Origin of the sequence: Sneathiella limimaris, assembly GCF_012932565.1 — a bacterium.
Taxonomy (GTDB): domain Bacteria; phylum Pseudomonadota; class Alphaproteobacteria; order Sneathiellales; family Sneathiellaceae; genus Sneathiella; species Sneathiella limimaris.
The window spans coordinates 172733-403418 of sequence record NZ_JABBYJ010000001.1 but is presented as its reverse complement, the minus strand read 5'-3'; the positions used below and the strand labels follow the sequence as shown (position 1 = coordinate 403418).

Annotated in this window: 215 protein-coding genes and 1 pseudogene (2 of these 216 cut by a window edge); 136 read left to right on the top strand and 80 right to left on the bottom strand. The window is 48.1% G+C overall.

Annotated elements, in window-relative coordinates; all coding sequences use genetic code 11:
- Both HH301_RS01880 and HH301_RS01875 read right to left on the bottom strand, forming a co-directional pair.
- On the bottom strand, nt 1–580 hold the 5' portion of the coding sequence (locus tag HH301_RS01880; protein WP_169566380.1) for an ABC transporter permease. Its footprint begins 206 nt before the window's first position; 580 of the gene's 786 nt are visible here — the first part of the coding sequence; its start codon is at nt 578–580; the stop codon falls past the left edge of the window.
- Nucleotides 580–1446, bottom strand: a complete 867-nt coding sequence (locus tag HH301_RS01875) for an ABC transporter permease (RefSeq protein WP_169566379.1) — start codon at nt 1444–1446, stop codon at nt 580–582. The genes HH301_RS01880 and HH301_RS01875 overlap by 1 nt, the downstream gene beginning before the upstream one ends.
- 89 nt (nt 1447–1535) lie before the next feature.
- Between HH301_RS01875 and HH301_RS01870 the strand changes: the two genes are divergently transcribed.
- The 4 genes and pseudogenes from HH301_RS01870 to HH301_RS01855 all read left to right on the top strand — a co-directional run bounded on the left by HH301_RS01870 (nt 1536) and on the right by HH301_RS01855 (nt 5344).
- Nucleotides 1536–2504, top strand: a complete 969-nt coding sequence (locus HH301_RS01870) for a LysR family transcriptional regulator (RefSeq protein ID WP_169566378.1) — start codon at nt 1536–1538, stop codon at nt 2502–2504.
- Nucleotides 2505–2716: 212 nt separating this feature from the next.
- Nucleotides 2717–3718, top strand: a complete 1002-nt coding sequence (locus HH301_RS01865; RefSeq protein WP_420821175.1) for an ABC transporter substrate-binding protein — start codon at nt 2717–2719, stop codon at nt 3716–3718.
- A gap of 176 nt (nt 3719–3894) precedes the next feature.
- Nucleotides 3895–4596 (top strand): annotated as a pseudogene (locus tag HH301_RS01860) (ABC transporter ATP-binding protein); the annotation flags it as partial.
- Nucleotides 4586–5344, top strand: a complete 759-nt coding sequence (locus HH301_RS01855; protein WP_206378125.1) for an ABC transporter permease — start codon at nt 4586–4588, stop codon at nt 5342–5344. The pseudogene HH301_RS01860 and the gene HH301_RS01855, both read left to right, overlap by 11 nt.
- A 54-nt stretch (nt 5345–5398) precedes the next feature.
- Here the strand turns inward: HH301_RS01855 and HH301_RS01850 are convergent, their stop codons facing one another.
- Both HH301_RS01850 and HH301_RS01845 read right to left on the bottom strand, forming a co-directional pair.
- Nucleotides 5399–5848 carry a YaiI/YqxD family protein gene (locus HH301_RS01850; protein WP_169566375.1) on the bottom strand — a complete coding sequence of 150 codons (450 nt, stop codon included), beginning with the start codon at nt 5846–5848 and terminating at the stop codon, nt 5399–5401.
- 109 nt (nt 5849–5957) lie between these two features.
- Complete coding sequence (locus HH301_RS01845; protein WP_169566374.1) at nt 5958–6809, bottom strand: MurR/RpiR family transcriptional regulator; 852 nt, start codon at nt 6807–6809, stop codon at nt 5958–5960.
- A 185-nt stretch (nt 6810–6994) separates the two neighbouring features.
- Between HH301_RS01845 and HH301_RS01840 the strand changes: the two genes are divergently transcribed.
- From HH301_RS01840 to HH301_RS01815, 6 genes are all read left to right on the top strand, one after another.
- Nucleotides 6995–7540 carry a TRAP transporter small permease gene (locus HH301_RS01840; RefSeq protein ID WP_169566373.1) on the top strand — a complete coding sequence of 182 codons (546 nt, stop codon included), beginning with the start codon at nt 6995–6997 and terminating at the stop codon, nt 7538–7540.
- A 3-nt stretch (nt 7541–7543) separates the two neighbouring features.
- Nucleotides 7544–8824, top strand: a complete 1281-nt coding sequence (locus HH301_RS01835) for a TRAP transporter large permease (protein ID WP_169566372.1) — start codon at nt 7544–7546, stop codon at nt 8822–8824.
- A 46-nt stretch (nt 8825–8870) separates the two neighbouring features.
- Entirely contained in the window at nt 8871–9905 is a 1035-nt protein-coding gene (locus HH301_RS01830; RefSeq protein ID WP_206378124.1) for a TRAP transporter substrate-binding protein, read from the top strand.
- 80 nt (nt 9906–9985) lie between these two features.
- On the top strand, nt 9986–11215 hold the full coding sequence (locus HH301_RS01825) for a diaminopropionate ammonia-lyase (protein WP_169566371.1): 1230 nt from the start codon (nt 9986–9988) through the stop codon (nt 11213–11215).
- On the top strand, nt 11212–12462 hold the full coding sequence (locus HH301_RS01820) for a Zn-dependent hydrolase (protein WP_169566370.1): 1251 nt from the start codon (nt 11212–11214) through the stop codon (nt 12460–12462). Before HH301_RS01825 ends, HH301_RS01820 begins: the two co-directional genes overlap by 4 nt.
- The gene (locus HH301_RS01815) at nt 12459–13403 is read left to right on the top strand and encodes an N-carbamoyl-D-amino-acid hydrolase (RefSeq protein ID WP_169566369.1); all 945 of its coding nucleotides are present in this window, start codon (nt 12459–12461) and stop codon (nt 13401–13403) included. Before HH301_RS01820 ends, HH301_RS01815 begins: the two co-directional genes overlap by 4 nt.
- Nucleotides 13404–13526: 123 nt before the next feature.
- Here the strand turns inward: HH301_RS01815 and HH301_RS01810 are convergent, their stop codons facing one another.
- The 3 genes from HH301_RS01810 to HH301_RS01800 are packed head-to-tail and all read right to left on the bottom strand — an operon-like array spanning nt 13527 to nt 16307.
- A complete protein-coding gene (locus HH301_RS01810) occupies nt 13527–15194 on the bottom strand; it encodes a bifunctional protein tyrosine phosphatase family protein/NAD(P)/FAD-dependent oxidoreductase (RefSeq protein WP_169566368.1) in 1668 nt (555 codons plus the stop codon).
- Nucleotides 15195–15223: 29 nt separating this feature from the next.
- Nucleotides 15224–16084 carry an MBL fold metallo-hydrolase gene (locus HH301_RS01805; RefSeq protein WP_169566367.1) on the bottom strand — a complete coding sequence of 287 codons (861 nt, stop codon included), beginning with the start codon at nt 16082–16084 and terminating at the stop codon, nt 15224–15226.
- Between the two features lie 34 nt (nt 16085–16118).
- The gene (locus tag HH301_RS01800; protein ID WP_169566366.1) at nt 16119–16307 is read right to left on the bottom strand and encodes a YgaP family membrane protein; all 189 of its coding nucleotides are present in this window, start codon (nt 16305–16307) and stop codon (nt 16119–16121) included.
- A gap of 59 nt (nt 16308–16366) precedes the next feature.
- Between HH301_RS01800 and HH301_RS01795 the strand changes: the two genes are divergently transcribed.
- Nucleotides 16367–17062 (top strand): helix-turn-helix domain-containing protein, encoded by a 696-nt coding sequence (locus tag HH301_RS01795; protein WP_206378123.1) that lies wholly within the window; start codon nt 16367–16369, stop codon nt 17060–17062.
- A 15-nt stretch (nt 17063–17077) separates the two neighbouring features.
- Here HH301_RS01795 and HH301_RS01790 read toward each other — a convergent pair whose 3' ends face one another.
- The 3 genes from HH301_RS01790 to HH301_RS01780 form a co-directional block, all read right to left on the bottom strand.
- Nucleotides 17078–18373, bottom strand: a complete 1296-nt coding sequence (locus tag HH301_RS01790; protein ID WP_169566365.1) for an NAD(P)/FAD-dependent oxidoreductase — start codon at nt 18371–18373, stop codon at nt 17078–17080.
- Nucleotides 18374–18498: 125 nt separating this feature from the next.
- Nucleotides 18499–19680: an aminotransferase gene (locus HH301_RS01785; RefSeq protein WP_169566364.1), complete on the bottom strand. Its 1182-nt coding sequence runs from the start codon at nt 19678–19680 to the stop codon at nt 18499–18501.
- Between the two features lie 16 nt (nt 19681–19696).
- The gene (locus HH301_RS01780) at nt 19697–20629 is read right to left on the bottom strand and encodes a LysR substrate-binding domain-containing protein (RefSeq protein ID WP_169566363.1); all 933 of its coding nucleotides are present in this window, start codon (nt 20627–20629) and stop codon (nt 19697–19699) included.
- 217 nt (nt 20630–20846) lie between these two features.
- On the opposite strand from HH301_RS01780, the gene speB reads away from it, so the two are divergent.
- From speB to HH301_RS01735, 9 genes are all read left to right on the top strand, one after another.
- Nucleotides 20847–21911, top strand: coding sequence for an agmatinase (gene speB, locus HH301_RS01775; RefSeq protein WP_169566362.1), 1065 nt, complete (start codon nt 20847–20849; stop codon nt 21909–21911).
- A gap of 57 nt (nt 21912–21968) precedes the next feature.
- Nucleotides 21969–23057, top strand: coding sequence for an ABC transporter substrate-binding protein (locus HH301_RS01770; protein WP_169566361.1), 1089 nt, complete (start codon nt 21969–21971; stop codon nt 23055–23057).
- 99 nt (nt 23058–23156) lie between these two features.
- Nucleotides 23157–24194, top strand: coding sequence for an ABC transporter ATP-binding protein (locus tag HH301_RS01765; RefSeq protein ID WP_169566360.1), 1038 nt, complete (start codon nt 23157–23159; stop codon nt 24192–24194).
- The gene (locus HH301_RS01760) at nt 24191–25048 is read left to right on the top strand and encodes an ABC transporter permease (protein ID WP_169566359.1); all 858 of its coding nucleotides are present in this window, start codon (nt 24191–24193) and stop codon (nt 25046–25048) included. Before HH301_RS01765 ends, HH301_RS01760 begins: the two co-directional genes overlap by 4 nt.
- Nucleotides 25045–25845 (top strand): ABC transporter permease, encoded by an 801-nt coding sequence (locus HH301_RS01755; RefSeq protein ID WP_169566358.1) that lies wholly within the window; start codon nt 25045–25047, stop codon nt 25843–25845. The genes HH301_RS01760 and HH301_RS01755 overlap by 4 nt, the downstream gene beginning before the upstream one ends.
- A complete protein-coding gene (locus tag HH301_RS01750; protein WP_169566357.1) occupies nt 25842–26624 on the top strand; it encodes a carbon-nitrogen hydrolase family protein in 783 nt (260 codons plus the stop codon). Before HH301_RS01755 ends, HH301_RS01750 begins: the two co-directional genes overlap by 4 nt.
- A gap of 87 nt (nt 26625–26711) precedes the next feature.
- The gene (gene purU / locus HH301_RS01745; protein WP_169566356.1) at nt 26712–27596 is read left to right on the top strand and encodes a formyltetrahydrofolate deformylase; all 885 of its coding nucleotides are present in this window, start codon (nt 26712–26714) and stop codon (nt 27594–27596) included.
- Nucleotides 27597–27756: 160 nt separating this feature from the next.
- Entirely contained in the window at nt 27757–28467 is a 711-nt protein-coding gene (locus HH301_RS01740; RefSeq protein WP_169566355.1) for a 3-oxoacid CoA-transferase subunit A, read from the top strand.
- The gene (locus tag HH301_RS01735) at nt 28464–29156 is read left to right on the top strand and encodes a 3-oxoacid CoA-transferase subunit B (RefSeq protein ID WP_169566354.1); all 693 of its coding nucleotides are present in this window, start codon (nt 28464–28466) and stop codon (nt 29154–29156) included. Before HH301_RS01740 ends, HH301_RS01735 begins: the two co-directional genes overlap by 4 nt.
- Before the next feature lie 38 nt (nt 29157–29194).
- On the opposite strand, the gene HH301_RS01730 is transcribed toward HH301_RS01735, so the two are convergent.
- On the bottom strand, nt 29195–30244 hold the full coding sequence (locus HH301_RS01730; RefSeq protein WP_169566353.1) for a lipid A deacylase LpxR family protein: 1050 nt from the start codon (nt 30242–30244) through the stop codon (nt 29195–29197).
- A gap of 343 nt (nt 30245–30587) precedes the next feature.
- Between HH301_RS01730 and HH301_RS01725 the strand changes: the two genes are divergently transcribed.
- The 6 genes from HH301_RS01725 to HH301_RS01700 all read left to right on the top strand — a co-directional run bounded on the left by HH301_RS01725 (nt 30588) and on the right by HH301_RS01700 (nt 36092).
- Nucleotides 30588–31799, top strand: a complete 1212-nt coding sequence (locus HH301_RS01725; protein ID WP_169566352.1) for an acetyl-CoA C-acetyltransferase — start codon at nt 30588–30590, stop codon at nt 31797–31799.
- A 137-nt stretch (nt 31800–31936) separates the two neighbouring features.
- A complete protein-coding gene (locus HH301_RS01720; protein WP_169566351.1) occupies nt 31937–32293 on the top strand; it encodes a hypothetical protein in 357 nt (118 codons plus the stop codon).
- A 128-nt stretch (nt 32294–32421) separates the two neighbouring features.
- Entirely contained in the window at nt 32422–32988 is a 567-nt protein-coding gene (locus tag HH301_RS01715; protein ID WP_169566350.1) for a cupredoxin domain-containing protein, read from the top strand.
- Between the two features lie 55 nt (nt 32989–33043).
- Complete coding sequence (locus HH301_RS01710) at nt 33044–34891, top strand: copper resistance system multicopper oxidase (RefSeq protein ID WP_169566349.1); 1848 nt, start codon at nt 33044–33046, stop codon at nt 34889–34891.
- Nucleotides 34888–35601 (top strand): copper resistance protein B, encoded by a 714-nt coding sequence (locus tag HH301_RS01705; RefSeq protein ID WP_169566348.1) that lies wholly within the window; start codon nt 34888–34890, stop codon nt 35599–35601. Before HH301_RS01710 ends, HH301_RS01705 begins: the two co-directional genes overlap by 4 nt.
- A 59-nt stretch (nt 35602–35660) precedes the next feature.
- Complete coding sequence (locus tag HH301_RS01700) at nt 35661–36092, top strand: copper chaperone PCu(A)C (protein WP_169566347.1); 432 nt, start codon at nt 35661–35663, stop codon at nt 36090–36092.
- 21 nt (nt 36093–36113) lie between these two features.
- Here HH301_RS01700 and HH301_RS01695 read toward each other — a convergent pair whose 3' ends face one another.
- The 4 genes from HH301_RS01695 to HH301_RS01680 form a co-directional block, all read right to left on the bottom strand.
- Entirely contained in the window at nt 36114–36701 is a 588-nt protein-coding gene (locus HH301_RS01695; protein ID WP_169566346.1) for an HD domain-containing protein, read from the bottom strand.
- An 89-nt stretch (nt 36702–36790) separates the two neighbouring features.
- The gene (locus HH301_RS01690) at nt 36791–38023 is read right to left on the bottom strand and encodes an SAM-dependent methyltransferase (protein ID WP_169566345.1); all 1233 of its coding nucleotides are present in this window, start codon (nt 38021–38023) and stop codon (nt 36791–36793) included.
- Nucleotides 38024–38210: 187 nt separating this feature from the next.
- On the bottom strand, nt 38211–41324 hold the full coding sequence (locus HH301_RS01685) for an efflux RND transporter permease subunit (protein WP_169566344.1): 3114 nt from the start codon (nt 41322–41324) through the stop codon (nt 38211–38213).
- Between the two features lies 1 nt (nt 41325).
- Nucleotides 41326–42423, bottom strand: a complete 1098-nt coding sequence (locus tag HH301_RS01680) for an efflux RND transporter periplasmic adaptor subunit (protein ID WP_169566343.1) — start codon at nt 42421–42423, stop codon at nt 41326–41328.
- Nucleotides 42424–42897: 474 nt separating this feature from the next.
- Here HH301_RS01680 and HH301_RS01675 point away from each other — a divergent pair, with 474 nt between their 5' ends.
- From HH301_RS01675 to HH301_RS01565, 23 genes are all read left to right on the top strand, one after another.
- On the top strand, nt 42898–43944 hold the full coding sequence (locus tag HH301_RS01675) for a TRAP transporter substrate-binding protein (RefSeq protein ID WP_206378122.1): 1047 nt from the start codon (nt 42898–42900) through the stop codon (nt 43942–43944).
- A gap of 78 nt (nt 43945–44022) precedes the next feature.
- Nucleotides 44023–44607, top strand: a complete 585-nt coding sequence (locus HH301_RS01670) for a TRAP transporter small permease (protein WP_169566342.1) — start codon at nt 44023–44025, stop codon at nt 44605–44607.
- Nucleotides 44604–45920, top strand: a complete 1317-nt coding sequence (locus HH301_RS01665) for a TRAP transporter large permease (protein WP_169566341.1) — start codon at nt 44604–44606, stop codon at nt 45918–45920. The genes HH301_RS01670 and HH301_RS01665 overlap by 4 nt, the downstream gene beginning before the upstream one ends.
- Nucleotides 45921–46167: 247 nt before the next feature.
- The gene (locus tag HH301_RS01660; protein ID WP_169566340.1) at nt 46168–47706 is read left to right on the top strand and encodes a benzoate-CoA ligase family protein; all 1539 of its coding nucleotides are present in this window, start codon (nt 46168–46170) and stop codon (nt 47704–47706) included.
- Between the two features lie 4 nt (nt 47707–47710).
- Nucleotides 47711–48535, top strand: coding sequence for an alpha/beta fold hydrolase (locus HH301_RS01655; protein WP_169566339.1), 825 nt, complete (start codon nt 47711–47713; stop codon nt 48533–48535).
- Entirely contained in the window at nt 48532–48984 is a 453-nt protein-coding gene (locus HH301_RS01650; protein ID WP_169566338.1) for a DUF309 domain-containing protein, read from the top strand. The genes HH301_RS01655 and HH301_RS01650 overlap by 4 nt, the downstream gene beginning before the upstream one ends.
- A gap of 108 nt (nt 48985–49092) precedes the next feature.
- The gene (gene boxC, locus HH301_RS01645) at nt 49093–50754 is read left to right on the top strand and encodes a 2,3-epoxybenzoyl-CoA dihydrolase (RefSeq protein ID WP_169566337.1); all 1662 of its coding nucleotides are present in this window, start codon (nt 49093–49095) and stop codon (nt 50752–50754) included.
- Nucleotides 50755–50818: 64 nt separating this feature from the next.
- Nucleotides 50819–52270: a benzoyl-CoA 2,3-epoxidase subunit BoxB gene (boxB, locus tag HH301_RS01640; RefSeq protein ID WP_169566336.1), complete on the top strand. Its 1452-nt coding sequence runs from the start codon at nt 50819–50821 to the stop codon at nt 52268–52270.
- 64 nt (nt 52271–52334) lie between these two features.
- Complete coding sequence (gene boxA, locus HH301_RS01635) at nt 52335–53531, top strand: benzoyl-CoA 2,3-epoxidase subunit BoxA (protein ID WP_169566335.1); 1197 nt, start codon at nt 52335–52337, stop codon at nt 53529–53531.
- A gap of 154 nt (nt 53532–53685) precedes the next feature.
- Nucleotides 53686–54603, top strand: a complete 918-nt coding sequence (locus HH301_RS01630; protein WP_169566334.1) for a helix-turn-helix transcriptional regulator — start codon at nt 53686–53688, stop codon at nt 54601–54603.
- Nucleotides 54604–54745: 142 nt separating this feature from the next.
- Complete coding sequence (locus tag HH301_RS01625; protein WP_169566333.1) at nt 54746–57040, top strand: bifunctional salicylyl-CoA 5-hydroxylase/oxidoreductase; 2295 nt, start codon at nt 54746–54748, stop codon at nt 57038–57040.
- 2 nt (nt 57041–57042) lie between these two features.
- Nucleotides 57043–57804 carry an SDR family NAD(P)-dependent oxidoreductase gene (locus HH301_RS01620; protein WP_169566332.1) on the top strand — a complete coding sequence of 254 codons (762 nt, stop codon included), beginning with the start codon at nt 57043–57045 and terminating at the stop codon, nt 57802–57804.
- A complete protein-coding gene (locus tag HH301_RS01615; protein ID WP_169566331.1) occupies nt 57801–58304 on the top strand; it encodes a MarR family winged helix-turn-helix transcriptional regulator in 504 nt (167 codons plus the stop codon). Before HH301_RS01620 ends, HH301_RS01615 begins: the two co-directional genes overlap by 4 nt.
- Nucleotides 58297–59109 (top strand): enoyl-CoA hydratase family protein, encoded by an 813-nt coding sequence (locus HH301_RS01610; protein ID WP_169566330.1) that lies wholly within the window; start codon nt 58297–58299, stop codon nt 59107–59109. The genes HH301_RS01615 and HH301_RS01610 overlap by 8 nt, the downstream gene beginning before the upstream one ends.
- Before the next feature lie 2 nt (nt 59110–59111).
- Nucleotides 59112–60260 (top strand): acyl-CoA dehydrogenase family protein, encoded by a 1149-nt coding sequence (locus HH301_RS01605; RefSeq protein WP_169566329.1) that lies wholly within the window; start codon nt 59112–59114, stop codon nt 60258–60260.
- 38 nt (nt 60261–60298) lie between these two features.
- On the top strand, nt 60299–61921 hold the full coding sequence (locus HH301_RS01600) for an AMP-binding protein (protein WP_169566328.1): 1623 nt from the start codon (nt 60299–60301) through the stop codon (nt 61919–61921).
- A 145-nt stretch (nt 61922–62066) separates the two neighbouring features.
- A complete protein-coding gene (locus HH301_RS01595; protein WP_169569456.1) occupies nt 62067–63167 on the top strand; it encodes an ABC transporter substrate-binding protein in 1101 nt (366 codons plus the stop codon).
- A gap of 71 nt (nt 63168–63238) precedes the next feature.
- Nucleotides 63239–64159 carry a branched-chain amino acid ABC transporter permease gene (locus HH301_RS01590; RefSeq protein WP_169566327.1) on the top strand — a complete coding sequence of 307 codons (921 nt, stop codon included), beginning with the start codon at nt 63239–63241 and terminating at the stop codon, nt 64157–64159.
- Nucleotides 64152–65141, top strand: coding sequence for a branched-chain amino acid ABC transporter permease (locus HH301_RS01585; protein ID WP_169566326.1), 990 nt, complete (start codon nt 64152–64154; stop codon nt 65139–65141). Before HH301_RS01590 ends, HH301_RS01585 begins: the two co-directional genes overlap by 8 nt.
- On the top strand, nt 65134–65892 hold the full coding sequence (locus tag HH301_RS01580) for an ABC transporter ATP-binding protein (RefSeq protein ID WP_240969429.1): 759 nt from the start codon (nt 65134–65136) through the stop codon (nt 65890–65892). Before HH301_RS01585 ends, HH301_RS01580 begins: the two co-directional genes overlap by 8 nt.
- Nucleotides 65889–66578, top strand: a complete 690-nt coding sequence (locus tag HH301_RS01575; RefSeq protein WP_169566325.1) for an ABC transporter ATP-binding protein — start codon at nt 65889–65891, stop codon at nt 66576–66578. The genes HH301_RS01580 and HH301_RS01575 overlap by 4 nt, the downstream gene beginning before the upstream one ends.
- A gap of 2 nt (nt 66579–66580) precedes the next feature.
- On the top strand, nt 66581–67000 hold the full coding sequence (locus HH301_RS01570) for an acyl-CoA thioesterase (RefSeq protein ID WP_169566324.1): 420 nt from the start codon (nt 66581–66583) through the stop codon (nt 66998–67000).
- Nucleotides 66997–67395, top strand: a complete 399-nt coding sequence (locus HH301_RS01565; protein ID WP_169566323.1) for a RidA family protein — start codon at nt 66997–66999, stop codon at nt 67393–67395. Before HH301_RS01570 ends, HH301_RS01565 begins: the two co-directional genes overlap by 4 nt.
- A 76-nt stretch (nt 67396–67471) precedes the next feature.
- Here the strand turns inward: HH301_RS01565 and HH301_RS01560 are convergent, their stop codons facing one another.
- Nucleotides 67472–69286, bottom strand: coding sequence for a sensor histidine kinase (locus tag HH301_RS01560; RefSeq protein WP_169566322.1), 1815 nt, complete (start codon nt 69284–69286; stop codon nt 67472–67474).
- Nucleotides 69287–69812: 526 nt separating this feature from the next.
- Here HH301_RS01560 and HH301_RS01555 point away from each other — a divergent pair.
- Together HH301_RS01555 and HH301_RS01550 are read left to right on the top strand one after the other, a co-directional pair.
- Nucleotides 69813–70997 (top strand): efflux RND transporter periplasmic adaptor subunit, encoded by a 1185-nt coding sequence (locus HH301_RS01555; protein WP_169566321.1) that lies wholly within the window; start codon nt 69813–69815, stop codon nt 70995–70997.
- 11 nt (nt 70998–71008) lie between these two features.
- Entirely contained in the window at nt 71009–74143 is a 3135-nt protein-coding gene (locus HH301_RS01550) for an efflux RND transporter permease subunit (protein WP_169566319.1), read from the top strand.
- A 189-nt stretch (nt 74144–74332) separates the two neighbouring features.
- Here the strand turns inward: HH301_RS01550 and HH301_RS01545 are convergent, their stop codons facing one another.
- The 6 genes from HH301_RS01545 to HH301_RS01520 form a co-directional block, all read right to left on the bottom strand.
- The gene (locus HH301_RS01545) at nt 74333–75298 is read right to left on the bottom strand and encodes an ABC transporter ATP-binding protein (protein ID WP_169566318.1); all 966 of its coding nucleotides are present in this window, start codon (nt 75296–75298) and stop codon (nt 74333–74335) included.
- Nucleotides 75295–76287, bottom strand: a complete 993-nt coding sequence (locus HH301_RS01540; RefSeq protein ID WP_169566316.1) for an ABC transporter ATP-binding protein — start codon at nt 76285–76287, stop codon at nt 75295–75297. The genes HH301_RS01545 and HH301_RS01540 overlap by 4 nt, the downstream gene beginning before the upstream one ends.
- Nucleotides 76287–77168, bottom strand: coding sequence for an ABC transporter permease (locus tag HH301_RS01535; protein ID WP_169566314.1), 882 nt, complete (start codon nt 77166–77168; stop codon nt 76287–76289). Before HH301_RS01535 ends, HH301_RS01540 begins: the two co-directional genes overlap by 1 nt.
- Before the next feature lie 2 nt (nt 77169–77170).
- Nucleotides 77171–78148: an ABC transporter permease gene (locus HH301_RS01530; protein ID WP_169566312.1), complete on the bottom strand. Its 978-nt coding sequence runs from the start codon at nt 78146–78148 to the stop codon at nt 77171–77173.
- A gap of 38 nt (nt 78149–78186) precedes the next feature.
- Nucleotides 78187–79770 carry an ABC transporter substrate-binding protein gene (locus tag HH301_RS01525; RefSeq protein WP_169566311.1) on the bottom strand — a complete coding sequence of 528 codons (1584 nt, stop codon included), beginning with the start codon at nt 79768–79770 and terminating at the stop codon, nt 78187–78189.
- A 148-nt stretch (nt 79771–79918) separates the two neighbouring features.
- Nucleotides 79919–80851, bottom strand: coding sequence for a LysR family transcriptional regulator (locus HH301_RS01520; RefSeq protein ID WP_169566309.1), 933 nt, complete (start codon nt 80849–80851; stop codon nt 79919–79921).
- 135 nt (nt 80852–80986) lie between these two features.
- Here HH301_RS01520 and HH301_RS01515 point away from each other — a divergent pair, with 135 nt between their 5' ends.
- The 7 genes from HH301_RS01515 (at nt 80987) to HH301_RS01485 (ending at nt 87968) form a co-directional block, all read left to right on the top strand.
- Nucleotides 80987–82612 (top strand): amidohydrolase, encoded by a 1626-nt coding sequence (locus tag HH301_RS01515; RefSeq protein ID WP_206378119.1) that lies wholly within the window; start codon nt 80987–80989, stop codon nt 82610–82612.
- Nucleotides 82570–83577 (top strand): CobW family GTP-binding protein, encoded by a 1008-nt coding sequence (locus HH301_RS01510; RefSeq protein WP_169566306.1) that lies wholly within the window; start codon nt 82570–82572, stop codon nt 83575–83577. Before HH301_RS01515 ends, HH301_RS01510 begins: the two co-directional genes overlap by 43 nt.
- A 197-nt stretch (nt 83578–83774) precedes the next feature.
- Nucleotides 83775–84614 carry a phosphonate ABC transporter ATP-binding protein gene (gene phnC / locus HH301_RS01505; RefSeq protein ID WP_169569454.1) on the top strand — a complete coding sequence of 280 codons (840 nt, stop codon included), beginning with the start codon at nt 83775–83777 and terminating at the stop codon, nt 84612–84614.
- Between the two features lie 54 nt (nt 84615–84668).
- Nucleotides 84669–85685, top strand: coding sequence for a phosphonate ABC transporter substrate-binding protein (gene phnD / locus HH301_RS01500; protein ID WP_169566304.1), 1017 nt, complete (start codon nt 84669–84671; stop codon nt 85683–85685).
- A 67-nt stretch (nt 85686–85752) separates the two neighbouring features.
- A complete protein-coding gene (gene phnE, locus HH301_RS01495) occupies nt 85753–86565 on the top strand; it encodes a phosphonate ABC transporter, permease protein PhnE (protein WP_169566303.1) in 813 nt (270 codons plus the stop codon).
- Nucleotides 86566–86573: 8 nt separating this feature from the next.
- Nucleotides 86574–87215: an LbetaH domain-containing protein gene (locus HH301_RS01490; protein WP_169566301.1), complete on the top strand. Its 642-nt coding sequence runs from the start codon at nt 86574–86576 to the stop codon at nt 87213–87215.
- Nucleotides 87216–87224: 9 nt separating this feature from the next.
- On the top strand, nt 87225–87968 hold the full coding sequence (locus HH301_RS01485) for a DUF1045 domain-containing protein (RefSeq protein WP_169566299.1): 744 nt from the start codon (nt 87225–87227) through the stop codon (nt 87966–87968).
- Here the strand turns inward: HH301_RS01485 and phnN are convergent.
- From phnN to phnG, 8 genes are read right to left on the bottom strand one after another with little or no spacing between them, the layout of a single operon-like run.
- Nucleotides 87889–88476: a phosphonate metabolism protein/1,5-bisphosphokinase (PRPP-forming) PhnN gene (phnN, locus tag HH301_RS01480; RefSeq protein ID WP_169566297.1), complete on the bottom strand. Its 588-nt coding sequence runs from the start codon at nt 88474–88476 to the stop codon at nt 87889–87891. The genes HH301_RS01485 and phnN overlap by 80 nt on opposite strands.
- On the bottom strand, nt 88476–89645 hold the full coding sequence (locus HH301_RS01475) for an alpha-D-ribose 1-methylphosphonate 5-triphosphate diphosphatase (protein ID WP_206378117.1): 1170 nt from the start codon (nt 89643–89645) through the stop codon (nt 88476–88478). The genes phnN and HH301_RS01475 overlap by 1 nt, the downstream gene beginning before the upstream one ends.
- A complete protein-coding gene (gene phnL, locus HH301_RS01470) occupies nt 89611–90306 on the bottom strand; it encodes a phosphonate C-P lyase system protein PhnL (RefSeq protein ID WP_169569452.1) in 696 nt (231 codons plus the stop codon). The genes HH301_RS01475 and phnL overlap by 35 nt, the downstream gene beginning before the upstream one ends.
- A gap of 17 nt (nt 90307–90323) precedes the next feature.
- The gene (phnK, locus tag HH301_RS01465) at nt 90324–91106 is read right to left on the bottom strand and encodes a phosphonate C-P lyase system protein PhnK (protein WP_169566295.1); all 783 of its coding nucleotides are present in this window, start codon (nt 91104–91106) and stop codon (nt 90324–90326) included.
- Nucleotides 91096–92016 (bottom strand): alpha-D-ribose 1-methylphosphonate 5-phosphate C-P-lyase PhnJ, encoded by a 921-nt coding sequence (locus HH301_RS01460; RefSeq protein WP_169566293.1) that lies wholly within the window; start codon nt 92014–92016, stop codon nt 91096–91098. Before HH301_RS01460 ends, phnK begins: the two co-directional genes overlap by 11 nt.
- Nucleotides 92013–93119 carry a carbon-phosphorus lyase complex subunit gene (locus HH301_RS01455; protein WP_169566291.1) on the bottom strand — a complete coding sequence of 369 codons (1107 nt, stop codon included), beginning with the start codon at nt 93117–93119 and terminating at the stop codon, nt 92013–92015. The genes HH301_RS01460 and HH301_RS01455 overlap by 4 nt, the downstream gene beginning before the upstream one ends.
- A gap of 2 nt (nt 93120–93121) precedes the next feature.
- Nucleotides 93122–93724 (bottom strand): phosphonate C-P lyase system protein PhnH, encoded by a 603-nt coding sequence (gene phnH / locus HH301_RS01450; protein ID WP_169566290.1) that lies wholly within the window; start codon nt 93722–93724, stop codon nt 93122–93124.
- Nucleotides 93724–94176: a phosphonate C-P lyase system protein PhnG gene (gene phnG, locus HH301_RS01445; RefSeq protein WP_169566288.1), complete on the bottom strand. Its 453-nt coding sequence runs from the start codon at nt 94174–94176 to the stop codon at nt 93724–93726. Before phnG ends, phnH begins: the two co-directional genes overlap by 1 nt.
- A gap of 123 nt (nt 94177–94299) precedes the next feature.
- Between phnG and phnF the strand changes: the two genes are divergently transcribed.
- Nucleotides 94300–95016, top strand: coding sequence for a phosphonate metabolism transcriptional regulator PhnF (phnF, locus tag HH301_RS01440; protein WP_169566286.1), 717 nt, complete (start codon nt 94300–94302; stop codon nt 95014–95016).
- Nucleotides 95017–95192: 176 nt separating this feature from the next.
- Here phnF and HH301_RS01435 read toward each other — a convergent pair whose 3' ends face one another.
- Nucleotides 95193–95957 carry an SDR family oxidoreductase gene (locus HH301_RS01435; protein WP_169566284.1) on the bottom strand — a complete coding sequence of 255 codons (765 nt, stop codon included), beginning with the start codon at nt 95955–95957 and terminating at the stop codon, nt 95193–95195.
- A gap of 262 nt (nt 95958–96219) precedes the next feature.
- Here HH301_RS01435 and HH301_RS01430 point away from each other — a divergent pair, with 262 nt between their 5' ends.
- Complete coding sequence (locus HH301_RS01430) at nt 96220–97338, top strand: 2-dehydropantoate 2-reductase N-terminal domain-containing protein (RefSeq protein WP_169566282.1); 1119 nt, start codon at nt 96220–96222, stop codon at nt 97336–97338.
- Between the two features lie 7 nt (nt 97339–97345).
- Here the strand turns inward: HH301_RS01430 and HH301_RS01425 are convergent, their stop codons facing one another.
- The 3 genes from HH301_RS01425 to HH301_RS01415 all read right to left on the bottom strand — a co-directional run bounded on the left by HH301_RS01425 (nt 97346) and on the right by HH301_RS01415 (nt 99318).
- Entirely contained in the window at nt 97346–97894 is a 549-nt protein-coding gene (locus HH301_RS01425) for a GNAT family protein (RefSeq protein WP_169566280.1), read from the bottom strand.
- Nucleotides 97895–97906: 12 nt separating this feature from the next.
- The gene (locus tag HH301_RS01420) at nt 97907–98458 is read right to left on the bottom strand and encodes a hypothetical protein (protein WP_169566279.1); all 552 of its coding nucleotides are present in this window, start codon (nt 98456–98458) and stop codon (nt 97907–97909) included.
- 71 nt (nt 98459–98529) lie between these two features.
- Nucleotides 98530–99318, bottom strand: coding sequence for an enoyl-CoA hydratase/isomerase family protein (locus tag HH301_RS01415; protein ID WP_169566277.1), 789 nt, complete (start codon nt 99316–99318; stop codon nt 98530–98532).
- A gap of 297 nt (nt 99319–99615) precedes the next feature.
- Between HH301_RS01415 and HH301_RS01410 the strand changes: the two genes are divergently transcribed.
- Nucleotides 99616–102411 (top strand): CHASE3 domain-containing protein, encoded by a 2796-nt coding sequence (locus HH301_RS01410; RefSeq protein WP_169566275.1) that lies wholly within the window; start codon nt 99616–99618, stop codon nt 102409–102411.
- 27 nt (nt 102412–102438) lie between these two features.
- Here HH301_RS01410 and HH301_RS01405 read toward each other — a convergent pair whose 3' ends face one another.
- Nucleotides 102439–102966 carry a glycine cleavage system transcriptional repressor gene (locus HH301_RS01405; protein ID WP_169566273.1) on the bottom strand — a complete coding sequence of 176 codons (528 nt, stop codon included), beginning with the start codon at nt 102964–102966 and terminating at the stop codon, nt 102439–102441.
- A 180-nt stretch (nt 102967–103146) separates the two neighbouring features.
- On the opposite strand from HH301_RS01405, the gene HH301_RS01400 reads away from it, so the two are divergent.
- The gene (locus HH301_RS01400; RefSeq protein WP_169566272.1) at nt 103147–104640 is read left to right on the top strand and encodes a cyclic di-GMP-binding domain-containing protein, MshE-related; all 1494 of its coding nucleotides are present in this window, start codon (nt 103147–103149) and stop codon (nt 104638–104640) included.
- Nucleotides 104641–104652: 12 nt separating this feature from the next.
- Here the strand turns inward: HH301_RS01400 and HH301_RS01395 are convergent, their stop codons facing one another.
- Both HH301_RS01395 and HH301_RS01390 read right to left on the bottom strand, forming a co-directional pair.
- Complete coding sequence (locus HH301_RS01395) at nt 104653–105312, bottom strand: response regulator (protein ID WP_169566270.1); 660 nt, start codon at nt 105310–105312, stop codon at nt 104653–104655.
- A 116-nt stretch (nt 105313–105428) separates the two neighbouring features.
- Nucleotides 105429–106169 carry a UTRA domain-containing protein gene (locus tag HH301_RS01390; RefSeq protein ID WP_169566268.1) on the bottom strand — a complete coding sequence of 247 codons (741 nt, stop codon included), beginning with the start codon at nt 106167–106169 and terminating at the stop codon, nt 105429–105431.
- Nucleotides 106170–106473: 304 nt separating this feature from the next.
- On the opposite strand from HH301_RS01390, the gene htpG reads away from it, so the two are divergent.
- The 3 genes from htpG (at nt 106474) to HH301_RS01375 (ending at nt 109839) form a co-directional block, all read left to right on the top strand.
- Nucleotides 106474–108348, top strand: coding sequence for a molecular chaperone HtpG (gene htpG / locus HH301_RS01385; protein WP_169566266.1), 1875 nt, complete (start codon nt 106474–106476; stop codon nt 108346–108348).
- Between the two features lie 116 nt (nt 108349–108464).
- Nucleotides 108465–109532, top strand: coding sequence for a hypothetical protein (locus tag HH301_RS01380; RefSeq protein ID WP_169566265.1), 1068 nt, complete (start codon nt 108465–108467; stop codon nt 109530–109532).
- A complete protein-coding gene (locus tag HH301_RS01375) occupies nt 109516–109839 on the top strand; it encodes a hypothetical protein (protein WP_206378116.1) in 324 nt (107 codons plus the stop codon). Before HH301_RS01380 ends, HH301_RS01375 begins: the two co-directional genes overlap by 17 nt.
- 16 nt (nt 109840–109855) lie before the next feature.
- Here HH301_RS01375 and HH301_RS01370 read toward each other — a convergent pair whose 3' ends face one another.
- Nucleotides 109856–110539 (bottom strand): winged helix-turn-helix transcriptional regulator, encoded by a 684-nt coding sequence (locus HH301_RS01370; protein WP_169566262.1) that lies wholly within the window; start codon nt 110537–110539, stop codon nt 109856–109858.
- A gap of 106 nt (nt 110540–110645) precedes the next feature.
- On the opposite strand from HH301_RS01370, the gene HH301_RS01365 reads away from it, so the two are divergent.
- Nucleotides 110646–111764, top strand: a complete 1119-nt coding sequence (locus HH301_RS01365) for an acyl-CoA dehydrogenase family protein (RefSeq protein ID WP_169566260.1) — start codon at nt 110646–110648, stop codon at nt 111762–111764.
- A 22-nt stretch (nt 111765–111786) separates the two neighbouring features.
- Here the strand turns inward: HH301_RS01365 and HH301_RS01360 are convergent, their stop codons facing one another.
- The 3 genes from HH301_RS01360 to acnA all read right to left on the bottom strand — a co-directional run bounded on the left by HH301_RS01360 (nt 111787) and on the right by acnA (nt 116236).
- The gene (locus HH301_RS01360) at nt 111787–112611 is read right to left on the bottom strand and encodes an NUDIX hydrolase (protein WP_169566258.1); all 825 of its coding nucleotides are present in this window, start codon (nt 112609–112611) and stop codon (nt 111787–111789) included.
- A 96-nt stretch (nt 112612–112707) separates the two neighbouring features.
- A complete protein-coding gene (locus tag HH301_RS01355; protein ID WP_206378115.1) occupies nt 112708–113352 on the bottom strand; it encodes a DUF1223 domain-containing protein in 645 nt (214 codons plus the stop codon).
- Between the two features lie 190 nt (nt 113353–113542).
- Nucleotides 113543–116236, bottom strand: a complete 2694-nt coding sequence (gene acnA, locus HH301_RS01350) for an aconitate hydratase AcnA (protein WP_169566255.1) — start codon at nt 116234–116236, stop codon at nt 113543–113545.
- Nucleotides 116237–117126: 890 nt separating this feature from the next.
- On the opposite strand from acnA, the gene HH301_RS01345 reads away from it, so the two are divergent.
- From HH301_RS01345 to HH301_RS01260, 18 genes are all read left to right on the top strand, one after another.
- Nucleotides 117127–119076, top strand: coding sequence for an AMP-binding protein (locus tag HH301_RS01345; RefSeq protein ID WP_169566253.1), 1950 nt, complete (start codon nt 117127–117129; stop codon nt 119074–119076).
- A gap of 18 nt (nt 119077–119094) precedes the next feature.
- Nucleotides 119095–119886 carry an ABC transporter ATP-binding protein gene (locus HH301_RS01340; protein ID WP_169566252.1) on the top strand — a complete coding sequence of 264 codons (792 nt, stop codon included), beginning with the start codon at nt 119095–119097 and terminating at the stop codon, nt 119884–119886.
- Between the two features lie 21 nt (nt 119887–119907).
- The gene (locus HH301_RS01335; protein ID WP_169566250.1) at nt 119908–120801 is read left to right on the top strand and encodes a branched-chain amino acid ABC transporter permease; all 894 of its coding nucleotides are present in this window, start codon (nt 119908–119910) and stop codon (nt 120799–120801) included.
- Nucleotides 120802–120806: 5 nt separating this feature from the next.
- Nucleotides 120807–121892: a branched-chain amino acid ABC transporter permease gene (locus HH301_RS01330; RefSeq protein WP_169566249.1), complete on the top strand. Its 1086-nt coding sequence runs from the start codon at nt 120807–120809 to the stop codon at nt 121890–121892.
- A gap of 104 nt (nt 121893–121996) precedes the next feature.
- Entirely contained in the window at nt 121997–123313 is a 1317-nt protein-coding gene (locus tag HH301_RS01325) for an ABC transporter substrate-binding protein (RefSeq protein WP_169566247.1), read from the top strand.
- A 31-nt stretch (nt 123314–123344) separates the two neighbouring features.
- A complete protein-coding gene (locus HH301_RS01320; RefSeq protein WP_169566246.1) occupies nt 123345–124160 on the top strand; it encodes an ABC transporter ATP-binding protein in 816 nt (271 codons plus the stop codon).
- A gap of 86 nt (nt 124161–124246) precedes the next feature.
- Nucleotides 124247–125494 (top strand): phenylacetate--CoA ligase family protein, encoded by a 1248-nt coding sequence (locus HH301_RS01315; protein WP_169566244.1) that lies wholly within the window; start codon nt 124247–124249, stop codon nt 125492–125494.
- A 90-nt stretch (nt 125495–125584) separates the two neighbouring features.
- The gene (gene ccmA / locus HH301_RS01310) at nt 125585–126205 is read left to right on the top strand and encodes a heme ABC exporter ATP-binding protein CcmA (RefSeq protein WP_169566243.1); all 621 of its coding nucleotides are present in this window, start codon (nt 125585–125587) and stop codon (nt 126203–126205) included.
- The gene (gene ccmB, locus HH301_RS01305) at nt 126202–126867 is read left to right on the top strand and encodes a heme exporter protein CcmB (protein WP_169566241.1); all 666 of its coding nucleotides are present in this window, start codon (nt 126202–126204) and stop codon (nt 126865–126867) included. Before ccmA ends, ccmB begins: the two co-directional genes overlap by 4 nt.
- A gap of 43 nt (nt 126868–126910) precedes the next feature.
- A complete protein-coding gene (locus tag HH301_RS01300) occupies nt 126911–127642 on the top strand; it encodes a heme ABC transporter permease (RefSeq protein ID WP_169566239.1) in 732 nt (243 codons plus the stop codon).
- A 115-nt stretch (nt 127643–127757) separates the two neighbouring features.
- Nucleotides 127758–127955 (top strand): heme exporter protein CcmD, encoded by a 198-nt coding sequence (gene ccmD / locus HH301_RS01295; RefSeq protein WP_169566236.1) that lies wholly within the window; start codon nt 127758–127760, stop codon nt 127953–127955.
- Entirely contained in the window at nt 127952–128401 is a 450-nt protein-coding gene (ccmE, locus tag HH301_RS01290) for a cytochrome c maturation protein CcmE (RefSeq protein WP_169566235.1), read from the top strand. Before ccmD ends, ccmE begins: the two co-directional genes overlap by 4 nt.
- On the top strand, nt 128391–130385 hold the full coding sequence (locus tag HH301_RS01285; RefSeq protein WP_169566233.1) for a heme lyase CcmF/NrfE family subunit: 1995 nt from the start codon (nt 128391–128393) through the stop codon (nt 130383–130385). Before ccmE ends, HH301_RS01285 begins: the two co-directional genes overlap by 11 nt.
- Nucleotides 130382–130915: a DsbE family thiol:disulfide interchange protein gene (locus HH301_RS01280; RefSeq protein ID WP_169566232.1), complete on the top strand. Its 534-nt coding sequence runs from the start codon at nt 130382–130384 to the stop codon at nt 130913–130915. Before HH301_RS01285 ends, HH301_RS01280 begins: the two co-directional genes overlap by 4 nt.
- Nucleotides 130915–131436, top strand: coding sequence for a cytochrome c-type biogenesis protein (locus HH301_RS01275; RefSeq protein ID WP_169566229.1), 522 nt, complete (start codon nt 130915–130917; stop codon nt 131434–131436). Before HH301_RS01280 ends, HH301_RS01275 begins: the two co-directional genes overlap by 1 nt.
- Nucleotides 131433–132812, top strand: coding sequence for a c-type cytochrome biogenesis protein CcmI (gene ccmI, locus HH301_RS01270; RefSeq protein WP_169566227.1), 1380 nt, complete (start codon nt 131433–131435; stop codon nt 132810–132812). The genes HH301_RS01275 and ccmI overlap by 4 nt, the downstream gene beginning before the upstream one ends.
- Nucleotides 132813–132860: 48 nt before the next feature.
- Entirely contained in the window at nt 132861–133049 is a 189-nt protein-coding gene (locus HH301_RS01265; protein WP_169566225.1) for a hypothetical protein, read from the top strand.
- A gap of 41 nt (nt 133050–133090) precedes the next feature.
- On the top strand, nt 133091–133660 hold the full coding sequence (locus HH301_RS01260; protein ID WP_169566223.1) for an NUDIX hydrolase: 570 nt from the start codon (nt 133091–133093) through the stop codon (nt 133658–133660).
- Nucleotides 133661–133663: 3 nt separating this feature from the next.
- Here the strand turns inward: HH301_RS01260 and HH301_RS01255 are convergent, their stop codons facing one another.
- The 5 genes from HH301_RS01255 to dapF are packed head-to-tail and all read right to left on the bottom strand — an operon-like array spanning nt 133664 to nt 138153.
- Complete coding sequence (locus HH301_RS01255) at nt 133664–134506, bottom strand: heme-dependent oxidative N-demethylase subunit alpha family protein (protein WP_169566222.1); 843 nt, start codon at nt 134504–134506, stop codon at nt 133664–133666.
- 4 nt (nt 134507–134510) lie between these two features.
- Nucleotides 134511–135080 (bottom strand): septation protein A, encoded by a 570-nt coding sequence (locus HH301_RS01250; RefSeq protein ID WP_169566220.1) that lies wholly within the window; start codon nt 135078–135080, stop codon nt 134511–134513.
- 18 nt (nt 135081–135098) lie between these two features.
- Nucleotides 135099–136046 (bottom strand): signal recognition particle-docking protein FtsY, encoded by a 948-nt coding sequence (gene ftsY, locus HH301_RS01245; RefSeq protein WP_169566219.1) that lies wholly within the window; start codon nt 136044–136046, stop codon nt 135099–135101.
- On the bottom strand, nt 136043–137317 hold the full coding sequence (mtaB, locus tag HH301_RS01240) for a tRNA (N(6)-L-threonylcarbamoyladenosine(37)-C(2))-methylthiotransferase MtaB (protein ID WP_169566218.1): 1275 nt from the start codon (nt 137315–137317) through the stop codon (nt 136043–136045). Before mtaB ends, ftsY begins: the two co-directional genes overlap by 4 nt.
- The gene (gene dapF / locus HH301_RS01235; RefSeq protein ID WP_169566217.1) at nt 137314–138153 is read right to left on the bottom strand and encodes a diaminopimelate epimerase; all 840 of its coding nucleotides are present in this window, start codon (nt 138151–138153) and stop codon (nt 137314–137316) included. Before dapF ends, mtaB begins: the two co-directional genes overlap by 4 nt.
- Before the next feature lie 259 nt (nt 138154–138412).
- Here dapF and ffh point away from each other — a divergent pair, with 259 nt between their 5' ends.
- The 17 genes from ffh (at nt 138413) to HH301_RS01150 (ending at nt 153568) form a co-directional block, all read left to right on the top strand.
- Entirely contained in the window at nt 138413–139774 is a 1362-nt protein-coding gene (gene ffh / locus HH301_RS01230; RefSeq protein WP_169566216.1) for a signal recognition particle protein, read from the top strand.
- 35 nt (nt 139775–139809) lie between these two features.
- Nucleotides 139810–140241, top strand: coding sequence for a 30S ribosomal protein S16 (gene rpsP, locus HH301_RS17925; protein ID WP_169566215.1), 432 nt, complete (start codon nt 139810–139812; stop codon nt 140239–140241).
- A gap of 12 nt (nt 140242–140253) precedes the next feature.
- Entirely contained in the window at nt 140254–140817 is a 564-nt protein-coding gene (rimM, locus tag HH301_RS01220) for a ribosome maturation factor RimM (RefSeq protein ID WP_169566214.1), read from the top strand.
- A gap of 15 nt (nt 140818–140832) precedes the next feature.
- The gene (gene trmD / locus HH301_RS01215) at nt 140833–141579 is read left to right on the top strand and encodes a tRNA (guanosine(37)-N1)-methyltransferase TrmD (RefSeq protein WP_169566213.1); all 747 of its coding nucleotides are present in this window, start codon (nt 140833–140835) and stop codon (nt 141577–141579) included.
- Between the two features lie 11 nt (nt 141580–141590).
- Nucleotides 141591–141977, top strand: a complete 387-nt coding sequence (rplS, locus tag HH301_RS01210) for a 50S ribosomal protein L19 (protein ID WP_169569451.1) — start codon at nt 141591–141593, stop codon at nt 141975–141977.
- 107 nt (nt 141978–142084) lie between these two features.
- On the top strand, nt 142085–143491 hold the full coding sequence (gene leuC, locus HH301_RS01205) for a 3-isopropylmalate dehydratase large subunit (protein WP_169566212.1): 1407 nt from the start codon (nt 142085–142087) through the stop codon (nt 143489–143491).
- Between the two features lie 11 nt (nt 143492–143502).
- Nucleotides 143503–144117: a 3-isopropylmalate dehydratase small subunit gene (leuD, locus tag HH301_RS01200; protein ID WP_169566211.1), complete on the top strand. Its 615-nt coding sequence runs from the start codon at nt 143503–143505 to the stop codon at nt 144115–144117.
- Nucleotides 144118–144179: 62 nt separating this feature from the next.
- A complete protein-coding gene (gene leuB / locus HH301_RS01195) occupies nt 144180–145292 on the top strand; it encodes a 3-isopropylmalate dehydrogenase (protein ID WP_169566210.1) in 1113 nt (370 codons plus the stop codon).
- Between the two features lie 84 nt (nt 145293–145376).
- Nucleotides 145377–146399, top strand: coding sequence for an aspartate-semialdehyde dehydrogenase (locus tag HH301_RS01190; protein WP_169566209.1), 1023 nt, complete (start codon nt 145377–145379; stop codon nt 146397–146399).
- A 182-nt stretch (nt 146400–146581) separates the two neighbouring features.
- Nucleotides 146582–147457 carry an HpcH/HpaI aldolase/citrate lyase family protein gene (locus tag HH301_RS01185; protein WP_169566208.1) on the top strand — a complete coding sequence of 292 codons (876 nt, stop codon included), beginning with the start codon at nt 146582–146584 and terminating at the stop codon, nt 147455–147457.
- Between the two features lie 12 nt (nt 147458–147469).
- Nucleotides 147470–148540, top strand: coding sequence for a MaoC family dehydratase (locus tag HH301_RS01180; protein WP_169566207.1), 1071 nt, complete (start codon nt 147470–147472; stop codon nt 148538–148540).
- A 110-nt stretch (nt 148541–148650) separates the two neighbouring features.
- Nucleotides 148651–149040 (top strand): succinate dehydrogenase, cytochrome b556 subunit, encoded by a 390-nt coding sequence (sdhC, locus tag HH301_RS01175; protein WP_169566206.1) that lies wholly within the window; start codon nt 148651–148653, stop codon nt 149038–149040.
- A gap of 2 nt (nt 149041–149042) precedes the next feature.
- Nucleotides 149043–149423, top strand: a complete 381-nt coding sequence (sdhD, locus tag HH301_RS01170) for a succinate dehydrogenase, hydrophobic membrane anchor protein (protein WP_169566205.1) — start codon at nt 149043–149045, stop codon at nt 149421–149423.
- Between the two features lie 5 nt (nt 149424–149428).
- Nucleotides 149429–151222 (top strand): succinate dehydrogenase flavoprotein subunit, encoded by a 1794-nt coding sequence (gene sdhA / locus HH301_RS01165; RefSeq protein ID WP_169566204.1) that lies wholly within the window; start codon nt 149429–149431, stop codon nt 151220–151222.
- A gap of 18 nt (nt 151223–151240) precedes the next feature.
- Nucleotides 151241–152020 carry a succinate dehydrogenase iron-sulfur subunit gene (locus HH301_RS01160; RefSeq protein WP_169566203.1) on the top strand — a complete coding sequence of 260 codons (780 nt, stop codon included), beginning with the start codon at nt 151241–151243 and terminating at the stop codon, nt 152018–152020.
- A gap of 114 nt (nt 152021–152134) precedes the next feature.
- Nucleotides 152135–152875 (top strand): ElyC/SanA/YdcF family protein, encoded by a 741-nt coding sequence (locus HH301_RS01155; RefSeq protein ID WP_169566202.1) that lies wholly within the window; start codon nt 152135–152137, stop codon nt 152873–152875.
- A gap of 90 nt (nt 152876–152965) precedes the next feature.
- Nucleotides 152966–153568: an FMN-binding negative transcriptional regulator gene (locus HH301_RS01150; RefSeq protein ID WP_169566201.1), complete on the top strand. Its 603-nt coding sequence runs from the start codon at nt 152966–152968 to the stop codon at nt 153566–153568.
- Between the two features lie 23 nt (nt 153569–153591).
- On the opposite strand, the gene zapE is transcribed toward HH301_RS01150, so the two are convergent.
- Together zapE and HH301_RS01140 are read right to left on the bottom strand one after the other, a co-directional pair.
- The gene (gene zapE / locus HH301_RS01145; RefSeq protein WP_169566200.1) at nt 153592–154719 is read right to left on the bottom strand and encodes a cell division protein ZapE; all 1128 of its coding nucleotides are present in this window, start codon (nt 154717–154719) and stop codon (nt 153592–153594) included.
- A 53-nt stretch (nt 154720–154772) separates the two neighbouring features.
- Nucleotides 154773–155357 (bottom strand): hypothetical protein, encoded by a 585-nt coding sequence (locus HH301_RS01140; protein WP_169566199.1) that lies wholly within the window; start codon nt 155355–155357, stop codon nt 154773–154775.
- 302 nt (nt 155358–155659) lie between these two features.
- Here HH301_RS01140 and mdh point away from each other — a divergent pair, with 302 nt between their 5' ends.
- The 8 genes from mdh to HH301_RS01100 all read left to right on the top strand — a co-directional run bounded on the left by mdh (nt 155660) and on the right by HH301_RS01100 (nt 166393).
- Nucleotides 155660–156622, top strand: a complete 963-nt coding sequence (gene mdh, locus HH301_RS01135; RefSeq protein ID WP_169566198.1) for a malate dehydrogenase — start codon at nt 155660–155662, stop codon at nt 156620–156622.
- A 115-nt stretch (nt 156623–156737) separates the two neighbouring features.
- Nucleotides 156738–157907, top strand: a complete 1170-nt coding sequence (gene sucC / locus HH301_RS01130; RefSeq protein WP_169566197.1) for an ADP-forming succinate--CoA ligase subunit beta — start codon at nt 156738–156740, stop codon at nt 157905–157907.
- A complete protein-coding gene (gene sucD, locus HH301_RS01125) occupies nt 157907–158782 on the top strand; it encodes a succinate--CoA ligase subunit alpha (RefSeq protein WP_169566196.1) in 876 nt (291 codons plus the stop codon). Before sucC ends, sucD begins: the two co-directional genes overlap by 1 nt.
- A gap of 77 nt (nt 158783–158859) precedes the next feature.
- Nucleotides 158860–161751 (top strand): 2-oxoglutarate dehydrogenase E1 component, encoded by a 2892-nt coding sequence (locus HH301_RS01120; RefSeq protein ID WP_169566195.1) that lies wholly within the window; start codon nt 158860–158862, stop codon nt 161749–161751.
- Nucleotides 161752–161762: 11 nt separating this feature from the next.
- The gene (gene odhB, locus HH301_RS01115) at nt 161763–163058 is read left to right on the top strand and encodes a 2-oxoglutarate dehydrogenase complex dihydrolipoyllysine-residue succinyltransferase (RefSeq protein ID WP_169566194.1); all 1296 of its coding nucleotides are present in this window, start codon (nt 161763–161765) and stop codon (nt 163056–163058) included.
- Between the two features lie 32 nt (nt 163059–163090).
- Nucleotides 163091–164494 (top strand): dihydrolipoyl dehydrogenase, encoded by a 1404-nt coding sequence (lpdA, locus tag HH301_RS01110; protein WP_169566193.1) that lies wholly within the window; start codon nt 163091–163093, stop codon nt 164492–164494.
- A 93-nt stretch (nt 164495–164587) separates the two neighbouring features.
- Nucleotides 164588–165196: a glutathione S-transferase N-terminal domain-containing protein gene (locus HH301_RS01105; RefSeq protein ID WP_169566192.1), complete on the top strand. Its 609-nt coding sequence runs from the start codon at nt 164588–164590 to the stop codon at nt 165194–165196.
- A 9-nt stretch (nt 165197–165205) separates the two neighbouring features.
- A complete protein-coding gene (locus HH301_RS01100; RefSeq protein ID WP_169566191.1) occupies nt 165206–166393 on the top strand; it encodes an MFS transporter in 1188 nt (395 codons plus the stop codon).
- Here HH301_RS01100 and HH301_RS01095 read toward each other — a convergent pair.
- From HH301_RS01095 to fsa, 3 genes are all read right to left on the bottom strand, one after another.
- A complete protein-coding gene (locus HH301_RS01095; RefSeq protein WP_169569450.1) occupies nt 166390–167301 on the bottom strand; it encodes a tyrosine recombinase XerC in 912 nt (303 codons plus the stop codon). The genes HH301_RS01100 and HH301_RS01095 overlap by 4 nt on opposite strands.
- 1 nt (nt 167302) lies before the next feature.
- A complete protein-coding gene (locus tag HH301_RS01090; protein WP_169566190.1) occupies nt 167303–168007 on the bottom strand; it encodes a DUF484 family protein in 705 nt (234 codons plus the stop codon).
- 62 nt (nt 168008–168069) lie between these two features.
- Entirely contained in the window at nt 168070–168726 is a 657-nt protein-coding gene (gene fsa / locus HH301_RS01085; RefSeq protein WP_169566189.1) for a fructose-6-phosphate aldolase, read from the bottom strand.
- A 183-nt stretch (nt 168727–168909) separates the two neighbouring features.
- Here fsa and HH301_RS01080 point away from each other — a divergent pair, with 183 nt between their 5' ends.
- The 8 genes from HH301_RS01080 to HH301_RS01045 all read left to right on the top strand — a co-directional run bounded on the left by HH301_RS01080 (nt 168910) and on the right by HH301_RS01045 (nt 179276).
- Nucleotides 168910–171090, top strand: a complete 2181-nt coding sequence (locus HH301_RS01080; RefSeq protein WP_169566188.1) for a primosomal protein N' — start codon at nt 168910–168912, stop codon at nt 171088–171090.
- A 207-nt stretch (nt 171091–171297) separates the two neighbouring features.
- Nucleotides 171298–171858 (top strand): F0F1 ATP synthase subunit delta, encoded by a 561-nt coding sequence (locus HH301_RS01075; RefSeq protein ID WP_169566187.1) that lies wholly within the window; start codon nt 171298–171300, stop codon nt 171856–171858.
- A complete protein-coding gene (gene atpA, locus HH301_RS01070) occupies nt 171858–173387 on the top strand; it encodes a F0F1 ATP synthase subunit alpha (RefSeq protein ID WP_169566186.1) in 1530 nt (509 codons plus the stop codon). The genes HH301_RS01075 and atpA overlap by 1 nt, the downstream gene beginning before the upstream one ends.
- 29 nt (nt 173388–173416) lie before the next feature.
- Nucleotides 173417–174295 carry a F0F1 ATP synthase subunit gamma gene (locus tag HH301_RS01065; protein ID WP_169566185.1) on the top strand — a complete coding sequence of 293 codons (879 nt, stop codon included), beginning with the start codon at nt 173417–173419 and terminating at the stop codon, nt 174293–174295.
- Nucleotides 174296–174346: 51 nt separating this feature from the next.
- Nucleotides 174347–175771, top strand: coding sequence for a F0F1 ATP synthase subunit beta (gene atpD, locus HH301_RS01060; protein ID WP_169566184.1), 1425 nt, complete (start codon nt 174347–174349; stop codon nt 175769–175771).
- A gap of 23 nt (nt 175772–175794) precedes the next feature.
- The gene (locus tag HH301_RS01055; protein WP_169566183.1) at nt 175795–176196 is read left to right on the top strand and encodes a F0F1 ATP synthase subunit epsilon; all 402 of its coding nucleotides are present in this window, start codon (nt 175795–175797) and stop codon (nt 176194–176196) included.
- A gap of 132 nt (nt 176197–176328) precedes the next feature.
- On the top strand, nt 176329–177669 hold the full coding sequence (locus tag HH301_RS01050) for a hypothetical protein (protein ID WP_169566182.1): 1341 nt from the start codon (nt 176329–176331) through the stop codon (nt 177667–177669).
- A 158-nt stretch (nt 177670–177827) separates the two neighbouring features.
- Nucleotides 177828–179276 (top strand): sensor histidine kinase, encoded by a 1449-nt coding sequence (locus HH301_RS01045; RefSeq protein WP_169566181.1) that lies wholly within the window; start codon nt 177828–177830, stop codon nt 179274–179276.
- 1 nt (nt 179277) lies between these two features.
- Here the strand turns inward: HH301_RS01045 and HH301_RS01040 are convergent, their stop codons facing one another.
- The 14 genes from HH301_RS01040 to rplU all read right to left on the bottom strand — a co-directional run bounded on the left by HH301_RS01040 (nt 179278) and on the right by rplU (nt 193125).
- Nucleotides 179278–180741, bottom strand: a complete 1464-nt coding sequence (locus HH301_RS01040) for a hypothetical protein (protein WP_169566180.1) — start codon at nt 180739–180741, stop codon at nt 179278–179280.
- Between the two features lie 314 nt (nt 180742–181055).
- On the bottom strand, nt 181056–181526 hold the full coding sequence (locus tag HH301_RS01035; protein WP_169566179.1) for an RNA pyrophosphohydrolase: 471 nt from the start codon (nt 181524–181526) through the stop codon (nt 181056–181058).
- On the bottom strand, nt 181523–182935 hold the full coding sequence (locus tag HH301_RS01030; protein ID WP_169566178.1) for a divergent polysaccharide deacetylase family protein: 1413 nt from the start codon (nt 182933–182935) through the stop codon (nt 181523–181525). The genes HH301_RS01035 and HH301_RS01030 overlap by 4 nt, the downstream gene beginning before the upstream one ends.
- A gap of 89 nt (nt 182936–183024) precedes the next feature.
- Nucleotides 183025–184317, bottom strand: a complete 1293-nt coding sequence (locus HH301_RS01025) for a S41 family peptidase (protein WP_169566177.1) — start codon at nt 184315–184317, stop codon at nt 183025–183027.
- Entirely contained in the window at nt 184317–185687 is a 1371-nt protein-coding gene (locus HH301_RS17825; protein WP_169566176.1) for a peptidoglycan DD-metalloendopeptidase family protein, read from the bottom strand. Before HH301_RS17825 ends, HH301_RS01025 begins: the two co-directional genes overlap by 1 nt.
- Nucleotides 185674–187221 carry a 2,3-bisphosphoglycerate-independent phosphoglycerate mutase gene (gene gpmI / locus HH301_RS01015; RefSeq protein ID WP_206378113.1) on the bottom strand — a complete coding sequence of 516 codons (1548 nt, stop codon included), beginning with the start codon at nt 187219–187221 and terminating at the stop codon, nt 185674–185676. The genes HH301_RS17825 and gpmI overlap by 14 nt, the downstream gene beginning before the upstream one ends.
- 89 nt (nt 187222–187310) lie before the next feature.
- The gene (locus HH301_RS01010; RefSeq protein WP_169566174.1) at nt 187311–187769 is read right to left on the bottom strand and encodes a 23S rRNA (pseudouridine(1915)-N(3))-methyltransferase RlmH; all 459 of its coding nucleotides are present in this window, start codon (nt 187767–187769) and stop codon (nt 187311–187313) included.
- A gap of 40 nt (nt 187770–187809) precedes the next feature.
- Nucleotides 187810–188169 (bottom strand): ribosome silencing factor, encoded by a 360-nt coding sequence (gene rsfS, locus HH301_RS01005; RefSeq protein WP_169566173.1) that lies wholly within the window; start codon nt 188167–188169, stop codon nt 187810–187812.
- Between the two features lie 64 nt (nt 188170–188233).
- The gene (locus tag HH301_RS01000; protein ID WP_169566172.1) at nt 188234–188842 is read right to left on the bottom strand and encodes a nicotinate-nucleotide adenylyltransferase; all 609 of its coding nucleotides are present in this window, start codon (nt 188840–188842) and stop codon (nt 188234–188236) included.
- Between the two features lie 2 nt (nt 188843–188844).
- Nucleotides 188845–190143: a glutamate-5-semialdehyde dehydrogenase gene (locus HH301_RS00995; RefSeq protein WP_169566171.1), complete on the bottom strand. Its 1299-nt coding sequence runs from the start codon at nt 190141–190143 to the stop codon at nt 188845–188847.
- Between the two features lie 27 nt (nt 190144–190170).
- A complete protein-coding gene (gene proB, locus HH301_RS00990; protein WP_169566170.1) occupies nt 190171–191298 on the bottom strand; it encodes a glutamate 5-kinase in 1128 nt (375 codons plus the stop codon).
- The gene (gene obgE / locus HH301_RS00985; protein WP_169566169.1) at nt 191286–192350 is read right to left on the bottom strand and encodes a GTPase ObgE; all 1065 of its coding nucleotides are present in this window, start codon (nt 192348–192350) and stop codon (nt 191286–191288) included. The genes proB and obgE overlap by 13 nt, the downstream gene beginning before the upstream one ends.
- A 110-nt stretch (nt 192351–192460) precedes the next feature.
- Nucleotides 192461–192718, bottom strand: a complete 258-nt coding sequence (gene rpmA / locus HH301_RS00980; RefSeq protein ID WP_169566168.1) for a 50S ribosomal protein L27 — start codon at nt 192716–192718, stop codon at nt 192461–192463.
- Nucleotides 192719–192723: 5 nt separating this feature from the next.
- Nucleotides 192724–193125: a 50S ribosomal protein L21 gene (gene rplU, locus HH301_RS00975; protein WP_169566167.1), complete on the bottom strand. Its 402-nt coding sequence runs from the start codon at nt 193123–193125 to the stop codon at nt 192724–192726.
- Nucleotides 193126–193479: 354 nt separating this feature from the next.
- Between rplU and HH301_RS00970 the strand changes: the two genes are divergently transcribed.
- Nucleotides 193480–193974 carry a MaoC family dehydratase gene (locus HH301_RS00970; protein ID WP_169566166.1) on the top strand — a complete coding sequence of 165 codons (495 nt, stop codon included), beginning with the start codon at nt 193480–193482 and terminating at the stop codon, nt 193972–193974.
- A 50-nt stretch (nt 193975–194024) separates the two neighbouring features.
- On the opposite strand, the gene HH301_RS00965 is transcribed toward HH301_RS00970, so the two are convergent.
- The 3 genes from HH301_RS00965 to HH301_RS00955 form a co-directional block, all read right to left on the bottom strand.
- Nucleotides 194025–195572, bottom strand: coding sequence for an acyl-CoA carboxylase subunit beta (locus HH301_RS00965; protein ID WP_169566165.1), 1548 nt, complete (start codon nt 195570–195572; stop codon nt 194025–194027).
- 89 nt (nt 195573–195661) lie between these two features.
- On the bottom strand, nt 195662–198112 hold the full coding sequence (locus HH301_RS00960; protein ID WP_206378112.1) for an FAD-dependent oxidoreductase: 2451 nt from the start codon (nt 198110–198112) through the stop codon (nt 195662–195664).
- Nucleotides 198113–198122: 10 nt separating this feature from the next.
- Nucleotides 198123–198719, bottom strand: coding sequence for a helix-turn-helix domain-containing protein (locus tag HH301_RS00955; protein ID WP_169566164.1), 597 nt, complete (start codon nt 198717–198719; stop codon nt 198123–198125).
- Between the two features lie 150 nt (nt 198720–198869).
- On the opposite strand from HH301_RS00955, the gene HH301_RS00950 reads away from it, so the two are divergent.
- From HH301_RS00950 to HH301_RS00925, 6 genes are all read left to right on the top strand, one after another.
- A complete protein-coding gene (locus HH301_RS00950) occupies nt 198870–200207 on the top strand; it encodes a mechanosensitive ion channel family protein (RefSeq protein ID WP_169566163.1) in 1338 nt (445 codons plus the stop codon).
- A 68-nt stretch (nt 200208–200275) separates the two neighbouring features.
- Nucleotides 200276–200737 (top strand): transcriptional repressor, encoded by a 462-nt coding sequence (locus tag HH301_RS00945; protein ID WP_169566162.1) that lies wholly within the window; start codon nt 200276–200278, stop codon nt 200735–200737.
- Between the two features lie 9 nt (nt 200738–200746).
- Nucleotides 200747–201535 carry an ATP-binding cassette domain-containing protein gene (locus HH301_RS00940; protein WP_169566161.1) on the top strand — a complete coding sequence of 263 codons (789 nt, stop codon included), beginning with the start codon at nt 200747–200749 and terminating at the stop codon, nt 201533–201535.
- On the top strand, nt 201525–202349 hold the full coding sequence (locus HH301_RS00935; RefSeq protein ID WP_206378111.1) for a metal ABC transporter permease: 825 nt from the start codon (nt 201525–201527) through the stop codon (nt 202347–202349). The genes HH301_RS00940 and HH301_RS00935 overlap by 11 nt, the downstream gene beginning before the upstream one ends.
- Nucleotides 202350–202389: 40 nt before the next feature.
- Complete coding sequence (locus HH301_RS00930) at nt 202390–202788, top strand: nuclear transport factor 2 family protein (protein WP_169566160.1); 399 nt, start codon at nt 202390–202392, stop codon at nt 202786–202788.
- A gap of 25 nt (nt 202789–202813) precedes the next feature.
- Entirely contained in the window at nt 202814–204589 is a 1776-nt protein-coding gene (locus tag HH301_RS00925) for an SLC13 family permease (RefSeq protein WP_169566159.1), read from the top strand.
- Nucleotides 204590–204599: 10 nt separating this feature from the next.
- Here the strand turns inward: HH301_RS00925 and HH301_RS00920 are convergent, their stop codons facing one another.
- Complete coding sequence (locus tag HH301_RS00920) at nt 204600–205061, bottom strand: Lrp/AsnC ligand binding domain-containing protein (RefSeq protein ID WP_169566158.1); 462 nt, start codon at nt 205059–205061, stop codon at nt 204600–204602.
- Nucleotides 205062–205223: 162 nt separating this feature from the next.
- Here HH301_RS00920 and putA point away from each other — a divergent pair, with 162 nt between their 5' ends.
- Nucleotides 205224–208835, top strand: a complete 3612-nt coding sequence (gene putA / locus HH301_RS00915) for a bifunctional proline dehydrogenase/L-glutamate gamma-semialdehyde dehydrogenase PutA (protein ID WP_169566157.1) — start codon at nt 205224–205226, stop codon at nt 208833–208835.
- A 115-nt stretch (nt 208836–208950) separates the two neighbouring features.
- Entirely contained in the window at nt 208951–211002 is a 2052-nt protein-coding gene (locus tag HH301_RS00910) for an ATP-binding protein (RefSeq protein ID WP_169566156.1), read from the top strand.
- Nucleotides 211003–211008: 6 nt separating this feature from the next.
- Here HH301_RS00910 and HH301_RS00905 read toward each other — a convergent pair whose 3' ends face one another.
- The gene (locus tag HH301_RS00905) at nt 211009–211476 is read right to left on the bottom strand and encodes a CYTH domain-containing protein (RefSeq protein WP_169566155.1); all 468 of its coding nucleotides are present in this window, start codon (nt 211474–211476) and stop codon (nt 211009–211011) included.
- A gap of 109 nt (nt 211477–211585) precedes the next feature.
- On the opposite strand from HH301_RS00905, the gene HH301_RS00900 reads away from it, so the two are divergent.
- Entirely contained in the window at nt 211586–212473 is an 888-nt protein-coding gene (locus tag HH301_RS00900) for a DMT family transporter (protein ID WP_169566154.1), read from the top strand.
- Here HH301_RS00900 and HH301_RS00895 read toward each other — a convergent pair.
- Together HH301_RS00895 and HH301_RS00890 are read right to left on the bottom strand one after the other, a co-directional pair.
- On the bottom strand, nt 212452–213489 hold the full coding sequence (locus tag HH301_RS00895; RefSeq protein ID WP_169566153.1) for a glycosyltransferase family 4 protein: 1038 nt from the start codon (nt 213487–213489) through the stop codon (nt 212452–212454). The genes HH301_RS00900 and HH301_RS00895 overlap by 22 nt on opposite strands.
- Nucleotides 213426–214274: a UDP-2,3-diacylglucosamine diphosphatase gene (locus HH301_RS00890; protein WP_169566152.1), complete on the bottom strand. Its 849-nt coding sequence runs from the start codon at nt 214272–214274 to the stop codon at nt 213426–213428. The genes HH301_RS00895 and HH301_RS00890 overlap by 64 nt, the downstream gene beginning before the upstream one ends.
- 86 nt (nt 214275–214360) lie before the next feature.
- Here HH301_RS00890 and HH301_RS00885 point away from each other — a divergent pair, with 86 nt between their 5' ends.
- The gene (locus tag HH301_RS00885) at nt 214361–215302 is read left to right on the top strand and encodes a diacylglycerol/lipid kinase family protein (RefSeq protein WP_169566151.1); all 942 of its coding nucleotides are present in this window, start codon (nt 214361–214363) and stop codon (nt 215300–215302) included.
- 5 nt (nt 215303–215307) lie between these two features.
- On the opposite strand, the gene HH301_RS00880 is transcribed toward HH301_RS00885, so the two are convergent.
- Together HH301_RS00880 and HH301_RS00875 are read right to left on the bottom strand one after the other, a co-directional pair.
- A complete protein-coding gene (locus tag HH301_RS00880) occupies nt 215308–215766 on the bottom strand; it encodes a MarR family winged helix-turn-helix transcriptional regulator (protein WP_169566150.1) in 459 nt (152 codons plus the stop codon).
- The gene (locus HH301_RS00875) at nt 215763–216917 is read right to left on the bottom strand and encodes an Acg family FMN-binding oxidoreductase (protein ID WP_169566149.1); all 1155 of its coding nucleotides are present in this window, start codon (nt 216915–216917) and stop codon (nt 215763–215765) included. Before HH301_RS00875 ends, HH301_RS00880 begins: the two co-directional genes overlap by 4 nt.
- Before the next feature lie 135 nt (nt 216918–217052).
- Here HH301_RS00875 and HH301_RS00870 point away from each other — a divergent pair, with 135 nt between their 5' ends.
- The gene (locus HH301_RS00870) at nt 217053–218228 is read left to right on the top strand and encodes an MFS transporter (protein WP_169566148.1); all 1176 of its coding nucleotides are present in this window, start codon (nt 217053–217055) and stop codon (nt 218226–218228) included.
- On the opposite strand, the gene HH301_RS00865 is transcribed toward HH301_RS00870, so the two are convergent.
- On the bottom strand, nt 218225–219034 hold the full coding sequence (locus HH301_RS00865; protein WP_169566147.1) for a metallophosphoesterase: 810 nt from the start codon (nt 219032–219034) through the stop codon (nt 218225–218227). The two genes, HH301_RS00870 and HH301_RS00865, sit on opposite strands and share 4 nt — an antisense overlap.
- A 213-nt stretch (nt 219035–219247) precedes the next feature.
- On the opposite strand from HH301_RS00865, the gene HH301_RS00860 reads away from it, so the two are divergent.
- Nucleotides 219248–221071: an ABC transporter transmembrane domain-containing protein gene (locus tag HH301_RS00860; protein ID WP_206378110.1), complete on the top strand. Its 1824-nt coding sequence runs from the start codon at nt 219248–219250 to the stop codon at nt 221069–221071.
- Between the two features lie 40 nt (nt 221072–221111).
- The gene (locus HH301_RS00855) at nt 221112–221723 is read left to right on the top strand and encodes a histidine phosphatase family protein (protein WP_169566146.1); all 612 of its coding nucleotides are present in this window, start codon (nt 221112–221114) and stop codon (nt 221721–221723) included.
- On the opposite strand, the gene cobT is transcribed toward HH301_RS00855, so the two are convergent.
- On the bottom strand, nt 221720–222733 hold the full coding sequence (cobT, locus tag HH301_RS00850) for a nicotinate-nucleotide--dimethylbenzimidazole phosphoribosyltransferase (RefSeq protein WP_169566145.1): 1014 nt from the start codon (nt 222731–222733) through the stop codon (nt 221720–221722). The genes HH301_RS00855 and cobT overlap by 4 nt on opposite strands.
- 165 nt (nt 222734–222898) lie before the next feature.
- On the opposite strand from cobT, the gene HH301_RS00845 reads away from it, so the two are divergent.
- The 3 genes from HH301_RS00845 (at nt 222899) to HH301_RS00835 (ending at nt 225715) form a co-directional block, all read left to right on the top strand.
- Nucleotides 222899–223426, top strand: a complete 528-nt coding sequence (locus HH301_RS00845) for a peroxiredoxin-like family protein (protein WP_169566144.1) — start codon at nt 222899–222901, stop codon at nt 223424–223426.
- Nucleotides 223427–223866: 440 nt separating this feature from the next.
- Nucleotides 223867–224358 carry a cold-shock protein gene (locus HH301_RS17920; RefSeq protein WP_169566143.1) on the top strand — a complete coding sequence of 164 codons (492 nt, stop codon included), beginning with the start codon at nt 223867–223869 and terminating at the stop codon, nt 224356–224358.
- A gap of 169 nt (nt 224359–224527) precedes the next feature.
- Nucleotides 224528–225715 (top strand): CaiB/BaiF CoA transferase family protein, encoded by a 1188-nt coding sequence (locus HH301_RS00835; RefSeq protein ID WP_169566142.1) that lies wholly within the window; start codon nt 224528–224530, stop codon nt 225713–225715.
- An 8-nt stretch (nt 225716–225723) separates the two neighbouring features.
- Here the strand turns inward: HH301_RS00835 and HH301_RS00830 are convergent, their stop codons facing one another.
- Both HH301_RS00830 and HH301_RS00825 read right to left on the bottom strand, forming a co-directional pair.
- Entirely contained in the window at nt 225724–226434 is a 711-nt protein-coding gene (locus HH301_RS00830; RefSeq protein ID WP_169566141.1) for a glutamine amidotransferase-related protein, read from the bottom strand.
- Between the two features lie 44 nt (nt 226435–226478).
- Complete coding sequence (locus HH301_RS00825) at nt 226479–227243, bottom strand: SDR family oxidoreductase (RefSeq protein ID WP_169566140.1); 765 nt, start codon at nt 227241–227243, stop codon at nt 226479–226481.
- 162 nt (nt 227244–227405) lie between these two features.
- Here HH301_RS00825 and HH301_RS00820 point away from each other — a divergent pair, with 162 nt between their 5' ends.
- Nucleotides 227406–228110 carry a hypothetical protein gene (locus HH301_RS00820; RefSeq protein ID WP_169566139.1) on the top strand — a complete coding sequence of 235 codons (705 nt, stop codon included), beginning with the start codon at nt 227406–227408 and terminating at the stop codon, nt 228108–228110.
- 149 nt (nt 228111–228259) lie between these two features.
- The gene (locus HH301_RS00815) at nt 228260–228586 is read left to right on the top strand and encodes a GcrA family cell cycle regulator (RefSeq protein WP_169566138.1); all 327 of its coding nucleotides are present in this window, start codon (nt 228260–228262) and stop codon (nt 228584–228586) included.
- Between the two features lies 1 nt (nt 228587).
- Here the strand turns inward: HH301_RS00815 and HH301_RS00810 are convergent, their stop codons facing one another.
- A complete protein-coding gene (locus HH301_RS00810) occupies nt 228588–230645 on the bottom strand; it encodes a tetratricopeptide repeat protein (protein WP_169566137.1) in 2058 nt (685 codons plus the stop codon).
- Between the two features lie 28 nt (nt 230646–230673).
- Nucleotides 230674–230686, bottom strand: the 3' end of a protein-coding gene (locus tag HH301_RS00805; protein ID WP_169566136.1) for a DOPA 4,5-dioxygenase family protein. The gene runs 326 nt beyond the window's last position; 13 of the gene's 339 nt are visible here — the last part of the coding sequence; the start codon falls outside the window, past its right edge; its stop codon occupies nt 230674–230676.

Below are 230686 nucleotides of genomic sequence, written 5' to 3'. Positions count from 1 at the left end.
TGAAAGCAAACAACATTCCGGCAAAAACCGCTGGTGCCAGCAAAGGTAATGTGATTTGAAAAAACGTCTGTATGGGTGTTGCGCCAAGGCTCATCGCAGCCTCTTCCACGTCCCTCCGAATACCGATCAAGCGCGCCTGAACGACTAGCACCACAAATGGTAAAGTGAAGATCACATGTCCCATAAGAAGCATGAAAAAGCTTTTATGAATGGACAGAAAATTCAGGAAGAGCAAAAGGGCCACTGCCAGCACGACTTCTGGCACTAGAATAGGCGCAATCAGCAATGTGCTTATGAAATTGCTTCCCGGTACCTTGTAACGAACAAGCGCTAAGCTGGCGAGAACACCCAAGGTTGTTGAAATGATTGCTGTCAGTGTTCCCAGTAAAAGCGACGTCTTGAAAGCCCTGAGAATTGCATCATTTGAAGCCAGTTCGTAAAACCAACGAAACGAAAAGCCTGTAATTGGAAAGCTACCAAACTGGTTGGCATTGAAGCTGAGCAGGACGACAACAGCAACCGGAAGAAACATGAAAAGATAGACTAGAACAGTCCAAAGGCGTACAAAGTTCCAATTCATCAGCCAAGCCCCTTCATCAATTGCCGCATTCCAAGGAAGCGGTTGTACAGAAGAACGATTGATCCAAGGACAGCGATTAGGACCAGCGATAAAACGGAACCGAGAGGCCAGTCGAGTTGAGTGATAATGGCTTCAAAAACCAGATTGGCGAACATGGCATCCCTTGGTCCACCCAAAATAACAGGGGTAATGTAGGTGCCTGCTCCTAAGACAAAACAGAGCAAACCACCTGCGGCAAGTCCGGGAAGAGAAAGAGGTAATGTGACCTCCAGAAAGCTTTGCCAACGGGTTGCTCCTAAGGAGCAAGAGGCATCTTCTAGATTTTGGTCAATATCTTCGAGGCTCACATAGACGTTGAGCACCATGAACGGCAACAAGAAGTGCACTAGGCCTAGAATAACTGTCACTTCGTTATATAGCATTTGGAGCGGCTCATCGATCAGGCCAATTCCTACTAGGAACGTGTTGAAAGCACCAGAAACACCAAGGATATTGATCCAGGACATTGTTCGAATGATATAGCTGATCCAGAAGGGGAGCATCAGTAACAGCAGAAGAATAGCCTTATTGCCGTTTGAGCGAGCAATAAAGTAGGCGGCGGGATAACCCATCAAAGCGCAGACAATTGTCGTAATCGCTGCAATTCGGAGTGTCTGTAGTAAGATGTCCCGATAGAATTCATCGGTGAGGACTTCGTGCCAATTATCCAGATAAAACCCAACTTGGTCAGCCCCAGTTGCTGTTCTGAGCCAAAATGAATAAACGACTATAAATAGGAGAGGAATGATCAACAGCAGCGCTATTGATGTCAGCGCAGGTGACAATAATATCCACGGCTGCCGTGCCTCCCGTTTTTCAATTGACATAACACCCCCTGATCAATTGTCTTGAAGACTGGCAAAGCTCAGGGTATAGATCAAATAGATACGGAAAATTCTAACTATAGATTAAATCTATGAGAGAAACCCCTAGCTATTCATCGCCGGAGCGATTGGCTCGTGATCTGGATTGGAACCTGCTTAAAACCTTTCTGGTGATAGCCAAATCAAAAAGCATTACGGATGCAGCCAATACGCTTCGCCTCCGTCAACCCTCTGTATCGGCGTCCTTAAAAAGACTCGAAGATCGACTCAATAAAAAGCTGGTAGACAGGTCACCAGGAAGCTTTCGACTGACGAAGGCGGGGGAACTCTTAGAGAAAGAGATCATTGATATTCATGGTGCCATTCTTCGTTTTGATACTTTGCTGAGAAATACGGAAGATGAAATTAGCGGTCATGTTAGAATTGCCATGGCCAGCCATGTTGAATGCCCTCTGTTCGATAGAGCTCTGTCTATCTTTCATCAAACACATCCCAATGCCACTCTTTCTATCGAAATATCTGCAAGTCGACATGCGATTGAAAATCTCTTGGCCAGAAAGGCCAGTATTGGTGTTTGTCTGGTGAAAGAAAGAAGTCCCAAGCTTCAGTATCGGCGTTTGTTCCGTGAGCATTTTGGACTGTTTTGTGGGCCAGAACATCCCTTGTTTGGGCGGGAAAACCTGAATGAAAGTGATTTAAAAGGTCATTCGAGTGTCAGCTTTGTAACAGATCAAATGGGTGATGCTTTAAGGCAAGTGGCCTTGATGAGAGCGCATGCAAACCTTGACGATCGAATTGTCGGAACCTCTGCAAATCTTGAGGAGGTGCGGAGAATGATCATATCTGGCCTTGGTATCGGGCCATTGCCAATTCATGTTGCTAAAAGGGATGTGGAGGCAGGTATTCTTTGGCGGCTACCTCCTTATTCCAACCCGCCGGCTATTGATGTCTATGTCGTGGAAAATCCGAATGTACAGCTGAACCGCGCCGAAGCTGAGTTTATCAAAATTGTTGGTTCCCTAATTGATCAAACTCCTATTGAGGAGCGGATATATATCTAATCAGCTCGAATAGATTGGAGCCTGCTTTTCAAGAATAGCAAGTCATTGAAATTGTTTACTGCTTATCGAGTACTTGATTGCTCCAAATTTGGCCACCATCTGCCCATTTTTTGATCATAAAATATACTTGATTAAAATTTAGCTATCTGGTGTCATGATGCGTTGAATTTCTTTGAATTGGGGAGCTATCAGTAATGATGAAAAAACTTGTCATGTCCTTTGCGACGGCGGCTGTCGTTGTAGGCGCCGCATTGACCGGTGCCGCGGCAGACACCAAAATACCTTTCGCTTTGGACTGGAAGTTTGAAGGTCCTAGCGCTGCTTATTTTGCTGCTATTGATAACGGACATTTTAAGGCAGCAGGTCTGGAAGTTGAGGTTTCTGCGGGTAAAGGGTCGCTTGACGCTATTCCGAAAGTCGCTACTGGCAACTTTCCGATTGGCTTTGCAGACATCAACAGCCTGATCAAATTCCTTGATCAGAATCCAGGTGCGCCAGTGACAGCTGTTATGATGGTGTATGACAAGCCACCATTTGCAGTGGTCGGACGAGCTTCGCAAGGCGTTTCAAGTCCAAAAGACCTTGAAGGTAAAGTCTTGGGTGCGCCGCCACCAGATGGAGCTTGGGCGCAGTTCCCAGCTTTTGCATCTGCCAATGGACTGGATATGTCCAAGATTAAAGTAGAGCCAGTTGGATTTCCAACACGTGAGCCGATGCTTGCCGAAGGAAACGTGGATGCGATCACAGGCTTTTCCTTCTCCAGCTTCTTGAATCTTGTTCGTCTGGGTGTTCCAGAGGAAGACATCAAAGTTCTGTTGATGGCGGACCATGGTTTGAGCCTGTATGGTAACGCAATTATTGTGAACACAGATTTTGCCAAAGCGAATGCGGATGCTGTGACTAACTTCCTGTCAGCTGTCGCAAAGGGATGGAATGATGTGATTGCTGATCCAGAAGCTGGTGCCAAGATGGTTGCGAAGCGGAACCCAGCAGCTGATGTAGCGCTGGAAGCTCGCCGTCTGAAGTTGTCGATTGATCAAAATGTGGTAACTGATTTCACCAAAGCGAATGGCATGGGTAAAATTGATATGGACCGCATGAAGAAAGCGATTGCGCAACTTGGTGAGAACTACGAGTTCAAAAATACGCCAGATATCAGCGCTATTTACACAGATAAATATCTGCCGTCTGATGGTAGTTTGATGCTGAAGTAATTTCAGTATAAACACTTTGTGGGAAGAGGCCATCTTTGGCCTCTTCCTTTTTTATCAAAAATTTCTGAAGTGACGCCATGAGTTCACAAATTACCATTGCGGATGTTCATCATACATTCGAGACAGATACCGGACCGCTTCATGTCTTAAATGGATTGGAGGTTGATATTGCACCCGGCTCGTTTACGGCTGTGGTTGGGCCTTCAGGTTGCGGAAAATCAACCCTAACCCGTTTGATAGCGGGTTTGATGATCCCGGACCAAGGATCGGTTCTGGTTGATGGTGAGTTGGTCCGTGGACCGCGGGCCAATGTAGGGATGGCATTTCAAAATCCAGTTTTGCTTGAATGGCGGAGCATTTTGGACAATGTCCTTTTGCCTCTAGAAATTGTTCCAAATTCGTTGTCACAGAAGCAACGTGAAGAGAGGGGACTGGAGCTTTTGGCCATGGTCGGGTTGGAAGGATTTGAAAGCAAAAAGCCCTCTGAATTATCCGGTGGGATGCGCCAGCGAGCGTCTTTGTGTCGAGCGCTTGTCCATCGCCCAGATATCTTGATCATGGACGAACCTTTTGGAGCCCTTGACGCCTTCACACGGGAAGATTTGTGGCAGATCATGCATGAATTGCGTCATCAGGAACAATTTACCTGTCTTTTGATCACTCATGATTTGCGAGAGTCCATCTTTCTGGCAGATCAGGTGGTGGTTTTGTCCGGCAGGCCGGCTAAAACCCAGTTTGTCATGGATGTCCCTTTAGGGGCAGATCGAACGCTGGATGATTTATACAAAGGCCCGGCAGTCGATATGTTGGCAACCCTTCGCCAACAAATTCAGATCGCTCAAGGTCGGGACGTGGAGGTACATTCAAATGCTTCGTAAATTTGGCGTACCTCTTTTGGCTCTTATAATTTTTGCCCTTCTTTGGGAAGCATTGGTTTGGGCGAATAACTGGCCGAATTATGTCATGGCATCCCCGTCTGACCTTGGCCCTGCATTTTTCAAGCATAGATGGCTATTCCTGCAATATGGATGGGACACCTTATGGCGAACAATTGTCGGTCTTTTGTTGGCAGTGATATTTGGTCTTGGCCTTGGCATGATCATGGGGTTTTCGCGCACAATGCGAGAAGCCCTTTATCCGCTTCTGGTCGGGTTTAATGCTGTCCCGAAGGCGACTGTAGTGCCTGTTGTTGCGCTCTTGTTTGTTGGGCAGCACGACATGAATACGATCCTGATTGCATTCATGATTTCGTTTTTCCCAATTGCTGTCAGTATTTCTATTGGATTAAGTACTCTTGAGCCTGAATATCGGGATATTCTCTACTCACTCGGTGCCAGCAAATTCACGATTTTTAGGAAAATCGCTCTACCGAAAACCCTTCCAGAGTTTTTCGGGGCGTTAAAGGTGTCAGTTACGCTGGCGTTTATCGGAACCAATTTGATGGAAATAGTGGAGCCCCATGGTCGCGGTTTGGGACATCTTTTTGATAGTGGTAAAATAAACGCAGACTATCCATTGATGTTTGCCGTGCTGATTGCCCTCGCAATTTTGGGGATTGCGCTATACTACGTTGTCGTCGCTATGGAGAAAGTTTTCGCAGGCTGGGCTGAACGAGAAGCGAACTAACCGTTATTTAGTTCGATGTTGTTACGAATGGGGCTGATCGGTAGGTGCTGCGGATCAGCCCCGTTTCAGTTTCTGTATGGTATTTTCCAGGACATTGAGAAAATTGCTGCGATCTTTCTTTGAGAATGATGCATTGTAGCCGGATATTTCACCCATTTCTCTCAAGTGGGTATTGAGCTCCCTCATCGCGAGTTTCATGCCAATCGAATTGTGGGTAAAGGCTTTGCCTGTTGGCCCTAAAACAACGCTTCCGGCTTTAAGGCATCGATCTGCCAGTGGTATGTCGGCTGTTACTACGACGTCTTTGGGCCCACAATTATCGGCAATCCAATTATCTGCTGCGTCAAAACCATCATCGACAATGATTTGTTCTATTAAGGGGCTTTGAGGAAGGCGCATCCAGCTATTGCTGACAACAAAGCTGACGAGGTTATGTCGTCCTGCAACTCGGTAGATCTCGTCCTTCACAGGACAAGCATCGGCATCGATGAAAATACGGATCATTTGGTCTTTAGCTTATTGGGCGCATGTAAAGGGTAATAAATCGTCTGTCAGCATATACCTTCTGATCAATTTCGCAATTTGGGATCTTTGGCTTTCCCTTGATAAAGCGTCAGTGATTTAAGTCCCCTAGGATTTCGTGTTGTCGTTCTACTCTTTTCAGGTGATCGCGCCCTGGTTTTCCTGCCTTCTGAAGGGCTGTAACTGCAATGAGGCGGAGCAAGCTGATAGCGCTGGAGCAGCTGTCAAAAACGAACGGACTGGCTGTTTGAACTGTCAATGTCCAGTCAACGAGAGAGGGTAAGCGGCGAGCCGTTGGATCCGTAATTAAAAGCCGGTTTGCACCACTTTTCTCGGCGCTCTGAATAATTTGCCCGAGCTCCCTTGGGCGTCTTCGAAGGCCAACTGCAATCAAAAGATCGCTTTCAATCATATCAGCGGTAAATTCGCCGAAAGTCTCGCCCGGATTGGGTAGCAGATTAACGTCACCGCGGAATTGAAGTAATTGCCAGCGAAGATAACCAGCGAGAAAATAGCTGTTGCGAAATCCGACAATCCAAATGCGTTTGCTGGCCACGATGGCCTGAGTAATTTCGTCAATCGTATTAGGGTGAATATTACCAATCGTTGTTTTTAGAAGCTCAATTTCGTGATCGAAAAATTCCTTGAAATTGATGTGTTGGGGAGAGGATTTTCCTTGCCGGTAAAGAGGGGATCCCCAGTTTTTGATCTCTCTTGCCAGTTTTCTAGCTTCTTCAAAACTGCTGTAACCCAGGCGCTGGAAAAACCGGCTGCTGGAAGCCTTTGAAACACCTGCAAGCGAGGCGAGCTCAGTAGCCGTGAATGCGCTTAAATCTCCTGGATAATCAAGGATTACATCTGCAATTTTTCGTTCTGTTTCTGAGAAGTCATCATAGGTCTCATGGATTCGCGCTTCGATGGATTTAATATCTTCTTCTGCCATGTCATTCTCTGTTGTGAAACAATTGTTTCTTATCTCCCATATGGGATTAATGACAGAAAACAGCCATTAATAAAAGGGTTTATTTAATTCATGAAAATAGTGTTACAAATTTATTGACAATAAGAAACAATGATTTCACACTTTTGAAACTTGGATTTCATCCGTCTCACAGGGGGTAAAACCGGATGCCTGATGTGCACCGTCCTGATCTCAGGCCACAAATAGCGTTAAGAGCTATTCAGACTAGCCGTTTCTTCAACAAATATGTCGAGCGCTCAGTCGTCTTCCTGTTGGGGGTTCTGGTTTTGGATGTGTGGCTTGGTATCTTGGCACGTTATGTTTTGCCCGTTGACTGGACATTCACTGAAGAACTTGCCCGGTATTTAATGATTTGGATGGCCCTTATAGCAGTTTCCTGCGCAATTGCGCATCGGGAGCATATTGGAGTGCTGATCCTGTTTGAACGGTTTCCGCCTGAGGGTCGCAAGTGGCTAGCGGTTGCCTTCGATGTGATTGCGTTCTGTTTCTTTGCGGTGATTTTTTACTATGGCATTGGCATGGTTGATCGCGGATTTAACCGCTACACCATGATCAACGAAATTCCAAAAGCCTATCCCTTTATTGGAGTTCCAGTCGCAGCTGCATTGTGTTGTTTGCAATTGGCGTTGGTCGCTGTTCATGACTTTTTCTCTCCGGATGCACATGTGGCGGCAGAACGGGCGGAGGTGTAAGTCATGGTACTGGTTGCACTTACATTTTTTGGTCTGATGGTTTTGGGTATGCCGGTTGGCATGGTCATGGGTGTTGCGGGCCTCGTTGGTATTCTTGACATGGGGGGCGGAACATTTATCCGGATGGTGCCAGATCGGATGTTTGCCGGCCTCGACCTATTTCCATTTCTTGCCATGCCATTTTTCATTTTGGCTGGCGAGATTATGAATAAATCAGGCATCACCACAAATCTGGTCAAGTTTGCGGACGCGCTTGTTGGCTGGATGCGGGGCGGTATGGCTCACTCCAACATGCTTGCCTCAGTCATGTTCGCTGGCATTACCGGAGCCGCGACAGCGGACGCCGCAGCATTTGGCAATACACTGGTTCCTGCCATGGAAAAGCAGGGTTACACCCGTCGTTTTGCCTGTGCCGTGACAGCAGCGGGCTCAATTATTGGCCCAACGATCCCGCCTTCAACGCTCGCGGTTATTTATGGATCACTGATGGGGGTCTCTATTGCCGGACTATTTGCTGCCGGCATCTTGCCAGGTCTTCTGATTTGTGTGGTCTGTATGCTTTTGATTGCTGTTTTTGGAACAAGGTGGAAACTTCCAAAAGGTCAAAAACGCCCAAGCCTTCTTGGTATCTTCAAGGCATTTCGGTCCAGCTTATTGGCACTAATTTTGCCCGTATTCATTCTGGGATCTATTCTTGGTGGAATTGCGACCCCTACCGAAGCGGCCTCAATCGCTCTTGCTTATGCACTTTTCATTGGTGGTGTCATTTACAAAGCGCTGACTTGGCCTGATCTATACGCGATGATGCTCCGCACAGCCCGGATTACTGGCGTTATATTCCTGATCATTGCCGCGGCATCTATCCTTGGATGGTGGATGACCTTTAATCAGATACCTCAGACGATCGCTACAGGTTTTCTCAGTATTTCCTCTAATCCGCAAGTCATTATTGGACTAATCCTCGCCCTGTTGCTGTTCATTGGTTTGTTTATGGATATCAACGCGACCTTGATTATTCTCGCGCCTGTTCTGGCGCCACTAACCTTAAAAATTGGAATGGACCCTGTTCATGCAGGGATCATGATTATCCTAGCCCTCAACATTTCCTTAATGACCCCACCTGTGGGTGCCTGCCTTTTTGTACTGGCATCGGTTACCAAGGAAAAGGTTGAGAATATTACCAAAGCTCTTTGGCCATTTTTATTAGCTGAAGTCGCGGTCTTGCTGCTGATTGCCTATTGGCCGGACCTAACACTCGCTATCCCTCGAATGCTCGGGTTGTAGCGGTTTTTCTTTAATTTTGCCATCTTGAATCTATGGGAGATCAAACATGACATTTATGCGTTCCTTTAAAACTCTGGCCTTGGGTGGCCTCGTGAGTGCTGCAATAGCGCTGCCATCCATGGCTGCTGATGTAACAATCCGGTTGGCTCACCTGAACCCAGCAGATCCATTTGCTAGCCATTCCGGCGCGATGACATCTGTATTTAAGTCTCTGGTTGAAACGGCGAGTGGCGGTGATATTGAAGTGCTGCTGTTCCCTGATGGACAGCTCGGAAAAGACAATGAAGTGATCCAGCAGGTTCGCGACGGTATTGTTCAATCCACAATTTCTTCTGCTGGCGGCGTTGCGCAGCATTATCCGCTTGTAGGCGTGTTTGACATACCGTTTGCCTTTCCAAATATCGCGGCAACTGATCGGGTCATGGATCTATCCAGTAATTTCGGTAAGAAATTCGCTGGTGGACTTGAAAAAGAAACTGGTCTGAAGGTTCTGGGCCTATTGGATAGCGGCGGGTTCTTTGCCTTCACCAACTCAAAACGTCCAATTACGTCTGTTGAAGACATGAAAGGTCTTCGGATCCGTACCATGACCTTGCCAACTCATCAGGCAATGGTGAACTCACTCGGCGGTCAGGCAACCCCACTGCCATGGGCAGAAGTTTACACTGCTTTGCAAACTGGTGTTGCTGATGGACAGATGAACCCTATCCCGGTTATTGCCTTCGCAAAGTTTGATGAAGTTCAAAAATACCTCTCCATCACTAATCACGTGATTACACCTTATGTTTGGACAATGAACCAGGATTTCTACAATGGCCTGTCAGCAGAGCACAAAGAGATTGTGGACTGGGCAGCTAAGGTTGCGGTTAATGCTGGGCGTGGTATGTCCCGTGTAATTGAAGCTTCCGCAAAAGGCTTGCCAAAACTTGCTGAGAAAATGGAAATCAACGCAATTCCGGCTGCAGAAATGCAGAAGTTTGCAGAAGCTGCTCAACCTGCCGTTCGCAAGTTGATCGAAGAAAAGTATGGTGCTGAAGGTATTGAAATGCTGGATGCAATGTTGGCTGAAATTAAAGGCTAACCTTCCTGAACCGGTGTCAGTTTTCATGCTGGCACCGGTATTTGTTCTGACTTATTTATAAATTTGGATAAACAATCCCCATGTTGAAGTCCGTTTCCTTAAACGATTATTTTGATTTTTCACTCCCGGTTACGCATGTCAGCAACCAGAATGCCATAAAAGGTTCTGATATTAGCGGGCACGAGAAGGTGTTGGTTGGTGAGCAAGATCGTAGCAAGGCCTTTGCTGAAATCTCTTCCTGGCCAGGTTATGCAAAAACACCGTTGCTGAGCCTGGCTGGTTTGGCGCAGGAATGTGATGTTGCCTCTATAGCTTACAAAGATGAGGCTGGTCGCTTTGGTCTTGGCAGTTTTAAGGCACTGGGTGGTTCTTATGCTGTCCTACTGGTCATTAAGGAAAAGCTTGGCGGTGATATTTCAACCCAGGACATTTTGAACGGCAAATACAAAGATGAAATTGCCCAGATGACAGTTTGCTCAGCCACAGATGGAAACCATGGTCGCGCGGTGGCATGGAGTGCAGAGCGCTTCGGTTGTCGCTGTGTCATTTACGTGCATGAGCGGGTTAGCCAGGGTCGGATGGATGCGATCGCAGCATATGGTGCTGAAGTCCGTCAGGTTCCAGGCAATTATGACGATGCGGTTCGAGAGGCTGCTCGAGTTTCAGAGGAAAATGGCTGGACTGTGGTCTCAGATACGTCTTACGAGGGATACGTGACGATCCCCCGGAATGTGATCAAGGGCTATACAGTGATGGTCAGCGAGGCGATTGATCAGCACGAACAGGAATTTGGCGTCGCTCCCACACATATCTTTGTGCAAGGGGGTGTCGGTGCACTGGCGGGTGCGGTTGCCTCAAGTTTTTGGGAGCATTATGGAAGCCAGCGTCCGCGCTTTATTGTCGTAGAACCCGATACCGCGGCTTGTCTTTTGGAAAGTGCAAAAGCTGGAAAACCGGCTGTTGTAAAAGGCGATTTGGATACTTTGATGGCAGGTCTCGCTTGCGGAGAGGTTTCCCTCCTGGGATGGGAGATTTTGAAGCTGGCCGCAGATGATTTCATGTCCATTTCTGATGCCGCAGCCGTCAGCGCTATGCGTTTACTGGCAGATCTTAAATGTGTTGCGGGTGAAAGCGCTGTGGCAGGCCTTGCCGGGTTTATTCTTGCAAATCATGATCCAAAGTTAAAAGTTGATTTGGGTCTAAATAAAGATAGTCGCTTATTGTTCTTTGGCTCTGAAGGCGCAACAGATCCAGAGCTGTACCAAGAGCTGATCGGAAAGACTGCAAGTGAGGTCATTGCCGCAAAATGACCAAAACTACATTTTCGATCAATATCGAACGTCTCAATAATAGAATCCAGAAGCTCGGTGAAGTTGGTGCGCTTCAAGGGGGCGGCGTTTGTCGTCTTGCGCTATCAGAAGAAGACCGTCTGGGCCGGGACCTTGTTCGGAGTTGGATGGAAGATCTTGGCCTTGACGTTACTGTTGACCGTATTGGAAACATCATTGGAATTCGAGAAGGGCGCCAGGCTCTACCACCGGTAATGACAGGATCTCATATAGATACGGTTCGGACAGGTGGTCTTTATGACGGAAATCTTGGTGTTCTCGCTGGATTGGAGGTTATCGCCTGCTTGAATGATCTGGGTCTTGAGACTGAACGGCCTGTGGCTGTTGGTATTTTCACCAATGAAGAAGGCGCTCGTTTCGCACCCGATATGATGGGTAGTCTTGTCTATGTGGGCGGACTGGATCTGGATGAAGCCCTCGAAACAACTGGTATCGATGGCAAATCGGTTGGAGATTGTCTTTCCGAGATCGGTTATGCCGGTAAAGCACATGTTGGAAGTCCTGAGGTTCATGCTTTCTTAGAATTACATGTGGAGCAGGGGCCTGTACTTGAAGAAGAAGGCGTGATGATCGGTGCTGTTAATAAAGTGCAGGGCATTTCTTGGACGGAGTTCACAATAAAAGGTGTCTCCAATCATGCTGGCACCACTCCCATGCGCCTGAGACGTGACGCCGGATATGTTGCAATGGAAACTGGTCAGTTTGCCCGGAAACTAGCAAAGCGGATGGGTGGTGATCAGGTGGCGACTGTCGGGGCCTTCAAATTGACGCCTAATCTTGTGAATGTGGTCCCAAATCAAGCAATCTTTACAGTTGACCTTCGAAATACGAACAACGAGAAATTGCTTGAAGCAGAACAGGAGCTGTTTGCCTTTGTTGAGGAGATTGCAGCTGCAGAGGGGGTTAGTGTCAGTCGCAGAGAGCTTGCCAGATTTGATCCAGTTGATTTTGATGATGGTCTTGTTGGACGGGTAGCCGGATGGGCTGAGCATCTTGGATATAGTGTCAAAACGATGCCGTCTGGTGCGGGGCATGATGCTCAGATGCTGGCAAGAGTTTGTCCGACGGCCATGGTTTTTGTCCCGTCTGAGAATGGTATTAGCCACAATATTAAAGAATATACCGCTCCCGAGGAAATCGAGCGAGGGGCCAATATCCTGCTTAATCTGATGATTGAGCTTGCACAAGAAAAACGGAGCTTTTCATGAGTCAGTCTTCAAAATTATCCCGGCCCGTGGTGAGCGCGGTTGCACAGCTTGGCCCTATTGCCCGATCTGATAGTCGAAAAGTCGTTGTTGATCGCATGATCGCTCTCCTTGAAGAAGCCAAGGTGCGCGGTGCTGAACTGGTAGTCTTTCCTGAGTTGGCGCTAACCACTTTCTTCCCGCGCTGGTATATGGAAGAACAGGATGAAATTGATACCTTCTTCGAGACAGAAATGCCTGGTCCTGATACGCAGGCGTTTTTTGATCGGGCGAAGGAACTTGGAATAGGGTTTTATCTTGGCTATGCGGAACTCGCAATGGAGGGCGATACCGTTCACAGATACAACACCTCCATCCTGGTGGAAAAATCAGGTGAAATAGTCTCAAAATATCGGAAAGTTCACTTGCCCGGGCACTTTGAGCATGAGCCCTGGCGACCATTTCAGCATCTGGAAAAGCGGTATTTTGAAACGGGTGATATTGGATTTCAGCCTGCCAAGGCGTTTGGTGGTGTAATTTCAATGGCACTTTGCAATGATCGGCGTTGGCCTGAAATGTATCGGGTGAATGCGCTGCGCGGCGCGGAGATGTTGTTGTTGGGGTATAATACACCCATTCACTACCCGCCGGTGCCAGAACATGATCATTTGCAGGGTTTTCACAATCACCTGTGTATGCAGGCGGGAGCCTATCAAAATGGAATGTGGGTTCTTGCTGCGGCAAAGGCTGGTAAAGAGGAGGGTTGTGACCTGCTTGGACAGAGCTGTATCATTGCACCAACAGGTGAAATCGTTGCCCAGGCATCAACTCTTGAGGATGAATTAATTGTTCACGTTTGTGATCTGGAACGAACAAGGGAAATTAGAGAAAATATCTTCAATTTTGCCCTGCACCGCGAACCTCAGCACTATGGGCCTATAACAGAAATGAAAGGTCCAAAATAACCCATCCTTTTTCTAGGAAAATTCGGCATTAAAAAATGAAAAGTCGAATATTCAGCTCTCTGAACCTTATATGAGAGTGGTTATCGCGCTGCCGATAAGCTCGGAGCGCGATAATAATAGGGCTTAATTTTCGATCTCTGGCCTGACAAGCCATTCTTTACCGCGAAGCATGGCTTTCCAATAAACAGGTGGAAGAATTTTTTCTTTCAGGAGCCAGGCCAGATGGCTTGGTTTTTCCCCATTGATAATCCATTTAGGGAAACTGGGCAGTAATTTGCCGCCGTATCCAAATTCAGCAAGAACGATTTTGCCTCGCTCAACTGTTAGCGGACAGGATCCGTAACCATCATAATGGGAAATACCGTTCCCTCTGCTCATATCATTGAGAACATTCTGGGCAACGATCGGAGCTTGTTTTCGGGCCGCAGCTGCAGTTTTCGCATTGGGGGCGTTCATGACATCACCCAGGCTCCAGATGTTGTCATATGTTTTGTGACGGAGAGTATTTTGGTCCACGTCAACCCAGCCGGCCTCATCTGCTAATGGACTAACCCGAATGAAATCCGGAGCACATTGCGGCGGACAAACATGGATCATGTCAAACTCTCGTTCCACTTTTTCCACAGCGCCGTCTGCATCGGTCTTATTAAAAGTTGCAACTTTGCGGTTTCCGTCAATAGCAACGAGGTTATGATTGAATTTGAGATCCGCATCATACTTTTTAATATATTCCATCAACGCGGGAACATATTCCTTAACGCCAAAAAGAACTCCACCAGCATTGTAAAATTCAATGTCAATTTTATTCAGGACACCCTGACGGAACCAATGATCTGCTGAGAGGTAAAGGGCCTTTTGTGGTGCTCCGGCACATTTAATGGGCATAGGAGGTTGGGTGAAGAGTGCGGTTCCTTCCTTCAGGGCCTTCACTAATTCCCAAGTGTAGGGTGCAAGATCGAAGCGATAGTTGGAGGTGACACCATTTTTGCCAAGGGTTTCCACAAGCCCATCAACCTTGTGCCAGTTAAGCTTTAGCCCAGGGCAGACAACAAGCCGATCATATTTAATCAGGCGGCAGCCTTCTAATAGAACTGCGTTCTTGTCTGGCTCAAATGCAGCGACGGCAGCCTTAATCCAGTGCACACCTTTTGGAAGAACAGACGAAAGCGTTTTTACGGTTTCGTCAGCGTCAAAGACGCCTCCGCCAACCAATGTCCAGCCGGGCTGATAATAGTGGATATCTGCTGGATCAATGATCGCGATATTAAGATCCTGTGCTCGCCCGAGGATTGAGGAAGCAACTGAGATCCCGGCAGAACCTGCGCCTACAATAACAACGTCATATTGCCCATCAATGTCGTTGGCTGGTGTCTTGCCATTGTTCAGAATTCTTCGGACAACACCTGTCATATCGTAACCAGCATTTTTCGCTTTCGTCAGGATATCTGCAACCGGCATATGGCCAGCCCTGCTCAACGCCCATAAAGTGGTGGAACGGGTACCACTTCGGCAATAGGCGAAGGCAGGTTTGGGGGCACTGGCATAAATACCAGCAAAGGTTTCCGCATCTTCGTCGGTTACCTTGCCGGTTTGAACGGGTTGATAAAAAGCTTGAAGACCAAGTTTCTGGGCCTCTGCCTCAATCTCAGAAAAACTAGGCTGATCATTACCTTCACCGTCAGGACGATTGCAGATAATTGATTTGAAGCCAGCTTCTTTGAGGGCTTTAAGGTCTGAAGCCAGTATTTGTGGTGACACACTTAGTTCGTCATCAATCTTTTTGATGTCCATGATTTCCTCCCCAGGAAAATGTTGAAGGCTTAGACAGCGTCAAGTGGGATTTTTAGATATCGCGTCCCGTTGTCTTCAGCAGGGGGTAGGTCACCTGCGCGGACATTGACTTGGACAGATGGTAGAATAAGAACAGGCATATCCAGCTCTTTGTCACGGTTGGTTCGCATCTCTACAAATGCATTTTCATCAACCTTGTCATTTACGTGAATATTGCCTTCTTTTTCAGCAGCGACAGTTGTCTCCCAAATATAGTCCCGGCCATTGGGTGCATAATCATGGCAGAGGAACAGACGGGTTCCAGGATCGAGAGCCAAAATTTTCTGGATGGACTGGAAAAGTTGACGGGCATCTCCACCTGGGAAATCGCAACGGGCCGTTCCAAAGTCTGGCATGAACAGGGTATCGCCGACAAAGGCTGCATCACCAATCACATATGTTGCGCAGGCTGGGGTGTGGCCAGGAGTATGGATTACTTCAGCTTTCATGTTACCAATCATGAAAGTCTCACCATCTTCGAACAGATGATCGAACTGGCTTCCATCAGTGGAAAACTCTGGCTCTAGATTAAACAGGGACTTGAAAACTCCCTGAACCGTATCGACTTTGGACCCAATTCCGGTTTTACCGCCTAACTTTTCTTTTAAATAGGGTGCGGCTGTTAGATGGTCTGCATGGACATGAGTTTCCAGAATCCATTCAACCGTGAGATTTTTTTCCTTGATAAAGGCAATGACTTCGTCAGCTGACACAGTAGATGTCCGGCCTGATTTTGGATCATAATCATGGACACTGTCGATGATGGCCGCTTTACTTGTTTCAGGATCCCATACGATATGGGTTGCGGTGAATGTCGCCTTATCAAAAATTGTTTTTACATTTGTTGTCATGGTCAGCACTACCTTAAATAGATTTATTTGATTTTCAGGATCGTTTACAGGTTTTAATACCAAATAGGGAATAAGCCGGACAATATCCAACCAGACCTGTCAAAAGAGGGATCAGTCCGATCCATCCCCAAGGTGTCTGGGGGCCCGTAAATACAAGGGCCAGCAAAAGGGCGCCAACTGCGACACGCAGGGTTCTGTCTATTTTCCCGACATTTAACTGCATTTTCGACTCCTGATTTTGATTTCACAAGTCTATTATTCTACCGTAGCCTTGGAATGTCTGTGACTAAGTCACATAGCGAGAAAAGGGTTGAAATGGGCGCAATGGGGTGGATTGATCAATTTCCGGATCTTGCAAGCTTACCGCTTGCGGATAGGGAGCTTTTGGAGGAACAGGCCAACATCATTGAGATACCGGCAGGTAAAACAGTTTTTGCCCCTGGGTTAAAGGCCGAAAGTTTTCTCCTTTTACTGCAAGGAACAGTTCGTGTTCAGCAAACTTCGGCCTCAGGAAGGGAAATCGTTCTATATCGGGTCAGTGGCGGAGAAACCTGTATTATGACAACAGCTTGTCTCCTCTCAAACGAACTTTATAGCGCTGAGGGAATTACCGAAACGGATGTCACCGCGGTCTCAATTTCAAAGGAAGCATTTGAGACAGCTATAGCCAAATCACCCGGTTTCCGGCGATTGGTTTTTTCTCAATATTCAAACCGGATTTCAGATGTGATGCATGTCGTTGAAGAGGTCGCCTTTGAACGATTAGATAAACGGTTGGCGGCTCGCTTGCTGCAACTTGCTGATTCTGAAGGGAATATCAATATTACGCATCAAGCTTTGGCGGCAGAGCTTGGGACCGCCCGTGAAGTCGTGGGGCGACAACTCAAAGAATTGGAAAGGCGGGGCTGCGTATCCATTGCTAGGGGAAGCATCCATTTAAAAGACCCTGAAAAACTAAGTGGGTTTGCCATTGAATAAAAAGGTGTGGCGTTGTCAGATCCCCAAGGAATCCCGCATTTTGTAAAAGAGAACAGAAGGCGCTAAAAACCAGGGATTGCCAGAATAAAGAGGTCTTGTCTGAAACGGGACGTTATCAAACGCTGTTTTACCTTCAGCCTTTCCGGCAACTTTCAAGCCTGTTTTCATACCTAGATACCCCGCCATTCCGACGCCAGAGCCGCAATAACCCATCGCGTAATAGAGATTATCCTCTTCGCCTGCATTCATAAGACTATCAAAAGTAAAGGCCACAAATCCCATCCAGGAACTGGAAATTCCAATGCCTTCCAACTCTGGAAATACATTTCGGAGGACCTTGTGCAGTTTTTCGCCGCTTGATCTGGGGTTGGTTTCAGAGAGCGACACCCGGCCGCCAAAGATGATCCTTTTGTGGTCTGGTGAGGGCCGATAGTAGTACACGACCTTTCGGGTATCACTGATAATTCGATTGGTTGGCATTAGTTTTTTCATCAACTGCGGGTCGATAATATCAGTCGCGATTACATAACTGCCGATCGGGATTACCCGACGCTGATGCCAGCGGGACAAAGACCCGCTATAGCCATTCGTTGCGAGGACAACTTTTTTTGCATGAATTTCACCTTTTGCCGTATGGACAGTGAAACCCTTGCTCTCTCGATTGATATTTGTGGCCGGGCATTGGGCTATTAATTTTGCCCCTGCTTTCTCAGCAGTTGCGACCAAGCCAGCATGATATTTCGCTGGATGAAGACTGCCATGTCGCGGGTATACTACACCCCCATAATACGCATCTGTCCCAAGTTCTTTATATTGTTCATCTCGCGGGATTAGGAATGCGTCGTCAGCCAGTTCCTCTCTGGCAGGTGCAAGGTTTCTGGCCAGCTTTTCATAGTGCCGCGGCGAATGGGCCGCGTGATAACGCCCAACAACATCGAAGTCACATTCAATTTGCTCTGTTTCAATGAACTCTTGAGTCCAGGAGAGGGAGTTCTGACCTTCCCGATAGATGGCGAGTGCCTGATCACTGCCAAACCGGCCCACAAGTTCGCTATATGTGGGTTTGATGCTGGTGCTAATTTGACCACCGTTTCGAGTGCTGCATCCCCATCCCAAGTCTTCAGCATCAACAACGACTGTATCCATACCTGCTCTGGCCGTTTGGATACCCGCATGTAGCCCTGTATATCCGCCGCCGATAATCACAACATCAGCCTTTTTCGTGAGCTCTGCCTGTGCGGGATATGGCGTAGCGTCAGCCCACCAGTAGGGTGTTTCGGAATAGTCAGGTGCAAAATGCTGATCAGCCATAAGTTTCTCGCTTCTTGCTATCAGGTTTCTTGCAGGATCATATCGGCAGCTTTTTCACCAACCATCATGGCAGGTGCATTGGTGTTACCAGATGTGAGGGTCGGAATAAGGAATGAACGGTCGCGTTAGCTTGTTAGCGTGAAGCCTTTCAACCGTTCAGTTAGCAGATGAATACTCGCCGGGTCGATATTGGCAAACGCAAAACGCAGATAAGAGTCTTGTCCGTTTCCAAAAAATGTACCCGGCAGACAGCTAACCCCATATTCGCGGCCTAGTTTTTCTGCAATCACTTCAGACGAAACGCCGTCGAAATCATGCTTGATATAGGAAAAATAGGCGCCAATTGATGCAACATGCCACTTCTCAAGTGGTCTTAAGGCTTCTTTTAATGCCTCAGCCCGACGGGCGATTTCATTGCGGTTTTCGGCCCGCCAGTTATCGAGTTCCACGATGCCTTTTGCAACGGCACCTTGGGGAGGACGGGGTGCACAAATCTGTAGATTATCCATCACCTTGATGATCTGTTGTATTGCGGTCTCACCAGCGATAATGGCACCAAGCCGATGTCCAGGTATGCAAAAGGATTTTGAAAAGCTGTAGAGCTGAATAAAGTTCTCCCCCCAGCTACTTTTAGCAAAAAGGTCATGAGGATGCGACTGATCCAAGGGGAGAAAATCCCGATAGGTTTCATCGAGGATCATCCAAATTCCTTTTTTCTGGCAAAGGAAAAGTGCCTCTTCAAGCCACTCTGCAGGGTAAATAGCACCCGTTGGGTTGTTGGGGGAGACCAGCATGATGGCCTTGACCGTCGGATCAAGTGCCGCTTCCAGGTCACTAATTCGCGGAATGAAATTGTTCTCTTCGCTAAGGGCAAAGCGTTTGACGCCGATCCCCAGCATGTCCAGCGTTGTGTCATGATTGAAGTAGAAGGGATCACTCAAAAGAATACTGTCGCCCGCGCCAGCTATCGTCATAACGGCGGCAACAAAAGCCTGATTGCAGCCTGAAGTGATGTGGATTTGATGAGTTCCAATGGGGCTTCTATAGATATTGCTAACCTCCTTCGCATAGGCTTCTCGCAAATCCAAATCCCCCTCGATCGGGCCATAACCAGTATAGCTTGCGTCGCCTGCTGTTTCTTTGAGCCAAGTCAGCATTTCAGGAGCAGGTGGATACCCCGGTACAGCCTGTGCAAGATCCAGTAGCTTTCCTCTGGATCCATCATAGGCTTTTGCCCATTTTTGAACGAGCGGGATAGGTGGCAAAGATAAGGTATCAATCAGCGGGTTGAAGGCGGCAGAGGTCATTTGGGTCCGTTATAGATTATAAGGTGCGTTGCGTTGTTTCGGAATTGGGAACCGGCATTTCGGCCTGGTCCTCTTCTAGGGCTTCAAAGAGCCATTCAATAAAGGCGTCTACAATTGGTGTAGAGCGAATTTCATTTTGACTTGCGATATAGAATGCATCATTCGCCGGAACAGCCAGATCAAAGGGGATTACAAGGTCGCCAGTATGAAGCAGGTTGCTGGCGGTCAGGGTATCGCCAAGGGCAATCCCTTGTCCCTGCAAGGCAGCATCAATTGCCAACCGGGCGTCCCCCATATAATGTTGTTGCCGAGGGGAGAGACCAAGCGCCCCTGCTGTTCCAAGCCAGGTTTGCCATTCCCGACCATCATCTGCGTGCAGGATTACATGATCTTCCAGATCATCAAGTGTGCGAATAGCATGACGGTTAGCATGGGTTGGGGATGTAACAGGGAAGAGGTCAAACTGCGTCCAGTGGCTGAGCCAGCAATCCCGCCTGGGCGGATCTCCATAAAGAATCGCCACATCTACATCTGCGTTAAAGAGCAGCGATTTATCGACAGAAGCTGTAAAATGGAGCTGGATTTCAGGATATTGTGCACAAAAGCGATTAATACGGGGGACCAACCAAAAGGAAAGTAAGGCAGGCGGGCAGGCAATGGAGAGCTTACCGCTGGTCGTCGGTCTGTTCATGCGCACGGCTGCTGCAGTTATTTCCCGAAAAGCAAGCGTTACAGCAGGTAGAAGCTGGTTGCCTTGCGCTGTGAGTTTCAAGCCTTGCGCTTCTCTTTCAAACAGTTTCAACCCAAGGGATTTCTCGAGTGCCTTGATCTGATGGCTGATCGCACTATGAGTTACATTGAGTTCTTTTGCTGCTGCTGTGACGCTTCCAGATCTTGCTGTGGCTTCAAAAGCGCGTAGCGGTTTCAGCGGTGGCAGCGACGAGGACATTCAGGTGATACACTTTCAAAACTTATATGTGAATTTTTCTCACATGGCGGCAGGAACAATATCAATTGCTTTTTCGAATTTTATTCACAACAATTATGTTCGTCAATCGAGGAATAAGGGATTTCGAGGCTTGAGGGGTCGTCTGAAATCTAATTATTCAATAATGCTAGAGAGTTGATTATTTCTCGTATGTGAAAAAAATACAGACAGGTGCAAGATGTCAAAGACTTGGAACCCGGAGAGGTTAGAGGAACTCCGTGCGCAGTTTGGCGAAAGCCATGGCGGTGAGTTACATGATCCGGAATTTCAAAAAGTTGCGAACCAAATCTTCTCTGGAGAGGGAACGCGCCTTGCCCCTTATTCAGGTGTCCCAACGTTTCTGGATGCCCCATACCGTCATGTCACTGACCTTGCGACCCAAATTTCAGATTTGCAGGTTGCTCTGATCGGGATTCCAATGGATTTGGGTGTGACCAACAGGCCTGGTGCGCGCTTCGGCCCGCGCGCTCTTCGTGCGATTGAACGTATTGGTCCCTATAACCATGTCCTGAAAACAGCGCCAGTACAGGAACTCGCTGTTGAAGATATTGGTGATGTTGCTTTTGACAGTCGTTATCGGCTTGAAAAGAGCCTTGATAATATTGAAGCCTATATCAACAAGGTTGTTGATGCGGGTGTTGTCCCGCTATCAGTGGGCGGTGATCATTCCATAACTCATCCCATTCTGAAGGTTGTCGGTCGGGAAGCCCCTGTTGGTCTTATCCATATTGATGCCCATTGTGATACGGGCGGCTCTTTTGATGAAACAAAATTCCATCATGGCGGCCCATTTCGAAATGCGGTGCTGGATGGGGTTCTGGATCCGACACGGACCGTTCAAATTGGGATCCGGGGGTCTGCTGAATATTTGTGGGAATTTTCAGAGAAATCTGGAATGACGGTTATTCACGCAGAAGATGTTCCTCATATGGGCATTGCCGCAGTAATCGAAAAAGCCCGGGAAGTGGTCGGTGATGGGCCTGTCTATGTTACGTTTGATATTGACGGGATTGATCCTTCTTTCGCACCAGGGACGGGTACGCCGGAAGTGGGCGGATTGACCACACGGGAAGTACTGGAATTTTTACGGGGTTTGAAAGGCTTGAATATCTGCGGTGGTGATGTTGTGGAAGTTGCTCCCCAATATGATCCGACAACGAATTCAGCTCATGTGGGTGCACAGGTTCTTTTTGAGATCCTGAGCCTGATGGCTTTCAGTCCATTTTTGAAAGACAAACAATAATAATCAAGCAAGGGATAACCTCGTGTGTGCCAAGGAATTTAAACAGAGGAGTGCAATATGTCTGAAATAAAATCAAAGGGGATTACACGGCGCGCTGCATTAGGCGCAGGCGCAGCTGGTGTTGTCGCGTTTTCCATGCCATCCATCATCCGCGCGAATGAGCGGTCACTGAAGGTTGGTGTTTACGGAGGGTACTTTAAGGACTCTTTCGATAAGCATATCTTCCCAGGCTTTACCGAAGCGACCGGTATTGCTGTAGAATCTGTGGCGGAGCCAACAGGTGAAGCATGGCTTGTTCAGTTGGAGCAGGCAGCCCGCGCAAAACGCGCACCGGCTGACGTTTCCATGATGTCTCAGGTAGCCATGCTGAAAGGCCAGAAAACAGATCTTTGGGCAGCACTTGACCTGTCCAAGATCCCGAACAGTGAAAACTTGCTTGGTAACTTTATCAATAAGTATCCTGACGGTCGTGTGGCTGGTGTTGGCGCCGTGTCTTGGTATGTAAATCTGGTTTCCAATACTGAAGTCATTAAGGAAGAGCCAACTTCCTGGGCCGCCATGTGGGATGCAGCTCGTGAAGATCAATTGGGTCTTTTGGCGCTGGTCTCCAACTCCTTCCTATTGGAGGTGACAGCGAAAACTTTCCTCGGTGGTACCCAGGTCCTGGATACGGAAGAGGGAATTCTCAAAGCTTTTGATAAGCTGGCTGAAGTTAAACCAAATGTCCGTCTATGGTACCGGGATGAAGCTCAGTTTGAGCAAGGCTTGAAGTCCGGTGAGATCCCAATGGGTCAATATTATCATGATGTTACAGGTCTTGCGATTGCTGATGGCCACCCTGTTCGTTCAACCTTCCCTAAAGAAGGGGGTATTCTGGACAGCGGTAGCTGGGCGCTTTCCCGTGCCTCAGATAAGGTTGAAGAGGCGCATATCTTCATGAACTATATGAGCCTTCCAGATGTGCAGTCTGAGATGTCTCGTAAAGTTGGAACATCACCAACTGTGAAGCGGCCTCTTTTGAACCTGACAGCCGATGAATTTGCGTCTGTGTCATCCGAAATCGACCCGATCATTCCGCGCTACGACATGTATCAGAACCGTTCTGACTGGTTGAACCAGAAGTGGACAGAACTGATTGTTGGCTAAGCCGCAAGAGGCGTATATCCTTACGTATTAGATGTTAAAATTAGGCTGGCTGGAGTTCAAGAAGCTCCAGCCAGTTTTTAAAGAGTAAAGTGAGGCGGAATGTCGGGACTAACCTTGACGGGAATTCGCAAGGAATTTGGATCCTTTGTAGCCGTAAAAGATGTAAATCTGGACATACCTGAAGGCAGCTTCGTATGTCTGCTTGGGCCTTCTGGTTGCGGCAAGACAACGCTTCTTCGCATGATTGCTGGTCTTGAAGATCCAACCAATGGTGATATCCATCTTGATGGTGAAGATATTACTCGCATTCCAACACACAAACGGAACCTTGGCATGGTGTTTCAGTCCCTTGCTTTGTTCCCACATCTCAGCGTCGCTGAGAATATTGCTTATTCTTTGCGGATCCGGAAAAGTAGTAAGAGCGAGCAGCAGGCTCGGGTGAAAGAACTACTGGATCTCATCCATTTACCGGGATATGAAAACCGGATGATCAATCAGCTTTCCGGCGGACAGCGCCAACGCGTTGCCATTGCTCGGGCGCTGGCATTGTCACCAGGTCTCTTTCTGTTGGATGAGCCGCTTTCGGCTCTTGATGCCAAGCTGCGCGAGGATATGCAGCTTGAACTTCGCCAGTTGCAGCAAAAACTGGGAATCACGACGATTGTCGTTACTCATGACCAAAGAGAAGCCATGACAATGGCCGATCTGGTCGTTGTGATGGGCGAGGGGAGAATTCGGCAGGCAGCCAGTCCCGTTGATATCTACCGAAAACCTGCAGATAAGTTTGTCGCCGACTTCATTGGCGCGACAAACCTTCTGGAAGTTGCTGCAAATGGGGCAGGGGTTCCCGTATTCAAATCATTTCCCCTCAAGGATCTGCGATTGCCTGAAGGCCATTCGAGCGCAACACTTTCAATCCGACCTGAAGATGTCCGTATTGTGAGTGCTGAGGTCGGAGATCTGACGGGCAAGGTTGTCTTCATCCGTGATCTTGGGAGTACGGTTGAAACTTTTGTTGAGATTGAGGGTCAGCAAATGACAACAGTGACGTCTCCACGTGATCGGCAGGATCTGAAAATTGGTGATGAGGTCGGTTTAAATCTGCCGGCTGAAAATTGTGTGATGCTCACCCAATGATGCAACTGCCCCCCAAATCGATCCGGGATTATGGTCCCTTATTTTATCCAGCTCTCATGCTGTTGGTGTTTTTTGTGATCCCCTTCGGTACCATGATCGCCGTTAGTTTCTTTCAGCGGGATGTGGGCGGATTTTACACGCCAGATTTTGTTCTCAGCAATTATGAGCGGTTTTTTAGCCTGTTTTTTGCCAAGGTATTGGGCTTTTCCCTGATGCTGGCCATGATGGTGGCGGTTATCTGTGTCGCAATTTCTTTTCCCTTTACCTACCTGCTGACCAAAACTTCCCGCCCAACACAGGTCATATGGCTGATTGGCATCCTTTCTGTTTTGTCATTGTCAGAGGTGATTATTGGCTTTGCCTGGTCTTCTCTTTTTTCCCGAACGGCGGGACTTTCAAATGTGCTGGTATGGTTGGGGCTTTTGGAAAAACCCACCGCTTACTATCCGGGATTTGGGGCAGTGTTGACCGCTATGGTTTATCAAGCACTCCCATATAGTATTCTGGTGCTCTATCCATCTTTGGCCCGCTTTGATACCAGTTTTCTGGAAGCGGCGAGAACTATGGGTGCGTCACCAATAAGGGCCTTTCTGAATGTCCTGTTCCCAGTTCAGAGAAATACTCTTTTGGCTGCCTTGATTATGGTCTTTGTCTTTGCCCTTGGAAGCTATTTAATCCCGCAAATTCTGGGGCGCCCCCAACATTGGACCCTCTCGGTGCTGATTACGGATCAGGCCATTTATCAGTCCAACATGCCATTTGCTTCCGCAATGGCCGTGTTCTTGGTGCTGATGTCGCTGGCTTTGGTTGGACTAACATTACTTATTGGCCGGAAGACGGAGGTTGTGAGATGAACGCTCGTCTTTCCCGCACCCTGTTCTTTGCATGTGTTGCTTTTTTCATGCTGCTTCCCCTCATTGTGGTGGTCGGAGTATCCGTTAATGAGAAGCAAAGCCTGACCTTCCCACCAGAAGGGTTTTCACTTTCCTGGTATGCTCAGATTTTTACGGATGCAGGTTGGCGCGATGCTTTGATTAATTCTCTTATCCTGGCCACAGGATCTGCCTTTCTAGCTGTCTCGGTCGCTTTGCCTTTGGCATGGTTTTTATGGCGGTACCGAGCCCCTTGGGCGCAAGTATTTCGGCTGTTGGGTGTTGCACCCTTTATTCTACCACCAGTGATTACTGCGCTTGGGTTCCTGACTTTCTGGGCAACAACTGGCCCTTATGGCGAGCCCTGGACGGCAATTATCAGCCATGGAATTTTCTTTGTTACCTTGCCGTTGGTGACGATTACTCTTGGCTTTTCGTCAATAGACGGTGAGCTTGTTGAGGCGGCTTCAACCATGGGCGCAAATGACAGAACTGTATTTCGCACGGTAATTTTCCCGTTAATCCTGCCCTACCTGATTTCTGGCTTTGCTTTTACTTTCGTCCTATCGCTCAACGAATATATTGTTGCCTACATGACGGTGGGCTTTACCATGGAGACCTTGCCCATCAAGATCTTCAACGCGCTTCGATATGGTTATACACCGACCATGGCAGCGGTTTCATTCCTCTTTGTGTTGGTTGCTGCGGTCGTTTTCAGTCTGATCGCCCGGTTCGGTAACCTGCCAAAACTTTTGGGAAATAACGAGGGCGGTGAATGAAACTCGCCCTTGCGCAGATCAGGAGCCGAAACGGATCTAACACCGATAACCTTGAGAAGATTATCGCAAAAACAGAAGAGGCTGCAGCGACAGGGGCGGACCTTGTCCTGTTTCCTGAGCTAGCCCTTTGTGGTTATGGGAGTGGCGCGGATTTTCCAAAACTGGCATTGGGTTTGGATAGTCCAGAAATTATCAGATTGCAGGGTTTGGTAGACAGGTTGAATATTTCCCTCGTGACTGGTTTTGCGGAACGGGATGAGGATAAGGTCTTCAATAGTGCTCTTTGCGTACAGCCGGGAAAGTCGCCTTTTATCTATCGAAAAGCCTGTCTCTACGGAGATTACGAAAAATCTCACTTTCAGACAGCTCCCGCTGAAACAAAGCTGGTTGAATGCGCCGGCGTTCAGATTGGTCTGCTCATTTGTTATGATGTGGAGTTTCCTGAAAATGTGCGGCGTCTGGCCCTTGCCGGTGCTGATTTAGTGGCGGTTCCAACGGCCCTGCCCAACAGTGATCATAGTGATTTGATTGCGCGAAAATTATTGTCTGTTCGAGCATTTGAAAATCAGGTGTTTATGGCCTACGCGAATTTGTCTGCGAATGGGGATCCTTTTTCCTATTATGGCCATTCGGGCATTTTTGCGCCCGATGGAAATGCCCTAAGTCTCGCCGGTGACGGGGAGGAGACAATTTATGCCGAGATTGACCCTGCCGATTATGTCAAATCCCGCTACGAAAATCCTTACATCAAAGACTTAGAAGGTAAAAATCTTCTCTAGTCTTTAAATTGGTCTTGCCAACAAGGATCGCTTGACTTTTTTGGCAAATCTTAGTTTTCGTAGGCGAAACTTTTTCGGAGTGTCGGTATGTCCAATTTTATCCTGACCGTTAAATGCCAGTCGCGCCGCGGTATTGTCGCCGCTATTTCCACTTTTCTGGCCGATCAGGGCTGTAATATCACCGACTCTGCGCAGTTCGATGATATGGAAACCGGCAACTTCTTCATGCGGACCAGTTTCAATTCAGAAACGGGTGTCGACCTTGCAGCTTTGGAAACAGCGTTTGCGGCTGTCGCGGAAACGTTTGATATGGAATGGGCTATTCACGATGCAGCAGAACGGCCCAAAGTTCTGGTCATGGTGTCCAGCTTCGGTCACTGTCTTAATGATCTTCTTTACCGCTGGCGGATTGGGGCCTTGCCTATTGATATAGTCGGAGTTGTCTCCAATCATCTGACTTACCAGAAAACTGTCGTCAACTATGATCTGCCGTTTCATCACATCAAAGTCACCAAGGATAATAAGCCGGAAGCGGAAGCTCGCTTGATGGAAATCGTTGAAGAGACTGAGACAGATCTGGTAATTCTCGCCCGTTATATGCAGGTCCTTTCTGACCAGCTTTGCCAGAAACTTTCGGGCCGGGTGATCAATATCCACCATTCCTTTTTACCAAGCTTCAAGGGCGCAAACCCTTATAAACAGGCTTATCAACGGGGCGTAAAACTCATTGGGGCGACTGCTCACTACGTAACAGCTGATCTGGATGAAGGACCCATCATTGAGCAGGATGTAGTGCGGGTAACCCATGCTCAGTCTTCAGAGGATTACGTTAGTCTGGGCCGGGATGTGGAGGCGCAGGTTCTCGCCCGTGCAATCCATGCCCATATCCATCATCGGGTATTTTTAAATGGTTTGAAGACAGTCGTTTTCCCAGCAAGTCCCGGGTCCTATAAATCAGAACGGATGGGTTAAGCCGTCAGTAATTCCGCATTCCGGAACCTTTGGTGGGTGGCTTTATGGACCTTGTTGGCGTAAAGTCGCCGCAATATATCAAAGATAGTTAGGGAGGTTCGCACGGTTCCGTATTGAGTAATCGGGACGTAGCGTTTCCTTGAGGTTGAGGATTGCAAGAATGATTAACAAGGTGAAGCCGTCGGTATCGTCGGTTATTTCGCAAATCCCAGACGGGGCTACGGTTATGATCGGTGGCTTTGGGGAAGCAGGAAGTCCAATTGAACTGATCCATGCACTCATTGATCATGGTGCGTCTGATCTGACTGTAATCAATAACAATACCGGAAATGGTGAGGTCGGGTTGGCCGCGCTGATTGGTGCTGGACAAGTGAAGAAAATGATCTGCAGCTATCCACGTTCCTCTCATTCAAAGGTTTTTCCGGAACTTTATCGTGCCGGTAAGATTGAACTGGAACTGGTGCCACAGGGAACTTTGGCTGAGCGGATCCGTGCCGGTGGTGCCGGCATTCCCGCTTTTTATACGCCAACCAGCGTCGGAACGCCGCTTGCGGAAGGTAAAGAAGTTCGTGAAATTAAAGGCCGAGAGTATGTTCTGGAATATGGCTTGACCGCAGATTTCGCGTTAATTCGGGCGGAAAAAGCCGATCCACTTGGGAACCTGACTTATAACAAAGCCGCACGGAATTTTGGTCCGATCATGGCCATGGCGGCCAAGACAACACTGGTTCAGGCGTGTGAGATTGTCAAAGCAGGCGATATCGATCCTGAAATTGTGGTAACCCCCGGTATTTTTGTGGACCAAGTGGTGGAGGTTCCAAACCCTGCCATGGAATCCTACCTGATCGCGGAAGGAGTAACCTACCCATGACCGATACACAGGAAAAACTTGGCCTTAGCCGGCCACAAATGGCGTGGCGTGCTGCCCAGGATTTGGTTGATGGCTCTGTCGTGAATCTCGGTATCGGGATTCCCGAAATGGTTGCGGACTTTGTCCCAGGGGATCGGCAAATTATCTATCATACGGAAAACGGGATTTTGGGTTTTGGACCGCGCCCAGCCGCAGAAGATGAAGATCCGGATCTGATCAATGCTGGTAAGAAGCCTGTTTCTCTGCTGCCCGGTGCTTCCTTCTTTCACCATGCGGATAGCTTTGCCATGATCCGCGGTGGGCATTTGGACTATTGTATCCTTGGTGCCATGCAGGTCTCTGAAGATGGTAATCTGGCCAATTGGTCGACAGGCGCACCGGGGGCAATTCCCGCGGTAGGTGGTGCTATGGATCTAGTGGCAGGTGTTCCAAATGTGTTTATCATTACGGATCATGTGACACGCGATGGTCAGCCAAAACTTATGAAGGCTTGCACATATCCGCTGACCGCTGTTGGTGTGGTGAAGCGCATTTTTACAGATTTTGGAGTCTTTGATGTAACTGAAAAGGGTTTCAGGATCTCGGAAATTGCACCCGGTATCACTCTGGAAGAAGTTAAAGCGAAAACAGATGCAAATCTTCTTGTTCCAGAAAATCTTAAAAAAATGGACGTGCCAGACTCTCTGTAATTGAACCGGTTGTGGGCGTTTGCCTAAAGCAACATGACCTAAAATCTGACGCCAACCGATAGCGCACCAAAGACAGATGGCTCGCTTTGTCCCTGAAACTCTTCAGTTCGGTAAACGAGGGTATAGCTGATCCGTGTGTTTCCAATAGTAAACGCGATACCGGCATTGGCGTCAGCAACCAGGTTCTTCTTATCTACAGAGTGGGAGTCGGCAAATGTATTGCCGTCCAGGAAAATATTTCGGGCAACAGCACGCCCCTCTACGCCGGCAAACAAATACCAGTTGAGCCCATTGTCTGGTTTTTCAAAATACCCTGTTCCGGCAATACCAGGCTTTACACGCAGCGGTGTATCTTGAAGCCCATTATCTGAGGGGCCAATGAAGAAGTTCATCCCTGCGGTACCATGGGTGTGGGCATTTCCTAAGGTGGCACCGTAATAGGGTGAGGCACCCACAGTCAGTCCCATAAAATCAGAACTTTCGAATAGAAAATGACGGCGCTGCCAAGCGACAGACAAGGTCGGTTCTGTTTTAAGCTGATTACGCCATCCTTTTGGCGTTGGGCTGTCAGGCGTAACATGAGTATGGACAAATTTCTGGAATTGTTCTCCGAGTGAATAGGGTCCGACAACCCCAAAGGAGACTTCCAGCTCATCCATATAATTGCTATTTTTCTTATTATGAGTGACCCCGAGGGAGACGTATGTATGTCCGGCCCAAGGGCGGTCGTCTGGATCTTGAGCCACCTGGGTGATGTCCTCAGGCGTGTAGAGGTTATTCCCAATGGAATAAGAAACAGCGATGTCGCCCTCAATCTTACTTGGTAAAAAAGTATCGTTCAGGTCTTTGATGAATTCAGGAATTTCGAAATCAGGGTGTAGTGCTCCGATCCGGACCCCGCTCGTATAATTTTTGTCCGTACCGCGCCCACCAATTGAGTCGTTTTCAATAACAAGGTTAAAAATGATGGGCTCGTCCTTGGCGGGGCTATCTTTAGCTGTTGGGCTGCCTTGAAGGGGTTTTTCATCGGCAAGGCTGGTGGATGCCAGCAAACAGCAAATTATACTCAGGCCAACGGCGGGTTTCATATGATTTATCCAAGGGTTCAGGTTGAATGACTTTGATAAGAGTATTATCGGAATTATGGTCAAAACACGAGTGATCTGTGATGCTTTTTGGGCAGAATAAGGAGGCGTCTTGCGTTTTTCCCACAAGATTATTTTTTGCTAAGATCTGTTTTGTTTCCCGCCAGTCTCTTTCATTGCGGCTCATCAATCAAGATTGAAACGCGTCTTTTCGTCAAACTGAAGCCTTCATAAGGCTTGGACAAATAAGCCTAACAGTGCTATTTCCCTTGGGAAATGGTAGGGTTTTGCTGTCGCCAATACCTAAGCCATCACGTCAATGCACTGAACAAAAAGGACAAGAAGAATGCTGGAAGACGTCGTCATTTGCGAACCCGTTCGTACCCCCGTTGGCCGTTTTGGTGGTCAGTTTAAAGATTTACAGGCCCATGAACTTGGGCGCATCGTTTTGGAAGGCCTGGCAGATCGCTGTGAGGGCCTGAAAGAAATGACCGATGATGTGATTTTCGCTCAATGCTATCCGAGCATGGATGCCCCGGCTGTTGGCCGTGTGGCAGCGCTGGATGCGGGCTTCCCTATCACAACAGGCGGTTACCAGATTGATCGCCGGTGTGGCTCCGGCCTGCAAGCGGTTGTCAATGCAGTGATGCAAGTGGCGACTGGTGGTGCGTCAGTCGTTATCGCAGGCGGAAACGAAAGCATGTCAAATGCGCCTTTTTATTCCACGGCTGGCCGATGGGGCGTTAAGGGAACGTCTATGCAATTTCATGATGCGTTGGCGCGAGGCCGCGTTACAGCGGGTGGGATTAACTTTCCAGTTCCGGGCGGAATGCTGGAGACCGCAGAAAATTTACGGCGCAGTCATTCGGTTCCTCGTGATGAACAGGATGAGTTCGCTGTTGAATCCCATCGCCGCGCAGTAGCTGCGCAGGAAAACGGAACCTTCGATGAGGAAATAATTCCGGTTACTGTAAAGGGTCGCAAGGGCGATACCACTTACACAAAAGATGAGCATCCTCGTCCGGAAGCTAATCTGGAAAGCCTTTCCAAACTGCGGCCAATCTTACAAAAAGCGGATCCAGACTCAACCGTGACAGCCGGCAATGCGAGTGGTCAGAATGATGGCGCCTCTGCAGCAGTGGTCACCACACGGGCGATTGCAGAAAAGCAGGGCTGGAAGATTTTCGGCTCTTTGGTGAGTTGGGCGGTAGCCGGTGTTGGACCCGAAATCATGGGGATTGGTCCTGTCCCTGCAACGGCCAAGGCGCTGGAGCGGGCGAACCTGTCCTTAAAAGATATTGACCTTATTGAGCTCAATGAAGCTTTCGCGGCTCAGGTGCTGGCCTGTACCCGGGATTGGGGCCTGACCAAATCTGATTTTGAGCGGATGAATGTGAACGGCTCCGGTATTTCCCTTGGTCATCCGGTTGGGGCTACTGGTGGCCGTATTATGGCAACCCTTCTTCGGGAAATGGGTCGCCGGGACGCGACTTACGGGTTGGAGACCATGTGTATCGGTGGTGGTCAGGGCCTTGCTGCGGTTTTCAAACGCGGCTAACAATTTCAGCTGAGCAGCCAGTTCATTTTCGGATTGGCTGTCTCTTCAAATTTTCGACAGCTCACGAGATATCTCTTGAACAAGTATAAGCTTGTACTTATGTTTTCTGAGAATTTGAGTGAAGGGACATCTTCGTTTTGCGAGCAAACAATAAAAACAGGTTGAGTGTTTTTCGGTGCCTTACGGTTGTATTGGCGTTGGCGTTTGCGTTGAATGTCACGAGCATGATGTGGCAGGACGAGATGCACGAAAGTTCCTCTTCTTCCCATATTCATATGACTCAAATGCAGACTGACGATGATGCCAGTTCTGATCGAAAATTTGCGGATCACGTAACCGAATGCGGAATTGCCAGCTGTGCAATTTCTCTTGCCAAGCCGCCCGCTATGGGAACGCCGGTTCGTATCCATGTCTCTCGGTTCAATGAGTTTACCGAACAGCCGGTGTCTATTGATCAGTCACCGGATGAGCGCCCCCCCAATAGCCTTGCTTGATCTTTGCTGAATACCCATTATCTGGGGCGATTCAGCTTTTCTCAATTCAAATTAGAACAATTTTTGCGCGTTTTTCTGCCTGCCGGAAAACAGAATTGCAGGCTGCGCGCCCATTTGAGGATCAAGTGATGAAAATAAGAAAAAACCTACTCGCAGCAGTACCTTCCGTTGCTTTGTTTGCACTCGCCGGATTTGGTCAAAGTCTTGCTTTGGCTGCCGGTAGTCACGGTGGAGACGATCATCATGGCAAAAAAGCGATGGCGATTGGGGAGCCTGGTGAGGCGGCTAATGTTAGCAGAACTATCGAGATTACCTTGGGTGACAATTTTTTTGAACCAGAGGCTCTCTCTTTAAAAAAAGGAGAGACAGTGCGGTTTGTTATTCGAAACAAAGGCGATTTTGTTCACGAGTTCAATATTGGAACAGCCATCATGCACAGCGCTCATCAGGAAGAGATGGCAATGATGATGGAGCATGGGGCGATTGAACCGGATCGGATCAATCACGACAAGATGAAAATGGATATGGGAGGCGGTCATATGATGTCTCATGATGATCCTAACAGTGTCTTGTTGGAGCCGGGAAAAGAGGCAGAAATTATCTGGAATTTCTCCAGTGATGCAGCCCTTGAGTTTGCCTGCAACCTGCCCGGCCACTATCAGTCCGGCATGGTCGGAAATTTCCAGTTTAACTAAGCTTTGCGGCGCAGCTCGTCAAAAGCTGCGCCCTTTCCAAAGAAAGGATATTTTTATGAAGAACTTTCTTCGTATCCCGGCGTTGGCGGCTCTGTTGGGGATTAGTGGTCTTGTTGCAACCACCCAGAGTGCAAGCGCCAGAACCTATGACATTACTGTCGACGAGGTGACGATCAAAACCTCTGAATTTACCAAGACCGGTATCGGATATAATGGGGCGTCCCCCGGACCGGTTCTAAAATTCAAGGAAGGGGAAAATGTCACCATCAATGTGACCAATAATCTGGATGTGGACACTTCAATTCATTGGCATGGGTTGATTTTGCCGTATCAAATGGATGGCGTTCCAAAGATAAGTTATCCGGGAATCAAACCCGGTGAGACATTTACCTATCAATTTCCAATTGTTCAAAGCGGTACATACTGGTTTCACAGCCATTCCGGATTTCAGGAACCGGACGGGGCCTACGGGGCCATCGTTATTGAACCGAAAAAACGGGAAACCTTCCACTTTGATCGTGACTACGTCGTGCAACTAACCGACAGTCATCCTCATTCCGGAAGTCGGATTATGCGGAATCTGAAGATGATGCCCGACTATTACAATCGGCAACAGCAGACCCTTTTTGATTTCTTCAGCGATGCTGAGAAAAATGGTTTCAAGGAAACAGTTCAGGATCGAATGGCTTGGGGAAGCATGCGGATGATGCCAGCCGATGTTGAAGATTTACAAGGGTTTGTTCCTCTGATTAATGGCAAGGATCAGGCGCAAAACTGGACGGGCCTCTTCAAGCCTGGAGAAAGAGTTCGCCTTCGCTTTATCAATAGCTCGGCAATGACTTATTTTGATATCCGAATTCCCGGTCTCAAGATGACGGTCGTGGGTGCGGATGGCAACGGTGTTCAACCGGTTCCAGTGGATGAATTTCGGATCGGGGTCGCTGAAACCTATGATGTTATTGTCCAGCCCAAGGAAGATAAGGCCTATACAATCTTTGCTGCCAGCATGGGGCGCTCAGCCTATGGCAGGGCAACGCTTGCCCCGCGTGATGGTATGGAGGCAGAAGTCCCTGAACTTGGGGAGCGGCCCTTGTTGACCATGGCAGATATGGGCATGGCGCATGAAGGCATGGATCATGGAACCATGAACCACGGCGCGATGAATATGAACACGCAGCAGTCCAAAAATCATGCAGATCATCAGGGGATGGCGGATTCTCAAAAAATGGATCACGGATCTATGGGGCATCAGAAGAATGGCATGACCCATAAGGGAATGCAGCATGACAATATGAACCACGATCAGATGGCAATGCCCAAAATGGATCATGGCAATATGCAACATGGGAGCATGAACCATGGTGATATGAAAATGGGTGCTAAAGATGACCCTTTTTATGCGTCTGGAAGTGGCTTGATGCCGAGGGCTGCCAATGGCGGGAAGTTTCTCTCCTATAAGGACCTGAAAGCCCAAAGACCGCTCTATGAGCATCGCCCGGCAGATCGGGAAATTGAACTGCGCCTGACTGGAAATATGGAGCGATATATCTGGTCCATCAACGGTGTGAAATATGAGGACGCAGACCCAATAGTTCTCAAATATGGGGAGCGGGTTCGCTTCAAATTTGTCAATGAAACCATGATGACCCATCCCATGCATTTGCACGGTATGTGGAGTATTCTGGATACCGGGTCGGGTAAATGGAATCCGGTTAAGCACACCATTAGCGTTGCGCCCGGAACGACTGTTTATTCAGAGACTGAAGTGGACGCTCCTGGCGAGTGGGCGTTTCACTGTCATTTATCCTATCACGCAGACAGTGGAATGTTCCGAAAAATCGTTGTTGAAGGAGGCCCTAAAACCGCGACATCAAACGAGAAAATTTTAGGAGGCCGATCATGAGTTTTTTGCGTAACCTGTTTGTCGCCTTTTCAGGAACATTAGCTTTAACCTCCTTTGCCCAAGCTGAAGAAGGTTATTATTTCGGTCTGCAGATAGAGGAGTTTGAATACCGGATTGGTGAGGGGGATAGCCGTCTTGCAGTCTGGGATACAGATAGTTTCTTTGGAACAGATGAGCTTAAACTCCGATGGAAATCTTCCGGTGAATATGAGCTGGAGGAAAGTGTCTTGGAGAGCTTTTCTAATCAGCTGGCCTTGCAAACTCCCATCTCTGATTTTTGGGATTTAAAAGGGGGTGTTCAGCTGGATAGTCCCAAAGGCCCTGATCGTTGGTATGGTGTTGTTGGACTGACTGGGCTTGCACCTCAGTGGATCGAAATGGATCTGGATTTTCTGGTTAGTGAAAAAGGTAAAGCTTCTGCCGTTTTGGATATGGAGTATGAATTACTGCTGACCAACTACCTCATCCTAACACCGTCACTGGAACTTTCCGGTGCCTTTTCGAGTGATCAAGAAATTGGTGTTGGTTCCGGTTTTAACAAGGCAGAGGCGGGTTTGCGATTGAGCTATGATCTGATTGATCGAGCAATTTCTCCTTATGTTGGTGTGGTTTATGAGCGAAAATTCGGTCAAACAGCCAATTGGGCTAAAGAGGAGGGTGAGCGGACATCCAACTGGCAGTTTGTCATCGGCAGTCGGTTTCTTTTTTAACGTCTCTTGAAATCTGAGTGAGGCGGTAAAGCCGCCTCACATACCAAAAGGAATTTCTCATGAAGCAAAATATATGTTGGTCTTTACTGATTTTGCTGCTCTTGCCGTTGAAAGTGGCGTTTGCCGATAATCTGGATGCTGTTTTTCAGACTGTTCAGATCGATGATGCTGTTATTGAATATGATGCAGTCTCTCAGCGAAATCAGATTAAATTATCCATCACCAACAAAGGTGCTGAAAACCTTACCCTTGTTGGGGTGAGGGGTGCAGGTCTTTCTATCACTGAATTTCAGGTTAAATTGGAGGAAGGCGTCTACAGCTATCTGGGGTCGCTAACAATAGAGCCGGGACTAACACTCGACTTTTCAACTGGTCATTTGAAGCTTGTGGACTTGTCACAGCGACCTGAAGAAAGCCGGGAAGAGACCCTCTACCTACAGACAGTTAGAGGTGAAATTCCCTTCTCGGCTCATGTGCGGCAGACCCGGTGAGGAGTCCTGAGCGGTTACCCGTTAGGAAGCTGCTTTGTAAATGGATCGTTTCGGGGACGCAACAACCCGGCGGAGCATGGGTTCAAAGAACTCCAGGCTCTCAGATTCATAATCTGGGTCAAAGGCATTCTGGTCATATTTTTCGCAGAATTCTGCGCAGGCATCAAAGTAAGGATGATCTTTGAACTGGTCCCGCAAATTCCGATCCAATCCGATATGATGGAAGAAATAATAGCCTTGGAAGATGCCGTGATTTTTCACAATCCAGTGCAACTCTTCATCCAGGAAAGGTTGCAGTATGCTGGCTGCGATATCCGCATGATTGAAGGTGCCGAGGGTATCTCCTATGTCGTGCAGGAGTGCCATGACAATGTATTCTTCACTACGGCCATCGCGGTAGGCACGGGTTGCCGACTGTAATGAATGTTCCAATCTGTCGATCGGGAAACCGCCAAAGTCACCATCCAGAAGTTTCAGGTGATCCATTAGCCGATCGGCTAGGCCCTTTGAATAATGCCGGAAATGGTCCCCAATAATTTCGTAATCTTCTGGGGTGGCTTCCGTCATGGCTTTAAAGCCAGCGCGCGGTTCTTGGGTGGAGTTTGTCATTTTTATTCTCCCTATAGCTCAGATTTTTATTTTCTGTTTTCAGAAGTCTGCACCAAGGAGCCGTCTTCGTCCAGTGAATTGGCGCTTTGCTAGCTGGCTATGGCAGTCTGGTGCGGATTTTCCTTTTTATAAAGGTAATCGCGGGTCAGCGGTGCCGCAGCCTGGTCCTTGGTAATCTGGATCTGGAAAACAACGTGATCCATATAGTGAAATGCAATTTCGCTGGCGGCGAGATAATAATCCCACATCAGGGCAAATTGCTCATCATAAAGTGCAACAGCTTTCTCTCGGTTTGCGAGGAACCTTTTTCGCCAGTGCCGCAGGGTTTTCGCATAGTGCAGGCGCAGAACTTCAACGTCAGTTGTGACCAAACCAGATTTTTCGATGGCTGTCGTAATCTCCGACAAAGACGGGGAATACCCACCGGGGAAAATATACTTCCGGATCCATTTGGATGTGGTTGAGGGCGGGCCAACCCGGCCGATGGTGTGGAGAAGGGCAATGCCGTCTTCGGTCAGCAACTCATGAATTTTGCCAAAATATTCTCGGTAGTGACGGACCCCGACATGTTCAAACATCCCAACGGAGACAATCCGATCGAAGCTTCCTCGGATCTCACGATAATCCTGAAGGTGAAAGCTGACGTCGCGGGAAAGTCCAGCCTTTTCCACTCGGTTTTGACTGTAGGAAAGCTGCTCTTCTGAGAGGGTCACGCCATAAACCTTGGCATTGCAGGATTTGGCAAGGAACTCCCCCATACCGCCCCAGCCGGATCCGATATCCAGTACGGACTGTCCGCCTTCAACCAAGAGCTTGCGGACGATATGACGTTTCTTTTCCTTCTGGGCTGTGTCCAAGTCTTCTGAGCCGGTGGGAAAATAGGCGCAGGAATATTGCCTGTCTTCATCCAGAAAGAGTTCATACAGATCACCAGAGAGGTCATAGTGATGGGCCACATTGGATTTGGAGCGATCCAGCGGATTATATTGGTGAATCCCCCGAAATAAGAGGTCAATACCCTCCAAAAAGGTATGGAGCACTGTTCCAAGGCCGGCCCCGGTTAGCTTATAGTTGCGCCCCAATAAGTCGAGAAGATCATAGATATCCCCTTCCTCAACTGTGATACGGCCTTCCATATAACCTTCGCCAAGCGCAAGTTCCGGTGACAGAAATAGACGCGAAGCGATGTTTTTATCATGCAGGCGCATGGTTGCGGTTGGTCCCGCCAGTCCCTGACTGTAGGTTGTAGAAGTCCCATCGGGCCAGACAACCGTCAATGTCCCGACTTGAATAAATTTGCGAAGTAGCCCCCTGAGCAACATAGCCTTCTCCGATCAATAGTCCCCCAATTAGAATAATTCTAATTGAAAGAGGCGAAGTCAGAAAATATTTTGCTTATCTTATAAGATACCATTTAACGGTTTTAGGGTCAAAAATGTGAATATTTGGACTTAAAACTACGTCATTTGACGTATTTTTCGTGTTTTCAGTAACTCTAAAATAAAAGAATCAGTGGATCTTACCTGCTTCTTTAAGCTCTTCCGTTAACAGGTCGTGTGCATGGGAGCGCGGTTTTGAGAAGCCCGCCAGCTTGGAATAAAGAACAGGTGCCACAAATAAAGTAATAACCCCGGCGACCCCTAGGCCCCCGAAGATAACCCAGCCGATTGCATTTCGGGCTTCGACACCGGCGCCGGAGCCTAAAATAAGGGGCAAGCCAGCCGTAACTGTGGAGACCATAGTCATCATGATGGGCCTTAGCCGTACAAGTGACGCTTCGCGCGCGGCTTCAAATGGAGAATAGCCTTGTTCCCTTAGTTGGTCAGCAAACTCAACCATCAGAATAGCATTTTTGGCCATGATGCCGATCAGCATGAGGACACCGATTTGTGAGTAGATATTGAGTGACGTGCCCGAAAGATAAAGAGCAAAGACAGCAGCGCAAAGACCGAGCGGCACCGTTAGCAGGACAACCATCGCACTTGTAATGCTCTCAAATTGTGCGACCAGAACGAGGAACACAACTACGAGCGCAATAGCAAACGTCAGGTAAATATCATGGGAGGTTTCCTCAAGCGCCTTGGCTTCTCCGAGATAAATTAAACTCACTTCGGGAGAGAGTTTTTGAAAGGCCAGCTCTCTTACAGCATCGACAGCATCGCGCAAGGTATACTCAGAGCTGATATCAGCAGAAATTTCAATGGCCCGGCGCTGGGCGTGTCGATCCAGCTCTGCCGCGACAGAGCTTTCATGAAATGTAACCAGTTGGGTGAGCGGAACAAGCCGCCCGTCGCTCGCCGTTACATAGAGGTTGGAAATATCGGATGGTTGGCGGATGGTTCCATTGCTGGCTTGTAGAATTATGGGGACCGATTGGTCATTTAGGATCAACTCAGCGATCTTTTTCTCATCGATTAGAACTTGGATCATGGTCGCAAGATCATCGAGGTTTACCCCTAAATCAGCGGCCCTGACACGGTTGATCTCTATGGTTAGCTCAGGTTGAGTTGCTCGAAACTCAACGCGCATATTGGTAATCCAGGGCAGGTTTTCCTCAATATCCCGGACAAACCCGTTTGCCTCATCAAAGATGGTTGGATAGCTGGCACCGAGAAGTGCGAATTGAAGCCCGCCATTGGCATTTCGAAGATTGAGGCTGTTGCGACGAAGGACAAAGGCTCTCGCTCCCGGAAGTTCTCGCAGCTTTTTATTGAGATCCTTTGCTATCTCTCCCTCGCTGATATCTCGTTCAGACCAATCGACAAGCGGGGCCTCAACGATACCTCTATTCAAATCCCATCGGCCTGTAATGCTGTAAAGCCGCGTTACCACACCATCCTCAAGATAGGGGCGGAACAGATTTTCTGTAAACGCCACTTGCCGATCAGTGTACGTCAGCCCCATCCCATCCGGACCCGTCAGGAAGACAGTAACCCGTCCCCGGTCTTCTTCCGGTACAAGTTCTTCTTTCAGCATCTGATACGTCTGGTAACCGGTTGCGATAATCGCCAAACAGATGATCAGCGAGAAAATAGGATGGTGCATGCTACGGTCTAGTAAGAACTTATAAAATCCAAGAAGGCTCTTTCCAATGTTGTCATAAAATCGGCCCAACGGTCCTTTTTCGGCAGAACTGCGATCAGGCAGCTTGGAGACAAGCATAGGCACCAACGTCAAGGCAACGAAAGAGGATATGGCAACTGTAATGGCCAGGACAAAGCCGAACTCTCGAAACAGGCGGCCCGCTTCAGAAGGCAGAAAGGAAATTGGCACAAAAACGGAGATCAGGGTCGCTGTTGTTGCAATAACGGCGAAAAAGACCTGACGGGTTCCAAGAACGGCTGCGGCACTGGATTTAATGCCTTTTGCGCGCAGCCTTTGAATATTTTCAAGGACAACAATGGCGTCATCAACAACTGCGCCAGTTGCCAAAACCATAGCAAGTAGGGTTATCAGATTGATGGAAAAGCCAAGCGCCCATATTGCGGCGAGTGATCCAACCAATGCTACCGGGACCGCTAGGGTTGGGATGAAAGATGACCTCACCTGCATGGTAAAGAGGATGATCACGGCGACCACGATCAGGATCGTGTATCCAAGCGTTACCAGAAGTTCCTCAATAGCACTTTCGATAAACAGGCTTTCATCTGAAATGGTCTCAATGGTCACACCCTTGAGGGACTTTTCCATCCTGGACACAGCCTCTGAGACGCCGTTGGATATCTCAATTGTGTTGGAAGATGCCTGGCGGACAATGCCGAGGCTGACAATCCTCCGATTGTTAAGACGAACCCAGCTCTGTGCTTCTGCGGGGGAATAATAGACGCTGGCAACATCGCCGATACGGATGGGCTTCTTGATATAGAGTTCTTCAATCAGCTCCGGCTTGGTCACAGATGCATTCGCCCGAACCAGAACCTCCTGATCGTTTGAGGAAAAACTTCCCGCGGGAACGTCAAAGCGGGCATTGCGGACTGTGTTCGCCACATCGGCAACAGAAAGGCCAAAGCTCGCCAGGCGTAAAGGGTCAATTCGAACTCGCAGAACCTGTTCCTGATCTCCAAAAAGATTAACCGTTGCAACGCCTTCGACGGCGGTTAGTTCCGGGACAATTTGATTTTCGACAACCCGGGTCAGTTCATCTATGGAGAGCCGATCGCTCCAGACGGCTAAATTAATGATTGAGCTGGCATCTGCATCTGCCTTGATAACCCGTATATTCTCAACTTCATCCGGTAACTCACGTTCAGCACGGCTGACAGCTTCGCGGACATCGTTGGCCGCAACCGCCAAATCTATTGTTGGGTTGAAAATGGCCCGGATCCGAAGATTGTTTTCCTCGCTGGATGATCTGACCTCCTTGATCCCGTTGACCCTGGAAATAGCTGCTTCCAGCGTACTGGTTGCCTCGGCATCTACCGTTTCAGGAGAGGCGCCTGGGTAATCCGCATAGACGGAAACAATCGGGCGATCAATGTTGGGGAGTTCCCGAACCTCAATCCCGAGAAGAGCGCCAAAGCCCGCAATCATGATGAGCAGGTTCATGACAACAGCAAGGTATGGCCGGCGGACACTGATGCCGGGCAAACCATTTGAAAGTGGGTTTGAGGAGGGTTCGCTCATATCAGCTTTCCGGGTTTTCGACCTGCTGGACAGCTACGCCAGGGCGCAAGCGCTGAACGCCTTCGACGACGATTTGATCACCTGGTTTTAAGGGGCCTTCTACAAGAACTGTCTGGTTGAGGCGGCGACGGGTTTGAACGTCTACGCGTTCTGCTTTTCCCTCATTGATCCGCCAGACGTAGCTTTTGCCATCTCGCCACTGAACAGAAATTTCGGGGACAGCAGACATACTGGGGCCTTCCAGATGCAGGATAACACCCAGGGACATTCCAGGACGCAGAAGGTCATCAGGATTATCAAAGGTTGCGCGAATTCGGACTGTTCTGGCGACGGGGTCAATACGGCTGTCGATTTCTGTAATCTGACCAGAAATAAGCTTATCTGGGAAACTGGGAGTTTGTCCAAAGATTGGCATCTGATCATAAAGACGTGGAAAATATCGCTCTGCGATTTCAAACTCCACCTGCAGCTGACTACGATCATCCAAAGTGACTATTTGAGTTGTCGTTGTGACCCGATCTCCAACCTCAATAAAAGGAATACCGACTATGCCATCAAAAGGAGATTTTAAGACGCGGTCATTGAGTGCGACTTCTGCCTGTGAGAGTTCCAACTCAGCACGTCTGTAGGCTATCTGAGCGTTTTCAAGGTTGGATCCTGCGCGAATATTTGCTTTTTTCAAGGCGCGCATCCGCTCCAACTCGATTTTGGCGTCATTTACGTGGGTTCGGGCTAGTTCCACATCCAACCGGGCATTGCGGTTATCCAGCTGTAGGATTACATCGCCTTTTTTGACCTGTTGGCCTGCCTTAACGTTAAGGCTGGTTACTTCGCCATCTGCTTCAGTGAACAGAATTACGGATTTCGCAGCACGAGCCGTTCCAATAGCTTGAATAACGATATTATCTGCTTTGCTTTCTGCCTTGGCTGTTATGACAGGGACACGGAAGTCCATTTTCTTCGGACTGGCTTGTTCAAGCTTGGCTTGGGTTTTGGAGAAACTTGGGATCCAGCCTTCATTTGCACCAATAACAAATGCACCGCCTGCGATTAACAGGACCAGAAGGATTACCAATTTTTTTGAGCCTGAAGCTTTCATCTTGCCCTTTTCCAATATTGGCTAGGTTACATAATTATACGTTAGGAACTCGTGTTTTGGTTTTCCACTCAAAACCCTCTCCATTCCTCTGAAGGGAAGGAAGGTGATCAGACTTGTTATTTGGCTAGTTCAGTGTCCCTGTTCTTAAGCTCCTGAATATACGCCTTTTCCGGTTGGTTTACCATGATGATTTAAAGGTAAGATTCTCAGGAAAGACATTTCTACACAAATAAATATAACCAATTCTCTTTTCTATAGGTTGGACATATACGCCTGATTTTTGGATTTCCGTCGCTATATTCCGAATTTTTGCACTTCTTTGCGGACAGTCCTGTCAATTTATGTAAACTCTGCAGTCAACGATTAATTGCGCATTTCTCAATTACAGGAAAAGCGAAATAGGGCTGGCATTATTGTGCAGTATATGGCAATAATGAGCATAATAATGCAAAAAATGATCAGTGGGAGGTATCAATGATCAAACGTAGAACACTTATGGGTGTTGTCGGTGGAACGATCGCATCTGTTTTGACAGCTGGTGTGTTGGCTGGCTCTGCAATGGCTGCAGATGTTACGCTGAAAATGCATCAATTCTTGCCAGCGCAGGCTAACGTTCCGAAGCTGATTTTGGATGTATGGGCGAAAAAAGTTGAAGAAGACTCCAACGGTCGGATCAAAGTTCGTCATTTCCCATCTATGCAACTTGGCGGTAAGCCACCTGAGCTGATGGATCAAGCGATTGACGGTGTTGCTGATATCGTCTGGACAGTTGTGGGTTACACTCCAGGTCGTTTCCCAACAACTGAAGTCTTCGAACTTCCTTTTATGATGACAAATGCTCGCGCTGTGAGCCGTGCTTACTGGCAGATGTTTGAAAAGCACATGAAAGATGATGAATTCAAGGATGTACACATTCTGGGTACTTGGGTTCATGGTCCGGGTGTAATCCATACGAAAGATCCGGTGAATTCCCCAGCTGATCTTCAGGGTATGAAAATCCGTGGTGGTTCCCGTTCTGTAAACTTCCTGCTGACTGAACTGGGAGCAACTCCTGTGGGTATGCCGGTTCCAGCTGTTCCAGAAGGGCTGTCCAAAGGCGTGATCGATGGAACAACGATCCCTTGGGAAGTTACTGCTGCACTGAAAGTTCCTGAGCTTGTGAAAAACCACACTGAGTTCTCTGGTGCGGCGCTATACACACTGACTTTTGTTCTGGCTATGAACAAAGACAAGTATGAAAGCCTGCCTGATGATCTGAAGAAGGTGATCGATGATAACTCTGGTGAAGAATTCTCAGTCTTTGCTGGTGGTACACAGGCCGACGCTGACGGTCCAGCCCGCAAGAAAGCTGTCGATCTTGGCAACAACATCATCACTTTGGATGCTGCAGCAACTGAAGAATGGCGCAAACTGGCTCAACCGGTTTACGACAAGTGGGTTGCTGATATGGACAGCAAAGGAAAAGACGGTAAGGCCCTTCTCGAAGAAGCAAAAATGCTGATTGAGAAATACTCCAAATAACCTTACTAATATTAACTGGCCGCGGCTCTATGGACCGCGGCCTTTTACATTGACTGAAGTACACGGGACGTTGAGTTCATGAAAAATTTCATGATGGCCTTTGCCCGCTTTATGGCTTATCTGGGCGGACTGGTTCTGTCTTTTCTGGTTGTTTTGACTTGCCTGTCCATTTTGGGGCGCTTGATGAACGGCGGCTTGCATAGTGATTTTATGCAATCTATTGCCCCCGGATTTTCCAACTGGCTGATTGAAGTTGGTATTGGTCCTATCAACGGGGATTTCGAATTGGTGGAGGCAGGGGTCGCGTTCGCCATTTTTGCCTTTATTCCCATTTGTCAGCTAACGGCTGGTCATGCTGTGGTGGATCTGTTTACAAATCAGCTTCCCGAGCGGGCTAACCGGTTCCTGCAGGTGCTCATTGAATTCCTGTTTGCAGCAGTTCTTGTTCTCATTGCCTGGCGGCTTTTTGATGGCTTGCTCTCCAAGCAAAGATATGGGGAGACAACATTTTTGCTGCAATTCCCCATCTGGTGGGCATATCTCGCCAGTTTCATAGGGGCGGTCAGCTCGGCCGTCGTTGGCGTATACGTGGCCTACATCCGTCTTATTGAATTTATTACCAACCGGGAAGTCTTGATCGATCCTGTGGAGTCAGAGTTATGAGTGGTCTTGAGATAGGGATTGCGTCCTTTCCGGCGCTGATGCTGCTAATTTTTCTCAGGGTTCCGATCGGGCTCGCCATGTTTGTTGTCGGTCTCGTCGGCCTCTATTTCGTAACCGATGGCACCACAGTGGCTTTTGCCCGCCTAAAGAATGAAACCTATACAACATTTTCCTCTTATTCCCTGACGATCGTTCCCATGTTCCTGTTGATGGGCCATTTTGCCACTCTGGGCGGGATGAGTTCGGCGCTCTTTAAGGCGGCTGAGGGATTTGTCGGTCATCGTAAAGGCGGCGTTGCCATGGCAGCCATTGGCGCCTGTGCCGGTTTTGGCGCGATCTGCGGAAGCTCCCTTGCAACCGCTGCAACAATGGGCCGTGTGGCTCTGCCAGAGCTGAAACAATACGGATATGCCGGTGGCTTTTCGACTGCAACCTTGGCAGCTGGTGGAACCTTGGGGATCTTGATCCCGCCGTCAGTTGTCTTGGTGATTTATGCGATTTTGACAGAACAGAATATCGCCAAGCTGTTCCTGGCTGCGTTCATTCCTGGTCTGTTGGCCGCGCTTGGCTATGTGATTGCAATTTCCATTTACGTGCGCCGAAATCCCGGCTCTGCTGGGACCCGCCCTCCGGTCCCTTATACTGATCGTTTTCGTGCGTTGAGAGATGTTTGGCCGGTTTTGGTCGTGTTCGGTCTTGTGGTTGGCGGCATCTATTTGGGCTGGTTTACCCCAACAGAAGGCGCAGCGGTTGGTGCTTTTGGAACCGGTTTAATTGCCTACCTGAATGGCGGACTGAACTGGGTAACCCTCAAGGAAAGCTTCCTCGTGACGGCTAAGTCCACTGCCATGGTGTTTTTCATCATTCTCGGGGCCGCCTTTTATAATGGGTTCCTTGCCCTGACCCAGGTCCCTCAGGAGCTGAGCAATTATGTGATTAGTCAGGGTTTCAGCCCTTGGGTCATCCTCGGCCTGATTCTAATCTTCTATCTGGTATTTGGGTGTTTGATGGACAGCCTTTCCATGATCCTTCTGACCATCCCGATTTTCTTCCCGGTGATCAGTGTTCTGGATTTTGGAATGAGCCCGGAACATCTGGCGATTTGGTTTGGTATTCTGGTTCTGATCGTGGTGGAGGTCGGTCTGATTACCCCGCCGGTTGGGATGAATCTTTTTATTATCAATACCATGGAGAAAACAACGCCGCTGGTCGAAACCTACAAGGCAGTTGGTTATTTCGTGGCATCCGATCTGATCCGGGTGATTATATTAGTGGCTTTCCCTGCCATTACCCTATTCCTTCTGCCAGCGTAAGGCTGGCAGAGGCCCCTTGGGGCAGATCGAATTCAAAGCGAATGTTGCAAAAAATTGCATAAATTAGCGTTATTCAGTTGTGTTTGTTCTGTGATATGCATTATAAAGCATATACGGGGAGGAGTTGGATAAGGCTAATGAAGCCTAAGGTGATGTGTTCCCCCTTCTCCCAGGTCCGAGTGGTCAAAGATAAAAATGAAGACTGACCTTTCTCGGCTGTGTGTGATGAGCTCAAGGAGGAGGAAGTATGTCACAATCCCAAAACGCGGCCCTCTATTTTGTGGACAGGCATCTGGAGGAAGGTCGGGCGGACAAGGTCGCTTTTCGTGAAGCGGATGGTGCCAAGCGCAGCCTCACATATGGTCAACTTGCCGATCAGAGCAGCCGGTTTGCTGGTGCGTTGAAGCGCGCTGGAGTTCGGCGGGAAGAGCGGGTTGCCATGATCGTTCTTGATCAGGTTGAATTTCCGGTCATTTTCTGGGGCGCTATGAAAGAAGGCGCTGTTCCGGTCCCGCTGAATACGCTTCTTTCGTCGTCGGTTTATGAGGTGATCTTGAAAGACGCCCGTGCTTCAGTTCTTGTGGTTTCCGAAGCGCTTTGGGAAGTGGCTGAGCCGATCATCAAGAATATACCCTCCCTCAGAGATGTGATTGTCATAGGAAACGCTCCGGAGGGTACCGTTTCTTATGAGGACTTTATCAAAGGCGCTGAACCAGCCCAAGTTGCCGAAACCTCTGCAGATGAAATGGCTTTCTGGCTTTATTCTTCTGGATCAACCGGTCAGCCAAAAGGTGTTCGTCACGTTCATTCCAGCCTGAAGGCAACGGTTGATACATTTGGTAAACAGGTCATCGGTATTCAGGAAGATGATGTCGTTTATTCAGCGGCCAAGATGTTCTTTGCCTATGGGCTTGGCAATGCCATGTCCTTTCCGATGGCTGTTGGCGCAACGACAGTGATTTTTGCCGGTCGGCCAACTCCGCAAGGTGTTTTTGATATCTTTAACGCGGAAAACCCTAGCATCTTTTGCGGTGTCCCAACGCTTTATGCAGCCATGGTCGCCCTGACAGAGGCAAATGGCTCAGCTAATCACGACGCCCTTCGCATGTGTGTCTCTGCTGGTGAAGCCCTTCCGAGAGAAATTGGGGAGAAATGGAAATCCCAATGGGGTGTAGACATTGTCGATGGTGTTGGCTCCACTGAAATGCTGCATATTTTCCTCTCCAACAGTCCGGGTGACATTGCCTATGGAACGTCCGGTCGGGCTGTTCCCGGTTATGAAGTCCGCCTGGTTGATGAGAATGATGAAGAGGTCGGTGTTGGTGATGTCGGGGAATTACTAGTCTCTGGGCCATCCTCCGCAGAAGGTTACTGGAACAAGCGCGAGAAATCCCAGTCCACTTTTCAGGGCTTCTGGACGCGAACCGGTGATAAATATGAAAAAACGGCGGACGGGCGCTATATCTATTGTGGGCGCACAGACGACATGTTCAAAGTGTCCGGTATCTGGGTTTCCCCATTTGAGGTGGAGCAGGCCTTGATTGAGCATCCGGCTGTTTTGGAAGCCGCTGTTGTTCCTTGGCAGGATCCGGAAGGTCTGGAAAAGCCGAAAGCCTATGTTGTGCTCAAAGGGGAAGGATCCCCAAATCTGGCAGATGAGCTCAAAGAGGTGGTGAAAGAAAAAATTGGGAAGTGGAAATATCCTCGTTGGATCGAGATTGTTGATGACTTGCCAAAAACCGCAACCGGAAAAATCCAGCGATTCAAGCTTCGGGAAGGTGCATAAGCAAATGTCTCTGAGTTGGCCAGCCGAAAATGGTTCATTTTTTAGTGTGGACGGTGTCCGCCTGGAATACCGTGCGGTTGGGCCCTCTCCTGCTGATGGGCCGATCTTCCTGTTGTTGCATGAAGGTCTTGGCTCAACGGCCCTATGGCGCGGGTTTGAGGAGAAGCTCTCCGATGCGACTGGATGGGGTGTGATCTCTTATTCTCGGGCAGGCTATGGAAAGTCCGATCCCGTGACCCTTCCGCGGCCACTGGATTATATGACGCGCGAAGCCATGGATGTGGTCCCAGGGGTCCTTGATGTCTTGGCCGGGCAGGATGTGGTGCTGCTTGGTCATTCAGATGGTGCCAGTATTTCAGCCATCTATGCTGGTGTGTTTGAGGATCCACGGATTAAGGGCGTTATCCTTTTAGCACCGCATTTTTTCACTGAACCGGAAGGTTTGGTTGCGATTGCAGAGGCAAAGTCCGCTTTTGAGACAACGAACCTGAAAGATAAGCTTGGAAAATATCATGCCCATCCGGAAATTGCTTTTCGCGGATGGAACGACAGCTGGTTACATCCGGATTTCAAAGACTGGAATATTGCGAGCTACTTAAATGAAGTAAAGGTTCCTGTGCTGGCCGTTCAAGGGTATGCCGATCAATATGGCACCATGGCTCAGCTGGCCGAGGTTAAGGACCGGGTCCAAACTCCAGTAACTCTTCTTAAGTTGGAGGAGTGCGGTCACGCACCTCATCTGGAAAAACCGGATGAAACACTTGCTGGGATCAGGAAGTTTGTTTCTACTTTGGGGCTCGCGACTACTCCTTTGCAGATGGCGAAATGACGGGCCGGTTCCCTCATCCTCCTCATGCTCATGTTCCAGGTGGAAATGCACGCCATGCTGAAGCGGTTTTTTCGCCCTATCGGAGCGATCTGGAACCTGAGAATAGAAGCTCTGATCTTGCTGCAACCAACTCTTTTCGGGCAGGTCTGCAGTGGTTGGAGGATGGGTATTACTGGGAAGCCCATGAGCTTCTTGAAATGGTTTGGGGTCAGTGCGCACCCAACTCAGCGGAAAAGAAACAGGTGCAGGCGTTGATTCAATTAGCCAACGCTGGTCTGAAGCTGAAAATGGGTCGCCCGGCGGCTGTGCTCAAGATTCTCAAGCTGGCCTCAGACGCCTGGACAGAGGCAGAACAGCGCGGTGCAGGCCTTTTGTCTGCTGAAGAAAGTGACAGATTACTAGGATTTCTGCGGGAATTGGAGTTAAAGGTAGGAGAAAATGCATTATAGTGCATTTTCTTATTGATTAATTGCAAAATTATGCGATATATGTCTTTACGAAATTAGTTTTTGGCAATATATTGCAAATATCGAGGATGCTCGTAAGGGAGAAACCTGATGACTAAAATGATCGACTTTCAAACCGATCCGTCCAAATACCGCCACTGGAAAGTGGAATATGATGGGGATGTTGCCAATCTCTACATGGATGTGGATGAGAAGGGTGGTCTGTTTGATGGTTATGAGTTGAAGCTCAACTCCTATGACCTGGGTGTGGACATTGAGCTTGCCGATGTTGTTCAGCGCATGCGTTTTGAACATCCGGAAGTGAAAGTTGTTGTCATGCAGTCCGGTAAGGAGAATGTGTTCTGCGCCGGTGCGAACATTCGCATGCTGGGCGGGGCTGCCCATAGCCATAAGGTCAATTTTTGTAAATTCACGAACGAGACCCGGAACACATTCGAGGCAGCTGAAGAAGATAGCGGCCAGAAATATATTGCAGCCGTTAAAGGCGCTTGCGCTGGCGGCGGGTATGAGCTCGCGCTGGCCTGCAACTATATTATGCTAACCGATGACAGCACATCCTCTGTTGCCTTGCCTGAGGTTCCCCTGCTTGCTGTTCTTCCTGGCACCGGCGGATTAACCCGCGTCACAGACAAACGGAAAGTCCGTCGGGATCGGGCAGATATTTTCTGTTCCACCGAAGAAGGTGTGAAGGGGAAAAAAGCCCTCGACTGGCACCTTGTGGATGAGGTCGTTGCCAATTCCAAATTCGATGATGCCGTGAAAGAACGGGCTAAGGAATTTGCAGCCAATTCCAAAAAAGCAGATGTGAAAGAAGGCATCAAGCTGGGACCGCTGGATCGGAAAATTGCAGACGATGGCTCTGTCACCTATTCATTGGTGGAAGTTCAGGTCGATCGCGCTGGGCGCAAGGCAACCATTACCCTGCATGGTCCAGAAGAAGACGCGCCTGCAGATATGGCCGCCTTCACAGCAAAAGGTGATCAGGCCTATATGCTGAAACTGGCGCGCGAACTGGATGATGCGATCCTGCATTTACGTCTTAATGAGATGGAAGTGGGACTTCTGGCATTCCGCACACAGGGTGATCCTGAAAAGTTTGCCGCTCACGAAGCGTTGCTGTTGAACAATGCCGATCACTGGCTGGCCAATGAAACCCTGAAATACTGGAAACGCGTCTTGAAGCGGGTCGATGTGACCTCTCGCTCTCTGATCGCACTTGTCGAGCATGGCTCCTGCTTTACCGGCGTTTTGGCAGAGCTTCTGTTCGCTGTGGATCGCAGCTACATGATGGAAGATGAGTTCGAAGGCGATAACCGGCCAATTGCAACTGTCACCCTGACCGATGCCAACTTTGGTCCATTCCCGATGGGCAATGATCTGACCCGTTTGCAAACCCGTTTCCTCGGGGATGCGGATGCGCTCAAAAAGGCAGAAGAGCATAAAGGCGAGGCACTGGAAGCTGAAGAGGCCGATGAGTTGGGTCTGGTGACCATGATCCTAGATGATATCGATTGGGAAGATGAAATCCGCATCTTCATGGAAGAGCGGGCATCATTCTCCCCAGATGCCATGACTGGTATGGAAGCCAACCTGCGCTTTGCTGGGCCTGAGACAATGGAAACCCGGATCTTTGGTCGCCTGACAGCCTGGCAGAACTGGATTTTCAACCGGCCAAACGCTGTCGGCTCCGAGGGTGCATTGCAGCGCTACGGAACCGGTGTTCGCGGCAATTACAACATGGAACGTGTGTAAGCATAAGGATAATCACCACCCCTGATCTGGAATTCGGGATGGGCTAGAACAACAGGAGAAACCGATGATCGACCAAATGAATGTCAGTTATGACACGCAGATCCCCAACAATGTTGGACTAAGCTCTGACAGAAAAGTTCTGAAGGCGCTGGAAAAATGGCACCCAGGTTATATCAACTGGTGGAGTAGCCTGATCCCGGAACGGTTCCAGAAATCCGATGTGTATTTGCGGACCGCCGTCAGTGTGGATCCAAAAGGCTGGGCGAAATTTGGCTATGTCAACATGCCAGACTATCGCTGGGGTGTTTTGCTCGCCCCGCAGGTTGAAGGCCGGACCATTCCTTTCGGTCAGCACAAAGGGGAGCCAGCCTGGCAGGAAGTCCCCGGTGAATACCGCAACATGCTCAAACGCCTGATTGTTATTCAAGGTGATACCGAGCCTGGCTCCGTTGAGCAGCAGCGTTATCTCGGCCTTACTGCGCCGTCCCTTTATGATCTTCGGAACCTCTTTCAGGTGAACGTGGAAGAAGGCCGTCATCTTTGGGCAATGGTTTATCTGCTGCACAAATATTTCGGTAAAGACGGCCGTGAGGAAGCAGATGATCTTCTGCGCCGGTGTTCCGGAAGTAGCGAAGCCCCTCGAATGCTGGGTGCCTTCAATGAGGAAACACCTGATTGGCTGTCTTTCTTCATGTTTACCTACTTCACGGACCGTGATGGCAAGATGCAGCTGGAATCCCTGGCGCAATCTGGTTTTGATCCCCTGTCTCGGACTTGCCGCTTCATGCTGACAGAAGAAGCGCATCATATGTTTGTTGGGGAAACAGGTGTTTCCCGGACAGTAGAGCGGACCTGTCAGGTGATGAAAGAAAATGGCATTTCTGATCCTTTCGAGATTAACAAAATCCGGGATCTTGGCGTCATTGACCTGCCAACCCTGCAGAAAAAACTGAACCTGCACTACACTCTGTCTCTGGACCTTTTCGGTCAGGAAGTTTCTACCAATGCGGCGAACGCATTTAACGCCGGCATCAAAGGCCGGTACATGGAACCTCGGATTGACGATGACCATCAGCTGACCAATGACACCTATGATGTTTGGGACATGGTCGATGGCAAACTGACCCGCCATGCTGTGCCGGCCCTTACTGCTATTAACATGCGCCTTCGTGATGATTATGTGAAGGATGCTGCTGGTGGCGTTGGTCGCTGGAACAAGGTGATAGAAAAAGCCGGTATCGACTTTGCCTTCACCCTGCCACACGAAGCCTTCAACCGGAAAATCGGCGTATTCGCTGGTCTGAACTTTGATCCAGATGGAAATATGCTGTCTGATGCCGATTACCAGAAGAATGTCGACAATTGGTTGCCTAACAAAGCCGACTCAGAGTTTATTCAGTCTCTGATGAAGCCCTGCACTGAGCCTGGCCAGTATGCAAGCTGGATCGCTCCACCAAAAGTTGGCATTGATAGCAAGCCTGGCGACTTCGAGTATGTTAAGCTGCACGACGCCTGATCTATGAGACGGGGGCGGTGATCGCTGCCCCCATCTTCCCCAGCGTTAGAGAAAGACCTGTGCAATGACCCAGCCTTTAAAGCAGCACCTGATTGACCCGGAAATCTGCATTCGCTGTTACACCTGCGAGATGACCTGTCCGATCGGGGCAATTGAACATGACGATAACAATGTGGTGGTCAACCCGGAAACTTGCGATTTCTGCATGGATTGTATTCCGGTCTGCCCAACCGGCTCCATCGATGAATGGCGCGTGGTGAAGGAGCGCTACTCGCTAGAAGATCAATATAGCTGGATGGAACTACCAGAGCAGGAAGATTTCGGCCCAAGCGAGGATGGATCTTCTGATGGGGTGGAAGCAATCGATGATGCCATTGCGGCCCTGCTTGCCGACGCTCACAAAGGCGCGGGCGGTAAAGCCAAGGCGCCGAAAAGCGCACCGAAGCCAACCATCAATATGTATACCCTGGGCAAACCTGCCAAAGCGGTTGTGCAGGGGAACTATCGCCTGACAGGCGCGGACAGCTCTTCTGACGTGCGGCATCTGATCCTGAACTTTGAAAATCTCTCTTTCCCTGTGTTGGAGGGACAAACGATCGGGATTATCCCTCCGGGTACGGACAAGGATGGGAACCCCCATTTGCCGCGTCTATATTCTGTCTCCAGCCCTCGGGATGGGGAGCGGCCAAACTTCAACAACGTGTCCCTGACTGTCAAACGCGAAGAAAATGGCGTTTGTTCAAACTATGTTTGCGATCTTTCGCAAGGAGACGAGGTTACGGTCACAGGTCCCTTTGGCTCAACCTTCCTGTTGCCAGATGATCCGGATGCCCGGCTTCTGATGATCTGCACCGGGACGGGGTCTGCCCCCATGCGGGCCTTCACCATGCGGCGCCAGCGGACGATTTCAAATCATAAGGGCGGTATGAGCCTCTTTTTTGGCGCGCGCACCGAAGACAGCCTGCCTTATTTCGGTCCCTTGAAGAAAATCCCGGACGATGTGCTCTCCAAGCATTTGGTCTATAGCCGGGAGCCGGGTAAGCCGAAGGAATATGTGCAGGACCGTCTGATCACCGAGCAGGATGAGGTTGCCAGCTTCCTGCAGGATCCGAACACCCATATCTACATCTGCGGTTTACGTGGGATGGAAGAAGGGGTCGAACGGGCGTTCACCAATATTGCAGAAAGCATTGGGGAACAATGGATTTCCCTTCGCGACGCTATGCGTGAAGAAGGTCGCTATCACGTTGAAACCTATTGAGTTTTCAGTCCCTGTCACATGAAATGACGGGGACTGAATTTTTTCAGAGACTTCCAATTGTGCATTATATTACAATAGGCGTTGGTCTGAAGTCCTTAAGGGGGGATAAGCGTGCCATACAAAAATAAAGGCACAAGGTTTACGGGCGCACAGAATGGCGGAAATAACAAATTTTAAAGGCGAAGCCCAGGTTCTGGAAGATGCCTCCCTCATGGAGGAGGCTGTCAACACACTGATCAGCAATGTGGGTGATCGGGTTCGCAAAGCGCGTGAAAGCAAGGGGATTCCCCGTCGCGTCCTGTCAGAAATGTCAGGCGTATCACCGCGCTATCTGGCTCAGTTGGAAACAGGCGCAGGTAATATTTCCATTGGCCTGTTGCAACGGGTCGCCATTGCCCTGGATCACAAAATCGAATGGTTCGTAGGTGAGGAAGATCCCTGGACCTCTGACGTGTTGAAAATTGCCGAAGCCTATAAATCAGCTGATCATCAAACGCAGGAAACGGTGATGCGGCTCTTAAGCCCGGTCACCGATGAAACACGCCGGGCAAGTCGGGTGTGCCTGATCGGATTGCGCGGCGCCGGGAAAAGTACTCTTGGCCGACGGGCCGGGGAACTTCTCGATGTTCCATTTGTTGAGCTTAATAGCTGGATTGAGGAACAAAGCGGTATGCCGGTGAGTGAGGTGATGGCCCTTTACGGTCAGGAGGGGTACCGAAAGCTGGAGGCGGAGGCTCTTCAGCGTGTTGTTGCGACCCATGACAGTGTTATTTTGGCTGTTGGCGGTGGGATTGTCTCGGAACCACTGACCTTTAACATCCTGCTCAATCACTTTCATACCGTTTGGGTGAAGGCAGCCCCGGAAGAGCATATGAACCGGGTCCGCGCGCAAGGGGATGAACGGCCAATGGCTGGAAACCCCGAAGCCATGGATCACTTGAAATCCCTCCTTGATAGTCGGGAGGCAATGTATGCCCGAGCCGGCGCAACCCTGGATACCAGCGGCAAGTCTGAGGATCAGTCCCTGCAGGAACTCTTGGCGCTCCTGCAGGAAAAGAAATTCATCGCTTAGTGATTTAAGCTAGTCTTGGCACCGCTTTCAATTTCCAGCCTATTTTTCAGAATTTATTTTAAGCTTAAAATTTTAGGCTTGAAATAAATTCTGACTGTGCCATAGTTTTTAGTACTGGGAATTAAAATATAAAGGGATCGCCATGAAGATCGCATGCCTTGGGGGTGGACCGTCTGGTCTGTATTTCGCCATTAGCATGAAGCTTAAAGATCCGTCGCATGAAGTGACGGTGATTGAGCGGAACCGGCCTGATGATACGTTCGGCTGGGGCGTTGTTCTGTCCGATGAAACGCTGGATAATCTGAAGGCCAACGATCCCGTCAGTGCCGAGATTATCCGTAAGCATTTCGCGTACTGGGATGACATTGCTGTTTATCATAAGGGGGTTCGGACCCTCTCTACCGGCCATGGTTTTTGCGGTATTGGCCGTAAGCAGCTCCTATTGATTTTGCAGGACCGGGCGAGGGAGCTTGGTGTCAATCTGACGTTCGAAACCGAAGTCGATGACATTGATGCCTTGATGGCGGAATATGATCTCGTTGTAGCGTCCGATGGATTGAATTCCAAAGCTCGGACCCGGTTTGAGGCTGAGTTTAAGCCGGATATTGATGTCCGCAAATGTAAGTTCGTCTGGTTGGGTACCCATCAGAAATTTAATGATGCCTTCACCTTTATTTTCGAGAAAACCGAGAAGGGTTGGATCTGGGTTCACGCCTATCAGTTTGATGATGATACGGCGACCTTTATCGTTGAATGCTCCGAAGAGACATTTGAGAATTACGGCTTTGGTGAGATGAGCCAGCAGGAGACCATTGCGACCTGCGAAGAGATCTTTAAAGACTATCTGGATGGTCACAAGCTGATGACCAACGCCAATCATATCCGGGGTTCCGCCTGGATTAATTTCCCCCGTGTTCTGTGTGAGAGATGGTCTCATCAGAACCTGGTTCTGATGGGGGATGCGGCCGCAAGTGCCCATTTTTCCATCGGTTCTGGCAGCAAACTTGCCATGGAAAGTGCGATCGCCCTTGCCGATTATGTACAAAGTGAAGTGAGCCTTGAAGCCGCTTTTGAAAAATATGAGGATGAGCGGCGCCTCGAAGTGCTTAAACTGCAATCCGCAGCACGGAACTCGCTGGAATGGTTTGAGGAAGTGGAGCGGTATCTGGATCTGGATCCGGTGCAGTTTAATTATTCCCTGCTGACCCGATCTCAGCGAATTTCCCATGAAAACCTGCGGCTTCGGGATCCAAACTGGTTGGCTAGCGCTGAGAAATGGTTCCAGCAGCAGGCAGGTGCGGATGAGGCATCCTCAGAGCGGGCCCCTATGTTTGCCCCCTATAAGATCCGGGGTATGGAGCTGAAGAACCGGATCGTTGTCTCCCCCATGGCACAGTATAAGGCGGTTGATGGCTGCCCAACTGATTGGCATCTGGTGCATTATGGCGAGCGGGCCAAGGGCGGTGCGGGATTGCTGTATGTTGAGATGACGTGTGTTTCCAGTGAAGGTCGGATTACACCTGGCTGTCCTGGACTTTATGACGATGCCCATGTGGACGCCTGGAAACGCATCACAGATTTTGTTCATGCAGAGACAGAGACGAAAGTCTGTGCACAGCTTGGTCATTCTGGCCGCAAGGGGTCAACCCGTGTTGGTTGGGAAGGTATGGATCAGCCACTTCTGGAGGGGAACTGGCCGCTGATGTCAGCCTCCGACATTCCGTGGAGCCCGGAAAATCAGGCACCCAAACCCATGACCCGAGAGGACATGGACCTGGTGCGGGACCAGTTTGTTGAAGCGGCGAAGAAGGCGGAAGCTGCTGGATTTGATATGATTGAAATCCATGCCGCCCACGGATATCTGCTGTCGTCCTTTATCACACCGGTAACCAATAACCGTACCGATGAATATGGCGGGTCGCTGGAAAATCGGATGCGCTATCCGTTAGAGGTATTTGCAGCGGTGCGCGCAGTTTGGCCCGACGATAAGCCGATTTCTGTTCGAATCTCGGCTAATGACTGGGTTGGGGAAAGCGGTATTACGCCTGAAGATGCGGTTGAGATCGCCAGGATGCTGAAGGCCGCAGGCGTTGATATCTGCGACGTTTCGGCGGGTCAGACTACAACTGAAGCCAAGCCAGTTTATGGCCGTATGTTCCAAACTCCATTTTCAGACCGCATCCGAAATGAAACCGGTATACCCACTATGGCAGTTGGAAATATCTATGAGCCGGATCATGTAAACTCCATCCTGCTGGCGGGTCGCGCGGATCTGGTTTGCCTGGCGCGACCACATCTGAGTAACCCATACTGGACATTGCATGCTGCAACAGCATTGCAGGATGGTCAAACAGCATGGCCTAAGCCTTATGAGGCTGGTGCTGACCAGATGCGCCGTTTGATGGAGCGGGGTGATATGATGGGATTGAAAGTCTAATCATGAGCAAACTGAGCGGACAACATGCATTGGTAACAGGCGGCGGTAGCGGCGTTGGGCAGACAACTGCCCTGATGCTGGCGGAGGCCGGTACCAAGGTTACCATTTGTGGTCGTCGGCTTGAACCGTTAGAGCGGGTAGCGGCAGATAACGTCAATATCCAATGCCTGACTGCGGATGTGACAGACCTTTCCGGTATGAAGGCGATGGTCGAAAAAGCAGCCGAAACATATGGGCCTGTTACCATTGCCGTTGCCAATGCGGGTGCCGCAGATAGTATACCCTTTTCCAAGATGGATGCGGCAGATTGGCAATCCTCCATCGATATTAATCTGACCGGTGTCTTTAATACGTTCAAAGCCTGCCTGCCGGGAATGGAGGCGGTGAAAAGTGGTCGTCTGATTTCCATTGCATCAACAGCGGGTTTAAAGGGCTATGCATATGTCAGTCATTATTGTGCGAGCAAGCATGGGGTTGTTGGATTGACCAAGGCCCTGTCGCTGGAGCTTGCCAAAAGCGGTGTTACCGTAAATGCGATTTGTCCCGGTTTTGTAGAGACCCCGATGTTGGAGCGGTCCATTGAAAACATTCAGGCGAAAACGGGTTTGAGCCGGGAAGAGGCGCGCGCCGCGTTGGTCAGCAGCAACCCCATGGGCCGTTTTGTGCAGCCAGAAGAAGTGGCGGATGCGGTTCTTTGGCTTGCCGGCAAGGGGGCGGCCAGCGTCACCGGGCAAGCCATTTCCATTTCAGGAGGGGAAGTATGATTGAGTTGCATGAAGACTTCCTAGAACAGGGTGATCGCAATAGCCCGGAAAAGCATCGACTTCGGCTATGGCTTCGAATTTTGAAAATCTCCCGCCAAATTGAGGGTGAGCTTCGCGAACGGTTTCGGACCCAGTTCAAATCCACCTTGCCAAGATTTGATGTGATGTCAGCCCTTTACCGACAGGAAAGTGGCCTGAAAATGAGTGAGCTTTCGACCGCGCTGATGGTGTCCAATGGCAATGTCACAGGCATTATTGAGCGGCTGGTGTCTGAGAAGATGGTGGTGCGCGAACCGATCCCGGGCGATCGCCGGGCCATGCGGGTACGCCTGTCCGAAAAGGGTCGGAGTGAGTTTGCTCATATGGCTGCCGTCCATCAGGAATGGATCAACGAATTATTGGCCGGGGTGAGCGCAGAAGATGCGGACCTGATCGGTCGTTTACTGGATATATCAAAGACGGCAGACAAGAACCGTCCGGATGGAGGATCAAATGACTAAAATGGCAGATCTTAAGCCAACGCATTTTCGCTGGCAGATGGAGGGGACAACGGCTGTTATCCAGCTGGATAATCCGGATCGAAAAAATCCCCTGACGTTTGAAAGCTATGCCGAGCTTCGCGATACGTTCCGCGATCTGCATTATGCGGATGATGTGGATGCAGTTGTTTTCCTGCCAAATGGCGGGAATTTCTGCTCCGGCGGGGATGTGCATGACATTATTGGACCGCTGACCAAAATGGATATGAAGGGGCTTTTGTCCTTCACGCGGATGACCGGGGATCTGGTCAAGGCCATGCTCGGATGTGGTAAGCCTATAATTTCAGCCGTTGATGGCGTTGCCGTGGGGGCTGGTGCGATCATCACCATGGCTTCCGACATGCGGATCGCTACACCAGAAGCCAAAACCGCGTTTCTCTTTACCCGCGTTGGGCTTGCCGGTTGTGATATGGGCGCGTGTGCCATGCTTCCGAGAATTATTGGGCAGGGCCGGGCAGCGGATTTGTTATACACGGGCCGGGTGATGAGCGCTGAAGAAGGCGAGCGGTGGGGTTACTATAGCCGTCTTGTCGCCGCTGATGAGCTGCAATCAACCGCGATGGAGATGGCCGCGCGCATCGCCGCGGGTCCAAACTTTGCCCATTCCATTACCAAGACGCAGCTCAATCACGAATGGTCCATGGGGCTTGATCAAGCCATTGAGGCGGAAGCCCAGGCGCAGGCGATCTGCATGCAGACCCAGGATTTCCATCGCGCTTACCATGCGTTTGTCGCTAAAGAAAAACCAGAGTTCAAGGGAGACTGATCATGGCAGATAAGAGCTTCCTCAGCTGGCCTTTCTTTGAAGATAAGCACCGCGAGCTTTCAGATAATCTTGAAAGCTGGTGTGGAAAAAACCTGCCGGTTGATCATTCTAACGTGGATGAGGCCTGCAAGAAACTTGTCGCCGATCTTGGGGAAGCTGGGTTCCTGACCTATTCTGCAATTGATCCGGACAAGCCGGCGCCGTTGGATGTCAGGTCTCTCTGTCTTATTCGGGAGACATTGGCCCGCCATGATGGTCTGGCTGATTTTGCCTTTGCCATGCAAGGACTTGGCACTGGTGCAATCAGTTTCTTTGGAACGCCTGAGCAGCAGGAATGGTTGCATAAAACACGGGCAGGTAAAGCGCTTTCAGCCTTTGCTTTGTCAGAGCCCAAATCCGGATCAGACGTTGCCAATATGGATATGACGGCGACGCTGGATGGGGATCACTACGTCCTGAACGGTGAGAAAACCTGGATTTCCAATGGCGGGATTGCAGATCTTTACTGCGTTTTTGCCCGTACGGGCGAGGCACCCGGCGCCAAGGGGATTTCAGCCTTCGTGGTGCCTGCGGATCTGGACGGTTTCTCTATCAAGGAACGTCTGGAGGTTATTGCACCTCATCCGTTGGCAACGTTGAAATTCGATAATGTGAGAATTCCAAAATCCGCCCTGATCGGCAAGGCTGGTGAAGGTTTCAAGCTCTCCATGTCGGTGCTTGATGTGTTCCGCTCAACAGTGGGCGGGGCGGCGCTTGGCTTTGCCCGGCGGGCGCTTGAAGAAACTGTGAAACGGGTTCAGGACAGGTCTTTGTTTGGTGCGCCGCTATTTGATCTGCAGATGGTGCAGGGGCACGTGGCCGAGATGGCGCTGGATGTGGATGCGGCGGCCTTATTGGTTTACCGGGCGGCCTGGACGAAAGATATGGGCGCAGCCCGGGTGACCCGGGAAGCTGCCATGGCGAAACTTTATGCGACCGATAAGGCGCAGGAAGTCATTGATAAAGCTGTCCAGCTGCATGGCGGAGATGGCGTGAGAAAAGGATCAATTGTCGAGGGGCTCTACCGGGAGATACGGGCGCTTCGCATTTATGAAGGGGCATCAGACGTGCAAAAAGTCGTCATTGCCCGGCAAACACTATCAGGAGGATAAGCTGATGGGTCTGCCAACTAACAGGAGTGGAGTTAAAAATGCTGGGACCAACTGCGCACGAGGACAGTTTTACGCGCGATAACCTGCCGCCTGAAGATCAGTGGCCGGAGTTCCGCTTGGACGGGTTTGACTATCCTGACTACCTGAATGCCGGGGTCGAGCTGACCGATGGCATGGTGGAAAAGGGATTTGGGGACCATACAGCCCTGATCGGGAATGGTCGCCGCCGGACCTATAAGGAGCTAGCTGACTGGTCTAACCGACTGGCCAATGCGCTGGTTGATGATTACGGCTTGAAGCCTGGAAACCGTGTGATGATCCGGTCTGCCAATAATCCGGCGATGGTTGCCTGCTGGCTGGCAGCCACCAAGGCGGGCGCGGTTGTTGTGAATACCATGCCGCTACTGAGAGCAGGAGAGCTTGGCCAGATTATCGATAAAGCCGAGATTTCCATGGCGCTTTGTGATACCCGCCTGATGGATGAACTGGTCTCTGCTGCGAAAGACAGCAAGTTTCTGGAGGCCGTAATCGGCTTTGACGGGACTGCCAATTTTGATGCGGAGCTGGACCGGATCGCCTTGAATAAGCCCGTGAAGTTTGAGGCTGTTAAAACAGGTCGTGATGACGTGGCGCTGCTGGGCTTCACATCCGGCACGACGGGTGAGCCAAAAGCAACCATGCATTTTCACCGGGACTTGCTGGCGATTGCAGATGGGTATGCTGCCGAGGTTCTGGGCGTAACCCCTGAGGATGTTTTTGTGGGATCCCCACCGCTCGCCTTTACCTTCGGTTTGGGCGGTTTGGCAATTTTCCCACTGCGTTTCGGGGCGGCGGCAACCTTGCTGGAAAGTGCATCCCCACCAGAGATGATCAAAATCATCGAGGATTACAAGGCAACGATCTGCTTCACGGCGCCAACAGCCTATCGGGTGATGCTCCGGGCGATGGATGAAGGGGCGGATTTGTCATCTTTGCGGGCAGCGGTATCAGCGGGTGAAACCTTGCCGGGCCCTGTTTATGAAGAATGGCTGGAGAAAACTGGTAAGCCTATGCTGGATGGAATTGGTGCGACTGAAATGCTGCATATTTTCATTTCAAACCGGTTTGGCGATTCCATGCCAGCTTGTACAGGTAAACCCGTTACCGGGTATCAGGCGAAAATTGTGGATGAAAATATGACCGAGGTCCCCCGCGGAGAGGTTGGGTATCTTGCGGTTAAAGGTCCAACAGGGTGCCGGTATCTGGCTGATGAGCGGCAGAAAAAATACGTCCGGGATGGTTGGAACCTGACCGGAGATTCTTTTTATCAGGATGAGGATGGGTATTTTCATTTCGCCGCCCGCTCTGACGATATGATTATTTCATCTGGGTATAACATTGCCGGACCGGAGGTGGAGGCAGCTCTGCTTGCCCATACGGCAGTGATGGAATGTGCGGTTATTGGGGTTCCGGATGAGGAGCGCGGACAGATTGTTCAGGCCCATGTGGTTCTGGTCGAGGGATACGAAGCTGTTGAAGAGACTGTGAAAATCTTGCAGGATCACGTCAAGGCAACTCTTGCTCCCTACAAATATCCACGGTCTGTCAAATTTGTATCGCAATTGCCCAAGACACAGACGGGTAAAATACAGAGATTTCGCTTACGTGAAGGACTGGCGTGAGGATAGGGTAAGGGGAGTAACAGAGAAGTTGCTGTGAACGCAATGTCCGTTGGGTTGGGAGACCTGACGCAGTCCGCTCTTAAAACATGGGAGAGTTAAATTGAAAAAAACGAGTTTTTTGAAAGCAGGTCTTGTAGGCCTGGGAATGTGCCTGGCAGGCACCGCGATGGCGGAGCCTGTTAAAGTCGGCATGATTACAACCCTGACCGGCGGTGGTTCCGGGCTGGGTATTGATGTCCGGGACGGGTTTATGCTGGCTGTTAAACAGGCAGGTAACAAGGATCTGGAAGTGGTTATCGAGGATGACGCCCGTAAACCAGCCCTTGCGGTTCAAATCGCTGATAAAATGATTCAGAGCGAAAAGGTTGATATCCTGACTGGTATCATCTGGTCCAACCTGGCGATGGCAGTTATCCCAAGCACTGTAAAGCAGGGTAAATTCTATATTTCTCCAAATGCGGGTCCATCCGCACTTGCTGGTAAAGGCTGCGATGCCAACTACTTTAACGCAGCGTATCAGAACGATAACCTGCATGAAGCGATGGGTGCTTATGCAACAATGGCTGGGTTTGAAAAAACCTTTATCATGGCGCCTAACTATCCAGCGGGTAAAGACAGTCTGACTGGTTTCAAACGCTTCTTCGAAGGTACAGTGGCAGAAGAAGTTTATACGAAACTGGGCCAGAAAGACTATGCAGCTGAAATTGCCCAGATCCGGGCTTCTGGTGCTGATAGCGTCTTCATCTTCTTGCCAGGTGGTATGGGCATTGCCTTCATGAAGCAGTTTGCTCAGTCCGGTGTTGATATTCCGGTGATGGGTCCTGCTTTCTCCTTCGATCAGGGTATCCTGAAAGCTGTTGGTCCAAATGCGGTTGGCGTGAAAAACTCCTCTCATTGGTCAAAAGACCTGGATAACGATGCAAACAAAGCGTTCGTCAAGGGTTTCCAGGATGAATATGGCCGTCTGCCATCTTTGTATGCCGTTCAGGGCTTTGACGCTGCGAACCTGATCCTGTCAGCTATGGCGAAAGCGGATGTTAATGATAAGGAAGCGTTCCGTGCGGCTTTGAAAGAAGCCAACATCCAGTCACCACGTGGTGCCTTTAAATTTGGCAACAACCAGCATCCAATCCAGACAATTTATGTCCGGGAAGTGATCAAGGAAGGTGACATTTACACCAACAAGATCGTCGGTGTGGCACTGGAAAACCACCAGGATGCCTACGCTAAAGATTGTAAACTGTAATATGTGCTCTCGGAGCCTGCTGACGGGATGTATCCGCAGCAGGTTTCGAACTTCCGAAAGACTTTAATTCAATGACGTCAACACTTCTCATTGAGCAGCTTCTGAACGGTTTGCAGTTCGGAGTGATGCTGTTCCTGATGGCGGCTGGGCTGACCCTGGTTTTTGGGGTGATGGGGCTGATTAACCTGGCCCATGGTGCACTCTACATGGTTGGTGCCTTTGCTTGCGCGACTATTGCTACCTGGACTGGCTCTTTTTGGCTAGGCCTTGCGGCAAGTCTCATCGCGGCAGCGGCAGCCGGTGCAATAGTTGAGATTGCGGTGATCCGAAGATTGTATAAGCGAGATCATCTGGATCAGGTGTTGGCGACCTTTGCGCTTATTCTGATTTTTTCCGAAGGCACGCGGTATGTTTTTGGATCATTTCCGCTGTTCCTGAATGTACCCGAAATTCTCTCAGGTCCGATCACCTTGCCAGGTGGACTGCAGTATCCGCTGTATCGCTTTGGCTTGATAGTTGTGGGATTTGCCGTGGCAATTGGGCTTTATCTGCTGATTACCAAAACGCGGCTCGGAATCCGGATCCGGGCAGGCGAGTCCGATCGGGATATGATTGCCGCGCTTGGAATTGATATTCGTCTTCTCTACACCGTTGTTTTCGCCCTTGGGGCGGCATTGGCTGGATTTGCAGGTGCACTGGTTGGCGCGTTGCAATCGGTGCAGGTCGGCATGGGTGAGCCTGTCTTGATCCTTGCCTTTGTGGTCATTGTGATCGGTGGTATCGGCTCTATTAAGGGGGCGCTGGTTGGCGCCATACTGGTGGGCGTTGTAGATACTCTTGGCCGGTTCCTGCTGCCACTTACCTTTAAACTTTTCATGACTAATTCGGATGCGACGGCTGTCGGATCCGCGCTGGCCTCCATGCTGATCTATATCCTGATGGCCATAATTCTGGTGGTGAAACCCAAAGGACTGTTCCCTGCAAATGGTTAAGTTAAATGTTGAAAATGCCCTGAACGGGGTTCTGTTGCTGGGGCTGTTGGTTATTCCCTTTATCGCCATTCAGATGGATGAGCCGTTCTATGTCACGCTGACGACGCGGGTTGCCATTTTGGCATTGGCCGGTGTTGGACTAAATCTAGCGCTGGGTCTTGGGGGGCTTGTCTCCTTCGGACATGCGGCCTTCTTTGGAATAGGTGGTTATGCACTGGGTATCCTTGCGAGCCATGCATTGAATTATGAGCCACTGATGACATCGCCGTTTGAATTGAATGGCACGACCCAGATGCTAATCCTCTGGCCGGTCGCCATTCTGGCGAGTGGACTGGTGGCTTTGGTTATTGGCTATTTCTCTCTGCGGACCAGCGGTGTCTATTTCATCATGATCACCCTCGCTTTTGCCCAAATGCTTTATTATTTCAGTATTTCGTGGCCGGCATATGGAGGTGAGGATGGACTTTCCATTTATGTGCGAAGCGAGTTTCCCGGGCTTAATACACTTGATCCCATTCAGTTTTTCCTGATCTGTTTCGGCGCATTGATTGTTGGGCTTAGTTTAGTAGCCATCCTGAAAAACAGTCGTTTTGGTGCGGCTCTACAGGCCGCCAGACAAAACGAGGATCGATTGGCTGCGGTCGGTATCAAGGCATTTAACATTCGTCTAACCGCATTTGTGATTTCCGCCATGATCACCGGTTTTGCCGGTGCCCTTTTTGCGGACCTGAACCGCTTTGTAAGCCCCAATATGCTGTCGTGGCATACATCTGGTGAGATTATGATTTTTGTGATCCTCGGGGGCGTTGGGCGGTTGTTTGGACCGGTTGCCGGAGCGGCTCTTTTTATCATTTTCGAATTTATCTTTGGCGGGCTTACAGAGCACTGGATGTTCTTCCTAGGGCTCGTTCTGTTGGCTGTCGTATTATTCGCCCGGGGTGGCCTGATCGGATTTATTGCAGGGAAACAAAGCCATGACTGAGTTGTCAGAAACTGTCCTGCAGATTGAAGGACTGAACAAAACCTTCGGTGCGCTCAAGGCAACCGATGACGTTACTCTGGATCTGCGAAAAGGCGAGATCCATGCCTTAATCGGTCCAAACGGGGCGGGAAAATCAACCTTGATCAAGCAGATTTGCGGGGAGATTGAACCGGATTCCGGCAGTATCAAATTTGAAGGTAAAAATTTGAAGGGGCTTGGTGTTGCGGATCGGGCTCAGGCTGGGCTTGGTCGGACATTCCAGGTATCTTCCCTCGCGCTGGAGTTTTCTGCCCTTCGGAACGTGATGCTGGCCGTGCAATCCAAGGCGGGCAGCAGCTTCAAATTCTTTAAACCTGTCATGAAAGATCAGGCGTTGATCAGTGCAGCGGAAGCCATGCTGGAGCGGGTGGACCTGAAAGATCGAAAGGACGTTCCGGCTGCGGAACTATCCCATGGTGAGCGGCGGAAGCTTGAAATTGCCATTGCACTCGCCCTGAAACCCAAGGCTTTCCTGTTGGACGAGCCGATGGCGGGAATGGGACCTGAAGGCTCCAAACAGTTAACCGGCTTTCTGGCGGATCTGAAGGATGAGGCGCCGATCCTGCTCGTGGAGCATGATATGGATGCGGTGTTTGCGCTGGCCGACCGGATTTCTGTGCTGGTGTACGGAAGTGTGGTTGCAACAGGTACGGTCGATGAGATCCGGAATAATCCGATCGTTCGCGAAGCCTATCTGGGAGAAGAAGTATGACCGATCTTCTAACGGTAACAGGTCTTGAGACATTTTATGGCCCCTCCCAGGCGCTGTTTGGGGTGGATCTGAAAGTTGGCGAAGGTGAAGTTGTTGCCCTGATGGGCCGCAATGGCATGGGAAAAACAACGACCATTGCCTCGATCTGTGGGCTGGAAGCTTACGCGAACGGGAAGGTGACTTTTAAGGGCAAGGACCTAACCGGCTTGCCATCCTTTAAAATTGCCCGGCTGGGTGTGGGGTTGGTACCGGAAGGCCGACGGTGTTTTCCGAACCTCACGGTCTATGAAAACCTGATTGCCGCAGCGCGCCCAGGTCAATGGAGCCTTGAGAAAGTCTATGAGTTTTTCCCTCGGCTTAAAGAGAGAAGAGACCAGTATGCCAACACCCTGTCCGGCGGGGAGCAGCAGATGCTGGCTATCGGGCGGGCGCTGATGACCAACCCGGATCTGTTGATGCTGGATGAAGCGACCGAAGGACTTGCCCCGGTGATCCGCCAGGAGATCTGGCAAGCGGTTCGAAACCTGAAATCAACGGGTCAATCCATTTTGATTGTTGATAAGACCCTGTCCGAATTGCTGCCCATTGCCGATAACTGCTTCATCCTGGAAAAGGGTGTCACGGTCTGGTCAGGAAAACCGGATCAGCTTACCAGTGATCTGGAAGATCGGTATCTGGGAGTTTAGTGATGATCCATTTTTCCCTGACCCGAAAAGTCCAGTTTCAGCATTGTGACCCGGCCGGGATCGTTTTTTATCCGCGCTATTTTGAAATGGTCAATTCCACGGTTGAAACCTGGTTTGAAGAGGATTTGAACGCGTCTTACGCGGATATTCATATGAACCGGGATCTGGCGGTTCCAACCGTTCATATCGAGACAGATTTTAAAGCTCCAAGCCGGCTCGGTGATCTTTTGATCCTGGAGCTGGAAGTGATCAAACTTGGCGGAAGTAGTTTGAAGTTGCAAGTGACCTGCCGGTGTGACGATGAGATCCGCTTTACCTCCGAACTGACTGTTGTGTGTGTCAGTATTTCTGATATCAGTCCTAAACGCTGGCCCGATGATATTCGCGCGGCCATTGAAAAAAGAGTGAAAGAAACCCCATGACTTTAGAGACTATTCATCCAGAAGGCTGGAAAGCAGCCAAGGGCTACGCGAATGGAATGGCGGCCAGTGGCGGAAGAACCGTTTATGTAGGGGGGCAAATTGGCTGGAATGCAGATCAGGTGTTCGAAACACAGGATTTTATCGGCCAGTTTGAGCAGACACTCAAGAATATTCTCAGCGTCGTCGAGGCTGCAGGTGGCAAGGCAGAGCATATTGCCCGGCTGACCTGGTATATCACGGATAAAAAAGAATATCTGGCACGGCAGAGGGAATGCGGTGAGGCTTATCGCCGTGTCATGGGACGTCATTTTCCGGCCATGGCCGTTGTTCAGGTTGTAGCCCTGATGGAGGATGAAGCCTTAATTGAGATTGAGGCAACTGCCATTATCCCCTGAATTCTGAAGGGAGAGTGCGTCAAATGATGACTGAATGGGGGCGCTTCGGTGTTTAAGAGCGTTTTTTCTGATTAAGTCACGCATTTGTTTTCTCCACATATCTTGGAAGGGTAATTTGGAAAGTCGTTCCTCTTCCAGGTTCACTTTTGAGTTCGATTGTTCCTTCAAGAATATTATTGACCATGTTCTGAACAATACTGAGCCCTAGTCCGGAATTTCTTCCAATTACCTGGGTTGTGAAAAAGGGCTCAAAAACCATAGATTGTTTTTCTGTTGGGATCCCCATTCCGTCGTCTTTGATTTTTAGCTGAATATGAGACAACGGCTTTTCCGGATCTGGATTGGCTTTAATCAATATCCGTCCAGATTGTCCCTCTGCAAAAGCATGTTTTCTGGCATTCTCAATAAGATTAATTACCGCCTGGCTGATGGCGGCGGGATAGCTATCCATTGTGAGATTGCCAGAATAATCCTGTATCAAATCGATGTTCTCACGGTCCAAAATAGGGCCGAAAGAGGAAGTGATATTCTTCAGGGATTGCCCCAAATTGAATTTTTGCCGTTTGATGTTGCTCTGATGGTTTGCGGTCTGTTGAAAGTTGTCCAGCAAGGATCTGGCTCGCTGGATATTATTTTCGATGATCTTGGTGCTGGAAGACAAAGCTTGTTGAAGGTGCTCTAATGATTGCTGATCTTGTTCTGAGCTGATAGCTATATCCCTTAAATCCTTGATAAGGTCCCGTGTTACGGAGTTGGCTGAATAGACGTTTCCAAGAGGTTGCTTGAGCTCATGGGAAACACCTGCGACCAGTCGGCCAAGTGACGCCATTCGATCTTGAGCAAGATACTGTCTTTCAATTTTCCTTTTGGCCATTTGTTCCTGCAGGCGGTTCCTGATTGCCCAGTGGAGCAGATAGGACATCAACGCCCCGAAAAACATAAGCAGCACGAGAAGCGCGATTGATATTGTATTAATTGTTGTCCAAAAGGTTGGTTTTTGGAAAGACGCCAAAAGTATGTAAGGCCCGGTTTGATCTGTTTGTGTTGCGAAAGCCTGATCGTCCAAAATGGTTGCTAAGCCTAGGGAATGCGATGTGTAGTGGGTCTTGTCTTCTAAAAAACTTCCATTGAGCCTTTCGTTGATTTTTGTCCATAGACCAGGCTGCATTTTTGCTAAATTCTGGTCTGGATTGATCTGCGCCCCGAAAAGTTTGTTTCTATCCTTTCCAGCGACCCAGAAGCCGTTTGAATCAATTAGCTCAGTTTCGACATGTGGATCAGTCCGATTTTCAAATTTTGTCAGCACTTTGCCGATATCAAAGTTGAAAATAAGATAGCCTAGCAGTCTATCCTGTTGGGAGTAGATGGGCGTGGATAGTCGGACTGTTTTCGTCCACGGCTCCTCAACCTTTCCAAACTCTTCATTAAGGTCGATTGGAGAGATGTAAATTTCATTTGGCAGGAGTGTTTTGCTTTTCACGAAGTAATATCGGTTGGACTTGTCCTGCAATTGACGTTGGTTAATCGTCGTCAGTTTTCCACTTTTTCTCTGGATGCGTATTACTTCAAATCCTTCGGTGCTGAGAATTCGCAGCTGTGTAATTTCACTTAATTTTCGACCGATTAGTTTTAGATAAGTAACGGTTGCGTCTGGATCCACCTGATAATTCTGAATTAGGGAGGTTTCCGCCGCAACCTTCAGATAAATCCCGCTTGTTCGAAACCAATCAGTCAGTGATAGATTAAGTTCGGAAAGTTTCTGGATGGCCTGACTTTTTCTAACTCTATAAGTGTCCTGTTCACTCGACTTGATCCAGCTGAACCACAACCCTAGGCAAACCAATAAGGTTATCAGTATTGTAGCAAAAGATTTTGCGCGGGAGACAAGCATTACGTTCACCACTCAGGGTTCATTGAATTTGGGATGCTTGACGGGGCTGTGAACAATCGCGTGGCGAGCGGAACTCCTGTTGCCCTGGATAGATGGCGAGGAGTACAGGGTCTGCTTTGCTGTACGTTTCGAATATTATTATTTGTGCTTTTGCTCATCCATCAAACTTTTTTTAGTTTAGGAATTTGGGTTTGCTGTTGGTCGTGATCCCTCAATGACCACTTGCTGTGGAAAAAGGTCTAACACTATATTCGACATTACTTATATTGATTTGTTTCATTTTGTGGCTTAAATTGCAATAAAAAAATTACATAATATTACATATTGTGGGGATCGCTTAGAGGTGGGGGAAAGCGACATAGATCACAAAGAGTAATTTATTTTCAGGCAAGATTTTAAGCCTGTGTAAAGTGTCACTTGTTTGGAAACCAACAAGATCATAACATTGAGGTCTTCTGAAAAGCCATTATGACTGGCGTGCGGACAGTTCAGTAGTCCGCCTTAGATTTGGTGATGGAGTTTTTCCATGAGTGTTAAGTTCAAATTTCTGCTGTTGGCAGCAGGTCTTTTTCTGATTGCAGCTTGTGAGGAGCAAGGTGGTAGCGCAGATGCAGGCAAAGCTGCCCCTCAACAGCCGAGGGCAACACAGGTTGGTTTCATTTCTATGGAAGCGCAGACAGTCAATTTGGTTTCGGAAATGCCGGGAAGGACTGTGGCGTTTCGGATGGCAGATGTGCGCCCGCAGGTGGATGGTCTGATAAAGGATCGAAAATTCACAGAAGGCAGCTTCGTTGAAGCTGGGCAGGAACTATACCTGATTGACCAAGATCGGTATCAGGCGGAACTGGATGCGGCCCTTGCCCGGCTAGCAAGTGAACGGGCAAGTCTGGATCTGGCGACAAAGACCCGGGCCCGGTATGAGAAACTCCTGAAATCAAAGGCGGCGAGTGCGCAAGCTTATGATGACGCTGTTGCTGCTGAAGCGCAGGGAAAAGCAAGTGTTGCTGCCGCGCGCGCATCTGTTGATCGAGCGCGTATTGATCTAAACTATACCAAGGTGACAGCGCCCATCTCCGGTCAAATAGGCGCATCGTCCTATAGTGAAGGGGCATTGGTTACTGCTAGTCAGGCAAATTCGCTGGCGACTATTACCCAGCTTGATCCCATTTATGTGGATGTAACTCAAGCGGGGGGCAAACTTCTGCATTTGCAGGAAGCTATTTCCTCCGGCCGGGTCGAAGGCGTTAAAAAAGACGAGATCGAGGTCCGGCTCATTCTGGATGCGACTGGGCAGGAATATCCCCTCAAAGGAAAACTGCAGTTTTCCGAAGTCACCGTCAATGAGACCACAGGAACAGTCCGGCTTCGCGCTGTTTTTCCCAATCCGGATCATGTGTTGCTGCCAGGAATGTTCGTTCGGGGCTATGTAGGACAGGGCCGGGTCGACGGTGCCTTTTTAGTGCCGCAGAAATCGGTCATGCGGGATCAAAGCGGTAGTGCTTATGTTTATGTGATCGATGCCGAGAACAAAATTGCTAGCCGCCCGATCCTTATTGAACAGGCTCAAGGTCAAAACTGGGTTGTTTCCAATGGTTTGGAAACCGGCGACAAGCTGGTCGTTGATGGGTTGCAACGAATTGCTCCCGGTTCCGTAGTGGCGCCGGTTGATGTTCAGGCAAATGCGGCCTCTGATGGTAAAACGAATAGTTAAGGGCGAAGATCATGGCTAAGTATTTTATTGATCGCCCTGTTTTTGCGTGGGTGATTGCCCTCGTGATTATGCTGGCAGGTGCTCTTTCGATCCTGCAGCTGCCGATCGAGCAGTACCCACCAATTGCGCCGCCAAAAGTTGAGATCAGGGCAACCTATCCCGGTGCATCTGCTCAGACAGTGGAAAATACGGTTACGCAGATCATTGAGCAGGAAATGAACGGTCTGGACAATCTGCGTTACATTTCCTCAACCAGTGACGCGACTGGATCAGTAACGATTGCCCTCACCTTCAATGCGGAGGCTGATCCGGATATTGCTCAGGTGCAGGTGCAGAACAAGTTGCAGGCTGCGACCGCGTTGTTGCCAACTGAGGTGCAACAGCAAGGAATTACGGTCAGCAAGTCAACAGGTACCTTCCTGATGGTTATTGGCTTTGTATCCAATGACGACAGCCTGAGCCGGGGTGATCTTGCCGATTTTGTTGTAACAACTTTGAAAGATCCAATTGCCCGCGTGGATGGGGTTGGCTCCGTTCGGGTGTTCGGCTCCCAACATGCCATGCGGATCTGGCTCGATCCAAATAAACTGGTCAGCTATAATTTGACGGTCGGGGATGTCAGAAGTGCGATCAGAGCCCAGAATACGGAAGTATCCGCAGGCCAGATTGGCGGTACGCCTTCAGTTTCAGGGCAACAGATTAATGCTACCATTACCGCCCAGAGCCGGCTTCAGACCACCGAAGAATTTGCCAATATCCTGCTTCGGGTAAACACAGATGGATCCCAGGTACGTCTTGGTGATGTTGCACGGGTTGAAATCGGGGCGGAGAGTTATGCAACCGCCGCCCGATATAATGGGCAGGATGCGGTAGGTATGGGCATCGACCTTGCGACAGGTGCTAATGCATTGGATACCGCTGAATTGGTCCGCAAGCGGGTTAGTGAACTGCAAGCTTTCTTTCCGGCTGGCGTAGAGGTTGTCTACCCTTACGATACGACCCCGTTTGTCGAAATTTCCATTCAGGAAGTGGTGAAAACCTTATTTGAGGCGGTGGGTCTTGTGTTCCTCGTGATGCTTCTCTTCCTGCAGAATATCCGGGCGACCCTGATACCGACCATCGCGGTACCTGTGGTTCTTCTGGGCACTTTTGGCATTTTGGCGGCCTTTGGTTTCTCTATCAACACGTTGACCATGTTTGCCATGGTTTTGGCTATTGGTCTTCTGGTGGATGACGCGATTGTTGTGGTGGAAAATGTGGAGAGGGTAATGGCTGAGGAAGGCCTCTCGCCCCGCGAAGCAACCCGAAAATCCATGGGACAGATTACGGGTGCATTGATCGGGATTGCGCTTGTACTCTCGGCTGTGTTTGTTCCTATGGCATTTTTCCCGGGATCAACCGGGATCATCTATCGCCAGTTCTCAATTACCATTGTTTCGGCGATGGTATTGTCGGTTGTGGTCGCCGTTGTCCTGACGCCGGCGCTTTGTGCCACCATGTTGAAACCGGGGCAGGGGGATCCCCATGCCAAGCGGGGCTTCTTTGGCTGGTTTAATCGGGGCTTTGATTGGACAACCCGCTTTTATCAGGGCAGTGTTCGGCATGTGCTCAACCGCAAGATCCGGTATCTGGTTGTGTATGGCATAATTGTTGGGGGCCTTGCCTTCATGTACAGCAAGCTTCCAACCTCCTTCCTGCCAAACGAGGATCAGGGGATCATGTTCTCCATGGTTCAGTTGCCATCCGGGGCGTCCCAGGAGCGGACCATTGAGGTTCTGAAGAAGCTGGAAACCCATTTCATGGAAAATGAAAAGGAAACTGTTCAGGGTCTCTTCACCGTTGCCGGTTTCAGTTTTGCGGGGAGTGGCCAGAATGCGGGTATTGCCTTTATTAACTTGAAAGACTGGTCGGATCGAACAAAACCAGGCCAGGATGTGCAATCGGTCGTGGGACGCGCCTACGGTGCATTTGCGCAAATCCGGGAAGCGCGAGCTTTTGCCTTTGCGCCACCAGCGATCCTACAGCTCGGCCGGGCGACCGGTTTCGACATGCAGCTTGTAGATCGGGGCGGGATTGGCCATTCAGCCTTGATGGCAGCGCGGAACCAGCTTCTGGGAATGGCGTCACAAAATCCGCTGGTGGTGGGGGTTCGCCCGAACGGGATGAATGACACACCGCAGTTCAATATCAATATTGATCAGGAAAAAGCGAGCGCTCTGGGCGTGAGTATTGCTGATATCAACCAGACCCTGACGGCCGCTTGGGGCTCTTCCTACGTGAATGATTTCATGGAAAAAGGCCGGGTTAAGAAGGTCTATATGCAGGCCGATGCACCTTATCGAATGATGCCTGAGGATCTGGAACATTGGTATGTACGCAACAAAGATGGGGAAATGGTGCCTATCTCGGCTTTCTCCTCTACTGCATGGAGCTATGGCTCTCCGCGTCTTGAGCGGTTTAATGGCCTGTCGTCCATGAATATTCTGGGTGAGCCTGCACCGGGTGTCAGCTCAGGTGAGGCGATGGCCGCCATGGAGCAGATGGTCAGCCAGCTGCCGCCGGGTGTTGGCATTGAATGGACGGGCCTTTCCTTTGAGGAGCGGGAAGCCGGAGATCAGGCGCCTGCACTTTATACCCTGTCGATGATTGTGGTGTTCCTCTGTCTTGCGGCGCTTTATGAGAGCTGGAGCATTCCGTTTTCTGTGATGATGGTTGTGCCGCTGGGCGTTCTTGGGGCTGTGGCCGCAGCGCTTCTTCGGGAGCTTCCGGATGACGTTTACTTCCAGGTAGCCATTCTGACGACCATTGGTCTGTCGGCCAAAAACGCCATTTTGATCGTGGAGTTTGCCCGGGATCTTTATGAAGAGGGGATGGACTTACTCGCCGCGACGGTTGAGGCTGCGCGTCAAAGATTGCGTCCAATTGTGATGACCTCAATGGCCTTTACACTTGGTGTTTTGCCCTTGGCTGTCAGCACAGGGGCAGGCGCCGGTGCCCGGGTTGCCGTCGGCACCGGTGTGATGGGCGGTATGATCGCCGCAACAGTGCTCGCGATCTTCTTCGTGCCGTTATTCTTCGCACTGGTGGTTCGTCTGTTGGGCCGAAAAAAGCCAGAAACATCTGCCGCTGAACAACCAGCGGAATAGGATGACACTCTGAAACAGAAAAGGCGCCGAATTAGTCGGCGCCTTTTTCGTTGAAGGGAAAACGTGTTTCAAGGAATTTCAAAATGGGATTAGCTGAAAATACAGTATTCTTTTCAGGTTAATCCGTAGCGGTTTCAAGGGGGTCAATAGGCCGTAAGGTTATGATTTCACCCTGTTTTAGCCTTGTATTTAGAGAAGATGACAAGCAGCCATGTGGCCATTCCCATGGTCCTTGAGAGTAGGCGGTTCCTGAAAACATCTCTCAGTTGCGAGTGGACAGCGACCAGAGAAACGACACCCTTTTGGCAAATTGATCGGACTTGGTGGATCGCCAACCAATGGGACTCGTTCCGGCGCATTTTTATTGGCATTAACCCGCGGAACAGAAGCTAACAATGCTTTGGTGTAGGGATGTTTTGGGTCACTAAAGAGGGATTTGCGATCTGCCTGTTCGACAATCTGGCCAAGATACATGACGGCGACATCATCACAGAGATGTTGCACGACACCGAGATCATGACTGATGAATAGATAGGTCAGGCCCATTTCCTCTTGCAGCCTTCGCATCAGATTGAGGATTTGCGCCTGTACCGCCACGTCGAGAGCCGAAACAGGCTCATCACAGACGATCAGATCGGGTTTGGTGGCAAGCGCACGCGCCAGACCCACCCGTTGCCGCTGGCCCCCTGAAAATTGGTGAGGGAAGAGATTTGTGAGTTCTGGTCGCAAGCCAACCTGAACGAACAGATCACGGACCATCTGCTGTTGTTCTTCTGGCGTGCCGATTTCCATCAGCTCTAGCGGTTCGCGGACAATCTCACCAACCCTTTTGCGAGGATCAAGCGACGAATAAGGGTCCTGGAAAATCATTTGGAAATTCCGCCGGGCTTTGCGTAAATCTTCTTTTTCCAAACTACTGATTTCCTGATCCTCGAGGGAAATTGTTCCAGCTGTGATGGGAACCAGGCGAAGGACAGCAAGAGCGGTTGTGGTTTTTCCAGAACCACTTTCACCAACGATACCGAGAGTTCGACCCTTTGCAACCTTGAAGCTAACACCATCCACAGCATGAACAGTTTGGGCCTCTTTCAGGAATTTTTTCTTGGAGAAATGAACCTTGAGATCTTTGACCTCCAGCAATGTTTCATCGGTCATGCAAGCTCACCCCCTGTAACATGGTAACAAGCAACTCTGTGGTGGGTTCCAACTTCGGTAATTGATGGCGTGCTGTTTTTGCACTTATCCAGAGCATATTTGCAACGAGGAGCAAATGCACATCCGGATCCAAGTTCGGTTAAGGGGGGGACAACCCCTTCAATTTCCTCAAGATAGGGACGTTCATCCGAGGGGTGGTCTTCCAGATGAGGGACACAGGCAATAAGGCCTTTTGTATAAGGATGCTGCGGATTGTCGAGGATTTCGCGGGTTAGTCCCGTCTCGATCACATGTCCCGCATACATAACGGCAACCCGATCCGTTAGTTCAGCCACGGCGCCCATGTCATGGGTAATCATGATGATTGCAGTTCCCATCTCCCGCTGCAGGTCCTTCAACAAATCAAAGATCTGGGCCTGAACTGTTACGTCTAGGGCAGTTGTCGGCTCGTCAGCGATGAGGACGCGGGGTTTGCAGGCGAGCGCAAGACCGATCATCACCCGTTGCCGCATTCCGCCAGAGAGTTCATGTGGATAGGCTTTGGCCCGCACAGCCGGTTCGGGAATGCCCACCAGTTCGAGCATTTCAACGGCCCGCTTCCAAGCCTCTTCCTTGCTGACATTCTGGTGCAGCAACACGCTTTCCGCGATCTGATCTCCAATACGAAAAACAGGATTTAAGGACGTCATTGGCTCCTGAAAAATCATGGAAATAATATTTCCCCGAATTTCGCGGAGCTTTCTTGGAGTCAGTTTGGTGAGATCCGCCCCTTCAAGCGTGATTGAGCCGGAGGTTATTTTTCCTGGTGGGCTTGGGATAAGTCCCATAATGGAGAGGGCTGTCATGCTTTTCCCGCATCCCGACTCTCCAACAATACCAAGGATTTCTCCTTCCTTCAGATCCAGGCTGACATGGTTAAGTACCCGGGCATTACCTGCACGGGTTTTGAAGTCAACAACCAGATCCTTGATTTCCAATAGCTCAGACATCAACGCTCTCTTAGTTTTGGATTAAAGGCATCGTTCAGACCGTCGCCGATCAGGCTGAAGCCAAGGACTGTCAGGAAGATCATGAAGCCGGGAAAGCTGATTGCCCACCAGGCATCCAGGATGTATTCTCGCGCGGCTCCAATCATCATGCCCCAACTGAACACGTTGGGATCACCAAGACCGAGGAAGCTGAGACCCGCTTCAAATAAAATGGCGATGCCGATTGTCAGGGTCGCTGAGACAATAAGTGGGGCCAATGCGTTGGGCAGGATGACCCGCCAGATAATCCGGTTGTTTCGGGCCCCAATGGAACGGGCCGCATTTACATATTCCAGATTGCGGATCCGTAAGAATTCAGCTCGTGTCAGGCGGGCCGTTGCAGGCCAACTGACAATTCCAATGGCGATTGAAATGACATAAATGGACGGCGCAAACAGGGTTACCAGCACCATGGCAAAAAGCAGGGCTGGTAGCACCTGAAAAAATTCAGTAATCCGCATGAGGAACTCGTCAACTGCACCCCCATAAAAACCTGATAAGGCGCCGATCAGGATTCCAATGGTCATTGTGAGAACACCAGCCGTCAAACCTACAAACAGGGTTGATGCTCCGCCATGCAGGAGACCGGCCAATATATCGCGGCCGAGATAGTCTGTACCAAGCGGAACTTCTGGAACCTCTCCAGGAGGGGTGAGCGGTGCCCAGACAACTTCGAAAGGATCAACTGTGTAAAACAAGGGACCAATAAAACAAAAAATACAGATCGCAATGAGAATAAAAAGTCCCAGCATGCCTGCCCAACTTTGCCGGAAGGCGCGGGCCGCTTCCATCAGCGGGCTTTGGCTTTTGACGACGACTGCTGCTGTGTCGGTTGTGCTCATGGTCAGCCTCCTGTCCGGATGCGGGGATCAACCAATCGATAGACAAGATCTGTCAAAATATTGGCAACGATCACCAGAAGAGATGAGAAAAAGAGAATTCCGAGCACGGTTGGATAATCCCTGGCAAGAATGGAATCAAAAGCAAGTGTCCCAAGACCAGGCCAGCTGAAAACGGTTTCCACGAGAACGGCACCAGAGACAATGGCGCCAAATTGCAGACCAGCAATTGTTACCACTGGCAGGATTGCATTTCGGAGGGCATGGTGGCCATACACACTGATCTCTGACGCTCCTTTGGCGCGAGCTGTGCGAATATAGTCAGACCCTAAGATTTCCAACATACTGGCGCGAGAAAGACGCGCATACTGAGCCAGATATACGATGCCAAGGGTCAGGGCAGGAAGGACGAGATGGTGTGCGATATCCAAGCTGCGGGTTAATAGATCATCGCTCAAAGTAATGTCATACATCCCTGAGATCGGAAATATTGGGATGGCCCAGGCAAAAATGATTACCAGCATCATCCCTGTCCAGAAAATGGGGGCAGAATAGCCAATCACCGAGATAAGCGTGACAAGTCCGCTAACCAGTCCTTTGGGTTTATGGGAGGCAATGACACCCAGAAGAGTTCCGACAAAAATAGCAAAAAGCAGCGCTACGAGAACAAGCAGTATCGTGGCGCCTACCCGATCCAGAACAAGATCCAGTACCGGGGCATTATAAAAGAAAGACTGTCCAAGATCCCCCTGCAGTGCCTTGCCCAAATACGTGCCCAGTTGAACAATAACGGGTTTATCCAGCCCATAGGCTGATCGTATGTCAGCCAGCATCTCTTCAGTCGCACCGCCCATTTCCCCCGCAATAACTTCTGCGGGGTCACCAGGCGCAATGTGGATTAGAAGAAAGTTGAGAACAAGGACTGCGAGGATAAGAAGAAACGCGTGAAAAAGACGACGGACAACTAACATCAGGATATTCATGAAAAGCTCTCCGTCATCAAGATATAGGGTTCAACATCTTACTTGAAATAAACCTCATCAAGAGGGGACATTGCGCCCCAAATTGTCAGAGGAGGATTGCCAAGTTTGGTTGCATTATAGGCTGTATGATACGGCAGTGTGTTGATGAAAACCTGAGGGGCTTCGTCAACAATGATCTTCTGAGCCTGCTGGTAGAGCGCGATCCGTTTGGCCTGATCCAGTTCTTTTCCAGCCGTATCCAGAAGTTTGTCCACTTCTTCGTTACAGTAGCTTTGCGTATTTGACCAGATCACACCTTTGCGGATGTTGCTACAAATGTATGTCCGGTGAACACCAATCACAGGATCAGCCCAGTTGAACACGATGTCCATGGTCATATCAAATTCATGACCGCCTACCCGTTTCGCCCAAGTTGGGAAATCAGGAGAGGCACGGAGTTCAACATTGATACCGATTTTCTTCAGCTGCGGTTTTAGATACTCCGCAATACTTTTCTGCATTTCTGCAGATCCTGGAATGTAATCTAGGCCAAGCGTAAAGCGTGTGCCATCATCGCCGGCTTTGAAGCCCGCTTCATCGAGGAGTGCGTTAGCTTTGTCTAGATCCAATGCGTATTTTTCCACGTCTGGAGCGTAGTAAGGGCTACCAGGCGCAACCGGGCCGGAAGCTGGTTTGGACAGTCCGCCATGGAGAGCGTTGATAATAAATTTCTGATCGAAACCGTAGGCGATAGCCTGACGAACCTTTTTATGCTTCAGATATTCGTTATTGGTATTAAAGGCGAGCCAATTGAGTGGACCTACGGCAGCATAACCGTCAGATGTGACAACAATGTCCTTGTTCTTTTTCAGGCGCGCAATATCACGTGTGCTGGCCAGAAAAGGGAACATGGTGACTTCACCTTTGTCGGTGGCGAGCGCCAGACTGGTTGGATCTTTGTAGTTCTTGATAATAATTTTATCGAGGTAAGGCTTGCCTTCCAGGAAATAATCCGGGTTCTTCTCAAGAATAATGTGCTGGCCTGGCTTGAATTCTACAAACTTAAACGGCCCAGAGCCAACAGGTGCACTGTTCGCTGGGTGGCTTTTCGCATCCTGTCCATCACCATAAACATGTTTTGGAATGATGGGCAGTAATGCGCCGGACATCGCCAGCATTGCCGCTGGATGTGGCTGGGCGAATTTCAGGATTGCCGTATGCGCATCTGGTGTTTCAACCGCTGTTACCGGCGCAAACATGGTTTTGAAGGGGTGGTTGTCTTTTACCGTTTGAAGAGAAAAAGCAACATCTTCGGATGTAATTGGCTTGCCATCATGAAATTTGGCGTTTTTCCTCAAGTTCAGCGTGATACTTTTACCGTCTTCGGCTATCTCCCAGCTCTCAGCCAGATACGGTTTGGCTTGCCAGTTTTCGTCAAAGCGAAGAGGTGTGGCAAATATTTGTGTCCCCGGTACTGCAGTCGCAATTCCAGATTGAACCGCAGGGTTTAAGTGACGTGCTTTTTGAGTGGTTCCGATTACGAGGGTTCCGCCCGGCTTACCTTCTTCTGCTTGAAGAGGGGCCGATGCGAAAGTTCCCGCAAGAAGCGTGGCGGCAAGCGCCATGACTCCAAATTTCTTCATCCCAGCCTCCTGTTAGAGTATGTAAAATAACTTTTTTATTAAGTTTATTTTTTTGCTGCATCGCAGAAAAAAGCTAATTCGTAACGGTTCTTTCGTAAAATATATTTTTAGTTGGTATATCCTCAAAAAAATTGAGGATTATATCTGTTCAGGGATTCAGGCCTAGCACTGCATTGTCAAAAGCACCCTCGTCCCTGAGGCGAATACAGATATCAATCACAACCTGGTCTGCTTTACTCAATACGGCGTCCACCCTGTGCAGAATACCAAATTCAACGGTTCGATAACCGGATGTAAGCGGAATCCGAACAAGATCTCCAACGGTGTATTGTTGCTTCTTTAAGGGTCTGAGATTGAAGATAGAATAACCGAGACCCGAGGCAACCATGCTGCGGACCATTTCTGCAGACTTGGAAGAATAGATTACCCGCGGTGTTAGGTTATCTTCGGCAAAAAGGCTAAACATGTAGTCTCGAGTTTGCTCCAGATCCAAAAGAACCATGGGTTCTTTGTGAACATCCTTGAGGCTGAGAACTGATCGATTTGCTAAAGGATGATCAAAAGGAACCACAATATGGGGGGGCGCCGTGAAGAGAGGTATAAAGGCGATATGATCACTTAACTCGGAAGCGAAACCAAGTCCGAGGTCAATCTCATTATGATCTATTCGTTTCAAGTTTATGTTGTTCTCTCCTTCCACGAAATGCATGGATACACCCGGATAGTTGGCCGCTACAGCCCGAGTAATAAGAGGAAGAAGAATAGGTGCAGCCGGGGTAAAACATCCCATGCGCAAGGAGCCTGCGATGGTATTCGCCTGATCACTGACAGCGTCCTCAAAGGCAATATGGGCTTTTAAGAGCTGTCGAGCGTGACCTAGAAACGCAGTCCCAAACTGGGTTGCGACAATACCCTTTGATGGAAGGCGCCGAAACAGGGTTCGATCAAGCTCCTGCTCGAGTGCGTCAATAGCGGCTGAAATTGATGATGGGGAAATATGAAGCTCTTTCGAGGCATTGGTAATGGATCGATGCCTTGCTGCAACGTCGATGTATTTCAATTGCTTGAGTGTATAGCGCATTGAATCCCCGTTTTTAATCTTCAAAATTTTTGAGGAATAAAAGCTAAATAAACTATTTTTCAGAGGTTAGACGCCCCTCTAAACTCTGTCCATCATAAAAATTGCGTAGTTTTTAACAGGGAAATGGGCGTCTCGATGCTTACCGTCTTTAAAGCCAAAAAAATAATTACAATGGATCCAAACTACCCGGCAGCAACACATGTTGCTGTGAAGGACGGCAAAATTCTGAGTGTCGGGAGCGCAGAAGATGTCCAAGGGTGGGGTGATTATACCCTTGACGAAACTTTTGCCGATAAAGTGATCATGCCGGGTATGGTCGAAGGCCATTGCCACCTTATGGCAGGAGCAATTTGGCAATTCACTTATGTGGGATATCAGGATCGAATTGACCCTGATGGACAGTTTTGGCCAGGCGTCAAAACAATAGAGGAAGTTCAGGAGCGCTTGAAAGAGGCTGATGCCAAGCTTGCCGAAGGTGAGCCGTTGGTTGCCTGGGGTTTTGATCCAATTTTCCTCGAAGGTCCCCGGATGACCAAGTCTGAACTGGATCTGGTGTCCACTAGTCGTCCTATGGCAGTCATTCATTCAAACTTTCATTTGATGACTGTAAATTCAGCCTCTCTGAAGCTTGCTAACTATGTTGCGGACATGGGAATTGACGGAATTGCTTTGGGGGCTGATGGCTCCCCAAGTGGTGAGCTGCAGGAAATGGCGGCCATGTTCCCGATCATGCGGCGCCTTAACATTAATCTTCGGGAACTGGGCCGCGCCTCCAAGAGCCTAAGATCCTTCGGGCAGGTCTGTATGCGCGCCGGCGTGACATCTGCCGCGGACCTGATCAACGATCTGCCCGATGAAGATGTGGCCGAAATGACAGAGGTGACGTCGGGTAGAGATTATCCTATCCGGCTGCATTCCATGCTTAACGCCATGTCCCAGTCAACCGAGGAGACACGGGAGCGGGCGCTGGAGCTGAGAGACAAAAGCACGGATAAATTAATCCTGGGTGGAGTCAAAATTGTGACCGATGGGTCTATTCAGGGGTTTACCGCCCGAATTCGCTGGCCTGGCCATTACAACGGCGCCCCAAACGGGATCTGGAACGTAGCGCCGAAACAGCTGCATGAACTGGTTGATTGCTTGAATGCGGCAGGTGTGCAAATGCATATTCATACCAACGGCGATGAGGCGATTGAAGTGGCCCTTGAGGCTTTGGAGGCGGCCAAAGTTAAGAATAACCGGCCAGATGTCCGTCATGTGTTGCAGCATTGTCAAATGGCGGATCGCGCTCATTTCCGAAAGATGAAGCGCTTAGGCGTCCTCGCCAACTTATTCTCAAACCATATCTATTACTTTGGAGACAAACATAGCACCATGACAATCGGGCCTGATCGGGCTCGGCGTATGGATGCGTGCCGAAGTGCTTCGGATATGGGGGTTCCTTATACCATTCATTCGGATGCACCGGTTACCCCAATGGCGCCTCTTTTTACAGCCTGGTGTGCGGTCAACCGAATTACCGAAAGTGGGAATATATTAGGAGAGTATGAAAAAATTTCCGTGCCAGAAGCCCTGTATGCGATTACACTGGGAGCTGCATACACATTGCAGATGGACCATCTAATCGGGTCTATCGAGATCGGGAAATGGGCGGATTTTGCTGTTTTGGAAGATGATCCCGAAACAGTGGACCCCATGAATTTAAAGGATATCAAGATATGGGGAACGGTATTGGGCGGCGAGAAGCATCAAATTCCATGAACAAAACCCGTGATCCGCTTCCCATGACAGTTTTGTCGGGTTTTTTAGGAAGTGGAAAAACTTCGCTGGTCAATAAGTTGCTTCACAGCGCACGGGGTAAACGCATCCTGGTGATGGTGAACGATTTTGGCGACATTTCCATCGATGAAGACCTGATTATGGCAGAGGAAGACGGAATGCTGTCCCTCGCCAATGGATGTGTCTGTTGTAGTATGGGAGCAGATCTCTACGAAGCGTTTGACAAAGCCCTTTCCATCTCGCCACCGCCAGATCACTTACTGATCGAAGCCAGCGGTGTGGCTGAACCCCACAAGATTGCAAATTTTGCAAGAGCAGAGCCTGACTTGAAGCTCAACGCGATTGTAACAATGGTGGATGCGGTTAATTTTTTGACCAATCTTGAGGATCCTCATGTTGGAGAGATCTTAATCCATCAGGTGAAGGCCGCAGATTTGCTACTGCTCAGTAAGTCCCAGTTGGCGACTGAAGATCAGCTTCGGGACCTTTCTGAGGTCGTGGAGCGGTTAGCTGCGACGACAGCCGTCGTGGATATCGCCGCCTATTCAGGGCTTGAGGAACTGGTTTTGGGGTCACCTATTCGGATCGATCCAACGCCTGCCAGTTCCTTTGCACATGATCATGACCATGAGGATATCTTCTGTTCCTGGTCTTGTCTGCTCGCGGGAGAGATTACCGCAGGCAATGTGAGATCCATTTTTCAGTCGCTCCCCTCCCAAATCCTTCGCGCTAAGGGTATTTTTGTGAACGCTGATGACGGCGAAACCTATGAAATGCATAGGGTGGGGCAACGGTTGGAGATCCAAAAAAGCATGGCCAATACTGATAACCCTGGTGTGGCAAGGTTTGTCATTATTGGGACGACCCAGCCGGAGTTCGATGGGATTGTTGCTCGCCTGGATGCAGCACTCAAAAATATCGCGATTTCCTCCCGAACAGTAGTTTGATTCTTCTCTAACGGCTTGTTCTGTCTAAAATCGGTTTGTGACAGTCGAGTCCATGAAATTTCAATCTACACATCTAGACAAGTTGCAACCTTATCGACCCCGTTCAGAGATTCTTAATAGAGTTGTCACCAAAGCATCACAGATGTGACGGGCTTGGCTCCTAAACTTTTCCAAACTTTGGAAAAGGGATGAGTGTCATGCCAGTTATCGAGGTCACTAACCTCTCGAAAACCTTTCAAAAGAGCAAACAGGCTCTGAAATCAGTGGATCTTGCCATTGAAGAAGGTGAAATGGTCGCTTTGATAGGGGCGTCCGGTTCTGGAAAGTCAACATTACTGAGACATTTGTCTGGCCTGATCTGTGCGGATCGCGATGATGGCAAGATTGTCATTTTTGACGAGATCATGCAGGAAAAAGGCCGGATCGGCAAAGGTGCCCGTTCTATTCGTGCCGATATCGGGGTGGTTTTCCAGCAGTTTAATCTGGTTACCCGCCTTACCGTCCTGACCAATGTCCTGATGGGGCTGCTTGGGCGTATTCCTTCTTGGCGCGGAACACTGGGCCTTTTTACCCGTGATGAAAAAATGAAGGCAATGCGGGCGCTGGAGCGTGTTGGCATTGCAGATCAGGCAGGTAAGCGTGCCTCCAATCTATCTGGTGGCCAGCAGCAGCGGGCGGCAATTGCCCGTGCGCTGACGCAAGGGGCAAGGGTTCTCCTCGCGGATGAGCCAATTGCTTCCCTTGATCCGGCCTCCTCCAAAAAAGTTATGACAACCCTGAGACGGATTAACGAAGAAGACAAAATTACCGTTGTCGTTTCTCTTCATCAAGTGGATTACGCGCTGGAATTTTGTCCACGGACGATTGCAATGCGCGATGGAGAAGTCGTTTTTGACGGCGCTTCCAGTCAGCTGACCCCGGAGTTCCTCAAAGAGCTCTATGGGGATGAGAGCATTGAGCTTCTTGCCCCGGAAATGCCGGCGGCAAAACCAAGAACGCCGGTTCTGGAAAAAGATCTGGCGCTGGTTCCAAGCTGAACCAGTCGAATACCCAAAACCCAAATACCCAAAAAACCTTAAGGAGACTATCTTATGATCCGTAAACTTATCGCATCTGCTGCGATCGCAACCAGCCTGATGGTGGGCGGTGTCGCAAAAGCTGAAATGACTTTCAAGCCACTGGAAGGTGACCCACAGGAGATCGTTTTCGGCATTATTTCTACTGAATCCACATCTAACCTGAAAGAGCAGTGGCTGCCACTAATGTCAGACATGGAAAAAACACTGGGTAAGAAGGTTAAAGCTTTCTTCGCACCTGATTATGCTGGTGTTATTGAAGCCATGCGGTTTGGTAAGGTTCACCTGGCATGGTTTGGTAACAAATCAGCGATTGAAGCTGTAGACCGGTCAGGCGGTGAAGTTTTTGTCCAGACATCCAAAGCAGACGGAAGTCAGGGATATTACTCTCACATCATCACCAACGTTGCGAACAAAGACATCAACAGCCTTAAAGATATCTTCAAGTGTGACAAGTCACTGAACTTTGGTATCGGTGATCCAAACTCAACATCCGGTTTCCTGGTTCCTAGCTACTATGTCTTTGCCCAGAACAATGTTGATCCAAAAGAATGCTTCAAAACTGTTCGCAATGCGAACCACGAAACAAACCTGATGGCAACTGCCAACAAACAGGTTGATGTGGCTGCAAATAACTCAGAGCAGATCGGTCGCTCTAAGCTTAAAGCGCCAGAAGCAGCAGCAAAAATCAAGGTTATCTGGACATCACCACTGATCCCATCTGATCCAATGGTCTACCGCAAAGATCTGTCCAAAGAGCTGAAATCCCAGATTAAAGCCTTCTTCCTTGGTTATGGCCGTATCGGTGATGTCGCTGGCGCCCGTAAAGTCCTGTCTGGTATTTCAGATGGTCAGGGTCTGTTTATGGAAAGCAACAACACTCAGCTTTACCCAGTTCGTCAGTTGGCTCTGTTCAAGAACAAGCTGAAAATCGAAAGCAATGCTGAAATTGGTGAAACTGATAAGAAACCAATGCTGGAAGCTATTAATAAGAAGTTGAGCGACCTGGCAATTCTGGCGTCTCACAAATAAGCCAATCAAACTGTCTTAGGCGTCCGGACATGATCCGGGCGCCTTTTTATAAAGCGGAGCTTTTGAGATGAGTAGCGTCGAGACATCCCCAACACCACCAACACTTGAACTTCCTACCCGCGATCTGAAACGGTCTGTCGGGTCTTTGATCATGTGGGCAACCATCGCAATCTTGCTGATGATCTCCTGGGAAGGGGCAGACATGCGCCCTGGTGACCTGGTCAGCAACTCTGAAAATATGGTCGAGTTTGCCAGAGGCTTTTTCCCACCTAATTTCCTCGAATGGAAAATGTATGTGCGGGAAATGTGGGTCACAATCCAGATTGCGCTGTGGGGAACAGCCCTTTCGATTGTCTGTTCCATTCCGCTAGGGATTTTGTGTTCTGAAAATATTGTGCCGGTTTGGATTTATCAGCCGGTTCGCCGGGTAATGGATGCCTTTCGCGCGATCAATGAAATGGTTTTCGCAATGCTGTTTGTGGTTGCCGTTGGGCTCGGGCCGTTTGCGGGTGTGCTTGCCCTCTGGATCCACACAACAGGTGTTTTGGCGAAGTTATTCTCTGAGGCGGTTGAGGCGATTGATCCGCAGCCCGTCGAAGGGATTCGCGCAACAGGCGCCAACGCGTTGCAGGAAGTGATCTTTGGGGTCATCCCGCAGGTGCTGCCACTTTGGATCTCCTATTCCCTTTACCGATTTGAGAGCAACGTCCGGTCAGCAACAGTCCTTGGTATTGTTGGCGCTGGCGGCGTTGGCATGGTGCTGTGGGAATATATCCGGGGCTTTTATTACGCCGAAACGGCTGCTGTGATGATCATCGTGATTATCAGTGTCAGTTTGCTGGATATGGCATCCCAACGCCTTCGGAAATTGGTGACTTGAGGTTTAAGATGATCGCAGAGCAAGTATCCCATCCGATAAAACGTCTTTCTGAGCAACCAACGTTTGATCCAAGTGCAGAGGTTCATTCCTCTTTCTTTGGGAAATGGACAGAGGTCGGTGCCAGAACTAAGGTTATCGAAACCACAATGGATGACTATTCCTATGTGGTGAATGACTCTGACATCATCTATTCCGAGATTGGAAAATTCGTTAATATCGCGGCCCACACCCGGCTGAACCCGGGTCAGCATCCGATGGAACGGGCCAGCATGCACCATTTTCAGTATCGCTCCGCCGCATATGGAATGGGGCCTGATGATGATGATTTTTTCGATTGGCGGCGCTCTTCGCGTGTGACGGTTGGGCATGACGTCTGGATTGGCCATGGTGTGGTTGTTCAGGGCGGTGTTACAATCGGAACCGGGGCTGTCGTCGGCTCTTGTGCCGTTGTCACAAAAGATGTCCCTGAATATGCCATTATGACCGGGCTACCAGCAACCAAGCTGAGAGATCGGTTTGAGAAACCCTTGCAGGCGGCTCTGAAGCGGGTGGCCTGGTGGGATTGGAGCCATGAGCAATTAACCGAGCGACTAACCGATTTTCGATCAATGGATGTGCGGGAGTTTTGTTTAAAATACGATCCGGAATAGGGTGCTGATATGACGGATTTTGAAAGATATGCCCTCTATTACGCGCCAGAACGAGGCAGTTTGCTCGCGCGGCTTGGCAATGGGTGGCTGGGGCGTGATCCGGAAACGGGTGAATGTCTGGAGACACCACATTCTGTTGAGATTTCTGAAGAAGAGTTCAAAAACTATATAGTCAGTCCAAAGCGGTACGGGTTTCACGGAACCTTAAAAGCCCCATTTCGGCTAAAGCCGGGGGTATCGCAAGCAGATTTAGAAACTGTGCTGGAGCGATTTGCAACGTCAACCGGACCGGTTACGACAGCTCCCCTAAAACTCCGGCAATTCAAGAATTTTACTGCCCTGGTTCCGGGGGAGGTTTCAGAAGATCTTTCCGCGCTCGCGTTTTATTGTGTGAAGGAACTTGAACCGTTTCGCGCACCTTTAGCATCCTATGAGTTGGAGCGCCGCCGTCAGGTAGATCTGTCGCCCCGGCAGGAACAGCATCTGCAGGATTGGGGATATCCTTACGTGCTGGATGAATTTCGGTTTCATCTGACCCTAACGGGAGAGGTGCCGGAACGGAAACAGCCTGCGATGGAAAACTTGGTAGCGAAATGGTTCGCCGCTATTTTGCAGGACCCTTTTGTAATTAGGGAAGTTTGCCTGTTTGGAGATCCGGGTGGGGGATTGCCATTTAAGCTGGTTCAGCGTTATGGGCTTCAGGGTGCGGCCGTCCCGTCCCGATCGTCAATGCCAGATACTTTAACTGGCTGATAGCCTGATCAAGTGGGCCGCTGTTATCTATTGTAACGATATCAGAGCCTTTTAACGCGAAGGCTTTGTTCCGCTCAATCCGTTTTTCAATGTCAGCTTCTGCTTCCCGCCCTCTTTGACGAAGCCGGGCTCTTAGGCTCTGCTCGTTAGCGGTTACTTGAACTATGATCAGATTTTTAAATTTCCCTCTGGCCTCATCGAGAACGGAGCGCGATCCATTAACGATAACTGTTCGGGTTCGGCTAAGGTCAGAGACCTTATCTGGAATACCATAGGATAATCCATGCGCCTGCCAGGAGAGGCAAAATTCTCCTTTACCCAGTTTCGTTTGAAATTCTTCAACTGAGATTGGGATATGGTTCTCCCCACCGGCATTGCCTGGGCGCGTAATAAACCGTCTAGGGAACAGGACATGCTCATTCCCTATTAACGCTGTTCGGGTTCCATCCAGAATACTATCCTTGCCAACTCCACTCGGGCCAACCACGAGCATAAGACCATGCGCCATCAGGAAACCCTTTGCCCTTCGCGCCAGACAGAGCGAATAACCGGATGATGCGGAGAATGATGAACCCTGATCAGGTCAGCCCGTTTATCTATTGCGATTTCACCACGATCGGTCAGCCCAACACATTCCGCCGGTGTTTTTGAGACTGTGCGAATTGCTTTTGGAAGATCGTAGCCGTCCACATCGTCGAAAAGTAGCATGGCACCATGCAGGGCGCTGTGTGGAACATAATCGCTGGAGATGATATCGAGGTAGCCGCTTTTGGCTAATTTGCCGGCGGCAATATTCCCGGAGTGAGATCCGCCCCTAACCAGGTTCGGTCCGCCCATCATAACCCCAAGCCCTGCCTCGTGAGAGGCTTTGGCAGCTTCCAGTGTTGTTGGAAATTCAGCAACGGTCATCCCGTCAAGAACCGCTTCGGTTACATGTTCACGGGTCGCGTCATCATGACTGGCAAGGGCCAGTTTGCGATCCCGTGCAAAACTGACTGCAAATTTTCTGTGAGTTGAGCTAAAGCGCTTTTGATCTTCCCGTCGATTGGCGATGAAGTCCTCCATTTCCGAATTGGAGAGACCAAATTTGCCTTGATAGTAGGTGTAGTAAGCATCCATGCTGACAAATTGCCGTTGACCGGGCGTGTGATCCATTATGGAGAGCATTTTGACCAAGGGGTTCTGATCAAAAGCCTCAAGTGCGGGGATCATCTCAGAATAACTGACCTCACACCGTAGATGCAGCAGATGATCTGCTTTTAACAGATTATCATGCTTGGCCTGTTTGAGACCTTTCACACTTTCCTGCAAGCGGGTGATCCGAGCGCTTCCTTCCGATACATCGCCGATGGCAATGGCATCAAAAACGGTTGTTATACCGGCACTGGCGACTTGATTATCGTGGGCAACAACCGCGGCAATAGCGGGCCAGTTAGTTTTTGGACGGGGTGTCATGTGCTTGTCCAGATTGTCGGTATGTAACTCGACAAGACCTGGCATCAAATAATCCCTTTCCATGCTAATCGCGCTGGGGAGGGTGGAATTCCCTGCCGACATGTCATGAATTTTGCCGTCCCTTATACACAGGGTTCCCTGAAAAACCTCATCCGCCGTTACGATCCGGGCATTAGTGAGGATTTGCTCAGACATAAGCTTCGCTCCGGTAGTCAGTAACATCAAATTCTCCTGTGCAAACAGCGTCGCGGCTTTCCTTGTCGTGAAAAATTCCCAAAATGGCGACGCCTCTTGCTTTCGCATCCTCGATGAGGGAGAGGACAACTGCCCGGTTCGCTGCATCGAGGGAGGCTGTTGGCTCGTCGAGCAAGAGGATCGGGTGATGAGCGATAAAACCGCGTGCAATATTGACCCTTTGTTGCTCCCCCCCAGAGAAGGTCAAAGGGGATAGAGACCAGAGCCGCGAGGGTATGTTTAGTTTTTCGAGAAGGGTGCTCGCGGTTTCTTCAGCATCTGAACGGGCATGCCCCAAAAGCATTAAGGGCTCGGCCACGATTTCAAGCGTTGAAACCCGTGGGATAACGCGAAGGAACTGGCTGACATATCCCATGGTCCGCTCTCTAACCTGCAGGATGGTATGAGGGGTGGATTTCGCCATATCAACCCACTCACCTTCATGGCGGACTAGAATTTCTCCGCTATTGCAGAGGTAGTTCGCATAGAGAAGCCGCATGAAGGTACTTTTTCCTGCGCCTGACTGGCCGGTTAAAGCAAGGCAATCTCCCTGCCGGAGGATGAAGTTCAGGTTTTGAAAAACAGGAATGACAGTGCTCTGCTGAGTATGTAGCACAAAGTCTTTTGAGGCATTTTGAACCTTGATCATTTCGGTCATCTGGGGGCTCATGTCTGCAGGATTGAGGATACGAGAAGTTGGGTATAGGGATGCTGTGGATCATCCAGGACCTGATCAGTAAGGCCACTTTCCACCACGTGACCCTTTTGCATGACCATCAGCCGATGGGAAAGAAGCCGGGCAACTGCCAGATCATGAGTCACCAGTACGACGGATAATCCAAGGTCGCGAACGAGGCCCCGCAATAGATCCAGTAGTCTTGCCTGAACCGAAACATCCAGGCCACCGGTTGGCTCGTCCATGAAAACAAGACGCGGTGCCGTCACCAGGTTCCGGGCAATTTGCAGACGCTGCTGCATACCGCCTGAGAAGGTGGAGGGGAGATCATCAACGCGGATCTGATCGAGTTCGATCTTGCCCATCCATTGCTCTGCTGTGCTTCGGATGTTGCCGTAGTGGCGTTGCCCGATCGCCATCAGCCGCTCCCCTATATTTGCGCCCGCGCTCACATTCATTCGAAGCCCATCGCGTGGGTTCTGATGAACGAATGCAAGGTCGGTACGCATCAATAGGCGCCTTTCAGGTTCTGATAGATCCTGATAAAGGTCCCGATGATCGTCGATGCGGGTGTTGTAGGTAACGCCGCCTTCATTGGGTGCCAACCGTCCGGAAATACTGCCCAGTAAAGTGGATTTACCAGAGCCAGATTCGCCAACAATACCAAGAACTTCCCCAGGCCAAAGATCAAAGGATATTTTCTCGCAGCCGATCCGCTCTCCATAGCGAACGGTAAGGTTTTGGACAGATAGAAGCTTTTCACTATTCGGCATTTTGATGTTCCTTCATGGAGGAGAATAGGCTTTCAGCATTGGCTTCACCCTTGAAACCGGCTTCCTGTCTTTCAGCGCAAAAATGGCTGTCAGAGCAGACAAACATCCGGTTCCCGGCATCATCCAGGACAATTTCATCAAGGAAGCTGTCGCTGGCACCACAAAGGGCGCAGTCACTATCCCACTCTTGTATGTCAAATGGATGATCCTCGAAGTCGAGGCTGGAAACTTTTGTGTAGGGGGGAATGGCGTAGATGCGTTTTTCCCGTCCCGCGCCAAAAAGCTGAAGGGCTGGCATCATGCTCATTTTCGGATTATCGAATTTCGGAATGGGTGATGGATCCATCATGTAGCGACCATTCACCAGTGTTGGGTAGGCGTAGGTGGTCGCAATATGCCCGTGACGGGCGATATCCTCATAGAGTTTGACATGCATGAGGCCGTATTCTTCAAGCGCATGCATTTTGCGGGTTTCCGTTTCCCGAGGCTCCAAAAATCGTAACGGTTCCGGAATGGGAACCTGATAGACCAAAATCTGATCTTCTTTGAGCGGGGTTTCCGGGATCCGATGCCGTGTCTGGATAATCGAGGCTTCTTCAGTGTTTTCAGTGGTTTCCACCGCCGCTGTTTTCGCAAAAAATTTGCGGATACTAACCGCGTTAGTGGTATCGTCAGACCCTTGATCGATGACTTTCAAGCAATCTTCTGGACTGATGACAGCTGCCGTAACTTGAACCCCGCCAGTTCCCCAACCGTAAGGCATGGGCATTTCCCGGCCTGCGAAAGGAACCTGATAGCCAGGGATTGCAACAGCTTTCAAAATAGCCCTTCGGATCATGCGTTTTGTTTGCTCATCCAGATAGGCAAAATTATAGCCAGTGATTTCGGTCTCATATCCGGGCGCGTTCATTCCATAGCCTCCTGTTGTCTGGCAGTTAAAATTTCTTCACGAAGTTTGCGAACCAGCTCCAATTCCGACTGGAAATCCACGTAATGAGGAAGTTTGATATGTTCCACAAACCCGGTGGCCTGGATGTTGTCGGAGTGAGCGAGCACAAACTCTTCATCCTGAGCAGGTGCAACGATTTCCTCCCCAAGTTCTCTGTCTCGAAGGGCTCGATCCACAAGGGCCATGGAAATGGCTTTCCTTTCATTTTGCCCAAAGGTGAGACCATAGCCGCGCGTAAACTGTGGTAGCTCTGACTTGGACCCATTGAACTGATTTACATTTTCGCATTCAGTTACATCAATTTCCCCAAGTTCGATCGGGAAACCCAATTCTTCCGGGGTGAACTCAATGGCGAGATGCCCATAACGGATTTCCCCGACAAAGGCATGGTTTCGGGCATAGCCGCGCTGTGTGGAATAGCCGAGGGACAGCAGAAATCCCTCATCCGCACGGGAGAGGGTCTGCAGGCGAATATCCCGGTCAACTGGGAACGAAACTGCATCGCGAGTTATGTCACCGATGGGATCAGTATCTTCGGTCGAGGAGAGAGGTTCAGACTGGATTAATTCTTCATGCTGCAACAGGTCATCCAGCACACGTGGGATTTCGGCTGACAGTGTTTGCTCAGTTTCTTCGCTTTCAAGCGGGGTTTCTCCATTTGCAGCAAGTGTGAAATCAATCAGTCGATGGGTATAGTCGAAGGTAGGACCCAGTATCTGTCCACCTGGCAGATCTTTATAAGTGGCGGAGATCCGACGCTCTAACAACATAGCGCGTGTGTTGATAGGCACAGAATAGCCAAAGCGCGGTAGGGTCGTTCGATAGGCACGGATCAGAAAAATGGCTTCGATCAGATCACCACGTGCCTGCTTGATCGCGAGGCTGGCAAGTTCAGGGTCATGTAGGGAGCCTTCTGCCATCACGCGGGAAACTGACAACGTCAGCTGTTCACCGATTTGATCTGTTGAAAGTTCCGGCACATCTGGATTGCCGCGACGTTTTTCAGCAAGTAGGCGATGGGCGTTTTCAATCGCTTTTTCACCACCTTTTACAGCGACATACATCTTCAGGCCTCCAGTTTCGTAGAGCGGGGTAAGCCAGCGATTTCCTGCGACGCGGCTAAAATCACATCAAAGCCGCAAGGAAAAAGTTGGTGGTTTCGTTTCAATTTCTGGATCAGGTTTCCCGGGAGTTGTTCGGCAGTTAGGATCGCCTTCTCTTCAATCCCGGGTCCTGAAAGGGTGATGGGTTCTGAGCCTTGGAAGCCATCAACCATCAGGATCAGGGTTGTTGATGCATGAGGGTTCTCAGCATCCCCAACAGCAAGTTGATCGAGGAAAGACAGATCTGAATGAGCGGATGCCAATGCAAATGCAGCGTCGGATGGTTTGCTTGTGATCGGGCAGCCAGTGTGGAACTGTAAATGAGCTGTTAATTGATCACTTTGCAAATCCGCCGCAATAAAAACGGGTGTCTCCAGATCTGCCATTGCGAGGAGAACTGACATCGCAGTCCCGTTGATTTCCGCTGGGGTCGGCAAATCCATCGCTAAGGGAACCAACTTTCCCGGACGGGAAAAGGCATCTAAGACACCCCTGAAAACATGGTTGGAGGCGATTGAAACATTCTCAAATCCAGCGAGAGGGCTTGGTACAGATTGCACGGTCATTAATCTTCCCCCCGAACTATTGTGTAGAAATCAACTTTTGTTGCGGCCGCTTTGCGGGAAAGTTGCTCCCGCTTTGCCAGGCAAGCCCTTTTTAGATCTTGCAAGAAGGTCTCATCCGGTTGGCGATCCTGAAAAGTTGCATCTAGAAGAGCGATCAGTTCAGCATGGCGCTTGCTCCGACCTTTGACATATCCGTGCCCCACAACTTGATTTGTGAGCGTGACACTGCAACGGGCAACTGAGACTTCACCCATATTAAATTGTCGACCATTACCGCCCGCACGGGCGCGGACCATGACAAGACCAATTTCAGGTTCCCGCAAGTATGAATAGGGGATGTCCGGCAAGTTTTCCTGGACATACGTTTCCAGTTTATCTTCTGGCGTGGAGGCCAGAAGGCGAAGCCAGTCTTGCCGCTTTTGTATCTCTGGACTGAGCGTTTGTGACGTCATTATGAAATTTCTCAACAACTCTATTATTTGTCTAGATGTCTATATCTATTTACGGTATAGGGCAGGAAGTGAGATGTTTCGACGACGAGTCTGTTAAACATTTATGAAAGTTGGGAGAGGCCCATGGAATGGGAGAAAGGTCAAGCAATCTGGAAGCAGATTGAGCGGCAGATCCTGAGGGATATTGCCATGCAGATTTTCAAGGCTGGTGACAAACTGCCAACTGAACAGGAGCTCGCCAAAAGGTTTGAAGTTAATCGGCACACAGTTCGTCAGGCGTTGGCAGCCCTGGCAGAAGCAAATGTGATCCGCGTGGAGCAGGGACGGGGCTCTTTCGTTCAGGAAACCTTAATCGATTATCCCATTAACAGCCGAACCCGCTTTTCTCAGATTATTTCCAGCCGACATCGCCTGCCGGATAAAAAGCTTGTCGAAAGTCATGTTAAAAAGGCAAGCCCGACGGTTGCAAAGCACTTGAAGATCAAACCCGGTGAGCCAATTATTGAGATATTGGGTGTCAGTGAAGCAGATAAGGTTCCGCTGGCGGTGAGCCATAGTTTTATGCCGGCAGATCGATTTGAAGGACTTGATCTGATCTTTCAGCAAACAAAAAGCCTGACAGAAGCGTTCAGGTTTTTTGGAATTGAGGATTATACGCGAAAATTTACACGAATTAATGCGGAGCTTCCGTCCCGAAAGATTGCCATGTTACTCAAACAGCAAAAAAGCCGGCCGATCCTGGTGACCGAAAGCGTGGATGTGGATCCCAAGGGTCAACCCATTGAATATGGCCGCACAAGTTTCAATAGCGATCGGGTGCAGCTGGTCGTTGAGCCCTGATGATTTTGTTGATAAAAGTTGGTGGTGAGACTGATGCAGATCGTTGAAAAATATATATAAAATAAAAATCAGTGAAGATTTAAAAAATAAATAATTATTATCTGACGATATTTTGACTTCTCACCGAAAAGAAGTGGAGTTGCTTTCCAGTTGATGAGCAACTCCAACTGAGAACCTTACGCGTCGAGGCCGATAGCTTTACGGCCTTCTTCGGTTTTCAAGGAAAAATCAGTCCCTGCATAGGCTTTACCTTCTTCTGTGCAGAGCCATGCAATGGCTTTAGCAGGCCATTCCGCAGGTATGTGTACGGAAGGATCCAGCTGACTGACCCTGTTAATACCAGATGCTTTAATGGATACCTGCATTCCAGTAGCCACGGTACCTGGGCTCATTCCCACAACGGTAATTCCTTGATCCCGATATTCAACATCAGCACATTTGGTTAGGGACAAAGCAGCCGCTTTTGAAGAGCAATAATGGCTCCAGCCTTCTAGGGCGCCGGTTGCCGCGCCAGAGCTGACGTTCACAATGGTGCCTTGACCAGCTTTCAGCATATGAGGGAGTGCAGCTCTTAGTCCAAAATAGACACCTTTGTAGTTTACATCCGCTGCCGTAACCCAACTTTCAGGATCAGAGTCCGCGAGCCGTGCAATGGGTTCGATCAAACCGGCATTGTTTACCAGAATATCAAGCTTGCCAAAGTTTGAAATTGCCGCATCTACTGCTTTTTCTACATCCTCATACTTGGCGACATCACAGCCAATAGCAACGGCGGCCCCCCCAGCGTCGATAATTTCTTTGGCTAGTTCTTGCAGCGAACTTTCAGTCCGCGCGGCTAAGACTAGCTTAACTCCCTGCTCTGCCATAAAGCGAGCCGTTGCGGCACCAATACCTTTGCTTGCCCCGGAGATCAGGGCAACCTTCCCGTTTAATTCATTCATGTATATGTCCATTAAATTGGCCGCAAGGGATCCACTGGACTTTCGCAAAAGGGGATCGGGTGCGGCTAAAGGTTTAGAATTATTGTAGTCTAATATGACTGTTAATTATTATGGTGGATGACAGGTTGGAATGCAACTGCCCGGCCTCATAACTTTTTGTTGAACTTGCCAGTCATAGCGGTCGCAAGCACTAACATGAAACCTACATATGAATAAGATAATTTGATGAAGTTTTTGGAAGCCTGAGGTTCTAGAGCCATAGATGACAGACGAGCCAGTGAAAAAATCAATTTTGATTGTCGGTGCCGGAGCTATTGGGCGAGGGTTTCTGGCGCCGCGTTTGGTGGAAGCTGGCTATGATGTGTGTTTTGCCGATCGGGATCCAAGCCTTATTCGTGAATTCGACCGGGATGACAAGATTTTTAAGACAGTTACTGTTTTAGAGGATGGATATGATCTTTTAGAAGCTCCTTACACAGCATGCTTGCATATAAACGACATTGGCCAACTCATTGATCAAACTGATTGTGTTGTTTTCGCCGTTGATGAGCGGGATCTTAAAGATGCAGCAGGTGAAATTCGCCGTCTTCTAAGACCAGATAGTAATGCCCTTGCTGTTCTAAACATTTACTCAAATCCGGAAATTCAGACCTATCTGGAAACGTTGTTTCAACAGAGAGCTGAAGTTCAACCAATTACTGTGGACTGTTTGGTTAGCCCAAAGGCGCCGTCAGAACTTATGCATATCGACCCTTTATGCGTGACCGCAGCTTCGGGTACTCTCATCCTGCCTGGTGAGGGTAATCAATATAACATTCCCCTTTGTATTCGTGGGATGAAGGCTGAAGAGATTTGGCGTTTGCAACAATTTTTGGATCTGAGTGCTCAGTTATCGCTATCGTATCTCGGTGTACATAAAGGGTATCAATATCTGCATGAAGTCGCAGTTGATTCCGAGGTGTACTTAAAAGTGTTGCACCTAATTAGACAAATCCGGGACATCCTTGATAAAATGGGTATGTGTTCGGATAAGTCTATGAATGAATACATAAAAATCTGTTTAAACCGGATCCGGAATAATCGACTCAGGCTTCCCTTGGAGCATTCCGGCAAACATCCGATCAACTATTTAGAAGCAGGTGGATTATTACAACAGATTTATCAAATTTTTAAAGATCAGGGGCATCCGACCGATGGGATCACGGAAATAATGCTTCATGCTTTCCTATATCCTTATTGTCCATTCCTTCAACGCAAGCGGGAGCTTTTGGATCCTACGCAGTTGATCGAGGATGTCTGTGGGCCGAATTTGCCAACAGAGCTCATGCATCATCTGCTGGATGGACTTCAGGGTTACGAAAAAGGCTCGTTAGATCGGTAGTGTTTCTCTAGCAGTAACGAAGGCGTTTTTTCGGTTCGAAAACGGGGTCGTGGTTGGTGACGGTCAGTTGGATAAGATCGTCGCTGTTGTCTGTATAGAAAGGCTCGCCAACTTCATGATAATTGGGCCCAAAGCGAGCCGGATTTGCGACAGGTGCGTTTGCAACGCGTGTAATCGCGTGCGCGGGCCTATCTTTCAAATAACCATCCCATTGGGTGATAAACTGTTTAAAAATACCTTTGCGGCGGTATTTGGGAAGAACACTTAACCAACAAATCTCTAAGCTGTAGGGATTATACATTTCTGGAACGCCAGCCTGAATAAAGAGATGTTTGTGATAGTGCACATTTTGATATCGGGCGCAGCAAACGCCAGCTATTTCCCTACCAACAAGACCAAAAAACAGCATATTTGCCATGGGAACTCCACGTTGCAGGTTTGGCAACAGGGTTTCTCCACCCTCCATGACAATCTCGATAAAGCGTTTGTGCATTTCTGGTGGGCAGTCTATCGGCCGGCGCATTATGACTTTCAGTTCAGGTTCAACTTCTGGCATGGGTGCTTTCTCTTATTGTGGTTTTGCGTAAATCAGCCTTTTGGAGGGATCGTATATTGGATCATGGTTGGCAACGGCCAACTGGATCAGGTTTTTGTCTGTCGCAGGGTAGAAGGGCTTGCCTGCCCTTTCATAGCCGTAGGGTGAAAGATCAGAAACCTTTTTATTCTCCACACGGGTAATCGCATGGTGAGGGCGGTTTCCCAAGTAGCTCTTGCGGAGCTTATGCATCAAATTCCAGCCGCCGAGATTTCTATATTCAGGTAAAATACTTAGCCAGCAGACTTCCACGCTGTAAGGATTATACATTTCGGGGACACCTGCCCGCTCAAAGAGGTGGCGATGATAATTTTTCTCCTGATATCGAACAGCACTGGCCCCGACAACAGCTCCATCTGCTAGCATGAAGAACAGCATTTCAGCTTTCGGTATGCCAGATTGAAGGTTAGCCCTAGGAACTTCTCCACTGGCGAGAACAATACTGGCAAATCTATTTAATAGCTGATTGGAACAGTTAATTGGCCTTTCCATTGCAGCTTCGATTTTTGTATTTTGATCTCCCATGGATCCCCCCCAGTATCCCGCATATTATTGCTGATTGAAGCGTATCATAGGGCTATAGCCTTTTCAGAGAATTAACGTCCCTTCCAGATGGGCTTTCGTTTTTCTACAAAGGCTTTTCGGGCTTCCTGGCTGTCTTCTGATGCAAATGCGACGGCCATGGCATCAAGTGCGGTTGGCGGAACTTGTTTAAAGTTCATTCCTTCAACCCGATACATCAATTCTCTGGAAATTTTGAGAGCGACAGGGGACATGCTAGCAATTTTCTCTGCCAGTTTTTTGGTTTCGGCATCAAGCTTGTCGCGCGGAACAACATCCGTAACAAGGCCAAGTCGGTCGGCTTCTGGCGCGGTTATGGGCTCGCCTGTGAAGATTAATTTCGCAGCTTTCATACGTCCTATTAATTCTTGAAGATGCCAAACATGCATACCAGGAGGCGCAGCTAGATTAGGAACGCCTGGATACCCGAAATCGGCATCTTCGGAAGCAATGATCATGTCGCAAGCAAATGCCAGTGTGCATGCACCTTCCCGAGCATATCCGTGGACTGAGGCTATTATTGGTTTGGTGAGGCTCCTGACGCGCTCAACGGTTTTGATGTAGAAAAGGGACAAAAAATCTTTCATTTCAGTAGGACCGAATTGTTCAAGAAATTTTAAATCCACTCCCCCGGATAATCCTTTGCCCCGGCCTGATAAAATTATGACCCGAATGGCTTCATCTTTGTCGGCGAGGTCGAGCGCTTCCAGATATTCATAGGTTAAATCGTAATCAATCAGGTTGGCAGGAGGGCGGTCAAGAATGATCTCTGCGATAGGGCCATTGGTTATATATTTGAGGGTTTTAAAGGGTTTTTGAGGCATATTTTAATTCGGTTCGCTACCGGAACGACCGCCTTTCTAATTATACGATTGGGCCATTAGTCTAGGCGAGATTAGATGCAGTGAAAAGCATTTGGCGTCATTTAGTCAGTCTTCCTGTTCGGGTGGGATTTTCTTATTTAGGGAAAATTTTTATACGCTTAACAGCATATTAATCAATTCGCGAAAAACTTTAGGATCATTTTGGGGGTCGGCAAGTGTGTCAAATGATTATTGCCGAAATGAATCATGACCGAAGCTGGTGGCTGCTGAGGTCCAAGTAAGGGATGTAGAAGTACCATGGGAGCAAGCAAAACGCTCAATGCCGGAAATCTTAAGTCGGCTGCTGGTTTTATAACCAAATTTAGAAACCTTAAAACAAAAACCAAGATCCTAATCGGAACCTGCGCGCCTCTGGTCCTGCTGATTATTCTGGGCATGGTGGCTGGTCTCAATGTTAACGGTTTGGTTGAGACAAGTGTAACGCTGAACCAGACGCGAGAATTGTCTTCAAAAGCGGCAGCTATTGAGACATCGGCGCTCCATATGGAAACAGGTATGCGCGGGTATTTGCTGGCCGGACAGGAAAGCTTCTTGAAGCCATACAAATCCGGTGAAGAAGAAACTTATGCCTTGATTGAAGAGCTGCGGGCAGAAATTGGGCAGGACAATCAAGCGCAGTTAGATCGTTTAACGAAAACAGAATCGATCCTGAAAAGCTGGCAGAAAGATGTTACTGAGCCCAGTATTGAGCTCCGCCGCCAAATCGGTGATGCACCAACCATGAACGACATGGCTAAACTTGTCGGCGAAGCCAAGGGCAAAGTCTTCTTTGAGAACTTCAGAAAAGAGATCGATGCTTTTATTGCTTTTGAGCGGTCCCGGCTTGAAACAAGGAAAGAGGAATTTTCGGTAGCTAAGGATGCTGTTCGTGAGCAGTTCAAAGTGGTTAAGGAGACTGCGGCTGCAGTTGAATATACCCAAAATATCCTGACGGCTGTAACGCGCGTGAAGAACCTAATTACCGAAATGCAATCAGCTCTCAGGGGTTATCTGATCGCTGGCAACGAGGATTTTCTAGAAACATATCAATATTCAGAAGATCTGATGTTTGCTGAGCTTGAAGTTCTAGGTTTAGAGGTTGAAGCTGATGAAAAGCATGCCGAGAGCGTGACGAAGGCAGATGAAGCCATTTATCAGTGGATTGAAGTTGCTGTTAAACCGGCAATTGAGCTTCGAAAAGCGGTTAGCAACGGCACTGGTAATTTGTTGCAATTGAACGGTTTTCTGGGCAGCAATGCCGGTGCTAAAGAGCTAGAAGCTTTTAATACGGCTCTTGGATCGATTTCCCAAGCTGAAACAGAACGGGTTCATTTCAAGAAAGCGGATGCTTTGGCGGCGGAACAAAAAGTGGAAGCCGGTTTGGCTACCATGATCATGAATGAAGAAAAAGTTTCTGCCAGCTCTAGAGTGATTGAAGATGCATTAAATATTTTGACATCTGCTGTCGATATGGAAACGGGTATGCGCGGATATCTTCTCTCCGGTCAAGATAGTTTCCTGACGCCGTATACAGAGGGCAGCAAATTATTCAAAAAAGCGATTGCTGATCTAAATGCGCGTGTCATGTTTCAGGAAGCAGAACAGTCAGAGCGTCTAACAAAAGCATCGAAGATCATTGATAGCTGGCAAAAAGATGTTGTTGAGGGAATGATTGAGCTGCGCCGTGGAATTGGTGACGCCAAGACTATGGATGATATGGCGGACTTGGTAGGTGAAGCCCGCGGTGAGAAATATTTCCAGGAATTTCAGGCTGTCATGGGCGAATTCCGCTCCGTACTGGAAAATCAGATGGCAGAAAAGTCTGACGCTGCACAGAGTACTGTGGTTAATACCTATATCATTATTGCGCTATGTGTTCTGGGTGCAATTGGTATTGGGCTATTGCTAGCGGTCTTGATTGGGAATGGTATTGCAAACCCCATCCGCAAAATGACAACTGCCATGAATGAACTGGCAAATGGTAACTTAGAAGCGGAAGTGCCTTCTTCAGAAACCAAGGATGAAATTGGTGAAATGGCGAAAGCCATGGGCGTGTTCAAGGATAATGCGCTTGAGACCGAACGCCTGCGGGAAGAGGCTGAAAAGGCTGAGAAAGATCGTCAAGAGCGTGCAGCTCAGCGTGCAGAGGAAGAGAAACGCCGTGAGGAAGAGGCCGAAGCTGAACGTCAGCGGCGAGATGAAGAAAATCGTTCAAACTTGCTTAAATTGGCAAATGAGTTTGAAAAATCTGTTGGAAGTATTGCAAACGCTGTTGATGCAGCGGCTCGAGATATGCACTCCTCCTCAGAACAGATGCTGAAGGTCGTGGAAGAAACCAACACCCAGACTTCCAGTGCTCTTGGATCAGCTGAACAAGCGTCTTCCAATGTGAAAACAGTGGCTTCAGCTGCTGATGAAATGTCTAGCTCGATCCGCGAAATCAGCAAGCAGGTTGCTCAGTCGACCCGGGTTGCTGGTGATGCCGTGAGACAGGCAGATGACACCCATCAACAGATCAAGTTCCTCGTTGAGTCATCGCAAAAAATTGGTGAAGTCGTTGAATTAATTACCGATATTGCCGAACAGACAAACCTGTTGGCACTCAATGCGACGATTGAGGCAGCCCGTGCTGGTGATGCTGGTAAAGGCTTTGCTGTCGTTGCCGCAGAGGTTAAGAATTTGGCGAACCAGACGGCTAGGGCGACTGAAGAGATTTCAAACCAGATTAGCGGTATCCAGGGTGCTACTCAGGAATCTGCTGATGCTATTCAGGGAATTTCCAACATCATCGGGCAGATGGACGAAATTTCTGCGGCTATTGCTGCAGCGATTGAGGAACAAACTGCTTCAACGGAGGAAATCTCCAGAAGCGCAGGTGATGCCGCGACGGGCACAAATGAGGTAACAACCAATATCTCAAATGTAACCCGGTCTGCAGAAGAGACTGGTTCCGCAGCGAGCCATATTCTGGATCAGTCTTCAAATCTGGCGGCTAGATCATCAGAATTGAATGAGGAAGTCGCCAACTTCCTGAAAACAGTGCGGACAGCCTAACTGCAAAGCGGAGCGGGAAAGGGCAGTTTATATCGCTTCATGCTGTATGAACTGTCCCAACCTCTCAGCTGTATTTCCAAGAGCTGTTAGGCAGTTTTCTGATCGATTGGGTGGAAGATAAAGGGCAAGTTCGGTAACGAAGTGTGTTTCTCCACCTTTCTCTACCTGCTCTGACTTAAGTCGAACAATATTGCCTCCAAACTCACTGATGACTTCTGTGAAGCGAGCAAGTAACCCAGGCTGATCGAGACCATCAAGGAGAACGATATGGGTAATATCGCGTGATGGTAACTCTAAATCCGGTAAGCTGAGGCGCTTGATATCAATTTCAGCATGTTCGAGGGAGGCAAGTGTCCGCAGTTCTTCTGTAACAGCACTCTCAGTTAATTCCTCAGGAATCTCCAGCAAACTGGTCAGTCCACCACCTTCTCCAAGACCGGCAAAACTCGTATCCCCCAAATTGATCCCCTGGCCGGATAGAAACCCAGTTACATCCGAGATTAACCCAACCCGGTCTGGAGAGAAGATAGTCAATAAGGCTTTGTATGTATTCATGGATCAATCCAGTCAGTTGGGGATAACAGCTCAATACTAATATAGATGGGGCAAGGCCGACCACCCTTAAAGATCAAAATTTCTGGAGTTTCTAACTGGCTGTTAACGAAAGGTCAGTAGAGTAGCGATTTAAGTTTTGCGAGCAGGTCTGTCTGCTCACTTGATCCGGAGTTTGAACGAATGCTGATAAGCGACCTTTTGTTAGCGCATGGTCTTGTTGCCAAAGAAGATATTGAGCTTGCATATCATCGCCAGAAAGAAACCGGTGGCCGTCTGGGAGATAACTTGGTGGCTCTGGGTGTAATCAGTCAGGATGAACTCGATAAAGTTGTTTTTGAAGCGCCAAAAGCGGCGAAAACGATTGAAGAGACAGGCGTTCAGGCCTCTAACCTATTACGGATCATGTTCAAGTCCATCTATGTGAATAGCCTGGAAACAGCCTCTGAATATGCAGCTGCGATCAAGCTACCTATTTCTGTTGTACACCGTTTGATTCAAGACGCCGCTGATCGGAAGTATCTGGAAGCGCTGGGGACAGCGGATCAAACGAGTTTTTCTGAAAACCGCTATGTGATGACCGAAACGGGTCGTCGATTTGCGTTGGAGTCTTTGCAACAGAATCAATATGTGGGCCCTGCGCCTGTGTCTCTTGAAGCTTATCAGGAACGGATTCTCCAGCAGAAAATCACTAATGAGCGGGTTTCAAAGGAAAAGATTGCGGATAGCTTTAAGAACCTAGTGATTGCTGAGGATTTTGTTCGTCGCTTGGGGCCAGGCATCAACTCAGGTAAAAGTATTCTGCTTTATGGCCCTCCCGGTAATGGGAAGACGACTGTTGCTGAAAAAGTTGCCGCCATATTTGCCAATGTGATTTATGTTCCTTACTGCTTCGAAGTGGACGGACAAATTATCAAGGTATTTGATCCGGCCATTCACAAACCTCTAATGCCCTCTGAAAGCGAAGGTTTTAGGGCTGGGTTGAGGCGTGAGGAGTTTGATGGCCGTTGGGTTCCCTGCGAGCGACCAATTGTAATCACCGGTGGTGAACTGACTTTGGAAATGCTGGATCTCAGCTATAACGTCAGCGCTAAATATTATGAAGCCCCGCTACATGTGAAGGCCTCAAACGGCACCTTTATTATTGACGATTTCGGGCGTCAGCTTGTAAGCCCTGAAGAGTTGCTGAACCGCTGGATTGTTCCTTTGGAAAGTCGAATTGACTTCCTGAAACTCCACACGGGTAAAAGCTTTCAACTTCCATTTGATGAGTTGGTCATCTTCTCCACTAACTTGGCTCCAGATGATTTGATGGATCCTGCGTTTCTTCGGCGTATTCCATATAAGCTGGAAACAATTGGACCAAATAAAGACCAGTATTATGAGATCTTCAAAGCGGTCGCCGCATCACGCGGATTGGAGATGACACCGGATATCCTCAATATTGTTTTGGAAGAACTGCAGGTTAAGAACAAATATGACCTTGCTTGTTATCAGCCGAAATTCATTATCGACCAAGTTGTTGCTTCTTGTAAGTACATGGGCGAGCCTCCTCATTTCACTGAGGAGATGGTCGTGGATGCTTTGAAAAATCTCTATACTTCAGACAGCGCTTCATCTGGCCACCAAACGGCGGCCAAGTCGATGAAATCTGATCAGATTGCGGCGTTGGGTTGAACCTTTTGGGGATCAAGCAAACTCTTTAGCCTGCAGAACGGCTTGCGTGCGGTTTGAAACCCCTAGGATCCGGAAAATAGCAGTAATATGTACTTTCACCGTGCTTTCAGCAAGATTAAGTGCAGTCGCAATTTCTCGGTTAGAATGACCCTCAGCCATTAGGTCAAGGACGTGTCGTTGACGGCGTGTTAAAGCATCTGGCCCATTGCTACTCAGAGCAGGTTTGCTTTTACGAGCTGAAAGAGTGGGCTTGTTTTCAGTTTTCGAGTTTGAATTTGAGAAAATCTGAGCTGGAATATATTTGCCACCAGACAAGACCAGGCGAATGGCACTGAGCAACACCTCCCGAGTGGAGGATTTTGGGATAAAGCCTTCAGCCCCTAAATTTAGGACTTTTGACATATCCATTGTGTCTTCCAAGCCGGAGATAATAACCAGATTTACGTCTGGGTATTTTTGTTTGAGGTCGGCTATGGCTTCCTCATAATCCATACCTGGCATACACAGATCCAGAAGTATCAGATCTGGTAAGGAGGTTGCTTGGGACAATGCAGTCTGTAACTCGTTATAATTACAACAATCTGTGATATCCACTTGATCATCTAGTTGTTTGAGAAGACCGGCCAGAGCCATTCGGTAAAGCGGATGATCATCAGCTAAAAATATATTCATAACATCAGTTTCTAAAAAGGTTACTCCTTTGCAAGGCTAACACGTCTGCAGTTTGCTGTATAGGCAAATTAACTTTTTGTTAAGAATGATTCTCGCTTGTTTATCCTCTGGTTGAATTAGCACTTAAGTTGCAACCGACCTGCTGGAATAATCATTCGTGTATAAGACAAAATGCGTGTTCCTTGCCAACTGCGGCGTGTAATTTGTACACAGGGCGCCAAGGTTTCTGTATCCAGAAAATGTTGTACTTCCTGATTCGCTGTTATCGCTGTTATTTGATTTTCATGAGACAGCATTGTGCAGGTTTGGCGGAAGTATGAGTCTATCGTTTTTTCTGTAAAATTTACCTCGAGCATGTCGGGCATGAGGTCCGGCACGGTATAGCGGTCCTCTAATAGGATTGGAAGACCATTTGCCTGGTGTATGAAATAGGAACGGATGACGGGATCATCCTCTTTCATGCCGAGTTTGACAGCGAACTCTGGATTAACAGGTTCGATCTGGAAAAATTGGGGTATGCAACGGTGGATGTTGCCCACGGCTTCTATGGTTTCGCGAATATCATAGAGGAGGGCAGGTTCACCGCCTCGGTTTTTTTGAGGCGCGACAAAGGTCCCCACACCTTGGATACGAGTTAGATAACCATCTTTCGTTAATTCTCTCAAAGCTCGATGAATAGTCATTCGTGACATGTTCAATTCTTCTACGAGGCTATGTTCTGAGGGGATCTGAGCGTTCACCGACCACGCACCGGAATCGATATGGGAGAGAACGTAATTCTTCACCTGCTCATACAGCGGTTGAGGGCTTCCCTCTGCCCCGACTTGAATATTCCGAATGTTGGGTGTGTCTTTCATATGGAATCCCTCAATTGCAAGTGAGGGAGAGACGCTTATTTTTTTATATTTGTGATGACGGTTAACTTTTTTCTGCTGAAAGTACTTGAATGACCGTTCCAAATAAATATACTTACCCTATTGATCGACACCATCTACACACATCGGTTGCTGATCAACTTGGCCTGCTTCGAATTTTTGCGCCCCTCGAAGCGGGCCTTTTATTTTGTCTTTCTTTTTTCAGAGCGAATGACCTCTTGATCCTTTCCCGCCTTATCTTCATATAAGGGCTACCAACAGCTAAATGGTAAGAGGTTAGAATAAAATGACAGAGACAAAGCATGAGTTTCAGGCGGAAGTCGCCAAACTACTGCATATCGTAACTCATTCTCTCTACAGTGAATCCGAGATTTTTCTGAGGGAACTGGTTTCGAACGCGTCTGATGCATGTGACCGATTAAGATATGAAGCATTGACTAACCCCTCCCTTACTGAGGGAGACACGGACTTCAAGGTTCGGTTGACGTTGGATAAGAGTGCAAAAACACTCACAATTTCAGATAACGGAATTGGGATGTCCGAACAGGAGATGATTGAGAACCTGGGGACTATCGCGCGGTCTGGTACTTCAAACTTCATCAATCAATTGAGCGGAGATTCCGCAAAAGATGTTAGCGTGATCGGCCAGTTTGGAGTTGGATTTTATTCTTCTTTCATGGTGGCGGACAAGGTTGAAGTCGTCAGTTTGAAAGCAGGAGAGACTCAAGCGCATAAATGGGTTTCCGATGGAACTGGATCTTATACGATTTCCGATGCCACGCGCGAAGGGCGAGGAACAACAATAACCTTGCACATGAAAGAAACGGCCAGTGAATATCTGGAAGAAGCCCGTCTTCGGACAATTATCAAAACTTACGCCGATCACATTGCTTTACCAGTCGTGTTGGTAGCCTCAGAAGAGGGTAAAGAAGACGAAACACTGAATACGGCCAGTGCGCTTTGGACACGACCAAAATCGGAAATCTCTGAAGAGCAATATACTGAGTTTTATCATCATGTCGGTCAGGCATTTGATACACCTTGGGCGACTTTACATAGCAAGGTTGAAGGTATTCTAGAATATAGCCTTCTCCTCTTTATACCGGAGCAACAACCTTTTGACCTTTTCAATCCAGATCGAAAATCAGCTATCAAACTATACGTAAAGCGGGTTTTCATTACAGATGATTGTGAGGAACTGGTTCCAGCTTACTTACGTTTTGTGAAAGGCATCGTGGATTCAGAAGATCTTCCACTCAACGTTAGCCGTGAAATGCTGCAGAACAATCCAGTTCTTCGCAAAATCAAATCCGGTATTGTGAAAAAGGTTTTGAGCGAGCTGGAAAAACGAGCTGAGCAGGATGAGGAAGGGTATCATAAATTCTGGGATAACTTTGGCGCTGTCCTGAAGGAAGGTATCTACGAAGATTTTGAAAATAGCGATCAGCTGCTGAAGTTATCAGTATTCCACAGCACAAATTCTGAGAGTTACACATCGCTTGAGAGTTATGTGGAGCGGATGCCTGAAGAGCAGGAATGTATCTACTACATTACAGGTGACAACCTTGAAGCTATGCGCAAGAGCCCGCAGCTGGAAGGTTTCAGAGCAAAGGGTATTGAAGTTCTGCTGTTAAGTGATCCTGTCGATAACTTCTGGTTGGGGCGCCAATCTGAATTTATGGATAAGCCTTTTAAGTCTGTTACCCAAGGGTCTGCCGATCTCGATAAGGTTAAGGGTAAGGAAGACGATAAATCGGAAGAAGATGAAAAGGCCGATTTGCCGCAACTTGATCTCTTGATTGGCGCTTTTCGGGGAGCTCTAAAAGATAAAGTTAAAGATATCAGAGTTTCTAAGCGTTTGACGGATAGTCCTGTGTGTCTGGTTGCGGATGATGGGGATATGGACATCCATTTAGAAAAAGTTTTGAAGGCCCATAAACAATTGGGGGGAATGACATCCCAGCGTATTTTGGAAATTAATCCAAAGCATCAATTAGTGAAGAAGTTAATGGCCAAAGCCGAGGAGAAAGAGACTACAGAGCTCTTGAATGATGCGGCCTTTCTGTTGTTGGATCAGGCCTACATAGTGGAAGGTGAGCAACCGGAAGATCCGGTAGCTTTTTCCAGAAGGATGGCAAACTTCATGGCACATGGCCTCTAAAACAATTCTTTTCTCATTATCAAGGGATGGTAGAGATGCCATCCCTTTCTTTTTTGGCACAAATTAGCGATTAGGCCGTCTTGTTTGTACTTATGACTACACAAGACAGGTCAAATATGCGGAATAGATTGCGAGAGGGATTTTTAGGCTGTGTGCTTTTAGTTGCGTTGGCGGGTTGCGCAAGTCGCCCTTCGGAGGAACTCGTACAAAAAAGCCAGGAGTTTTCCGAAGCTGTCAATGCTGTTCGTGATGCAGTCATGACGGCATTTGATCTAGCTGAAACGGCTAATCGTCTAGCTCAGCAGACCAATCTCAATTTGCAGTTTGATTTAGGAGGAAGACCAAAAGTCCAATATGTCCCTCTTTTTTCTCCAAAAGATCTTTCTATTCGAAAGGGCCTATTTGGGAGTCTTTCGCTTTATGCTGATCGACTGGAGAAAAGTTTAGGTGCGCAGCATTTGAAAGTTGCACCCCTAGATGTTCTAGACCTTAAAGAATTTCAGGTTTCGAACTCGAAACAATCACTTCCAGGAAATTTATTAGATGACCCAAATTTATCTTCAGCAGTCGCTGAAGTTCAGGCAATTGCGAAGCATTATGTCAGCCCAAACACCCGTGACCAACTCCAGCAACTGACCTTCAAGATCCAGCCTGCGATCGAGAAGCTGGTTCTGTTCTTATACTTGGACATCGGGCTGCTCGGGGATAGGAAAGCGATTTGTAAAAATCTGACCGCTAATCTAAAACCGCCCGTCGATATCGATTCTCTTCCTGAGTGCCGTGGTGGACTTCGGCCAATCATGCAGCAAGCTCTTTCCGAAACGGGTACAATCTGGCGTCAGCGTTTAGCCCTTTCAAGCCCCAAGGAGGTACGGACAGCAAAAGAGCGGCCAGCACTTTTGGATAAGATCTATTCAATTGATCGCAAGAAAGATCTCATTGATGGTGAGCTCACCAGGCTTCAAGAAGCAGTATTAATGCTCGCTAAATTGCATTTGTCTTTGTCCAGAGAATTCGAGGGCCAAACTTCCATAGACCGCCCGCAGCCTTACCTTAAATTATCGCAGGATTTGCCGCAGAGCATAAATCCGGCAGCAGTTATTTCGGCGCTGGAAAGAAAATTAATCGAACATAAAGCTTCCCTGATAAGCGTCCTAAAGGAGCGAGATGATGCCACTGAATGACATGACATCTTATGAAAAACTGCATTATGCACTGAAGCTTCTGGATCATCAGGATTTGAGTGCGTTGCCGAGGGCTATGCAAATCGAACTCCTGACTGCACGACAGCTCGTTTACGGGCAGTTGCAATTCCTAAATGCATCTCCAATAATGCAAAGAACGGCCCACTTTAAAGAGGTGAAATCTGAGTTGGAAGAAAGCAGAGAAACCTTTGAGAAATTAGATGAATGGTCCAGATCTGCCCAAGAAACAGGGAAAACGGTGGAGAGTCTGATTAAAGGTGTGGCAGCTGTACTGGCGTTGCTTTGAAGTAAAGAGTGGAATGTTATGCCTTGCTTGCGAAATGACTTAAGGAAAACCAGTTGTGGAAATGATTGATTTCCGACTGATTTCCTTCAAGGATCAGAAGATCGTCATCGACAGCTTTCGCAATTGTTCGATGACCTAACCAAATTTCAACTAGGGTTTTAATATGTGCCGAAATCCAGATATCAACTTCATGTCCTGGATCTTTAGTACAGATGTCCGTATCCTCTGGCTCAAAAACTAACCAGTAGTTTCGTTTGGTCGGTGTGGTTCCTGTGAGCATAAAATGTGCCACGCGCCGGCGTCTAGAGATGTCCTCGCAATCTAAGTTTGCCCGGCGCAATTCCCACATTAAAACATCTGGATCCAGATTTTCCTCGTTAGTGATTTCTCGTCTAAGCCATGTCTGGGACCAACTCCCCATTTGGTCAAGTATGGGAAATAATGCCTCCCCGGACGGAGTTAACTGATAGGAATTGCTGCCCGACATTTTTTGTTTTCGGATAATGCCCGCCGTCTCCAGTTCCCTAAGTCTCTGTGTTAGAAGAGCCGAGGACATGAGCGGAGCACTTTTCTGAATCTCTGAAAAGCGGGTGGCTCCAAGGAAAAAGGCTCTCAAAACAAGCACTGTCCATCGCTGACAGATAATTTCAGCTGTAATTGCGATAGGACAGTACTGACCATAGCTTTTCGTGTTTCCCATGCTTCAACGTTAGGAAAAGAAAAGAGCTTTAGCAACTTCAAATATTGAAGTGGAAAGTTCGTTTTCGTTAGTGGAAAGTCTGGCCTACAGGAAAAGGAGAGAGCTGATGGACACTCTGAATTTAGATAGGCTGGTCGATACATACGCAAGTCGTTGGGGGGAGGGGACTGTTGAGCGGGACCAAAGTGGGAGCTTTGTATTCGAGAATTATGAGATCTTAAAAACCAATCGAGTTTTCTCTGCTCAGGTTCCCAAGGTGTACGGTGGATCCGAAATCTCACATTCTCAGATGGTTTCGTTTATTCGCCGTCTCGCCCACTATAGTCCTTCGACGGCACTTGCTCTTTCAATGCATCAACATCTAGTCTCAGCCGCTAAATATAATGACGCGCATGGAAAGCCTGGAAAAAAAGTGTTGGAGCTTGTCGGTCAAAAGGAAGTTGTGCTTGTGAGCACGGGGGCTAAGGACTGGCTTGATTCAACAGGTTCCGTTGAGCGGGTCGACGGTGGTTATAAGGTCAGTGCTATCAAGCCATTTGCAAGCGGCTCCCCTGCTGCAGCAGCAATGATAACATCTGCACCTTACGAGCATCCTGAGGAAGGATGGCAAGTTCTTCATTTTCCAGTTAGCCTTTCTGCCGAAGGGGTCAACTTGCTGGGCGATTGGGATAGTCATGGGATGCGGGAAACAGGTTCCCAAACCATCCAACTCAGATCAGTTTTTGTCCCGGATGAGGCAGTGGCACTGATCCGGGCGAGAGCTGGTTACCATGCCGCATTTAATGTCATTTTGGTCGTCGCTCTGCCGCTTATTATGGCTGCATATGTCGGGGTTGCCGAAAAAGCGGCCGAGATGGCGATTGCGTTTGCGCAAAAGGGAGACACCAGCGATTTAAAAGCCATGCAGGTGGGTCGACTGAGGACTCAATTGACCAAGGCACAGATTGGTCTTGAGAGTATGGTCCGGCTGGCCAATGATCTTGAGTTTTCAGCAGAGCTGGCTGTTGCAAGTAACATGCTGTGTCACAAAACACTTGTCGCTGAAGCGGTGGTTGAGACAGTTGAGCAGGCTTTAAAAATTACTGGGGGTGCAGGTTTCGTAAGAAAGTTTGGATTGGAGAAGCTATTGAGAGATGCTCATGCGGCTCAATTCCATCCTCTTCCTGAGGATCAACAATATCTCTTCTGTGGTCGCATTCAGCTCGGTCAGGAGCCCGTTACATAACGGGCTCCTACATAAGCAGTAATCAGGCTTTTTTCCGATCTGGGTCCATCATTGGATCAATTGGACGACGCGTCAGGCTGTAATCGGCTTCAGCTGGGATGTTTAGGAACTTCCCTTCTGCTGTGATTTCCAGCTCAGGAAGCACAGTGACAGTTTTGGTCGAATTGGAACCTTCAATTGCTTCGCCAGCAGAGCTATATCGTGTCAGATATTCAATATTCATTAGTGTCGGAAAGATGATTGTATATTTTCCCGCCTTGGCGCCGTCCATAGCTTCGTTGGGTCCAACCCACACACTGTCGACGGATTCTTCACCGTCATGAAAGGCAAGTTGTTCCTCTGGTGCCTCCGCAATGAAGAAATGCGTATCAAATCGTTTAGGCATGAAGGTCGGCGTTACCCAATGAGAGTAGTGAGCCAATAGGTCTGTTGCCAGTTCCAAATCTTCTGCGTCCGCCATCTTAAGAATGTCAATATCACCCGCCTGCATGTCTTTCCGATACTTTTCGGTCAGCGCCTCAACCTTTGCGGGAGCGATCATTTTCCCAGTTGTCCGGTCACGGGCCAAAAGCACGTGGCATTCTTCAAAGGCTTCCCGAATAGATGCGATTTTGAAAGACAGTAGTGGGTCATCGAGATCCTGTGTACTCGGCAAATGATCCCGCAGTTCTTCTTTTAAGTCTGCTTTGTCGACTTTACCTCCAGGAAAGACCAATGCGCCTGAGGCAAAGTCGATTTGATGATGTCTCACCACCATGAAGACTTCAAGTTTATCTGAAGGCTTTTGACAATCTCGAACCAGAAGAACTGTTGCTGCTGGTAGAAGGGGAGCTGTTTCCTTGGGCATTCCGCTTTTTCCTTTTTATTTTCTGTGCGTCTTTATAGCTTGAGCCCTGTTTAAGTGGCAAGCAACCAGAAAATTTTGAAGCGGAATTGATCGGGTTTAGAGTTGGATGAAGAGAGCGGCAACAATGGAGCCGTATCCATTTTCCTGAACGAGAATTGCACAGCTGTCCCGGCCCTTCTCACGAAGAGATTTGAGTGAAAGCTTTAGGGTTTTGGGTTTCCCGTCCCAGTTTGCCAGACTGTCCAGTTTTCGAACTACATTATGATATGTGATTTTACGACCTGTGTTTTCGCCGCGCCCGATACTGACTTTTTCTGCATGGTTGAGGTCGGTTTGCCATATGATTGACGGTGTTTGCCAGCTGGGAAGGGCAATCTCCAATACATCGTCTTGCAGTTTCCATTTCAAGGGAAGTTGACGAGCGTGACCTTTATACACAGCAAGATTATGGGAGAGTTGGTCTGAGCTGGAGCCAACAAAATGATCCTTGCCTCCAACAATCATTTGCGGTGTATAGACGTAGCTCGTCCGAAGTCGCTCTTTATACTGGGTTTGGCGTAAATCGTTTTGAGGAGAGCCAAATGTATCCTTCCAGCCAATGTAATCCCAGTAGGTCACAGCAAACGATAAGCCCAGGACATTGGTCTTGTTCGCTGTATTAACGATATCTCCCATCAGTGCATCCGCAGGCGGGCAGGAGGAGCAGCCTTGTGAAGTGTAAAGCTCTACAACTGTGTCCATTTGACGTACTTCAGTTGCCTCTGCCGAAAAGGCAAGAAAACTAAGGCTAAGAGTTGTGATTATATGTGTAAGAGATTTCATGCATCTTAAGGTATCGATCTTGTTGTTCACACGCAATTCAAGCTTCGGTGAACAAAAAAAACGGCGATCCGAAGATCGCCGTTTCCTTTTTGATCTGGAAGTCTGCCAGTTAGGAGGCAGCTAGTTTTCTCAATACGTACTGCAGAATACCTTCATGGCGGTAGTATTCCACTTCATCAAGAGTATCGATCCGGCAGAGCAGGTTGACAACTTCAGAGCTGCCATCAGCGCGTGTGATGGTGCATGGAATTGTCATCCGTGGTGTGATGCCATCTTTGATTCCTGTGATGCTGACAGTTTCGGTGCCATCCAGACCCAGAGTTTTACGGGTTACGCCTTCAGGGAACTGAAGCGGCAGGATGCCCATTCCAACGAGGTTGGAACGGTGGATACGCTCGAAGCTTTCAGCAACGACGGCTTTCACGCCCAGCAGACGTGTTCCTTTCGCTGCCCAGTCACGGCTTGAACCAGTACCATATTCCTTACCAGCGAATACAACCAATGGAACACCATCTTTCTGGTATTGCATTGAAGCGTCGTAAATCCACTGCTGGGTACCATCTGGCATGTGTTTGGTAACACCACCTTCGGTTCCAGGAGCAACTTCATTCCGCAAGCGAATGTTGGCAAAAGTACCACGCATCATCACTTCGTGGTTACCACGACGAGATCCGTAGGAGTTGTAATCCTTAACTGGAACCTGATGATCGTTCAGGTATTCGCCAGCTGGGCTGTCCGCTTTAATGGCGCCTGCTGGAGAGATGTGATCTGTTGTCACAGAGTCAGCAAGAAGAGCCAGGATGCGAGCGTCTTCAATATCGCTGAACCCGCCTGCTTCTTTCTTCATTCCCTCAAAATATGGAGGGTGCTGAACATATGTGGATGTTGCATCCCATGTATATGTCTGACCTTCGGCTGTCTTAATGCCTTGCCAAGCCTGATCGCCAGCGAAAACGTCCGCATACTGAGTTACAAACATATCACGGGTCAAAGAGGAACGAACTGTGTCTTTGATCTCCTGGTTTGTTGGCCAGATGTCCTTCAGGTACACAGGATTTCCATCCTGATCTTCACCAATCGCATCTTTCGTGATGTCGATGTTCATGGAGCCAGCGATCGCGTATGCAACAACTAGTGGAGGTGACGCCAGATAGTTGGCTTTTGCCTGCGGGCTAACACGTCCTTCAAAGTTCCGATTACCAGAAAGAACAGAACAGGCCACAAGGTCGCCTTCTGCAATTGCATCTGCGATAGGTTCAGCAACAGGACCGGAGTTACCGATACAAGTTGTACAGCCGTAACCAACCAAGTTAAAGCCAAGTGCGTCCAAATCATCCTGAAGACCAGCTTTTACAAGATAATCGGTCACCACTTTAGAGCCAGGTGCCAAGGAAGTCTTCACCCAAGGTTTGACTTTCAGGCCTTTGGCGATTGCGTTCCGGGCAACGAGGCCCGCAGCCAGCATAACACTTGGGTTGGATGTGTTTGTACAGGAAGTGATTGCTGCAATAATAACATCACCACTACCGATGCTGTAGTCAGTACCTTTAACAGCAACTTTCTTTTCAATACCGTCACTATTGCCTGCCAGTGTTGGCAGAGCTTCGGCAAACTCAGATGTTGCCTGTGACAGCAAAACCCGATCCTGCGGCCGCTTTGGACCCGCCAGACTTGGCTCGACAGTTGACACATCCAAAGACAGAGTTGTTGTGAACTCAGGGTCTGGAGTGTTTGAATCGCGCCACATGCCTTGAGCTTTTGCATAAGCTTCAACGAGTTTCACACGTTCTGGATCACGAGCTGTGAAGTTAAGGAATTCGATTGTTTCCTGATCAATCGGGAAGAAACCACATGTTGCGCCATATTCAGGAGCCATGTTGGAAATTGTTGCCCGATCCGCCAAAGACAGTTCGTCAAGGCCAGGACCATAGAATTCAACGAATTTACCAACCACACCTTCAGCACGGAGCATCTGGGTAACAGTCAATACCAAATCAGTTGGTGTTGTGCCTTCTTTCAGCTTGCCGTCCAATTGAAAGCCTACAACTTCAGGCAGCAGCATGGAAATTGGCTGACCCAGCATAACTGCTTCAGCCTCAATACCACCTACACCCCAGCCAAGAACGGCCATACCGTTCACCATTGTGGTGTGGCTGTCTGTACCAACAAGTGTATCAGGATATGCAACCTCAACACCGTTTTGGTCTTTGGTTGTCCAGATGGTTTGGGCTAGGTATTCAAGGTTCACCTGGTGACAGATACCTGTTCCAGGAGGGACAACCCGGAAGTTATCAAACGCTTTTTGACCCCAGCGAAGGAACGCGTAACGTTCGCCGTTACGTTCCATCTCCAAATCTACGTTTTCTTTAAATGCGGAAGGTGTACCCGCTTTGTCCACCATTACGGAGTGGTCGATAACAAGATCGCACTGGGCGAGTGGATTGATTTTCTCTGGATCGCCACCAAGGTTGACCATCGCATCGCGCATGGCTGCGAGGTCTACTACGGCTGGAACACCTGTGAAGTCCTGCATCAAAACACGTGCAGGGCGATAGGCAATTTCCCGGTCCGCTTTTCTGGCTTTCAACCAGCCAGCGAGGGCAGCGACGTCATCAGATGTCACTGTCCGGCCATCTTCATGGCGCAGCAGGTTTTCAAGCAAAACTTTCAAGGAGAATGGTAGACGGGAGACATCTCCCAATCCGGCTTCCTCAGCTGCTGGGATGCTATAGTAATCGTATTTCTTTCCGTCGATTTCTAGAGTGCGACGAATTTTGAGACTGTCGTGACCTGTTGTTGTCAACGCTTCGCTCCTTGCTCAGTGTGGGAACGGGAAGATACCTGAGAAGTCAGGATATCGGTGTTTTATCGGCCCGTATGTGCCCTAAATTTCAAATTTACTCAAGAGCTAACGTGAAAAAGATGGGAATAAGGGCCGTTAATTCCTAATCAGTTGCTTAAAATCAATCCTCAGAGGACCGGATTCTGGCACACTTCATGGTGAATCTGGACGAATAGTATTCTGACTGGATTTTTACTAGGGGCATTGTTTGAAGCAGAGAAACTTCTAGATTCGGTTTGATTTTGAAATTTCTGAGCTGGTGATTTGGATAAACTTCTTCTGAAAAAGCGATACAAAGAATATTTCAGTAAGTAGTCATAATGAGCAATTAAAGAAACAATTTGGTTGGCGTATTATAATTAATTTTATCTATTCAATTTTTTAATTAGAGTAAGTAAAAGTTAGAATAAATATTTTTGATTGTCACATATATAAGATAAATATAAGTGAATTTTTAGGATATTAAATACTATTGTTACTTGTTTATTGATTTGAAGATTTAATATTTTATTTTTTACTTACAATACAAATGTTTGTTTTTCTATAATATTTAATATTTTTCACTTATTGTCTCAGTATAATATAGAAAAATCGTATTTTCTCTTGACCTTTTCTGAGATAAATGATTAATCACATGAAATAAGGCTCAAAAAGAAGCCCAATAAAAAGATGGCCGTTTACAAGGTCGCGTTCCAGGGAGAGACGTGTGTTGGTTCGAGTGATCGAAGCTTGAACACCATTTGTATGAAGTGGTCTGTTTAAGGCGCCGCAGTTTATCCCGAAAATAAAAATAATGACTTCGCCGGAATTTTTTGGCGTCAGTATAAATTTGTTAGGGATGCAGGGAGCCTATGACAAAGACAGAATTTGACACTTTTCCAAAGCTGATCCGCAGAAATGCTGAAATTCGTCCAAATGTGCCTGCTTATCGAGAAAAAGAGTTTGGGATTTGGCAGACCTATACTTGGAAAGATGTGTATGAAAACTCCCGGGCGCTCGGCCTTGGGTTGGTTGATCTTGGCGTTAAGCGGGGCGATGCGGTAGCGATTATCGGCTCCAACAGGCCTCAATTATATTGGGTCTTCTCTGCAACGCAGGCGATTGGTGCTCTACCAGTGCCTCTTTACCAAGATGGGGTGGCAGACGAAATTCAGTATGTTTTGGCTCACGCAGAAGTCAAAGTTGTGGTTGTGGAGGATCAGGAGCAGGTCGATAAAGTCCTCTCCATTATGGATCAGTGTCCGACAATCGAATATATCATCTATAAAGAGCCGCGCGGTATGCGGCACTATAAGCAGGACTTTATTAAAGCTTATTCAGATGTTCAGGATCTGGGGCGCGCTTATGATGCGAAGCATCCAGGGTTTTATGATCAGGAATCGGATAAAGCCAAACCTGACGATATCGCGACCTTGATGTACACTTCAGGAACCACCGGACGTCCAAAAGGTGTAATGCTTAGCTTTGACAATATGGTCACTGCTGGCCGTTTATCCGTTGAATTTGAAAATCTAACAGAGAAAGACAAGGTTCTTTCCTACCTGCCAATGGCCTGGGTTGGTGATCATTTGTTCTCTTATTCGCAGGCGGCAACAGCTGGGTTCTCAGTTAATTGCCCAGAAAATGCCGAAACAGTTCTGACGGATCTCAGGGAAATTGGCCCAACCTACTATTTTGCACCTCCCGCCATCTTCGAAAATATGCTGACTCAGATGATGATCCGCATTGAAGATGCCAGTGCTATCAAGCAGAAGCTGTTTCATTACTTTATCGATGTTGCGAAGCGGTGTGGCGTGGAGATCATGGAAGGAAAGCCAGTATCTCTTAAAGACAGGCTTCTCTATTCGCTCGGAAATTTGCTGATTTACGGGCCGTTGAAAAACACGCTTGGCTTCAGTCAGATCAGAGTTGCTTATACAGCCGGTGCGCCGATGGGACCAGAGGTGTTTAAATTCTATCGCTCACTGGGCGTGAATTTGAAACAGCTTTATGGTCAGACAGAGTCATGTGCGTATGTGTGTATTCAAAATGATAAGGATGTCCGTCCGGATACGGTAGGGCCGCCTGCGCCTGGCTGTGAGATCAAGATCGATGATGCAAGTGGCGAAGTGCTCTACAAGAGTCCGGGCGCGTTTGTTGGCTATTACAAGAATGATGAGGCGACCGAAGAAACCAAAACCGCTGAAGGTTGGGTTCACACAGGCGATGCCGGCATCATGACCGACGATGGTCAGCTGAAGGTGATCGACCGGGCGAAAGATGTGGGCAAATTGAATGACGGAACGTTGTTCGCGCCTCAGTACATTGAAAACAAGCTCAAGTTCTTTCCGTTTATTTCTGAAGCGGTATGTCACGGTGCTGATCGGGATACCGTTACGGCCTTTATCAACATTGATCTAGAAGCTGTAGGAAACTGGGCAGAGCGGCGCGGGATTTCCTATGCGAGCTATCAGGATCTGGCCAACCGCGATGAGGTTTACGCTCAGATTAAAGAGTGTATCGAAACGGTAAATAGAGATCTTGCCGTTGATAGCGAACTCGCTGGCGCGCAAATTACGCGTTTCCTAGTTCTACCAAAAGCTTTGGACGCGGATGATGGCGAATTGACAAGAACGCGAAAAGTTCGTCGTCGGATTATTGCGGAACGCTATGAGCCTTTGATTACTGCATTGTTCAGCGATGTGAAGGTGGCAGATATTGAATCTGAAATGACATTTGAGGATGGCCGCAAAGGTAAGCTGAAAGCCTCCGTAAAAGTCATGAATTCAGAAACATTCCCGGCAATGAAAGCCGCATCATAAAGCGGGAGCGAGTAGAGTATGACAAATCAAGACTACAAGCCAGGCGATGTCCTGCTGGAAGTAGAAGATATCAGCCTTTCTTTTGGTGCGGTGCGAGCGATTTCTGATGTTAGTTTTGACATCAAGAAAGGTGAAATCCGGGCAATCATTGGACCAAACGGTGCTGGTAAAACTTCCATGTTGAACTGCATTAACGGATTTTATCATCCGCAGCAGGGTACAATAACCTACAAAGGTCAAACACGGAGTGCCATGAAGCCTCACGAGGCTGCCACCCAGGGTATTGCGAGGACCTTCCAAAACGTGGCTCTGTTCCGCGGAATGTCCACACTGGACAACATCATGACAGGCAGGAATCTTAAAATGAAATCAAGCCTGCTGTCCTCTATGTTCTGGTGGGGAAGTGCCCAGAAGGAAGAGTTGGAGCATCGGCGTTTCGTAGAAGACATTATTGATTTTCTGGAAATTGAAGCCATTCGGAAAACACCTGTAGGCCGGCTTCCTTACGGTCTGCAAAAACGTGTTGAATTGGGCCGGGCACTTGCTGCTGAGCCCGAGCTTCTGCTTCTGGACGAGCCAATGGCTGGTATGAACCTTGAGGAGAAAGAGGACATGTGCCGCTTTATCCTTGATGTTAATGATGAGTTTGGCACGACCATTTGTCTTATTGAGCATGATATGGGTGTGGTTATGGATATTTCCGATCGAGTGATGGTCCTCGATTACGGAGGGAAGATCGGGGATGGTGTTCCTGATGAGGTCCGTAGCAACCAGAAAGTTATCGACGCCTATCTGGGCGGCGGTCATTAATCCAAGACAGGAGAGTTAAGTATGGCGGACTTTTTGTTCTTCGTTGAGGTCCTGTTCAGTGGATTGTTGACAGGTGCCCTTTATTCCCTGGTGGCTCTCGGCTTCGTGCTGATTTTTAAAGCCTCAGGTGTGTTTAACTTTGCCCAGGGCGCGATGATGCTGTTTGCAGCTCTCAGCCTCGTGGGTGTTCAGGAAGCGCTTGGCGTTCATTGGTCAATTGCCTTCCTCATTACAGTGGCAATTATGGTTGCCTTGGCTTGGTGCGTAGAGAAATTCGTGCTGGGTAAGCTGGTCAATCAAGAACCCATTATCCTCTTTATGGCGACCATTGGTGTTACGTTCTTCCTGGATGGTTTTGGCCAGACAGTGTGGGGAAGTGACATTAAGGTTCTGGATATTGGTCTTCCGAACGACATTTTTGATGTCGGAGGTATTTTCATTGATCAACTTGAGTTGGTTGCGGGTTTGACAGCTGCTGCTTTGGTGGCGCTCTTAGCAATCTTCTTTAATAAAACGAAAATTGGCCGGGCTCTTCGTGCTGTTGCTGATGATCACCAGGCAGCTATGTCCGTTGGTATTTCCCTTCGCTTCATCTGGATCGTTGTGTGGACAGTTGCGGGTCTCGTTGGCCTTGTTGCTGGTATCATGTGGGGCTCTAAGCTGGGTGTTCAATTTAGTCTGAGCCTGATTGCCCTGAAAGCGCTGCCTGTGCTTATGTTGGGTGGCTTTACGTCTATTCCTGGCGCGATCGTAGGTGGATTGATCATTGGTGCCGGTGAAAAGATGGCTGAAATCTATCTTGGCCCAATCGTCGGCGGTGCGATCGAAAACTGGTTTGCATACATGCTGGCGATGCTGTTCCTGCTGTTCCGTCCGCAGGGCCTGTTCGGTGAAAAGATTATTGAGAGGGTTTAGTCAGAATGTTTTATCGTGAAGCTGGACAGTTTAAGTCCTCTTATAAAGAAGACCAGGCGGTATTTCCGATCCTTCAGGACCGGATTGGCATTGGAATAATCTTGCTCATCGCTTTTGTTGGTATCCCACTATTTGGGGGTGAGTATTTCATTAGCGCCATCATGACACCGTTTTTGATCTTGGCGCTGGCTGCGATCGGCCTGAATATTTTGACAGGTTATGCAGGGCAGATTTCACTCGGAACCGGCGGGTTCATGGCTGTTGGTGCGTTCGCAGCTTATAAGTTTGCGACATTCACTATCACAGTTGGTGGGTTCGAAGGAACCATGCCGTTGGTATTAACCATTCTGTTGTCTGGACTGGTTGCTGCCCTTGTTGGGATTATGTTTGGTATTCCGTCTTTGCGGATCAAAGGCTTCTATCTGGCTGTGGCAACCCTTGCGGCTCAGTTCTTCCTAGAATGGCTGTTTGTTAAAGTTGGTTGGTTTACAAACTACAGCCCTTCCGGTGTGATCACTGCACCGCCTTTGGTGGTCCTGGGTTACGAATTTAATACCGCTGCAGAAAAATATATCTTCACCTTGGTTTTTGTTGCTGTTCTCGCTTTGGCAGCCAAGAACCTTGTTCGAAGTCATATTGGCCGCGGTTGGATGGCTATCCGCGACATGGATATTGCTGCAGAGATTATTGGCTTTAAGCCACTTCAGACAAAATTATCAGCGTTTGCGGTCAGCTCTTTCTTCTGCGGTGTGGCCGGCGCACTCTGGGCATTTGTCCATCTCGGAACTGTTGAACCGGAAGCTTTTGGTATCAATCGGTCGTTCGCCATTCTGTTTATGGTGATCATTGGTGGTATGGGCAGTATTCTTGGATCGTTCATTGGGGCCGGCTTCATCATGCTTTTGCCAATTTTCCTGAATAATGTACCTCCTATGGTCGGTTGGGATATTGGAGTAGACATGGTCGCCCACCTTGAATTCATGGTGTTTGGTGTCCTGATTATCTTTTTCTTGATTGTTGAGCCTCATGGGCTTGCAAGACTATGGACCATCGGTAAGGAAAAACTGAGAACCTGGCCGTTTCCATATTGATCTGTTTTTGAAAGCCGGTCACAGTTAGGTCTGGTTTTCAAAATGGAAAACTTCTCTTGGCGGTTTTGACCGCGCGTAAACAAGGGTAACTCTGGGAGGAAAATATGAGTTTGAAGAAATTTGTTCTCGGTGCTTTGGGGGCTGCTGTTCTTGCGGCTCCGTTTACAGCGCCAGCCCCGGCTTTTGCAGAAGATACACTGTATTTGCCGAAACTGGTTTATCGTACTGGACCTTTTGCGCCGGGTGGTATTCCAACAGCCAATGGTGCAGCTGACTATTGGGCGATGATCAATGAGCGTGACGGTGGCGTCAACGGCGCGCGGGTCATTCACGAAGAATGCGAGTTCGGTTACAACACTGACCGTGGTGTTGAGTGCTATGAACGTACAAAAGGCAACAATGGTGGTGCGCTGATTTACCAACCATACAGCACAGGTGTAACCTACGCCCTGGCTGATCGGACACGGACAGATAAAATTCCACTTCTGACAATGGGTTATGGTCGTGCCGATGCCGGTATTGGCACAGCTTTCCCATATGTATTTCCTCTGATGACTAACTACTGGGGTCAGGCAACTGGTATCCTGAAGTATATTGGCCAGCAGGAAGGTGGAATGGATAACGTTAAAGGCAAGACTGTTGCCCTTGTTTATCTAGACATCGCCTATGGTAAAGAATCCATTCCGATTATGGAAACCTTGTCCGAAAAATTCGGCTTTAACCTGAAGAAATACCCAGTGGTATTCCCAGGTATTGAGCAGAAAGCAACATGGCTGCAGATCCGCCGTGCAAAACCTGACTACATTGTCATGTGGGGTTGGGGTGCGATGAACGCAGCCGCAATCAAAGAAGCTGCTAAAATCCGCTTCCCAGCAGAAAACTTCATTGGTAACTGGTGGGCCGGTGCTGAGCAGGACACAATTCCTGCAGGTGATGCAGCTGTTGGCTATAAGAGTGCAACTTTCTCTGCTGCTGGCACAGAATTCCCAGTCATCCAAGACATTATGAAACATGTTTATGACAAAGGTAATGGTGCAGGTAAAGAGAACGTTGGCCAAGTGCTTTATAACCGTTCTGTTCTGACACAGGTCTTTATCCACGCTGGTATTCTTGCAGCACAGGAAAAATTCGGTGTGAAAGCAATTACTTCCGAACAGCTTCGCTGGGGTATGGAAAATCTGAAGATGGATGCAGCAATGGCCGAGAAAATGGGTGTTGCAGGCATGGGTCCAGAAATTTCACCAACCTGTTCAGACCATGTTGGCGGCGGTTCTTTCCGCATCCAGCAGTGGGATGGCAAGAAGTGGAACATCGTTTCAGACGAGCTTACTCCTATGGATGATCTCGTTCTGCCAGCGATGAAAAAATCTGCTGAAAGCTACCTGAAAGAAAAAGGTTTGGATGCAGTTAGCTGCTCCTAAGCGTTAGTGTTGAATAAAGGAAGTCTTGCCAATGAATGCGTCAAGCAATCCCCTTCTCAGGGTGAATAATATCGAGGTCATTTATGACCATGTGATCCTCGTCTTGAAAGGTGTCTCTCTTGAGGTGCCGGAAGGGTCCATTGTCTCAATCCTAGGGGCTAATGGTGCTGGCAAGACGACTTCCTTGAAAGCCATTTCGAACCTCCTCCGCTCTGAGCGAGGGGAGGTTACGAAAGGCTCGATTGAGTACCGTGGCGAAAACATTACTGAAAAATCACCTGCCGAACTGGTAACCCAGGGTGTTGTCCAGGTGATGGAAGGTCGTCATTGTTTTGAACATTTGACGGTTGAAGAGAATTTGCTGACCGGCGCCTATACTCGAAAAGGCGGCCGGGCTATGATCAATGAGGAACTTGAGAAGGTTTATCATTATTTTCCACGTTTGAAAGAACGTCGGACATCACTGGCTGGATACGTATCCGGTGGCGAACAGCAGATGGTGGCAGTTGGTCGTGCCCTGATGGCAGAACCAAGCTTGATCCTATTGGATGAGCCATCAATGGGACTTGCTCCGCAGCTGGTGGAAGAAATTTTTGAGATCGTAAAGCGGCTTAACGAGGAAACAGGTGTGAGTTTTCTTGTTGCTGAGCAAAACGCAACGATCGCGCTGAAATATGCGCATTATGGATATATCTTGGAAAACGGTCGCGTTGTGATGGATGGTGATGCAAAAGATCTGTCTAATAACGAGGACGTAAAAGAATTTTATCTCGGCCTGGGCGGCGACGGTCGCAAGAGCTTTAGAGATGTGAAGCATTACCGGCGGCGTAAACGTTGGCTTGCTTAATCAAAGAGGAAGGCAACTAAAAATCATGAAGGTTTTGGTTGCCTTTTTTATTGATAACAAGGCTATCGATTAGAAAGAGAAAAAACATGACAGGCTCTGGTAAATATTATGATGATCTGGAGACCAGATCTTCTGAGCAACGGCTGAAAGACCAGATTGCGAAGCTTCAGGAACAATTGGCGCATGCAAAAACGAATTCCGCCTATTTTGGGGAAATCCTGAAGGATGTTGATCCAGCGTCTGTGAATAGTCTCGAAGAGTTGGCTAAACTACCGGTAACGCGTAAATCAGACCTAATTGCCAAACAGAAAGATAATCCACCCTTAGGTGGGCTAAATGGTGAGGATATTGGATCTGTCGCAAACGTCTTTATGTCACCAGGACCAATTTTTGAGCCAGGTCAGAGTACCAAAGACTATTTCCGGATGGGCCGGGCAATGTGGGCGGCTGGTTTCCGTCCCGGTGACCTGGTGTATAATACGTTTTCCTATCACATGACACCTGCCGGACACATGATGGAAAGTGGTGCCCGCGCTGTGGGCTGTCCAGTATTTCCGGCCGGTATTGGAAATACAGAAATGCAACTTCAGGCGATCGCTACTTTGAAGCCGAGAGCCTATGTGGGGACCCCTTCTTTTCTTAAAATCCTGCTGGAAAAAGGCAAGGAAGCTGGAATGGATATGTCTTCTCTGAAGGTTGCGAGCGTGGGCGGTGAAGCGCTGCCTCCTTCCTTGCGCCAGCAATTACAGGATATGGGTATTGAAACAGTAATCCAGTCCTACGGTACTGCTGATCTTGGACTAATTGCATACGAAACTGAAGCCATGGAAGGCATGACGATCGATGAGGGGATTATTGTCGAAATCGTTCGCCCAGGCACCGGAGATCCAGTTGCCCCTGGTGAAGTTGGCGAAGTTGTCGTTACAACGTTCAATAAAACATATCCACTCATTCGTTTCGGTACTGGTGACATGTCCGCTTTTCTGCCTGAGGGGAGCTCTTGCGGGCGGACAGGACCGCGGATTAAAGGCTGGATGGGCCGAGCCGATCAAACTGCCAAGGTGAAAGGAATGTTCGTACACCCAGGTAGTGTGGCGGACGTCCAGAAAAGACATTCAGAACTGAAGAAAGTTCGCCTCGTCGTTACGAGTTCTGACAATGTGGACCAGATGACGCTTCAGTGTGAAGTGGACGGTGGAAGTGAAGATTTAAAAGCTGCCGTTGCACAATCAGTTCAGAGTCTTTGCAAACTGAAGGGTGATGTTGAATTTGTGGCTATTGGTAGTCTGGCCAATGACGGTAAGGTTATTGATGACCAACGGACATACGAATAAGCCCAGAATCAAGACTTCTTAAGTCTATTGCGATTAAAGGGACAATCCTGTAGTCAAGGATTGTTCCTTTTTTTATGGGCGTTTAGGTCTATGACTCTAGCTGCAAGCAATTTGTCCTGTATTCGGCAGGAAAGGTGCATCTTTCAAGGTGTTGACTTTTCATTGTCCCCGGGTCGCGTACTTTGGGTAAAAGGTCCCAATGGATCCGGCAAATCGTCATTGCTGCGTGTCCTGGCTTGTCTCCTTAAACCCGCTTCAGGAGAGTTTCTCTGGAACGGAAAGTCTGTGGGTGATGACCCTATGGAGTACCAAAGAGAGTTTTCTTACATTGGACATCAAGATGCTTTGAAAGGTTCGTTTTCACCACGCGAAAATCTGAGCTTTTGGTCTAAATATCGGGGAAGTAGTGACGTGGCGGAAGCCATAACTACATTCGAGTTGGATAAAATCGCTGATTACCCCACACAAAACCTATCGGCGGGACAGAAGAAGCGATCCAACTTGGCTCGGCTGTTGATCAGTAACACGCCTCTATGGATTCTGGATGAGCCGATTAGTTCACTCGACAGTCACTATATCGACTTATTTCGGAGTGTCTTGAAAAAGCATATAGCTGCCAAAGGAATGGCCGTACTGGCAACACACCAGGATCTAGGAACAGGGACAGAGGATATTCTCGATATTTCTGAATATGCTGGAGACCTGTCTTGATCGCCTTTTGGACGTTGTTTCTTCGCGATTTGAAGCTGGCATATCGGCAGGGAAGCACAATTCCGATGACATTGGCTTTCTTTGTAATTGCGGTGACCTTATTTCCGTTGGGTGTCGGGCCTGAGCTAAATATCTTGGCTCGGATCGCACCTGGGGTCCTTTGGGTGGCGGCACTACTAGCATGTTTGTTGACTTTGGATCGGCTGTATCAGGCTGATTATGAGGATGGTACGCTCGAACAACTGATGCAGGGGCCCTTGCCAATTGAGTTTATGGTTCTCGCGAAGATTTCGGCTCATTGGATTACCTCTGTTGTTCCATTGATCCTGATCACACCAATTGTTGCTATATCCCTTAATCTGCCGACGGACGGGATCTGGGTTATGGTTTTATCCTTAATGATTGGCTCGCCAGTTTTGAGTTTAATAGGATCAATTGGCGGTGCTCTTACTGTGGCGATGCGTCGCGGTGGTGTCCTGTTGTCGCTTCTGGTCTTGCCCTTATATATTCCAGTACTTATTTTCGGCGTAGCAGCCGTCGAGGCATCGATCGGAATGTTGCCAGTGAAATCCCATTTGATGTTACTCGGTGGTTTGTCATTGGGGGCGTTGGTAGTAAGTCCGATTGCGTCTGGGGCAGCCTTAAGACTAGCGGTTGAGTAAGAATGAAGAATTGGACCATGAGAGAAGAGCAGGCGGTTGAATAATGGCAGTGGATTTACATAAGTTTGCAAATCCGGCCCGTTTCTTAAGAATTTCGGATGCCATATTCCCTTGGGTTTCAGGGTTAGCGGTTATTCTGCTGGCGATTGGCTTATATATGGCCTTGTTTGTCTCTCCGAGAGATTACCAGCAAGGCGACACGGTTCGGATCATGTTTGTGCACGTCCCGGCTGCGTGGATGTCCATGAGCATATATGTGATGATGGCGGTTGCCTCTGCGGTCGGCTTGATCTGGAAGCATCCTGTTGCGGACCTGTCTGCCAAGGCCTCTGCTCCGATTGGGGCATGTTTCACATTTCTGGCGCTCGTTACCGGTGCTCTTTGGGGGCAGCCGATGTGGGGAACATATTGGGTGTGGGATGCGAGATTGACCAGCATGCTGATCCTGTTTTTTCTGTATCTAGGATATATGGCTCTGTGGTCCAGTTTTGATGATCAGTCCAAGGCAGCTAAAGCAGCGGCAATTCTGGTGCTCGTCGGTGTTATCAATATTCCGATTATCAAGTTTTCTGTTGATTGGTGGAACACTCTCCATCAGCCAGCGAGCGTGGCAACTATGGAAGGGCCCAAAATTCATAGCTCAATTCTTACGCCACTTTTAATCATGGGTGTTGCTTATTTGGCTCTGTTCGCGAGTGTCTTCATCATTCGGGTGAAGTCTGAAATCTTAAGCCGCCGCTTGCGAATGTTGCAGATAAATCGTCTTCAGGAATAGCGGCCTAGAGCGTCATTCTGACGCATTTGCCCTGGAAATCTTGGAAAACAAGGCTAGACAGATTATATAGGCATCAAGGCTATAACCAGAGGTCTGAGCTGGGATGGATGGATCGTTGAGTGAATTTCTGCACATGGGTGGCTATGCGGCTTTTGTCTGGCCGTCATATGGGTTATCGGCCCTTGTCCTTTTTCTTCTTGTTTTTCTCAGTATTCGTAAGTTGAAAGTGACTGAGCGGTTGTTAAAACCGTTGGAGGAGGAACGGCAACTTGCTCGGACTCAAAGACGCCAGGCGAGGGAGAAAACAGTATGACTAGGAAAAAGCGTCGCCTCTATATTGTTCTCTCCGGCTTGGCTGTGCTCGGGGTTGCCGCGGCTCTTGTGCTCTCATCCTTTGAAGATAGCCTAGTGTTTTTTCACAGCCCTTCCGATCTGGTTGAGAAACCAGTTCCTGCAGGCAGGACATTCCGTTTAGGTGGCCTTGTTGAAGAAGGAAGTTATGTAAAGGATGGGGTGGAAATCCGCTTTAAAGTCACGGATATGGCTGAAAGCGTTGAAGTTCACTATAGAGGTTTGGTTCCAGATTTATTTCGTGAAGGCCAAGGTGTGGTCACTGAAGGCCAAATGGACGAAAACGGAGTTTTCAGGGCGACCAATGTTCTTGCTAAACATGACGAGAATTATATGCCGCCAGAAGTTGCGGAGAGTTTGAAGGAAAGGGGTCAATGGAAAGAGAAAGAGGCAGGCAATGACAGCTGAACTTGGTCAATTTGGCTTAATTCTGGCTCTAATTGTTGCTCTTTTACAAGGAACTGTTCCACTGGTTGGTGCGGGCCGCCGCAATCTTCCTATGATGAACTTTGCATCCAGTTCTGCGCTCGTTCAATTCCTCGCTGTAACGCTTAGTTTCTTTGCCCTGACTGTTGCCTATTTAGGAAGTGATTTTTCAGTTTCTAACGTGGCGGAAAATTCTCACTCATTAAAACCGCTTCTGTATAAAATTAGTGGCGTTTGGGGCAATCATGAAGGTTCACTGCTTCTTTGGGCCTGGATCCTAGCGTTGTTTGGGCTTGCCGTTGCAATCTTTGGTCGATATCTCCCTGCATCCCTTAAAGCCAGGGTGTTGTCCATTCAGGGTTTAATTGGCGTCGGCTTTTTATTGTTCATTCTTTTTACATCAAATCCGTTTGAGCGGCTAGATCCGGCCCCGTTTGAGGGGAGAGGCTTAAACCCGCTGCTACAAGATCCAGGGTTGGCTTTTCATCCGCCTTTTCTTTATCTGGGTTATGTTGGACTTTCTGTAACCTTTTCCTTTGCGATCGCAGCTTTGATAGAGGGAAAAGTCGATCCGGCCTGGGCGAGGTGGGTTCGCCCTTGGACGTTGGCTGCGTGGGGATTTTTGACACTCGGGATCGCGCTCGGCTCCTGGTGGGCCTATTACGAGCTCGGCTGGGGTGGTTGGTGGTTCTGGGACCCCGTTGAAAATGCCTCCTTTATGCCTTGGCTGATTTCTACGGCTCTATTGCACTCTGCCATTGTTGTTGAGAAACGAGATGCTTTGAAAAACTGGACCATCTTGCTTGCAATTATTGCTTTCAGTTTTTCTCTGCTAGGTACGTTTCTTGTTCGCTCCGGTGTGCTTAATTCTGTACACGCGTTCGCAACAGATCCTGAAAGAGGCGTTTTCATTCTGGCTTTCCTGTTTGTTGTCGTTGGCGGGTCTCTGACACTTTATGCAATTCGAGCACCGAAAATGCGTGGTGGTGGGGTTTTCGCGCCGATTAGTCGTGAAGGGGCACTGGTTTTCAACAATCTCCTGCTATCGACAGCTGCGGCAACGGTTTTATTGGGAACCTTATATCCGTTATTTCTGGATGCAGTTTCAGGTGCGAAAGTCTCGGTTGGCCCCCCTTTCTTTAACTCCACGTTTCTCCCGCTTGCTATGCCACTCATCGTGGCGTTGGCGTTTGGACCGTTCCTTCCTTGGAAGCGAGCCGATTTGAAATCCGTACTTGATCGGTTAAAGCTTGCGGTCGTTGCTGTTCTTGTTTTGCTTGGGGTGACATGGTGGATCGTTGATGAAGGCCCAGTTTTAGCATTTGTAGGTATGGCCTTATTCGCATGGCTGACAGCAGCAGTTTTGATTGAATGGGCGGAGCGCATCAAACTATTTAGAACTAGTTTTTCCAACAGTTTCAAACGTATGAGGAACTTGCCGAGAAGTGCTCATGGCATGACTCTTGCCCATCTAGGTGTAGCAATGGTTATCCTTGGGGTTACCGCGTCGGAAGCTTGGCAAAGTGAGCGATTGGGCGTCATGATGCCCAATGAAACTGTGTCGGTCGGCGGTTATGAATTTACCTTTAAAGGCGCAGCTGAGGGGCGCGGGCCCAACTATGATACGTTAAGTGGCACTTTTGACGTAACTAAAGAGGGCCAAAAGATCGTAACCTTAACGCCGGAACAACGCGTTTATCAATCACCGCCTATGGAGACCACTGAAGCTGCTATTTGGCCGATGCTAAGCGCGGACCTTTATGTGGTAATTGGGGAAAGTGATGGTAAAGGTGGCCACGCAACCCGGATTTATCACAAGCCATTCGTATCCTGGATTTGGGGTGGCGCGATCGTGATGTTCATTGGTGGTCTTTTCAGCCTGAGTGATCGACGTTTCCGCATTGGGTCTGTTCAAAAGAGTAAGGCATCAACGAAACCACAAAGGCCAGCAGAGGTGTCCGGATGAAATTAAAATTCCTTGCGCCGCTAATCACATTTGCCGTGATTTCTGGGGTTATGCTTTATGCCTTATTTTATTTGGATCCAAGTGAAATTCCGTCTGAGCTGATTGATAAAAAGGCTCCAGAATTTTCTCTTACTGCAGTTCCAGGTTATGGAGAGGATTTGTCTGCAACGGATCTGCGCTCCGGTAAAGTCACCTTGTTGAACGTCTTCGCTTCCTGGTGTGTCGCCTGCTTGGCGGAGCATCCAACACTGATGGAACTAAAGCGAGCAGGAAAAGTCGAAATTTTCGGATTAAACTATAAGGACACGCCAGAAGCAGCGGCTAAATGGTTGAAGAAACATGGCAACCCTTATACCCGAACAGGCATGGACTTGAAGGGGCGCGTTGGCATCGATTTCGGTGTGTACGGTGTTCCAGAAACTTTCATTATGGGGCCTGATGGCACAATCTTGGATAAAATCATTGGTCCAATAACAGAGAGAGACCTGCAGCAGAAAATCCTCCCTCGGCTTACTGGGAATTTGGGTTAATGACAGATCTTCAGCTTTATAAAAGGCTGGTATCAAGTCTATTGATAACGTTGAGCGTGTTTGTTCTGTTTGTGTCTGCCGCAAATGCGATATTTGTTGAGGAACGGCTTGAAGATCCCAAGCTTGAGGAAAGAGCACGAGACATTGCAGATGGAATTCGATGTCTGGTGTGCCAAAACCAATCGATCATGGATAGTAACGCGGATCTTGCCAAAGACTTAAGATCTATTGTGAGAGAGCGGGTTGCGGCTGGGGACAGTGATGATCAGGTCAAAACTTATTTAGTATCCCGATATGGTGACTGGGTTCTTCTAGATCCCCCTTTCAAACCAAGAACTTTATTGCTTTGGTTAGCGCCGGTTCTGTTTTTCTTCATTGGAGCGGTGTTCATGTGGCAATTTCTTCGCCGCAAGTCTAAAGAAGCTGTGGCGGACGGCGGCATTTCCAGTGCACTGACACCAGAGGAAGAACAGAAGCTCAAGACGTTGCTTGAGGATGACGCTGAGGAGAAAAAGAGATGATCTGGGTGGTGTTGTGCGCTACTCTCGCCTTTGCAGCGATTATTCTGATTTGGCCGTTTCTCTGGAAATCATCTCGAACAGCAGAGGACCAACTTCAGGGCTTAGATGTTTATAAGTATCAGCTGAAAGAGCTTGAGGAGGATGTTGAGCGAGGTGTTGTTTCGGAGGCTGACGCAGAGCCCGTGCGACTTGAAATCAAGCGTCGGATTTTAAGGGCAGGTGAAGAACAACAAATAAAGCAAAAAGCGGAAACTCATCTTGCAGTGAAAGCGGTTTTGATTGTGCTTGTTCTGTCTTTGGGATCTCTGCGGCTTTATTCCTATCTTGGATCACCAGATCTTCCCTCAAAACCGCTAGCCTCCCGCGACATACAAGCCGAAAAACGTCAATTTGCAACCCAGGATCTTGGTAGTCTTGTAAAAAGGTTGGCGGAAAAACTTCAGGAGCAGCCGGACAATCTAGACGGATGGGTCTTGCTGGCACGTACTTTGAACCGAATGAGCCGGTATGAGGACGCAGCAAATACTTACTTGCAGGCAACCCGTCTTGCACCTGAGGATGCAGATCTTTATGTCGGTGCAGCTGAAAACTTCTTTTTCCTTGCTGATGGGACAGTAAGTGACGCTGCACTTCAAAATTTCAAAAAGGCCTATTCGCTTGATCCTCTCCATCCGGGTGCGCGGTTCTACTTGGCCTTGTACGATGCACAAAATGGTGAACTGGCAGTGGCTCTGACTAAATGGAGCAATCTCTATAAAGATAGCGAACCTGAAGCGCCCTACATGCCTATTCTGGCAAAACGTATTGAGGCTGTTGCATCTGAGCTTGGCAAAGATGTAAGTGAATTACTGGCAAGTAAGGAACTTCCGACAGGAGATAAAGGCCCGTCGCGCGAAGATATGGAAGCAGCAGCAGAGCTGTCTGCTGCAGATCGTCAAGACATGATAAATTCCATGGTTGCAGGGTTAGCGGATCGAATGGCTGAAAACCCTGACTTCCCTGGATTGATGAAGCTGGGCAGAGCCTATTCGACGCTTAAACAGTTTGAGAAATCAGCAGACGCCTATAGCCGAGCGGCTGTCTTACAACCTAAAAATCCTGAGCCACTTGTATTTCAGGCGTTAGCTTTGGTTCTGGGATCAGAGGGGCGGGAGCCACCTGAAACTGCATTGCAGGTTTATCGCAAAATTCTTGACCTTGATGAAACAATCCCAGAAGCGCATTGGTATTTAGGTGTTGCGGCTGCACTCAAAGGCGATACTCAAGAAGCCCGAACTCATTGGGAACAGATGCTTAAGTTGGTGCCGGAGGGAAGTAAAATCTACGCAAATGTTCAGCAGGCAATAAACTCCCTTTCCCAACAGTCTGAGAATTGATAATCTTCCTCCGTGGATAGAAATCCACAAGAGTAGGATTTAGCAGCAATGGTAAAAATATCAGGAACTGTAGCGGGCGGTGTGCAAATGTCTGGGCGGATGTTCGGCCAGAATTTTTCTGCTGCAGAACAACAAGTTCGACCTGTCGAAAAAGTTGATAAGCCCGTTATTATAAACGACCAGCGTCCTGATATGACGTTTAGTGGAATTGGCCGCACGATTGATATTAGTGTTTGAAGGCTGCGGCAGTTCTGACTGTTTTCAGGATGGGAGTTAAGATGTCTGGCTCTACTAACCCACTTGATTATGGATTTTCTCGGGAGGTTCCTGAGGGAGATAGTATCGAGAGGGATGTCTGTCAGGATTGTGGCTGGGTACATTATGTAAATCCTAAAATTGTTGTCGGATCTGTCGTCACATATGAGGATAAATTCCTTCTGTGCCGCCGGGCTATTAACCCAAGAAAAAATTTCTGGACCTTACCCGCAGGCTACATGGAGCAGCAGGAAACGACAGAAGAAGGTGCGGCTCGGGAAGCGATGGAGGAGGCTAATGCCCATATTCAAATTCGCGACCTATTGGCTATTTACAACATCACTCATATTAGTCAGGTCCAGATCATGTATCGGGCGGAGCTGACAAAACCTGATTTTTCGGCGGGTCCCGAATCTTTGGAAGTTGAGCTATTTAGGTGGAGTGAAATTCCTTGGAATGATTTGGCGTTCCCGACTGTCTATTGGGCCCTTCACCATTACGATCAGATCAAAGAAAAATCCGCATTTGTGCCCTTTGGAAATGCGGATGGCGATATTGCAAAACGATCTTTTGAATTGATGAGACGAGCTTAACCCTTAAAGAGCCTGAGCCTCCAGATAGGGTATTAAAAGATGCTGGTATTTGTTGATCGATTTATAACCCTTGAAGTCTTCTGGCATGGTCTGAATGGCTTTTGATAGTTGCGCTGCCTTGTTTGGATCGATGGCAACCTCTTCAAGGGGAGTGTTGAAAATCCGGATCGTAAAAAGCGTGTCACGACCGTTTTCCAATCTTTGAAGAGTTTGTTTTTCAACGCGAAAGAAAATCTTTGAGCCGACTGTTTCTTGCGTGATCTCAGGTGCTGCCTGTTGCGTCCGCCACCAACTTGGTTGGAACAATGCATCGCTGTCGTATAGGCCCCAATTGAACCGCTGTACGTTTTTTGATGACTTCATGTTGTTGAAGAAAAGATCAATCGACCGACCGATTTCCGTATTTACACGCGGGACCGGATCATGAATTTGACGCATGGTTCGCCCAACTTTACTGGCTAAGTCCCAAGCAGATGGAAAGCAGACAGCGGCAGCCGTTAGTGCGAAGCCATTCTCTTTCTCCTGCATGATAACCAAATCCTCTTGAACAAGCGCTGCTGCGCGTGCGAGGGGGTTAGGATCGTTCAAGTGATGGGCTGTATCAATGTTGGGATGATCTTTTTTAAGTTTTGCCAACACGCGCCTTAAGACTTCCTGTTCAGCAGTTTTCGCTTCGGGAGTGGATGCAAAAACTTTTTCTCTCTGCTTTGTTAGCAGCTCTCTGCGCTGAGCCGTTTCAGTCGTATAGTTCTCATCTACCTCAATCCAGCTATCGTCCTGGAGCGGTTTTAAACCCATGCTTAGACGGAAATCACCCTGCTCAACTGGGAAATAGGGAAGTGCCACCTACTTAACCTTCGCTCGTTGAGTCTTTCTTAGTGTAGCGCGTAATGAGTGGGACTTGCGCCAAAAAGAAGATGAAGGTAATGCCCGTAAAGCCGAAAACCTTTACGTTGACCCAGAGGTCCGTTGAGAAGTTTCGCCAGACAACTTCATTGACAAGAGCGAGTAGTAAAAAGAACAAGGTCATCCTTACGGTTAATTGTTTCCAACCAGCATCCTCCAGATCCCAGAAGTTGCCAAAGAGTGTTTTAATGAAGGATTTACCAAGTAACAGACCGGCACCCAAGGCTGCTGCGAAAAGGACGTAGATGATTGTAGGCTTCATTTTTATGAACGTATCATCGTTCAGATATAGGGTGAGGCCGCCAAAGATAGTGACCACAACTGCGGTGACCAGCGGCATGGCTGGCAGGCGTCGTTCGTAATAGTAGGAAACCGCCAATGATATCAGAGTGGTCACCATAATGACGCCAGTTGCCACATACAAATCATACAAATAGTAAGCCCCGAAAAACAGGAGGATTGGTCCCAATTCAGTTGCTGTTTTGATCGCTTGTGGCATACGGCCTTGTGACATGATTACTTAATTCCGGTATTAGTTGTTGTCTGCACCAGCAAGGGCGCGAGCGAAATCCTTAGCGGCAAATGGTTGCAAATCCTCGATGCCTTCACCAACGCCAATGGCATGGACAGGTAGCTTGAACTTATCTGCAATGGCGACAAGCACGCCGCCGCGAGCTGTTCCGTCCAGCTTGGTCATGACAAGGCCAGTCACATCGCAGGCTTTGCCAAAAATTTCTGCCTGATTGAGGGCATTTTGTCCGGTGGTGGCGTCCAAAACCAGAATACTTGAATGGGGAGCATCAGGGTTTAGCTTTCTTAAAACCCTGAGTATTTTTTCAAGTTCCGCCATTAAATCTGATTTGTTTTGGAGACGACCAGCAGTATCAATCAGCAAGAGATCCGCGTTCTCTTCGACGGCCTGTTCATATGCGCTATAGGCAAGACCCGCAGCATCTCCACCAACTTTGGTCGTGATGACTTTGGCGCCTGTTCGCTCTCCCCAGATAGAGAGTTGTTCAATCGCAGCGGCACGAAAAGTATCACCAGCAGCAAGAACGACCTTTTTACCCTGATCACTATATTGTTTGGCGAGCTTTCCTATCGTAGTGGTTTTACCTGATCCGTTCACGCCGATGACTAAAACTACGTGGGGTTTTAAACCTTCCTGCAACTTAAATGGTTGGGTAACAGGCTCCAGGATAGTGGCAACCTCTTCTGCCAGCGCCTCCCGAATTTCTTCGGGGGAAATCTCTTTGTCGTAGCGGGTTTTGGCAATGTTTGCAGCTATCCGTGCTGCTGTAGACACACCTAGATCAGCGCTAATTAAAAGCTCCTCTAGTTCTTCTACGACGTCATCATCGAGCTTACGCTTGGTGAAAATATCGGAGATACCGGATGAAATGGCATTAGAGGATCGTTTGAGACCGTCTTTAAGTCGACTGAACCAGCCCTTTTTTTCTTTTGGGGACGTATCACTCATAAAGCTTTAGCTACCTCAAGATTTGCATGCAGCTTCTGACCATCGCTGCCTGTAATCATAACGTCAAAGATCGTACCTGGTTCTGCAGTGAAATCAAATTTTACTGGAGCATATGTTTCAGTTCGGCCAGTTGTTTCATTTTCGGCAAGGACCGGTAATTTTTGGCCCACGAGACTGTTCAGGTGACGTGCGAGATTTTCCTCACCAACTGCACGAAGGGTAGCTGCGCGCTCCTTTCGAATGTTTCCAGGAACTTGAGGCATTTTAGCCGCTGGAGTTCCGGGACGCTCTGAATATGGGAAAACATGTGCGTAAGTTATGTCGCATTCTTCCAGTAGCAGGCGACTATTCTCAGCCATTTCATCAGTTTCGGTTGGGAAGCCCGCAATGATATCCGCTCCAAAAACCACATCAGGCCTTAAGCTACGTGCTTTTTCGACAAAATCGTAAACATCCTGACGTAAATGTCGGCGCTTCATCCGCTTTAGAACCATATCGTCACCCGCCTGCAGACTAATATGCAGGTGTGGCATTAATCGTTTTTCTTTTTCGATCAGGCGCCAAAGATCTTCATCGATCTCTACTGGATCGAGGGAGGAGAGCCGAAGGCGTTTGATATCTGGAACAGCAGCCAGCAATCGGCGGCACATTTGCCCTAGGGTTGGGGTGCCCGGAAGATCCTCCCCATAGGCTGTGATGTCCACGCCTGTTAGTACAAATTCCTGATAACCATTTTCGGTTAGACTTCGGGCTTGCTCAACGATGGCACCAAGGGGCACTGATCTACTGTTGCCGCGGCCATAAGGAATAATGCAGAAAGTGCAGCGATGATTACACCCATTTTGAATTTGTAGAAAAGCGCGCGCGCGCCCCTCAAAACCTTCTAAAAGGTGGCTGGCGGTCTCAGTTGCAGACATGATGTCATTCACCTGAACTCTCTCCGCAGCCTCAAGGCCAAAGGATTCCGGTTCCAGTTTTTCCAGGTTACCAAGGATCTGATCCACCTCAGTCATTTCCTGAAACTGATCGGGATTAGTCTGGGCAGCGCATCCTGTTACAATAATTTTTGCGTCAGGATGATCCCGTCTTGCTTTTCTGATCGCTTGACGGGCCTGTCTTTCGGCTTCGTTCGTAACGGCACAGGTATTTATGATTACTGCGTTATTTAGACCCGCTGCTGTGGCATGTCCGCGCATAACCTCAGATTCATAGGTATTAAGTCGACATCCGAAGGTGACTATCTCGGGCTGTTTTAAAGGACCTGAACTCATTGTTCTGCTCCTTCCAGCAGGGTAGGGTTCAAAATACCCTCAAAGGAATAGGCGATATCACCGCCCATCAGAACATGGTCGTCCTCACGCCATTCCATCAGCAGAGGGCCGCCATTCAAGTGAACTGTTGCTTTGCGGTCCACTAATCCTCTACGGGTAGCGGCGACAATTGTTGCGCAAGCAGCTGATCCACAAGCTAAAGTAATTCCAACGCCCCGTTCCCATACCCGAAGACGAAGGGAACTATCCGTATTTTGACTGACTACGCTGATATTGGCTTTGGCTGGCAAAAGTGGATCATGCTCCAGAATGGGACCCCATTTTTCCAAATCAATGCTTTCAGCATCATCTGTAAAAAAGACTAGATGAGGATTACCCATATTGACTGCAACCGGATCGCTGAGGGGGCCTGCGGCGATCGACACATGATCGGTGTCTTCCTCACGGGCCAAAGGAATGGCTTGCCAGTTAAGACGCGGTTTGCCCATATCAATAACAATAGGGGCATTGGATCCCTTGGTTCCTTTTAGATAGCCAGCCACAGTTTCAATCACAACAGAGTCGGAATTGGTTTCCTGCATCATAAGATGGGCGACACAACGGGTCGCATTGCCACAAGCTTCAGCCTCTGTCCCATCGGAGTTGTATATCCGCATAAAAACATCAGCAGCTTCGGTTGGTTCCAGGACAACAAGTTGGTCATAACCAACTCCTCTGTGCCGATCACCGATCGCTCGCAAATTGGCAGGGGTCAGTTTTGGATCGTTTTCACGTCCATCGATGATGACAAAGTCATTGCCGAGCCCATGCATTTTTTTAAAAGCGACTTGTTCCATATCGCGCGATATAGGGGTTATTGTGGCTTGGGTCCAGTTAATAGTTATGGAAACTGCGCGGAAAAACTTGACTCTTCCCCTCCTCTATGGCTATTTCACCGCACTCAGCTCAAATGAGTGTTATAAATCCGTGCCGTATAAGGTACCCGTCAGTCCACGAGTTTCGTGCACTGGCGCTTTTTGCGTTGTATGGATTTTAGCTCTTTTTTGAGGCTTGGTAACGAATTTAACTGATTGATGAAACACAGGTTTTAACTGAATGTTTGAAAATCTGACGGGCAGACTAGGCGACGTACTTGGCAAATTGACCAAGCGGGGCGCCCTTACGGAAGCAGACGTCAATGAGGTTATGCGCGAAGTCCGCGTGGCCTTGTTGGAAGCTGATGTTGCACTGCCTGTTGTTAAAAGTTTTATCAAGAAAGCCAAAACCAAAGCAGTTGGCACAGAAGTCCTCAAATCCATCAACCCTGGCCAAATGGTCATCAAGGTGGTCCATGATCAGCTTGTTGAAACTCTCGGGTCCGAATCGCAGGAACTAAACCTGCTGGCGGTGCCACCGGTTGTCTTCATGATGGTTGGTCTGCAAGGTTCTGGTAAAACGACATCTACCGCCAAGATCGCCAAATATCTTACCGAGAAAAAGGGTAAGAAAGTGATGATGGCGTCTCTTGACGTCCGCCGTCCAGCTGCTCAGGAGCAGCTGCGTGTTCTGGGTGAGCAAACTGACATCACCACACTGCCGATTGTTGAAGGACAGCAGCCTGTCGAAATTGCCAAGCGGGCGCTTCAGTCAGCCAAACTGCAAGGTTTCGACGTCGTTATGTTGGATACCGCCGGCCGCTTGCATGTCGATGAGCAATTGATGGCCGAAATGAAGGCTGTCCATGAGATCTCCGCACCAACAGAAACTCTTTTGGTTGTAGACAGCTTGACTGGTCAGGACGCAGTCAATGTTGCGCAGCAGTTTAAAGAGCGGGTTGATGTAACCGGTGTGGTCATGACCAGAATCGACGGCGACGGCCGCGGCGGCGCTGCACTTTCCATGAGGGAAGTCACAGGTTGCCCGATCAAGTTGTTGGGTACTGGTGAAAAACTGGATGCGCTGGAAGCATTCCACCCGGATCGGTTGGCAAACCGAATTCTTGGTATGGGCGATGTTGTATCGCTGGTGGAAAAAGCCTCCGAACTGATCGAAAAAGACGAAGCAGATCGCCTCGCCAAGAAGATGCAAAAAGGCCAGTTCGATTTGGACGATCTGGCAGGCCAGCTAAGGCAAATGCTGAAAATGGGCGGGATGAACAGCCTTGTTGGTATGTTGCCCGGCGTTGGTAAGATGAAAAAGCAGCTCGAAGGTGCAAACCTGGATGACAAGCTGCTGAAAAGACAGATTGCGATTGTGGAATCCATGACGCCAAAAGAGCGCCGGAATCCTCAAATCATAGCGGCATCTCGCAAGCGACGCATTGCGGCTGGTGCCGGAATGTCCGTTCAGGACGTTAATCGGTTGCTTAAACAGCACAAACAGATGGCGTCAATGATGAAAAAGGTGAAGAAGCTTGGCAATAAAGGCGTCATGCGTGGCGGCATGCAAGGCCTTCTTCCCCCAGGTATGAAATTTTAAAGACAGTATTTTACTGAAGAGAGAGAAGTTTAACTATGGCACTGAAAATTCGCCTTACCCGTCAGGGTGCTAAGAAACGTCCCTTCTACCGTATCGTAGTTGCAGACGTCCGTAGCCCTCGTGATGGTCGGTATATTGAAATCGTAGGTACATACAACCCAATGCTGGCAAAAGACAGCGGCGAACGGGTTAAGCTGGATGAAGAGCGGATCAAGCATTGGCTCGGAACTGGCGCGCAGCCAACAGATCGGGTTCAAAAATTCCTGGCTGAAGCTGGAATCTCCGAAAAAGTTGAGCGCAATAATCCAAACAAAGCTAAGCCAAAAGCTAAAGCTCAGGAGCGTCTGCGTGAAGCTGAAGAAGCTGCTCGTGAAGCTGCTGAAGCTGCCGAAGCTGCAAAAGCCGAAGCTGCTGCTGCAGAGGAAGCTCCAGCAGAAGAAGCTGCTGAAGAAAAGGCTGAAGCTTAAGGGTTATCTGGTATGTCACAGTCGGACCGACTGCTGCTCGGCGTTATTACTGGCGCAAAAGGCATTAGGGGCGAGTTAAAGGTCAAATCCTTTACGGAATTCCCTGAAGATATCGCAGCGTATGGTCCGCTGGAAAATAAAACCGGTGAAACGACTTTTGATGTTTCGCTGGTGGGTATGTCAAAGTCCCAGCCGGTTATCCGGATTAAAGGGGTAACAGATCGCAATCAGGCAGAAGCCCTAAAAGGGCAAGAGCTTTATGTTCCGCGAGACAGGTTACCTGAGATTGAAGAGGAAGATGCCTTCTATCACACTGACCTTGTGGGGTTGGATGTGATTAATGAAGACGGAAACCGATTTGGTCGTATCCTGAGACTGAATGATTTCGGTGGTGGGGACATTCTGGAGATCGTGCCAGAGGGAAAAGGGAAAAAATCCAGTGTTCTGGTACCCTTTACCAAGGAAATGGTGCCGGTCGTTGATCTGGAAAAAGGGCATATCGTGGTGAATTTGCCGGATGATTTCTTTGAGGTCCCTGATAAGGAACCTGCAGAGAGTTCAGACGGAAGTCGGTAGGAGCGCAAGACGAAGATGTTGTCGCGCGACACTGAATGTAAAGAGGAAGATCGCGGGTCTTGGAAGGCTCATGTTCTTACTCTTTTTCCGGATATGTTTCCGGGTCCGTTGGGGCAGTCGTTGGCTGGCCGAGGACTGGAAACGGGAGCCTGGGAATTGCAGGTGACCAATATCCGGGACTATTCAGTCGGTAAACACCATACGGTGGATGACAGTCCTTTTGGGGGCGGTGCCGGCATGGTGATGAGGCCAGATGTTTTGGGTAACGCCATTGATGCGGCAAAAGTCGCTTCCGGTGGCGATAAAAGATTGATGTATTTCAGCCCTCGGGGACGGGTTATGGACCAGTCTCTGATAAGGGAAGTCGCTGAAGGACCAGGAGTAATCCTGCTTTGTGGGCGCTTTGAAGGCATTGATCAAAGGGTTATCGAAGCCCGGGAGTTGGAAGAAGTTTCCTTAGGGGATTTCATACTTTCAGGCGGAGAGATTGCTGCGATGGCGATGCTGGATGCAGTGGTTCGATTATTACCAGGCGTGACTGGGAACCAATCGTCCCTTGAAGATGAGAGTTTTGAGACCGGGTTGTTGGAATATTCCCATTATACCCGGCCTGCGGTCTGGGAAGGCCGTGAAGTCCCGGAGGTTTTGCTATCTGGGCATCATGAAAAGATCAAGGAGTGGCGGCAACACTGCTCCGAAGAGTTGACGAAACAACGGCGGGCGGATCTATGGGACCGTCTGTCGGATGAAAAACTGAAATGAAGGTGAAAGCTATGAATACAATCCAGCAGCTCGAGAAAGAGCAGATTGAAAAGCTGACAGCTGAGCGTCCGGCTCCGGAATTCCGTCCCGGTGACACTCTGCGGGTGCATGTGAAAGTTGTCGAGGGAACTCGTGAACGTATCCAGGTGTTCGAAGGCGTATGTATCGCTCGGAACTCCGGTGGTATCAATGCAAACTTCACTGTTCGTAAGATCTCCTACGGTGAAGGCGTTGAGCGTGTATTCCCACTATATTCTCCACGGATCGACAAAATTGAAGTTGTCCGCCAGGGTATTGTTCGCCGCTCTAAGCTTTACTACCTGCGTGGTCTTCGTGGTAAGAAAGCTCGTATCCGCGAGCGTCGCGAAGATCGTGGTGTCAAGAAAGCTGCTGAATAAGTTTTCTGGCGCCCTGATTTTGGTTAAAAAGGAACCGGCATGGCAATCGGCTGTGCCGGTATTCCTGTTAAGAACAAAATAAAATCCCGACTAGAGAGGAACACGAAATGGGTGCAGCGAAAACCCTGTATGACAAAATTTGGGACAGTCACTTGGTTGATGTGCAGGACGATGGTGCGAGCCTGCTATACATTGATCGCCATCTTGTCCATGAAGTCACCAGTCCACAGGCCTTTGAAGGTTTGCGGGTAGCAGGGCGAAAAGTCCGTCGACCAGATGCGACTTTTGCAGTTGCAGACCATAACGTTCCAACCAAGGATCTCCACCTTGGGATTGTTGATCCGGAAAGTAAGCTTCAGGTTGAAACACTGGAAGCTAACGTTAAGGCATTCGGCGTCAATTATTTCTCCATGACAGATGATCGGCGCGGCATCGTGCATATCATTGGTCCGGAGCAAGGGTTGACGTTGCCTGGCATGACAATCGTCTGCGGTGATAGTCACACTTCTACTCATGGTGCTTTTGGTGCCTTGGCTCATGGCATTGGTACTTCTGAAGTGGAGCATGTGCTTGCCACCCAGACACTGATCCAGAAAAAAGCTATGAATATGCGGGTGCTGGTCAATGGGAAATTGCCCGTTGGTGTTACCGCAAAGGATTTGGCTTTGGCCATCATCGGCAAAATCGGTACCGCAGGTGGTACAGGTTGCGTGATCGAATACGCGGGTGAGGCAGTTCGCTCACTTTCCATGGAAGGTCGCATGACCCTATGCAACCTGACGATCGAGGCTGGTGCACGGGCTGGGTTGATCGCTCCGGACGACACAACCTTCGAATATATCAAAGGCCGTCCTTATGCGCCAAAAGCTGGTGCGTATGAACAAGCTGTTGCTTATTGGAAAACACTGACCACCGATGAAGGTGCAGTGTTCGATAAGGAAGTTGTTCTGGAAGCATCAGAAATTGTTCCTTATGTCACTTGGGGGACAAGCCCTGAAGACGCGCTCCCGATTACAGCTTCAGTGCCTTTCCCAAAAGATTTCCCTGACAGTGGTAAGCAGGTTGCAGCAGAGCGATCCCTGAAATACATGGGGCTGGAAGCTGGCATGAAACTGACAGATATCGTTGTGGATCATGTCTTTGTTGGCTCTTGCACCAATGGCCGTATTGAGGACATGCGCGCCGTTGCAGAAATTGTTAAAGGCAAGAAGGTCAAAGACAGTGTAAACGCCATTATCGTTCCTGGCTCTGGTCTTGTGAAATTGCAAGCAGAAGAAGAAGGTTTGGATAAGATCTTTGTGGAAGCAGGGTTTGAATGGCGGGAGCCTGGTTGTTCAATGTGTCTGGCCATGAATGCAGACCGTTTGGATGAAGGTGATCGTTGTGCTTCAACGTCAAACCGGAACTTTGAAGGCCGCCAGGGACGTGGTGGACGGACCCATTTGGTCAGTCCTGCAATGGCTGCCGCTGCAGCAATTACAGGTCATCTAACTGACGTTCGCGAATTGGGTTAAGGGGGATAACAATGGAAAAATTTACAACTCTCTCCGGTGTAGCTGCGCCAATGCCTTTGGTGAATATCGACACGGATATGATTATCCCAAAACAGTACCTGAAAACCATTCAGCGAGCTGGGCTTGGTAAGAACCTGTTTGCTGAAATGCGCTATAACAATGATGGATCTGAGGTTGAGGATTTTGTCCTGAACCAGCCGGCCTACCGGCAATCTCAGATCCTTGTAGCAGGTGATAACTTCGGGTGTGGTTCCAGCCGGGAACATGCGCCTTGGGCGTTGGCTGATTTTGGCATCCGGTGCGTTATTTCCACCTCTTTTGCGGACATCTTCTATAACAACTGTTTTAAAAACGGTATTCTGCCTATCCAGGTTTCCCAGGAAGAGTTGGATAAGCTTTTGGATGATGCTGACCGCGGATCCAACGCGACACTGACAGTCGATCTTCCCAACCAGGAAATCAAGGGCCCGGATGGGGGAACTATTTCTTTCGAGATCGACCCTTTCCGTAAGCATTGCCTTCTCAATGGGCTGGATGAGGTTGGTTTAACGCTGCAAAAAGCGGACAAGGTAGACAGCTTTGAAGAGAAGCAAAAACTCAGTCAGCCTTGGTTGCAAGCCGAATAAAGTAATGGGTGGGGCCTAAGGGGGCTCCCACTACCCTAGCACTAAAAGAATAGGAAGAAAAAATGGCGTCTAACAAGTCACTTCTGATCCTGCCTGGTGATGGTATTGGTCCGGAAGCAATGACGGAAGTCCGTCGTATCGTGGATTGGATGGAAGATAAACGTGCGGTAAAATTCGATGTGGATGAAGATCTTGTAGGTGGATCTTCTATCGATAAGCACGGTATCCCGATTACAGATGCGGTTGTGGACAAAGCTCAAAATGTAGATGCTGTTCTTCTTGGCGCTGTTGGTGGTCCAAAATGGGACAATCTGGATTTTTCTATTAAGCCAGAACGTGGCCTTTTGCGTCTTCGCAAAGACCTAGAGCTATACGCCAACCTGCGTCCGGCAATTTGCTTTGATGCGCTTGTTGATGCGTCTAGCTTGAAACCAGAATTGGTCAGTGGTCTGGACATTATGATCGTTCGGGAACTGACAGGCGGCGTTTACTTTGGTGAGCCGCGTGGTATTGAGGATCTGGGCAACGGAATTCGCAAAGGCGTTAACACTCAGGTATATACAACACCTGAAATTCAACGTGTTGCGCGTGTCGCTTTTGAATTGGCACGAAAACGGAACGGCCGTGTGGTTTCCAGTGAAAAAGCAAACGTTATGGAGAGCGGTGTTCTTTGGCGTGAAGAAGTTACAAAGATCCATGACGAAGAGTTTCCTGATGTGGAGCTCAGCCACATGTATGCAGACAATGCTGCTATGCAGTTGGTCCGTGCGCCTAAGCAGTTTGATGTGATTGTAACTGATAATCTTTTCGGTGATATTTTGTCGGATTGTGCGGCCATGTTGACAGGCTCTCTTGGTATGTTACCCTCCGCGTCCCTTGGTGACGTCGACGAGCACGGACGTCGTAAGGCCCTATATGAACCTGTACATGGGTCCGCTCCTGATATTGCGGGGCAGGGAAAAGCTAATCCGATTGCGACTATTTTGTCTTATGGCATGGCGCTGCGCTATAGCTTCGACATGGCGGATGAGGCAGACTTGGTTGAGAAAGCGGTTCAGAACGTTCTTGCAAAAGGCATTCGGACTGCAGATATCATGTCGGAAGGCAAGAACATGGTGTCTACCACTGAAATGGGGGATGCCATTATTAGTGAACTTGATAGTTTGAGTAACTAACCCTATCTACAGGTTTGCATTTTAACCAAATTCCATGGTGATCATTCCGGTCGCCATGGGGAAAGTGAATGAAAGATCAAAATCATGGGATACAATGTTGCTGTTGTCGGTGCGACTGGTAATGTCGGCCGCGAAATGCTGAATATTCTCGAAGAACGCCAATTTCCGGTTGCTAAAGTCACGGCACTGGCTTCCAAGCGTTCCGTGGGTAAACAGGTTTCGTTCGGTGACAAGACGTTGACGGTCCAGAACCTGGACGATTTTGATTTCACAGGAACCGATTTCGCACTGTTTTCTGCTGGTGGTTCTGTGTCCGCAAAATATGCGCCGATTGCCGCGTCTCAGGGTTGTATTGTTATCGACAATTCAAGCCACTATCGCATGGACCCAGATGTACCGCTGATCGTACCTGAAGTTAATCCAGAGGCGGCGGCGGGTTATACCAAAAAGAACATTATCGCGAACCCGAACTGTTCGACAGCTCAGTTGGTTGTTGCTCTGAAGCCTTTGCACGATGCTGCTAAAATCAAGCGCGTTGTTGTTTCTACCTACCAGTCTGTTTCTGGCGCGGGGAACGAAGCAATGGAAGAGCTTTTCAATCAGACAAAAGGGATGTTTGTTCATGATGAGCCAACACCTTCAAACTTCACAAAGCAGATTGCGTTCAACGTAATTCCGCATATCGACGTTTTCATGGATGACCGCTACACGAAAGAGGAGTGGAAAATGACCGTGGAAACAAAGAAAATTATCGATCCTGCGATAAAGTTGAATGCAACATGTGTTCGGGTCCCTACTTTTGTAGGTCACGCAGAAAGCGTGAATATCGAATTTGAAAACAGTTTGTCTGCTGATGAGGCTCGGGAATTGTTGCGAGAAGCACCTGGCATCATGGTTGTCGATAATCCGGAAGAAAACGGATATGTCACACCTGTGGAATGTGTTGGTGACTATGCGACTTTTATTTCTCGGATCCGGGACGATTCCACTGTCGATAATGCAATCAACCTTTGGTGTGTGTCTGATAACCTCAGAAAAGGTGCAGCACTAAACACTGTGCAGATTGCAGAACTAGTTGGTCGTGAGTATTTGAAAAAAGCCGCTTAATCAGCCTGTTACATCAAAATCATAATAAACCGTCCGGTGTTACCGGGCGGTTTTTTTATGGTCTACTTCAGGGAGAAAATTACTTTTCTTGTTGGTTAAGCGCAACTTTGTTGCGTTGCAGCAAAAAATGCTTATGATGCAGCCAAAAAATAAAGACAATAGTCAGTTTAGCGGAGAAAAACATGCCCAAATCCCTCAGACCTCGTCGTTCTGTATTGTATATGCCTGGCTCCAATGCCCGGGCGCAGGAAAAAGCCAAAGGACTTGCCGCTGATGGATTGATCCTGGATTTGGAGGATGCTGTAGCGCCTGGCGCAAAAGCAGAGGCTCGGGAGATCGTTTGTGCAAACGCCGCAAGTGGCGATTATGGCAAACGGGAAATCATTATTCGCGTCAATGGTCTTGATACGCCTTGGGGCCGGGACGATATCATCGCGGCTTCAAAGGCAGCGCCTGACGCAATATTGCTGCCAAAAGTAGAAAGTGCCGCTCAAATTCATGAGCTTGAAAAGCTTATGGTTGAAAATGGTGCGCCTGATACTACTTCTATTTGGTGCATGATGGAGACGCCGCTTGGAATTCTGAAGGCTGAAGAAATTGCTTCTGCGTCCAAGCGGATCGATTGTTTTGTTATGGGAACATCTGATCTTGTTAAAGAACTCCAAGCTCAGCACACAGCGATGCGTCTTCCGGTTATAACGTCCTTGGGATTATGCCTTCTCGCAGGGCGGGCCTATGGATTGACAGTTTTAGACGGCGTTTATCTTGACCTTGGTGATGATGACGGTTACCGCGCATCTTGTGTGCAGGGTCTAGAGCTTGGTTTCGACGGCAAAACATTGATACATCCAAGACAGCTCGATGCCGCGAATGAGGTTTTTGCGCCGTCCGCTGATGAGGTTGTCTATTCTCGCCGTGTGATTGAAGCGTTTGAACAGGCAGAAAAAGAAGGTAAAGGTGTTGTTCTTGTGGATGGTAAGCTTGTTGAGAACCTGCATGTTGAAATTGCCAAGGCGAAAGTTGCTTTGGCAGATGCGATTGACGAAATGGCGTCTTGAGGGAGAGAGTTAATGGGCTCAAGTAAAACAAATCCTGGGAATTTTTTCGAAGATTTTAAATTAGGTCAGGTCCTCTACCACGCAACGCCGCGAACAATCACTGAAGGGGATGTTTCTCTGTACACAGCCCTTTATGGGGGTCGGTTTGCGCTGCAGTCTGCTGATAGTTTTGCATTGGACTGTGGTCTGCAGGCAGCGCCAGTCGATGATCTTCTTGTTTTTCATATTGTATTTGGCAAGACGGTTCCAGATATCTCGTTAAACGCGGTTGCCAATCTGGGATATGCTGATGTGAAGTTTATTGCTCCGGTTTATCCAGGGGATAGCGTTCAAACCACTTCTGAAGTAATTGGTCTGAAAGAAAATTCCAATGGCAAAACAGGCGTGGTTTACGTTCGCTCAACAGGTGTGAATCAAATGGGCGAGGTTGTTCTGGATTATGTCCGCTGGGTGATGGTCCGCAAAAAGGATCCATCAGCGGCTGCACCAGAAACCGTATTGCCTGAGTTGCCAGAAACTGTAGATCCTGCCGCATTCTTTGTGCCATCACAATTTGATGTATCACGCTATGACACGGCGCTGGCTGGTTCTGTTCACTTGTTTGAAGATTATGAGGTTGGCGAGAAAATTGATCACGTGGATGGTATGACTATCGAAGAAGCTGAGCATATGCTGGCTACGCGATTGTATCAAAACACGGCCAAAGTTCATTTCAACCAACATATGATGAAAGATGACCGAATGGGTCGTCGCTTGATTTATGGCGGTCATATCATCAGTCTCGTAAGAAGTCTGTCGTTTAATGGACTTGGAAATGCCCTTTTCGTTGCAGCGATTAATGGGGGATCTCATACAGCACCAACCTTTGCCGGTGATACCATTTATGCTTGGAGTGAGGTGCTGGACAAAGCTGACGTGCCAGGAAGAACTGATCTAGGTGCGCTTCGGATTCGTAGCTTAGGTGTGAAAAATCAAACATGTGCCGATTTTCCTGATAAAGCTGAGGATGGGAAGAGAGATCCATCCGTTGTTTTGGATCTTGATTGTTGGGTGATATTGCCAAAAGCCACAATTGAGGTATAAAAAGGCATTCATTAGTGCAGGTTTTGTTGACTAACCCTTTTCTGATCCTACAATTCGTGCCAAAAAAGAAGATCGAGTAACTCATAGATAGCTTAGCTAGAGAGATATCCATGGCGAATATAGAAAGACCCCTATCGCCGCATCTGCAAATTTATAAACCGCAGATCACGATGGTAACCTCCATCACCCATCGCATCACGGGAGTTGCGCTTGGTGTTGGTACCCTGCTTTTAGCCTGGTGGTTGATTGCCGCCGCAACTGGCCCTGAAGCCTTTGATACCGTAAGTGCGTTCCTGACGTCTTGGTTTGGTCGCTTGGTGATGTTTGGTTTTACTTGGGCGCTGTTTTACCATTTGTGTAATGGTATTCGTCACCTGTTCTGGGATGCGGGTAAGGGTTTTGAGCTTCCAACGATGCGCAAAACAGGTATGGCTGCCATCATCTGCTCTGTCGTTCTGACGCTGTTGACCTGGGCTATCGCCTACGGCATGGGAGCGTAATCATGAGCATGAAAACACCTCTTAAAAATGTCCGTGGCTTGGGATCTGCTAAGGATGGAACCACCCATTGGTGGCATCAGAAAGTGACAGCTGTCGCTTTGATTCCTCTTTTTGTTATCGCTCTTGCCTATGCGATCTGCCTAACCGGTGCAGATTATATGCAGGTTCGCGAAACTCTCAGCTCACCGTTTGCAACAATTGTGATGCTTCTTTTGATTGGAACGACTTTCTACCATCTGAAGCTTGGTCTTCAGGTCGTGATTGAAGATTACATTCATACAGAAAGCACAAAAATTGTTTGTTTGCTGCTGAATACTTTTATTTGCTCAATTGTGGGTCTCGCCGCAGCGCTGGCCGTTCTCAAGCTGGCCTTCGGGGGATAATGTAGATGTCTGAAGCTTATCCAATTATCGAACATGAATATGACGTGGTTGTTGTCGGTGCTGGCGGTGCTGGCCTTCGTGCAACCATGGGCATGGCACAAGCTGGTCTGAAAACAGCGGCTGTTACCAAGGTATTTCCAACTCGTTCACACACCGTTGCAGCGCAAGGCGGAATCTCCGCATCGCTTGGCAACATGGGTGAAGATAACTGGCAGTGGCACATGTATGACACTGTTAAGGGGTCTGACTGGCTGGGCGATCAGGATGCCATCGAATATATGTGCCGGGAAGCTCCGCAAGCGGTTCTGGAACTAGAGCAGTTTGGTATGCCATTCTCCCGGACTGAAGAAGGCAAGATTTATCAGCGCGCGTTTGGTGGAATGACCACCCAGTTTGGTGAAGGTCCTGCTGCTCAGCGGACTTGTGCCGCGGCTGACCGGACTGGGCATGCTATGTTGCATACCTTGTACAGTCAGTCTTTGAAGTATGAGACCGATTTCTACATTGAGTATTTTGCTCTTGATCTGATCATGGACAAAGACGGCGCCTGTAAAGGTGTTCTGTGTCTGTGTTTGGAAGATGGAACATTGCACCTGTTCCGCTCCCACATGGTTGTGCTGGCAACAGGCGGTTTTGGCCGGGCATATTTCTCATGTACATCTGCACATACCTGTACAGGTGACGGCGGTGGAATGGTTCTCCGGGCCGGTTTGCCCCTTCAGGATATGGAATTCACTCAGTTCCATCCAACTGGAATTTACGGGGCTGGTTGCCTGATCACAGAAGGTGTACGTGGTGAGGGTGGTTACCTTGTAAACGGTGAAGGTGAGCGCTTCATGGAGCGGTATGCTCCAAGTGCGAAAGACCTTGCCAGCCGTGACGTTGTTAGCCGCTCCATGACAATGGAAATTCGCGAAGGCCGCGGTGTCGGCGATCGGAACGATCATATCTTCCTGCATCTGGATCATCTAGATTCAGCCATGATTGAAGAGCGGTTACCTGGTATTTCTGAAAGTGCCCGCATTTTTGCTGGCGTTGATGTGACAAAGGAGCCTATTCCGGTTATCCCAACCGTTCACTACAACATGGGCGGTATTCCAACCAACTATCATGGTGAGGTTGTGGATCTGAAAGGGGATAACCCAGATGCGGTTGTTCCTGGCCTGATGGCTGTTGGTGAAGCGGCTTGTGTGTCTGTTCATGGCGCAAACCGCCTTGGTTCCAACTCACTAATTGATCTCGTGGTGTTCGGGCGTGCAGCAGCGCTTCGGGCAAAAGATGTAATTAAACCAGGTACGAAACATGCGCCTCTAGCAGGCGATGCATGTGACGCTGCACTATCGCGTCTTGATGGATTCCGTAATGCAAGCGGTGGTCAGTCTACTGCCCAGATCCGTGACAAGATGCAACGGGTTATGCAAGACGACTGTGCAGTGTTCCGGACAGGTGAAAGCCTGCAGGAAGGTGTTCAGAAGATCGGTGAAGTTGAAAAACAGATGGCCGATATCAAGACTACTGACCGTTCACTGGTTTGGAACTCTGACCTTGTGGAAACACTGGAGCTGGATAACCTCATTCGTCAGGCCGTTGTCTCCATGACAGCTGCTGAGAACCGGAAAGAAAGCCGCGGTGCGCATGCCCGTGAGGACTTCCCGGATCGGGACGATGAAAACTGGATGAAACATACATTGACTTATCACAGTGATGCAGAAGGTGTTCGGATTGATTATCGTCCGGTCCACACTTACACACTGACTGATGAGATCGATTATATTAAACCCAAAGCCCGGGTTTACTAAGAGCTAGGGAAGTAAGACATGGTAGAACTGGCATTGCCTAAGAACTCAAAGGTTGGCACCGGGAGAACCCACCCGAAACCTGATGGGGCAAAGAACGTCAAGACCTTCAATATCTATCGTTGGTCTCCTGATGATTCCGAAAACCCACGTATCGATACATATTATGTAGACCTAGATACTTGCGGCCCAATGATTTTGGATGGTCTAATCAAGATCAAGAATGAAATTGATCCGACTCTGACATTTCGGCGGTCCTGCCGCGAAGGTATTTGTGGCTCCTGTGCCATGAATATTAATGGGACGAACACACTCGCTTGTACAAAAGGCATGGATGAAGTGGATGGTGACATCAATATTTATCCACTTCCACATCAGCCTGTTGTGAAGGATTTGGTTCCGGATCTGACAAACTTCTATGCTCAGTATGCATCCATCAAGCCTTGGATGCAGACCCAGACCCCACCTCCACCAGATCGGGAACGTCTTCAATCGAAAGAAGATCGTGAAAAACTGGATGGTTTGTACGAATGCATTCTGTGTGCTTGTTGTTCGACCTCATGCCCAAGTTATTGGTGGAATTCAGACCGCTTCCTAGGACCAGCCATTTTGCTGCAGGCATATCGCTGGCTCGCTGATAGCCGTGATGAATTTACAGGTGAGCGACTGGATAATCTAGAGGATCCATTCCGTCTTTATCGCTGTCATACAATTATGAACTGCGCAAATACGTGTCCGAAAGGCTTGAACCCTGCGAAGGCGATTGCGGAGATTAAGAAAATGATGGTTGAACGCCGTTAATAGGGGCGTTCAATTTAAAAAAAAGAAAAGGCTGCCTTTTGGCGGCCTTTTTTCTTTGAAAGGATCCGCTTGATTTAATTTCTGGTGCAAATCTGTAGGAGTGGTAAGAGATAAATGCTGGACTATGCGTTAGTGAAATTAATAGACGGGATGTCATTGCCTGGGGTCATATTGATCTTTATGCCGGTCACATTGATCTTAAGTGCGATGACGCGGCGCAAGCGGTATTTTCTCGCAAATAGTATCATTCTTATCTTCTTGAGCTTTCCAGTTACGGGAAAACTGTTAATTGCGCCTATTGATGTTGGTGTAACTTATCAGGATGCCATAGCACAATTTCGCTTTGGGGATAGTGACAGCGTTGTTGTTCTTGCGTCTGGATTGCAACGTGATAGGGAAACTGGAGCGACGCTGCCATCAATGGGCTCTTTTTCTAGGGTTAAGCGCGCAGAAAAATTGGCCAAACAAATCCAAGCTCCCCTACTTGTCTCGGGAACAGATCCGCAAGGACAAGGCGAACTTCCTTTCTTGATGGAGCAGCTTGATGGATCTGAAGAAGTTTTGCTGACATTTGGCGCTGAGGGAACTGCAGACCATGCTGCAAATATTGCAACCTTGATGCAATCACACAAATTGAACTCCGCTATTGTGTTCACAACAGGCATTCATGCGTATCGAACACGGGCCGTGCTCGAAAAGCAGGGCGTTACTGTAAATGCCGTTATCGTCGGGATAAAAGACTCAGATTTGACATGGACTGACTTCGTTCCCGGTTTTGAAGGCTTCTTTTACTGGAAGCATGGCTTAAAGGAATATGCTGGGTTGATAGCCTATTATTGGAGGGGGCTGATTTAATCTAATTGGCCCTTTAACTCTTTATGGAATGGAGCTGTTTTTTGGGACCGATTATTTTCTATTGGCAGAAGAATAGAAAAGAGGAACGTTATGTATACACCCCCATATTTTGAGGCACCTGGAAAAGAGACCCTATCAGCCATCCTGCCTGAGGCCAGTTTCGCCACTCTCATTACATCTGATGATGCAGGTTGTCCGATCGCGACCCATCTCCCACTAAACTATAGCGAGGAAGAAGGAGAATTCGGCGCACTTTATGGGCATGTAGCTAAAGCAAATTCTCATTGGAAACTTTTTTCTGGCCGTAATTCCCTTGCTATTTTTCAAGGTCCGCACGCTTATATTTCTCCTCGGTATTACGCCTCTGAAATCAATGTGCCGACATGGAATTATGTTGCTGTCCATGCTTATGGTGAAATTGAAATTCTGGATAAGGCTTCAGATGTTTTGGATGTTCTCAAAGACCTGACAGATGAGAACGAGAAAGGGCGAGCGGAACCTTGGACGGTTGAAGCGTTTGACCAGAAGAGATTAAAGGCAATGGCGCAGGCCATTGTTGCTTTTCGCTTACCGATTAGCCGTTTGGAGGCTAAAGCCAAATTAGGGCAAAACAAGAAGGCTGATGATAAGCAGGCACTGGCAGAGGCGTTGCAGCAAACAGATCTGCATGATTGGCAAACGGGTATTCTATAAGGTGCTCGTTGGCAGGCCAGGTCTTAGGAGTGGCTAACAAGGCCTTTTAAATAATCTTCGGATCTCATTTCCATAAGTCGAGAGACCGTTCTTGCAAATTCGAAATGGCCATCTCCGGCTTCGTAAAGCTTGTCAGCTTCAACTTCGGCGGAGAGGATCAGATTGGTTCCAGCTTCATAAAGAACATCGACAAATGTGACAAAGCGCTTGGCTTCGTTCCTGTTATGAGGGCCAAGCTGGGGGACATGATCCATCAATACTGAGTGGAAATGGTCTGCGATCATCAGATAGTCAGACGCTCCAAGTGGACGGGCACATAATTCTTCGAATGTAAAGCGGGCGACACCTCTCGCTGCCATGTGGACTTCTAATTTACGGCCCTGAGTGGTCAGGGTGATTGGCTCTGCCTTGCTACCTTCCGTCAGAAGGTCGAATGTTTTGTTCATTTCTGCATCCGCTTCGGCGTTTAATGGATAGAAATAAACGTTGCTTTTTGATAGGCGGTCCAGACGGTAATCAGTACCACCGGAGAGATGAAGGATATCAAGTTGATCCTTAATCAAATCGATAAAGGGAAGAAACAACTCCCTATTCAGACCATCCTTGTACAGATCTTCGGGAATACGGTTAGAGGTTGCGATGACAACTACGCCTTTATCGAACAAGAGCTCAAATAAGCGCCCGAGCAGCATGGCATCAGCGACATCTGTAACCTGAAATTCATCGAAACAGAGTAACCAGGCGTCACCTGCGATCTTTTCCGCCAAGGGAACGAGAGGATCGTCTCCCTTTTTGGTTTTACTTTGGCGCCAGTTATGGATGAAAGCATGAACTTCTAACATAAAAGCATGAAAATGGACCCTTCGCTTCTTTTCCACTGGTGCTGTTTCGAAGAAAAGGTCCATCAGCATGGATTTTCCCCGACCGACATCGCCGTACATGTAAATGCCTTGCGGGGGCTCTTCTCTTGGTTTTCGAGAGCCAAGCTTGAAAATATCGGTCCAATGCTGACTTGTTTGAGGGTTATAGCTTTGAAGGCGCCGATGCAAAGTTTGCAGTTTTTCAACAGCAAGTTCCTGAATGGGATCATGCTGGATGGAGTTGGACTGCCGAAGCGCGCGGTATCTTTCAAGGGGGCCTATAGATGTCATAAAGGCCTTAAAGCAAGGATCTGGGTTCTTGTAAAGCTTATTGAGAAAGTGGTTTAAAACAATCCGCCTGAGACAAGCCGCCTGCGAAGCTCAGGTGCTTCAACCGGAGAAATATCTGCTGTTACCGGTTTTGTGAATTTGGCGGTGGCTTTGAGCAACTGCATTTCCCGCTTATCAGCAACCAATTGCTGATTTCCAATGGTAACCCCGGAGTTAATTTTCAGAGTTTTCAATAATTTGGGACTAATGGCGCGTGCCTTTAGATTGACCGCAGTATATTGATCTTCACCCATTGGGATATCGGCAAGCTGAATATCCTGCCCTGCAGGTGTGTCTAGAAGTCCAACTAATCCTTTGAAATCGTCGTTAGTTGCAACCGAATCCCGTGGCTCGCAAACTGCTCGGTTTTTGCGAAAGATTGCTTCAAGAATTCGGCAATCCTGACCTGTTACGGCATCCAAAGCATGTTCACCCAAGCCTTTGCCTGTGAGAATAGAAGAAGTGATTGATCCAGCTGTTAAAAGGTCAGCAATTGTCAGGCCAGCAAAAATGGTCTCCACACACCCGGTAAGGGTCATGCTAAGCACGCCGCAGATAGCCACGTTCCTAATGATTCGCTTTTTCAGTTTTCTCTTCATGTCCCAGTCATAGTCTGTAAAAAAGCAGGGCTTACTCTTGATGTAACAGGGATTTCTTACTAACTGCTTACTGCAAACAAGCAATTTTAGGAAAAAGCCTTAAAAACAAGTGCTTTTTGCCAGTTCAATTATCGGAGTTAAATGATCTGTTTGAATTCACAGACCAGCAGTCAAAAAAATAAGTGGATTTTCCGCAGGTGATCTTGCCCTCTTTCAAGAAAAGGGTTAGTACCCAACCCTAGAATTCTTTTATGGGAAGCACTTCGAGGAAGAAATCCCTTCAATTTAATCCGGAGATAAGTATGGCTCGCAAAAAAATAGCATTGATTGGCGGCGGTAATATCGGTGGAACCTTGGCCCATCTGGTAGGACTGAAAGAACTCGGTGATGTTGTTATCGTGGATCTTAATGATGGTCTTGCAAAGGGTAAGGCGCTGGATATCGCATCTTCTTCACCGGTTGACCGTTTCAACGCATCTTTCTCCGGTACAGCTGACTATGCCGACATCGAAGGTGCGGATGTATGTATTGTTACTGCAGGTATTGCCCGTAAGCCAGGCATGAGTCGTGACGATTTGCTTGGTACCAACATTAAAGTGATGCAGGCAGTTGGTGAAGGTATCAAAAAATATGCACCAAACTCTTTCGTTATTTGTATTACGAACCCGCTGGATGCGATGGTTTGGGTACTGCGCGAAAAATGCGGTCTGCCTCACAATAAAGTTGTTGGTATGGCCGGTGTTTTGGATAGCGCTCGTTTCCGTCTGTTCCTGGCAGAAGAATTCAACGTTTCTGTTGAAGATGTAAACGCTTTTGTTCTTGGTGGGCACGGCGACACAATGGTTCCATTGATCCGGTACTCTGCTGTTGCAGGCATTCCGGTTCCTGACCTGATCAAAATGGGTTGGACCACTCAGGAAAAAATGGATGAAATCGTCGATCGGACACGGAACGGCGGTGCAGAGGTTGTCGCACTCTTGAAAACAGGCTCTGCTTTCTACGCGCCTGCTTCCAGTGCGATCACAATGGCAGAAGCCTATTTAAAAGATAAGCGCCGGGTTCTTCCGGTCGCAGCTAACCTGGACGGTGAGTATGGCCAGAAAGGCCTCTATGTCGGGGTGCCGGCTGTGATTGGCGCAAATGGCGTTGAGAAAGTTGTAGAAATTGATCTGAATGAGGAGGAGCAGGGAATGTTCGATCATTCAGTAGATGCAGTGAAAGGGCTTGTAGAAGCCTGTATCGGCATCGACCCAAGTCTTGGCTAACAAAAAAAGGGCACAACTTAGCGGTTGTGCCCCTTTTTTTGGGTGTTATAGTCTGACTTGAAATGATAATCCGACCAGCTTGTAGCTGATCCCAACTAGCGAATAGCGGAATATTATGAATATCCATGAATATCAGGCCAAAGGCCTACTCGGAAAATACGGTGTCACAGTGCCTCGCGGCGGTGTTGCCTATACGGCAGAAGAAGCCAAGACAGTTGCCAAGGAACTTGGTGGTCCTGTCTGGGTTGTTAAGGCACAAATCCATGCCGGAGGACGTGGTTTAGGTGGTGGTGTTAAAGTTGTTAAGTCCGTTGAGGAAGTTGCAGAAACTGCAAAATCCATGATCGGCATGCAGCTGGTAACTCACCAGACCGGTCCGGAAGGAAAAGAAGTTAAGCGTGTTTATGTGGAAGATGGCTGCGATATTGCCCGGGAACTTTATCTTGGTGCGATTATTGATCGGGCAAAAGACTGCGTAACTTTCATGGCCTCTACTGAAGGGGGTATGGAAATTGAGGAAGTTGCTGCAAAAACACCTGAAAAAATCCACATGGTCAGTATTGACCCTGCTACAGGTATAAGCCCATTCCATGCTCGCAAAATCGCTTTTGCGCTTGGCCTGGAAGGCAAGCAGGTGAGTGCTGCGGTTAAATTCATCATGGCGCTCTACAATTCAATCGTTGACACAGATGCAAGCCTTGTTGAAATCAATCCACTGGTCGTAACCGGATCTGGTGATGTGATTGCGCTGGATGCGAAAATGAACTTCGACGATAACGCGCTGTTCCGTCAGAAAGATATCGCTGAGCTTCGTGATCCAGATGAAGAAGATCCGGCTGAGTTGGAAGCAGCTCAGTATGACCTGAACTATATCAAGCTAGATGGAAATATCGGCTGTATGGTGAACGGTGCTGGTCTTGCTATGGCCACTATGGACATTATCAAGCTGAACGGTGGCGAACCTGCCAACTTCCTCGATGTTGGTGGCGGAGCGACCAAAGAGAAAGTGACTGAAGCTTTCAAAATCATTCTGAAAGACAAGAATGTTGAAGGTATTTTGGTCAATATCTTCGGTGGTATCATGCGCTGTGATGTGATTGCCGAAGGTGTGGTCGCAGCCGCTAAAGAAGTGGCGCTAAGCGTTCCACTGGTTGTCCGTCTCGAAGGAACGAATGTGGATTTGGGTAAGAAAATTCTTGCTGAATCTGGTCTGCCAATTGTGTCTGCTGATGATCTTGGCGACGCTGCAGAGAAAATCGTAAAAGAAGTTAAGGAGGCATCATAATGGCCGTTCTCGTCAATAAAGACACAAAGGTCATTTGTCAGGGCTTCACAGGCTCTCAAGGAACCTTCCATTCAGAGCAGGCAATTGCCTATGGTACAAAAATGGTCGGCGGTGTGACACCTGGTAAAGGTGGTGAAACACATTTGGACCTGCCAATTTTCAACACTGTTGATGAAGCTGTACATACAACGGGTGCCAATGCATCTGTAATCTATGTGCCGCCTCCATTTGCAGGTGATGCAATTCTCGAAGCTGTTGATGCAGGGGTCGAGCTGGTTGTCTGCATTACAGAAGGTATTCCAGTACTGGACATGGTTCGGGTGAAGCGGGCGTTGAAAAACAGCGGAACCCGTTTGATCGGTCCGAACTGCCCTGGTGTCATTACACCGGATGAATGCAAGATCGGCATTATGCCTGGTCACATCCACCGTCGTGGTAATGTTGGCATTGTTTCCCGTTCTGGTACTTTGACTTACGAAGCTGTTGCGCAAACAAGTGCTGCTGGCCTTGGTCAGTCAACCTGTATCGGTATCGGTGGTGATCCTGTCAACGGAACCAACTTCATTGATTGCCTGGACATGTTCCTCAAAGATGATGAAACAGAATCCATCATCATGATTGGGGAAATTGGAGGGTCTGCTGAGGAAGAAGCTGCAGAGTTTCTGAAAGCTTCCAAAATCAAGAAGCCAGTTGTTGGCTTCATTGCAGGTGTAACAGCACCTCCAGGACGTCGTATGGGACACGCAGGTGCGATTATCTCCGGCGGTAAAGGTGGCGCTGAAGATAAAATGGAAGCAATGCGGAGTGCTGGAATTACTGTCTCTGACAGTCCTTCTGCACTTGGTTCAACTTTGGTAAGAGTTTTGAAAGGGTAGTATTGTACTACTCAATTACATCAGAACTATTTTATTACTTAAGGGGGCGGGCTATATGTCCGCCCAAATGACCGAAAATGGCTCAACAATTGGACAATTCTTCTTCCTTCCTGACCGGAACAAATGCCGGTTTCATCGAAGAGCTCTATCTTCGCTACCAGAATGATCCATCCTCTGTCGATGTTAGCTGGCAGCAATATTTCCAAACATTAGGCGATGATGCCGAGACCATTGTAAACGAGCATAAAGGGGCAACCTGGACGCCGGCCAATGGTATTGCACCAGAGGATGAATACGGCATTCTCGGTGATGCAGCATATCGGGCAATTGAAAAGGCGGAGGGTAAAGGCCTTCCACAGCAAGATGTCCGGGCTGCTGCTATCGACACTATTCGGGCACTTATGCTGATCCGGTCTTACCGGGTTCGGGGTCATCTGAAAGCCAGACTAGATCCGCTTGGGCTAGAAGAGCCGCAAGAGCATCCTGAGTTGGATCCAAAAAGCTACGGCTTTGAGGAAGATGACTGGGACCGCGAAATCTTTCTCGATAATGTTCTTGGTCTTGAAACCGCTTCTATTCGAGAGATCCTGGAAATTGTCCAACGCACTTACTGTGGCAGTATCGGCGTTGAATTTATGCATATTCAGGAGCCAGACCAGAAAGCCTGGATCCAGGAACGCATTGAGGGTCAACACAAAGAAGTTAGCTTTACCAGCGAAGGTAAAGTTGCCATTTTGCGCAAACTTATCGAAACAGAAGGGTTTGAGCATTTCCTGAATGTGAAATACACCGGCACAAAGCGCTTTGGCCTTGATGGTGGCGAAGCCATGGTTCCAGCCATGGAAGGTATTATCAAGCGTGGCGGTCAGCTCGGTGTGAAGGAAATTGTTCTCGGTATGCCGCATCGTGGACGCCTAAACGTCCTTACCAATGTGATGGCGAAACCGTTTCGTGCCGTGTTCTCTGAGTTTCAGGGAAACCCAGCCAATCCTGAAGATGTAGAAGGCTCTGGAGATGTTAAGTATCACCTGGGAACTTCATCTGACCGGGAGTTCGATGGCAATAATGTTCACTTGTCACTGACAGCTAACCCTTCCCATTTGGAGGCCGTGAACCCGGTCGTTTTGGGTAAAGCACGCGCGAAACAAGCGCAGATAGGGAGCAACGTTGGCGGTCAAGTTATGCCACTTTTGCTCCATGGTGATGCTGCTTTCGCCGGACAGGGAATCGTCGCAGAATGTTTTGGTCTTTCAGAGCTGAAAGGTTACAGGACATCTGGAACCATCCATTTTGTGGTTAATAACCAAATTGGTTTTACCACTAGTCCTAAATATTCCCGCTCCAGCCCATACCCATCTGATGTCGGTAAAATGGTGCAGGCTCCGATTTTCCATGTAAACGGAGATGACCCAGAAGCAGTTTGCCATGTGGCAAAGATTGCGACTGAATTCCGTCAACAGTTCCAGATCGATGTCGTCATCGATATGTTCTGCTATCGACGGCATGGTCACAATGAAGGTGACGAACCAGCCTTTACTCAACCGCTGATGTATCGGACTATCGCTCAGCACCCCACAACCATGCAAATCTATGCGAAAAAGCTGATTAGCGAAGGTGTTGTGACCGAGCAGCAGGTTGAAAGCTGGATTAAAGAATTCAAAGATTATCTTGAGAAACAGTTTGAAACTGCAAACAGCTTCAAGCCCAACAAAGCAGACTGGTTCGAAGGTCGTTGGCAGGGTTTTGAGCGAGCAGATCAGGGAGCCCGTCGGGGAACTACTGCTGTTGATGTTGAGGAACTGCGTGAAATCGGCTTCAAGCTGTGCGAAGTCCCTGAAAATCATAACGTCCACCGAACCCTTCAGCGGGTTTTGAAAAACAAACGTAAGATGATTGAAACTGGTCAGGGAATTGATTGGGCGACTGCTGAAGCCCTGGCTTTTGGTAGTCTTTTGAAAGAGCAGTATCCTGTACGTCTGTCCGGCCAGGATTGCGGGCGTGGAACTTTCTCGCAACGTCATTCCGTAATTGTTGATCAATTGACGGAAGAGCGATATTTGCCGCTTAACAATCTATCCGAAGATCAAGCCCACTATGAAGTCATCGACAGTATGCTGTCTGAAGCGGCTGTGTTGGGTTATGAATACGGATATTCACTGGCTGAGCCAAAAGCGCTGGTTTTGTGGGAAGCACAGTTTGGTGATTTTGCCAACGGTGCGCAGGTTATCATTGACCAATTCATTTCCAGTGGTGAAGCCAAATGGCTTCGGATGAGTGGTTTGGTTATGTTGCTCCCTCATGGTTATGAAGGGCAAGGACCTGAGCATTCATCAGCTCGATTGGAGAGATACCTGCAGTCCAGTGCGGAAGATAACTGGCAGGTTGTAAACTGTACAACCCCAGCCAACTACTTCCATGCACTGCGCCGTCAGATCCATCGGAAGTTCCGGAAACCACTTATTGTAATGACACCGAAATCCTTGCTTCGTCATAAGGAGGCTGTCTCTACACTGGAAGATATGGGACCGGGTTCGACTTTCCATCGGGTGCTGTTCGACAATGAGGTTTTATGCAAACCCAAAGATGTTAAACGGGTCGTTCTCTGTACGGGTAAGGTTTATTACGACCTAAAAGCACGCAGAGATGAACTGGGTCAAAAGGAAACTTATTTCCTTCGCCTCGAACAGCTTTATCCATTCCCAGAAGAAGCTCTGATTGAAGAGCTGAAGCCTTTCACCCATGTTCAGGACATTGTCTGGTGTCAGGAAGAACCAAAGAATATGGGGGCTTGGACATTTGTGGAACCATTGCTGGAACAGACTTTTGCAAAAGTCGGCATGAAGAAAGTAAAACGCGCCCGCTACGCCGGCCGTGCTGAATCTGCTGCGACTGCAACAGGTCTATTGAAAAAGCATAACCAGCAGCAAGCTGCTTTAATTGATGATGCGCTCGGCATCAAATCCGAATAGGAAGAAGTAATATGACTGTCGAAATTCGTGTGCCTGTCCTTGGGGAATCTGTAACGGAAGCAACTGTCGGTACTTGGTTCAAGAAAGCAGGCGATGCAGTTGAAAAAGATGAGCCCCTTCTGGAGCTAGAAACAGACAAAGTGACCCTGGAAGTTAATGCGACAGAGGCTGGCCGTCTGGAAGATATTGTGGTCAATGAAGGTGAAGACGTTGAGGTAGGCGCGCTTCTTGGTCATATCACTGCTGGAGCCGCTGGTGCGACATCTGCCCCAGCAGCACCCAAAGAGGAAGCTCCAAAAGCGGCAGCTCCTGCACCAGCAGCAAAAGCTGAACCGGCTCCGGCCGCTGCGCCTGCTGCGGCTCCTGCCGCACCAGCGACTTCAGGCCCGGTTGAAGTTCTTCCCGCGGCTCAAAAGCTGATTGACGAGAACAATCTGGATGTTTCTAAACTTCGCGGAACTGGCAAAGATGGCCGAATTACCAAAGGCGATGTGTTAGAAGCGCTGGATAATGGTGGCGTTTCACCAGCTGCACCTGCTGCAGCTCCTTCTGCTGCATCAGCAGCGGCTCCTGCCGCACCTGTTCCTACTGGTCCGCGACCAGAAGCCGCTCGTGAAGAGCGTGTTAAAATGACGCGGCTGCGTAAAAGTATTGCTGCCCGTTTGAAGGATGCGCAAAACACTGCTGCGATGCTGACAACCTATAATGAGGTTGATCTGACAAACATGCTGGCACTGCGGGCTGAGTATAAAGACGCCTTTGAGAAGAAGCATGGTGCCCGTCTTGGCTTCATGTCTTTCTTTACAAAAGCTTGTATCGCGGCATTGCAGGAATTACCTGCAGTAAATGCTGAAATTGAAGGCGATCATATCGTCTACAAGAACTACTATCATATCGGTGTTGCGGTTGGCACACCAAATGGCTTGGTTGTTCCTGTCCTTCGAGATGCGGACGCGTTGAGCTTCGCTGGCGTTGAAAAAGGAATTGCAGATCTTGGCCGCAAAGCTCGTGATGGCAAGCTATCCATGGAGGATATGCAGGGCGGAACCTTCACCATTTCAAACGGTGGTGTTTATGGGTCTTTGATGTCCTCTCCAATTCTAAACGCACCTCAATCAGCAGTTCTGGGTATGCATAAGATCCAGGAACGTCCGATGGTTGTTGATGGAGAGATCAAGATTCGTCCAATGATGTATCTTGCACTGTCCTATGATCACCGGATCATTGATGGCAAGGAAGCAGTGACATTCCTTGTACGGGTCAAGGAAGCCTTGGAAGATCCACAGCGTCTGCTGCTTGAAGTTTAATAACGACGACAGACTCCCTGAAAGGGAAAATGATGAGTGAAGATACATTTGATCTGATTGTGGTCGGGGGTGGCCCTGGCGGATATACTGCTGCTATTCGGGCGGCTCAGTTGGGAATGAAAACAGCTTGCGTTGAAAAGCGGGGCGCCCTTGGTGGGACCTGCTTGAATGTTGGTTGTATTCCCTCAAAAGCCTTGCTGAAGTCTTCAGAGCTGTTTGAAGAAGCCCAGCATGAATTTGCAGAGCGTGGAATTCAGGTCGGCTCTCTAAAGCTTGATCTCAAAAAAATGCTTGGTCAAAAAGATGAAGCTGTCACAGGCCTAACCCAAGGGATTGAGTTTCTTTTTAAGAAAAACAAGATTGCCTATTTCAAGGGTGCCGGTGAGCTTCAAGGCGGCGGGCGTGTAGAAATCACAGGCGAAGACAACAAAACGATCAAAGGGTCTAAAATCCTGATTGCCACGGGTTCGGATGTGATGCCGTTGCCAAATGTGGAAATTGACGAGAAACAGATCGTTTCCTCAACCGGTGCACTGGAACTGCCTAAAGTACCAAAGAAAATGGTCGTAATTGGTGCTGGCGTTATTGGTTTGGAACTCGGAACTGTTTGGCGCCGTCTCGGCGCAGAGGTAACTGTTGTCGAATTTCTGGACCGCATCTTGCCTGGTACTGACAATGAAGTTGCGAAAAATACTCAGCGAATTCTCAAAAAGCAGGGTATTGAGTTTAAACTTGGAACCAAAGTCACAGGGGCCAAGAAAACAAAGACTTCCGTTACCCTAACAATGGAGCCTTCCAAAGGCGGTGATGAGGAAACTCTGAAGGCTGATGTCGTGTTGGTAGCGATTGGCCGACGCCCTTATACACAAGGTCTTGGCTTGGATGATTTGGGCGTTGAAATGGATAAAGCGGGCCGGATTGTTGTTGATGGTCAGTTCAAGACAAATGTTGAAGGTGTTTATGCAATTGGCGATGTAATCGCGGGGCCAATGTTGGCGCACAAAGCTGAAGATGAGGGTGTTGTCTGCGTCGAGATGATGAACGGTCAGAAACCTCATATCGATTACAACCTTATTCCTGGTGTGATTTACACGTATCCAGAGATTGCCACAGTTGGCAAAACTGAAGAGCAGTTGAAAGAAGAGGGTGTTGAATACAAGGTTGGCAAGGTTCCATTTATGGCCAACAGCCGTGCTCGCGCCGTCGGAACAACGGATGGATTTACGAAAATCCTGGCAGACAAGAAAACGGATAAGGTTCTAGGTGTCCACATCGTTGGTCCAGATGCCGGCACTGTTATTCATGAATGTGTGTTGGCTATGGAGTTTGGAGCGTCTTCTGAAGATATTGCCCGGACATGCCACGCCCATCCAACATTAAATGAATCTGTGAAGGAAGCAGCGCTGGCTGTGGATGGTCGGACGATTAACTCTTGACCTCAGATTTCATTTTCGAAAAGATTGAAAGGGCCGAAATTAATTCGGCCCTTTCTTTTTTGCTTTTCCAATAACGATAACAAGAGGTCTCAGATGAAACTCTGCTATAGCGCCACATCTCCTTTCGCCAGGAAAGTTCTTGCCGTTGCAATTGAAAAGGGGCTTCGGGACCAGATTGAATTTACTCAACCGGACACCAGCGATGTTTTCAAGGGAATCAATCCGAAGAATCCACTCGGTAAAATTCCAAGTCTTGAACTCGATACTGGTGAGTTGCTTTTTGATTCTATCGTTATTGCGGAATATCTCGATGCGAAAGACGGCAATCCAACTCTTTTCCCGACTGAACCGCTTGAACGGGCTAAAGTCATGACCTTGCATGCTATGGCAAATGGTATGACTGATGCAGCCTTCTCCAGAAGATGGGATGCGACTGCCCTACCGGAAGGAGAGCGTTCGCCGACCTGGAGTGAGCGTCTTCGCCTCGCCGTAGAAAACTGCCTTAACGTTCTAGAAAAAGAAGTCTCCGATTTTGGGGGTAAGACCAATATTGGAACAATTGCTGTAGCCTGTGGTCTTGGTTATCTGGATCTTCGATTTTCTCACGAGGATTGGCGGAAAGGCCGGCCAAATCTTACTGCTTGGTTTGAAGAGTTTTCCAAGAAACCCTCAATCGCGGAGACAGCTCCTCCAGCTTCCTGAAGACAATGAATGTCACCTGTTAAACTGATTACCCTCTCCTGCATTGCCGAAATTCTGGCAATGTCTTCCTTTGCAACATTTCCAGCACTCATGCCTCACTTTTTCGAGGCATGGGACTTAACTGCTACTGAGGCGGGTTGGATCAATGGTGCCTATTTTCTGGGGTTCACTGTATTTGGACTTGTCTCCTCAACCCTGACGGATCGGATGGATGCTAGGACCATTGTTCTTGTTGGGCATGTGATCGCCTTGCTTGGCGCGTATGGATTTGCATTTCATTCTGATGATTTCTGGTCTGCCATTCCTTGGCGGTTTCTGTCTGGCGTCGGTCTGGCTTGTGGATATATGCCAGGTCTAAAAATGTTAACCGATAGGGTTGTCTCGTCCGCGCAACCTCGTGCAATTGCGTTTTACACGGCCTGTTTTTCGACTGGCTCTGCCGTTTCGTTCCTGCTGGTAGGACAAGTGGATCGCTGGTTGGGAACAGATGCGGCCTTGATCGCAGCTGTCATGGGCCCACCGGCGGCCTTGTTGCTGGTAGTTGCGTTGAACCGGCCTGTGCCCGTTTATAATCCAAGGCCATGGGTGCAGCTGTTCAACTTCAAACCGGTGCTCATTAATCGGCGAACTATGGGATATGTAATCGCCTATTTTTGTCATTCTTGGGAACTGATGGCGATGCGTTCTTTCGTCGTGACCTTTCTCACATTCGCGGCTAGCCAAAGCGAAGCTCCGATCTGGATGGATATCAGCATGATTGCAACTATTGTGATCTTTATGGGGCTTCCATCGAGTGTCGCAGGAAACGAACTAGCGATGAGGATAGGCCGCCGAGGCGCAATCCTCTTGATCATGATTTCCGCATTGGTAGTTTCTCTCTTTCTCGGCTTTTCAGCAAATTTACCCTTTGTGATTGTCGCAGCTCTGTCCATTCTCTATGGCATTTTGGTAACCGCTGATTCCTCATCTATAACATCTGGTGCTGTGATTTCGTCCCCTGTTGAACTGAAAGGATCCACTATGGCAGTTCACAGTTTTATTGGCTTTGCAGGTGCGATGATTGGACCAGTTGTGGCCGGTGTAGTTTTGGATGCCGCTGGAGGTAGGGAAAGTGGTTTTGCGTGGGGGCTCACATATGTATCCATGGGGGCAGTCGCCTTATTGGCACCACTTATCTATAGAATGACGCGAGACTAGCTTTTTGGATGAGCACTCTTATAGACGTTCAAGAGCTTTTCAGTATCTAGATCCGTATAGCGTTGTGTTGTCGATAGTGAGGCATGACCGAGGAGTTCTTGAATAGTTCTGAGATCACCGCCTGCGCCAAGAAGATGCGTGGCGAAGCTGTGGCGTAAAGCATGAGGCGTGGCGCTCTCCGGTAAGCCAAGTTGTCTTCGAAGGTTTTGAATTGTTAATTGGATCTGGCGGGGACTTAACCGTTTCCCTTGCTTACCTAAAAAGAGAGGCGTTTCAGCATCCATGGGGTGCGGACAAAGTTTGAGGTACCGATCGATGGCTTCACTAATGACAGGCAATACGGGCACAAGCCTCTCTTTTTTGCCCTTGCCGATAATTGTCATGCTATCACCAGCGGGGCGATTTCCATAATTCAGGTCAAGCGCCTCGGAGATACGAAGACCCGCGCCGTAGAGAAGGGTTACAACCGCGAGATCTCTGGCATCCATCCAGCCTTGGCCCTTATCTAATTCAGAGAGTAAGTTGCGGCTATCCTTCTCAGTAAGGGGGCGGGGTAATCGTTCTGGACGTTTGGGCGCACGTAAAGATTTAAGATGTGGGTTATGCAGCACTTCGTCTTTTTCCAGTTTTTTGAAAAAGCTGCGGATCGAAGACAGCATTCTTGCGAGCGATGTAGCAGTTAACCCTTCTTTCTTTCTGTCGGCTAAAAAAGCACGAAAGTCGGCGGCTCGCATGTTTTCGAGATCGCTAACGGTCAGAGTCTTTCCTAAGTGATGCCCTGAAAAGAGGAGAAAAGCCTCGACATCTCGCTCATAGGCTTCAAATGTGTTTGGGCTGACTTTTTTTTCATGAATTAGCCAACTTTTCCAGTCATTGAGATATGTGTCTAATGACGTAGTGGACCGCATGTCAGGACTGAGGAGTATGTTCAAGCCAGTTCTGAAGGCTGGCCTCAATGCAGCTTGCTAAAAAATGAAGTAGATCCGTTCCCTGTTCAGGATGGAAGTGCCCAGTTTCCCGGCTTCCAATGGCTAGCATTGAAGGTGCATTAAGAGAAGGCACGTTCAGTCGGATCAGAGCATCGCTTTCAATAAGATCTTTGGCAGGACCGAACACTGCTTTTGATTTTGGAGCATTCGGGCGCATGAGTATGTTGCCATTGCTCCAATTCGCTTTATTGATATTCCCTTTTTTGATCCGTTGCAGTCCGGTCATAGCTGGAAGAGGGATGGAGCCTTCTTCAACACAGAGCGTGATGACATCTACATCCAGATACTCGGGTAAGTCTTGAGTTAGGATATGAACGAAATGGGAAATGCTTGTTGCAGAAAGGATAGCTGTTACCGACTGGTGGACCATATCCTGAATATGAAGGTTTTCCCGGGTTGTTTTAACCAGATCAACCTGTGTCGATCGTAAATCGCTGACTTGGTGTTGCAGCCTTTCCACCAGGAAAGACTGCATATCAACAACCCCGTCACCTGAAACCCTGTTAGCGGCGATCACATCTGTTAAAAGATCCGAATTCCGTTCCAGAAAATCCTGATGGTCCTGAAGCCACTGGCGAACAACTTCCTCATTCAAGTCCGTTGGGACCTGATTTTTTGTCACCATTTTTTTGCGGTCTTTGGGCACCGTATCCGTTCCTTGGTTTTAGATCTGTTGAATCATGCGGATCAAAGAATGCTCTGTCCAGTTTTTTCCCAGTCGGCCACAAATGCAGCAAGGCCTTTATCCGTCAACGGATGAGAAACCAGTTGCTTGAGAACCTGAGGCGGGATGGTGCAGACTTCAGCGCCCATTAACCCTGCCTGAACGATATGCATGGGGTTACGAATAGAGGCAACAAGCACTTCGGTCTGGAGAGCTGGATAGTTACTGTAAATCTGGACAATATCACCGATCAGGCTCATGCCTTCCTGGCCAATGTCATCCAAGCGGCCAACAAATGGGGAAACATAAGTCGCACCTGCTTTTGCTGCCAAAATTGCCTGCGCAGGTGAGAAGCAGAGGGTAACATTCACTTGCGTGCCAGCTTTGCTAAGTTGAGAGCAGGTTTTCAGACCAGCCATTGTCAAAGGAACTTTAACAGCGATGTTATCTGCTAGGTCTGCTAGTTTTTTCCCTTCTTCAAGCATTGTCTCATAATCGGTTGCCGCAACTTCCGCACTCACAGGGCCATCAACGATGGAGCAGATTTCTTTCACAACTTCAATAAAGTCGCGACCGGTTTTTGCTACTAGCGAGGGGTTGGTTGTCACGCCATCCAGCAGACCTGTATCAGCAAGTTCGCGAATTTCTTCAGTGTCGGCGGTATCAACAAAAAATTTCATCTTCTAATCTCTATTCATTAATGCCCATGAGAGGGCAGTCTAAAATTGTCCGGACTGCAGGTTCATTTGGCATGCCGCTTCAGGAATGATTTGGCACAGAGATCCATATGGATTAGGAACTATATAAACAGTCACTCAATATTCTGACCTAAATACCCCAGCAATGGCTCAAATCAAAGCAGAATGAACGATCCAGCCTCTATTAGGACTATCCGAGTGTTGCTCCCAATGAGCAAAGGGGCCACCTATGATTATTCAGTGCCTGATGAACTAGATGTAAGGCCGGGGCATTTTGTTCGGGTTCCCTTAGGGCCGAGATCATTGGTTGGTGTCGTTTGGCAGTTGGATCCAAAGCTGGATTTTCCGGTCGAAAAACTCAAAGACGTGGAGGAAATTCTTCCTGTTCGTTCTCTTTGTGAAGAAGCAAGGCAGTTCGTTGACTGGGTGGCGAATTACACGATGCAAGGCAATGGGCGAATTCTGCGAATGAGCATGAGTGTTCCAGATGCCTTATATCCCAAGCAACCGAAAACAGGATATTTCCTCAAAGGTCCGCCTCCAAAAAGGATGACAGCAGCTCGCGAAAAGGTGCTTTCATTTTTGGTAGGTGGAATTGCTCAAACCGCTGCTGATATAGCAGAGGTGACAGGGGTCAGTGTTTCCGTTGTCAAAGGACTATACGAGGCGGGAACTCTTGGCGCCAGGGAGCTACCAAGCGAACAACCTATTGAGACACCGGATGCCGAAAAAGTTGGGTTTGATCTGACGGATGATCAACAGAGCGCCGCTGAGCGGCTGAAAGGTTTTATAAAGGCAGCAGAGTTTCAGCCGGTTCTTTTACAGGGGGTAACCGGATCAGGGAAAACGGAGGTCTATTTTGAGGCGATTGCAGAATGCCTTAAAAAGGGAAAACAGGCTTTGGTTCTGTTGCCCGAGATTGCACTTTCGTCACAATGGCTAAAACGTTTTGAGACCCGATTTGGGGTGCCGCCAGTTGAATGGCATTCAGATCTCGGCGCAGGGGAAAGGCGTCGGAATTGGCGAGCCGTTATCAGTGGAGAGGCTAAAGTCGTTGTTGGTGCTCGTTCTGCGCTCTTTCTTCCTTACTCTGATCTTGGCTTGATCGTTGTGGATGAGGAACATGAAGCAACCTTCAAGCAGGATGAAGGGGTTCTTTACAATGCGAGGGATATGGGTGTAGTTCGCGGCCAGATCGGATCTTTCCCTGTCATATTGGCCTCGGCAACTCCGGCTTTGGAGACATATATAAATGCGACGTCTGGCAAATATGAGCATATCAAACTGCCGTCGCGATTTGGAGTTGCTGAACTTCCAGATATTGAACTGATAGATTTGAAGACCCATCGCCCTGGTGCCCAGCGCTGGATTTCAGAGCCGCTTGAGAGCGCAGTGAAAGAAACATTGGCCTCTGGCCAACAGGCGATGCTTTTTATCAATCGCCGGGGGTATGCGCCGCTCACGCTTTGTGATGCTTGTGGATTTAGATTGCAATGCCCTCATTGCACAGCCTGGCTAGTGGAGCATCGTTTAACCCGGCGTCTTCAATGTCATCATTGTGGCTACAGTTCTAAAATTCCAGAAATATGCCCAGACTGCGGAGAAGCCGATTGCTTCAAAGCATGCGGACCAGGTATCGAGCGCCTAACCGAAGAAGCAAGTCTGTTGTTTCCGGACGCCCGCCTGCAAATGATAGCCAGTGATACCATGACTGGTCCAGGCGCAGCTGCCCGTTTCGTTGAGGCCATGTCCCGGGGTGATATCGATTTGCTGGTCGGTACACAGATAGTTGCAAAGGGATATCATTTTCCAAATTTGACATTGGTTGGGATTGTCGATGCCGATCTGGGCCTATCTGGCGGTGACCTTCGTGCGTCCGAGCGATCCTATCAGCTACTCTCTCAAGTAGCAGGTCGGGCTGGTAGAGCGGAGCATAAAGGAAAAGTTATGCTTCAGACTCATTTACCGGATCACCCAGTCATGCAGGCAATCAGTTCCGCAAACATTGATTCCTTCATTCAAGAAGAAGCAAAGATGAGGGAGATGGCTGGTATGCCGCCTTTTGGTCGCCTTGCTTCTTTAATACTGTCTTCTCCCGATCCCGAATCATTGAGAAATTTTTCAAATGAGTTGGCGAGAAAAGGGCCTCACGGGGATGGTTTTTTAATTATGGGACCGGCTCCGGCCCCACTTTCTATGATCCGAGGGCGTCATAGGATCCGGTTTTTAATCAAATCGTTGAGGACCCAACAACTGCAGCCAATTATCAGAGGTTGGTTGAAAGGCCTTAAGATTCCAACAAATATTCGTTTGCAAATCGATATAGATCCGTACAATTTCATGTAGGACTGTGGCCAAAAAGCGGGATTTGTAAAGATTTCGTGAATTTTGCTGCAGAAACTAACCTTGGGGATATTGCTTCATGGAATTCCGTGTGCTAATAACCCCGTGCCTTGCTCAAAGGGCTACTTAAAAAAGTCCATATTGCAGGCGTTGAACGAATTTTTCTTGCGACGCGTTTTGCGTCGTTTTTTCAGGCTTGGGGAACTTTCCTTGTCAGCTGAGAATATAAAAGTTTCAGGTATCGCTGGCCGGTACGCAACAGCACTCTTTGATCTTGCTTCCGATGCGAAGCAGGTTGATGTTGTCGCTTCCGATCTGGCCACGATTAAAACCGCAATGGGGGAGAGCGCTGATCTGGCGAAGCTCGTCCGTAGTCCACTTATTAGTCGGGAAGATCAAGAAAGGGCCATGTTGGCTGTTCTTGAAAAACTCGGCATTAGTGATTTGGTTCGTCGATTCGTGGGTACGGTGGCACAAAATCGCCGTCTGATTGCCCTCGCGGATATGATTGACACTTTCAATCAATTACTTGCTGCTGAACGCGGTGAAGTAATTGCCAAAGTTGTCTCCGCTAAAAAACTGACTGCCAAGCAGATGGAGGCTCTTGAGAAAGAGCTGAAGTCTTCTATTGGTAGTGATGTTGCCATCGAAGCAGATGTTGATGAAAGTCTGATCGGTGGTCTGGTGGTTAAAGTCGGTTCGCGTATGGTCGATAGTTCGATCAGAACCAAGCTTCAAAATCTTAAGTTTGCCATGAAAGGGGTTGGGTGATGGACATCCGCGCCGCAGAAATTTCCGAAATTCTTAAACAGCAGATTGCGGGTTTTGACACGCAGGCTGAAGTTTCAGAAGTGGGTCAGGTGCTGTCCGTAGGTGACGGTGTTGCTCGTATTTATGGTCTGGATAAGATCCAGGCTGGTGAGATGGTTGAATTCCCAGGTGGTATTAAGGGCTTGGCTCTTAACCTCGAGGAAGACAACGTTGGTGCTGTGATCTTCGGTTCCGACCGGGACATTAAAGAAGGCGATACAGTTAAGCGGACTGGCGCTATCGTTGAAACCAAGGTTGGTAAAGGTCTTCTGGGACGTGTTGTTGACGGTCTGGGTAATCCGATTGACGGAAAAGGCCCAATCGAAGGCGGCGAAATGAAGCGTGTGGACGTGAAGGCGCCTGGCATTATGCCACGTAAATCCGTTCATGAGCCTATGATGACCGGCTTGAAAGCGATTGACAGCTTGGTTCCAATCGGACGTGGTCAGCGTGAATTGATCATTGGTGACCGCCAGACAGGTAAGACAGCTGTTGCTGTTGATGCGATCCTGAACCAGAAATCAGTCAATGCAACAGATGACGAAGGTAAAAAACTTTACTGCGTGTACGTTGTGGTTGGTCAGAAGCGCTCCACCGTTGCTCAGGTTGTGAAAACACTGGAAGAAAACGGTGCGATGGAATACTCCATCGTTGTTGCTGCGACTGCATCTGATCCGGCTCCTCTTCAGTATCTTGCACCATTTACTGGCTGTGCGATGGCTGAATTCTTCCGTGATAACGGTATGCACTCTTTGATCATTTATGATGATCTTTCCAAGCAAGCTGTTGCTTATCGTCAGATGTCCCTGCTGCTGCGTCGTCCTCCAGGACGTGAAGCTTACCCAGGTGACGTTTTCTATCTACATTCTCGTCTGTTGGAGCGTTCTGCGAAGCTGAACGAAGACAATGGCCTCGGTTCCATGACTGCATTGCCAGTAATTGAAACTCAAGCCGGTGACGTGTCTGCCTATATTCCAACGAACGTGATCTCCATTACTGATGGTCAGATCTTCCTGGAAACAGAACTCTTCTATCAGGGTATTCGTCCAGCGATTAACGTTGGTCTGTCTGTGTCTCGTGTGGGCTCTTCTGCTCAAACAAAAGCGATGAAACAGGTTGCGGGTACCATTAAGCTGGAACTTGCTCAGTATCGCGAAATGGCTGCTTTTGCTCAGTTCGGTTCTGATCTGGATGCTTCCACTCAGAAACTTCTGGCCCGTGGTGCACGTTTGACTGAGCTGTTGAAGCAGCCTCAGTACTCACCGCTGACTATGGAAGAACAGGTTGTAGTGATCTTCTCTGGTGTGAAAGGCTACCTTGATCGCATTGCAGTTGACCAGATTGGTTCTTACGAGAAGCAGCTGCTGACTGAAATGCATGCCAAACACCAAGATTTGATGGATGCAATCCGGGATGAGGCTGCTCTTTCTTCAGAAAATGAAGAAAAGCTGGCTGGAATTTTGGAAAGCTTCACAACTACTTTTGCGTAACCTTTGAGCTGAAAAGGGGGTAGCCTCAAATGGCGAACCTTAAAGAACTCAAAAATCGGATCACAAGCGTTACCTCAACGCAGAAAATCACCAAAGCCATGAAAATGGTTGCGGCTGCGAAACTGCGTCATGCTGAGGAAGCGGCCAATGCGGCGCGGCCATACGCTGAGAAGATGGAGGCCATGATGGTCTCCCTCGCCAGCGGTTTGGAAGGTCGTGAGGGTCCTCGGCTTCTGCAGGGGACTGGATCCGATCAACGACATGTTCTGATTGTTGCAACTGGTGAGCGTGGTCTTTGCGGTGGCTTTAACAGCTCTATTGCTAAGGCTGCAGGTCTGCGGGCAGAAAAACTACTTGCTGAAGGCAAGGATGTTAAGATCATCTGTGTTGGTAAGAAAGGCCGTGATGTTCTGAAGCGGAAGTATGGTCATCTGATCATTGATTTCGTGGATCTGTCTGGCTCAAAACGGATCGGTTTTGATGATGCAGCGCCTATCGCTCAGAAAATCCTGTCTATGTTCGATAGCGAGGAATATGACGTTTGCTCTATCTTCTATGCGAAGTTCGTATCTGTTCTGACGCAGGAAGTTACTGAGCAACAGTTGATCCCAGCATCCATTCCTGAAGCTTCTGGTGAAGAAGCTGAAAGCGAAGTGGATTACGACTATGAACCGGAAGAAGAAGAAATCCTGGCTGATCTGTTGCCACGGAACATTTCTGTTCAGGTTTATAAAGCCTTGTTGGAAAACTCTGCTTCTGAGCAGGGTGCTCGTATGACAGCGATGGATAACGCAACACGGAACGCAGGTGACATGATCGAAAAACTCACTTTGCAATATAACCGTGAGCGTCAGGCTGCGATTACAAGCGAATTGATTGAAATTATCTCTGGTGCCGAAGCGCTCTAGCACTTCGTATCGGTTTTGGAAGAATTAGGTGACCCTTTAGGGAGCATTAAAATGGCGAATAAGTCTGTCGGCAAAATTACCCAGGTGATGGGTGCCGTGGTAGACGTTCAGTTTGACGGCGATCTGCCAGCAATTCTGAACGCTCTGCATACTGAAAATAATGGTCAGCGTCTTGTGCTGGAAGTTGCGCAGCATCTGGGTGAAAATACCGTCCGGACAATCGCAATGGACGCAACAGAAGGTCTGGTCCGTGGGCAGGAAGTTCACGATACTGGTGATTCAATTCAGATGCCAGTTGGTCCGGAAACTCTTGGCCGTATCATGAACGTTGTGGGTGAGCCAGTGGACGAACGCGGTCCAATTAACGCGAAATCCTCTGCGCCGATCCATAACGAAGCTCCTGACTTTGCCGATCAGTCAACTGAAGCTGAAATCCTGGTGACAGGTATTAAGGTTGTTGACCTTCTCGCTCCTTACGCGAAGGGTGGTAAGATTGGTCTGTTCGGTGGTGCCGGTGTGGGTAAGACAGTTCTGATTATGGAGCTGATCAACAACGTTGCCATGGGCCATGGTGGTTACTCTGTGTTCGCTGGTGTCGGTGAACGGACACGTGAAGGTAACGACCTTTACTACGAAATGATCGAAGGTGGCATTATTGACACTGAAGGCGACAAATCCAAAGTGGCCCTCGTGTACGGTCAGATGAATGAGCCTCCAGGAGCGCGTGCTCGTGTTGCTCTGTCTGGTCTGACAATCGCGGAATATTTCCGTGATCAGGAAGGGCAGGACGTGTTGTTCTTCGTTGATAACATCTTCCGGTTTACACAGGCTGGTTCCGAAGTGTCCGCGCTTCTCGGTCGTATTCCATCTGCTGTGGGCTATCAGCCAACTCTGGCAACAGACATGGGTGCGCTTCAGGAACGGATTACATCCACTAACAAAGGTTCTATTACCTCTGTGCAGGCTATTTACGTGCCTGCGGATGACTTGACTGACCCTGCTCCTGCGACTTCGTTCGCTCACTTGGATGCGACAACCGTGCTGTCACGTCAGATTGCTGAGCTTGGTATTTACCCTGCTGTGGATCCGCTTGACTCAACATCACGTATGCTGGATCCAGCTGTTATTGGTGAGCGTCATTATAGTGTTGCTCGTCAGGTACAGGAAACTCTGCAAACTTATAAATCGCTTCAGGATATTATTGCTATTCTGGGTATGGACGAACTGTCCGAGGAGGATAAGCTGATCGTGGCACGTGCCCGTAAGATCCAACGTTTCCTCTCACAGCCATTCCACGTTGCTGAGGTCTTTACTGGTGCACCTGGTAAATTTGTGAAACTTGAAGACACAATCGCTGCTTTCGAAGCGATTTGTGCCGGTGAGTATGACGATCTTCCAGAAGCCGCGTTCTACATGTGCGGTGGCATTGAAGAAGTGAAAGAAAAAGCCGCTAAGCTTGCTGCTGAAGCTGCTTAATTGGAATTTGAGGAGAGCTCTAAATGGCTGATATGGTAACCATGGATTTGGTCTCACCTGAGAAGCTTTTGCTCTCAGATGCTTATGAAATGGTCGTTGTGCCGGGCGCTGAAGGTGACTTCGCCGTTATGGCCGGGCACACACCGATTACATCTTCACTGCGTCCTGGTGTGATTTCCATTTACGAAGGCGATGTTGAAAAAGATCGTATTTTTGTGAACGGTGGTTTCGTTCAGGTTGCTGAAGACAAAATGACTGTTTTGGCAGAAGAAGCAATTCATGTTGCTGACCTGGACCGTTCAAGACTCGAGCAGAAAATTAAAGATGCTGCTGAGGATGTTGAAGACGCCAAGGACGATGAAGTTCGGCGGAAGGCCCAGGAAAATAAAGAGCATCTGGAACAACTACTGGAAGCACTTGCTTAAGCGCTATCAGATGGAGTTTAAAAAGGGACCGATTTCGGTCCCTTTTTTATTGTCCCGAAGATATTGAAATTGTTGTGTAATTTGATTTTGCGCAATACTATGGTTCCATATTCTACTTATTGGTGAGGGGAAATGGTGCGGGCCATTATCGCAGGGGGCAGTGTTGCTGGTTTAGCGACAGCAAAAGCACTTTCAAACAAATTTGACGAGATCATTATCCTAGAAGCGGATAAAGAGCCTGAAACAATAGAAGCTCGAAAAGGGGTGCCGCAAGGACGTCATGTCCATGGTCTACTAAAAGGTGGCAGCGACGCTCTTACGAAGCTATTTCCAGAGCTTCCTGAAATGCTTGAAGAGTTTTCCGCTCCCACTGCAGATTTTTGTGGTGATGTTAAATGGTATCTCAATAAGAGGTTTATGCCGCGGTTTAATGGAGACCTTCCTATTCGTTTTCAATCCCGTCCGTTGCTTGAATATTGTATCCGTCACTGTGTCCAAAAACTCCCGCAAGTCACTTTCCGATACCAGACACGGGTTACTGATTATGAAACTGATCCAAGTGGTGATCAAGTCGTAGCGGTTCATATTCAAGAGATATCCGGTGAAAAGGAGCGGATCGAAGGTGATCTGTTTATTGATGCAACCGGTCGAGGCAGTAAGCTTCCAAAATGGCTTGAAGAGAAGGGATATGGAACGGTTCCTATCTCTGAAACGAGGGTTGATTTGGGGTACGCCAGCTGTTTTTTACAATTACCTCCGGATGACCAGAGAGATTGGACAAGTCTGTTAATCTATCCGACAGGCCCAGATGAGGTGAGGGGGTGTACCCTTGTAAGAGTGGAAAATGATACCTGGCTTTTAACTTTAGCCGGATATCACAAAGATCATCCGCCTTCTGATAAGCAGGGGTTTTTGGAATTCGCAAAAAACCTGCCAAGACCAGAGGTTTATGAAGCCGTCAAAGATGCCGAATTTCTATCAGATATAAGTCTCCATAAGTTTCCAAGCAGTATCAGGCGGCATTATGACAGGTTAAAACACTTTCCGCTTCGATTGATCCCTGTTGGGGATACAAATGTCAGTCTCAATCCACTTTTTGGACAAGGTATGAGTATTGCTTTTCAATCCGTTCAGAGCCTGCAGGAGAGATTAGACACCGTTGATTTGAGAAATGAAGGTGATGTTCTTATTCTCAGGAACTTCTATCTTCAAAGCCTCAATCGTATATTTAGAACTCCTTGGGATCTGGCTATGGGGCAGGATTTCAAGTATTTACAGACCACTGGAAACCCACCATTCGGTTGGAAAATCAAAAACCAGCTAAAGGCCTTGGTTTTATCCTCCTCAGCGCCGAACGTAATTGAAAGCTTCTTTAAAGTTGTTCACTTGATTGAGCCAGAAAAAGTGTTTTACCGACCTCTGAAAATGATTCAAATATTGGCTAGTGCAAGTTCTAATGACCTTAAAAAGTAATAAATAAGTATTTTCCTAATATAAAGCGTTATGTCTGGGATTTAACTATATTACTATCCCAATAGGTTAATAAATTCTGTCCATTAACCACTTATTTACTAAGTCAGACTTACTGTATCGTCGCTGTAATTAGTTCTTGGATCAAGAAATTGATAAATTTGAGTAGCACGATACTACCAAGCACAGATATTGGGGGAACAGCGATAAATCGCTTTTCTTTGCGTTTTGCGGATCCGATTTTTGAATCGGAGTATAACGATGACGCAATCGCTAAATCCTTGTCGGTAATGCGGCTGTCGCTGCTTTCCGCATTGATCATCTATGCTGGATTTTCGTTTCTTGACTATTATATCCTGGAGCACGTCTACGAGATTGCCATCACGATCCGTTTTACGACAACAATCCCGCTGATCGTTCTCGTCTATTTCCTAACGTATACTCGATTTTATCCGCGTATTGCACAGTTAGGCGCTGCAATGTGTATGCTGGTGTCAGGGTTAAGCATTATTGCCATGACGGCCATTGCTGGCGAGCCAGGCAGTTATCTCTATTATGCAGGGTTAACGCCGCTAATCATTTTCTGTTGCTGCCTACCTCCGACCCGCTTTCTTTATGCGACAAGTGTGACCATGTGCTTGATCTTGTCATATCATGTGTCAGCTCTTTGGTTGAATCCAATTCCCTTGCACATCCTGCTTTCGAATGACTTCTTCTTGCTGACTGCAGCCGGTATGGGCGTCTTTGCCGCCTATTTCCAGGAGCTGGCTCAGCGTAGGGATTTTGTGAATATGAGGATGTTGGATTCTGAACGCTTGAAGAGCGAAGACCTTGCAGATAAGGCGCAATCAGCAAACCATGCGAAATCTGAGTTCCTTGCTATTATGAGCCATGAGCTTAGAACCCCGTTGAATGCGATCATCGGTTTTTCTGAAATTTTGGAAAAAGAGATGTTTGGTCCACTGGGAACAGATCAGTACAAAGAGTACTCTCATGACATCAATACAAGTGGACAACATCTACTGAGTATTATTAATGACATTCTCGATTTGTCTAAAGCTGAAGCAGGCAAGCTGACGTTGCAGGAAGAAGAGCTTTCTCTGACCAGTGTCATCAATTCTTCCCTGAGGATTGTTCGAGACAAAGCCGTTGAGAACGGAATCAGGTTGGCTTTTGACTTACCATCCAGAGATCACATTGTCTTTGCTGATCCACGGCTGGTGGCACAGGTTTTCCTAAACGTGCTTTCAAATGCCGTGAAATTCACCCCAAGTGGCGGAAACGTTAGCATTAGCATTACTGACGAAGCAGATGGTGCGATTACTGTACATGTAATGGATACTGGCATTGGTATCGAATCTGAAAATATTGATAAGGTATTTGCCCCATTTGTTCAGATCGAAAGTAGTCTTGCACGAAACTATGAGGGCACAGGTCTGGGCTTGCCCCTTTCTAAAAACGTGATGCAGTTGCATGGGGGAAGTATCAGTCTTGATAGTCGCCTCGGAGAAGGAACGACTGCACATATTTCCTTCCCCGCAGAGAGAAATCACACGAATTCTTACCATGAGCAGCAACAGATGCTTCAAGTTGGGAATGCGTCTGCCTGATTTAAGAAGTAGGTTTTGTTACCTCAAGCACAATGCAGTGACCCGTTGAATCGACAGTCGTGTTTAAGGTCGCAGTGTCTGGAAGGCTAGAAGCCATCGCCAGCATTTGCTCCTTATTCCTGTATTCAAGCTGCCAATCAGTAATAAACTCCACCTGCCATTCGAGACTATTTGGTGAGTCATACATGCTACCAATCATCAGTGTACCGCCGGGCTTTAAATTTTGGTAGAGATCCTGTACCAAGCGTTCCGCTCTGCGATCGGTGAGATAATCAACTAAACCCACTGCATAAATTAGGTCTTGAGCTTCCAGTTTGCTGAATAAAGCACCAGCTGCAAGAAACTCCAAGAAAGTCGCGTGAAGACAATTTACGCTTGCTTTATCACCCAGACGAATTACCTCTGGATAGCTGTTCCGGTAGGCATAAGACAGGGCGTCCTGGTCCTGATCAATAAGGGTAAATTGTGTACTGACAGGTTGTTTGTGCCCTTTTAGGAAGTTGGCGACCTCCTGAGCAGGCCCACAGCCAAGACTAGCGACCTTCAATGAGTTTCCGCCAGTTTCCGCAACCTTGTTTGTCAGTTCAGCGATTTTCTGCTTTACCAGTGTCATTCGCGTTGCAATAAAGCCGCCTGTAGAAGTCCCAAGCAAATGGCAGAATTTTTCATAGGCGCTCTCCCCAATCAGGGACAGATTGTAAGCATAGTTCATGACTTCGAAATCACCAGGATACCCGAGTGGCTTTTCGTAAGAGCGCTTCCAACTTGCACCTGGAACAAGTTCAGGCGTTAGAACCTTTTCAGTATATTGCTTAGCAGCCTTGATAGCGTTGCTATCACCTTTGAGTTCGCTGACGCAGCGCATTGCTTTTTCAGAAATTTCCCACCAGCGGTTCAAGGCAATCTTTTCGCACTCAAAAATAATCTCCTGAATCTGCTCCTGCCGTCGAGCAGATTGCTGAGTGAGATTGCTTTCTACTTCGTCCAGCGTATCTCTTACTGATTTGAGGAGGTAGACGGCATCTGAAATGACCTCTTTATATTCCGCTGTAACAAGAGAGCTATTGTCAACAAGGCCCTTTTGAATACGTTGCTGGAGAGATATTTCATCATGCTTGGAGATAAGTTGTGGAATATCCAGATAACCATCTGTGAGCTCTAAAGCGATTTTTTGATGCTCGTCTTTAGACTCAACACGCCTGATCTGCCCTGTACCACTAAAAATTTCATTACTGCCAAGTTTCAGTTTCAGGGAGAGATCCCTGTTCATGTCAGCAGTCCAGATGGCCTTCGTTGGGCTTATAAAGGAAAGACCGCTCATGCTGATATCATCCAGCTCAAAAGAGCGATCTTCTAAACTGAGCTGAGGTGAAACTTCCTGCATCAGGTTTGATGCTTTAAACCGTTCTGCACGATAGAAGACCCGCTTACCCTCACCACCGGTGAGCTCTTCATAATGTTTCATTCCACTCTCACTTACTGAGCTACATATTATACCCCTGCGCGATTTCTATAATCGCGGCCCATTTCGGTAGTGAAATAAAATTTTCAACATCTAAATGCTTCCAATGGTCGCACAGTTGAAGAGCAAATTTTGAAAACTAGCCGATATGGTTAACAAACTGTTAATAAGTATAGGTAAAAATTTTTTACAAAAACAACAACTTAAATTGTTTCGGCTCCAAAAAGTGCAAGAAGTACTACATATTGTGGGGTCTGTGGATAACTTTCCCCAATATTGGCGATAAATTTAATTCTCGTTATGCGATTATTTGGGGGTCATATGTGCGAATCGAAGTGATTTACGATTCGAATATATATGTCTCGCTTAAATGGAACTATTTGGTTTACTAGGTCTGATTTGGAAGTCCACTTCCATTCTGAGAATTCTGGATGTTCTGTTTCTAAATCAATGTCCTGATCTTCACCGGTAAACCGAAAGAGAAACCAGCGTTGTTTTTGACCACGATACCGGCCCTTCCAGACTTTTCCGATCAAGTGGTCGGGAAGATCATAAGTGAGCCAGTTCGGTATTTCTTTAACAAGCTCTGCTTTGTCGGTACCGATTTCCTCCAAAAGTTCCCGCTTGGCGGCTTCCAGAGGATCCTCGCCGGGGTCAATACCACCCTGTGGCATCTGCCAATGCTCGCTCTGCATATCAATGCGTTTTCCCACAAAAATCTGGGCTTGGTCATTAATCAGCATAATCCCCGCACAGGGACGATAGGGTAGATTTTGTTGGGGTGTCATCGGATTTCCTGTCTGTTGACGGTTGCCGAAATCGGGGCCAAAACCAATCCTTTGCGGTTTAGAGTTTGCGCCCACACAGCGAGACGTTCGAGGGTGACGGGATAAGGGTAGCCAACTCCCACAGCTGTTCCGGTATAGCGCGCAATTCTTTCCAAGTCTGCAAGGCGTGCATCGATTGTCGCCCGATCCGCTTTGTTATCCAAGAAACGATTGTTAACAGAAACAGGCATGTTTATGGATGAGGCAACTCGGCTTGCTACACTTTTTGAAGATGTCCTGCCATCTAGGAACAATAAACCACGCTCGTTCAGCACATTCAAAATTGGCTCAATATCGGTTGCAGAGGACGTAAACCGAGAGCCCATTTGATTAGTGACACCTGAATAACCTGTAAATCGCCCTAGCATCCAGTCTAAACGATTTAGGTTTTCCCGATCTGTCAAACTTGTCAGCAAACTATGAGGGCCAGGATCGTTCTTAGGATATCCCATTGGCTCCATCGGGAGCTGAAGCAAAACTTCGTGGCCGGCAGCCCGAGCCTGATTGATCCAGTCTTGTAAATTTCTCGCATACGGGTTGAAGGATAAGGTTATCGCTCCTGGAAGCTTTTGGATGGCAGTTTGGGTTGCAGAAGTGCTCATGCCCATATCACTCATCACAATGGCAATCCTAGGACGATCCAACGGGTCAACGAAAGGTCGGGCATATGTCCGCCAAGGGACCTTGCCAGCGGGACTGATGATTGGCAATAAGCCAAAATCAGAACGTTTCGTCAAATCCGGATCAGGTGCAGGCGCTAACGCGATTTTTCCTCCTTCAGGAACTTTTTCAACCTCAAACTTTTTTGCGGTGTCGGGATCTACAGATGCAATCACTTGGTTTTCTTGAAGGTCTTTTTTTGTTTCTTCCGTAGCTTTCTCGCTAGACTCTTGGGAAGGTTCTGGGCTTTGGGGCTCTAGAGTTGAGGGAGCTTTTTCAGGTTCCTGAGATTTAGCGGAAGTGAGTTTATCCTCTTCATCATCAGGTTGGCCCTCAGAGATCTCTGAATTTAAACCTTCGTGGGGTGCTTCTGTGTCTTCTGCTTTCTCCTCTTCATACTTTTCGGAGGAATTTGGATCAGGAGTGTTTTCTGCAACCGTGGTTGGTTTTTGCTCTGCTTGATCTATAGATTCTACCGTAGAAGAGGGAGGAGGTGCTTCGCTGGGAACGTCTGCAGTTTCTTCAGTTGAAGGTTTCTGGTCTTCACTCTTATCTGGATTGGAGGTTGTCTCTGCCAACATTACAGGTGCAATCTCTACTATCGCAGACGGCTCTTGCGTTGTAGTGGGATTTTTATAATCGAGATATGACAGCCAGCCAGCTAGGCCAGCGATTGCGGCAAGCAGCAGCCCATAAAAAACGGGCAGCATCGAAAAACTCTCCCTGTCAGACGATACTGCCGGTTTGTCTTTTTTAAACATTGCCTGAAATGTTCACTTATTGTCCAAAGGGTTCAGAATTACTGAAAGTCCTTTTTGGCAAAAAGCGATACGCCCTTCAATAGGTCTTTTGCGCGAAGCAACTGGTAATCCTCCAAAGGCTGAGCTTCAGAAGCATCGGCTTTTTCTCCAGCCTTACCCTCTTCATCTTCGCCATTTTCCAGGTGATTGCGAAGGTCAGCTTCTGTGCGTCTTGACCGAGGCTCTAGAATTTCTAACTTAGCCTGTTCGACCTCAATATCCGGGGTAATGCCTTTGGCCTGAATTGAAATTCCGGACGGTGTGTAATAGCGCGCCGTTGTCATCCGCATGGCCCCATTACCTTGAAGGGGAACAATTGTTTGCACGGAACCTTTCCCGAAGCTCTGCGTGCCAAGGACGACAGCACGGCGGTGATCCTGAAGTGCGCCAGCAACAATTTCTGAAGCACTGGCTGAGCCACCATTAATGAGCACCACAATTGGCTTACCATCGACAACATCGTCTGGCGTTGCATTATAGCGTTGAGAGTCTTGTGGATCCCGGCCACGTGTGGAAACAATCTCGCCTTTTGTCAGAAATGCATCTGAGACAGCAATAGCCTGATCCAGCAAGCCACCAGGATTATTTCTTAGATCTACAATAATACCGCGGATTTCCTCTCCCGCTTCTTCAGATAATCGAGCAATCGTTTTACGAAGTCCGCTATCGGTTTGCTCAGTAAAACTTGAAATCCGAACATAAATTAGATTGTCATCTTCCAGGCGCCCACGAACAGACTGCACAGTGATAATTGCGCGTGTGATAGTGATTTCCAGAGGTTCTTTGAGGCCTTCCCGGCGAATGGTCAAAGAGATGTCTGTGTCCACGAGCCCGCGCATCCGTTCAACAGCTTCAGAAAGAGTGAGGCCGAGGACAGGTTCACCATCCAAATGCGTAATATAGTCACCAGCCTTTACTCCGGCAGCAGCTGCCGGTGTATCATCAATTGGTGCAACGACCTTGATGATGCCTCCTTCCATGGTGACTTCAATACCAAGTCCGCCAAATTTGCCCCGTGTCTGGATTTTCATCCCGGAATAATTTTTGGGGTTCAGATAGCTGGAATGAGGGTCAAGTGATGCCAGCATCCCGTTGATGGCTGCCTCGATCAATTTTGCGTCATCTACCTCTTCTACATAGTCTTCACGGATTTTCGCGAACACATCACCGAACAGATTCAGTTGTTTGTAGGTTTCGGAACTGGCTTCAACCTTGGTTTTGGGTGTTGTCAGGATTGCCAGCGACAAGATTATGACTGCAGCTGCCAGAAAACACGTAACAACATTTCTCATTATCCACTGACCTTTCTATAACCTGCCGCTAACCAAGGGATTGGGTTTATCGGCGATCCTTTTACTCTCAGTTCCATATATAGTGTCGGGTTGACACGATTGCCCGCATTCATTGTTCCAACAGGTTCACCGGCCAACAATAACTGTCCAACTTCGCCGTCAATCGATCCTAGACCCGCAAGGAGTGTATGATACCCTTCTCCATGGTCAATAATCAATAACAGTCCATAGTGACGAAATGGTCCAGCAAATGCAATTTGACCATCATAAGGTGAAATTACTGTGGCACCATCCCGTGTTTCAATCACAATACCATTCTTTTTCAGTCTTTCAGGTGATGAATTGTATTTAGACACAATTTTTCCACCAACTGGTAAAGGAAGTGTTCCTTTTATCTTGGAAAAAGGTTCTCCAGTTTGAATTTTCGGTAAACTTGCTGTGACCACAGGTTTGTCTTCAACTGTTTCCTTACGGGTTGGAATGGGTTTAGGAATAGGCGCAGTTGCTACTTGGCTGTTTTTTTCTTCCTTAGCCAGCGCAAGTTCCTTTGCTTTTCGCTCCTGTTCCAGTTTTCGGAGTTCTTCTTGTTTTTTGATCTCAGCTTCTATTCGTCTGCGTTCTGCGGCCAGGCGAGCTTGTTTTTCTTTTTCAAGTCGAGACAGGAGGGCTACAAGATCCTGTGCCTTAGCATTTAAAGAGGCCTGCTTTTTTTCTTCCCGGACATTTCGACTTTTTAAAGCCGCTTGAACCATCTGCTTTGCTTCTAGAAGTTCATTCAAGGCAGCTTGCTCAGTTTGACGAGATGTTCTCAACGTGGCCAATTTTTGCTGCTCTTGCAGATATTCATCCCGTAATCCTGCAAGTGTATCCAGCTGCGTGCTCAGTTCTTCAGCCTGATCTTTGAGTGAAGGGATAACAGATTTCAGTAACGTTGCTGCCCTGAGTGTATCCACCAGATTCTCGGGACTACCGATCAGGCTTCCTTCAGGTTGCCGGCTTAACTGCAACAGTGCAGACAGTGTATTGGCCAGTCCTTTATTTTGACGTGATAGCATCTGGAGGGTTTGCGACTCTACTGCGGCAATATCTTCGAGGCGTTCCTCTGTTTCCACCATTTTTTGGTCAATGCCATTAAGGCGAAGCGCAATTTGCGCTGATTTTTCTTTTAAGGCTCTAATTTCCCCAGACAGCAAATTCAGCCTTCCAGATATTTCTTCCTGACGGGAATTAGAGGCCGATAGCTGTTGGTGCAGCCTTTTCAGCTCTTGCGTTGGATCAGTTTCCGCAAGAGCGGTGCTGGCGGCGAGTGAAATTAGTCCCGTCAGCACCGACAGGCAAAGGAGAGTTTTTATTTTCTCAAGATGCTGCACGGCTCTTCAATGCCGGGGCCAAAAGAGTTTTCCCGGACATTTCATCTGGAATGTCTAGCCCCAGAACGGATAGCAATGTAGGTGCAATATCCGCAAGTGTCCCTTTTTGGAGGGACTGAGACTTGTCACCTGCAGACAGCAGAAACGGAACTAGATTTGTGGTGTGAGCAGTATGGGGCTTGTGGGTTTTGGGGTCTTTCATCATTTCAATATTGCCGTGATCGGCAGTGATGAACATAGTTCCGTCCACTTCATCCATGGCTTTGGTAAGCTCTCCAATGCATTCGTCGATGGTTTCAACCGCTTTGATGGCAGCATCCATAACACCGGTATGCCCGACCATATCTGGATTAGCAAAGTTGACAACAATCAGGTCAAATGTTTGCCCTTTAATCGCTTCCAGGAGTTTTTCTTTGACTTCCGGTGCGGACATTTCAGGCTGCAGATCATAGGTTGCAACTTTTGGGCTTGGAATCAGAATACGTTCTTCACCTTCATACACTTGCTCTTCCCCCCCATTCAGAAAGAAGGTCACATGTGCATATTTTTCTGTCTCAGCTATTCGTAGCTGGGTCATTCCAGCTTTGGAGACAACTTCGCCAAGGGTGTTTTTGACCTCTACTGGCGGGAATAAAGCAGGAATAACTTCCGCCAGCTTAGCGGAATATTCGACCATTCCCAACACCATAGACAATTTAGCCTGGGTTTTACGATCGAACCCATCAAATGTTGGATCCGTAACAGCTGTTAAGAGTTGCCGAGCCCGGTCTGCGCGGAAGTTTGCTGCTAAAAACGCATCACCATCTTTAATCCCAGCGTATCCTGATGAAATACGAGGTTTCAGAAATTCATCATTTTCATCATTTTCGTAAGCTGAGGAAAGCATCTCTGGTGAGAGGTCTTCAATAGTTCCTTCTGCATGGAACATGGCGTTGTAGGCAAGAGAGACACGGTCCCAGTTGTTGTCCCGGTCCATTGCAAAATATCGTCCGCAAAGGGTGGCGAGTGAGGCATGCTCGAGCTTGCCCAGCTCATTCTGGACGGTTTCGAGAAAACCAGCGCCGCTCGTTGGTGGAGTGTCCCGTCCATCCATAAATCCATGGATAGCAACTTTAATGCCTGCATCGTCAAGTATGCTGGCCAGGGCGAGTATGTGATCTTGATGGGAGTGTACACCACCCGGTGACAGGAGCCCGGCAATATGGCAGGTGCCGCCTGTTTCTTTCAGTTTGGCAATCAGCTCAAGAAGCTTAGGGTTTTCAGCCAGAGCCCCTGATTGAATATCCGAATTGATACGCGGGAGATCTTGAAGAATGACGCGTCCACTACCGATGGTCATATGGCCGACTTCTGAATTCCCCATCTGTCCTTCAGGTAGACCCACATCAAGGCCAGATGTTCCCAGAAAGCTCATTGGGCAATCTTTCACAAATTGGTCCCAGTTGGGCGTATTTCCTTGTGCAATTGCGTTATCGACCTTGGATTTACTGTATCCCCAACCGTCGAGAATGCATAAAAGAACCAGTTTTTTCATGGTAGCCGTCAAGTTATTCATCATCGTCTGATTTATATAGTCAGAGTTTATAAAATTCCATTAATTTCAAGCAATTGATCCAGAATAGATCATGCTCTGTGATAAGGATGATTGCTTTGAATGGAGTAGGCTCTGTAGATTTGTTCTGCGAGCAATCCCCGAACCATTAAATGCGGCCAGGTCATTTTACCCAAAGATAAAAGCCGGTCTGCTGTATCAAGTGTGTTCTTTGCATGTCCATCAGCTCCTCCAATTAGAAAGGCGACATCTTGGACGCCATCAGTTGCGAAATCCGCCAAAAGCTTAGCAAATTCAACGCTTGAAAGCTCTCGACCTTTTTCATGGAGTACTATTTTTTTGGCCTGTGCTGGGATTGCTTTCATAAGTAATTCCGCTTCACGGGTTTTCAGTTTATCCCCTTTCAGCGGTTTTTTTTCCTCAACCTCTTTGAGTGTCAGATCCCATGGGGTTCGGCTGGCATATTCCGTAAAAAGCTCCTGCAGCGGGCCACCCTTGAAGCGGCCCACGCTTGCGATTGTCAGGCGCATTCTCTACTCTCCTGCCGGGGACGCCAAAGCGTCCGCCTGACTAACTGATCATTTCACTCGCAGCCATCGGTGCCCAGATTTTCTCGAGATTATAAAATTCCCGAACTTCCGGACGGAACAGATGAACAATGACGTCGCCGGCATCGACCAGAACCCAGTCACAATTCGCCTGGCCCTCAATTTGGGCGATACCAAAACCAGCTTCCTTGATGCGATCTTTCAAATGATCAGCCATGGCACCAACTTGGCGGGTTGAACGGCCATTTGCGATGATCATGTAATCTGCGAAGGAGGTTTTGCCTGCAAGGTCAATAAGAACTACGTCTTCCGCTTTGTCGTCCTCCAGGCAATTCTGGACAAGGTCGCGGAGATTAGAAGGTACAGTTGTTGAAACGCTCATTTAATGTCTACTTAACTCCCGTATTGGGTTGGGTCTAACAAATATAATGTGGTTATTTTTCAGCTTAAGAGCAAGCTTTTCCTGCATTTGTTGCAGTTTTTCTTATATAGCTACTACTCAACTTATGTTTAGTGTGTGTGACAAAGATCCATGATGGGGTGGATTGATTGGCAAAATTTGGGGTAGGCCGCCCCCAGCTTGCGGCATATTTTCGACAATGCCGATATCGGTGTGCCGCTTTTCCGTTGAGAGCCTGATACGTGTAACCTGGCCGGTCAAACACCGCGATAGGGCATGACTTGAAAATGCTATGCCATTGATGCCATTTAGGAATCTGCTGCAAGTTATCAGCACCCATAAGCCAAACAAACGTGATGTCCGGATAGCATCGTTTCAAGGCTTGAAGGGTTTTTGCTGTATAAGTTTGCCCAACTTTTTGTTCAAAATCGGAAACTTTAATTCGGTGATCTTTGATCAGCTTTTGCGCATTATGCAGGCGCGTTTCATAGCCCGCTGTTTCTGCACCCGATTTCAACGGATTTTGCGGAGAGACAAGCCACCAAACCTCATCCAGCCCAAGAGCTGTGAGGGCAATTTTGCTGATATAAAGATGTCCTTCGTGGGCGGGGTTAAATGACCCGCCCAGAAGTCCTATTTTGCGTTTATTTGACACAGTTACTTTTTCGAATGTGGTATTCCTCGAGTAGTCCCATCGCCGATAACCTTATATTTAAAGGTTGTCAGTTGTTCCACTCCGACAGGTCCACGAGCGTGCATTTTGCCAGTACTGATACCGATTTCAGCCCCCATACCAAATTCACCACCATCCGCAAACTGGGTGGAGGCGTTACGTACAACAATCGCACTATTCACCTCGTTTAGAAATTGGGTGGCTACTGCGTCGTTTTCAGTAATGATACAGTCAGTGTGGTGAGAACCATAAGTTTCGATATGATGCATGGCTTCTTCGAGACCAGAGACAACTCTTACAGAAAGGATTTTGTCCAGATACTCTGTCTTCCAGTCTTCTTCTGTCGCCTTTTTAACTCTTTCGTCCATGGATTGAATAATATCATCACCACGAATTTCGCATCCGGATTTCAGTAGTTCTTCAATGATGCTGGGAGCAAAAGTGAATGCTACATCTTCATGAATTAATAAAGTTTCCAACGCACCACAAATACCAGTCCGCCGCAATTTAGCGTCCCAAATCACGTCTAACGCTTTTTTTGGATCAGCTTCTTTATCTAAATATATATGTACCAGGCCGTCTAGGTGTGAGAAAACGGGGATCTTACTTTCTCTCTGAATACGCTCAATCAGGCCACGCCCACCTCTGGGTACAATGACATCAACTGTATCTGTCATGGTCAATAATTTGCCCACAGCGGCCCTATCCGTGGTCGGAATAAGCTGGATGCAGTTTGGATCTAGCCCGGCTTCTTTAAGTCCGTTCTGAAGGCATCCCAGTATGGCTCGGCTAGAATGAAAGCTATCGGACCCACCGCGCAAAATACAGGCGTTGCCGGATTTCAAGCATAATGCGCCTGCATCTGCTGTTACGTTTGGTCGGGATTCGTAAATAATCCCAATAACGCCGAGAGGAACGCGGACGCGCTCAATCGTGAGGTCACGATTGCGAGGGGTCAGATTTGCAATGACTTCACCGACAGGGTCGTTCAATTTTGCGATATCCTCCAATCCATCTGCCATAGCTTTTATTCGATCTTTATCCAGCTTCAGGCGATCTTTGTAAGAGTCCTTATAATCCGGACGTTGATTGACAGCATCCATGTCTTTGCTGTTTTCTTCCATGATATGCTGTGTATTTTCTATGAGTGATCTGGCCGCGGCTTTTAATGCTGCGTTTTTTTGTTCGGTCGGAGCATTCGCTAGCTGTTGGGAAGCAGCCTTGGCGCGCTGCCCCATTTCATTCATGATCGCTTCAATATCTTTAGTTTCGGAAGGACACATCTTTTTAATCCCTATACTTCATACTAGTTACTTTAATGCGAGTTCGTCGCGATGAATCATCTCATCCCGACCCGCGTAACCCAGTATGCTGACAATTTCGCTACTTTTCTGGCCGATGATGAGCTCAGCATCCTTGGATGAGTAAGCAGTCAGGCCATGGCCTAGCTCCTTACCCTGGCTATTGATGAGGGTGACAAGGTCGCCCCGTTCAAACTCTCCTTGAATTGCCGACACACCAGCAGGTAGTAAACTTTTTCCTTTTTGCAGCGCCTTTTCTGCGCCGCTATCGATAATTAATGCTCCTTGGCTTCCTAAACTGCCTGCAATCCACTTTTTGCGAGCATTTCTGGGAGTGTCCTTTGCAAGAAAACAGGAAAAACGGGATTCTCCTGTTTTTATCTTACTGAGAGGATTGTTCACCTTGCCACTTGTGATGAGCATATTACACCCGGCAGAGACTGCAATTTCAGCGGCTTGAAGTTTTGTGATCATACCGCCGCTGCCAAAAGCCGTTTGGACGCCACCACCCATGGCCATAATTTTTTCAGTCAGTTCAGGGATTTTTGCGATGAATTCCGCATTGGGATCTTTAGAGGGGTCGGCCGTATACAGCCCATCAATATCACTTAAGAGGATCAGACAATCGGCGCCCATCATTTGGGCAACACGGGCGCCCAGGCGATCGTTATCACCATAACGAATTTCGCTGGTCGCGACAGTGTCGTTTTCATTGATGACGGGGATAACCCCTAAATTGAGAAGTGTCGATAATGTGCTTCGTGCGTTCAGGTATTTGCGGCGCTCTTCTGTGTCTCCAAGGGTCAGGAGGATTTGCGCAATTTTAAGATCGTGGTCACCTAGGATCTCTTGATAGGCATGGGCAAGATGGATTTGGCCCGTGGCTGCTGCTGCCTGACTTTCTTCGAGTTTTAGCCTGCCTTTTTTTAAGCCAAGAATTCTGCGGCCAATGGCAATAGAACCCGAGGAGACGATCAGGACTTCTTGACCATTGGAACGAAGTTCTTGGATGTCCTCAGCAAGGGCTGTTAGCCAATCGCGGCGAAGCATCCCCGTCTTTTCATTGACTAAAAGAGCTGAGCCGATTTTGATAACAATACGTTTTGCCTTGGTAAACCTGTCAATTAAGGCTGCCATTTTTCTTCTTCTTCTCCGGCGTCCTGCCGCTCCTGCTGAACGAGTTCAGCCTTTTCTTCCGCTTTGGATTTTTGAACAATATCCAAGAGCTCAAAAAGGAGGCTTTCTACATTATCACCCGTTGCAGCTGAAATCGTCAGCACTTTTTTTCCAGACACTTTTTCAAGTGCAGCGACTTTCTCCTCAATTTCTTCATCGAGGAGGGCGTCGATTTTATTTAGGACAATGATTTCATCCTTTTTGGCGAGATTATCATCATAAGCTGCCAATTCATTCCGGATGGTTTTATATGGTTCGATCACATCTTCCGCGGTTCCATCAATCAGATGAAGGAGAACACGGCAACGTTCAACATGACCCAAAAATCGATGCCCAAGACCTACACCTTCAGAGGCTCCCTCAATGAGGCCAGGGATATCGGCAAGAACGAATTCTTTGCCGCCAGCACCAACAACACCCAGTTGAGGAACCAGCGTTGTAAAAGGATAATCCGCAATTTTGGGTTTAGCGCGACTAGTTACGCTTAGGAAAGTCGATTTTCCAGCGTTAGGAAGTCCTACCAGACCAACATCTGCAATCAATTTCAGGCGCAACCAGATCCAGCGTTCTTCCCCAGGCCAACCGGGTTCGAATTTGCGAGGCGCCCTGTTTGTTGAAGTCTTAAAGGCCGCATTGCCTCGGCCGCCATCACCCCCAGTGCATAGAACACGGGATTGCCCGACTTCGGTCATGTCACAAATCAGGGTCTCGTTATCTTCTTCTAGAACTTGGGTTCCAACGGGGACTTTGAGGATCACATCTGGCGCAGCCGCACCTGTTCTGTCTCGGCCCATCCCATGACCGCCATTCTTAGCCTTAAAATGTTGCTGATAGCGATAGTCAATCAGAGTGTTTAAGCCATCCACGCATTCAACAATGACAGAGCCACCTCGGCCGCCGTTGCCACCATCGGGACCACCAAATTCAATGTATTTTTCACGCCGGAAACTCAGTGAGCCTGGCCCACCGTTCCCTGACTTTAAATAGATTTTTGCCTGATCCAGAAATTTCATGACTTTGCCACCGGTCGAATAAGCGGAAGTTTGCTTGTTTTTTCCAAAAGAAAAAGGGGAATGGTTGGACCATTCCCCTTCTAAATCTCGTTTGTATCGTATTGGGAGACTTAAGCCTGACCGTCTACGGATACATAGATCTTACCGCCACTTTTCTTGGTAAATTTCACTTTACCGTCAGTAACGGCGAAGATGGTGTGATCCTTGCCCATGCCAACGTTCTCACCCGGGTGCCATTTGGTGCCCCGTTGGCGAAGAATGATGTTGCCCGGGATTACGGCTTCACCACCGAATTTTTTAATGCCGAGACGACGACCCGCTGAGTCGCGACCGTTACGGGATGAACCGCCAGCTTTCTTATGTGCCATCTAGTCTACTCCTCGCTTTTGTCAGCAGCTTCCTTTTTAGGAGCTGCTTTCTTAGCTGCTGCTTCCTTAGGAGCTGCCTTTTTGGCACCGCCCTTAGCAGAGATTTCTGTAATTCTCAGAACTGTCTGGTCCTGTTTGTGGCCAGCTTTACGACGGTAATTCTGGCGACGTTTTTTCTTGAAGACAACGATTTTGTCTGCGCGGCTCTGTTCCAGCAAAGTTGCAGAAACAGTTGCACCTTCAACAACAGGCGCACCTACTGTCAGGGCACCGTCGTCTCCGGCAACTGCCAGAACCTGGTCAAGAGTTACGGTGTCGCCGGCTTCTCCTGCCAGGCGCTCTACCTTAATAACATCGTCTTTGGCGACTTTGTACTGTTTGCCGCCGGTTTTGATCACTGCAAACATGGCTGATCCGTTTCGAACATAATGAAAGGGCGCAAAGACTCATTACTCTGCGCACCGCAATTGAAGGCCGCAATATATCTATCGACTGACTCAAGTCAACAGGATTCAATGCGGGTGATGAAGATTTTTGCATTTTTATGAATAATTGCCTGAGAACATCACCTTTGAGCAGAAAAACACTGTCTGCACATATCGCAGAAATGGCGGAAAAGGGCTGAAGATCATGTTTAATTTGGTTTGGTGATGGCTTGGAAGGTGATTTTTCTCCGAATTGAACAGAATCGAGTTCCCTGCTAAATCTTGAGTGAGGAAAATCTCCTGGAAAAGAAGAATAACAACGAAGAGGAGCCGAAATTGAGCTCGAAAACACCAACAGAGGATCGATATGATCCCTTTTCGAACCCGCTCGTGGAAACAAAAGGGTTTGAGGATTTAAAGATCGGTGACAAGTTCCCCATCCCCTCCAGAACCATCGGAGATGCAAATTTTGCAGCCTTTCAGCTGGCTTCAGGAGATAATCACCCCATTCACTACGACGAAGAGTACTGCAAGGCACTTGGGTATTCAGGAATGCTTGCCCATGGCTTCCAGGTGCTGATTCAGGCAACCCCTGGTGCAGGTTTGTTTCCACATGTGATGGGTGATTGCATGATCGGTTTTATCGAGCAATCCAGCAAGTTTCTAAAACCTCTGATTAGTGGGGATACGGTTTATCCCATGCTGGAAGTGGTGGATTTGAAGAAACAATCTAAAACAGGTGTGATTACCCTGAAGGCAACTGTTCATAATCAACGGAACGAACTTCTCATGGAAGGGGAGCAGAAGTTCCTTGTAAAACTGAAGAAGTAATCTCTGTGGATATGGGAAGCCGGCAGGAGCCGGCTTCCTGCTAATTACCCTTACGGCCTCACACCAAAGCTGGGTCGCCCCGTCTTACGAAGGGGGGCCGCCAGATCCACAAATTCACATAGAAGTTTCCTCGTATCTCTTGGATCGATGATCTCTTCGACCATGAATCTTTCAGCAGTGCGAAAGGGAGATTTCAATTTATTCAGGCGATCTTCTATTTCCTGAAGTTTTGCCTCTGGGTCATCTGCGGCTTCTATCTCGGACTTGTAGGCGGCCTCCAGCCCACCAGCGATTGGAAGCGAACCCCAGTCTCCTGAGGGCCATGCATATCGAAGATTAAACCGGGATGAATTCATGTGAGCAGCGCCCGCAACTCCATAGGTTTTTCGAATAATAATTGTGCACCAGGGGACAGTCGCCTGAAAGACGGCCGTCATAGCCCTGACCCCATGACGAATTGTAGCTTGCTCTTCAGCTTCTCTTCCTACTAAGAATCCCGGGATATCGACGAGATGAACAACAGGAAGATGAAAGGTCTCTGCCAAATCGACGAAGCGAAGCACTTTGTCGGCGGCATCAGATGTCCAAGCGCCTGCATAATGATATGGATCGCTTGCCATTAAGGCGACTGGCCAACCGTCAAGTCTGGCAAATCCAGTGATTACAGATCGACCCCATTTGGCCCCCATCTCAAAAAAGCTATCTTTGTCGACAAGGCTTTTGATGATTTTCCGCATCTTATAGACTTGGCGGGGATTACGTGGAATAGCTTCGATCAGCCAATCATCACGTCGCTCTGGATCATCAATCGGGTCTGTTCTCTCTGGCAGTTCGTAAACGGATTGCGGAAGGTAAGACAAAAAGCGAGCTGCCATATCGAACGCTTCCTGTTCAGACTTTGCTTCGTCGTCGACAGCCCCGTTTCGGGTATGGATGTTCGACCCGCCCAGTTCATTCTTATCCAGTTTCTCGCCAACGCGGGCAACAACTGGCGGGCCAGCTACAAACATCTGAGAGGTTTCTTTGACCATTACCGAATAATGACTGGCAGCGACCCGTGCGGCCCCAAGGCCTGCAGTTGATCCAAGGGCGAGGCCAACGACCGGAACTGTTGAGAGATTATCCACTACATGTTCCCAGCCACGGACTGCGGGTATGTAGGTGCGTCCATCTGTTTCAATATTTTTTACGGATCCGCCACCGCCGGTTCCATCAACGAGACGAACCAAGGGCAGTTGTAACTGGTTGGCCATCATTTCCACATGAATGAGCTTTTCCCGGATCCCGGCGTCATTGGCACCGCCCCTCACCGTGAAATCATCTCCAGCAACGACCACTTTTCGGCCATTGACCTTGCCGCGCCCCGTAATCAGGTTGGCGGCCATCATGGATTCTATTTCACCATTTTCGTCATATTCGACTTTTCCTGTGACAGAGCCAATCTCAGTGAAGCTGTCTTCATCAAGAAACTTGCTGATCCGATCCCGAACTGTAAGTTTACCGTTGTTAATGTGGCGGGCGACTTTTTCAGGTCCGCCCATTTCCTTTGCGTAAGCCTGGCGACGGCGTAGTTCTTCTATTTCTTTTTCCCAGGACATGATGATCCTCCCCTTTTTATTATTTTTGTTTAATGAAAAGAGTAGGGGAGGATGATTGGGAATGCGAGTGAAATTTACCTCATGTAGATCTAGGCTTTGACCTTTTCGCTTTTTGGGTCATAGAAAGGCGCCAGGGAGGCTTCCACCGGATACCTTTTCCCTGCAATTTCCAATTCAAATGTGCTGGAAAGTATTTTTTCTCTATCTAGATTGTCACCGCGAACGTAACCCATTCCGATAGAAGCGCCATAAACATGGGAATAGGCACCAGACGATATGTAGCCGACATATTCACCATCGCGAACGATGGGTTCGTTATGATAAAGCATGGCATCTGGGTCTTTCAGTTTGAACTGCACCAGTTTTTTGGAAATGCCGGTTTTCTTTTGCCGAAGCAATGCTTTGCGACCGATAAAGCCGCCGGGCTTGTCCCATTTGACTGTAAATCCAAGCCCAGCCTCCAAAGGCGTGTCTTCATCAGTGATATCATGTCCCCAATGTCGATAGGCTTTTTCAAGTCGTAGAGAGTCCATGGCGTGGTAGCCTGCGTGGACCAGCCCAAACTCCGGCCCGGCCTCGACAATGCAATCATAAACGTTTTGAGTGAATTCAGACGGGATATAAAGTTCCCAGCCAAGTTCTCCAACATACGTAATCCGGCTTGCCATAACCCGTGCATAACCAAGATCGATTTCCTGCATTGTTGCAAAGGGGAACGCTTCATTGGAAAAGTTGTCTGGTGATAATTTACTCAGCAGTGCCCGTGAATTGGGGCCCATTAGTCCCAAAACAGAGTAGGCTGAGGTAACGTCTGTTGCGACAACATGCTCATCCTCCTGAATATGACGTTTGAGCCAGTCGAGATCTCTGACTTGGGTGCCACAACTGGTGAAAACCATAAATTCTGTTTTGCTTAGCCGTGTTACGGTCAGGTCTGCCTCAATCCCACCTCGATCGTTGAGCCATTGTGTATAGACCAGCTTGCCTGGCTCAACTGACACATCATTGGTCGAAAGACGATTGAGCAGTTTTTCTGCATCCCGGCCTTCTACTCTGTATTTGGCAAAGGAGGACTGGTCAAAAAGCCCAACGGTTTCGCGGACAGCCAAATGCTCTGCTTTAGAGTTCTCGAACCAGTTTTGCTTTCCATAACTATATTCGTAGCTTGCTGATTGACCTTCATTCGTATACCAGTTAGGTCGCTCCCAGCCTGCATTGACCCCAAAACAGGCGCCTGCTTTTTCCAACCGGTCATGTAGTGGGGATTTTCTAACGTTTCTGGAGGTTGCTGGTTGGCGATAGGGCCAATGCATTTCATACAGCAGTCCCAAGGTTTCGACAGTCCGGTCATATAAATAGGCTCTGTTTTTTTGGAATGGCATCATCCGGCGTACATCTACATCCCAAAGATCCATTGGCGGTTCACCATTCTTGATCCAGTCAGCGAGGACTTTGCCAGCACCGCCAGCAGACTGAATGCCGATAGAGTTAAATCCACTGGCGATAAAGAGGTTTTCGATTTCTGGGCTCTGACCAAGCATATAGCGGTCGTCCGGCGTAAAGCTCTCTGGCCCATTAAACCAGGTGTGGATACCTGTTTCCTCAAGCGCTGGTATGCGTTTCATGGCGTTCAGTAAGAAGGGTTCAAAATGATCCAGATCTGGTGGGAGTTCGTCAAAACTGAAATCTTCTGGAATCCCATTATGTCCCCAAGGTTTTGCAACGGGCTCAAACGATCCGATGAGCAGTTTGCCTGCATCCTCTTTAATATAGATGTTATGATCTGGATCGCGCAGCGTTGAAAAAGTCTTGTCCACGCCATCCATGGCTTCTGTCACGACGTAAAAATGCTCTGCTGCATGAAGGGGGACGGTTACCCCAATGGAGGCGGCCAATTCTCTTGACCACATGCCACCACTTAAGACAACGATGCGCGCCTTAATTGATCCTTGGTCCGTTTGAACACTTGTGATCTTACCATCTTCTTTTAGGATGGAGGTGACAGTTACGCCTTCATGGATCTTGGCGCCGTTTTGGCGGGCCGCTGCCGCCATTGCTCTTGTTGTATCGATTGGATTGGTTTGTCCATCGCTGGGCAAAAATAGTCCTCCCACGACGTCATCAATGTTGATAAGAGAGCAGCGCTCTTTAATAGCTTCTGGCGAAAACCGGATGCATTCGAGGCCAAGATTGCGGGCCATGTCCGCCCCTCGCAACATTTCTTCCCAGCGTGCCTCTGTGGTGGCGACACCAATTGATCCATTTTGCCGAAACCCGGTGGCAAACCCACTGATGGATTCTAGATCTTTATAGAGGTCACTGGTGTATTGGGCTAACCTGGTCATGTTGCTGGTTGCTCTGAGCTGTCCAACCAATCCAGCAGCGTGCCAAGTTGTTCCGCATGTTAGCTCCCTGCGTTCAAGTAGATGAACATCACGAAAACCAAGTTGAGTAAGATGATACGCCGTTGAGCAGCCAATTACGCCGCCGCCAATGATAACAATTTCGGTTTCTTGTGGTAGTTGGATATTTCGTGACACTCAGTATCTCCTAGAATGTGGGAGGTGTAATCACCCAGGCAACAATTGTGTTTGTCTCTCCTGGGTTCTTACAATGGTGTTTCCCGCCCCGAGGAAGAGAAAAACTGTCCCCTTCCTTAAGCAAGAAAGTCTCGTCTTCTATCTTCAACTCCAACGATCCTGAGAGGATTAGACCTGCCTCATCCCCAACACGTTGGCGGCCATCCTCGCCAGTTTCGGCGCCAGGCATATAAGTTGTGAGGAGAAATTCCAGCGGACCAGATAGATTTGGTGATAGCAGCTCCTCCGTCAGACCAGCACTTTGCATCTGGAGGATGCGCCGATTGTCTTTTCGAACAATCCACATGCTTTCCTTTTCAGGAGCTTTCGCCTGCCCTTCGAAAAACCAGTTCAATTCTACATCAAGTGCCAGAGCAATTTCTTGCAGGACCGGCACCGTGACGGCCGATATACCACGTTCAATCTCACTGATATTGCCTATGGATCTATTGGTGCGTTCCGCTAGATCGCTGATCGTAATTCTTTTGGCCTTTCTTAGATCACGGATCTGCGCTCCAAGTGCTTTGGGATCGTATGATTTCTTTTCTGTACTTTTGACTTTGGGCATATTTCTAACCGATATTTTCACAAAAATGAAAATTTTAAAAATTATTTCATCTAAATGTTTGTGATGCAATAAGATTCTTTATCTTTATGGGCAGATGAACTGACCCGTAATTACTTTGTTTTCTTCTTCAATGGGTTTACCATTGTCCTCATGACTGAAGCTGAACTAATTGAGCGGGCCCAAAATTTATGGGTCTTTATCCAAACAGCAATTCTGACCATTGAATTTGCAGTACAATTTATAGCTGTTGTACTTGGTTACCTGATCGCCCGCTTCTTACGTCCACGTGTATTGGAAGCTGTTCGGTCTGCTGCCCAAAAAGTAAAGCTGCCTTTGATGGGGCGTATCTCACCGGTACTTCAATCTGTTTCTTTGCCGCTGCTTTGGCTTACAATCCAGTTTTTAGTCTTGGCGGCTATTCAGGGGGCGGGACATCCGTCTTATCTGTTAAGTGTAACTTGTTCCCTGCTGAGTGCCTGGGTCTTCATTCAGATTTTAACACGTCTTATGCAGAATACGGCCTGGGCGCGCCTCGTTGCCTTCTGTATATGGACAATTGCCGCACTTAACATCTTGGGTTTCTTGACCCCAACACTTGAGTTTTTAGACAGTATGTCTTTCAGCTTTGGCGAAGCCAATATCTCCATGCTGAAAATCGCTAAAGGGTTAGTTGCTGCGATTATTGTCTTTTGGATTTCTTTGGGTCTTTCAAAATTTGCGGAAGCCCGAATTCAAAAGACTAGCGCTTTAACACCCTCTGTGCAGGTGTTGCTTGCCAAGCTGATCCGTGTTGGCCTGATAGCTGCGGCTATATTGATCGTGTTGTCTAATTCAGGAATTAATATCACAGCTTTCGCGGTCTTCAGTGGTGCGCTCGGTGTTGGTATCGGTTTTGGTTTGCAGAAAGTGGTCTCCAACTTAATTAGTGGTGTGATTCTATTGCTGGATAGAAGCATCAAGCCTGGCGATGTTATCGAGGTTGGAGAGTCATATGGTAGGGTCCATTCGATGGGCGCACGATATGCGTCGGTCATTACCCGTGACGCTTCGGAATATTTGATCCCTAACGAGGATTTGATCACTCAGCAGGTTATCAATTGGTCCTATAGTTCCAAAAATATTCGACTTAAGGCTCCGATAGGAGTTGCCTACTCTTCCGATATCCCGGAAGTGATTAAAATCGTAGAGGAAGTTGCGGTCACAGTTGATCGAGTTTTGAAAAATCCCGCTCCCAGATGCTTGATGCGTGGTTTCGGTGATAACGCCATTGATTTAGAGCTTCGCTTTTGGATCGCAGATCCTGAGCAAGGCTGTGCAAATGTAACCAGCGCGGTTCTTGTTGAAATCTGGAAGGCGTTCAAAGAACATAACGTAGATATTCCCTTTCCGCAGAGAGATATTCGCGTTGAGATGGTTGAGAGCAATCATCCGCAGGCTTTGGGCGCAGCCATTCCAAATGATCAAGCTGCTCCCCTCGAGAAGAACTAGGCCGTTTAGTATTTACCCTCCCTTATTAATGTAATAACATAACATTAAATTAAGTTGAGGTGATATCAATGTATCAACGTCATGAGCATGCCCACTGCATCAAAGACGCTATCCAGACTGCGACAGATATTTGTGAAGAACGGGGATTACGATTTACTGATCTGAGGCGGCACGTACTGGAGCTTGTATGGGAAAATCATGGTTCGGTAAAAGCCTATGATCTTTTGGATAGGCTTGGAGAAGACTATAGTGCTAAGCCACCTACCGTCTATCGAGCGCTGGAATTTCTGCAAGAAAATGGATTGGTTCACAAAATCAATAGTCTGAACGCTTATGTTGGTTGTAGTCACCCTTTAAAGCACCGTGACTGCTTTTTTTTAATTTGTGACAACTGTAAGGAAGTTCAGGAATGTTGTGCTGGAGAAGTGGCGGATGCTCTGAGGGATATGGTGAAGAAACAAGGTTTTCTGCCTCACCATACAACAGTTGAGATTGAGGGTATCTGCCAGGACTGTCGGTCGGCGGAGTGAGTGGATAATATGTCAAATCTCATAACTGCGGAAAATATTCAGGTTTTCCGGGATGGAAGAGCCGTCTTGAACGACGTTTCCCTCACCATAGGTCGCAACGATTTCATCACCATAATCGGGCCAAATGGTGCTGGTAAATCTATGTTGTTGAAATGCATGATGGGGTTTTATGCTCCAGACCGCGGAAAAGTTACCCGGGCAGACGATTTGAAGGTGGGCTATGTTCCTCAGCGTCTGATCGCAGATAATTCTATCCCTATATCAGTGAAGCGCTTTTTGAATCTGAGAACTTTTGCTTCTCGCAAGGAGCAGCAGGCTGTTATTGAAGAGACCAACATTGGTCAATTTCTGAATAGTCCTCTTTCTGTTTTGTCTGGTGGTGAATTGCAGCGTGTGTTGCTGGCCAGAGCATTATTGAATAAGCCAAATCTATTAGTCTTGGACGAACCTGCACAAAATTTGGATGTGCAGGGCCAGCTTTTTTTCTACAAACTCATAGAGAAGATCTACCGCGAGCAAGGGATTAGTGTCCTGATGGTGTCCCATGATTTGCATCTTGTGATGTCCGCAACGCGCAATGTGCTTTGCCTGTCCGGGGAGGTTTGTTGTTACGGAGAGCCAAGCTCGGTTGCCAAGGATCCAGCCTTTGTCTCTCTTTTTGGCGAGGATCTTGCGAATATGATGGCAAGCTACCACCACCATGATCATGGGCATGTACACGATCATAAGCACATACATGGAAATCATCTCCAGTTAGACAAAGATACTCAAAAGGATCACCTCCATAATGCTGGATGATTTTCTAACACGTGCGCTTATTGCAGGCGCAGGTATTGCCGTGGTTGCAGGCCCGCTTGGATGCTTTGTTGTGTGGCGGCGGATGGCTTACTTTGGCGACAGTCTTGCGCACAGTGCTCTTTTGGGAGTGGCGCTTGGGCTACTGCTGGGTTTGAGCAACAATGTTGGGACGATGGTAACCTGTGGTCTTTTTGCGTTGTTATTGTTGTCTCTGCAGCAAACTAAACTTCTGGCGACGGATACCCTCCTCGGTATTTTGGCGCATGCGGCTTTGTCCATCGGGATGGTGGTCTTGAGTTTTGTTGAAAATCGGCAATTTGATCTGCACGCCTATTTGTTTGGTGACATTTTGACGGTTACCCTAACGGACATCTATTGGATATATGGTGGTGGAATACTGGTTGTGGCTTTTTTGCTCTTCAATTGGGTGTCTCTGACATTAATGACGTTGCATGAGGATCTCGCACGGGCAGAAGGCGTGAAAACATTTTGGGTCAACTTAATATTGGTCATGTTGATGACCATTGTTGTAGCGGTTTCTATCCGGATTGTCGGTATTTTGTTGATTACCTCACTGCTAATTATCCCTGCTGCGACGTCTCGTCAGCTGGTCCGAAGCCCTGAAATGATGGCTGTGTTTGCTTCATTAATTGGATTAGTTTCAGTCATGGCAGGCATAATTGGATCTGCTAGTTTTGATACACCGACAGGGCCCTCTATTGTTACATCTGCAACAGCCATTTTTATCATTATTGCGCCTGTAGCCGTTCTGATAAGGCAAGTGAAACAACGACGCCGAGATTTGTTTACTTGAATTGTATGCTTCGATAAGCTCCCGGGAAAGGGAGAATAAAATGATCAATGAAACTTTAGAAAAATGGCATGGCTTGCTCGAGACCAAAGATGTTCGGGGGTTAAAAGAGCTGTTGCATGAAGACGCTATTTTTCATTCGCCAGTCGTCCACACTCCTCAGCAAGGTCAGAAACTAACTCAAATGTATTTAGGGGCTGCTTTTCAGGTCTTGGGCGGTGAAAACTTTAAATACCTGAGGGAGGTTGTTGATGGCAATCACGCTGTGCTGGAGTTTCAAACAGAGATCGACGGTATTGAAATCAATGGCGTTGATATGATTACGTGCGACGATCAAGGTCTTATTACTGATTTTAAAGTGATGGTCAGGCCTTTAAAAGCCATCAATCTTTTACATGCGAAAATGAAAGCCATGCTGGAGCAGTTTCAAGCTGCTTCTTAATATATCTCGATAGCTGAGGTCAGATATGTCGACAGACCAGATCATTTTGTTTTCGCTGTTTGCGGTGGTTTTTGTTTTCCTGCTCTGGGGCCGGTGGCGATATGATTTGGTTGCTTTTATTGCCCTTATAATCGCGCTTGTCTTGGGTGTTGTTCCAACAGAAGATGCATTTTCGGGTTTTGGCCATCCAGCAACGATTATTGTGGGATTGGTGCTCATCGTTTCACGTGGGTTGGTGAATTCCGGCGCTATTGACATTATCACCCGAAAAGTAACGGCAATGGACCTGAAACTCTCAAGGCATATTTCTGCAATGAGCGGGATTGGAGCCATTTTGTCGGCGTTCATGAACAATGTGGCTGCGTTAGCTCTTTTGATGCCCGTGGATTTACAGGCGGCGAAAAAGAAGGAAAGAAGTCCCCGCATTACTTTGATGCCTTTGGCTTTCGCGACAATTTTGGGCGGCATGATTACGCTTATTGGGACACCACCCAATATTATTATAGCGTCTTATCGGGAGCAAGCGCTGGGTGAAGCCTACGGGATGTTCGATTTCGCACCTGTAGGGCTTACATGTTCTGTTATCGGTATCGCTTTCGTCGCCCTGTTTGGCTGGAAGCTAATTCCCCGAAAAGATAGCGGTAAAGATCCTGGTAGCGAGTTGATGGAGCTGGAGGATTATATTGCTGAGTTGGTGGTTCCGGAAGGATCATCAGCTGTCGGCTTGAAAGTGCGGGAGTTGGATAGTCAAGCTGAAGACGCTGATGTTTCCATAATTGGCCTAGTGCGCCAGAAACGTCGATTTTCAGGATATGCGCGTCATATTGAAATTCAGGCTGGCGATGTCCTTATCCTGGAAGCCGGGCCTCAGGAGTTGGATCAGTTTCGGGGTGCGTTGAAGCTCGAATTTGCGGGTGAAAAGCGTCATGAGAAGGTTGCCTCTGGCGGTATGTCCTTAATGGAAGTTGTGGTGCCGCAAAATGCATTGATCGAGGGGCGCTCTGCTCTCTCTCTAAAATTGCTTTTGAGGCATGGGGTTACTTTGTTGGGCGTTTCCAGAGAAGGAACCCGGTTTCGGGAGCGAGTACGGCGGCTGCAAATTGAAGCAGGAGATATTCTTTTGCTCTTGGGGCCTTCGGAGCGTTTAGAAGGGGTTGCAAATTGGTTGGGCGTTCTGCCATTGGCGGAACGTGGACTTTCCGTAACGCAATACAAGAGGGCAGGTCTTGCTATTGGCGTTTTCTCAGCAGCAATCCTTGCGGCCAGTTTCGGGTGGTTATATCTGGCTGTCGCGCTTGCTATTGTTGTTGCGGCTTATGTTCTTCTTGAAATTGTGCCGCTTCAGGAGGTTTATCATCAAGTTGAATGGCCGGTGATCGTTCTATTGGGCTCGATGATCCCGCTTGGGACAGCTTTGGAACAGTCTGGTGGCACAGAATTAATTGCTAGCCAGCTTGTCGGACTGACTGAAGGCTTGCCGGTGATGGTGGTCTTAACGGTGTTGATGATTGTCATCATGACTTTGTCGGATGTTCTCAATAATACCGCAACAGCGGTTGTTGGTGCGCCGATAGCAGTGGAAGTTGCCAGTAAACTCAATGTAAATCCCGACCCTTTTTTGATGGCGGTTGCTGTTGCGGCTTCTTGTGCATTTCTTACGCCAATAGGGCATAAAAACAACACTCTGATCATGGGGCCGGGTGGATATAAGTTTGGTGATTATTGGCGGATGGGGCTTCCGCTGGAAATACTCATCGTCGCCATATCCGTACCAACAATTCTGATTTTCTGGCCACTATAGGTGTAACTGCTTATTCCACGGGGACTTCGAAAGTCACCTGATCGACGACAGTCTCCATGACAGTAAATGTACTTGTTTGCTGAACCTTTGGAAGTTGTGCGATTGTCGTCCCCAGGAATTGGCGATATTCATTGATATCTTTGGTTCGAACTTTCAACAGATAATCGAAGTTACCTGCAATCATATGGCAGGACTGAATTTTTGGATTTTTCTGAACTGCCAGATTAAATTCCTGCAAAGCTTGTGTTGTCGTGTCACTGAGCGTTACCTGAACAAAAGCAATATGCCCAGCATCCAAAGTATCTGGGTTTAATGCAGCGATATATTTGCGAATGATTTTGCTTTTTTCCAGACGTTTGATCCGTTCAATGCACGGTGTCTTTGTCAGCCCGACCCTATTGGCCAGTTCCGTCATTGTAATGCGGGCATCTTCCTGAAGTATTTTTAAAATTTTTCGATCAATCTTGTCCATAGGACTATACTATCATTATTCTTTGGTCAAATCGTCCTTAATTTATATAAATAAAAGTACAATTTATCAAATTATACGAAATTACGGTAAAATTTCCTTCTTGGAAAAGCGTATTCTATCGCCCTAACTCATTAATATGGGAATTACATAGGGTAGGCAGCCATGTTGCAATCAAAGCAATCTAAGTTACCAGGAATTCGGGCACTTATTCGGGAACATCACATCAGTGATGAGCGCCGCAATCTGGAGACCTTGATCGATTATCTGGATATCACGCATGAGCAGCGGGAAGAGATTGTTGACGAAGCTACAGAATTTGTGCGTCTACTCCGAAAAGAGTCTACACCAGGAATGATGGAGACGTTCCTCAGCGAATATGGTTTAAGCACTGAGGAAGGGGTTGCTCTTATGTGTCTAGCCGAGGCTTTGCTTCGTGTTCCTGATGAAGAAACGATCGATGTTTTGATTCATGACAAAATCGCTTCTGCAGACTGGAGCCAGCATCTGGGTCATTCTGCATCTCCACTGGTCAACGTATCTACCTGGGCATTGATGTTGACCGGCAAGGTAATTTCCTTGGAGGAGCGAGAAAAATGGGACGTTGTGACAAACGTTCGTAAACTCGTAAAAAGGGCTGGTGAGCCGGTTATTCGAAAAGCAGTTGGCCAGGCAATGCGCACATTAGGGCATCAGTTTGTTCTTGGCCGGGATATTCAAGAAGCGATGGGGCGTGCCCGTAGTATGGAGGAGAAAGGATATACCTACTCCTATGATATGCTCGGCGAAGCAGCCCGGACTGCAAAAGATGCGACCCGGTATTTTAATGCCTATTCCCGAGCGATTTCTGAATTGTCAGAAGCTGCGGTAAATGAAGATATTCGTGATAATCCTGGCATCTCCATAAAACTATCGGCTCTTCATCCAAGATATGAATTTGGCCATAAAGAGCGGGTGATGAAAGAGCTGGTTCCGCGGGTGGTTAGTCTTGCTATGCAAGCTAAAAATGCGGGCATGGGTTTCAATATTGACGCAGAGGAAGCCAACCGGCTTGACCTTTCGCTTGACGTGATCGAGGCGGTCTTATCGGTCTCAGATCTCGCTGGGTGGGATGGGTTTGGTGTTGTCGTTCAGGCATACGGGCCACGCGCGTTCTATGTACTTGATTGGTGCTATTCATTGGCAACGGAACTGGATCGGAAAATTATGATCCGATTGGTAAAGGGAGCCTACTGGGATACCGAGATTAAGGTTGCGCAGGTTGAAGGGCTTGAGGGGTATCCAGTTTTCACACGAAAATCTGCGACAGATGTCAGCTACATGGCCTGTGCAAAAAAGCTATTATCCATGACGGACCGGATCTACCCGCAGTTTGCCACGCATAATGCGCATACGGTTATGAGTGTTCTGAACATGGCGACTGATCTTGATGCTTTTGAGTTTCAGCGTTTGCATGGTATGGGGGAGGCGCTCCACGGCTTGGCAAAGCAAAAGAATAAAACACGCTGCCGAATATATGCTCCAGTTGGTATTCATGAGGATTTGCTCGCATATCTAGTTCGTCGACTTCTTGAAAACGGTGCCAACAGTTCCTTTGTAAATCAGGTCTTTGATGAGAAAGTGCCCCCTCGGCAGGTCGTGAGGGATCCCATTGAAGTTTTAATGAAAGGTCTGGAATCCAAACCAAATACCTTGCCGCTCCCATTGGATATCTACCCAGAGGGTCGAAAAAATTCTTTGGGCCGAAATTTTTCTAATCCGGATGTTCAATTTGCATATGAGGCATCACTTCAACACTTCTCAGACAAAACCTGGCTTGCGGGCACCACTAAAGATGCGGAAAATTTGAAGCCAATATTTAATCCTGCGGATTTCGGTGACAGGGTTGGCAGTTATTTGGAAGCAGATAGGGATGTGGTGCAGCAGGCTTATGAACGGGCGCGCTCAGCGGTGGTCCAGTGGGAAAATACCTCTGTTCAAACTCGAGCGGATGTCCTTCGGAAAATAGCAGATTTATACGAAGAAAATTCCGCTGAATTGATGGCGATCTTAACCCGAGAGGCGGCAAAAATCCCGCTTGATGCTTTGAATGAAGTTCGTGAGGCTGTTGATTTTTGCCGGTATTACGCGGACCGTGCAGAAGAGCTGACTGAAAACACGGCCGCTCGTGGGGTGTTTGTATGCATCTCTCCCTGGAACTTTCCCCTCGCCATTTTTACAGGACAGATTGTGGCGGCGCTTGTCGCTGGTAACACGGTGTTAGCAAAGCCGGCGCCTCAAACACCTCTAATAGGGGGATTTGCTGTTGAGCTTATGCATAAGGCAGGGATTCCCAAAGACAATCTTCATTTACTGGTTGGTGGTGTTGAAACCGGGCAGGCTTTAACGGAGTTAGAAGGTCTAGATGGAATTTGCTTCACTGGAAGTACACTGACCGCCCAAAAGATTCACCAGGTCATGGCCGAAACGGCTAAGCCGACCGCGCCATTGATTGCAGAAACTGGTGGTTTGAACGCGATGTTGGTGGATAGCACTGCTCTACCTGAACAAGCTGTTCGGGATATAGTGGCTTCGGCATTTCAAAGTGCTGGTCAGCGGTGTTCAGCGCTACGGATTCTTTATGTGCAGGAAGACGTGAAAGACCGTCTGTTGACGATGTTGAAAGGGGCCATGGATGAACTTACCATTGGTAAGCCGGGCAGCTTTGCAACGGATGTCGGCCCCGTCATTGATGAAGCTGCCCAGGCCAATATCAACTCTTATGTGGAGAGCTTTAAAAACAAAGGTGCTATTCTAAAGCAGGTGGATATTCCACAAGGGCTTTCGGGGAAAGGATATTTTGTCGCACCCGCGTTAATCGAAGTTGACGGCATTCAAGACATGGAGCGGGAGATTTTTGGTCCCGTTTTACATGTGGCGACATACAAAGCCGGTGAATTAGAAATGGTCATTTCTGACATTAATGCAGCAGGTTATGGCCTGACATTGGGACTTCATACTCGCGTGGATGCGCGTGTCGCTGAAGTTGCGGAACAGGCACATGTTGGCAATGTATATGTAAATCGAAATCAGATTGGTGCGGTAGTGGGAGTGCAGCCTTTTGGAGGAGAGGGGCTTTCAGGCACAGGCCCAAAAGCGGGTGGTCCGCTTTACCTGCATAAATTCCAAAAAAGTGCAGAAGAGACAGGTTCCATGTCACCTTCCACCTCCCTGGAAATGGCGCACAGTGGTATCTTCTCTTTGCTAAAGGCATGGCATGGCGAGCGGAGTAACCTTGAGCAGCAATTAATGAGAAAGCTTCAGGGATATGGAGAAACTAGCCAAATCTGTCCTGGCCCAACAGGAGAAAGTAATCAGCTGACCTTGCATCCAAGGGGTCGAATTGCTCTTGTCGGTGAGGACTGGCATCTGGATCTGCTTTTGGCGCTTGCGACTGGAAATACAGTTATTCTGCAAGAAACTGTTGCCGGTGCAAAAGAGTTAATGACTCTTATGGCCGACAAGCCTGAATTTTCTGCGCAAATTGAATTCTGCAAAACAGACCTGTTAGATCTTGGCGAAATGCAAAAACTTGAGTTGGATGCAATTTGTTTTTCTACGGATAACGTTGAACATATTCGGGGCATCCGAAAAGTCATTTCTCAATTGCCAGGCAAGCTTGTCCCAGTCCTTGAGAGCCAACGGGACTGGCGCGAGTTTGTGCATGAGCGTTGCCTGAGTGTTGATACAACAGCCTCCGGTGGAAATGCGGCTTTGTTAGCTGCTTCAGCTGAATAGAAAATTTCACTATTTGATAAGATCTTGTTTACTATAAATTGCTAATATTTCTGGTGATTCATGAGGAATACCTGTTTTCTGCGGATTTCAGGTAGGGGTAAGCATAGGTTTTTGGGTGGAAAGAGTTAAACCAGTGTTCTTTCTGGCGGCTATTATAATTGTTGCCGCCATATTCTCGGTCTGCTTTTCGTGGCAGGTTGGGCGCACTTTGCTAAATACAGCTCAAAATGAGCAACGTGATGCGACAGCTGCAATCGCCCGTGAGCTTCAATCGCGTATGATTGAGCGCATGGCAGCAGACATATCGTTGATCAATGGTGTTAAGGCTTTAATTGAGGCTCACCCTGGGATCTCTCTTGAAGAGTACAGGGCTTACGCACGCTCTATCAAACGATCTCACCCCGCAATTAGAAACATTGCAGCGGCACCAAATCTGGTCGTTCGTTTTGTCTACCCTTATGAAGAGAATAAAGCTGTTATCGGCTTGGATTATCGAAAAGCGCCAGAAGAGCAGCGCGACGCAGTATTCACCACGATAAAGGAGAACCGGGTTATTGTCGCTGGGCCAGTTACCCTTATTCAAGGTGGAGAAGCTTTGATATTACGTGCACCAGTATTCCCTGAGTCTGAAAGCGGGAAAACGGAGCTTTGGGGCATTGTGGCAGCCCCAATAGATATGCAGACGATTTATGAACAGCTCGGAATACCAACGCTTCAAAAAGACTATGAGATTGCTATCCGGGGAAAAGATGGACGTGGTGCTGAGGGGGAGATCTTTTTTGGAGAAACGAGCTTGTTTAATGAGGTGACAGGTAGTCTCCAGTACCCAATTACTTTAGGTCAAGGGTCATGGGTTTTTGCAATTTTGCCTAAAGGTGGGTGGGTCAAAAGTTCGCCTTATCAGGGAACGGTCATTGCATCCGGAGTGCTACTTTTTTCTCTGCTGTCTCTATTGGGATGGTTTTTATGGCGCACCTATCAGGATAAGCAGCTCGCAAGACAGTCAAGGGTCCGAATTTTGAAAGAAAAAGAAGAGTTCCTCGAAATTCTCAGTCATGAAATACGATCTCCCTTGCAGGGGGTTTTGGCAGCTCAGAAATTTCTTCTGAAACAGGATATTGCAAAAAGTCTAAAGCCGATTGTTCTCTCAGCGTCTCAAGCAGGCGATTACATTTTGGATTTAATAAATGATTACCTCGACTTGCAACGTGCGGATAGCAACAGGCTAGCGGATAACAGTAGCGCCTTGCAAATTCGGCCCCTGCTTGATGAAGTGATTTCAATTGTCACGGTTGGCGAACGTGAGGGTTCTGTCCCTGTCCGCTTGGAAGTTGCAGAAGATGTCCCGGCATGGCTTATTCTCGATCGGAAGAAAATCCAGCAGATCCTGATAAATCTGATCGGTAATGCTTTAAAATATACTTTTGAAGGTGAGGTGCGAGTGACCGTCCAGGTTCGGCCTGCGGATGCGGGTTTGGAGCTTGAACTAGCTGTTGAAGATACAGGTATTGGAATTGACGCGGACGAGCTTGACATATTGTTTGATCGCTTCGTGAGGACCCGTCGAGGAGAGAATTCAAGTGGGTCAGGTCTAGGACTTGCCATTACAAGAATGCTTGTGAAGGCACTGGGTGGTACCATCTCAGTTCAGAGTGAAGTGGCAAAAGGAACCAGGTTCACCGTTGTCTTACCAACCAGTGAGGATGTTCATGAAGCGAGTGTCGAAGGTTTTTTCCCTTCGAAAGAAATGCAATCAAACATCAAATATGGGCGTTTAAAATTGATGACTGTTGTTGTCGCAGACGATGTTTTGGTCAACAGGCTTTTATTAAAAGCCATGCTCTCACCCATAGTGAAAGAAGTGATAATGGTCGAGGATGGAGCGAAAGTGCTGCAAGCTGTCCATCAACAAAGGGTTGATGCAATTGTCACTGACATCAATATGCCTGGTGTGGATGGACTTGAGGTGGCGCGAAGGATCAAGCGAGATCCTAAAACAAATTCTATCCGAGTTGTCGGTTTGACCGGTGAGGATTTAGAGGGCCATCGACCTGAAGTGGTATCACAAGATCTGGACAGTCTCCTGACGAAACCGATTGATCTGGAGCCCTTGCTCGTTGCTTTGGTGGAAGATAAGAATAGTGACATTGCGGCGGTGGCGAATTAGCCAGTCCTAGACACTTTGAAAAGCCATGCGGATATTGCTATAAGATGGATTATGAGTTACTTCCGGCCCAATCCAATCCGGCAGTTGGATAATTTGATCCGCTGTTTTTAGTTCGATCTCAGCAAGCACCAGATCTGGATTTGGTGATGAAAAGACATCTATTTCCCAGATTAAGTTTTCAGCACCTCTTACTAGATGCCTTGTTTTCTCAACAATCCTTCCTTTGGCGAATTGCTTATGTGCAGTCACATCAGAAACTGGAATTTCATACTCAAACTCTGCTCTGACTAAGACATCTTCCTGCTTACTCGGGTATTTGAGCGTGAGGAACCCTTTGTCGTCTTTTTGGCGGATACGAACAGTTGGTGTTGTTGAAAGATCTGACAGATAGAATTGACTTATTTTGTGAGAGCTAAGGATATCCTGTTTCCAGCTGTCGTTTGCTACCAGAAATTTACGCTCGATCTCAATCATAGGTCACCGTCATTAAAAATAAAAAAGCACATTTTGACATTATGTGCCTGGCAATTTATCAAAAAGGAAGGTTTTTGGAACTTCTGTTCCAATTTTTAAAGGACGTTTCATGTCACTCCCCCATATTGCCCTTGCGTTGATTATAAATGTCATCTGGGGTTTTTCCTTTGTGGCCGCCAAGGTGGCTATGGGTCAATATTCACCGCTTATGTTTACCACGCTGCGGTTTATCTTGGTCGCATTACTGCTAATTCCGTTTTTAAAGCCGGTTGCAGGTCGGATGAAGGCCATTTTTCTAATTTCCATGCTGGTTGGAGTGATGCATTTTACGTTGCTCTATATGGGGTTGAATGTAGCTGGGGGTGTGTCGGCAGTTGCAATTACCATTCAATTGGTTGCTCCTTTTTCTCTTATTTTAGCAGTCGTTTTCTTGGGTGAAACTATTCGATGGAAACGGATCTTGGGGTTGCTCCTAGCCTTTATTGGCGTCTTGATCTTGGGTTTTGATCCGGTGGTTTTCAATTATCTGGAAGGTGTCGGTCTCGTTGCAGGTGCTGCTATGTGTATGGCTGGCGGAATTATCCTAATGCGAAAAGCAACAGGGGTAGGAACCATGCAAATGCAGGGCTGGATCGCTCTTTTTTCCTTTCCGCTTTTGCTGTCTTTCTCCCTAATTTTTGAGGAAAATCATATCCAACAGATTACCGCTCTTCATTGGGAGCCTGTCACGGCACTTCTATTTACGGTGGTAGCAACAACTATTATCGCACACGGGAGTTGGTACTACTTACTTCAGCGGTATCCTGTATCCGTATTAACGCCATATGGCTTGCTGGCCCCGCTCTTTGGCGTTGGTTTCGGTGTTTTCCTTTTTGAAGAGCCCATTACATGGCGATTTATGGTGGGCGGTGGTGTAACCTTGCTCGGAGTCCTCATAATTAACCTTCGAAATGCAGAAAAGCAGCCCAAAGTGGTTCAGACCTCTACAGGTTCCTGACGCGAAAAAACTCTGTTGGTATCAAAATGTGCTAGGTTGCCCTGGAACTGTTCAACACTTTTGTCCCAGGTAAATTCCATCGCGAATTCTCGACAGGCAACAGGATCAAGTTCCAGCGCCTGCAAAGCGGCTGACTGTAAATTTTCACTGAGAACACCAACTGGGGCATTTCCAATCACATCTAATGGGCCTGTTACCGGATAGGCAGCCACAGGTATTCCTGATGCTAGTGCTTCTAGAAGCACAAGTCCAAACGTGTCGGTTCGGCTTGGAAAAACAAATACATCGGCTGATGCGTAATAGGATGCAAGTTCTTCACCGCGTTTCACGCCGACAAAAACAACGTCCTTATGTTTGGATTGTAAAGAGGCGCGTTGTGGTCCGTCACCCACCACGACCTTAGTTCCGGGTAGGTCCAAGGAGAGAAACGCCTGTATATTTTTTTCAACTGCAACCCGGCCTACATACATGAAGATAGGGCTTTTGAATTCGGTTAATTGCTTTTCTCTTGGGTGAAATAGATTGGTGTCTATTCCTCGGGTCCATCTGGATATCCTTTTGAACCCTCTTTTGCGAAGCTTGTCCTCAAGGGTTTGGGTGGCGACCATGATTGTGCTGGAATTTTTATGGAACCAACGCAGGAAAGCGTAGCCAATTGAGAGTGGCAGTCGGGTTCTGGCGTAAACATATTCAGCAAACAGCGTATGGAATGCTGTTGTAAACGGGATATTGTTTTTTGAACAATAATTTCGCGCGGCAAGTCCTAAAGGTCCCTCTGTGGCAATATGAATAGCGCTTGGCCTGCTCTTTTCGATCAAATCTTTCACTTTGCGTGAGCAGAACAAAGACAGCCTGATTTCGGGATATGTCGGGCAGGCAATGGTCTTAAAACGGTCAGGAGTGATCATGACCACTTCATGACCTTTGTTTTCTAGATTATTTCGGAGTTGTGTCAGAGTTTGAACGACACCATTGACTTGAGGCGACCAAGCGTCTGAGACGATGACATATCGCATTCTTCGGATCCTTTGAGGGAAGTGAAATCTGAGTAAGGAGAGAACCACCGGACGATTTCCAGACTGCCATCGAAATGCTCAACAAGAGCTGAGCAGCTTTCTACCCAGTCACCGTCATTGCAGTAGGTTATGCCGTCAATTTCCCGAATTTCTGGGTGGTGAATATGGCCGCAGATAACACCGTTTACCCCTTTTTTTCGGGCAACATCTGCAAGGGCATTCTCAAAGTCTGCAATAAACTGAACGGCGTTTTTGACTTTCAGTTTCAAGAAAGCCGAAAGGGACCAATAAGGATAACCCATCCACTGTCTGACGTTATTCACGAAGTCGTTCAACCTCAGACAGATGCCGTAGGCCCAGTCCCCGAGTAACGCGAGCCATTTGGCGTATTTGACAACGACATCAAATTCATCTCCATGCAAAATGAGATATTGTTGCCCATTTGCGGTCTTGTGGATCATCTCCCGGGCAACAGTAATGTCGCCAAAGTTATGATCCACATATTCACGGACAAATGCATCATGGTTGCCGGGAATGAAGAAAACTTCTGTGCCCTTTCGGGCTTTCCTCAAGATCTTTTGGACAACATCATTATGTTCTTGTGGCCAGTACCAGTTTCGTTGAAGAGCCCACCCATCGATGATATCCCCAACCAGATATAATTTTTTAGAACTTGTGTGTTTTAGGAAATCGAGTAGAAACTCTGCCTTGCAACCTGGTGTCCCCAGATGAATGTCGGAGATCCATATGGAGCGATATTTTAGAGGGGTTGCTTGCGCATTCATCTGCTTTACTCTGGTCCCGTTTAATGGAACTGTCACCGGGGTGAACAAAATCAGTCATTAAGTTCTGGGACGATTCTTCCAAGGTCATGGGACAGATGGATGTCCTTCAAATTAAATTTTTGTTGCGAATGAAAGTCAGTCGGGTGACAGGTCGAAACAGATTTCTCGTTATCTATAATCCAACGGCCGGTCGTAGCCATGAACGCCGGTTTTGGAAAATTCTGAAAATGCTGGAGGCAGCGGGTGTCGAGCTTACTCTTTCTCAAACGGAAAGAGCTGGACATGCGACGGAACTCGCCCAGCAAGCAGCCAGGGATGATGAAATCACAGTCGTTGTCGCTGCTGGTGGTGACGGAACGCTTGGAGAGGTCGCACAAGGATTGCAAGGCAGTGAGAAACCGTTAGGTCTCATTCCGCTTGGAACCGCCAATGTGTTTGCTTGCGAAATTGGAGTTGGAACGAACCCGCGCAAAATTGTGGCAGCTTTGACGCAAGGGCAGACTACAAAAATCTGGCCCGGCCTAATCCAAGGGCGCAGATTCCTTCTGATGATTGGCTGCGGGTATGATTCCCTCGCGGTCCAAGCGCTAGATCCAGTGCAGAAGCGTAAATGGGGTGCGGCTTCCTATTTATTCGCTGCTTTTCGTATACGTCATCAATTCAAAAACCTTGCTGTGAGTGTTCGGTCAAATGACACAGTTTATGAAGGCTCAACGGTTGTTGTCTCCAGAGCCCGAAAATATGGGGGACCATTTACTGTTTTCCCAAGAGCAGATCTCAGAACTCGAGATTTGCAAGTTTTGGTACTGACAAAAAAGGGTTTGTGGAATGGCTTGATTTATGGATTGGCATTGGCAGCCAATCGTCTGTCTAGCCTAAATTCTGTGATTACCTTTAGCACCGGGGAGGATGTGACCTTAAGTTCTCAGCCTAATCTGAATTGTCAGCGGGATGGTGATCTGGAAATGGTTACCCCTGTGACGATTTCTCTGGATAAGACACCACTGAATTTTATGATGCCGAAATAAGCTGATTACCGATTATTGTCGAGATGGATTTTAAGTCGATCCAGGAGCTGAAAAAGAGTGTTTTTTTCATTTTCGCTCCAACCTTTAAAGACATCACCTGAGCCAGAGATCAGTTTTTCCCGGGCAATCTGATGCGCTTTTATGCCCGCTGCTGTTAGCAATAGAATTTTTGAACGGCCATCTCTTGGGTTTTTATGCTCTTCTAAAAAACCTTTCCTCACCAACTTGGATATCGTTTTTGTGATCCCTGGTTGGGGTTGTTGCATGGCGGTCGCAACCTGCATGACAGTCTTACCCTCTTCGGGGCGATGGCTGAAATGATTGAGAAGCGCAAATTGGGGCGGCGGTACATCTGTGCCATTGAGCAACTGACGGGCTTTTGTTCCCGTCAGCTGGTCAATAATGCCTATCCAGTTAATAATCCGGAATTCAATGGGAATGTCTGGTTTGTGGTTCTTTGTCATGCCCTAACTATATCTTGCAGAGGTCGGCGAGGGGAAGGACTTGGTTTGGACTGATATCCAATTCTGAAAAACATTTGAATTGTTTCAGGAGCCCTCACACCCAGATGGGAATAAAAATCGGATTGTAGAGTCTGCATTTCGGGGTATTCCTGCAAAATTTGGCTAACAGGATGCATAGCAACACCTATTGATGTGGCGAGTAGGTTAAGCCGGACATAATTGCGACCTGCAATGATTTGATCTTCTCGACTGTTTGTTGGGCTAGATAGGATTCCCATGCTGTAAGTCTTATTCACCCAGCCAAGGGCATAATCTATCCCGCCCTGATAGGCTAGTGTGCCGGGTGTCATGGCTTTTTCTTTGGACATTAAGTCGAAACGAGAAAGCCACCAAAACATTGGGCCATTTAGGTCAATTCCATCTCGGTATTTAACGATTGCGTCAGCCCCAATTCGGGTTCTATCAACACTTTCCTTTAAGGTTCGAGGTGTCTCAATTTCCAGCAGCATGGCTTGTTTTGCAAAGGTACGCAGTTCTTCCACCTCATCCTTGTCGTGATAGATTTGAACTGAGTGATCACCTGACAAAGGTAACTTCAGAAGTTCGGCTTTGTGATCTTCCGATAAAGCTAACTCTCTATATCCTTCTTTGTTGGAGCGCCTGTGCAAAATGGCAGAAAAGAGAGGGTCTGCTGCTATATTCTCATTCTTGACGAGCTCAATTCGGGCAATAGGTACCGTTGAGATGTCGAGTTCCATCTCATCGGGAGTGCCTTCTGGGAAAAGGTGCACATTGGCTTGATATCCCCTCGCTGATGCAGCGATACTCAAAAGTTCTAAGAAGGTCCCCTGACCAATCATGACCTGACGTGAAAAAGGATCTGTGTCAGGTAGTAATCGATCTTTGTCCGCAAAAAGTATTATTTGATCCTCAACCCTCAAATCGGCGATCCACGCCTGCATATTATGTGGATTGGGTGCCAGAAGGGCGTATGAAAGTAACCACTCCCTATCTGTTATTGAATTAACGGGACCATTCCAGCCTTGAATTGCTTCAGTGGGCATTTGATCGCATTGACTTAGGCCACCTGCTGTAGCTGCTAAAACGAGGCCGGTTCCCCCAATTGTTCTCAGAAAGTTACGTCTATTCATCGCATTTTCCTCCATAAATATTCTTTGGAATGTATATATATTCCAAAGAATGTAAATATGGTTTTGTGTAGCGAATATCACTGGATGGTGAGTTTAAAACCCGATAGGCTATGGATCCTTCCGGCAGGTGGATCGATGAACCAGATCAATTATTCAAGCAAAAATGCCTCGTTAAGGCTGACAGGTTACTATGCCTCTTTTTTTGCAGTGTATGGTATTGCCATACCTATCTGGCCGAGGTGGTTGGAAGGGCAGATTTCTCTGGAATATGTGGGGATTGTTTTAGGTGTAGCCTATTGGTTGAAAGTTGCGGTGGTCCCCATAGCGTCTTCTGTAGCTGACCTGGTCGGTGATCGGCGGCGGGTCTTAATCTCATTATCCTCAATGGTTTTGATAGGGCTCGCTATTCTCCCGTTTGTTGAGGGTTGGGTGCTTTATGCTGTTGTTTGGGGGCTAGCTGGTGCTGCCTTGTCGACAGGTGTGCCTTTGTCAGATGGGGTGACCATACGACTTGGACAGTTGATCGGAGTGGAATTTGGAAAGGTAAGGCGCTGGGGGTCGGTTAGTTTTATTGTCAGTTCACTTGGGGTGGGAGCATTAGCTGATAAATTCGGATTAGACGCTATTTACGCCATGATGATATTTGCATCGGTTCTTCTTCTTATTGCCTCTTTTTGGGTGCCGAAAGTCTACACAGCACCTGACTCCAAAAAAGTTCCCCTCTTGAGGCCGCTGAAACTTCCAAACTTTCCGTTGTTTTTGATCACAGTTGGCCTTCTTCTCGCGTCGCATGCTTCGCTCTATGGATTTAGCGCGATTTACTGGAAATCACTGGGCTATTCCAACACAGTGATCACGCTTCTGTGGATCGTTGGTGTGTTGGCGGAAATTGCTATGTTTAGTGTTTCTGATCGTTTGATCGGACGCTTTGGTGCCATGCCCATGATTATTGTCGCGGCAGCGGGCGGCGTAATCCGGTGGACACTTCTGGCTACAGTGACAGCCTTGCCGCTACTTGTACTCGCACAACTTTTTCACGCCTTAACTTTTGCACTTCTTTACATGTCTATTGTTGGTTATGTAGCCAAACGGGTTCCGCCTGCTATTTCAGCGTCTGCACAAGGCTTACAGGATAGCCTTTCAATGGGGATCTTCTTCGGATTGCTTACGATGTTGGCGGGGTCTCTCTATGAATTTAACCCTGCAAGTTGCTTTTTGTTGATGGCGGTCTGTTCTGGCTTGGGGGTAGTTCTTGGCGCTATCCTTCTCATTAGAGTCAGGCGCTATGAGCAACAGCAGGAAGGTTCCTAAGAGAATTTGTTTGTGTTGAATCCTTTTCGGGTTCCGTTACTGACAAACCGGACAGTGTTTCCTTCAAAAATGCCAGCCGTAATTTTACCCTTTAATTTATAGCTTCCGGTATCAAGGGCTACTCGATGGGCATGGATTTCAGGCTTAAAAGACGGTGTGATACTGTGTCCATGGACAACCAGAAAGTCCTTGTTTTTTCCTTCCCAGTAAAGAAAAGGATCTCTAATCCATCTAAGATCCTGTTGCTTTTGTTTGCCTGGGGCTTTGTCCATACGAATGCCGGCATGAGCGAAAACCAGCGGCCCAACCCGATAGATATTTTGCAATGAATGGACAAATTTTGAATGTTTCTTGGGGAAATGCTCTCTGAAGATATTCAATCGTTCTTCAGCGCCTAAATCTTCAGGGACTTCAATTTTTAAAAATTTGAGGTAGCTGTTCACGGTTTGCAAACCGCCGTTTCGCCACCAAAGATCATGACGAGTTCCTTCAACATCCAGACCTTCTATCATGAGCTCTTCATGATTGCCCTGAAGAAAGACTTCTGTGTGGGCAGCTGTTTTGGCGGCCTTGGCTCTTTTTCGCAAATAATCGATTATTTTCGCAGAGTGCGGTCCCCGATCGACATAATCCCCCAGGAAAACAATGGTTTCATGGTCAATGGGGTTTTTCTTGCGATAAAGGTCGACCTCCTTCATGAGCTTACTCAGCCGTTTGTGCTGACCATGAATATCGCCGATCGCGATAACGCGAGTGTTATCCGGCAGTTTTACACGCAGCTTTTTTTTTGGAAACAGGCCAAACATATCAGTCTTGTGTCTGGTTTTTAATTGGCTGTCAATCTTCATGAGATTTGGTGACGCGGTTGGAGGCAGGCTGATAAGTGAAAACTGTTGCTGTCGAACATCATTGTAAGTTTATACGCCGTAACATAGATAAAAGCTCTATTGCAGAGCCAAGGTGAATGATAAGTCTCTGTTCAGGTTTGGCGGGTAATATGACCTGTCAGGAGAGTAAATGTGAAAGATTCAATGCCGCAATCAACCGAGGCCCAAGTCACCAAGAACCGGAGCAGTTCTATGGCTCTTTATGGGCGGCTATTGAAAAATTACGTTCTGAAATACAAGTATCGTCTGGCCGCTGCAATTGTCTGCATGATAGTCGGGGCGATTACCACGACAGCGACAGCTTTTCTAATGAAGCCGATCGTGGATGAAGTGTTTTTTGAGAAAAATCCAGAAATCGTTGTTTATACCACTATTGCAGTTGTCGTGATATTCAGTCTGCGCGGGATTGCAACTTTTGGTCAGGCTTACTTTATGCACTGGGTTGGCAACCGGGTGATTGCTGACCTTCAAAGGAAGATGTTTGACAAGCTGATTGGGGCGGATCTGGCTTGGTTTCATGATAATTCCACGGGTAATCTGATTTCACGTTTTGTCTATGACACAAACCTACTTCGTACAGGTTCAACCCAGGCTTTGGTCGCATTTACAAAGGATAGCTTGACCGCGATTTTCTTGATTGGATCCTTGTTCTATTACGACTGGAGAATGGCTCTCATCATTTTCATAGCTCTCCCTCCAGGAGCTCTCGCAATTCGGCAGATAGGAAAGCTGGCGCGAAAAGCTTCACATCGGGTACTCGAGCAAACAGGTTCTTTCAGCACTTTTCTGGAGGAGGCCTTTCAAGGTATCAGGGTTATTAAGGCTTATAACCGCGAAGATAAAACCCGAGAAAAGGGTGAGAAAGAGATCGAGCGTCGTTTCTTTCATCAATTTAAAGCGATGCGCATTCAGGCTACCAGCAATCCTATAGTTGAAACCTTGTCGGGTTTGATGATTGCCATCGTAATCTTCTATGGTGCTAGTAGCGTGACCAGTGGCGACACGACACCTGGCACTTTCTTTGCGTTTATCACTGCTGTCATGCTTGCTTATCAGCCGATAAAGAGTATCGCAAAGATTGCGCCGCAAATTCAAAACTCTCTGGCGGCAGCACAAAGAATTTTTGATCTGTTGGATCTAGTAGACCATGTTGTTGATAAGCCAAGTGCGACAGAGCTCGAGCTTCATAAAGGCGAAGTTGAGTTTAAGTCTGTTGCTTTTTCCTATTCAGAGCACACACCAGTATTGAAAGATATTTCTCTGCTGGTGGGAGCCGGGCAACGAGTGGCTCTTGTGGGCCCTTCCGGAGGAGGAAAGTCGACAATTCTAAACCTGATGCCACGTTTCTATGACGTAAGCTCAGGTTCTATTCTGGTAGATGGCCAGGATGTCAGAGATGTGACGTTAAACTCCCTGCGGGAGAAGTTCTCCCTCGTTAGTCAGGATATCTTTCTATTTGACGACACAATTCGCGCCAATATTGCGTACGGGCGCGAGGGCGCAACTGAGGATGAAATTGTTGAGGCTGCAAAAGCCGCAGCAGTGCATGATTTTATCAGTAGCTTGCCCCAGGGATATGAGACCCGCGTTGGATCTGACGGTGTCAGGTTATCTGGGGGCCAAAAACAACGGATAGCGATTGCCAGGGCAATGCTGAAGGATGCCCCAATTCTCTTGCTGGATGAGGCAACCTCAGCGCTGGATGCTGAAGCGGAAAGAAAAGTTCAGATTGCCCTTTCTCATCTAATGAAAGGCCGGACTTCTGTGGTGATTGCCCATCGCCTGAGCACGATTCTGGATGCCGATATCATCTATGTAATTGTACAGGGACAGGTCGTTGAAAGTGGAAGCCATTCTGAGCTGCTTTCAAAGCAGGGCGTTTATGCGGATCTCTACAACAACCAGTTTAATGGAGACTCTAAGGTCACCCCTCTCTCCGACGCGAAAAAGCGCTAATCTGAGATTTTGAACGCTAAACTATTGTCAGGAAAATTCAGTGAAAACATTTAGGGTCTGGTTAGTTCGACATGCGCCTGTCAGTGCAAACTTTCTGTATGGTCAGATGGATGTTCTCGCAGATCATTCTGATCAGAAGACGTATGATTGGATTTCCAGTCAATTGCCCAATTCGTTTGCGCTGGTCTCCAGTGATCTCACTCGCTGTGTAGAGACGGCCAACCATATCATTGCACACTCTAACCAGTCGATACAGCTAACAAAAGAGACGCAATATCGTGAGCAGAATTTCGGCGAGTGGCAAGGCTTGACCTATGAGGAAATTCGGACCGATAGACATGAAGAGTCTCTTTCTTTCTGGGAAAACCCTGTTGAAAATCAACCTCCCGGCGGCGAAAGTTTCCGCGACGTTTGCGAACGCGTTACCCGCCGATTTCAATCCCAGTTGGAAAGCTTGGTTCAGGATGACTTGGTTATTGTCTCGCATGCAGGGCCCATTCGGGCGATTGTTGCAAATGCACTCGAACTGGAGCCAGTTAAGGCACAGCTTATTGATATAGAGCCTTTGTCTGTTTCAAGGTTGACGGTCTATCAGGCTGACGAAACGATCAGTTGGAAAATCGATTGGATAAATAGGGTAAGAGCTCGTTAGTCTTTACCACTAACACCAGCTTCTGCAAAACTGGCCATGTGTCCGTGGGTCGCAAAAGCTCCCTTCAAAATGCCCAGAGACAGTGCTGCGCCAGAGCCCTCTCCCAACCTCATGCCGAGTTCAAGGAGTGGCTCATGACCCAGTTTATCGAGAAGAATTTTGTGCCCAGGTTCAGCGGAGCAATGACCTGCAACACAGTGGTCCAGGGCATTTTCCCGAATAGCATGTAAGACAGCTGCGGCTGCACAGACTACAAAGCCATCCAGTAACACAGGTATGCCTTCCTGTCTTGCGCGTAAGATGGCTCCAGCCATTGCAGCGAATTCGCGTCCACCTAAACATCGAAGGACTTCCAGTGGGTCTTTTATGATATCCTTATGGCGAGATAGTCCTTGGTCAATGATGGCGGCCTTGTGCGTAACGCCAGGTTTATCCAACCCGGTTCCAGGGCCAGCCCAGTCATTCCCGGACATCTCATAAAGCGCCGCGCATATTGCAGCAGCAACTGTCGTATTTCCAATACCCATCTCACCGATCACGAGACAGTCGGCTGTTTCATCGACTGCAGCCCAGCCCAAGTTTAAGAGCTTGAGGCATTCTTCTTTATCCATCGCCGCTGCTTCAGTGAAATCTTCAGTCGGTGTATCCAGATCTAGTGGATGAACCGCAAAGCTAGCTCCATAAAGCTTGGCAAGCTGATTGATAGCAGCTCCGCCATTTTTGAAGTTCGCTACCATTTGAGAGGTCACCTCAGATGGGAAGGCAGAAACTCCTTTTTTGCAAACCCCGTGATTGCCGGCAAATATAATTACTTGAGGGTTGTCTGCCGTTGGAATGTGCTGCTTTTGCCAACTGGCCGCCCAGATTGCTAGCTCCTCTAGTCGTCCCAGGGATCCTGCCGGTTTTGTTAAAGTATCATTTCGCTCCCTGGCTTTTCGAGAATGCTCCTCTGAAGCTTCTGGCAAATTTTCAAGAAAAGATCGCAGGTCTTGAAATGAACTGAATGACATGATGACTCCGACCAAAGGGTGTTAGAAGGCCTCGCATTGTAGACGGATCTTTTGGGATCGCAACAACGGCTTTTTGTATAAATAATATGGTTAGACCTTGCATCATTTCAGTGAGGTAGTATTTATTTGGAATGGGCGTTCTAAATAAACTCAGGATTAATTAATATGCAAACTGGAAAACTTCAGGCGGGGAGTTCGTTCCCAGAAATTTCTGTTCCATTGGTAACTGGCGGTCGTGCAGAATTGCATGAAACGACCGGTGAGGATCGTTGGAAATTAGTTGTCGTCTATCGTGGGCTTCATTGCCCTATCTGTGCGAGATATCTGGAAACCTTGGAAGGGTTAATTGAAGAATTGAGTGAGTTGCAGACTGATGTAATTGCGGTTTCGGGAGATGGATTGGAGAAAGTCAAACAACAAGTGGAACGCGGAAGTCTGACTTTTCCAGTGGGATATGATTTATCCATAAACGATATGAAAAAGCTGGGTCTGTATATCTCTAACCCCAGATCGGAAAAAGAAACTGATCGCCCATTCCCGGAGCCTGGCTTGTTTGTTATTCGTCCGGATAAAACGGTTCAAATTCTTGATATTTCAAACGCGCCATTTTCTCGCCCAGATTTGAAGGCAATTGTAAACGGGTTGAGATTTGTACAGGGAAATGATTATCCAATTCGGGGAACGTTAGAATAGGGGGGGTGCCTAGCGACATGATTTGTGATATAATTGTTACGTTATGTTACGTTCCCTCGTCTTTATCTGGGCTTTTATCGTGAAACAATTTTGTGTTGTGTATATTAAACTAACGATAAAGTTTTAATACAAGGGTACATCGAATCAGGTGTCGATTATATCCTGTTGAGTTAATTGGGAACCGAATATTATAGATCGTATTTTGTTACAATTGTTGGGGTCATAACCACAAAACTGAGACATATTGTGGTGCCGCATCGATCAAAAAGGTTTTAAGCCAAGAGCTTAGATGAGTGTTGGATATTGATGACTAATCAATTTCTGGTTTTGTAAGATGCTTGTCGTAAAATTTTTTTTGATTTTAATGTGGAAAATTGTAACTCAAGGTGAAAATATTTGTGTGTGTAGATGTGTCGTTGGGTGTTTGGGGACTTGTGATAATGCAAGAAGAAAGTACCGTGCAGTCGGGTGTCGATGTTCGTGCTAATGTAGACTGTAAGGTTAAGTGGTTCAATACTGCCAAGGGGTTTGGGTTTGTTGAACCGCTTGATGGAACAGGTGATGCATTTGTGCATGTGTCGGTTTTACAAGCAAATGGTTTACAGGGTTTACCAGAAGGTGCGCCGATCGTATGTGACCTAACCGCTGGCGTGCGGGGTCAGCAGGTGCTGAAAATCGTAGATTTAGGACCCGCGCCTGTGCTGGATATGCGGGATGCTGACTCTGAGCTGATCGAGGGTACAGTTAAGTTCTTTAACACTGAGAAGGGTTTTGGTTTCGTAACGCCTGATGATGCGAGCCGGGATATCTTTGTTCACATGAAAGCACTAGAGAAATCCGGGCTAGGTATCTTGGAAACGGCTCAAAGGGTTAGGCTGAATGTGAAGTCTGGCGAAAAAGGGCCCCTGGCTGAGGGTGTTGAATTAATCTAGATTTTCGAGTCAAGGTTTCAAGTTGACCCTGCCTCCATCTGGGAGTGCGGGGTTTTGTATGTTTACGCCTATTTCAATTGATTATTCTTGATAATTTGCTGCTTTCAATGCACCCTAGCGTCTCGGGAAAACCTGAAAAAATAAACAAGAACAGATCAGGAGTAAAAGAATGCCAGGCATTTTGGAAGGTGTACGGGTGCTGGATTTTGGTCGCTATATTGCTGGACCATATTGCACAACGATTTTGGCGAACCTTGGTGCGGAAGTCATTCGCATCGAAAAACTGGATGGTAGTGAAGATCGTTACACGACCCCTGTGACCGATAAGGGGGAGGGGGCGATGCTGATGCAAATGGCCAATAGTAAGAAGGGCCTAACCTTAAACCCAATGAAACCGGAAGCCAAAGAGGTAATTCGGCGTTTGGTAAAATCTGCAGATGTTGTAGTCGCTAACTTGCCAATTGAGTCACTACAGGCCATGGGATTGGACTACGAAAGTCTCAAGGAAATCAAAGAAGATATTATTTTGACTCACCAATCCGCTTTTGGGGACACTGGGCCCTATAAGAATAGGGTGGGTTTTGACGGTATTGGACAGGCGATGTCAGGGTCAATGCATATGTCTGGCGATGCAGAGACTGGCCCGCGCAAACTAAATAGTCCTTGGGTGGATTTCACAACCGCTATGGTTGGCTGTATTGGTACGCTTTCCGCGATTATGCATCATCGCGCAACCGGTGAAGGTCAATTGGTGATGGGTTCCCTGTTCGGGTCCTCAGTTCTAATTTCCATAGCTGCGTTAATTGAGCAAGACATGCTGAATTTGGATCGACAGGGTATCGGGAATAGAGGGTACAACGGTGGTCCGTCAGATACTTATAAAACGAAAGACGGATGGGTTTTGGTGCAGAGTATTGGAAATCCATTGTTCAAAAGATGGTGTGATCTGATTGGTGAGCATCATTGGCTGGAAGATCCGCGCTTTGCAACCGATCAAGATAGAGGCGACAATGGCCATATTATTTCTGAACGTATGGCTGAATGGTGTGCTGAGCGTACGACGGAAGAAGCGATCAAAGCGATGGAAGCCGTGAGATTGCCCTGCGGTCCCGTGTTGTCCCCTCAGGAGGTTCTGGACGATCCGCATCTAGCTGCAATGGGTCTATTGGAGTCAGTAGAATATCCGGGTCTCGAAAAGGCTGCCCGTATTTCAAACTTTCCTTTGAAGATGTCAAAAACTGAGGTCTCTATCAAGCATCGAGCTCCTACACTGGGTGAGCATACCGATGAAATTATGTCGTCTCTTGGGTTTTCAGACGCGGAAATTCAGGAGCTACACGAGAAGCGAGTTATTTGATAGCCACATCAAGCAGTGACCTTCTGCCCTAGTTTTGTCCAGTGATCCAAAAAGCGCCATGCCCAGTTGTTCATTTCTGCATCATGGCGCTGTCGGTCCGCTAGCTGCTCTTTAGCGGATTGGGCGCCAGGCTCACTGAGCATGTGTGCTGCTTTTCGAAGCCATTTACGGTTCATCGCTTCAGTAACTTCTGGGTGGAATTGAATTCCATACGCTTGTCTTCCAAACCGAAAGGCCTGATTGGGAAAGTAATTGCCTGATGCCAGTAAATCGCAATCTTTGGGTAGGTCAAAGCCCTCTTTATGCCACTGATACGCATGCAGATGTTTATCAAAATAGGGGCTACCCGCTTCTGTTGGCTCAATGGTGTAATATCCAATTTCCATTAAGCCTTCAGGATGCCTTCTAACTTCTGATCCCAGAACGCGAGCAAGTATTTGTGCGCCGAGGCAAATTCCGAGGAACGGAACCTCAGATTTCAAAAGTTTCTCGACATACTTGGTTTCATCGCGAATGAACTCTTCATGGTCGTCGTTAGCACTCATGGGGCCGCCAAATATGACAGCACCATGATGTTCCGTAGGATCATCTGGAAGGTCATGTCCTATCGCCGGAATACGCATATCCAGCTCATAGCCTAGTGTGCGGAGCATTTCACCAACCCGGCCAGGGTCAGATCGCTCTTGATGCATAATTAAAAGGATTTTTTCGCGACTCATACTGAATACATATTTTTGTAGGCAACCTATTCCAGATAGAAATCTTACATGGCGCTAATGCCGCCGTCCAGTACCAGCTCTGTGCCGGTCATGAATCTAGACTCGTCAGACGCTAGGTACAGAATACCATAGGCTATGTCGTCAGGTTCACCGATTTGGCCCAGTGGGACCTGCCGTGCCAGTTTTGCTTCCCCGTCTGCAGTGCCAAACCGCGCGAACATTTTGTCCAAAATAGGTGTACGCACAAAAGTTGGATGAACCGAGTTACACCTGATCCCATTTTTCTTACGGGCACAATGTAGGGCGACTGATTTGCTCAAGTGACGAACAGCTGCTTTGGCAGAATTGTAGGAGGCTAGATTGTGGCCAGCAATAATACCTGCGATGGAAGAGATATTGACGATTGAGCCAAGGCCTTCTGTTTCTTCCATATAGCGGATTGCATATTTACAGCCTAGAAACACGGAGTCGAGGTCCACAGCATGGACCTTTTTCCATGTTGCGAAATCAGTGCTTTCCACATCGGAGCCGTCGCCGATACCTGCATTATTTACCAATATGTTTAAGCCACCAAAGGTGTTTTTGGTTTCTTCAAGAACTTCCTGCCATCTCGTTTCGTCTGTGACATCATGTTGCAACGCGATGGCAGCTCCAGTTTCAATCATAGAGGCCGTTTCCTTGGCTGTTTCAAGGTTGATATCTGTGACTACTACTTTAGCGCCTTCTTTTGCGAGCATGATTGCGGTCGCTCTTCCAAGTCCGCTCCCTGCGCCGGTGACAAGGGCAATTTTCCCCGAAACTCTCCCCATCTTTAGACCTCTTTCCTTATTATTGACATCTATTGTGTCTTTTGAGTTTATGTTTTTAGAATTTCTTACCGTGTTAGTCTTATGATTGTTTGAAACAAGTCAATAACTCTGTTGGATTGGCGTCTTCATTTATTGGGAAAAAAATAGGTTTACGTGCGGACAATGACAGTGAATTCCTCGCAGCAGTATGAGTTGCCTAAGTGGCTTTGGGTATGGGTAGTATTGCTTCCATTAACCGCACAACTGATCGTTCGCGGTTTTTGGCCCGACTTTGCCCGAGATTATTTCAGTGGTGAGGGTGGAATTGTTGAAAACGTAACTGTTGTTATTCTGATTCCAACAATTCTGCTTGCGATTTACTTGGTTTTGAACCGTGCGAGCCTACCAGTTCGCTGGATGACTTACTGGTACGCACTGCTTGGCCTAGCCTGTTTGTACTTTGCCGGTGAAGAAGCAAGCTGGGGGCAGCATTGGTTTGGGTGGGAAACACCCGAATTTATGGGAGAGCTGAACGATCAAGGTGAGACAAACTTGCATAATATGTCGTCTTGGTTAGATCAGAAGCCCCGGTTAATTGTGGAGCTGTCAGCCTTAATTGGCGGTGTGATATTGCCCATATGGCGGGCTCGAAAAGGCATTCAATTTGTGAAAGGAAGTTGGCAGGATCTTTTTTGGCCAACATGGATTTGCCTTCCAGTGAGTGTTATTGTTGGTTTTATTAAAATTCCAGATCGTGTGTTTGGTTCAACTAACATTCCCTATCCTTTTAATTTGAATGTTAGTGAAACACAGGAGCTTTATGTCGCTCTGGCGTTTTTTATCTATCTGCTGTCAGTCACTGTTCGAGTGAAACGTCTTGCCAATTGACCAATGACTAGAGTCGCTTTACTCGTTTGATAATCCATGTTTAGCTATGGACACTTTCGCTGAGTAAAGTTATATCAAGGGCCGCACGGGCACATTTACCAGAGAAATTTTTTGAATTTTCTGGGGTTTGAAGTCGAAAGAGGCTGATAATGAGTTGGACTGAAGAACGTATTGAAAAGCTGAAAAGTCTGTGGGGCTCTGGTAAGACCGCCGCAGAAATTGCTGAAGAACTGGGCGGGGTAACCCGAAATGCAGTTATTGGCAAGGCAAACCGGCTGGGCTTGTCCAACAAATCGTCTACAACGGCTGCGCCAAAGGCGAAGAAGAAAGCAGTGCCAGCTCATCGCGCTTGTCAATGGCCAATAGGTCATCCGGGAGAACCTGATTTCCATTTTTGTGGGGATGAGTCTGTTCCGAGCAAACCCTATTGTTTGAAACACTGCAACATGGCTTACCAGTCACGGGATAATAACTAGGTTATTCCTTTTTAGTGATAATGCCGCGCTGATCAGTGTCGTTCACATACTCATAATTCAAGTAAGCATTAAGAAGTTTTTCTTGGGCTTCCGTTTGGCCATTGGATGCCCTGCTGTATTCATATGCAACTCTTTGAGCACGTGTTGCTCTGCCTTGCGAGTCTTTTTCTAAGACTAGAGCACCATGATAGGTAAACTCAGAGACTTTAGTGCCTTTGGTGCGGGTCCAACCGATCAGTCTTCCTTTCGCATCATAACGATACTCGTCTTTCCAGTTCCTCTTGGAAAAAATTTGCGGGTCGACATAAGTCTTGCCCGTTGGGCGATGGTCAAGGCTTAGAAGCCGGCCCTGTGCATTATATTCGCGGTTTTCATTTCTTGGGTACAGAAGTGTGAGAAATGATGGTGCAGAGACATTGTTTTTTGTCGTAGCAAAAACAGCTATCTCTACTCTACTCGATGTCACTTCTGGGTCGTGTGACAGTTTGAACGGTTTTTGCCACTTGGATCTGATTTCCACTTTATTGCCCGACGCGGTCAGAGGTTTGATGGAGACTTTTTTGGGATCTCCCTGAAGCAAGACCCATTTATATGTAATGTCTTCTGCTATGCCAGGAGTAACAGACCTGACCTCAAGGGACATTGTCTTCTCATAGGCTGTACCTCGAACGATGCGCGCAATAGTTGATGGTGAATTGAAAAGTTGTTCAGGGAGTGCCCGCGTAAAGTCATCGATCCCTGGTTTTAATTTGCTTTCTTCAATTACCCGCATCTGCACGGGAGCAGGAAAAGTGGATGCATCAAAGTCATTTGCGATCTTGATCATCTTGAGAAGATCTATGTCGGATTTTTCGTAAACAACTTTATGTGCCTTTGACGTGAAATAGTCCGCATCAGACTGAACGGACTTTAAACCTTTACGAAAAACAGTCTGAACGGCAGAGGCCAATCGGTTCGTTTTGATCAGTTCGTCCTTATCATCCGGCTTAAAAGCGGCCAGAATGGTTGCAACAGCCCTCAAAAACGGTCGGTCAGAACCTGATTTACCCTTAGAAATGATTAGATAAGGCGTATTGGTAGGCAGGTAATCCTGTTTTCCTTCTTGGTAGTCATAATCTCGGACTGAAGGGAAAACATAAATATGGTTATTGAGATACTGTAGGAACAGATGCTGTGGTCCGTTGGGAATTGTATAGGAAAGGCGCGCCTGACTTCTCCAGAAGGGACCACCAGTAATGGCGGTTGAAGAGTTGCCAATAGTAGGGCTGTTAAACAAGATTTTGGTATTCAAGCCATAATCCAGCTGTTGAGCCTTCGCTTTTTCCGAATATGCTGAAAAAGTTAGTTGTGGATATTGTTTCTTATGCAGTGATGAGTGCCGATGATCGCGATTGTCATAAATGTCTCCTGTATTCCCTGCAGCTAATCCTCGTTGAAAGAGGGAGTTAAGCTGACTGGCTATCGGATCCTTTATGTTTTGAACAGTGCTGTTTGCCGCCCGGCGGTCATTGAACTTGAAATAAGACCTCAGGGTTAGAAGCTTCCCGTCCCAATGGGTATTATCGGTGGAAATGAGTGCAGTATCACCTCGTACCGGAAATACTTTTATTTCGGTTTCGCTCGATGTTTGGCCAGTGGCTGATTTTTGAATGAGCCCTTCTGCTAAAGATTGAAAATCTGGACGATCCCTTAAAGGTTTAAGGTTGTTATCTTTATAGAGGAGTTGGTGGTTCGTAAAACCAGCCTCAACAGCTTTATTCAGGGAAGTTATAGCCTGATCAGGCTTATTCTGCGCAGTATAGAGTGTCGCAAGTATGTAATGAGCCTCAACATACCAGGGGTACTTCTTCGCGATGCCTTCCAGAGTATTTTGAGCGAGTCCGATGTTCCGAACTTTGAGGGCTGCAATAGCCCTTTGCATGTGGCTGGAGACTTCGGGCATTTCAAAGAGATTTTGCCTCGCCTCATTGGCCGACAAGGGGGAGGTAATTGCTGCAATATGAACAAAAATGCAAACGGCAATTAATACTCTGGTGAGGATTAGAATGACGAGCCTCATTAATCTGTTTAAATGGAACTGCTTGAGTCTAGAAGACGCTG

Excerpts from the sequence above, each read along its gene's own strand:
- HH301_RS01425 (WP_169566280.1), bottom strand. The coding sequence starts at position 97,894 with ATGCCAGAAGTTGAACCTGAACTGAAAGTCATAATGCGCCGGCCGATA.
- HH301_RS01120 (WP_169566195.1), top strand. The coding sequence starts at position 158,860 with ATGGCTCAACAATTGGACAATTCTTCTTCCTTCCTGACCGGAACAAAT.
- HH301_RS00965 (WP_169566165.1), bottom strand. The coding sequence starts at position 195,572 with ATGTCCTGGGAAAAAGAAATAGAAGAACTACGCCGTCGCCAGGCTTAC.
- HH301_RS01810 (WP_169566368.1), bottom strand. The coding sequence starts at position 15,194 with ATGGACATCAAAAAGATTGATGACGAACTAAGTGTGTCACCACAAATA.
- HH301_RS00900 (WP_169566154.1), top strand. The coding sequence starts at position 211,586 with ATGTCACTCCCCCATATTGCCCTTGCGTTGATTATAAATGTCATCTGG.
- HH301_RS01090 (WP_169566190.1), bottom strand. The coding sequence starts at position 168,007 with ATGGTGACAAAAAATCAGGTCCCAACGGACTTGAATGAGGAAGTTGTT.
- HH301_RS01800 (WP_169566366.1), bottom strand. The coding sequence starts at position 16,307 with ATGCAGTTAAATGTCGGGAAAATAGACAGAACCCTGCGTGTCGCAGTT.
- HH301_RS01865 (WP_420821175.1), top strand. The coding sequence starts at position 2,717 with ATGTCCTTTGCGACGGCGGCTGTCGTTGTAGGCGCCGCATTGACCGGT.
- HH301_RS01360 (WP_169566258.1), bottom strand. The coding sequence starts at position 112,611 with ATGCCCAAGGAAACAGCTCCCCTTCTACCAGCAGCAACAGTTCTTCTG.
- HH301_RS01345 (WP_169566253.1), top strand. The coding sequence starts at position 117,127 with ATGACAAAGACAGAATTTGACACTTTTCCAAAGCTGATCCGCAGAAAT.
- HH301_RS01320 (WP_169566246.1), top strand. The coding sequence starts at position 123,345 with ATGAATGCGTCAAGCAATCCCCTTCTCAGGGTGAATAATATCGAGGTC.
- HH301_RS01630 (WP_169566334.1), top strand. The coding sequence starts at position 53,686 with ATGGCGGAAATAACAAATTTTAAAGGCGAAGCCCAGGTTCTGGAAGAT.
- HH301_RS00865 (WP_169566147.1), bottom strand. The coding sequence starts at position 219,034 with ATGTTTGGCCTGTTTCCAAAAAAAAAGCTGCGTGTAAAACTGCCGGAT.
- HH301_RS01430 (WP_169566282.1), top strand. The coding sequence starts at position 96,220 with ATGACAGACGAGCCAGTGAAAAAATCAATTTTGATTGTCGGTGCCGGA.
- HH301_RS00905 (WP_169566155.1), bottom strand. The coding sequence starts at position 211,476 with ATGATTGAGATCGAGCGTAAATTTCTGGTAGCAAACGACAGCTGGAAA.
- HH301_RS01845 (WP_169566374.1), bottom strand. The coding sequence starts at position 6,809 with ATGGCAGAAGAAGATATTAAATCCATCGAAGCGCGAATCCATGAGACC.
- HH301_RS00835 (WP_169566142.1), top strand. The coding sequence starts at position 224,528 with ATGCCAGGCATTTTGGAAGGTGTACGGGTGCTGGATTTTGGTCGCTAT.
- sdhA (WP_169566204.1), top strand. The coding sequence starts at position 149,429 with ATGTCTGAAGCTTATCCAATTATCGAACATGAATATGACGTGGTTGTT.
- HH301_RS01330 (WP_169566249.1), top strand. The coding sequence starts at position 120,807 with ATGTTTTATCGTGAAGCTGGACAGTTTAAGTCCTCTTATAAAGAAGAC.
- atpD (WP_169566184.1), top strand. The coding sequence starts at position 174,347 with ATGGCGAATAAGTCTGTCGGCAAAATTACCCAGGTGATGGGTGCCGTG.
- HH301_RS01100 (WP_169566191.1), top strand. The coding sequence starts at position 165,206 with ATGTCACCTGTTAAACTGATTACCCTCTCCTGCATTGCCGAAATTCTG.
- HH301_RS01520 (WP_169566309.1), bottom strand. The coding sequence starts at position 80,851 with ATGCGCTATACACTCAAGCAATTGAAATACATCGACGTTGCAGCAAGG.
- putA (WP_169566157.1), top strand. The coding sequence starts at position 205,224 with ATGTTGCAATCAAAGCAATCTAAGTTACCAGGAATTCGGGCACTTATT.
- HH301_RS01620 (WP_169566332.1), top strand. The coding sequence starts at position 57,043 with ATGAGCAAACTGAGCGGACAACATGCATTGGTAACAGGCGGCGGTAGC.
- HH301_RS01315 (WP_169566244.1), top strand. The coding sequence starts at position 124,247 with ATGACAGGCTCTGGTAAATATTATGATGATCTGGAGACCAGATCTTCT.
- mtaB (WP_169566218.1), bottom strand. The coding sequence starts at position 137,317 with ATGAGTTCAGGTCCTTTAAAACAGCCCGAGATAGTCACCTTCGGATGT.
- sdhC (WP_169566206.1), top strand. The coding sequence starts at position 148,651 with ATGGCGAATATAGAAAGACCCCTATCGCCGCATCTGCAAATTTATAAA.
- HH301_RS01695 (WP_169566346.1), bottom strand. The coding sequence starts at position 36,701 with ATGACAAACTCCACCCAAGAACCGCGCGCTGGCTTTAAAGCCATGACG.
- HH301_RS01750 (WP_169566357.1), top strand. The coding sequence starts at position 25,842 with ATGAAACTCGCCCTTGCGCAGATCAGGAGCCGAAACGGATCTAACACC.
- HH301_RS01540 (WP_169566316.1), bottom strand. The coding sequence starts at position 76,287 with ATGTCTGAGCTATTGGAAATCAAGGATCTGGTTGTTGACTTCAAAACC.
- HH301_RS01340 (WP_169566252.1), top strand. The coding sequence starts at position 119,095 with ATGACAAATCAAGACTACAAGCCAGGCGATGTCCTGCTGGAAGTAGAA.
- HH301_RS01375 (WP_206378116.1), top strand. The coding sequence starts at position 109,516 with ATGATGCCACTGAATGACATGACATCTTATGAAAAACTGCATTATGCA.
- phnK (WP_169566295.1), bottom strand. The coding sequence starts at position 91,106 with ATGCCGAATAGTGAAAAGCTTCTATCTGTCCAAAACCTTACCGTTCGC.
- HH301_RS01395 (WP_169566270.1), bottom strand. The coding sequence starts at position 105,312 with ATGAATATATTTTTAGCTGATGATCATCCGCTTTACCGAATGGCTCTG.
- leuC (WP_169566212.1), top strand. The coding sequence starts at position 142,085 with ATGGGTGCAGCGAAAACCCTGTATGACAAAATTTGGGACAGTCACTTG.
- rimM (WP_169566214.1), top strand. The coding sequence starts at position 140,254 with ATGTCACAGTCGGACCGACTGCTGCTCGGCGTTATTACTGGCGCAAAA.
- HH301_RS00930 (WP_169566160.1), top strand. The coding sequence starts at position 202,390 with ATGATCAATGAAACTTTAGAAAAATGGCATGGCTTGCTCGAGACCAAA.
- HH301_RS00825 (WP_169566140.1), bottom strand. The coding sequence starts at position 227,243 with ATGGGGAGAGTTTCGGGGAAAATTGCCCTTGTCACCGGCGCAGGGAGC.
- HH301_RS01555 (WP_169566321.1), top strand. The coding sequence starts at position 69,813 with ATGAGTGTTAAGTTCAAATTTCTGCTGTTGGCAGCAGGTCTTTTTCTG.
- HH301_RS01490 (WP_169566301.1), top strand. The coding sequence starts at position 86,574 with ATGATCGCAGAGCAAGTATCCCATCCGATAAAACGTCTTTCTGAGCAA.
- HH301_RS01735 (WP_169566354.1), top strand. The coding sequence starts at position 28,464 with ATGACCGATACACAGGAAAAACTTGGCCTTAGCCGGCCACAAATGGCG.
- phnH (WP_169566290.1), bottom strand. The coding sequence starts at position 93,724 with ATGACCGTGCAATCTGTACCAAGCCCTCTCGCTGGATTTGAGAATGTT.
- HH301_RS01155 (WP_169566202.1), top strand. The coding sequence starts at position 152,135 with ATGCTGGACTATGCGTTAGTGAAATTAATAGACGGGATGTCATTGCCT.
- HH301_RS01725 (WP_169566352.1), top strand. The coding sequence starts at position 30,588 with ATGCTGGAAGACGTCGTCATTTGCGAACCCGTTCGTACCCCCGTTGGC.
- speB (WP_169566362.1), top strand. The coding sequence starts at position 20,847 with ATGTCAAAGACTTGGAACCCGGAGAGGTTAGAGGAACTCCGTGCGCAG.
- HH301_RS01590 (WP_169566327.1), top strand. The coding sequence starts at position 63,239 with ATGACGTCAACACTTCTCATTGAGCAGCTTCTGAACGGTTTGCAGTTC.
- HH301_RS00880 (WP_169566150.1), bottom strand. The coding sequence starts at position 215,766 with ATGACAAAGAACCACAAACCAGACATTCCCATTGAATTCCGGATTATT.
- HH301_RS00935 (WP_206378111.1), top strand. The coding sequence starts at position 201,525 with ATGCTGGATGATTTTCTAACACGTGCGCTTATTGCAGGCGCAGGTATT.
- HH301_RS01050 (WP_169566182.1), top strand. The coding sequence starts at position 176,329 with ATGGTGCGGGCCATTATCGCAGGGGGCAGTGTTGCTGGTTTAGCGACA.
- HH301_RS01010 (WP_169566174.1), bottom strand. The coding sequence starts at position 187,769 with ATGCGCCTGACAATCGCAAGCGTGGGCCGCTTCAAGGGTGGCCCGCTG.
- phnN (WP_169566297.1), bottom strand. The coding sequence starts at position 88,476 with ATGGCGCATGGTCTTATGCTCGTGGTTGGCCCGAGTGGAGTTGGCAAG.
- HH301_RS00870 (WP_169566148.1), top strand. The coding sequence starts at position 217,053 with ATGAACCAGATCAATTATTCAAGCAAAAATGCCTCGTTAAGGCTGACA.
- HH301_RS01585 (WP_169566326.1), top strand. The coding sequence starts at position 64,152 with ATGGTTAAGTTAAATGTTGAAAATGCCCTGAACGGGGTTCTGTTGCTG.
- proB (WP_169566170.1), bottom strand. The coding sequence starts at position 191,298 with ATGGCAGCCTTAATTGACAGGTTTACCAAGGCAAAACGTATTGTTATC.
- HH301_RS01595 (WP_169569456.1), top strand. The coding sequence starts at position 62,067 with ATGTGCCTGGCAGGCACCGCGATGGCGGAGCCTGTTAAAGTCGGCATG.
- HH301_RS00815 (WP_169566138.1), top strand. The coding sequence starts at position 228,260 with ATGAGTTGGACTGAAGAACGTATTGAAAAGCTGAAAAGTCTGTGGGGC.
- HH301_RS01730 (WP_169566353.1), bottom strand. The coding sequence starts at position 30,244 with ATGAAACCCGCCGTTGGCCTGAGTATAATTTGCTGTTTGCTGGCATCC.
- HH301_RS01365 (WP_169566260.1), top strand. The coding sequence starts at position 110,646 with ATGGACACTCTGAATTTAGATAGGCTGGTCGATACATACGCAAGTCGT.
- HH301_RS01790 (WP_169566365.1), bottom strand. The coding sequence starts at position 18,373 with ATGGCTGATCAGCATTTTGCACCTGACTATTCCGAAACACCCTACTGG.
- HH301_RS01740 (WP_169566355.1), top strand. The coding sequence starts at position 27,757 with ATGATTAACAAGGTGAAGCCGTCGGTATCGTCGGTTATTTCGCAAATC.
- HH301_RS01095 (WP_169569450.1), bottom strand. The coding sequence starts at position 167,301 with ATGCGGTCCACTACGTCATTAGACACATATCTCAATGACTGGAAAAGT.
- HH301_RS01850 (WP_169566375.1), bottom strand. The coding sequence starts at position 5,848 with ATGATCCGTATTTTCATCGATGCCGATGCTTGTCCTGTGAAGGACGAG.
- HH301_RS00940 (WP_169566161.1), top strand. The coding sequence starts at position 200,747 with ATGTCAAATCTCATAACTGCGGAAAATATTCAGGTTTTCCGGGATGGA.
- phnF (WP_169566286.1), top strand. The coding sequence starts at position 94,300 with ATGGAATGGGAGAAAGGTCAAGCAATCTGGAAGCAGATTGAGCGGCAG.
- HH301_RS01650 (WP_169566338.1), top strand. The coding sequence starts at position 48,532 with ATGACGGGCCGGTTCCCTCATCCTCCTCATGCTCATGTTCCAGGTGGA.
- fsa (WP_169566189.1), bottom strand. The coding sequence starts at position 168,726 with ATGAAATTTTTTGTTGATACCGCCGACACTGAAGAAATTCGCGAACTT.
- phnL (WP_169569452.1), bottom strand. The coding sequence starts at position 90,306 with ATGATCAAGGTTCAAAATGCCTCAAAAGACTTTGTGCTACATACTCAG.
- ftsY (WP_169566219.1), bottom strand. The coding sequence starts at position 136,046 with ATGAGTGATACGTCCCCAAAAGAAAAAAAGGGCTGGTTCAGTCGACTT.
- HH301_RS01530 (WP_169566312.1), bottom strand. The coding sequence starts at position 78,148 with ATGAATATCCTGATGTTAGTTGTCCGTCGTCTTTTTCACGCGTTTCTT.
- ffh (WP_169566216.1), top strand. The coding sequence starts at position 138,413 with ATGTTTGAAAATCTGACGGGCAGACTAGGCGACGTACTTGGCAAATTG.
- boxB (WP_169566336.1), top strand. The coding sequence starts at position 50,819 with ATGATCGACCAAATGAATGTCAGTTATGACACGCAGATCCCCAACAAT.
- phnC (WP_169569454.1), top strand. The coding sequence starts at position 83,775 with ATGCCAGTTATCGAGGTCACTAACCTCTCGAAAACCTTTCAAAAGAGC.
- phnE (WP_169566303.1), top strand. The coding sequence starts at position 85,753 with ATGAGTAGCGTCGAGACATCCCCAACACCACCAACACTTGAACTTCCT.
- HH301_RS01035 (WP_169566179.1), bottom strand. The coding sequence starts at position 181,526 with ATGACACCCCAACAAAATCTACCCTATCGTCCCTGTGCGGGGATTATG.
- HH301_RS01680 (WP_169566343.1), bottom strand. The coding sequence starts at position 42,423 with ATGAAAGCTTCAGGCTCAAAAAAATTGGTAATCCTTCTGGTCCTGTTA.
- HH301_RS01370 (WP_169566262.1), bottom strand. The coding sequence starts at position 110,539 with ATGGGAAACACGAAAAGCTATGGTCAGTACTGTCCTATCGCAATTACA.
- HH301_RS01475 (WP_206378117.1), bottom strand. The coding sequence starts at position 89,645 with ATGTTACTGACTACCGGAGCGAAGCTTATGTCTGAGCAAATCCTCACT.
- HH301_RS00810 (WP_169566137.1), bottom strand. The coding sequence starts at position 230,645 with ATGAGGCTCGTCATTCTAATCCTCACCAGAGTATTAATTGCCGTTTGC.
- HH301_RS01525 (WP_169566311.1), bottom strand. The coding sequence starts at position 79,770 with ATGAAGAAATTTGGAGTCATGGCGCTTGCCGCCACGCTTCTTGCGGGA.
- HH301_RS01675 (WP_206378122.1), top strand. The coding sequence starts at position 42,898 with ATGATCAAACGTAGAACACTTATGGGTGTTGTCGGTGGAACGATCGCA.
- HH301_RS01390 (WP_169566268.1), bottom strand. The coding sequence starts at position 106,169 with ATGAAAGACACACCCAACATTCGGAATATTCAAGTCGGGGCAGAGGGA.
- HH301_RS01040 (WP_169566180.1), bottom strand. The coding sequence starts at position 180,741 with ATGAAACATTATGAAGAGCTCACCGGTGGTGAGGGTAAGCGGGTCTTC.
- dapF (WP_169566217.1), bottom strand. The coding sequence starts at position 138,153 with ATGGAACAAGTCGCTTTTAAAAAAATGCATGGGCTCGGCAATGACTTT.
- HH301_RS00885 (WP_169566151.1), top strand. The coding sequence starts at position 214,361 with ATGGGACAGATGGATGTCCTTCAAATTAAATTTTTGTTGCGAATGAAA.
- ccmA (WP_169566243.1), top strand. The coding sequence starts at position 125,585 with ATGACTCTAGCTGCAAGCAATTTGTCCTGTATTCGGCAGGAAAGGTGC.
- HH301_RS01685 (WP_169566344.1), bottom strand. The coding sequence starts at position 41,324 with ATGAGCGAACCCTCCTCAAACCCACTTTCAAATGGTTTGCCCGGCATC.
- HH301_RS01550 (WP_169566319.1), top strand. The coding sequence starts at position 71,009 with ATGGCTAAGTATTTTATTGATCGCCCTGTTTTTGCGTGGGTGATTGCC.
- HH301_RS01185 (WP_169566208.1), top strand. The coding sequence starts at position 146,582 with ATGCCCAAATCCCTCAGACCTCGTCGTTCTGTATTGTATATGCCTGGC.
- HH301_RS01160 (WP_169566203.1), top strand. The coding sequence starts at position 151,241 with ATGGTAGAACTGGCATTGCCTAAGAACTCAAAGGTTGGCACCGGGAGA.
- HH301_RS00950 (WP_169566163.1), top strand. The coding sequence starts at position 198,870 with ATGACTGAAGCTGAACTAATTGAGCGGGCCCAAAATTTATGGGTCTTT.
- HH301_RS00890 (WP_169566152.1), bottom strand. The coding sequence starts at position 214,274 with ATGAATGCGCAAGCAACCCCTCTAAAATATCGCTCCATATGGATCTCC.
- HH301_RS01460 (WP_169566293.1), bottom strand. The coding sequence starts at position 92,016 with ATGAACGCGCCCGGATATGAGACCGAAATCACTGGCTATAATTTTGCC.
- HH301_RS01030 (WP_169566178.1), bottom strand. The coding sequence starts at position 182,935 with ATGCTGCCCGTTTTTTATGGGCTGCTGCTTGCCGCAATCGCTGGCCTA.
- HH301_RS01565 (WP_169566323.1), top strand. The coding sequence starts at position 66,997 with ATGACTTTAGAGACTATTCATCCAGAAGGCTGGAAAGCAGCCAAGGGC.
- HH301_RS00920 (WP_169566158.1), bottom strand. The coding sequence starts at position 205,061 with ATGGACAAGATTGATCGAAAAATTTTAAAAATACTTCAGGAAGATGCC.
- HH301_RS01870 (WP_169566378.1), top strand. The coding sequence starts at position 1,536 with ATGAGAGAAACCCCTAGCTATTCATCGCCGGAGCGATTGGCTCGTGAT.
- HH301_RS01690 (WP_169566345.1), bottom strand. The coding sequence starts at position 38,023 with ATGTTGCTCAGGGGGCTACTTCGCAAATTTATTCAAGTCGGGACATTG.
- HH301_RS01065 (WP_169566185.1), top strand. The coding sequence starts at position 173,417 with ATGGCGAACCTTAAAGAACTCAAAAATCGGATCACAAGCGTTACCTCA.
- HH301_RS01180 (WP_169566207.1), top strand. The coding sequence starts at position 147,470 with ATGGGCTCAAGTAAAACAAATCCTGGGAATTTTTTCGAAGATTTTAAA.
- HH301_RS01265 (WP_169566225.1), top strand. The coding sequence starts at position 132,861 with ATGGTAAAAATATCAGGAACTGTAGCGGGCGGTGTGCAAATGTCTGGG.
- HH301_RS01760 (WP_169566359.1), top strand. The coding sequence starts at position 24,191 with ATGATGCAACTGCCCCCCAAATCGATCCGGGATTATGGTCCCTTATTT.
- HH301_RS01655 (WP_169566339.1), top strand. The coding sequence starts at position 47,711 with ATGTCTCTGAGTTGGCCAGCCGAAAATGGTTCATTTTTTAGTGTGGAC.
- HH301_RS01285 (WP_169566233.1), top strand. The coding sequence starts at position 128,391 with ATGACAGCTGAACTTGGTCAATTTGGCTTAATTCTGGCTCTAATTGTT.
- HH301_RS01820 (WP_169566370.1), top strand. The coding sequence starts at position 11,212 with ATGACCAAAACTACATTTTCGATCAATATCGAACGTCTCAATAATAGA.
- sdhD (WP_169566205.1), top strand. The coding sequence starts at position 149,043 with ATGAGCATGAAAACACCTCTTAAAAATGTCCGTGGCTTGGGATCTGCT.
- HH301_RS01715 (WP_169566350.1), top strand. The coding sequence starts at position 32,422 with ATGAAAATAAGAAAAAACCTACTCGCAGCAGTACCTTCCGTTGCTTTG.
- HH301_RS01575 (WP_169566325.1), top strand. The coding sequence starts at position 65,889 with ATGACCGATCTTCTAACGGTAACAGGTCTTGAGACATTTTATGGCCCC.
- HH301_RS01875 (WP_169566379.1), bottom strand. The coding sequence starts at position 1,446 with ATGTCAATTGAAAAACGGGAGGCACGGCAGCCGTGGATATTATTGTCA.
- HH301_RS00820 (WP_169566139.1), top strand. The coding sequence starts at position 227,406 with ATGACAGTGAATTCCTCGCAGCAGTATGAGTTGCCTAAGTGGCTTTGG.
- gpmI (WP_206378113.1), bottom strand. The coding sequence starts at position 187,221 with ATGAAAAAACTGGTTCTTTTATGCATTCTCGACGGTTGGGGATACAGT.
- phnG (WP_169566288.1), bottom strand. The coding sequence starts at position 94,176 with ATGACGTCACAAACGCTCAGTCCAGAGATACAAAAGCGGCAAGACTGG.
- HH301_RS01570 (WP_169566324.1), top strand. The coding sequence starts at position 66,581 with ATGATCCATTTTTCCCTGACCCGAAAAGTCCAGTTTCAGCATTGTGAC.
- leuB (WP_169566210.1), top strand. The coding sequence starts at position 144,180 with ATGGCGTCTAACAAGTCACTTCTGATCCTGCCTGGTGATGGTATTGGT.
- HH301_RS01280 (WP_169566232.1), top strand. The coding sequence starts at position 130,382 with ATGAAATTAAAATTCCTTGCGCCGCTAATCACATTTGCCGTGATTTCT.
- HH301_RS01710 (WP_169566349.1), top strand. The coding sequence starts at position 33,044 with ATGAAGAACTTTCTTCGTATCCCGGCGTTGGCGGCTCTGTTGGGGATT.
- HH301_RS00895 (WP_169566153.1), bottom strand. The coding sequence starts at position 213,489 with ATGCGATATGTCATCGTCTCAGACGCTTGGTCGCCTCAAGTCAATGGT.
- HH301_RS01140 (WP_169566199.1), bottom strand. The coding sequence starts at position 155,357 with ATGAAGAGAAAACTGAAAAAGCGAATCATTAGGAACGTGGCTATCTGC.
- odhB (WP_169566194.1), top strand. The coding sequence starts at position 161,763 with ATGACTGTCGAAATTCGTGTGCCTGTCCTTGGGGAATCTGTAACGGAA.
- obgE (WP_169566169.1), bottom strand. The coding sequence starts at position 192,350 with ATGAAATTTCTGGATCAGGCAAAAATCTATTTAAAGTCAGGGAACGGT.
- HH301_RS01610 (WP_169566330.1), top strand. The coding sequence starts at position 58,297 with ATGACTAAAATGGCAGATCTTAAGCCAACGCATTTTCGCTGGCAGATG.
- ccmE (WP_169566235.1), top strand. The coding sequence starts at position 127,952 with ATGACTAGGAAAAAGCGTCGCCTCTATATTGTTCTCTCCGGCTTGGCT.
- rplU (WP_169566167.1), bottom strand. The coding sequence starts at position 193,125 with ATGTTTGCAGTGATCAAAACCGGCGGCAAACAGTACAAAGTCGCCAAA.
- HH301_RS01705 (WP_169566348.1), top strand. The coding sequence starts at position 34,888 with ATGAGTTTTTTGCGTAACCTGTTTGTCGCCTTTTCAGGAACATTAGCT.
- HH301_RS01415 (WP_169566277.1), bottom strand. The coding sequence starts at position 99,318 with ATGCCTCAAAAACCCTTTAAAACCCTCAAATATATAACCAATGGCCCT.
- HH301_RS01025 (WP_169566177.1), bottom strand. The coding sequence starts at position 184,317 with ATGAGAAATGTTGTTACGTGTTTTCTGGCAGCTGCAGTCATAATCTTG.
- HH301_RS01625 (WP_169566333.1), top strand. The coding sequence starts at position 54,746 with ATGAAGATCGCATGCCTTGGGGGTGGACCGTCTGGTCTGTATTTCGCC.
- purU (WP_169566356.1), top strand. The coding sequence starts at position 26,712 with ATGTCCAATTTTATCCTGACCGTTAAATGCCAGTCGCGCCGCGGTATT.
- HH301_RS01545 (WP_169566318.1), bottom strand. The coding sequence starts at position 75,298 with ATGACCGATGAAACATTGCTGGAGGTCAAAGATCTCAAGGTTCATTTC.
- HH301_RS01855 (WP_206378125.1), top strand. The coding sequence starts at position 4,586 with ATGCTTCGTAAATTTGGCGTACCTCTTTTGGCTCTTATAATTTTTGCC.
- HH301_RS01250 (WP_169566220.1), bottom strand. The coding sequence starts at position 135,080 with ATGTCACAAGGCCGTATGCCACAAGCGATCAAAACAGCAACTGAATTG.
- HH301_RS01260 (WP_169566223.1), top strand. The coding sequence starts at position 133,091 with ATGTCTGGCTCTACTAACCCACTTGATTATGGATTTTCTCGGGAGGTT.
- HH301_RS01400 (WP_169566272.1), top strand. The coding sequence starts at position 103,147 with ATGCTGATAAGCGACCTTTTGTTAGCGCATGGTCTTGTTGCCAAAGAA.
- zapE (WP_169566200.1), bottom strand. The coding sequence starts at position 154,719 with ATGACATCTATAGGCCCCCTTGAAAGATACCGCGCGCTTCGGCAGTCC.
- HH301_RS01515 (WP_206378119.1), top strand. The coding sequence starts at position 80,987 with ATGCTTACCGTCTTTAAAGCCAAAAAAATAATTACAATGGATCCAAAC.
- rsfS (WP_169566173.1), bottom strand. The coding sequence starts at position 188,169 with ATGAGCGTTTCAACAACTGTACCTTCTAATCTCCGCGACCTTGTCCAG.
- HH301_RS01780 (WP_169566363.1), bottom strand. The coding sequence starts at position 20,629 with ATGTCCTCGTCGCTGCCACCGCTGAAACCGCTACGCGCTTTTGAAGCC.
- HH301_RS01105 (WP_169566192.1), top strand. The coding sequence starts at position 164,588 with ATGAAACTCTGCTATAGCGCCACATCTCCTTTCGCCAGGAAAGTTCTT.
- HH301_RS01355 (WP_206378115.1), bottom strand. The coding sequence starts at position 113,352 with ATGGACACAGTTGTAGAGCTTTACACTTCACAAGGCTGCTCCTCCTGC.
- HH301_RS01080 (WP_169566188.1), top strand. The coding sequence starts at position 168,910 with ATGAACGATCCAGCCTCTATTAGGACTATCCGAGTGTTGCTCCCAATG.
- HH301_RS01275 (WP_169566229.1), top strand. The coding sequence starts at position 130,915 with ATGACAGATCTTCAGCTTTATAAAAGGCTGGTATCAAGTCTATTGATA.
- HH301_RS01815 (WP_169566369.1), top strand. The coding sequence starts at position 12,459 with ATGAGTCAGTCTTCAAAATTATCCCGGCCCGTGGTGAGCGCGGTTGCA.
- HH301_RS00945 (WP_169566162.1), top strand. The coding sequence starts at position 200,276 with ATGTATCAACGTCATGAGCATGCCCACTGCATCAAAGACGCTATCCAG.
- HH301_RS01335 (WP_169566250.1), top strand. The coding sequence starts at position 119,908 with ATGGCGGACTTTTTGTTCTTCGTTGAGGTCCTGTTCAGTGGATTGTTG.
- sucC (WP_169566197.1), top strand. The coding sequence starts at position 156,738 with ATGAATATCCATGAATATCAGGCCAAAGGCCTACTCGGAAAATACGGT.
- HH301_RS00845 (WP_169566144.1), top strand. The coding sequence starts at position 222,899 with ATGCAAACTGGAAAACTTCAGGCGGGGAGTTCGTTCCCAGAAATTTCT.
- HH301_RS01615 (WP_169566331.1), top strand. The coding sequence starts at position 57,801 with ATGATTGAGTTGCATGAAGACTTCCTAGAACAGGGTGATCGCAATAGC.
- HH301_RS01405 (WP_169566273.1), bottom strand. The coding sequence starts at position 102,966 with ATGAATACATACAAAGCCTTATTGACTATCTTCTCTCCAGACCGGGTT.
- HH301_RS01325 (WP_169566247.1), top strand. The coding sequence starts at position 121,997 with ATGAGTTTGAAGAAATTTGTTCTCGGTGCTTTGGGGGCTGCTGTTCTT.
- HH301_RS01300 (WP_169566239.1), top strand. The coding sequence starts at position 126,911 with ATGGCAGTGGATTTACATAAGTTTGCAAATCCGGCCCGTTTCTTAAGA.
- boxC (WP_169566337.1), top strand. The coding sequence starts at position 49,093 with ATGACTAAAATGATCGACTTTCAAACCGATCCGTCCAAATACCGCCAC.
- HH301_RS01840 (WP_169566373.1), top strand. The coding sequence starts at position 6,995 with ATGCCTGATGTGCACCGTCCTGATCTCAGGCCACAAATAGCGTTAAGA.
- leuD (WP_169566211.1), top strand. The coding sequence starts at position 143,503 with ATGGAAAAATTTACAACTCTCTCCGGTGTAGCTGCGCCAATGCCTTTG.
- HH301_RS01420 (WP_169566279.1), bottom strand. The coding sequence starts at position 98,458 with ATGGGAGATCAAAATACAAAAATCGAAGCTGCAATGGAAAGGCCAATT.
- rplS (WP_169569451.1), top strand. The coding sequence starts at position 141,591 with ATGAATACAATCCAGCAGCTCGAGAAAGAGCAGATTGAAAAGCTGACA.
- HH301_RS01835 (WP_169566372.1), top strand. The coding sequence starts at position 7,544 with ATGGTACTGGTTGCACTTACATTTTTTGGTCTGATGGTTTTGGGTATG.
- HH301_RS00875 (WP_169566149.1), bottom strand. The coding sequence starts at position 216,917 with ATGAATAGACGTAACTTTCTGAGAACAATTGGGGGAACCGGCCTCGTT.
- HH301_RS01785 (WP_169566364.1), bottom strand. The coding sequence starts at position 19,680 with ATGACCTCTGCCGCCTTCAACCCGCTGATTGATACCTTATCTTTGCCA.
- mdh (WP_169566198.1), top strand. The coding sequence starts at position 155,660 with ATGGCTCGCAAAAAAATAGCATTGATTGGCGGCGGTAATATCGGTGGA.
- HH301_RS01605 (WP_169566329.1), top strand. The coding sequence starts at position 59,112 with ATGGCAGATAAGAGCTTCCTCAGCTGGCCTTTCTTTGAAGATAAGCAC.
- HH301_RS01055 (WP_169566183.1), top strand. The coding sequence starts at position 175,795 with ATGGCTGATATGGTAACCATGGATTTGGTCTCACCTGAGAAGCTTTTG.
- HH301_RS01580 (WP_240969429.1), top strand. The coding sequence starts at position 65,134 with ATGACTGAGTTGTCAGAAACTGTCCTGCAGATTGAAGGACTGAACAAA.
- trmD (WP_169566213.1), top strand. The coding sequence starts at position 140,833 with ATGTTGTCGCGCGACACTGAATGTAAAGAGGAAGATCGCGGGTCTTGG.
- ccmI (WP_169566227.1), top strand. The coding sequence starts at position 131,433 with ATGATCTGGGTGGTGTTGTGCGCTACTCTCGCCTTTGCAGCGATTATT.
- atpA (WP_169566186.1), top strand. The coding sequence starts at position 171,858 with ATGGACATCCGCGCCGCAGAAATTTCCGAAATTCTTAAACAGCAGATT.
- HH301_RS17920 (WP_169566143.1), top strand. The coding sequence starts at position 223,867 with ATGCAAGAAGAAAGTACCGTGCAGTCGGGTGTCGATGTTCGTGCTAAT.
- HH301_RS01660 (WP_169566340.1), top strand. The coding sequence starts at position 46,168 with ATGTCACAATCCCAAAACGCGGCCCTCTATTTTGTGGACAGGCATCTG.
- HH301_RS01560 (WP_169566322.1), bottom strand. The coding sequence starts at position 69,286 with ATGCTTGTCTCCCGCGCAAAATCTTTTGCTACAATACTGATAACCTTA.
- HH301_RS01755 (WP_169566358.1), top strand. The coding sequence starts at position 25,045 with ATGAACGCTCGTCTTTCCCGCACCCTGTTCTTTGCATGTGTTGCTTTT.
- HH301_RS01510 (WP_169566306.1), top strand. The coding sequence starts at position 82,570 with ATGGGGAACGGTATTGGGCGGCGAGAAGCATCAAATTCCATGAACAAA.
- HH301_RS01825 (WP_169566371.1), top strand. The coding sequence starts at position 9,986 with ATGTTGAAGTCCGTTTCCTTAAACGATTATTTTGATTTTTCACTCCCG.
- HH301_RS01190 (WP_169566209.1), top strand. The coding sequence starts at position 145,377 with ATGGGATACAATGTTGCTGTTGTCGGTGCGACTGGTAATGTCGGCCGC.
- rpsP (WP_169566215.1), top strand. The coding sequence starts at position 139,810 with ATGGCACTGAAAATTCGCCTTACCCGTCAGGGTGCTAAGAAACGTCCC.
- HH301_RS01670 (WP_169566342.1), top strand. The coding sequence starts at position 44,023 with ATGAAAAATTTCATGATGGCCTTTGCCCGCTTTATGGCTTATCTGGGC.
- HH301_RS01830 (WP_206378124.1), top strand. The coding sequence starts at position 8,871 with ATGACATTTATGCGTTCCTTTAAAACTCTGGCCTTGGGTGGCCTCGTG.
- HH301_RS01805 (WP_169566367.1), bottom strand. The coding sequence starts at position 16,084 with ATGACAACAAATGTAAAAACAATTTTTGATAAGGCGACATTCACCGCA.
- boxA (WP_169566335.1), top strand. The coding sequence starts at position 52,335 with ATGACCCAGCCTTTAAAGCAGCACCTGATTGACCCGGAAATCTGCATT.
- HH301_RS00925 (WP_169566159.1), top strand. The coding sequence starts at position 202,814 with ATGTCGACAGACCAGATCATTTTGTTTTCGCTGTTTGCGGTGGTTTTT.
- HH301_RS01770 (WP_169566361.1), top strand. The coding sequence starts at position 21,969 with ATGTCTGAAATAAAATCAAAGGGGATTACACGGCGCGCTGCATTAGGC.
- cobT (WP_169566145.1), bottom strand. The coding sequence starts at position 222,733 with ATGTCATTCAGTTCATTTCAAGACCTGCGATCTTTTCTTGAAAATTTG.
- htpG (WP_169566266.1), top strand. The coding sequence starts at position 106,474 with ATGACAGAGACAAAGCATGAGTTTCAGGCGGAAGTCGCCAAACTACTG.
- HH301_RS01150 (WP_169566201.1), top strand. The coding sequence starts at position 152,966 with ATGTATACACCCCCATATTTTGAGGCACCTGGAAAAGAGACCCTATCA.
- HH301_RS01535 (WP_169566314.1), bottom strand. The coding sequence starts at position 77,168 with ATGAGCACAACCGACACAGCAGCAGTCGTCGTCAAAAGCCAAAGCCCG.
- HH301_RS01380 (WP_169566265.1), top strand. The coding sequence starts at position 108,465 with ATGCGGAATAGATTGCGAGAGGGATTTTTAGGCTGTGTGCTTTTAGTT.
- HH301_RS01700 (WP_169566347.1), top strand. The coding sequence starts at position 35,661 with ATGAAGCAAAATATATGTTGGTCTTTACTGATTTTGCTGCTCTTGCCG.
- HH301_RS01455 (WP_169566291.1), bottom strand. The coding sequence starts at position 93,119 with ATGTATGTCGCTGTAAAAGGTGGTGAAAAAGCGATTGAAAACGCCCAT.
- HH301_RS01765 (WP_169566360.1), top strand. The coding sequence starts at position 23,157 with ATGTCGGGACTAACCTTGACGGGAATTCGCAAGGAATTTGGATCCTTT.
- sucD (WP_169566196.1), top strand. The coding sequence starts at position 157,907 with ATGGCCGTTCTCGTCAATAAAGACACAAAGGTCATTTGTCAGGGCTTC.
- HH301_RS00830 (WP_169566141.1), bottom strand. The coding sequence starts at position 226,434 with ATGAGTCGCGAAAAAATCCTTTTAATTATGCATCAAGAGCGATCTGAC.
- lpdA (WP_169566193.1), top strand. The coding sequence starts at position 163,091 with ATGAGTGAAGATACATTTGATCTGATTGTGGTCGGGGGTGGCCCTGGC.
- HH301_RS01410 (WP_169566275.1), top strand. The coding sequence starts at position 99,616 with ATGGGAGCAAGCAAAACGCTCAATGCCGGAAATCTTAAGTCGGCTGCT.
- phnD (WP_169566304.1), top strand. The coding sequence starts at position 84,669 with ATGATCCGTAAACTTATCGCATCTGCTGCGATCGCAACCAGCCTGATG.
- HH301_RS00955 (WP_169566164.1), bottom strand. The coding sequence starts at position 198,719 with ATGCCCAAAGTCAAAAGTACAGAAAAGAAATCATACGATCCCAAAGCA.
- HH301_RS01435 (WP_169566284.1), bottom strand. The coding sequence starts at position 95,957 with ATGAATGAATTAAACGGGAAGGTTGCCCTGATCTCCGGGGCAAGCAAA.
- HH301_RS01600 (WP_169566328.1), top strand. The coding sequence starts at position 60,299 with ATGCTGGGACCAACTGCGCACGAGGACAGTTTTACGCGCGATAACCTG.
- rpmA (WP_169566168.1), bottom strand. The coding sequence starts at position 192,718 with ATGGCACATAAGAAAGCTGGCGGTTCATCCCGTAACGGTCGCGACTCA.
- HH301_RS00995 (WP_169566171.1), bottom strand. The coding sequence starts at position 190,143 with ATGTGTCCTTCCGAAACTAAAGATATTGAAGCGATCATGAATGAAATG.
- HH301_RS01485 (WP_169566299.1), top strand. The coding sequence starts at position 87,225 with ATGACGGATTTTGAAAGATATGCCCTCTATTACGCGCCAGAACGAGGC.
- HH301_RS01665 (WP_169566341.1), top strand. The coding sequence starts at position 44,604 with ATGAGTGGTCTTGAGATAGGGATTGCGTCCTTTCCGGCGCTGATGCTG.